Consider the following 230,686-nt stretch of genomic DNA (forward strand, 5'->3'; position numbering starts at 1 on the left):
CTGCTACCAAGATATTTGGAATAGCCGCTAACATCATATTTAAGACATTAATAATTGGACGGCTAATCGATTCAATACCTAAAACTTCTAAAGCAGCGGTTAATAGTGGGATGAAGAGTAAAACATAAACAATGGTTGCGCCAACTTTGGCTAATTTATTACCACTTGGTGCAGCGTCCACTTGGTCTTTAACCGTTTCACCAACAGCACCTTCAGATTTGTTAACCAGTTTATTCATCCAACCATCGATGTCAACCTTTTCGAGCAGGCCTTGTACCAAGTCGCGGACAAATCCGCAGAGGTAGAAAGCCAATACCAAGATAAGTCCAGAACCAATAATATTTGGAATGAAAGCAAAGAACTTATCGAACATATTGGTGATTGGTTCAAGAACGCCACCGATATTTAAACCATTTAAAATCGCCGGTAAGAAGAATACAAAAACCAAGTAATAACCGACACTGGCTACTGTTTTAATAACACCCTTGGCATCTGATTCATTCTTGGCCACTCCCCATTTTTGGAAAGTGCGGTCAGCGTGAATGGCACGCAGGCCTTTGACAATCAATTTACGTACAATTACCGCAATAATCCAGGCAATAAGGATTAAGAGAATAGTCCCTAGGATATTAGGAACTGCTGCGATAATTGGATCTAATAAAGTATGTAAGAAATCCATTATAATCTCCTCCTAATACAAAATATTACTATTTTTATTACCTTAATTATATCAACCTTTAATAATATTTTAAAATAATATGAACTTTCCCTTTAAAATTTACACAAAGCGATAAATATTTTGTACTTAATAAAGATGTTTTATCATTATAAGAAAGTATTTTTGTTCCTAAGCCTACTTGATCCCCAAATAGTGAGCCAGAAGTTCAAGGGTCTGCATTCGCTTGTCAATTCCTGGAACTAGGGGCATAATCAGAGCTTCGTCGGCATCTAAGTAATTGATCCAGTCCTTCAGCTGGCTGGCTACTTGGCTGGCCTTGCCATGGAGCATCCGACTGCGGTTGCTCTTAATTTTTTCAGCCATCTGACTGGTGATTTCGGTTGCTTTGGCCGTTTTGATGGATGGCATCCGTTGGTAGTAAGAAAACTGATCTTGACCTAAAAGCCATAAATCCAGCGACCGGGTCAAGTCTTCCGCCTCATCTTCTTGGTCAGCAGTCGCTACAAAGGCTGAAAACATGGCCTTAGGTTCCTGTAATAATTGTGAGGCTTTAAAGTGCTTGCGGTAAGTGGCAATGGCTTGGCGTCCCACTTCTAGGGCATCTTCTCTGGCATAGGGGAAGATGCCATAGACATAGGCACAGCCAGCTTCAGCGGCCCACTTGGCCCGGCGAACACTAGTGGATAAGAGCCACATTGTCGGTAAGTCTTCCACTTGAGGATTGGCTAGAATCTTAGTTTGCCCATCCTCGCTTTGAGTGAGATAGTCATAGACTTGTCTTAAGTCTGCTTCGTAAGAAGGGATCTTGTCACCAGCCCGTTCCAGCGCCTTCCTGACGATTGGTGTCCCCATGTTATTACCTACGCCTAAGTCAATCCGCCCTGGGAAATAAGCCTCCATCACCTTAAAGTTTTCCACCACCTTATAGGGGCTGTAATGGGGCAACATGATGCCTCCCGACCCAATTCGAATACGTTGAGTGTGGTTGAGCAACTGCATCATAATGACTTCAGGACTTGAACTGGCAAAGGCAGGAACATTATGGTGTTCAGCCATCCAAAACCGCTGGTAACCCAAGGCTTCCGCCTTTTGAGCTAACTGAATCGTATGGGCTAGGGCCTGGCTGGCTGTTTCGCCTTCATCAATCACTGCATAATCTAAAACACTTACTTTCACCCGATAGACCTCCTTTATTTCATTCACTTATAGTATAACACGGCATGGCTAAGAACATTCACTGGACCCTAGAGAGGATTCACACCTAGCTTGACTTGGCATTTTAAGCTAAAAGCCATAGAATATAATTAATAAAATCATTAGGAGGTTATTATGAAGCAAGCAATGAACCCTAAATACCAAGCCTTATTCCAGCCACTGACCTTGCCCAATGGGATTGAATTGGCTAACCGCTTTTCTTTGAACCCCTTGACGACTAACTCGTCGACTCGGGAAGGCTTTGTAACCGATGAAGACATCAATTACGCCAAAAGACGTAGCCAGTCTGCCCCCTTACAGGTCACCACGGCAGCCTATATTGAAGACTATGCCCAATTGTTTGAATTTGGCCCCAGTGTCCGCGATGACCGTTTTATTGAGGGACTCAGTCAACTGGCCAAGGCCATGAAAAGGGACGGCGCTAAGGCCATCCTCCAATTGACCCATGCTGGGCGTTTCGCTAAGGCTACCCTAAAAGACTACCATGTCGTCTACGGACCTAGCTACATGCATCTCAAGAGTCCAGTCGAACATGACGTCTTAGCCATGAGTCAGCGTAAAATTGACCATGTCATCCAACAATATAAAGAAGCCACCAGACGGGCCATTGAAGCCGGTTTTGATGGAGTAGAAATTTCTAACGCCCAACGGTTATTGCCCCAACAGTTCTTCTCTCCCTTCTCAAACCAAAGAGAGGACCATTACGGCCCCCAAAATCTAGAAAACCGGGCCCGCTTTGGGGTTGAGGCCACCCAAGCCATCCAAGAAGCGATTGATGAATCCGGGGTGAAGAACTTTATCTTGGGCTTTCGTGGCACCCCAGAAGAAACCCGGGGCAATAAAGTTGGCTATAGCGTCGATGAATTTAATGATTATTTCGACCGTCTTCTTGACGTTGCCGACATCCAATACTATGCCATTGCTAGCTGGGGCCACGACATTTACCTAGAAAAAGTTCGTAGCGATAAACACCAAGGCGAGTATGTCAACCAAGTGGTTAAAGACCATATCAATGGTCGGGTACCTGTCATTGCTACTGGAGGGATTAATTCTCCTGATAAGGCCCTAGCTGCCCTAGAACATGCGGATATGGTGGGACTATCTTCTGTATTTGTTACAGAACCTGACTTCGTGACTAAATTGGCCCAAGGGCAGGAAGATGCTATCGATATTAGTCTCCACCCTGAAGACTTAGCTGACCTCGCCATCCCCCAAGGAGCCTTTAAGGACTTAGTTGAATTTATGGACTATGGCGGCTCCCTACCGCAAGCAACCCGTCAAGACCTCCGCCAATTAAACCAACAAGATACCACTTCTTACTTTAAGGATTATCAATAAAAGGATCGAGTAGGACTCTGTCCGTTAGTCGGACAGAGGACCTCTCACACCACCGTACGTACGGTTCCGTATACGGCGGTTCAATATCTTAAATAGGCAGACTCCGCCAGGAGGGTTAATGATTTTAATCCCCACTGACGGAGTCTTTTTGTTGTCAGAGCGTAGTGCACCTCCGGTGTCTTGGATAGACGCCAATACTTCTTGCGTGAGAAAGCAATACGCTTCGCGCTTTCACTATCCAATCCCAACCGCATGAGGCGTATAATCTTCGTTCGACAGTTTTTCCATCGCTTCAAAATGAGTTGCCTTAGGCGATGGTTTAACCATTGTTCTATCTCTTCAATATAGGTTTTAATATAGCCTACTCCAAAATAGTTGATCCAACCTTGTGTGACTTGGTTGATCTCTTTTACAATGGTTTTAAAGGTACCTGGTCGCTTTCGACTTGTCAGACGTTTTAACTTTGCTTTGAATTTCTTCTTCGCTTCATTCGTCGGACGAAAACGACAACCCTTTCGGGTAGGCTTGATAAGGCAACCCAAGAATTTTAAACGGGTTGGCGAACCCACTTGACTTTTCTCATGGTTAACGGTTAATCGAAGATCTTTTTCAATGTAAGTAGTAATACTTTTTAGCACACGTTCTCCTGCTCGCTTAGATTTGACGAAAATCGCAAAGTCATCTGCGTAACGTACAAAACGATGTCCACGACGTTCTAATTCTCTATCCAATTCATTTAAATAAACATTACATAGAAGCGGTGAAATAACACCCCCTTGAGGGGTACCCGTATGACTGTCAATAAATTGACCAGACATATCAATAACACCTGCACTCATAAAACGTCTAAGAATACGTGATATCGCTGGATCTTTTACCATTTGTTCCAAGTAATGAATCATTTAATCTTGATTAAAATTATCGAAACAATTCTTTAGATCGCAATCAACCACAACTTTATAGCCTGTTTCGTAATAGTCGACACATTGTTTCAGTGCACTATGTGCACTCTTGCCTTTACGAAAGCCATGACTATAAGGTGATAGTTGAGGATCTATGATTGGTTCAATCACTTGTCGAATGGCTTGTTGAACAATGCGATCCCTGACCACAGGAATACCTAATCGACGAACTCCTCCATTGGCTTTGGGAATTTCTACCCGCTTGACCGGTTGAGGTTTATATGTTGCATTCATCAATTTCTGTTGTAAGGGTCTAAGATACTTTCTTACTTCAGCTTCCGCAGCTTCTGCGGAAACACCATCAATACCAGCTGCTCCTTTGTTCTTACGAACTAATTGAGCTGCTCGCATGAGGTTTTCTTCTCTGACAACGAGACTCATTAGAGACCCATCATGTCTTTTCATATATTCAATAGCTCTACCACTAAGCACATCTACATACTTTTCAGGTTCCACCTTATTCCTCTGTAGGCTGCGTTGCTTCCGCAACTTTTCTGCTTTTCCCATAATTGAGCTACCTCCCATCTAAATAAACATGGATATTGTTCAGTCCTTCGTTTCCTCTGGAAACTACTATGACTTCGGCTGACTTCTCACAGTAAACCTTTTTCGACCGGCTTCTTATAAGGGGACTCCTGCGCCGTCTGTGAGATCTCCCTGGGTAAGAACGACAACTTTCTACTCATGTCACTGCTTCATCTACTGTCTCAGATTCGTGCAGTATTGGACTTCACTTTGTCTGGCAAGCTCATCCATCTTTTGACAGCCTTTCTTTATGAAGTTTCTGTACGTCAGTGCAAGTATTTGCCTCCAACTTCCTTCAGATTCCACCTCACGGTGGACACCCTTGTCATTGGCTAACAGTTCCTACTGCAAAGGCCTGTAGTGGACTTTCACCACCGAGTTGTCGCCCATGCCAGGCGCACCAAAGAAAAAGCAGACGCCCAGTTTTAAGAGCGTCTGCTTTTTTAGTCTGATCATCATTAAATGTCTAAGCCAATTTCAAATTCACGTGGTTTCTTCTTGAAGAGGTATTCCCCGTTGCGAACCGAAGCCAGGCATTCTACCCGGTTACGGACCGCTTCAAATGGACTTGGTGCATCTAAGACGATGAAGTTGGCTGATTTATCAGCTGCTAGGCCATATTGGTCTTCGATGTGGAGGGTTTTAGCCCCATTATAGGTAATTAAATCCAAGACCCGTTCAAAGTCTTCGTCAGACATGATTTGAGCAGCATGGATCCCATTATCTAAGATATTCATCATATTCCCATTTCCTGCTGGGTACCAAGGGTCAACAATGGAGTCTTGACCAAAGGAAACATTAATATCATTGTGGAAGAATTCCGCTACCCGGGTCAAGCCACGACGTTTTGGATAGGAGTCTGACCGACCTTGTAGGTACATATTTTCCGTTGGTTGGGAGGTAAAGTTCATCTTCGATTGTTGGAAGAGTTGCATGAGACGGAAGAAATAAGCGTCATCTGCTGAACCTAGTGAACAGGTATGGCTAGCCGTTGTTCTAGGACCATAACCTTCTGTTAAGACCAAGGCATTAAGTAACTGAACGAAGCGGGACTCAGGGTCATCGGTTTCGTCACAGTGAACGTCAATCAACTTGTCATATTTCATGGCTAGTTCCACAATTTTGTGGATGGATTTTTCACCTAATTCTCGCGACCATTCAAAGTGAGGAATCCCACCTAAAACATCGGCCCCCATTTTCAAGGCTTCTTCCATCAATTCTAAACCTTGACCATTACCATCTTTATAGGCAAAGACCCCTTCTTGAGGGAAGGCAACCACTTGGATAGTGACCTTATCTTTTAATTCATCACGGACTTCCAACATGGCTTCGATATTTTTTAGTTCAGGATCGGTACAGTCCGTTTGGGCCCGAATATATTGAGTCCCATATGCCATCACGTCGCGAACCGCTTGGTACATCCGTTCCTTAGCTTCTTTTTTGCTTTGTCCTAGTTTAATGTGAGACCAGCGGGCAATTCCTTCATAGAGGGTCCCGGTCGCATTTTCAGAGTTATCGGCTTTGCCGGTGAAATAGTAGTCTAAGTGCAGGTGAGAATCGACATAAGGCGGGATAACTAACTTGCCCCCTAAGTCAATGACTTCATCTGCTTCACCTAAATCCTTACCAAAAGCAGTAAATTTACCATCTTCAACCATAAATTCATTGGCATCTGCTTGCTTATAAATTACTGCATTAGTAAATTTTTTCTTCATAGCATAACCTCCATTAATTTAATCGTTACACTTCCATCCTACTCTATTTTCACTTTTTTTAAAAGTTTATTATCACAAGCTGGCCTACACTGGTCCATCTATTGCTTAAACATCTTGCAGATCAATAATGGTCCGCCCCATATGTTTACCGGTCTTTAGGGCTTCAACTGTCTCTTCAATTTGATCTAAGCCCACACTATCATAAGTTAATCGATCAACCACCTTCCAGTCAGTGGCGAGTTTATTCCATAATTCCTGCCGGTAATGGATATCGAGTTCTTGGCTGTTAATTCCTAGCAAGTTGACCCCTCTAAGAATCAAAGGGAGAACAGTGGTCTCTAGCTGATTACCCCCGGCATTCCCACACAAGGTCATCGAGCCCCACTCACGAATAAAGGTCATGGCCTGAGCAGCAACCTGACCACCGACAGTATCTAAGACAAAGTCAAAGCGGCGCTTATTCAGAGGCTTATTTCCCCCTAAATCTGCTGGCCAAATCACCTGAGCAGCCCCTAATTTCTTAACCAATTCTTCTTGATAATCTTTTCTGATTAGAGCAGTCACATTTTTAAAGCCTAACCTATTCAGGATGGCTAGGGCGATACTGCCTACCCCACCACTAGCGCCGGTCACCAATATTTCAGGCTGCTGGTCTACTGTCATACCGTGCTTCAACAAACTATCCACCGAATAAGCGGCCGTCAGTCCAGCAGTACCATAAATCATGGCTTCTTTTTCACTCAATCCCTCCGGCAGAGTCACTAACCAATCATAGGGCACTTTGAGGTATTGGCTATAGCCGCCGTTATGGTTCACTCCCGCTTGCGAACAGGTATTAATCACTTTTTGCCCAATTTCAGCCTCAGGATGACTGGACTCAACAATTTCCCCACTGGCATCGATCCCAGGAATGAGTGGATAGGAACGGATCACGCCTCCCTGGTGCTGAGTGGCTAGCATATCCTTATAATTCATCGATGAATAGGCCAGCTTGACAATCGTGTCGCCCTCATCTACCGGCTGGTCTCCCAATTGGTAATCTTCTAAAGCATAAGAGGTTTCGTCGCCATCACTACGCACAACAACAGCTTTAAAAGTCTCCTTCATCTTAATCCCTCCATATTCTTATCAACCGCTACAATTTTCTACTTGCAGTATGTCAAGAAGGTCATTAAAAATCAAGGGAAGCGCTTACTTTTGGAGGCAAAAAAGAGAGGCAGAAACAAATGTCCTAGCCTCTTTCTCAATTCTAATCTTCGACTTTAGATTTTTCTTTGATGGTGTCGGCAGAATTTTGTAATTTGGCAAGTTCTTCTTCAGTTAAGTCTAATTGACTTTGTTTAACAATCCCTGCTTTACCAACGATCGCTGGGTAGGAGAGATAGGTGCCATATTCTTCACGGTAGTTAGAAACAGGTAATTCTTCATGACTATCGGAAAGAACCGCATCGACTAAGCGATCAGCAGCTGCTGTAATCCCATAGTTGGTATATTTCTTACCTGAGAAGACCACGTAACCGCCATCACGGGTTTCTTGGTCGACATCTTCTAAACTGAAATCGACTTTTTCTAATAGCTTGTAAATGCTTTGGCCCATGACTTTAACGGTCGACCAAGCCACAAATTGGGAGTCCCCGTGTTCCCCTAGACTGTAACCTTGGACTGATTTAGGATGAACATCAAATAATTTACCCACAGCCCGTTGTAAACGTGCGGAGTCCAATAAAGTCCCGGTTCCGATAACCTTTTCCTTGGCTAGGCCGGTAACTTCTTGGTACAAGTTACAAATCGCGTCATTAGGGTTAGTAATGACCACTAAAACCCCAGAAAAGCCTGATTCTTTAATCGTTTGACCAACTTTTTTCACTTGTTCACGGTTATGTTTTAACTCACCGAAGCGGTCAGGGTTGTCGCCACCAATTAAGCCAATGTTCCCTAAAGCAGAAACAATAACTTCTGCTGATTTGAGGGCTGCTTGATCATTGACATTGATTTTGACGCTGTGGTTTAAGTTACTCATAGCATCTTCAAAGTCTAAGGCATCTGCCTTCACCTTTGCTTCATTGGTATCAAATAAAGTCAATTCATCAACATGGCCATTAAGGATTAATTGATGGGCAACAGTAGACCCAACATTTCCCATTCCAAAAACTGCTACATGACGTGACATCCAATCACTCCTTTCATTTATTGTTACATACTATACCACACTTTTTGACTTTGAAGCGGTAAATTTTCAGAAAATTCTTTCTTTTTGGCCTTTTCTATTCTATGAATTAAAAACCAATCTAGTATATACTGGTAATTGACCATACAGGAAAGGAAGAGATCATGCCTATCCCCATTATTTACGAAGATAACCACCTGCTCATTGTTGAGAAGCCAATCAATATGCCGGTCCAAGAAGATGCTAGTGGAGACCTAGACCTACTGTCAGCGCTCAAGGCATTTATTAAGGAAAGGGACCATAAACCAGGCAATGTCTACTTGGCCCTCCTCCACCGCCTGGACCGTCCAGTGGGTGGGGTGATGGTCTTTGGGAAGACCTCCAAGGCCGCTAGCCGCTTATCGGATGATTTTAGAAGGCATAGGGTCAAGCGCGACTACCTGGCTGTGGTTCAAGACCAAAATTTGACGCTAAAAAATCGAGAAACCTGGACCGATTACCTCTATAAAAACCGTAAAAAGAACAAAGTCAGCGTGGTTAATAAGGCCGACAAGCGCGGTAAAAAGGCTGTCCTTGACTATCAATTACTGAAACAAAGAAAGCAAGTTGCCCTGGTCAGAGTCCGCCTCCACACCGGACGGTCTCACCAAATTCGCGTGCAATTTCAAAGCCGCCAGCACCCACTCTGGGGTGACCAAAAATACGGTCAAAAATATAGTCACAAAGGCCAACAAATCGCACTCTGGGCCCAGCATTTAAGCCTCATCCACCCCACCAAAAAAGAAATAATGACTTTTACCAGTACCCCGCCCCTCAGTAAAGAGCCCTGGAATATATTCAAAGACCAATTCACTACTGATGAAGACTGATATTTCATGACGTAAAAAAAGAGCACCCCAGCGATGGGGCGCTCTCCTCGTGGTGTGACTGTCGCACTCTCAAAATGTGCTCCAAGCGCGAGGTGAGCTCCATTTCAGAAGTCCTTGCAAATCCTCTTCGAGGATTTACTGCGCACTTCTTCCAATTGCTATAGCTGTTCGAAGCAAAGCGAGTTACAGATATAGTATGCGTAGCTCTCTCCCCTCTTTTTGCGCTTGTCACACTCTCTTCCAAACCTGCTCCAGTCACAGGACGAACGTCCATTTCAAAAACTGCCAACGCTCAGACTAGCTGAGCTTGTGACAGTTTTCTCCAATGGTTTCGTCCTCTATTGTGACTGTCGCACTCTGTATAGTTGAGTTCGGAAGGGTGAGGGGATGTCCTTTCAGAAAAGTTGAACGACCAGCAAGCTGAGTTCGAACGCCAGCCTTGAAGTTGCTTCAGAAAATACCAACGCACAGACTTGCTGTGTTTATGGTATTTCCCTCCAGCAATTCAAGGCTTTGACGTCGTTCTCACATCCTTATAACTGGCCTTATCAGCTTTTCTTCCAAGGAATCTCCCTCACTGATCCTTCCTCACATCCTTTATTCAATGGGTTGGACGTTAAAGCCTTGTTTGCCTAGGTCTTCGATTAGTTCTTCCCGCCGACTTTGCCGGAGGTTGGATTTTTTCACGACTTGTTCATAGAAGGAGTCGACCCGCCGGTTAGAGTCACGTAAATCATAGTAAGTGGTCATCTCTTGGTCATAGGTATCCATAATTTCCTTAGCATTGTCTGGATAATGGTAGGTGTCTTCAAAGATTCGCATTTCCTTAGGAATCCTAGGCTTCAATTGGGGTTCTTGGTTAGGATGACCAAAAGCCAATCCTAAAACAGGTGCCGTTAATTTGGGAAGCTGTAGAATATCAATCATGGCACCCATGTTATTTTGAATGCTCCCCAAAAACACTGCGCCCATATCTAAGGATTCTACAGCATTATTCACGTTTTGCGCCATCAAGACGGCATCACTATAACCTTGTAAGAAGCGTTCTAATTGGTGGGAAGAAGCCGTATCTGCGTCGTGTTCCTTTGCAATTTGGGTATTGCGATATAGGTCTACGATAAAAATCCATAGTTCAGGAGCCCGGGCAACATAGTCATGGTTACATACTTCGGCAATTTGGGCTTTCTTATCAGGATCTTTTACCCGGATAACGCTGGCATACTGCATCCCGGTTGAAGTTGCGGTATGGATCGCTACCTCTTCTAATTGCGTAATCACTTGGTCACTAATCTGGTCTTGGGTAAATTCACGAATAGTGCGGTGGTTCAATTGTTGTTCAATCAATGAGTTTTGCTTGTTCATCCAAAAACCTCCTTATATACTATATGGTAAAGTTTAGCAATTGGCTTAGGCCTTGTCCACTGAAGAAGTCTATCCGCTCACTAGTAAAAGCCGGCAAGCATTAGAAAATCGCAATAAATTTTGGAAACTTCTAAAATAATCATTAAGGAGGAATCAGCATGTGCGGTCGTTATGAATTTAACCAGGAAGAAGCCTTACTCAAGCACTTCTACCAACGGGCCAATGATCCCGACATCCAAACTGGGACCCTCTACCCTGGCCAGGTTGTGCTCACCCTGAGCGCTAACCCAGACCAGTCAGTCCATGCGCGCGGCATGGAGTGGGGCTATGCAGGCTTTACTAAGGGGCAATTATTGATCAATGCCCGCTCGGAAAGCATCACGGATAAGGCAACTTTTCAAGCCGATTTTCACTACCGTCGCTGTCTCTTCCCTATGTCCAGCTACTATGAGTGGACCAAGGACAAAGAACGCTACCGTTTTTCCAGTAATGACATTCTCTATGTGGGTGGCTGTTATCAGATGCCTAAGTCGGTGTCTAGCCATCCCCGGGCCGTGCTCATGACCCAAGCAGCTAATCCGCTAGCCCAAGAAGTTCACCACCGCATGCCCTATTTTGTCCAAGCCAAGGACATCCGCTCTTGGCTCAATGACTATGACTTTGCCCGCCACTATCAAAACTCTAATGCCCAACTCTTTATGGAAAAGGAAACCGATAATAAGAGCTTCCGCAACATGACTCTCAACCTTAAAGATTAATAAAAAAGAAAGGCTGCACAGCCCTTCGTTTTGATTCCTAACGAAACTGTGGCAGCCTTTTTTAAATCGCTTATTTTAATAAGGGTTGAAGGAGAAGGTGGAACCGATATTTTCGGCTTCTGCTTCTTTGGCTAATTGACCAGCAATGGCAATGTCTAAGGCACCGATACCGATTGGTACACATATAGTGGTCCCCTTGCGTAGTCCTGGTAAGGTTAAACGACCTGAAGCTAATTGACCAATGGTTGCATCAATATCATCTTCATCAATAATTGACTTGGTCGCTGCATCTGCTAAAGCGCCACGGTGTAGGGCTTGGCCAATATGGTCGACAACAATATGGTCAGAATAGTTAATCAGGTGGTTACCAATTTCATGACCAGACCCAATTGGAATTATGACCGTGTCGCCAGAAATGTCTTGGTAGTCAAGTAAGGCTTCTTGTGATTTGGTTGCTGTAATCACAATATCGGCGTCACAGGCTTCTTTGACATCAGTCACATAGTCAATATCACCATCCACTAAGTCTTCGTGTTCCGCGATAAATTCCTTAACGCCTTTGTCATGGTAGTGCCAGAGGTTAACATGTTTAATATTAAACCAGTCAGCAATGGCATGGAGTTGCATCGACGCTTGCATCCCGGTACCGAAGAGGGCTAAGTTAAGGTCAGACCCTTTCTCAAAGCCTAGGTACTTAATAGCAACAGCCGTTTGCGCACCAGTTCTGAGGTTAGTAATTAAGGTCCCATCCATCACTGCTTTAAAGGTCCCTAATTGAGGGTCAATTAAGAGAATGAGCCCATTAATGTAAGGATAGCCGGCTTCTTTCCGTTTGCCATCAAAACCACCGACCCATTTTAGACCAGCAACATCTAAACCACCTATATAAGCAGGCATAGCATTCATATAGCCTTCATATTCAGGCCAATCACTGTTGTTTCCTAGATCTAAGGTGACCTTGGTGGGGTTCTTCACCCGACGTTCCCCTACCTCTTGGAAAGTTTTTTCGACAATTTCATTCACCTTGTCCATGGTCAACATTTTCTTAATGGTTTCTTGGTCCAATAATCGTGTTTCTGTCATATAACAACTTCCTTTCTATAACAATATCCACCTATATAGTAACAATAATTCAGAAAAAAGTTATAAAAAAGCCCTTGGCCAATTTCAATGGCTAAGGGTTGAGACAATTTTTGGGTTAAAACTGACCGATTATTTTTCTTCTTCAGCCAGATAAATAAAGACCTCCGAGCGACTTAAGCAACCAAGGGTTTTCCCCTCATGGCTAATAAGCACCGCTTCCTCTTGAGACAGAACCTGATAGAGCTCAGTCAGCGAAGCTTGGCTATCAAGCTGGGGCATGTCTTTAGCCATTTCTCCAACCACTTCTCCTTTTATCGCTGGCAAAGCCTGTAAGAGTGAAGCGACTGAAGTCGGCTCTTCTGCCACTAAACTCCCCTGTTTAAAAAAGTGGCGGACAAATTCATTGGCTGGCTTGGCTTTGATATTTTTAGGGCTATCAACCTGGACTAGGCGCCCGGCTTGCATGATGGCAATCCGGTCTCCCAAGCGCAAAGCCTCATCCATGTCATGAGTAACAAAGACAATGGTGGTTTGGATTTTGTGGTGGAGGTCCAGTAAAAGTTCCTGGAGGGACTCCCTAGAAAGTGGGTCTAAGGCGGAAAAAGGCTCATCCATCAGAATTAAAGGCGGTTTAGCAGCAATGGCCCGACAGATCCCCACCCGCTGCTGTTCACCCCCAGAGAGCTCGTGGGGATAACGTTGACTATATTTTTCCGGATCTAAGCCAACCTGGTCGAGGAGCTCTCTAGTTCGGGCTTGTCGTTCCTGTTTAGCCATGCCGATCATTTCCGGGATAGTTTCGATATTCTCTTCAACAGTCATGGTGGGAAAGAGAGCAATATCTTGCAGGACATAGCCCATCTGCCAGCGCATTTTATTCAAGTTATAGGAACGGATATCTTGCCCCTTAAAGTAAACCCTTCCCGCTTCGGGGCGGACTAAACCATTAATCATTTTTAGGCTGGTGGTTTTACCACTCCCCGAGGGCCCCACCAGAACAAAGAATTCCCCGCTAGAAATTTGTAGGTCTAAGTGATCGACCACTAACTTATCTTGGTAGAACTTGCTCACGGAATCAAAATGGATAAAATCTTCCATTATTGGCCACCTCCAATCAAGCCTTTGTCAAGTAAGAACTGATGAGCAACGTCTTTGGCTGACTGGCCTTTTTGACTGACCTGGTAGTTCATTTGAATCATTTCTTCCTCCGTAATCATACCGGCTAAGCGGTTCAGGGCTGCTACCACTTGGGGATGGTCCTGGGCATAGTCGAGTCTTAACATCGGTGCTCCCTGGTAGTGGGGAAAGAGACCTAAGTCATCTTCTAGAGCTACCAGGTCGTAGGCTTTGATTTCACTATCGGTTGAATAACCATCCACCAGGTCGACCTCCCCCTGGGCAATGGCCTGGTAGCGTAGAGCCGGTTCCATACTGGAGACTTGGCCAAAGTGCAATTGGTAAAGGGATTGGATGCCTTGGTAGCCGTCTTCACGGTCGATAAATTCTAAGGTAAAGCCCGCACTTAACTTATCCGCATAGGGTTTTAAATCAGAAATTTTCTTAATCCCCATGGCTTCCGCTTGGTCACGGCGCATCAGAATCGCATAGGTATTTTCATAGGCCATAGGGTCTAATAAGGTAAGTTGGTATTCTTTCTCCAAACCTTGTTTAGCCAAGTCATAGGTTTCTCCCTTAGAAAGCTGTCCTGGATGACTAGATGGCTGATTTTCCAAGAGACTGCCAAGAATAGTTCCGGAAAACTCCGGATAGATATCCACCTCTTGGTGGGAAAGCGCTTCAAAGAGAAAGCTGGTCTTGCCAAAATTGGGCTTCAATGCTACTTGAAACTGATCATCTTCAGCTTGAATGAGCTCTTGGTACATGTTGATCAAGATATCCGGCTCACTGCCTAATTTCCCAGCAATCACCACTTTTTGATCAGGGGCTTGAACATTTTGGTAAAGATTCGCCCCTCCAATCACAAGAAACAGTCCCAAGAGACTAGTTACCACCACCAGAGGACTCTTATTCTGCAAAAACTTTATTAAGGTGGAAAAAATCAAAGCTAAGAGGGCTGAAGCGATCGCCCCCACTAAGGTTAAGAGCGGCTGGTTACGGTCAATTCCCAAGAGGATGAAAGTCCCAAGCCCTCCACCACCGATCAAAGCAGCAAGGGTAGCCGTTCCAATAATTAAAACCAGGGCTTGGCGGATCCCAGACACAATGACAGGCAATGCGATCGGTATTTCCACCTTTAATAAGCGACGCAGGGGGGACATACCAAAGGCCACCGCCGCCTCTTCGATAGAAGCATCAATCTCTGTGAGCCCCACATAGGTATTTTGAAAAATAGGCAGGAGAGCATAGACGACTAAGGCGATTAAGGCTGGCACCGTTCCAATCCCAACTAAGGGAATTAAAAGCCCCAAAAGCGCTAATGAAGGAATGGTTTGTAAGACACTGGTGACCTGCAACGCTCCCTCAGCGATCCGGGGCTGGGACCGGAGTCCAATCGCTAAAGGAATCCCGATGATAAGGGCAATTAATAAGGCGGTTAGCGACAGGGTCAAGTGTTCCCAGGTCGCCGCTATCAGATCACTGCCACGTTCTTGAAAAATATTTCCTAATTCTGCAATCATTTGTCCATCCTCTTACTATGCTTAGTTGTCACTATTTACTGGCTGATTTTTCTCCTGGCTAGATGAGTATTAAAGCTCTCATTAGCTTAAATTAAAGGGAAGTAAATAGCAATTTTAAAGCATGGCTACCCACCCTCGTTATATAACTGTTCAGTCATCAAAGACACCTTAAAAAGGCATAGCTAAAGGCGATTAAAGTGGGTGTAAGCGCTGACAAAAACAGGCCACTTGTGCTATTCTTAAGGTGTCAAGAAATACCAAATAGAAAGAAGGAATAGCAGCATGAGTGAATTTAAAGAAGTAACTTTTAAACCAGGCACCTATCATGTGCGTGCCAATGGGCATAACGGCTCTCTCCCCATGACAGTCGAGCTATCTGAGCACCGGATCGAAAAAATCGAGGTCGATTCTAGCGGGGAAACCAAGGGGATCGCTAGCCCGGTCTTTACTGAAGTGCCCCAAGACATCATTACTGGGCAAACCTTAAATGTAGATACCGTCTCTGGTGCTACTGTGTCTAGCCACGGCATTATCGATGGGGTTGCCGACGCGGTTAAAGAAGCCGGTGCCGATCCAGAAGTCTTACGCCAACGTCCTAAGCCTGAAAAAGAAACCGCCCAAGATGAAAGCTTGGAAACGGATATCGTAGTCGTTGGTGGTGGTGGTGCTGGTCTATCCGCAGCTGCTGCTAGTTTACAAAGCGGTAAAAAGGTTATCCTATTAGAAAAATTCCCAGTGATCGGTGGGAATACCGTCCGTACTGGTGGCCCCATGAATGCAGCTGACCCTGAATGGCAAAATAAGTTTGAAGCACTTCCTGGTGAAGACCACACCCTCGAAGAAATCTACAATGTCGATGAAAGCGAAATCGACCAAGAATACTTAGAAGACTTCCGCGAATTAAGAAAACAAATTAAGGCTTACTTAGAGGAAGTTGATGGTAAGGACGAATACCTCTTCGACTCCACCCTCTTTCACCGGATCCAAACCTACCTTGGCGGTAAACGGACTGACCTCAAGGGCAATCAAGTCTACGGGAATTATGACTTAGTCAAAACCCTTACCGATAATGTACTAGATTCCGTGCATTGGTTAGAAGATATCGGGGTTGAATTTAACTACGAAAGTGTTGCTATGCCAGTTGGGGCCATGTGGCGTCGTGGTCACCAACCAACCAGTGACAACGGCTATGCCTATGTCAAGAACCTCGAAAAATTCATCTTAGACAATGGCGGCCAAATCATCACTGATGCCCGCGTTAACGAATTAATCGTCGAAGACGACCGCGTCGTTGGAGTGAAAGCAGACCACCAAGGCGCTAGCTTAACCGTTAGAGCCAAAGCTGTTGTTTTAGGTTCTGGTGGTTTCGGGGCAAACACTAAGATGCTCCAAGAATACAACACCTACTGGGAACGGATTGACGATGACATTAAAACCTCTAACTCCCCTGCCATCACTGGTGACGGGATTCAATTAGGGGAACAGGTCCACGCTGACTTAGTCGACATGGGCATGATCCAAATGCTCCCAACCTGTGACCCAGAAACTGGAGCCCTCTTCACCGGTCTACAAGTTCCACCAGCTAACTTCCTCATGGTCAACCAAGAAGGCAAACGTTTCGTTAATGAATTTGGTACCCGGGATGAAATTTCCAAGGCTGCCATCGCTAACGGCAGTCTCTTCTACTTAATTGCTGACGATGAAATTAAGAAAACGGCCTATAATACCAGCCAAGAAAAAATCGACCAACAAGTGGAAGATGGCACCCTCTTCCGGGCGGATACCATTGGCGAACTAGCAGAACAAATTGGGGTTGACCCTAGTGTGCTAGAAGAAACCGTAGCGACCTATAATTCTTATGTGGACCAAGGGGAAGACCCTGATTTCCATAAGAACGCCTTCGATCTAAAGGTTGAAGTGGCTCCATTCTATGCGACCCCACGTAAACCTGCTGTCCATCACACCATGGGGGGCTTAAAGATCGATACCGATGCCCATGTCATTAACCAAGATGGTGAAATCATCAAAGGATTATACGCTGCTGGTGAAGTAGCTGGTGGTGTCCATGCCGGTAACCGTTTAGGTGGTAACGCCTTAGCTGACATCTTTACCTATGGCCGAATTGCCGGTAAGAACGCTAGTCAAGAAGCTTAGTAAAATACCTCCTAAGTCTCAAAAAGCTGAGTACAAAAGTGCTCAGCTTTTTCTATTGCAATGACCTAAACAGCGAATTTCTTCAAGTCATGGTAAAGTATAGTTATTACTAGCAAAAATTTCTCTCAAACTCGAAGAAATGCTTGCTGAATTCCACTAAGAAAGGTGACCCTTATGTTATCTGACCAAAATGCCTATTATCTCCTCCAAGAGATGATTAAGTTCTATCCTCATGTGACCACTGAATTAAACTATGAGACCAATTTTCAATTGCTAATTGCTGTCATTCTCAGCGCCCAAACTACTGACCAAGGCGTTAATAAGGTCACTGCCAAATTATTCAGGGACTACCCCACTGCCGAGAAAATGGCCGCGGCCGACCCTAAAGACTTGGAACCCTACATCCAACCTATTGGTCTCTATAAAAACAAGGCCAAATACATCCAAAAAGCGGCCCAACAAATTATTGAAGACTTCGACGGTCAGGTACCCAATACCCGTAAAGATATCGAAAGCATCACTGGCGTCGGTCGTAAAACAGCCAATGTAGTTCTCAGCATCGCCTATGACGTCCCCGCCTTTGCGGTCGATACCCATGTTCAAAGAGTCTGCAAGCACCACCGCATCGTGGACCAAGACGCTAGCGTAAAAGAGGTTGAAAAACGAGTGACTGATTTATTGGACGAATCACAATGGCGGCAAGCCCACCAAGCCTTGGTCCGCTTCGGACGTTATATCTGTACCGCTAGAAACCCCCAATGTTTTGCCTATGAGCAATTATTCCAGCTTCCTGATCCTAGCGAAGAAGACCTATTACCTAAAGAAGGCGAAAAATAAGACCAAATTGAAAAGCGAGCAGGTCCAACAAAGGGTCTACTCGCTTTCTTGTACCACCAAAGAAGTCAGTACTTTAAAAAATTTGATAGTCACTTTTTATGGTTTCTAGTCTCATTAGAGGCCAATCGACTGCTATTACAGATAGAAATCTTGCTGACCTTGCCAGACCCGGACCGGATATTGATCAATCATTAAACTTTCCCCGTCGACTTGGCTAATCATTGGTCTGTTAATCTCTACTTCAACCACTTTTCCGCTTAGATGAGTCATATAAGGAGAGGACTCTTGCTGGTGACTGATAAAAATACGGTAGAGGAGGTCTAAAATCCCCTGAGCTTTAATATCATGAATAACAATGACAGACACTTTGCGGTCCGAGAATTTTTCCAAGGGGTAGAGATGAATGCCCCCGCCAAAGTAAGGGTTATTCATAAAGACTACCAAGGCGCAGCGGTCAAAATGATAGGGCTGGCCATCGATTTTCAATTGACAATTAAAAAGTGATAGCCGGGGTAAGCTTTGAAAGAGACCTACTAGGTAACGTAATTTATTGCCCCAAGGCTTGTCAAAGATCCCCTTACTTTCTTTGAGTTTGATGGCTTGTTCAATGACCACTCCGTCAAAACCCAACCCTAAACTATTGACCAAGGACCGTCTTCGCCCGTGTTGGCCCAATTGATAGTGGTAGATGGGAAGGGTTTTAGGAGATCTTTCTTCCACTAAAGGAGCTAGATAGTCAGACAAGTTGCTTTTATCCTGCTGGAAATAACGTGAAAAATCATTACCCGAGCCCGCAGGTAAATAGGTCAAGGGAATGTCGACTTGTTGAGCTTGGAGGACGGCTACCAGTTCATGGAGGGTCCCATCGCCACCAATCACCAAGAGGCGGCTCTCTTTTTGAAAATTATCCAGGAGCTCTGGCACTAAGTCAAAGATATGGCCCGGATAAGCAGTAGTATGCACCCGATAGCCCTGCTGGTGGTCATCAAGATAAGCTTGGACCTGGTCTAGTACTTCCCTTCCTCGGCCTAATCCAGCCTCTTCATGGCAAATAATCTCAATCACAGTCATGTCCCCTTTTTTTGCTAATGAGTCCTTGGCCTGCTTGTTATGGTCCTTCTCTCTTAGTTTTTGACAGCTTACTAAGGCTGACTATTAATAGCCTTCGCGGTAATAGTCGTCTCCCTTATAGATATCATGCAGATGGTAGATCGACTCACGACCTGGCATTTTCAGTGGCATTTGTGGGTCTGAGAAGAGAGTAATCAAAGCGGGTGGTAGTTTTGAAATTTTCACTTGTTCTGGCGAAATGGCAGTAACGATTTCATCACCGCGACCTTCTAAAATCTTCTTCCCAAATTGTGGATCAATCAAAGTCCCCCGGCCGACTGCTGCTAGATCAGCATAGTTCAGGGCATCTTGGGCCTTTTCTTCATCAGTAATCCCACCAACAACAATCAGCTTGACTTCATCTGGCAAGACTTGGCGGTAAAATTGGGAATAGGTCTTGTCTTGACCGGCAGGTTTGCCCTTATAGTTTAAGTTAGAAACATGGATATAGTCAAAGTCATAATCCTTACCTAAGTCTTCCACTAGGCGGGTTGAATCTTCGTAGGTGTAGCCCACATTATCGCCGTGAATTTCTTCCGGACTAATCCGGTAACCGATAATAAAGTCAGCCGGAGCCTCTTTTTTAACCACTTCAAAGACCGCATCATTAACTTCACGAATAAAGCGCGTCCGGTTTTCATAGGAACCGCCCCACTTATCGGTCCGTTGGTTGGACCATTTGGAGAAGAATTGTTGGTGGAGGTAGTGGTTAGCCCCATGGATCTCTACTCCATCAAAACCGGCTTTAATGGCGCGTCGGGTAGCTTCTCCAAAAGCCTTAATGGTCGCTTCAATTTCTTCTTCAGTGATTTCTTGGACTGGATAGTCTAAGAAAGAAAAGTCAATGGCACTCGGTGCTAAGGCGCGGCCACCGTGGCGGGCTGGAAAATTGGATTCCCGGCCGGAGTGGTTCAATTGAATAACGGCCTTGTTACCTTTTGCTTTTAAACTTTTGGCAATTTTACTTAAGCCTTCGATGTGATCATCACTTTGGATCCCTAACTGCTCCTTGTTGGCTGCCCAGGTATGGGAGGGACCACCATCCTTAATCACATAGCAATATTCGACAATCACCAATCCAGCTGATTCTGAACGCGCTGCGTAATAATCTAGGGTGTCTTGACTGACAAAACCTTGGCTCAATCCACTATTAGTTAACATTGGCGGTTGGACAATCCGGCCCTTTAATTGAGCCCCATGCCGCAAAGTAACGGTATCAGTTAATTTTTTAGTCATAATAAGTATCCTTTCGCTAGCAAGCCAGTCTCTCTTATATTAATGCTTATTGAGCCCAAAAAGAAATGGCCTGTTTTGTTTTTTCCTTTGGACATTATTTTAGCAAAATTCGCTAAAATTTCCAGAAAATGATGAATTTTACTTCTGTTCAATCGTGAACATTGATTAACTAGGCAAAAAATTCGCTATTTTTAGTCCCTTTTCTTGAGTGAAATTCTCAATTCTTTTGGCTTAAATTTTCTTTTATCTCCCTGCTTTCGTGATATGATAGCAATGGTTGTATAAAATTTTATTAATAAAAGAAAGGACTGTTTTATGAGTACTAAGCAACTTCCTTGGAAAAACTTATTGATACTTTCCTTTATCGCTTGTATTGCGATGATTTCAGAATTACTGCCTTCAGGATTCTTGCAAGAAATGGCCAGTGCTTTTAACGTGCCTTTAGGACGGATGAGTCTCTTTATTGGGACCTATGCCATTATGTCGGCCGCAGTCGGTATTCCCATTACCCGGGCCTTTTCCCAGGTCAACCGGAAAACCTACTTGCTATGGGTCTGTGGCTTCTTCGCTGTCAGCAATTTATGCATTGCTTTTGCTCCTAACTTTCTGATCGCCTTTTTGGCACGGATTATCGCTGGAGCCGCTGCGGGAGCGCTCTGGGCTATGTTAGGGTCTTACCCTATTGGCTTTTTACCCTTGCACTTAGCAGGACGCGGAACTGCCATTGTCCTGGCGGGAGTAACTTTTGGATTGAGTGTCGGCCTACCGATAGCGACACTCTTTGCTAAGGCCTTTGGTTGGCGGATGGGATTTGTTTTAATTACGCTTTTATTTATTGCCTCCGCTCTCCTTGGTCTGAAACTCTTCCCTCCAGTAGAAGGTGAAGAATACAATGCCGATAACAATTACGGTAAACTCTTAAAGAACAAGGGGATTCTGATCGCCAGTTTGGCAACGATTCTGATCGTGATGGCCCAATATGTTTCCTACATCTTTATCCAACTGATTGCCCAAACAGCCGGTATTGCCGTGGCCTCTGCCCAAGCGGCCTTTGGGGTTGGCGCCCTTCTATCGATCGGCATTGTCGCCCGCTTTATTGACCGCTATCTCTTCAAGTTAACCCTAGCCATTTCGGCCCTAACCGCCATCGCCATTTTTATTTTAGTGGTTAACCTCCCTAGTCCCTTGATTAACTATCTGGCTTTTGCCCTCTGGGGATTAGGCTTTGCACCGATGACGACTCTCCTGCAAACCGCAACGACCAAACAAGTTGACCATGGCAAGGCCTTAGCCAATTCCGTCAGCGCGACTTCCTACGATTTAGCCATCATGCTGTCTAGTTTACTGGGTAGCTTAACTATCGCTTCGCTCGGGCTCGATGGGACCCTTTGGATTTCCATTGGCTTTGCCTTAGCTGTCTTCTTTTTGGTTTTCTTTAACCATAAATATTTGTAAGCGTCAAATAGGAGAATAGAATTCAAAAAATCTTGATAAGCTAGCGAAGAGTTCTTAAGTACTCTGTATGCTAAACTTATCAAGATTTTTTGTTATTTAAGTAATTCTCTTTTTAATTTTTTTCGACAGATCGCTTGGATAGCGGGATGCCAGGGAAGATAATCTTCAAGCACTTTTTCACTTAGATGCTTTTCATTCGGCATGGCACTTAATAAGAAAGTGAGATATTTTTCAGGATCAAGGCCGTTGGCCTTAGCAGTTTCAATGATCGATAGAATAATTCCAGAATACTGAGCACCTTTAAAAGAGGTAGAAAATAACCAATTTTTTCTACCTATTACGAGTGCTTTTATGCCACGCTCTGCCCGGTTATTGCTCATTTCAACCGCACCATTTTCCAAAAATGCTTTAAAATAAGCTTCATATTTTAAGGCATAGGCGATGGCTGTTACTAATTTTCCTCCAGCAGTAGATGATTCCTCACGAAGGCGTTCGAAAAAGTGGTCAATTTTCACTTTTAAAATTTTCTGGCGTTTATCTAAACGTTCGGTTATCGATAAATCTTGCCATTTCTTTTCTAAAGTGAAAAATTGGTCACATTGTTTTACTGCCCATGAGCTGAGGAATTGACCTTGATATTTTTTAGGTGGTAAGGCATCATAAAACTTTCGTCTTAAATGCGCCCAACAGCCAGCAATAGTCACTCTATTTATTTTTGGATAGACATGCCACATATCGCAATGAATCACACCCTCATATTCAGCCATTCCCTTGGGAAGGTCATTAAAGCCTCGCCCAGGAGAATGGTGGTAGAGATAGATTTGTTGCTGAGTTTCTCGAGAAGAGCACGTTAACCAGTAATAGGTCTTTTCTTTCTCATGCTCAATGACCTTATAACTCGTTTCATCCATATGGATGACTGGCTGTTTGATTAGCTTTCCAGAAAGCAGTCGATAAAGAGGCTCAAAGTAATATTCTGCTGCTTTTTCATGCCAATTAATGAGCGTTTGACGAGAGAGCGGTAAGCCCATCTTTTCCCATTCACCTTCCTGGCGGTAAGCAGGAATTTTCAGCTCATATTTTTGTTGAAGTGAGTGAGAGACAAGACCTGCGGTCGCATAGCTCCCATTAAAGACAGGTTTTGGAACATCCGCACTGATCACCATTTCTTTCCCCGCTTTTTCTGAACAATTCGTACATTTATAGCTATGCTGAATAACATTCTCACAACGAATTTCCGCAGGAACGTAGCGTAACTGTTGGCGAATCTTCTTTTGGCCAATTTCTGCCATTTCTTGTTGACATCCAGAGCAATTGCGATCTTCACCTTCTAAGGTGTAATGAAGATCATAATCAGGAAAATTGTCAAGAATTACTTGTTTACGACCTTTTGGTCGTTTTTTGCGACGATAACTAATCGTTTCAAAAGTTTCATCCTCTTTTTCACTGATCAAATCACTAGCATCGACTTCGAAAAGACTTAGCTGATTATTATCCACTAAGTTTTCTTTCGAACGACCATAGAGCTTTTTCTTCAAATAGTGAATCAATTCATCTTGATGAGCAATCGTTACTTCTTTATTTTTTAGTAGTTTATTCTGATGATTTAATTCATTCTGTTTATTGTCGATGGATGACTGCTGACTGTCGATGACACGTTTTTGATGATTGATCATTTTCTTCAATACTTTAATTTCCTCAAGTAATTGCTGTTCTCTATTTGAAGCCATAGTCATCCTCCTTACTGTTTTTCCTATTTTACCAATTGTTTTGGAAAATGAAAATTTCAATAAAACTTTTTCTTTTGTGTTTTTCTTACAGAACTTTCGATAGAAAAACCATCGAGTAACCATTGCCACTGTTGCTTTGAAATCTGTTTCAATTCTCTATGAGTCTTAGGCCATTGCATTTTACCATCTTCAAATCGTTTGTAGAATAGCCAAAAGCCACTGCCATCCCAATAGAGTGCTTTAAAACGATCATTGCGGGTTCCACAAAATAAAAATAATGACTGACTGAACGGATCCATTTTAAATTCTTCCTGAACAATAGTTGTTAGCGAATCAATTCCTTTCCTTAAATCAGTTTTGCCGTAGGCAATGTAAATATGATGAAGGTCATCCATATTAATAATCATATAAAAACCCTCCTAACTATTAGAAGTATAGTTTGGAGGGCTTACATTTTATAGCCGTGTTTCTATTTGACGCTTACAAATATTTTACTTAATGCTAGCGATTCATTCCTATAGATAACTATTCCTTATGGTGTTGGGTGAAGCCTTCTGCTCCTCAACACCTTTTTATTACCAAATTAAAAACCGATCTCCCCTAACTAGTAAGTAATCTAGCTAGGAGAAATCGGTTTTCTTTTAAGCTTTTTTCACATCAAGTGCTTGGTTGGTAAGAATTATCTAGTGATGGTTAAAAGCTTTTATTTGTTTTTCCGTTTGCTTGGAAGGGCTAGGATTGCTCCTGCGGCAACTAACAAGAGTTCCAAGGCTACTGGTGCTGCCACCACACCGGTCTTAGGTAGGCTGGCGTTGGCATTTTCAGTTTGAGCGGCTTTTTCAGTTTGAGTTTCTTTCTCTTCCACTCGGTTAAGCTTTGGACTTGCTGTAGCAGCGGTTTGAGTGTCTTCCTTAGCACTGGTTTCAGTAGATTGATCGGTCTTTGCTTGTTGACTGTGATCAGTTACTGTTGGTTGGCTTGGTTGTTGAATGTGATCACTTTCTTGACTTGGGTGATCCTTGTCTTCTACCTTAGGAGCTGAAGGATGACTAGGTTCAGGACTTGGACTAGCTGGTTCAGGACTTGAAGGACAAGGTAGCGGTGAAGTTGGAATTTCTTCCACAAGCACTTCTCCTAGTTTTGAAACCTTCTTATCCTTGCCTTGAGCAGTCGCAGTAATCTTATCCTTGGCTTTCAGTGTAACTCCATCAGGAACTGGAACAAGGAAATTGCCGTCTTTATCAGCAGTTACTTCAACCGGCTTATCTAGACCTGGAATCGTCACAATAACCTTAGCGAAGGCTTCCGTCTTACCACTGATTTGCTTGTCCCCTTCCTTCACTTTATCGAAGACTGGTGGCAAGGTGGTTTCACGTTCAGCAAAGACTTTATCTTTTTCGATGAGATCTGTGGTGCCATCTGGATAGGTAAAGACCGCATTACCGTCTTTATCGATGGTAATCACCGTATCTTTAGGTAGATCTTTATTAAAGTCTTTCAACGATTTGACTGCTTGGTCTTGTTCTTCTTTAGTGATCTTATTCAAGTCATCCACCAAGGTAATCACTGGTTTAGGTGTGTATTTTTGACTTTGATCGCTGACAGTGACTTTGGCTTCCACCGTGTCTGTGGTCCCGTCTGGGTAAGTGACCTTCACTGGAACGGTAATCACATCGCCATCTTTGGCACCTTCTGGTACCTTAACGGTTAGGCTACCGTCTTTGTTGACGGTCACACCTTGAGGCGCGTCCTTACCGAGTTCGTACTTCGTACCTTCAGGAACCGTGGTTGGGTTATTACCTTTGTCTGTGAAGTTTGGTTTTTCTACCGGAACTTCTTGACCTGGAGTACCTGTCTTGTCGTCATACTTAGGTTCGACTTTTTGACTTTGGTCCTTCACAGTAACCTTGGCTTCAACAGTATCTTTGGTCCCATCTGGATAAGTTACTTTCACAGGAACCGTAATCACATCACCATCTTTGGCACCTTCTGGTACCTTAACGGTTAGGCTACCGTCTTTGTTGACGGTCACACCTTGTGGAGCGTCTTTACCAAGTTCGTACTTGGTGCCTTCTGGAGCCTTAGTTGACTTCCCATCTTTGTCGGTGAAGTTTGGTTGTTTCACTGGCACTTCTTGACCTGGAATACCTGTCTCATCCTTGTATTTAGGTTGAACTTTTTGACTTTGGTCAACAACCGTCACTTTAGCTTCCACAGTGTCTGTAGTTCTGTCTGGGTAAGTGACCTTCACTGGAACGGTAATCACGTCGCCGTCTTTAGCGCCTTCTGGAACCTTAACGGTTAGGCTACCATCTTTGTTGACGGTCACACCTTGTGGAGCGTCTTTACCAAGTTCGTACTTCGTACCTTCAGGAACCGTGGTTGGGTTATTATCTTTGTCTGTGAAGTTTGGTTTTTCTACCTTAGCTTCTTTACCTGGAGTCCCCGGTGTATCCTCGTACTTAGGTTTGAATTCTTCTTTTTGTTGTTTAACGACTTGGGCGGTGAATTCCTTATCCTCTGTAATTTCTTTACCGACTTGGTCATATTTATCGTAAGCCCAGGTTGTGGTTTCATCAGCAGAAGGTTTATGATAGTTGACCTTATATTTTTCATCAGGAGAAACTTTTGGCAGAGCAACTTTTTGCTCTTTACCATTCTTGTCCTTGCCAACTAAGTTCGCGCCATCTTCAGAAATTTTGACGCCCGCTTTTGGATTGACGAAGTAAACCTTATCAGCATCCGCTTGGTCTAATTTCCCGCCTTCAACATCTTTAAAGGTTACCTTTACATAACCGTCAGGCTTGCCTTGTCCGGAATCAGCCGGAATGATTTCGTCAAGTTTTCTATAAACAAGTTCTAGGGTGGCATTCTTTTGTGGGTTAAAGCTTTGATTTTGACCGTTAACTTGTGGTCTTTCAAAGACGTAACCAACAAATTTAGGAGCAGAAAAGTCCTTTTGCCCGGCGTATTCGATTACCCGACTATCGCGTTTGCCTTCAATCTCACTTGGATACTTGTCTTCAGCTTCTGCTCTAAACTTAGGATCAATATCCTTGCCATCACTAGTTACATATCTCACGTTGGCGTAACTTGGGCGTTGAACATGGATGAGATAAGGAATAGGAGTTGGCTTATCTTCGCCTGGTAGGGTCACATTGATCGTACCCTCGACATCCTTTTCTTCAGCATCAGCTGGTGCCTTGTAGGTAATTTCACCGGTCTTTGGATCCACGGTTAAACCAGTTGGATTGCTTACGCCATCTCCACTTGGCAATTCAAATTTTGTGCCTTCAGGGAATTTGTAGTTAGGGTCATCCTTCTTACTTGGTGTGATCGCTGAGGTCACTGTATTCCCCGCTTGAACGGTCTTTTCTGGATAGCTAGCAGTTACCAAAGGCGCTGATTCCGTGAATTTGACTGTCGTCTTGCCGTCTTTTTCTTTAGAGTTTGGATCTTTAATACGGATAGAAATATTGCCTGATTGGTCAACCGTAATGTCATCATCAGATAGGCCAAGCGCTTTGTTGCGTTCTTTTATCTTAGCTTTGATGGACGCGATTTCATTTGGGTTTAAGTTAGCAGGATCTTTTACCAGGGTTTCCTTGATCTTCTCAGAGTAATAGATAGCGGTTGCTACGAATTCATTAGAAATATTCTCTTCATTGAAGCGATCACTATCCTTATGCTTATCGGCAATGGCTCTCCCGGTAAAGTTTTGGATCCCAATTTGGTGTTTTAATCCTGAAGCATCGAACTCTTCGGTGATTCTAGCCTTAACAGCGGCCCGTACTTGCGCATCTGTGGTTCCTTTTGGATCGTCTGGAGAGTTGAGTGCATTTAACTTTTTATAGTCAACTCCTGCTGCGTTCTCAAGTTCTTCAGGAGTAATCTTTTCTGTGTCTAAATTCTTAATGATTGTGCCATTTTTAGTCCGTAAGACACGAACCCTAAAAATATTAGTGAAGGATTGGAAGTAATCTTGAGGTTTGTCGGCGTGACTACCAATACCATATTTCCCCCAAACCTCATATTTACCATCTTTTTTACGAGGTTCATTATTCGATTTATTGTAAGTTCCCGAAAGAACCAAGAACTTATTTCCATCCTTGTCTTTTTGAATGGCATACTTGAATTTAGATGGGTATCCCTTATTACCAATACCAGTCCCATTAGCACCCCAAAGGTCTTTATATTCCTTGTCATTTCTTACTGGAACCTTAATAGGATTGGTCAGTGGATAGGCTTCATTCACACCTTCTTTGTGGAAGACTAAGATATCCTTCACAAAACCAAAGTTAGAAATAAAATAATCCCGCGGAATGACCGTAGAGAAGTCACCCTCAGTAATTGTTAGATTTCCCTTGTCATCTACAGAGTAATTGGGATCTTTTAAGCCTAAGTTCGTATTGACTGCCTTAAAGTCATTAATAATTTTATTCTTTTCTGCTTCAGTTAAGGTGTAGTTGTTTGGATCAGCGACATTCAATTTCCCTGCATTATGGGAAGAGTGGCTGGAACGCACATGATCATCTTTTTTATAATAGTCTTTCTTATCAGGCTTAGAATGTGGCGTTTCAAATTTAGTTAAGTCTTTTTCCCATGAAGTATAGGATGGTCTGAAATAAAGGGCTTTTACCTTGATGGTCTTGCTTACATTTCCTTGTTTCAAGGTAACTATAACGTCACCACTATTTTCAACCCGAGCTGGACCTCCTGTCCTAGCAAGAGCTTGATCAAAGGAAGCCTTGTCGACGGTATAGGTAACGTCATCTCCCAATCCCTTATCTCTAAGCGCTTCTTTGACAAAGTCTGCGATTTCTGCTTGAGTTGTCACATTTTTTCCTTCGTTAAAGTAATCATGTGAGAAGATACCCGCATATTCTGGTAATTGTACCTTATCTAATGAGGTATAGGTAACGGCAGAATCCCCCTCATAGTTCACCGCCCGAACTTCAGAATTTTCGGAAGCTGCATCCAGTTTGGGGGCAGGTTTTTCTTCTCCCTTTTCAGGTTGAGCAACTTCGTTTGCAGGTTTTTCAGCCTGTGGAGAAGCTGCCTTCTCTACGTTACTTACTTTATTATCTTTTTCATCAGATACTGGTTGAACTTCAGCTGTAGGCTCAACTTTAGCAGGTTTTGACGCTTCTGGTTGAGCCGGAGCTACTTGACCAGTTTGGGCTGGTTTTACCGCTTCTGGCTGAACTTCAGCTGGCTTGCTGCTTGCTTGAGTATTGGAAGCAGGCGTTTCAGCATGAACAGCTTCAGGTTGTACTGGACTATTTTTATTTTCTTTTGCATTCTCATCGACAACAGTAGCAGAACTTGGTAGCGTGTCAGCAGCTTGGAGTTCAGCGGCTTGGACAATAGCCCCTTGCCCTAGAAAACTCAATCCTACCGAAACAGCTACTGAAAATACACCTATTTTAAGATTCTTGATAGCATAGTGATAGTTCCGTTGACTACGCTTACGTATCTGCTCATGTTGATTATTTTTACTTAACATAAACATTCCTCTTTTTAATAAATAATATTTTCTAACATGTTAGCGCTATTATTATAAAGGATTTTTAGCATATATTCTATAATAATTTTTCTTTTTAATAATTATAATAAAATATATGTAAATAAACAAAATTGTTTTTCTTTAAATCTTATTTTAAAACTTTATAAGGAAATTTTTAGTAAGTAGTCATTCTTGCGATGAAACAAAGAAAAACCGCTCTTCCTAGCCAATATTTACTAGCTAGAAAAGAGCGGATGTTATGAAAAAGTTTCGAAAATTTCCTACAAATAAAACAGTAGATTATATATAAACGATCGATACGTATCTATAACTTATAAATAGTTTCTAATAAAATAATATTTATTTTTAACGATGCTGTTTCAGAAGATAATATTTCTTCTCTAGTTTCCTTAAAATCAACCGTATCACGTCTATTTTCAATGCTCTGCTTACTGGGCATGAGTCTACTCCTCAATCGATTTCCAACCAGTTTAATTGTCTCCATGAGCTTTCTGATCTCAATCCTACTTCTTTTAAGCTTCTATTATTGGAACAGATTAAGTACTATGACCAAATAAAAACTGAAAAAGTCTCTCAACCAGTTAAAAATGTTGAGAGGCCTCTTATGAAGTAATTCTTTACCTCCAAAACTAATGGTGTGAATTTGGTGTGAAAAGTGGTGTGAATTTTGAAAAAAAGGTAAGAAAAAACACCCCATGGTGTGAACCAAGAGGTGTTGTAAATGCTGTAATGACGCCAATTCTAACGTTTTGAGAATTGAGGTGCCTTACGCGCTTTCTTAAGACCTGGTTTACGACGTTCCTTCATACGTGGGTCACGTGATAATAAACCAGCTTCTTTTAATGGTTTACGGAAGTCAGGATCTACTTCCAATAATGCACGGGCAATACCGTGACGAGCTGCACCAGATTGGCCAGCAAAACCGCCACCTTGAACGTTAATATGGATATCATATTGACCTTCAGTTTGTGTTACGGCTAATGGTTGTTTAACGATTACGAATAAGGATGCGTATGGTAAGTATTCTTCCATCGCTTTACCGTTAAAGAAGATATTACCAGTACCAGGTACTAAGCGTACGCGGGCAGTAGAATCCTTACGGCGTCCTGTTGCTTGATAACTTGCTTGTGCCACTGCTGTTCCCTCCTTAAATTAATTCTGTAATATCGATGGTTTCTGGTTGTTGCGCTTGATGTTTATGGTCGCTACCACTGTATACATGTAAGTGGGTAAATTGTTTACGGCCTAAACGATTCTTAGGTAACATACCACGAACTGCGGTTTCAATTAAACGTTCAGGCTTTTCTGCACGTAATTTACCAGCAGTGGTTTCTTTAATCCCACCTGGGTAACCAGTGTGGTGGTAGTATTTCTTATCTTGGGCTTTATTACCAGTTAATTTTACCTTGTCAGCGTTGATGATAATCACGTGATCACCAGTATCAACATTAGGGGTAAAAGTTGGTTTATTTTTACCACGTAACATATTTGTTGCTACAGCTGCTAAACGACCTAATGCAATATCAGTCGCGTCAAGAACAACCCAGTTACGTTCAACTTCGCTAGCTTTTGCCATATAAGTTTGACGCATGTTTATTTCCTCCGTTTACTTTACGATTGTTGCGTATCACAATTGGTTTCCGGGGCCGATCGTGGGGCAAACAATACCGTCTAATATCATAGCTATAATTTCAACTAAAGTCAAGTCTTTTTTATTTTTTAGCCCCTACTTAGCCCAAAAAATAATAGGCCGACAAGACCACCATGGCCGCCACTAGGAGAAAACCAATCAAAACGAAAAGGAGGTAGAAGCCTCGCCCTTCCCGCTTGTAAAAATAGTAAGACGACCCAATTAAACCGAGGGCCACTAGAAAACCTAAAAAGATCAGCATTGCTCCGCTCCTTATCCTTCATTTTCCATCTGTCTACAGCGTCTCTCCTTGAAACTTTACTCCCCATACAAGTACTGGCTAAAGACCTCAGCTAATTGCTTAAACCAGTCCGTTTTCTCACTGTCACTGGCTAACCAATCGGACGTCATCACGGCCAGGTAATAGCTTTTTCCCTTGGCGTCTTTATAAATTCCACTCTCATTGTAGATGCCGGTGAGTAAGCCGTACTTGTTCCAATAGTTATCCTCACCAGCCAGGGCCTCGTCAAAGGGGATTGGCTCCTGGGACTGCTGCAATTGCTCGAGCAAGAAGGCTGTATGTTCGCTATTCAATAGCTTGCCCTGCTCCAGTTCCTGGTAAAAACGGGCCAGATCTTCAGGAGTAATATGTAAGGAATAGTCCCCAGAGGTTTCAACACGAAAAGTCTGAAAACCCCAGTCATGCATAATTTGGTTAAAACGATCATAATCGACAATATCGCGTCCCAGGGTAATGGCGCGGTCATTGTCCGACCACTGGATAGTAGGGATAATAAGCTGTTTAATCCGCTCTTCCTGACTAGCACTAATTTCCCCTTCTTCCAGGAAGTAAAGGGCAGCAGCGGCTAGAAGGGGTTTATAGGTAGAGGCGGTAATAAAGTCGGCTTGATCGTTAATACCGGCGATTTTCTTGCCTTCTTGGTTAAAAACCGCTATCCCGACCTGGGCGTCTGTTAACTGGCTAACTAAGTTTTGCAAGGCACTTTCCAAGGCCTTGGATTGACTAGCCCCACTTTCCTTATCCAGCCAGGCCAGGTATTGGTCAGCCATCTGGTCGATCTGCTGCTTCTCCCCTGCTGCCTGCTGGCGGATAATTGAGACCGCCAGACTGAGGTTAAGTACAAATAAAAGCATTGTAATGACTGCCAATACTTGTTTGGTGGCCTTTAACTTATCTAAACGAATGGCCCGCACCAGTAAATAAGCAAAGCCTCCTAGGATGATCAAGCCTATGAGCAAGAAACTTATCTTTACCATCTTTCCCTCCACAATTTTTGTATTTATTTATCGATCATAAGATCACTCAATTTAACCACTTCGATGAAAACTCTAACTAAAATAAGCCGGCCAAGATGAGTAATATGGGTATTGTAACGAATAAAGTCAATAAGCAGCCACAGCCTTGCAGACCAGCCCCACAGCCTTGTAAGGCATCGCCAAACTCTTCCAGTTCTTCGCCCTTTAACTTTTCTTCAACAATAATCTCATTACCATCTTCATCATATAACTTGCGGTATCTTGGCATGGAATCCTCTTCCTATAATAAAGGTAATTTTACAATATTTTTACAAATAATAAGTACTATCATCATAGCAAAAATGCCAGTAAAGGCCTAGTTTTTTCCCTAATAAAAGCCGTTCGCCTCTGACTTAGCAATGCGTTCCGCTCGACTGGGATAGTCCACATGGTGCAAGTAGAGACCATGTGCCTTGGCAGTAGGTCCCGCGGCGTTCCGGTCTTGAATGCTTAACAAGTCACTGAGATTCTCCACCGGACGGAGACCATCGCCAATCTGCAAGCAAGTCCCCACAATAATCCGCACCATATTGTAGAGAAAACCATTGCCCTCAAAATAAAAAGTCAAAGCCTGTCCATCCTCAGATGCCTGACATTCCGCCCGGTAAATCTCCCGGTCAAAGACGGTTTTATCCGTTTTAGTGGAGCAGAAACTCTTAAAGTTATGCGTCCCTATTAAGGCCGGCAAGGCGGCTTGAATCCGAGAAACATCAGTACGATAGGGATGGTGGAGGACGTAGTGGCGGTCAAAAGGTGAAACAAAGGGGGCCAAGGAGACCTTATATAAGTAAGCCTTTCTCAAGGCATGGTAGCGAGCGTGGAAGTGTTTTTCCACTGGTTCAACCGTCTTCACACAAATGGCATCATCCAAGATGCTATTCAATGCCCGTAATAAGCCCTCGGTTTCGATTTCTGAAGGATAGTCAAAGTGAACCACTTGCCCCAGGGCATGGACGCCAGAATCGGTACGACCGGACCCATAAACCGGAATCTCTTGACCCTTCGTCATTAATTTCAGGGCCTTTTCCAGGGCCGCTTGGATACTGGGACCATTGGGTTGGACTTGAAATCCCACATAGGGAGTACCATCATAAGCAATCGTCGCTTTATAGCGTTGTGGCATAATTATCAAACGCCTCTCTCCTTATATAATCATAAATAAATAGGAAAAGCCGGCCATCACTGCCAGCTTTTCGCTCTTGTCATTCTTTCCTTGCCTTGGCCATTAGGACCTAAAGATTAATATTGCTAGGCAAACGCAAGCCACTAGGCCAATAGCCACAGTATCGCGTTGGTGCCAGTGGAGTAAACGGTATTTGGTCCGCCCTTCGCCCCCTTGGTAACCACGCGCTTCCATCGCAATGGATAAGTCATAGGCGCGGTCAAAAGCCGAGACAAAGAGAGGCACCAGGATCGGAATAATGGCCTTGATCCGGCTCATTAAGGACCCCTCGCTAAAGTCAACCCCACGAGCCCATTGAGCGTCCATAATCTTGTCCGTCTCTTCTAATAAGGTTGGTACAAAGCGTAATGCAATGGACAGCATTAAGGCAATTTCGTGGACTGGTAGAATATTCTTTAAGGGCTTCATCAAACTTTCCAAGCCATCGGTAATATCCAGGGGTTTGGTGGTTAAGGTAAGAATGGTAGAAATGAAAATAATGTAAACGAAACGTAAAAAGATAAATAAGGCGTTCCATAAGCCTTCATCAGTGATGGCTAAAAAGCCCCATTGCCAGTAAACTTCCCCTGTCCGGGTAAAGAATAACTGCAAGGCCACCGTAATTAGGATCAATAGGATCATGGGCTTTAACCCTTTGAGAAAAATTTTCAAAGAAATTCCGGTCAGCCAGACAAAGGCCACCACTAAGAGGCCTAAGATCCCATAAGTCAGGCCATTATTGGCGAAGAAGATAAAGATTAGTAAGATGAACATGATGATCAATTTGGCCCGTGGATCCATTCGGTGGACCAGGGAATCACCGTTCAAATAACGTCCCATAATAAATTTATTCTTCATCTTGAACCTCCCCTAGTTCAAAATAGTTAAGAATACTATCCGCGAGTTGGTCAACGGTTAGCGGATTGTCCTGGAGTTGAATTCCAGCTTGGTCAGCTAAAACCGCCTTAAATTCTAAACTATCAGGTAGTGACAGGCTATGGTCTCTGAGCCAGTCAGCATCAGAAAAGATTTCTTCTGTGGGCCCTTGACGGACCACCGTTCCTCGGTTCATCACGACAATATGATTGGCATATTGGGCAGCATCATTCATTTGATGGGTCACTAGAACCACCGTTAACTGGCGTTCCTTATAGAGTCGATAGAACATAGCCATCATATCCCGGTGACCTTTTGGGTCCAAACCAGCTGTGGGTTCGTCCAAGACTAAGACCTGGGGCTCCATGGCAAGGATCCCAGCAATGGCTACCCGGCGCATTTGTCCACCTGATAAGTCGAAGGGCGATTGGTCATATAATTCACTTGGCAAACCAACCAGGTCCAGGGCTTCAATGGCTTTTTGACGGGCTTCTTCCTCACTGGCTCCGTAGTTTAAGGGGCCAAACATGACATCTTTGAGGACGGTTTCTTCAAAAAGTTGCGACTCAGGAAACTGAAAGACAATCCCTACTTGGCTACGAATACGGCGTAGGATTTCTCCTTTAGAGTTCTTGGTCACTTGGTCTGGACCAATTTGAACGGTTCCTTGGGTAGGCTTTAAGAGGCCGTTAAGGTGTTTGATGGCGGTTGACTTCCCACTACCGGTATGTCCAATAAAGGCGGTAAAACTTTGGTCGGGAATGGTTAAATTGACATCATGCAAAGACAAGGTTTCAAAGGGAGTACCTGCCCCATAAGCATAACTTACGCCTTGGAATTCAATTTGCATAACCAGTCCACCAACCCTTCTTCAGTATAATAATCTTTTTCAAAGGAAAAACCACCTTGGGCTAGGGCATTTTTTAATTGCACACTAAAGGGCACGCCTAGTCCCATATCGATCAACTTATCCCCATAAGAAAATATTTCTGCCGGTTTGCCCTCATTAACGATTTCTCCCTGACGAAAAACCAAAATCCGGTCGGCACTGGCCGCTTCACTTAAGTCATGGGTTATAGATAGGACGGTGAGCTGGCTCTTTTCCTTCAGACGGCGGATAACTTCCATCACTTCTTCGCGCCCTTCTGGATCCAACATGGAGGTAGCTTCATCCAAGATAATCACCCGGGGCTGAAGAGCAATAATGCCTGCAATGGCTACCCGTTGTTTTTGCCCTCCTGATAAGTTGCTGGGCTCATATTGCCGATAAGCCGACATGCCGACCTCTTCTAGGGCCCAATTGACCCGCTCGACCATTTCATCGTGTGGCACCGCAGCATTCTCTAAGCCAAAAGCCACATCGTCTTCAACCGTGGCTCCAACGAATTGGTTGTCAGGATTTTGAAAAACCAGGCCGATATTTTGCCGGATCGTCCAGACATTGGCTTCATTAAGTGCTAAACCCGCCACGGTAATCTGGCCGGATTCCGCTTCTAATAACCCATCAATTAGTTTGGCCATGGTAGATTTTCCTGAGCCATTATGACCGATAATGGCTACCCATTCTTGGTCAAAGATATCAAAAGAAACCTGTTTGATGGTTTGTTTGTCTTCTTCTTTATCGTAGCGAAAGCTAACATCTTTGACAGAGATGATCGACTCCAAGTTTTCTCCCCATTTCTAAAATAAAACCCTCCGTTCTAATTAACGGAGGGGCTATAGTTATCGTATTCACTCTTCTCCTATCAGACTTTACTGTCGGTACTAGAATTACACTAGTTCATTCCTATCAATCCCTTGATAGCTTGCGGACTTTTACCGCCGGTCGGGAAACGCTCCCTGCCCCGAAGATATCTGTAAATCTTTTATTAGTGTAACGGAACCAGTGCTATATTTCAACTGATTTATCACTTATTATCTTCAATTAGTGCCCGTCCCACATAGTCTGTCCAAGCCTTGACCCCCGCTTTTGAGAAGTGGATGCCATCTTGACTGAGCCAATCGGCTTGGGCATTTTGATCATAGTAAGTGGACCAGTCAATTAATTGACAGTCCTTTCGACTATCAGCGGTTGCCTTCAAGGCCTCGTTGACTTGTTGACGCCAAGGCCGGTTGACATGGGTATTGACCAGGTAAATCTTCTTACCTTCAAAGCGTTTCAGTAATTGGTTAATTTGTTGGGAAGTAAAGCCACCATTGGCGCCTAAGTCTACCACCACTTTATCCTGGATCTCATTCTCAGCGCTAAAGCTATCGATTAGTTCACCAGCTTGGTAGACTTGAAGTCCCACCTTGGCACAAATATTAGACCGTGGGAAGAGGGCCGTAATCCCCTTAGAGACATCGATGGTTAAGGAGTCTCCTAAGAAGGTAAAACTGAGACCGTTAGCCTGGTAGAGGACCTCATTAGAGAAGTCACTTACGATGGCTTGTTGGTCTTGGCTGAGCGATTGCCGGTATTTTTCAATATCTTCATCACTATCACTAGCAATGGTATGCTTTTCCCGGTTAGCTTGTTCGATCGCTTCACGGGCCTCTCGGGCTTCAGCCTCAGACTTGAGCACCACTTCGCCCTTGGGTGCCGTCACTAAGGCAAAAAGCGCCAGGGCTAGAACCAGGGTAAATCCCCAAAAGAGGACTTTTTGGTACCAGGGGGTCTCCTTAGACCGGACTTGACGAAAACCAGTAATTAAACGGAGCGGCTCCCCTTTAGGGCGCAAATAAATCGGTATTGTCACTAAGCGCTGGTTAACCAAGGCATCTAGGAGAAGGCCAATCACAAAGATAGCTAAGACCTGTAACCAAGGTTGCATGGTAAACCAGTTCTGTTGGCTGGCATGGGCAGTAAAGACAATATAGATGGGATAGTAGGTCAGATAGACGAAATAATTCTTCCGTCCGATAAAGGCCAAGGGCTTAAAGCGAAGAATCTTACCAATAAAGGATTGGTCTTGGACAATAGCTAAAACAAATAAGACTACCAATAGGTCAAAGACCAACATACCCCCGTAGTAAGTCCATATGGAAGAATCCGTCAAGAACTTCATCAAGACTGCTAATATACCAGCAGTCACTAGGGCAATTAAGTCTGGCGTCCAAGACGTCTTAAGTAGCCGATATGAGAAGCCTATAATTTCTTCCCCCATTAAGAAAGCGATACTCCCTAATAAAAAGGAAAATAAGCGGCTATCGGTCCCATAATAGGCCCGGCTGGGGTCTTGACCCGGAGTAAAGAGAAAAGCCATCCAGGCCACTGAAATCAAGGCTAAAACAATCAAGAAATAAGTAAAATGCTGCTTAGACATACGCCGCCGCAGTAAGCCATAGATGAAATAAAAGACCACAAGCGACTGTAGGTAGACCCCTAAGTACCAGAGATGGGTTAAAAGCGAGGGGTGGAGAAATTCAGCAAAATAGGAAGACCCGATGGCAATCTGATACCAGTTATTGACAAAGGCCAAGCTGGAAAAGACCACTGGGCGAATATTGGTTAACAGCTCAGCTTGAAAAAGGAGTAGGAGCGCTAGCAAGAGAATAATAAAAAAGACCAAGGGCCAAAACATCTTCCCTAAGCGCCTGAAAAACTGCCAGCCCAGTCTGAAGGACTTGCCCTCCCTTAAGCGCCGTTCTAACTGACTGGTCACCAAATAACCCGATAGGATTAAGAATATATCCACCGCTAAAAAGCCACCCGGCAAGGAATTGGTGAAGAAATGATAGCAAATGATGGCAAGCATGGCAAAGAGCCTCAGAGTATCTAGCTGAGGTAAATATAGCCGTTCTTGGCGCATGGGGAAACCTCTTCTCTATGAATGTTCATTAACATTATTATTATAACAAATATTCTCTATCGAAAACTAAAAAAGCGCAAAAAAAAAGACATATAAAATGTCTCAATAAAAAACAAACTTTTTCACCCCTAGACTTCTGCCTAGGGATGAAAGAGCTAGACTCGGAAAGAGACAAAGGCCTCTCTCCATCATCATAACACTCAAAAGTTTTATACTAATTCGATAATCGCCATTGGAGCGTTGTCGCCACGACGTGGTTCAGTTTTTAAAATTCGAGTATAACCACCTTGACGGTCAGCGTAACGTTCACCTAAGTCATTGAATAACTTTTGAAGAACGGTTTCAATAACGATTTTTTCGTCTTCAACACGAACATCGCTCACTTCATTACGTAAGTAACTTGCTGCGCGACGACGAGAAGCCAGGTCGCCTTTTTTACCTAAAGTGATCATTTTTTCAGCAGTTTTACGAATTTCTTTAGCGCGAGTTTCAGTCGTGGTAATGCGTTCGTTGATTAATAAGTCAGTAGTTAAATCACGTAATAAGGCTTTACGTTGGGAGCTACTACGACCTAATTTACGGTAACTCATTCTTAGTATTCCTCCTTCTTAAAGATATTAGTCATCATCTTTTAAAGATAAGTCTAATGCGTCGAGTTTGCCTTTGACTTCGTCTAATGATTTACGTCCCAGGTTACGGACCTTCATCATTTCTGCTTCAGTCTTTTGAGTTAATTCTTCAACGGTGTTAATCCCTGCCCGTTTCAAGCAGTTATAGGACCGTACCGATAAGTCTAATTCCTCAATGGTCATTTCGAGCATTTTTTCTTTTTGTGTTTCTTCTTTCTCAACCATGATTTCAGCTTCTTGAGCTTCATCAGTTAGGCTAACAAAGATTGCAAGATGTTCCGTTAAGACTTTAGCCGCTAAGCTTAAAGCTTCCTTAGGGGCAATCGTTCCATCCGTCCAAATATCGAAAGTCAATTTATCGTACTCATTGACTTCACCAATCCGGGTATTTTCTACTTGGTAGTTAACCTTCTTGATTGGTGTATAGATTGAATCGACCGGAATGACACCAATAGGCATGTCGTCCGTTTTGTTGTTTTCTGCACGGACAAAGCCACGTCCATTCTTAACATGCATCAGCATATGGATCTTGGCACCTTCAGCCAAAGAACAAATATGTAGATCTGGATTCAACACATCGAAGTCCGCATCAGCAGTAATATCTGCCGCAGTCACTTCAGCTGGTCCAGTGATATCAAGTTCAATGTCCTTTTCGTCGACATCGTATAATTTAAGCGCAAGTTGCTTAATATTAAGAACAATTTGGGTAACGTCTTCACGTACTCCTGGAATAGTTGAAAATTCATGTAAAACGTTTTCAATCTTTATCGATGTTACAGCTGTCCCTGGTAATGAGGATAAAAGTACACGACGAAGGGAATTACCTAAAGTCGTCCCATAACCTCTCTCTAGTGGTTCGACAGCGAATTTACCAAACTTATTATCTTCGCTGGTTTCAATGGTTTCGATATTTGGCTTTTCAATTTCGATCATCTAGTAGTTTACCCCTTTCAAAACGTGAAAACTTGCACCTTTAAGTAAGTCCAAATGCATCAATCGTTTTAAAACATTAAACACGACGACGTTTTGGAGGACGACAACCATTATGAGGAATAGGTGTTACATCACGAATTGCAGTAACTTCTAATCCTGCAGCTTGAAGTGCACGAATAGCAGATTCACGACCAGAGCCAGGACCTTTTACCGATACTTCTACGGTTTTCATCCCATGATCCATTGCTGTTTTAGCAGCTGTTTCTGAAGCTAATTGTGCAGCATATGGTGTTGATTTACGGGAACCTTTAAAGCCAAGAGCCCCTGCAGAAGACCAAGAAATCGCATTTCCTTGTTCATCAGTAATCATCACAATAGTATTGTTGAATGTTGAGTGAATATGTGCGACGCCTGACTCAACATGTTTCTTGACACGACGTTTACGTGATCCTTGACGTTTTGCTTTTGCCATCTGTATGCTAACCTCCTTTATTTTAAATTAATTATTTCTTCTTAGCGATTGCTAAGCCACGTTTACCTTTACGGGTACGTGCATTGTTTTTAGTGTTTTGTCCACGAACTGGTAAGCCACGACGGTGACGCATACCACGGTATGAACCAATTTCTTGTAAACGTTTGATATCCATATTGATATCGCGGCGTAAGTCACCTTCAACTTTGATCTTGTCCACTTCTTTACGTAGGCGGTCAAGTTCATCGTTAGTGAGGTCACGAACGCGAGTATCTTCGGAAACATCACAAGCTTCACAAATCTTTTCAGCAGTGGCTTTACCGATACCAAAAATGTAGGTTAATGAGATAACAACGCGTTTATCTCTAGGAATATCTACTCCTGCAATACGTGCCATTTATCTGGTCCCTCCTATCTATTAATTAACCTTGACGTTGTTTATGTTTAGGGTTCGCACAAATAACCATCACACGGCCACTACGGCGAATTACCTTGCATTTTTCACAAATAGGTTTTACTGATGCTCTAACTTTCACTCTTTTACCTCCTTATACCACCATTACTTGAATCGGTAGGTAATACGTCCTTTACTTAAGTCATAAGGAGACATTTCTACCTTTACACGGTCGCCAGGTAAAATACGGATATAATTAACACGCATTTTTCCTGAAATATGCGCTAAAACTTCAAAGCCGTTTTCGAGCTCGACTTTGAACATTGCATTTGGTAACGATTCAGTAACAGTACCTTCAACTTCAATCATATCTTCTTTAGCCACAATATATCCTCCCAGTCTATCCAAGTAATAGCTTCAAACAGTAGGTGTATCTTTCGACTAACTCGAATATTTTACCACAACAAAGAATAGTTATCAAGTCTAATCTTCGATAACTTCAGAAATGCGGTTAAAGACATTTTCAATGCCAATGTCGCCAGGAACCTTATAGAGTTTGCCCTTAGCTTCATAAAATTCAACCAAAGGCTTGGTTTGTTCGAGGTTCACCTGGATACGATTTTCGACAACTTCAGCTTTGTCATCCTCACGTTGGTAGAAGTCATGACTACCACAACGGTCACAGGTGTTTTCTTCTTTTGGTGGGTTAGAGTTAACATTGTAGGTTGCCCCACACGAACGACAAATGATTCTGCCGGTTAAACGTTGTTTTAACACCTCAGGATCAACATCAATGTAAATGACTGCATCGATGGGTTGATCGATACTTGCCGTAATCTCTTCCAAAGCCTCAGCTTGGTTGATGGTTCTTGGGAAACCATCTAACATATAACCTTCATCGTCTTTGACTTGAGCTAAGCGGTCTTTGACAATGCCGTTGGTTACTTCATCAGGTACTAAAGACCCAGAATCCATGTAGGACTTGGCCTTCTTCCCTAATTCCGTACCGTCAGCCATAGCTTGGCGGAACATATCACCAGTAGAAATATGAGGAATTTTATAAGCTGCTTCAATACGTTCAGCTTGGGTTCCCTTACCTGCACCAGGTAGACCCATTAAAATAATATTTCTTTTCATCTTTTTGCACTCCCAATTTCCTATTCACGAATGAATCCAATATAACGATGTTTGATTAAACGTCCTTCAATTTGTTTATAGGTATCTAATGCGACTCCGACAACGATCAACAAGCTAGTCCCACTTAAGGCAACTCTTTGTGACATATCTAAGACATAAGAAATCACTAAAGGCGCGGTAGCAATGGCCATTAAGAACAGAGCACCAAAGAAACTTAAACGATTGAGAACTGTTGAAATAAACTGTTCAGTCGCTAAACCAGGACGAACACTAGGAATATAGGCGCCTGATTTTTGGAAGTTCTCAGCCACACGTTCCGGATTAATTTGAATATGGGCATAGAAGAAGGTGAACAGAATAATCGTCACCGCATATAGGGCAATCCCTAAAGGATCTTGTAATGAAAAGATCCGTGAGACGAGTTTAAACCATTCAGCCTCTCCATGAGAAGCTCTAAAGAAATTCAAGATCGTTTGCGGAACCATGATTAAGGAACTAGCAAAGATCACTGGGATAACACCAGCTGAATTGATTTTTAATGGTAGGTGGGCACGTTGGTTAGCGCTATTGGCCCGTTTAGAATAACGCACCGGAATCCGGCGTTCTGCCTGGTTGATAAAGACCACAAAGGTAATAATTAGGATCATTATCAGGGTAAAGGCTAGTGCCAATAAGCCATTTTGAACCAAGGCGTTGCCTTCTGCCTTGAGAAGTTTGGAACTTACAAAAGCGACAATTTCTGTAGGGACACGGGATACGATCCCTGCAAAAATAATCAATGATGTTCCGTTACCTACCCCATATTGGGTGATTTGCTCCCCGATCCAAGTAACAAACATGGATCCAGCGGTCATTATCAAGGCAATGAATAAGTAAGTTGTCGTGCTTGGGTTTTGAATTAAACCGAATTGGGCTAATGAGTTAAACCCTAATGACAATGCTAATGATTGAAAGAAAGCGATCGCTACTGCAAAGTAACGCGTCCATTTATTTAACTTCCGACGCCCTACCTCCCCTTGCTTGGACCACTCAGTGAATGATGGGACAATTTCCATCTGCAAGAGCTGGATAACAATCGAAGCAGTAATGTAGGGTGAAACACCTAAGGAGAAGATGGAGTAACTCGCTAAGGCTCCACCACCAAAGGTATTTAACAAGCCGAATAGGCCCGAATTTGCTAAAGTTGATACCGCTCCAGCATTAACAAAGGGAACGGTAATATGTGAGCCGATTCTAAAGACAATCAACATCCATAGAGTAAAGAAGATTCGACCTCTAATATTTTTGTCCTTGAAGGCTTGTTTCAAGGTGCTAAACATTAGATCACCTCGCAAACTCCCCCAGCGGCTTCAATAGCTTCTTTTGCAGACGCTGAGAATTTAGCAGCTTTTACTGTTAACTTACGTTCTAAGTTACCTTGTCCTAAAATTTTAACGCCAGCTTTTTCCTTCTTGATTAAACCTGCTTCAGCTAATTCATTGGCTGAAACTTCTGAGCCGTCTTCAAAAACATTTAAGTCTTCAATATTAACAATCGCATATTCCTTACGGTTAATGTTGGTGAAACCACGTTTAGGGATACGACGGTAAAGTGGAGTTTGTCCACCTTCGAAGCCTAGACGAGTACGTCCACCGGAACGTGCTAATTGTCCTTTTTGACCACGGGTAGAGGTTTTACCCCAACCTGACCCTGATCCACGACCTACACGTTTGCGTGAATGACGAGATCCTTTTGCGGGTTGTAATTCATGTAATGCCATCTAGTCTGCACCTCCTTTAGAAATTATTTTACGTCTTCAATAGAGACTAGGTGGGCTACTTTATTAATCATACCATTAATTGCTTCATCGCGTGTCTTTACAACACTGTAGCCAACATGTTTTAAACCTAGTGCTTTAACGGTTCTAATTTGATCTTCTTTGCGACCAATTAAACTTTTCTTTAAAGTAATTTTTACTTCTGACATGGTTTGTCCCCCTAACCTAATAGTTCTTGTACGGATTTACCACGTAATTGAGCAACTTCTTTAGGGTCTTTTAATTCAGCAAGACCTTGGATAGTTGCTTGAACCATATTAATTGGTGTATTGGATCCGAGAGATTTTGAAGTAATATCAGCAATACCGGCTAATTCAACAACGGCACGGATTGGACCACCAGCGGCAACCCCAGAACCGACTTTAGCAGGTTTAAGCATAACACGACCACCATTGAATTTACCAATGACTTCATGTGGAATAGTTGTACCAGCAAGTGGAACCGCGATCATGTTTTTCTTACCATTTTCAATCGCTTTATTAATTGCTGCTGGCACTTCAGAAGCTTTACCTGTACCAAAACCAACGTGACCTTCACCGTCACCAACAACCACTAGGGCTGCAAAGCGCATACGGCGACCACCTTTAACAACTTTGGTTACTCGATTAATAGCAACAACGCGATCTTCAATCTTTTTGTCATCAATTTGAACGAAATCTTTTGCCATGTTTAGGTATCCTCCTTTGCTTAGAATTCTAATCCATTTTCACGAGCGGCTTCTGCTAAAGCTTTAACACGGCCGTGATATTGGTAACCCCCACGGTCAAAGACAACTGCAGTCACTCCTGCTTCTTTACCGCGTTCAGCAATGGCTTGGCCAACTGCTTGGGCATTTTCAGTTTTGCTTCCTTTGTTTAATTCTGAATTGGCATCAGAGGCACTTGCAAGCGTAACACCCGCTACGTCATCAATTAATTGAGCGTAGATGTGTTTATTTGAGCGGTAAACGCTCAAGCGTGGGCACTCTGCTGTTCCAGAAAGATTACGACGAATACGTGCATGACGTTTTTGACGTAATGCATTTTTATCTGGTTTGCTAATCAATTTTGTCACCTCTTAATTGTTATTTTTATGAGATAAAGCACTGTAAGCTTATTACTTACCTGTTTTACCTTCTTTACGGATAATGTGTTCGCCAGCGTATTTAATCCCTTTACCCTTGTAAGGTTCTGGTTTACGTACTTGACGGATTTTAGCAGCTAATTCGCCAACTTTATCTTTGTCAACACCATTAATCTTGATTTCAGTATTGCTTGGGACTTCAAAGTCAATACCTTCTGGTGCTTCAAATTCTACTGGATGGGATAATCCCACTTGTAAGACAAGTTTTTTACCTTGTAATTGAGCACGGTAACCAACCCCGGATAGTTCCAATTGTTTAGAGAAACCTTCGTGGGTCCCTAATACCATGTTATAGAATAATGAACGAGACGTTCCATGCATAGAACGGGCTTCTTTTGATTGGTTAACTGGTTCAAAAGTATATTCATTTTCTTCGTTTTGAGCGATTTTAATCAATGGATTGAATTCGCGTGTTAATTCACCTTTAGGGCCTTTAACAGTAACAGTAGAACCGTCAACAGATACGGTTACGTCACTTGGTACGGCAACTGGTTTATAACCAATACGACTCATCTAGGCTGCACCTCTTTCTATAATGATTTCTCTCTTACCATACGTAGGCAAGAATTTCGCCACCAATGTTCTTTTGGCGTGCTTCTTTGTCAGTAACAACACCTTCAGATGTTGAGACAATGGCAATCCCTAAACCGTTCAACACTTTAGGAATTTCATCACTTTTTGCGTAAACACGTAATCCTGGTTTAGAAATACGGCGTAAGTTTGTGATGATACGTTGGTTATCGGCACCGTATTTCATGAATACGCGGATAATCCCTTGTTTGTCGTCTTCTAAGACTTCATAGCCTTTGATATAGCCTTGTTCTTCTAAGATTTTAGCAATTGCTTCTTTCATTTTTGAAGCTGGAACTTCAACTGTTTCATGACGCACTAAGTTAGCGTTACGAATACGAGTTAGGAAGTCCGCAATTGGATCTGTCATGACCATCTAAGTACACCCTCCTTTATATTACTTGATTACCAACTAGCCTTCTTGACCCCTGGAAGTTGTCCTTTATGGGCAAGTTCACGAAGACAAATACGGCATAATTTAAACTTACGGTAAACAGAGTGGGGTCTGCCACAGCGTTCACAACGTGTGTAAGCCTGTGTTGAATACTTAGGTTTACGTTTATTCTTTTCGATCATTGCTTTTTTAGCCAAACCGTTCGCCTCCTTGTACTATTTTTGGAATGGCATTCCTAATTGTGCCAATAATTCTCTTGATTCTTCATCAGATTCTGCGGTAGTTACGATAACAACGTCTAAACCACGAACTTTATCAACTTCATCAAAGTCGATTTCTGGGAAGATTAATTGTTCACGAATACCTAAGGTATAGTTACCACGTCCATCAAAGGAACGTTTGCTAATTCCGCGGAAGTCACGAACACGAGGAAGTGAAACATTAATTAACTTGTCTAAGAAGTCATACATACGTTCACCACGTAAGGTAACTTTGGTACCAATAGGCATACCTTCACGTAAGCGGAAACCAGCGATTGATTTCTTCGCTTTGGTGATAATTGGTTTTTGACCAGAGATCTTGGTTAATTCTTCAACTGCATTTTCAAGATTTTTTGAGTTGGAGACTGCGTCGCCGACACCCATATTTAAAACAATCTTGTCAACTTTTGGCACTTGCATTGGAGAAGTATAGTTAAACTTTTCAATTAAAGCGTTCTTTACTTCGTTATTGTATTTTTCTTTTAAATGATTAGCCATAATCTGTTAGTTCCTCCTTCCTTGATTAATCTAAGGCTTTGCCAGATTTTTTAGCCACACGAACACGCTTGCCGTCACGTTCTTCAATGGCAACGCGGGTCTTTTCGTTGGTTTCTGGATCAATTAATTGGACATTTGATACATGAATTGCAGCTTCTTCTTCGATGATGCCGCCTTGTGGATTTGCTTGGGATGGACGTTGGTGTTTCTTCACTAAGTTTGCGCCTTCAACGAGTACGCGGTCTTTCTTAGGGAAAGTTTTTAAAACTGTTCCTTGAACGCCTTTGTCTTTACCAGCAATAATTTCTACTTTATCACCTGTTTTAATACGCATCTTTTGGACACCTCTCTTTCAATATGATTAAAGTACTTCTGGAGCGAGTGAAATAATACGCATATAGTTGTTTTCACGTAATTCACGAGCTACTGGTCCAAAGATACGAGTTCCACGTGGTGTTTTGTCATCACGAATAATTACACAGGCATTTTCATCGAATTTGATGTATGAACCATCAGCACGACGTGTTCCACTCTTGGAGCGAACAATAACAGCTTTTACCACATCACCTTTTTTAACAACGCCACCGGGTGTAGCTTGTTTTACTGTACATACAATAACGTCACCGATGTTAGCTGTTTTACGACCTGAACCACCTAAAACGCTGACACATAGGACTTCACGAGCTCCTGAGTTATCAGCAACTTTCAAGCGACTTTCTGTTTGAATCATCTTCTAGTATCCTCCTTCCAGTTAGCGTTAAATAATAACTGATTTTTCAACAATTTCAACTAGACGGAAATATTTATCCTTAGATAGTGGACGGGTTTCCATAATTTTAACGGTGTCGCCTACTTTTGCTGAATTCTTTTCATCATGTACTTTATATTTCTTGGAATACGAAATACGTTTTTTGTATGTTGGATGGAATTTAAATGTGTCTACTTGGACAACGATCGTCTTATCCATTTTGTCGGAAACAACGCGTCCTTGTAGAACTTTACGGTGATTACGTTTTTCTGCCATTTCTTTAATATCCTCCTTTACTGATTAACGTTTTACGCGAGTTCTTGTTGACGCAATGCTGTTTTAATACGAGCAATTTGTTTACGAACTTGTTTAATACGCGCAGTATTTTCTAATTGACCGGTTGCCAATTGGAATCGTAAATTGAATAACTCTTGTTTGTATTCTTGTTCCTTTGCGTTTAATTCAGCCACGGAAAGATCTTTTAATTCAGAAAATTTATTCATTCGATTCACCACCTACATCACGTTTGACAATCTTACAACGAATTGGTAATTTGTGGGCGGCAAGACGTAGCGCTTCACGAGCAACTTCTTCAGGCACCCCTGCAATTTCAAATAAAATTTTTCCGCGTTTAACAGGAGCTACCCAGCCTTCTGGAGCACCTTTACCGGAACCCATACGAACACCAATGGCTTTGGCGGAGTATGGTTTGTGAGGGAAGATTTTAATCCATACTTTCCCTCCACGTTTCATATAACGTGTCATCGCGATACGGGCTGCTTCGATTTGGCGGTTGGTGATCCATTTAGAATCTAATGCTTGTAAGCCATATTCACCATAGGCGATTTCTTTACCGCCTTTAGCTTCTCCACGCATTTTTCCGCGGAACTCACGTCTATGTTTAACACGTTTAGGTACTAACACGATTATTCCTCCTCTTGATTATTAGTTGTTGGAAGAACTTCTCCACGGCAAATCCAAACTTTAACACCAATTTTACCATAGGTGGTGTCTGCTTCTACCCAGGCATAATCAATGTCAGCACGTAGGGTATGTAGTGGAACAGTTCCTTCGTCTAATGCTTCGGTACGAGCCATATCAGCACCGTTTAAACGGCCAGATACTTGGACTTTGATACCTTGAGCGCCTGCTTTCATGGTGCGTTGAATGGCTTGTTTCATTGCACGACGGAAAGCGATACGGTTTTCTAATTGTTGAGCGATGTTTTCGCCGACTAATTCTGCACTTAAGTCAGGTTGTTTAACTTCGATAACGTTGATGTGTACGCGTTTACCGGTTAATTGGTTAAGGTCTTTACGGAGTTTTTCTACTTCAGAACCGCCTTTACCGATAACCATACCTGGTTTAGCAGTATGCACATTGATGTTTACCTTGTTAGCTGCACGTTCAATTTCAACTTGTGAGATTGAAGCATCTTTTAGCGCGTCTTCAATATAATCACGGACAGCTAAGTCTTCATGTAACGTGTTGGCATAATCTTTTTCTTCAAACCAGCGTGCATCCCAGTCTTTAATGACCCCGATACGTAAACCGGTTGGATTAATTTTTTGACCCACTAATTACTCCTCCTCTGCTTCTTTTACCACAACGGTAATGTGGCTGGTGCGTTTATTGATACGTGAAGCTGCGCCTTTAGCACGTGGACGGAACCGTTTCATGGTTGGCCCTTCGTTCACATAGGCTTCACTGACATATAATTTAGTTACATCTAAGTCTGAATTGTGTTCTGCGTTAGCAACAGCTGACATTAACACCTTTTCAATCACAGGACTAGCTGCACGAGGGGTGTTTTTTAGAATAGCGATTGCTTCGCCAACGCTCTTGTTGCGAATTAAGTCAATTACTAAGCGCGCTTTACGGGCTGGAATTCGAACTGTTTTCGCAGTAGCTTTTGCAGATAAAACTTGTTCTGCCATTATTTATTTTCCTCCTCTCGCATTAACGACGTGTCTTCTTGTCGTCTGCAGCATGACCATGGTAAGTACGGGTAGGAACAAATTCACCTAATTTGTGTCCAACCATGTCTTCTTGAATATAAACTGGAACATGTTTACGTCCATCGTGAACAGCAATCGTTAAACCAATGAAGTTAGGAAAGATTGTTGAACGACGGGACCATGTTTTGATTACTTGTTTTTTATCGTTGTCTTGTTGTTCTTGAACCTTTTTCATTAAGTGTTCGTCACAAAAAGGTCCTTTTTTAATACTACGGCTCATTTACTCTGGCTCCTTTCGTCAAGATCTAGTTAGTTTAACGTTTCTTGCTACGGTGACGTACAATTAATTTATTGCTACGTGCGTTCTTATCACGAGTCTTAATACCACGAGCTGGTTTACCCCATGGGGTCATTTGAACCTTACGTCCGATTGGTGCACGGCCTTCACCACCACCGTGTGGGTGATCGTTAGGGTTCATTACGGAACCACGAACAGTTGGGCGTTTACCTAACCAGCGACTACGTCCAGCTTTACCGCTGTTAATCAATTCGTGTTGTTCATTACCAACAGAACCGACTGTAGCCCGGCATGTCCCTAAGATAAAACGTACTTCACCAGAGTTTAATTTTACGAGGACATATTTGTCTTCTTTACCTAAAACTTGAGCACTGGTACCAGCGGCACGAACTAATTGGCCACCCTTGCCAGGTTTGGTTTCGATGTTGTGGATCACAGTACCAACTGGGATATTCTTAAGAGGTAAAGCGTTACCTACTTTGATATCAGCGTCAGCACCAGATTGGATCCGGGTACCTACTTGTAAGCCTTTAGGTGCGATGATGTAGGTTTTAACCCCGTCAGTATAATGGATTAATGCGATGTTAGCGGAACGGTTTGGATCGTATTCGATAGCCTTAACCACGCCTTCAACGTTATCTTTGTTACGTTTGAAATCGATTAAACGGTAAGCTTGTTTGTGTCCACCCCCATGGTGACGAACAGTGATACGACCTTGGTTGTTACGTCCAGCTCTTCTGGATTGTTTAGCTAATAAGCTTTTTTCAGGTGTTTTCTTGGTGATTTCGGAAAAATCGGAACCTGACATATTACGACGTCCGTTAGTTGTCGCTTTATAAACTTTAATCGCCACGTTAATTCCTCCTATTCTTCAGAATCTTCATCAGTTGTTGGGAAGATTTCAATTGATTGACCTTCGGCAACTTCGACAATGGCTTTGCGACGTTTGCGGGTATAACCTGCATAACGTCCCATACGTTTTAACTTGCCACGTACATTAAGGATGTTTACTTTAACAACTTTTACTTGGAAAAGTTCTTCAACAGCTTGTCTCACTTGAGTTTTGTTAGCGTCTGTAGCTACTTCAAAAGTGTACTTGTTGTCATCCATAGCTTCCATTGAAGCTTCAGTAATGATTGGGCGTAGAATAATATCTTGAGCACTCATTATGCAAGTACCTCCTCTACGTTAGAAAGAGCTGATTGAGTCATAAGCACTTTCACATGGTTTTCTAAGTCGTAAACGTTCACGTTATCTTCATCAACTACGGTAACGTTGTTTAAGTTACGTGCAGATAAGTGGGCGTTCGTGTTGTCTTTATCTACAACCACTAAGACTTTTTCGTTAACATTTAAGTTTTCGAGAATGTTTTTAAATTCTTTGGTCTTTGGTGCATCTAGGCTAAGAGCGTCAACAACCACTAAGTTGTCTTGGCTCACTTTACGTGATAATGCAGAACGTAAAGCTAAGCGACGTACCTTACGAGGTAACTTGTAGCTGTATGAACGTGGGGTAGGACCGAATGCGCGTCCACCACCAACCCATTGAGGAGCTCGGATAGAACCTTGACGAGCACGACCGGTTCCTTTTTGACGCCATGGTTTACGTCCACCACCACTAACAGCGGAACGGTTTTTCACTGCGTGTGTTCCTTGGCGACGGGAAGCGCGTTGCATCAAAATAACATCAAAGATTGCGGTTTCGTTTGGTTCAATAGCGAAGATGTCGTCTTTTACTTCGATTTCGCCGTTTTGTGAACCATCTTGTTTATATAAGTTGATTTTAGCCATTATTTTCTTCCTCCTTCCTCAATTATTCAGCTGATTTAGCAGCTGTCTTGATTTCAACGAGTGATTTCTTGGCACCTGGAACATTACCTTTCACTAAGATAACATTCTTATCTGCCATCACTTTAACGATTTCTAAGTTTTGAATGGTTACAGTGTTGCCACCCATTTGTCCTGGTAAGTTTTTACCCTTGAAGACTTTGGAAGCATCTGAAGCCATACCCATTGATCCAGCAGCACGGTGGTAGTGAGAACCGTGAGACATAGGACCACGTTGTTGACCATGACGTTTGATCGCGCCTTGGAAACCTTTACCTTTAGAGGTTCCAGTTACATCAACGATGTCGCCTTCTTGGAAAATATCCACCTTTACTTCGCTACCTACTTCGTATTCTCCTAGCTCAACATCTTTGAATTCGCGAATGAAGCGCTTAGGAGTAGTTTCTGCTTTTGCTACATGACCTTGTTCAGGTTTATTGGCAAGAACTTCACGTTTGTCGTCGAAACCTAATTGAACAGCTTCGTAACCATCGTTTTCCAAAGTTTTCACTTGTAAAACAACATTAGCTTGAGCTTCGATAACAGTAACTGGTACTAATTCGCCAGATTCAGTGAAGAACTGAGTCATACCTACTTTTTTACCTAAGATTCCTTTAGTCATGATTACACCTCCATAAAATTATTTTTTTAAAATTGGTTAACTAAATTAAAGTTTGATTTCGATGTCCACACCACTTGGTAAGTCGAGTTTCATTAAAGCGTCGACTGTCTTAGGTGTTGGGTTAACAATATCCACTAGGCGTTTGTGTGTACGCATTTCGAATTGTTCCCGTGAGTCTTTGTACTTGTGAGTTGCACGGATCACGGTGAAGATTGAGCGTTCAGTTGGTAGTGGGATTGGCCCTGCTACTTGTGCTCCTGTACGTTTAGCGGTATCTACAATTTTTTGTGCGGATTGATCTAACGCACGATGTTCATAAGCCTTTAAGCGGATACGAATTTTTTGTTTTGCCATTATATTTCCTCCTCGTCATAATTCTACGATTGACTAGCTCCATATGAAAGACCGGCTCCACCCTCTTGGCAAAGCTCCCGGGTGTGTCGCAACCTCATACTTCAAAGCTTGGGCTGTTTTGACTCCAGGGCATAGTAACCCCTGGAATTTACAGCACTCTTACAATTATACAGACATGTTGATGTGATATCAAGGGTTTTCGCTTACTTTTTTAAAAAAATCGCCAAAAACTTTCTTTAGCCCCTTCTTGTTTCCAAACCTTCCCCTAATAGCTATAAGCATGAGCTAAATTGTCTAAGTGACACTGTATTGGTTCGACGCCTTCCACTTAGATAGACAAAAAGAAACCGAGACTTTCTATCTGCTAAGACTCGGTTTCTCTTCTATTATATATATGTTCATTTTCAATGCTATCAAATGCCCTGCTTCTTTAATGAAGGGATTCTTCATTAAAGATAACAACTGGCATGCCCACATAGGATTTAGCAAAGATGGTTGGCATGACATTGATTGAGGTATTGACACAACCGTAGGACCCTGCCATGTTGCGGTAGAGTTGCCCCCCAAAGGCTGGTTGCCACTTAGCGTCATGGATACCTTCCGCATGGTAGTCAAAGGCCATCCAATAATCCACTGGTTGCTCGTAAGGAATCCCAGTGATTGGTGAATTGGCTCTTAAGATACTTGGTGACTCCATATTCCAAATTTCATTGGCACCCGGAATCGTCGGTGACTTGTCTTGTCCAGTAATTACATCGGTTTCCAGACTCAATTGTCCATTTTCATAGAGAAATAGTTTTTGGTTAGGGATATCTACTTCAATATAAGTATCCCCAAAGAAATTATCTACCTTATAGCCTTGACCGGCAATACTTGGTTCAAAACTCTTATCCTCACCAGCTAAGACCGCTTGGGCCACTTCTTCTACCGCCCGGTCACGGTCAATATACCAGCCATAAATTCCAGGGAAAATGGTCACTGTCCCTGACATGGTGGACTTAAATTCGTGTGGGTTTAATAAGCCAGACACTTTTTGGTTGAGCTCTTGTAAGTAAGCTGAAATCTTAGACCGGTCCACATCAATCGAAGAGTCCGCTTGAACAATCAGCCAACTTTGAATGGTGGCGGGATCAATCGGATAGTCTTTATCTTCGATATTAAGGGCTAGCTTCATAGAAGAAATCTTATTGAATTGCTCCATTTGCTTTTGTATTTCGGGGTCATCGGACTTCACTTGAGGCTCTAAGTAAGCATCCTCCAACTTCACCTGATCTTGCCCTTGGTCGATGGCTGATTGAATCAATTGGCCTAATTTTTCCTTTGAAACTTGGTTCCCATTGCTTTCTTTTTTGATGCTTAATTGGTTATTGGCCTGGTCCACTACCACTTGGGCATTAGTGGGAGCTTGGCGCTCAGCATTATTAATCGCTAAGTCATTAACCAACCCCTTAAGAGCAGCTTCATTATTCTTACTTTCTTCAACTGCTAAGACACCATGGTCTTGGTTAAACCAAGCTAAAGGCCAAGTCCAAGCATTTTGTTGAGCTAAGACCTGTTCTAAGGAAGAATTGATATTAAATTGAATCCCAACATCTTGGGGTTTGACTTCCTTAATTACTTGATCTTTTTCCGTGACCTTAACCCCTAAGTTGGATAACTTGTCCTTGAGGCGACTTTCTGCCTCTTCCGGGCTTTGATGGCTAATATCTGTTGCAGCCATCACCGTTTCTGGCAAGAAGTGTCCTTGATAATAGTAGCTCCCTCCTAAATAGACCAGTGCTAAAACACTGATCACCGTTACCAGAGCAATTAAAAAGCCCTTTTTTCCATTATGCTTACTAGCCATATCATTTCCTCCCCGACAAGTTGTTTTCATTTTTTCGCTAACAATTTGTCTTAATTTAGTAAATAACTATTAATAAAATACCGACAAATACCTGTTTTGTAAACCATTTAGTTCTAAAATTATTTTTAAAATAAAAAAAGAGCTCGGATGAGCTCTTTTTCTTGGCATGTTCTAAAAATTAAAGAATTTCAGAAACAACACCGGCACCAACAGTGTGGCCACCTTCACGGATTGAGAAGTTAGTACCTTCTTCAATAGCGATTGGGTGAATTAATTTAACTTCCATAGTAACGTTGTCACCAGGCATTACCATTGGTGTGTCTTCTGGTAAGATAACTTCACCGGTAATGTCAGTTGTACGGAAGTAGAATTGTGGACGGTAGTTGTTCATGAATGGGGTGTGACGTCCACCTTCTTCTTTAGTTAAAACATAAACTTCAGCTTTGAATTCGGTATGTGGAGTAATGGTACCTGGTTCAGCTAAAACTTGACCACGTTCGATGTTTTCACGGGTAATACCACGTAATAAGGCACCAACGTTGTCACCTGCTTCAGCGTAGTCAAGTGTTTTACGGAACATTTCAAGACCGGTAACAGTTGTTTTTTCAGGTTTGTCAGCTAAACCAACGATTTCAACTTCTTTACCAACTTCGATCTTACCACGTTCAACACGACCAGTAGCAACGGTACCACGACCGGTAATTGAGAATACGTCTTCAACTGGCATCATGAATGGTTTGTCAGTGTCACGTTCTGGAGTTGGGATGTATTCGTCAACAGCTTCCATTAAGTCTAAGATCGCTTGTTCAGCATCTGCGTCGCCTTCAAGAGCTTTTAATGCAGAACCTTTAATTACAGGAACGTCATCTCCTGGGAAACCATATTCACTTAATAAGTCACGAACTTCAAGTTCAACTAATTCAAGTAATTCTTCGTCGTCAACCATATCACATTTGTTTAAGAATACAACGAAGTAAGGAACCCCAACTTGACGAGCAAGTAAGATGTGTTCACGAGTTTGAGCCATAGGACCATCAGTTGCGGCAACAACTAAGATCGCACCGTCCATTTGAGCAGCACCGGTGATCATGTTCTTAACGTAGTCCGCGTGGCCTGGGCAGTCAACGTGAGCGTAGTGACGGTTAGCTGTTTCGTATTCGATGTGAGAAGTGTTAATAGTAATCCCACGTTCTTGTTCTTCAGGTGCGTTATCGATCGCAGCGTAGTCTTTAGCTTCACCGAAACCATTTTTAGCTAAAACAGTAGCGATAGCTGCTGATAAAGTGGTTTTACCGTGGTCAACGTGACCTAAAGTACCGATATTTACGTGTGGTTTACTACGATCAAAATGTTCTTTTGCCATTGTATAATTTTCCTCCTAAAAGTTAACACTAAATTTCTATCTTATGTATATAGATTCAGTAGTTTAATTATATGAGATAGGCCTTGATAAAGTCAAGGACTCTACCTCATCTTTCCTTGATTTTTAAGCCTTTAGACTAATCTTCAGAACCTTTACCATATTTGGCAATGATTTCTTCACTGACAGATTTTGGAACCGGTTCATAGTGGTCAAAGGTCATGGTAAATGTCCCACGTCCTTGGGTTGCTGAACGTAAGGTTGTTGCATACCCAAACATTTCAGATAGTGGCACAAATGAGTGTAAGGTTAAAGCGTTCCCGCGTGGTTCTTGTCCTTCGATACGGCCACGACGTGCGGAAACATGTCCCATAACATCGCCTAAGTAGTCTTCAGGAACAACAATATCAACCTTCATCACAGGCTCAAGGATTACTGCGCCAGCATCTTTAGCTGCATTACGTAATGCAAGAGAAGCGGCAACCTTGAAGGCTGCTTCACTGGAGTCGACATCGTGGTAAGAACCATCATAAAGTTTAGCCTTCACGTCAACTAATGGGAAGCCTGCTAGGACACCATTTTCCATAGCGTCTTTCAAACCAGCTTCAACTGAAGGGATGTATTCACGAGGAACAACCCCACCAACGATAGCGTCTTCGAATTCGAAACCGGCACCTTCTTCGTTAGGGGTAAATTCGATCCATACGTCCCCGTATTGCCCTTTACCACCAGATTGACGAACAAACTTACCTTGGGCTTGTGTTTGTTTGGTGAAGGTTTCACGGTAAGACACTTGAGGAGCACCAACAGTTGCTTCAACGTTGAATTCACGTTTCAAACGGTCAACGATAATGTCTAAGTGCAACTCACCCATACCGGCAATGATGGTTTGACCAGTTTCATGGTCGGTACTTGCACGGAAGGTTGGGTCTTCTTCAGCTAATTTACCCAAAGCAATTTGCATCTTGTCTTGGTCAGCCTTGGTGTTTGGTTCGATAGCCACTTCGATAACAGGTTCTGGGAATTCCATTCTTTCCAAAATAATTGGGTTCTTGGTATCACAGAGGGTGTCACCAGTTGTGGTGTTCTTCAAACCAACCGCAGCAGCGATGTCACCAGAGAAGACTTCTTCAACTTCTGAACGAGAGTTAGCGTGCATCAATAAGATACGTCCGACACGTTCACGGGTGTCAGAAGTAGCATTCAGCACGTAAGAACCAGCTTCAAGAGTTCCTGAGTAAACGCGGAAGAAGGTTAAACGACCAACATAAGGGTCTGTCATCACCTTGAAGGCTAAAGCTGAGAATGGTGAGTCATCGTTTGCACGAACTTCAAAGGTTTCATCTGGATTGTTTGCGCGTTCTGCTTCAATTGGAGGAACGTCAGTAGGTGCAGGTAAGTAGTCAATAACTGCATCTAGCATTAATTGAACCCCTTTGTTCTTGAAGGCAGATCCACATAATACTGGGAAGAATTCCAAGTTCAAGGTTGCTTTACGGATAGCAGCTTTTAATTGTTCTTCAGTGATTTCTTCACCTTCTAGGTAAGCAATCATTAAGTCTTCGTCAGTATCTGCAACTGCTTCAACAAGGTCAGTACGCCATTTTTCAGCAAGTTCTTGATATTCTTCTGGAATATCTTCTTCATCAATCACTTGACCCATTTCGTCTTCATAAATTTCAGCTTTCATCTTAACTAAGTCAATGATTCCAGTGAAATTATCTTCAGCACCAATAGGTAATTGGATTGCGTGAGCATTTGCTCCTAAGCGGTCTTTGATGGTGTCAACAGCATATAAGAAGTCAGCACCGATCTTGTCCATCTTGTTAGCAAATACGATACGTGGAACATGGTAGGTATCAGCTTGACGCCAAACAGTTTCTGTTTGAGGTTCTACCCCGGATTGAGCGTCAAGAACGGTTACGGCACCATCAAGAACACGTAAGGAACGTTCAACTTCAACTGTGAAATCCACGTGCCCTGGGGTGTCGATAATGTTTACTCGATAACCCTTCCATTGTGCAGTTGTTGCTGCAGAAGTAATCGTAATCCCACGTTCTTGTTCTTGTTCCATCCAGTCCATTTGGGAAGCCCCTTCGTGGGTTTCACCAATTTTGTGGATTTTACCGGTATAGTACAAGATACGTTCAGTCGTGGTTGTCTTACCGGCATCGATGTGGGCCATAATTCCGATGTTTCTTGTTTTTTCAAGAGGGAATTCTCTTTTAGCCATCTTTGAATAACTCTCCTTTACTTTAAAATAGAATAAAAACTTGTCCTCACTTATAATACCTGCCGTACTAGGAAATTTCCACTAATAAAGCAGGAAAATTTATTACCAGCGGAAGTGAGCGAAAGCTTTGTTGGCTTCAGCCATACGGTGGGTTTCTTCACGTTTTCTAACGGCAGCACCGGTGTTGTTAGCAGCGTCCATGATTTCACGCGCTAAACGAACGTTCATGGTTCCTTCACCACGGTTACGAGCTGCTTGAACGAGCCAACGAAGAGCTAAAGTTTGACGGCGTTCTGGGCGAACTTCCATAGGCACTTGGTAGTTAGCACCCCCAACACGACGCGCTTTAACTTCTAAAACTGGAGAAATGTTTTCAAGCGCTTCTTGGTAAACTTCCATAGCGTCATTTCCAGTTTCTTCTTTAATAATATCAAAAGCATTGTATAAGATGGTTGCTGCTTTACCACGTTTACCGTCAACCATGATTTGGCTGATTAGGCGAGTAACCATTTTTGAATTGTAAATTGGGTCTGGCAATACATCACGTTTTGCAACATGTCCTTTACGAGGCATCCAATGCCCTCCTTTCTGATTTAATCTTAGTCTCTAGGTTTTTTGGTTCCGTATTTAGAACGACTTTGACGGCGGTTTTCAACACCAGCGGTATCTAAAGCGCCACGAACGATGTGGTAACGAACCCCTGGTAAGTCCTTAACACGACCACCACGAATAAGTACGACACTGTGTTCTTGAAGGTTGTGCCCAATTCCTGGAATATAAGCAGTCACTTCAACCATGTTGGATAAACGTACACGAGCGTATTTACGTAAGGCTGAGTTAGGTTTCTTAGGTGTCATCGTCCCTACACGAGTACATACTCCACGCTTCTGAGGAGAGTTGGTACGGGTAGGTTGTTTTTTCATTGAGTTATAACCTCTGTTCAAAGCAGGTGAATTTGATTTTGCCTTGCTAGATTTACGAGGTTTACGTAATAATTGGTTAATAGTAGGCATTTACTATTATTCCTCCTTCCAATTCTTCTGTTTTCATTTTAAAGCCACACATCCTGGTGTGTCATCTACTACAAAAAAGAAATAATCGACACCTAGTGAATCGATTATTGGTGATTTATGTTGTGCCATGATGTATCAGTCAGCACGACTGTATTTTGTTTACAGGAATCTGTATACAAAAAGCACCTTAAATACTCTACCACCCTTTGGATTTAATGTCAACAAATTTATTTAAAAATTCCTCTTTTAGATCACTACAGATAGAAATAAGAGAAAATAAGTAGCTAAAACAAAAAGAAAGCCGGAAATCCGGCTTTCCCTTCATTCTTGAGCTAATCAACTAATCGACGACTTCCATTTTCTCTACCTGGCCGCCCTCTTTGACTTGGAGTTTAACCGCCGTATCGGGCACCAGGAAGGGAAGTTCTTCATTAAGTTGAATGGGGACTTGGTAGATACTGCCATCGATCTTCAAGTAATAGACCGAGTTGCCCTCTTTGACTACGGCAGCGATTTGGTCTAAGTTGCCTTCAATGCTTTTAAGGTCTTCCATTTGACTGACCTCTTCAAAATGGGCCCCACTAGCCTTGGCATACTCTTCAATCAAAGCGGGCACTGACTGAGCGATGATCACATTTTGATAGTTATTGACATCAATTAAGGCATACTGCTTAATCAACCCAGCCTGGTCCTTTAGAGACAAGATATACATGGGATTGCCCTTTAAATTGATTAAGAGTGGGAAAGTCGCTTGGTAGCCTTTTTCTTGGACAGAGCCTTCCGAGGACTTCATGGCTGATATTTCTTCCGCCGCGGTCAAGGGGTAGAAACTGGTCTCCTTGGTCCGCATATTGACCAAGACAAAACCGATATTTGAGGCATCTTGGGCTACCGAAGTGACCCCAGTATAAAGGAAGATGTCATCGTTCATGGGCAGGTAATTATAGCCTGCTGTGGGCTTGGTCACACCCGTCTTAGCAAATAAGGCATTCCAAAAGCCGCCCCGGTATTTCCCGTTCATCTGCAGTTGGTGGAGGATAATGTCGGAAGAATAGACCCGGTCGATCCAGCCAGGCACTTGGTCCAATTGATAGTGCTGGGTCTCCCCACTTACCGCATCCAATAAGACCACTCCTGTAGGTTCAGGCTCCTTGAATATAAAATGCTTACCATAAGTGGTCGCCACATAGTAGGGGTGGCCTTGGTCGTCGACCTCAAAGGATGGTTGGTTAAAAATGGCAAAGGGATAGCGTAGGCGCAAGACCCGTTTAGCATTGCGGAAGAAGAGATCATCATTGGTGTACTTCATGGTGTTTTCTAAGTCCACTAGTTTAGTGTCTCCTGAGACCATATCGACTTGGATATAGTTAGGAATCCCCTGTCTAAAATTATTCAACCACTTGAAAAAACCAGCATATTCCAAGGGGGAGACCCGGTAGGGATGACCTTGAATATTAATCTGCGTATAGTCAGGAGCGGCCTCAAACTGAGAAACCAATTCAGAAAGTTCCCCTAGGCGCCGGTTACCTAATAAGGCCGCCGTATCGCGGTCAATTAAGGGAATTTGGCTCACATTGGTTTCTGGAAAATCTTCCTTAAAATCTTTCTTGTCCAGTTCGATCATATGAGCATAGCGGTCAGCCATAAACAAGGGACTATAAATCACCTGGATAGCTAAATAAGCTAGTAGTACAGCCCCCACTCCAGCAAAAAGGATCCGATATTTACGCTTGGGACGCTCTTTTTGAGTGAAAGCAGACCGCAAACGCTGGCCAAGATTAGCTTGCCGAGCCTTCTGGCGGTGAGTTCGTTTTAGCTCACTATCATAGATCGCTTCAGCAATAAAGAAAAGTAAGGCCCCCAGGCCAAGAAAGGCCCAAAAAGCCATGGAGGCATAGTTCAAAGGCGGTAGATAAAAATAATAGTAGCCTAATAAGATTAATAAGCCCCCAGCATGTAAGCCCAAGCGCAATCTTTTCAGCTGACTGTTTTTCTTTTGGTCTTCTTTTTCTGAATGGGTGACGTCTTTCATAAGCTTTCCTCCTCAAGTGACTTGTCTGCAGGCGTCAGTTCATCGTTATGTATCTATAAGTATGTTTGACTTAATTATATCAATAAAAAGGCTGCTTCATCTTCCTTCTAGTGAAAATCAAGCAGCCGCATAGTTATGTCAGAGGTTGGAACAAAAGTCCTGACCTCTTTTAAAAATACGAACCCTCTAATCGAAACCTGCTCCGGGTGCAAGGCAAGCGTCCACTTCACTAAAGGGTGAAAGAAGTCTCTTTGAGACTTCTTTCACCCTTTAGCTCCAGTGGTCTTGCCTTTTGACGCACCCGTCGCACTCTTTTGTTTTTTATTTATTACGCATGGTTGGGAAGAGTAGGATGTCACGGATGGAGTCGGAGTTGGTAAAGATCATTACCAAACGGTCAATCCCAATTCCTAAACCGCCCGTTGGTGGCATCCCAGTTTCTAGGGCTTCCACGAAGTCCTCATCCATATGTTGGGCTTCATCGTCACCAAGTTCTCTTTCCTTGACTTGGGCTTCGAAGCGTTGCCGTTGGTCGATTGGGTCGGTCAATTCAGTAAAGGCATTGCCTGCTTCCGCTCCGGCAATAAAGGCTTCAAAGCGGTCGGTGAAGCGACTATCTTCTTCATTGGCCCGTGCCAATGGTGAGATTGACTTAGGATGACCATAAACAAAGGTTGGTTGAATTAAAGTCTCTTCCACAAAAGTTTCGAAGAATTCGTTAACCACCTTACCAAAGTCATCGGTGTCTTTAACTTCAACGTGGTGGTCTTTGGCTAATTGACGCGCTTCTTCATCGGTCATTTCTTGCCAGAAGTCGACACCGGTAGCCTCTTTAATAGCGTCAACCATGTGGACCCGGCGCCATTGACCCGAGAAGTCTAATTGGTGGTCCCCATAAGGAATAGTGGTCGATCCCACCACTTGGCTAGCAATATGGTGGTATAATTCTTCGACTAAGTCCATCACGTCCCACATATCGCTATAAGCAGTATAGAGTTCCAGCAAGGTGAACTCAGGATTGTGGGTGTGGTCAATCCCTTCATTTCTGAAGACCCGACCAATTTCATAAACTTTTTCCATTCCACCGACGATTAAGCGTTTTAAGTGGAGTTCCAAAGCAATGCGTAGGTATAAATCAATGTCTAAAGCATTATGGTGAGTAACGAAAGGACGGGCATTGGCTCCCCCAGGAATGTTATGTAAAACTGGGGTTTCCACTTCTAAGTAGCCACGTTGGTCGAGGAAACGACGGATTTCACTGATGATCTTTGACCGGGTAACAAAGCGGTCATAGCTCTCCCGGTTAGTAATCAAGTCCAAATGGCGTTGACGGTAGATTTGTTCCTTGTCTTGTAAACCATGGTACTTGTCAGGAAGTGGACGTAAGGCCTTGGTCAGATGTTTTAATTCTTCTGCCTTCACCGATAATTCACCGGTATTGGTCCGCATCACATAACCTGAAACAGCGATAATATCACCGAGGTCAGCCTTCTTCCAGATATCCATATAGTCCTTGTCGCCAATTTCGTCTTTACGAACGTAAATTTGAATTTGACCAGAGCCATCCTGGATATGACCAAAACCGGCCCGGCCCTTTCCTCTTTTTGTCATGAGGCGGCCAGCAATATTCACAAAGACTGCTTTATCAGCCAGTTGGTCCTTGTCAAAAGCTTCATACTGGTCATGGATTTCTTGAGCGAGGGCATCGCGCTTAAAGCCTTTCGCAAATGGTTGGTAGCCATTTTCTATTAATTCATCTACTTTTTCGCGACGGACTTGCATTTGGTCATTCATCGCTTCATGCTGTTGGTTTTCCTTTGCCATTATCGACACTCCCATACTATTTTATTTCATTCTATTAAAAACAGCCCTTCAGGCATGCTTTTTTGGTCTTCCCTCTTATTCTATACTATTTAACGGTTTTTAGCAGCTTCTCTTTGTGCTAAACGTTCTTCCCGTGATAGGCGTTGGCGTTTAGGCGCTTTTTCACGCTCTTTAGTCGCCTTAGCGAAATCATTTAAAAGGTCGACGACTTCTTGGTAGGAATCAGCCTGGGTGCAGGCCACCTTGACCTTAGCCGAACGCGGGATTCCTTTGAGATAATAAGCCACCATGGAACGAAATTCCCGGACCCCAACACTTTCCCCTTTTAAGTCAACCAGTCGGGTCAAGTGGTCCTTGCAGGCTTCAATCCGTTCTAGACCTGTTTTTTCAGGTAAGAGTTCGCCGGTCTCCACGTAATGAACCATACGGTGGATTACCCAGGGGTTACCTAGGCACCCCCGTCCCACCATGACACCATCAACTCCATAATTGTCGAGGGCGTACTTGGCTTCTTCGGGAGTTCGGATGTCCCCATTGCCGTAAAAAGGCACAGAGAGCTTTTGGCTGACTTGCTTGATAATGTCCCAGTTAGCCTTACCGGTATACATTTGCTCCCGGGTTCTGCCGTGCATAGCAATCATCTTCGCACCAGCTTCTTGGGCAGCCAGGGCATTTTCCACGGCCAGGATATGGTCGTCGTCCCAACCTGTCCGCATTTTCACTGTGACTGGGATGGAAACTGCATCGGCAACCGTCTTTACCCGCTTATAGACTTCATTAGGATCTAAGAGCGCCTTAGATCCCGCATCGGTCTTCACCACTTTATTAACCGGACAGCCCATGTTGATATCAATGATGGCAGCCTTGGTATTGGCTTCAATAAATTGGGCTGCTTCAGCTAAGGAGTCGGCCTGGCCACCAAAAATCTGCACGGAAAGCGGCCACTCTTCATCCTCAATATGAAGCATAGATAGGGTCTTTTTGTTTCTAAAATGAATTCCTTGGTCAGAAATCATTTCACAAACAACCAGTCCCGCTCCCTGGGCCTTAACAATGGTTCGAAAGGCGGCGTTAGAGACACCAGCCATCGGAGCGACCGCAATGGGGTTAGTGATTTCAATATTGCCGATTTTGATCATAGTACTCCCTTTCTAATTATAGACACACCAAATGATTCTATCAGAAAAAACGACAGAAGAAAAGAGCAGAGACAAAAGCCCCAGCCCTTTTCTTTCTTTATTTTCGTCCTTTAGTGTGACTATCACACTCTCTAAACCTGCTCCAGTCACAGGACGAACGTCCATTTCACACAGGGTGTGAGACTTGGCGCCTAGGCTTGGATGATTGTAGCAAGTCAGAATAAAAGCGAAGCATTCGCTTGTTTCTGACTTGTGAAATCACTCCAAGTCTGCCAAGTCGAACCCAACTAAAAACTGCCAACGCTCAGGCTAGTTGAGTTCGGTTGCCAGACTTGAAGTTGCTTCAGAAAATACCAAGGCACAGTCTTTAGTTGAGTTCGGAAGGGTGAAGGGATGTCCTTTCAGAAAAGTTGAACGACCAGCTTTGCTGATCTTTTCATCTTTTCTTCCAAGGAATCTCCCTCACTGATCCTTCCTCACATCCTTTTATCTGCGCTTATAATATTTTCCTCCAGCAATTCAAGGCTTTAGCGGCGTTCTCACATCCTTTTCAAACCTGCTCCAGTCACAGGACGAACGTCCACTTCAAAAACTGCCAACACTCAGCTTAGCTGAGCTTATGACAGTTTTCTCCAGTAGTTTCGTCCTTTGGTGTGACTGTCACACTCTTTCTAGCTTATCGTCCATTAGCTATGGTAACTACCTTATGCCCCCGGCCTAGGCGTTCGGCAACGGCAATCGCTCCGGTAATGGCTAGGGCTGATTGAAGGTCGACTTCAAGGCCTTCATTGACCTTTAGCCACTCTTGTTCTTGGTAAGCGCGACTGTCTTGGACCCGGATAATCTCAGCAAAGAGACTGGTATCTAAAAGGGGTAAGTCGCTAGCCATGTCGAGATCATTTAAGCTTGATTGACTACTTGCTTCCACAGCATAGATGGCAGTCTTTTCCGACGCGTCTTTGAGGGACCGACCGATACCAGAGAGACTGGCTCCTGTTGATACCGCCGAGACAAAGGCATTCGGAGCTTTCCCCCCTAAGGCCTCAATAATTTCCGGCCCCGTAGTCAATTGGTGGACCACCGAGCAGGCATAGTCACTATCAGGATGAAGCAAGAATGCTTGATCATTTTGACCACTTTCAATGGCTGATTGTCTTTGCTCAGTGACTTTGTCAGGATCGCTGAGAGGATGAATGGTCATACCGTATTCACGCAGTGCTTTCAAGTCAGCCTCACTGATCACTTCGTTGAGGAAGAAGTCGCCATCATAACCCTTAATAGCCGCTAGGCAAGCCAAGGAACGAATAGTAACAAAGTCAGCGCAGACCACTAGCGTAGTCCCACTGGCTAGGTCGCCTTTTTCCTCATAGACTTCCAACATATTTAATAGGGAACGGTCTTTGATATGACCAGTGGGGTTTTGTCTTTCTAATTTGACATAAACATCCGCTGCTTGATAAGGAACCGACCGCTGTAATTTAATCAATGGAGTCTCTCCAATGGTCAAGAGCAAATTGTCCAGTTTTTCTACCATTTTACACACCTCTTCATCAGCTTCTGGCATTTATTATTACTATTTTAGCATAATCAACTAAGCAACTAAAGGTAAAGGACTAGGCTTCGGCCTCCTCTAGAAGTTTTTCCAAGTCGTCCTTACTGTAGTGGTAATGACTATTACAGAAATGGCAAACGGTTTCTGCTTGACCATCTTCTTCAATAATGGCTTTGAGTTCCTGACTACCTAGGCTGACTAAGCCCTTAGCAAAGCGTTCCTTGGTGCAGTCACAAGTAAAGCTTATCGGATGAGTAGACAAGATATTGGCTTGGCCTTCGCCTAAGAGACGTTCAATAATTTCCTCCAGGCTGGCATGCTGACTGAGTAATTTAGTGATGTGAGGGAGTTCTTGGACTGTACGCTCCAAGCGACTGATGGTCTCTTCACTCGCTCCCGGTAAGACTTGTAACATCCAACCGCCCGCCTTATTGACTGATTCATCTGGATTGACCAGGACACCCAGTCCAATGGCAGAAGGAATTTGTTCCGAAGCCGCTAAATAATAAGTGAAATCCTCGGCAATCTCACCTGAAACAATCGGAGTTTGTCCACTAAAAGGTTCCTTCAAACCCAGATCCTTAGTGACTGAAAAGGTTCCTTCAGTGCCAACCACTTTACGGACATCCAACTTGCCTTGGTCATTCAAGTCGAGAGAGACATGGGGATTGTCAATATAACCTTTGACCTCGCCCGCTCCATTAGCGGTCGTGACAATTTTTCCACCCAAGCCATTGCCCTTAATTTGAACCGACATTCTGGCATCGTCTTTAATATCGCCAGCTAAGAGCAAAGTCCCGATTAGAGTCCGACCCAAAGCGGCTGTGGCTGCGCTCCAGGTATCATGGCGTTGGTGGGCGTCCTCCACTAAGTCACCGGCATCGATCACACTACAACGTACAAAACCATCTTTAGAAATTGCTTTAATTAACTTATCTGTCATTTTTTAATTCCTTTCCTTAATGCCTTTTTATTATGCCTAAATCACCTATCAATAGCAAATGATTGATTTTACTGGTTCACGGCTAAATGGCCATCAGCATCCGTTCTGCTTTTGACTTTGGGTTGTTAAAAAGCCATGGCAATGTACCACACTCTCATAAAATTTCTCATGAAAAAAGGACTGCGTCTTTTGGCGCAGTCCCAATTACTTAATCGATCAAGTTAAGCTTATTCTTGGTCATCATCATTTGATTCTTGGGAAGGGATATTGTCATTTTGAGTTTCATTTGCATGATCCTCATGGCGGTCTTCCTCTGGAGAGCTAATGGTCTCTTCCTTGGAATCATCGACCTCTTCTTGAACCTTCTTTTGACGTTCAATTTGAGATTTCTTCAAGTTTTCTTTGGCTTCTTCATAAGAAATTGGTTCATTTTCATGGCCACTTTGTTGACTTTCATCATCATCTGGTAAATGACCGTTCTCAAATAGACTCTTAATTTGTTTAGCATTTAAGGTCTCAAGTTTTAAGAGATGTTCAGCAATCACACGGACTTGCTCCTTATGCTGACTTAAGATATCTTTGGCTTCTTCCAAGGCTTGGTCCATGACCTTGCGGAGTTCTTGGTCAATTTTAGCTGCGGTTTCACCTGAATAGGATTTTTGTTGGTAAGGGTTGGTGCCTCTCATGGAGTGGTTTCCTTCATAAGAAATCGGACCTAATTCCTCACTCATCCCATATTCAGTAATCATGCTACGGGCTAAAGAGGTTGCCTGTTCAAAGTCATTGGATGCCCCAGTGGTCTGGGTGTCAAAGAAGATTTCTTCTGAAGCACGTCCTCCAAGCAGCCCCACAATTTGTTCGTGAAGGTTTTTCTTGGAGTGCATGGTTTGATCTTCTTTAGGTAGCATCACTGCATACCCCCCTGCTTTACCACGAGGAACAATGGTCACCTTATGAACGACCCGAGCATCGCTTAAGACCATACCACAGACGGTATGTCCAGCCTCGTGGAAGGCGGTTACCCGGCGCTCTTCTAAGCTTGGTTGGCTGTTTGGTTTAGCCGGGCCAGCGATCACGCGGTCTTGGGCTTCATCCACATCCACCATTTCGATTCTTTTCTTATCTAAACGGGCGGCCAATAAGGCGGCTTCGTTGAGGACGTTTTCTAATTCCGCCCCGGTAAAGCCTGGAGTTTGTTGGGCCACCACTTTGAGGTCGACATTTTGAGCTAGTGGCTTGTTGCGGGCGTGAACTTTCAGAATGGCTTCCCGGCCTTTCACGTCTGGACGGCCCACTAAGATTTGGCGGTCAAAACGTCCCGGACGTAATAAGGCTGGATCTAAGACATCAGAACGGTTGGTTGCTGAAATCACGATCACATTGTCCTTTTCTTCAAAACCGTCCATTTCAACTAAGAGTTGGTTGAGGGTTTGTTCCCGTTCATCATGGCCACCGCTCCCTGAAGCTGCGCCCCGTTGCCGACCAACCGCATCAATTTCATCAATGAAGATGATAGCAGGCGAATTTTTCTTGGCCGTATCAAACAAGTCACGCACCCGGCTAGCCCCGACACCGACAAACATTTCCACAAATTCTGACCCCGAGATGGAGTAGAAAGGTACATTAGCTTCCCCGGCTACGGCTTTAGCTAGTAAGGTTTTACCGGTTCCGGGAGGGCCTTCTAAGAGGACCCCTTTAGGAATCCGAGCACCAATATCGTGGTATTTCTTGGGAGCACGGAGGAAGTCAACCAGTTCCACTAGTTCTTCCTTCTCTTCCTCACAACCAGCAACGTCAGAGAATTTCACCCGTGATTTCTTAGAAACATCTTCTACCCGGCTTTTACCCATTTGCATAGGGTTGTTCCGTCCCCCACCTTGGGTTTGTGAGAACATCATATACATGATAAAAACGAAGAAGATTAAGGGAATGGCGCTCATGATCAAACTAATCCACATATTGGTTTGATCTTCTTCTTGGGCCACGACTTCGGCCCCTGAATCTTCTGCCGCTTGGTTAATGGCTGAGAGGGTTGAGTCATTAGGTAATACATGAACAATGAATCCCTTAGCTTGGTCGAGTTCAGTATTATTTAATATCGGAATATTATTGGAAGTTGATGACTCGCTTCCTTCCTTGTCTTCCCGGTACTTCCCGGTGATTTCATAGGCGCCTGCGCGAGGTTTAATTTGAACCGTTTCAATTTCTTTATCCTTCAGTTTTTGAATAAATTCGGATTGGTTAATTTCCTCTGAAGCAGCCGAATTTCCTCCTGACGAGAAGAAATTCACTATTCCTAGTAGCGCCAAGAAAATGACAATGATAATTAGACCACTGGAAAAAAAGTTATTGGGTCTCTTTGATCCTTTTCTTTGCATACATTAGCTCCATTTCTAATTTTAAACTATATCGGTCTTATCCAGATAGGTAAGTATAACACAGATTAGGCCTGATCGCTCTTTAAAACCCCTACATAAGGTAGATTGCGGTACTTTTGCGCATAATCCATGCCGTACCCCACCACAAAGGCGTCAGGAATTTCTTTGCCGAGGTAATCAGCCTCAACCTTTACCTGTCGGCGGTCAGCCTTGTTTAAAAATGCACATATTTTAACCGATGCCGCCTGCCGTTCTTTGAAAACTTCCCCTAGGCGTTCCAAGGTGTAGCCTGTATCGACAATATCTTCTACCAATAAGACATGCCGGCCTGCCACTGAAGCCTCTAAGTCTTTGAGGATCTTAACGTCACCACCTGATTCGGTGCCATCGCCGTAGCTAGAAACCGCCATAAAGTCTACTTCTAAAGGCACGTTAATTTCTCGGATTAAATCGGCCATAAATAAAAATGATCCCTTAAGGATTCCGACCACAAGTAGGTCTTGGTCTTGATAATCTTTGGAAATTTCCTCACCTAAGCGCTTATTAATGGCTTGGATTTCCTCCGTACTGATTAAGATATCGCTAATCTCTTGGTTCATGTATAGCCTCCGTGTTATATAAGTTCAATTATGTCCTTAATTGTAGCAAAAGCAGCTACCTATCTGCAACATTTTCAGCCCTTTTAGACAATTTTTAAGGAATGCTTAGACTCGCTGAATTTGGCTAAAAGCCGCCTCCCCGTTCAGAGGATAGCGGTAGAGCCATTGTCCCTTTTGACTTAAGATTCCAAGGACCCAAGACTGACCTCGGACGATCAGCCATGCCGCCTGTCGGTCAGATTGAGGAATCTTCTCATTAATAAAGAAACGGCGGATTTTTTGCTGGCTTCCTGAAGGGAGTTTGAGATAGTCACCAGCTTGCCGGTGGCGGATAGTCAGGGATTGGTCACTTAGGGATTGAGACAAGTAAAAGCTTTGGCTGGTGTCCTGAAGCTTTTCTTGACCAGTCAAAGTCCAGCTTAAGGAGAAGTCTTCTAGCTGAATCGCTGCTTTATCTAATTCAAGCGGCCTCTCTGATAGCTCTGGCCCGGTCTGATAGTAGCTAGCTGGGCTGGTTTTCAAGCGGATAAAGGCGGCCTGGTAGACCTTATCCAGGACATAATGCCCCGGCAAGGCCCATTGGCCCTGGGCAGCCCCCTGGTTAAGAAAGTCGACCAATTCTTCCATTCCCGTCCGAGTGAAGGCCAAGAGTTCTGGAATCTCACAGCGCTGAAAAATCATCTCCATTAGTAAGACTTGTTCCGCCTGAGAATACTGACCCAAGGCTTCCAAGTCAATGTGAAAAAAGCCCCCTTCCTGGTCAAATAAGTTAGTCAGCAGCTGGTTGAGCTGGGGTTGGGCCAGGTCCAATAAGGCTTTGAGATCGGTTTGAAAATGACGGAAATGTGCCTTGAAGTTAACCGATTCCCGCTCTAGGTAGGGAATAATCTCTTGACGGAAACGATTACGTTGGAAATGCTTATCCCAATTGGTCATGTCTTCCTGGTAGGGTATTCCTTCACCTCTAGCTAGGTCATACAAGCTGGCTTTTTCGACGTCTAAAAGAGGTCGGAGAATTTGGGCCTTGGGATAGGTGTAAAGCGGGCTAAGGACCTCCATCCCCCTAAAACTGGCCAAATGTCCGCCATGGACCAGGCGCATTAAGCCGGTCTCTACCTGGTCATCACTATGGTGGGCCGTCACCAAACGCAAGGAGGCCTGGTCTTTGAGAATTTTTCCAAAGGCATGGTAGCGGAAGGCCCGGGCCTTGGCTTCGATATTGCCACCCAAATCATCCTGGTGCTGCCAAATACTCACCTTGAGATCCAAGTCGCGGACTTGGCAATAGGCCACCATCATTTCCTGCTCGGCTTCTGACTCCAAGCGCAGGCGGTGGTTAATATGGATGACAAAGAAATTTAGCCCATGAGTCGCTTGCAGTGTCTCAAAACACCTTAATAGGACCATGGAATCCACACCGCCAGAAACCGCCAGGGCATAGGGCTTGTGACTAGCTAAATAGTCGCTATCTTCTGCCACTAACTTTTGGTAAATCATTTGAGCAAGTTGACTGAGCTCTGACATGTTCCACCTTCCTCATAAAAATAAAGAAAGAGGCTGTGACCAGCGTCATAACCTCTTGGTAATTTTTTCTATTCTTCATCTCTTGTCATTAGCCGCGACGGCCACCGCGACCACCACGTTTGCCTTCGGTATTACGCTTTAAGGAAGTTAAGCGATCATCACTTTCCTTTAAGAAATTATTCATCATGGCGTCAAAGTCACTGGTTTTTGCTTGTGGCTTACGGTCAAATTTCTTATGGCTATTGTTGGCTTTAGCTGGCTTAGGACCACTATTACCAGGCTTAGCATGTGCTTTGGGCTCAGCTTGCTTGTGATCCTTGGCGTCCTTCATGGATAAGGCAATCTTTCCATCCGGTTGAATTTTAGTGACAATCGCAGTCACCTCATCGCCTTTTTGTAGATAATCATTGATATCTTTAATATAGCTATCGGAAATTTCAGAAATGTGGACTAAGCCACTGGTTCCATCACCGAGATCGACAAATACACCAAATTTAACAATTCCTGTAACCTTACCAGTTACTTTTTCCCCAACTTCTACGGTCATGAAAGCTTATGATCCTCCTAATTTTTTTCATTATTTACTTTGTTTTGATTATTTTGCGCTTCTAGGTATGCCTTGTTAAGACTTTTTGCCTTCATGGAATCATTATCTTCAGGAGTGGAGAAAATAATTTCGCCCTCTTTGCTGAGATAATATTGGGCCCGAGCTAAGCTCGCCAGGTAAGACTCATTATTTAATAAGGTCACTTGGTTCTTTAGAGAGTCAACAATTTCTTGTTCACTCTGTCTTTGTTGCTTAGCCTGCTCAGTTTGTTCACTTAAGGACCGGGTCTTAAGTTGGGCATGGAAGACGCCAAACAGACATAATAGGGAGCCTAGTAAACAAAAACCTAAGAGCGAGCGCATGATTAAGTCATGCCATTTCTGTTTCTTAGTATCTTCTTGCTCCTTCTTGCCAGCGTAGCGTGCAATGGAAGTAATTTTATTCTTATTTTCCTTGCCTTGGTCGCCCATCTTTAGCATCCTTTCACAAAATAGTACCCTTCCTATTGTACCTTGCTTCTTTTAAAAAGTATAGCTCCTATTTCAATTAAAAAAATTCAGGTTCGCTAGCCTTTTCCTTCCATTCTTCATCGAGAATGGTATACATTTTGCTGGCGTCTTCTTTTTTAGTCGAATTTTCTAGAGCATCGACTCTCAAAGTCAGCCACTTATTCCCAAACTCAAGCTTAACCGTATCACCAACTTCCAAGTTGGTCCCTGACTTGGCCGGCCGCCCATTGACAGCAACCCGACCTTGATCACAGGCCTCTTTGGCCACGGTACGTCGCTTAATAATTCGAGCAACTTTTAAAAATTTATCAATTCGCATAGACTCTTCCTAACTCTCCTTATTTTTGATCCAATATTTAGCCAAGGGAAGCTCTTGCCACTCAGCCGGATTAAGTATCGGGTATCTTCTTACTACTAATAATACGACACCTGCTCCCAAAAGGACAGCCAAGCCCACAAATAAAGTAGCAAAGGCCCGACCTTTAGGGAAATTTAGCCAAAAGAACCAGCGCAAAGCCATAATGGCCAGCCACATGAGAAGAACCACTAGGCTAGTGTCTCTCAGTAAAATCCCCATTTGACTCTCGCTTTTAATCGAATGGGGGATAAAATGGTGCATCAAAATCAGCATCATCACTAGAGCGAGTAAACTGGACCAGACGCCCCCCACTAGGCCAAAGCGGCTAACCAGCAAGTGGGCAAAGACCCCTTTAACTAATAATCCCAAGCCCAGGGCCATGGCCGAATAAAACCACTGGTTCTGGCCCAGGAAAATATTATGGTAGATCAATACCCAGCTGGCCAAGACAATCATCAGTAGATACTGTTCTAAGACCCCGCTGCCCTTAGCATCACTAAAGAGCATCACATTGAGTTCCGGTAAGATCGCCATTATCCCCGCCGTGACCAATAGACTAATAAAGAAAGTTAAGCGGCTAAAACGAGCTGCCGCTTCCCTAAATTGGGCCTTTTGCTTTTTGACAAAGGCCTGGGAAAGCAGGGGCAAGTAAGAGGTCTGGAAGGCCAGGGAAAAGACCATGCCCAATTGGACAAAGGGCTGGCCGCGATCATAGACTCCCTTATAAACCTTAGCCAGGTCGCCATCCAAACCAGAATCCAGTAAACCATCATAAAGGGTAAAAGAATCAATCAATTGAAAGAAGACCAATAAGGCTGAAAAACTACAAATCACCAGGCCATCGGTGACAAAGGTTCTTAAAATCTGGGGCCAGGTCAAGTGATAAGGCGGATCTTCAGCCAGAGCTCGACTTCTTTTCGATTCTTGGAATAGGCGCTGGGTGCCCCTGGATTGAAGCAGGGCCAGGATTAGGTAGCTAGCTGCCGTAAAACCAGCAATCCCAGCCGAGGCCATGGCCCAGGCCCCCATCTCATAGAGGGACCAGTCCTGACTAAAGACCTGGCTATAGAGATAAGCCACCCCTAAGATTACCCCAACCCGGACCACTTGCTCGATCACCTGAGAGACGGCGGTATGTTTCATATCATTGCGCCCCTGAAAGGCTCCCCGAATGAGGAGGAGAAAAGGCATGGCTAAGAACATATAGGAAACGCTCCGAATCACCACTGCCAAGTTGGGATCAGCCATTCCCTGGGCTAAAAGCGGGGCTAGAAAAAAGGTCAAGCTAAAACACAATAAAGAAAAAATGACTACTAGGAGACTATAACGCCGCAAAAACAGGCGACGGTGGGCCAAGTCAACCTGCCAGGAAATTTGTTTACCCACGTAATTAGGTAAGCCGCTCAGGGCAAAGGTCATTCCAATCCCATAAATGGGGTAGACTTGCTGGTAGACATAGAAGCCCGTGTCGCCCACTAGGTTTTGAAAGGGAACCCGGTAAACCGCACTGAGAATCTTAGCGATAATGCCGGCCAGGGTCAACAAGCTGGCCCCCTTTAAGGCTTGTTGACTGCGGCGGTTTTTACTCGACACCATCCCTAGTCCTCCCCTTCCACTTGGTCAGAATCCGCCTTTAAATCCTTACTGAGCTGGGTTAGGAATTGGAGGAGATAGTCTAACCACTGATCAGTTGAGAGGTCTTTAGTGTTTAACTGCATGACTAATTGATCATTAGCCATTTTGATTTGTAATTTCATGGGGATATCTTCTAAGGCTTGGAAAATGAGCGGAGTCAATTGGCTAGGATCTTGTTGCTTGGTAAAGACCTGCTCAATCGCCTTCCCCTTACGCGTGATTTTTTCTACCCCTATTGCAGTAGCATAGGACTTCATCGCCCCGACTGCTAAGAGCCATTGAACTTCTACCGGAGGCTCACCAAAGCGGTCCAATAATTCGTCATCCAAGTCCCACATGGCATCGACATCCTCCAGCAGGTTGATGCGTTTGTAGATTTCCACCTTTTGATTTTCGTCCTGGATATATTCTGAAGGAATATAGGCGTCAATGTGCAATTCAATTTCTGTCGGTGACTGAGGCCGCTTAGCTGCCTTGCCTTGCTTCTTACGGATGGCTTCATCCAGCATCTGTTGAAAGAGGTCATAACCCACCGAATTGACAAAACCGTGCTGTTCTTGCCCCAGGAGGTTGCCGGCTCCACGAATGGAGAGGTCGCGCATGGCGATTTTGAACCCTGCCCCTAATTCAGTAAAGTCTTCGAGGGCGGTCAGCCGTTTTTCGCTGGCCTCATTGAGGGCCTTGTCAGGCCGGTACATAAAGTAAGCATAAGCCACCCGGTTGGATCGGCCTACCCGTCCCCGAAGTTGGTAGAGGGTCGATAGGCCCATCCGGTCTGCGTCCTCCACCAAGAGAGTATTGACATTAGGCATATCAATCCCGGTTTCAATGATGGTGGTAGTGACTAAGACATCGTCATCTCCGGCCAAGAAATCCATTAAGACTTCCTCTAATTGATTGGCATGCATCTGACCATGGGCAATGGCTACCCGGGCTTGGGGGACTAATTCCTCAATGAAGTTAGCTTTTTCTTGGATATTTTGCACATTATTAAAGAGGTAAAAGACTTGACCATTGCGGGCTAATTCACGTTCAATGGCATCCCGGATCGCTCCATAGTTTTGTTCCATGACATAGGTCTGTACCGGAAAACGGTTAGCTGGTGGCGTTTCAATCACACTCAAGTCCCTAACCCCCATCATGGACATATTCAAGGTACGAGGGATCGGCGTTGCCGTCAGGGTAAGGACATCGACATTTTTTCGCAAGGCCTTTAATCTCTCCTTGGCCTTAACGCCAAAGCGTTGTTCCTCATCAACAACCAATAAACCCAGATCTAAGAACTTAATATCCTTGGATAGGAGTCGGTGGGTACCGATCACTAATTGGACGCTGCCCTCTTTTAAGCCCTTAATGACATGCTTTTGTTCGGCCGGGCTCCGAAAGCGGCTCAATAAGTCAATAGTAAAGGGATAGTCCTTAAAGCGCTCTAGCATGGTTTCATAGTGTTGCTGGGCTAAGACAGTCGTTGGCACCAGGAAGGCGACTTGCTTACCGTCTAGCATAGCCTTAAAGGCAGCCCGCATGGCAACTTCAGTCTTTCCAAAGCCCACGTCCCCAACGAGGAGACGGTCCATGGGCTTTTCTTTTTCCATATCAGCTTTAATTTCCTGGATTGAGCGGAGCTGGTCATCGGTTTCAGGATAAGGAAATTCGTCTTCAAAGGCAGCCTGGTCTTCGTTGTCAGGACTAAAGGCATAGCCCTTTCTGGTCTCTCTTTCTGCATACAAGTCCACCAAGTCATCAGCAATATCTTCAATTTTCTTGCTGACCCTTTGCTTGGTCTTTTGCCATTCGGTTCCGCCCATTTTGTTGAGTTTAGGGCTCTTGCCTTCCGCTGAAACATATTTTTGGACCAAGTCAATTTGGTCAATGGGGACGTGGATAGAGGCATTATCAGCATAGACGATGCTGAGATAGTCCTTGTGGTTACCCGCCACCTCGATGGTCTCTACCCCAACGAACTGCCCAATCCCGTGGTTAACATGGACCACATAGTCGCCGGGTTTTAACTCTTGGTAGTTCTTTAAGCGCTCAGCGTTAGAGAGGTTATTGGTATTTTTACGACGACGACGCTTGGCCTGGTCAAAGAGGTCACTTTGGGCTAAAAGGACCACTTGACTGTCAACAAATTCAATTCCTCCCGACAAGTGGCCAGCAATAATATTAATAGCCTCAGGAATAATTTGATCTGCCTGGGTCAAGACCGCCTGGAAGTTCATGGCCTTGAGATCTTTTTCTAAGTCGCGGGCCTTCTCTTCCTCCTCGATAAAGATCAGTAAAGACCGGCCCATTCTCAACCAGGCTTCAAATTCCAGTTTAATGGCTTCCTTATTATGGTAAAAAGGCGTAACCGTCCGCGTTTGAAATTGGTAGAGGCCATCAAAGCGCATATTGCCGTAACCCTTCTGCCACTGGGCCAGGTAGAACTTCCGCCCCGAATAAGCCATCACTTGGTCGTGACTATCTAAATAGATCTGGTCAATCGGAGGCAGGTGCCCAGCTTCCACCTTCCCTTGCAGATAAAGGGCGGCTCGCTGGTCAATTTCCTGGGATAATTCAATCAGCCGGGTCATATCATCTAGCACTAGGTTCTGTCCCTGCCCCACATAGTCAAGCAGGCTGCAAGAGTCTGGATAGAGGATCTGACTAAAATAATGGGTTCGTTCGGTCGTCTCCCCAGCTGACCAGGCTTGAATTTCATCTTGGAAGATGGCCTGGACTTGTTTTTTGATGGCTTCATCTTGGATTTTCTCAGCTTTTTCCTGGGCCACTTTTTCTAAATGAGCCACGCCAGCTTTTAGGCGGTCAGGGCTAAACAAGAGGTCCTTAGCCGGTAAGATGGTAACTGCTTCTAAGTCCTCTTGGCTCTTTTGGCTGTTAACGTCAAAAGTCGTGATACGTTCCACTTCATCGAAGGCTAAAGACAGTCGCAAGGGCTGGGAACTGGTTAGGGGGAAGAGGTCAACAATATCCCCCCGGACACTCATTTCACCAGGTCGTAAAACGGCCTCCACCCGTTCATACCCCAAAAGCAATAAGTCTGCTTTCAGCTGGTCGACTGCCAGATCTTGGCCCCGTTGGATGTTTTTAACTAGGTGTTTCCACTCAGATACAGGAGTCAGGGCACGCTTTAACCCGAAGATAGGACTAATTAAGATCCCGCTACTATCTTCATCAAGTAACCAGTCTAAGGTCGCCAAGCGGTCCCCCAGAGCTTCCGGGCTTTGAATGGCTAAGTCTTCAGCCACACTTTCTGGACTGGAATAGAGGTGGAGGTCAGCTTCTGGATTGAAAGTTTGCAGGTCTTCATAAAAACGCTCCGCCTGCAAGAGATTATTGGTCAAGACCACGGTCTTTTTATCGGGATGGCTGGCTTGAATTTCAGCAATCATATAGGCTTTACTAGCCGCCTGTAAACCCAGGTAGAGAACACTCTGCCCCGTCCTCAAGGTGTTTTCTAGCTTACTGTCAATAATTTTCTCATTGAGATAATTTTCTAAGTTCATTTCCACGTCTTTCTCTCTTTATTAGTTATTGAAACGATTCATAGTGTTTTCAAAGCTATTGCCCTCTAACCAGTAAGAAATGGCATCGGCTGCCGCTTGGCTGCTTTCTAACATCTTGCCTTGGTCTTCCTTTGAGAATTTTCCTAGGACATGGTTGACCACCGAGCCCTTGCCCTTAGGATGGCCCACGCCCAACTTGATTCGTTGAATGTCTTTAGAATTAAGCATTTTAATGATATCTTTCATTCCGTTATGACCGCCAGCACTGCCCTTTTTCCGTAGGCGGAGACGGCCGGGTTCCATGTCCATATCATCATAGACCACTAGGAGGTCTTCTAAGTCGATGTGGTAATAATTCATAAAGCCAGATACACATTGACCGGATAGATTCATAAAAGTAGTGGGTTTGACAAAGAGCACCTGGTCATTAGCCACCCGGCGTTTAAAATAGACCCCATTGAAAGCGGAACGATCAAAGCTTTCATGGTGGCGGTAGGCCCATTCATTAAGGACAATAAAACCAATATTATGGCGAGTCCCTTCGTATTCTTTTCCTGGATTTCCTAATCCAACCACTAACTTCATATCGATCATCCTTTTCTTTTTAACGCAACAAAATCTGTACACCGCCCACAGCGAGGGGATGTACAGATGACTTGCTACTAGTAATTTTCTTCATTTTAGCGAAAAAAAGTTACCCTCACAAGTTTTTTCGCCTAAATGGATGCAGAGTGAGACGAGTGCACCAAAGAGCAAGACCATTGGAAGAAAAAGGCGTAAGAATTCACGCAGAGAATTCGTGGCCGTTTTCTGAAATGGACGCTTGCTCTGCACTTGAAACAGATTTTCAATAGAGTGTGACAAAAGGCATAGGAGCCCTGAACCGCTGGAGCTAAAGGGCGAAAGAATTCTCAAAAAGGATGAGAGGGCGCCGTCAAAGCCTTGAATCACTGGAAGAAAATACCATAAGCACAGGGAACTGTGCGTTGAGATTTTCTGAAGTGACTTCAAGGCTGGCGTCCGAACTCAACTAGAGAATTCGTCGACCTTTAGTGAAGCGGACGTCAGGGCTGCCTTTTGGAACAGATTTGGACAGAGTGTGACAAGTGCACCAAAGAGCAAGATCGCTGGAAGGAGTTCGCAGTAAATCCTATAAAAGGATTTACAAGGACTTCTGAAGCGGACGCTTGCTCTGCGCTTGGAACACATTTTTGACTGCATCCTATTAAAAAGAAGCTCAGACATCAGTCAAAGCTTCCTCTACACTAAGATTATTCTTTTTTAAGTATTTTACTAATCTTTGGCTTCCATTCCCTTGAATTGTTCGCGGAAGAGCGGACTCACTGATTTGTTATTTTGAATCCGATAGATGGCTTCAGCAATCAGTTCAGAAACCGATACTGTCGTGATCTTATCAATTTTCTTTTCCTCAGGGAGGTTGATTGAGTCGGTTACCACAATTTCATCAATATTAGCGTTTTCTAGACGTTCAATAGCTGGGCCGGATAAGACGGGGTGGGTACAGCAGACCGTCACCGAAACAGCGCCGGCTTCTTCTAAGGCATTGGAAGCAGCAGTGATGGTTCCGGCGGTATCGATCATGTCATCGATAATGATACAATCTTTACCTTTGACTTCACCAACAATATTCATGACTTCGGCGACGTTGGCACGTGGACGACGCTTGTCGATAATAGCAATTGGCGCATCCAGGAATTCAGCCAATTTTCTAGCCCGGGTTACCCCGCCATGGTCAGGAGAGACAACGACAATGTCTTTGCCTTGATAAAGATCTTTATCAAGGAAGTAATTAGCCAGTAAAGGAGCCCCCATTAAGTGGTCCACCGGAATATCAAAGAAACCTTGAATTTGGCTGGCGTGTAGGTCGAGGGCAAGCACTCGGGTAGCGCCAGCATCTTCAATCATATTAGCAACCAATTTGGATGTAATCGGTTCACGTGGTTTGGCCTTACGGTCTTGGCGGGCATAGCCGAAGTAAGGAATCACCACATTGATTTGATCAGCGCTGGCCCGGCGGCAGGCATCGATCATAATCATTAGTTCCATTAAGTTCTCATTGACTGGTGCAGAAGTCGATTGCAAAATATAAATATTATCGCCACGAATGGATTCTTCAATGTTAATGTGAATTTCACCATCACTAAAGTGGTTAACATTTATTTTTCCCAATTCAATTCCCAAACAATCAGCAACCTTCTGTGCCAAGGGTTTGTTAGAATTTAATGAGAAAAGCTTAAAGTTTTTATCTTCATGTTCTGACATTGTCATAAGTTCCTCCTAAAACCTAAATGTTTAAAAACTATGTCCCTACCATACTATCTTACCATAGATGTAAGCTCTTTAGGGTTAACTTTCCGGCTTATTTTTAGAAATAGGTAATTTGTGCCAGTAATTTTCTTTATTACTTTGCCGTGAACGGGCAATGGCCAGGGCCTCCTTAGGAACGTCTTCAGTAATGGTTGATCCCGCAGCAACAAAACTATGATCAGCCAGGCTAACCGGGGCAACAATATTGGCATTAGAACCGATAAAGCTATAGTCGCCCACCTGACTACGGTGCTTACTATAACCATCATAGTTACAGAAGATCACCCCGCAACTGAGGTTAATATAGCTGCCCAAGTCAGCATCGCCGACATAGGTTAAGTGGCCGGCCTTGGTGTGGTCCCCGAGACTAGCATTTTTAATCTCAACGAAGTTACCAATATGAACGTATTCTCCCAAGACTGATTGGGGTCTGAGATGGGCCATGGGACCAATGGAAGTATGAGAGCCGACTTGACTACTTTCAATTTTAGAAGAATCCACCGTCACTTCATCGCCAATTTGGCTATCCACGATCTGGCTGTTGCCTAGAATATGGCAGTTCTCACCGATACGGGTCTGTCCTAAGAGATTGACCTGACCTTCAATAATGGTGTCTTGGCCGATGGAGACTTCCGCATCGATTTTGGTTGTTTGGGGATCTAAGATAGTTACCCCATTATCCATCCAGTAGCGATTGTTTCTTTGATAGTAGAGCTGGTTGGCTTGGGCCAGGGCTTGGCGGTCATTAACCCCCAGTGATTCACCAAAGTCAGCCATTTGGTAAGCTGAAATCCGTTCCCCCTGACCACGTAAGATTTCAATCACATCTGGGAGGTAATATTCTCCTTGGGCATTATCATTGCCCACTTTGTGGAGGGCTTCAAAAAGGGCCTGGTTATCAAAGACATAGGTTCCGGTGTTGATTTCCTTCACTGCCTTTTCTTCTGGCTTGGCATCCTTTTCTTCAACAATTTTAGCCACCGACCCGTCTTGCTTACGGATAATCCGGCCATAGCCACTTGGGTCTTCGGCCTTAGCGGTTAAGATACTGGCCTTAGCCCCCTCAGCTTCATGGACATCCAATAAATCTTCCAGGGTAGCCTGGGTAATTAGGGGCGTGTCTCCACAAATCACTAGGGTAGAGCCTGCCTTATCCGCCAGTAAATCTTCCGCTTGTAAAACCGCATGGCCCGTTCCTAATTGTTCTTCTTGGAGGCAGAATTGACTTTGCCCTGCTAAGACTTTTTCGACCTCTTCGGCCCCAAAACCGACAATGGTAATGACCTCATTAAAGCCGGCTGCCTTAACATTGTCTAAGACGTGAGCCACCATGGGTTTATTAGCGACCTCATGTAATACCTTATACTTATTTGATTTCATCCGGGTTCCCTTACCAGCAGCAAGGATAATCGCATAACGATCCATTATTTTATATGCACTCCTTCATTTTTAGTCCTCTATTATTCTAATGAAGTTTTTCTTGGGCTTCAATTCTTTTTTGTTTTTTTACGCCGGGCACCCTTGTTCTTTTGCTGGCGTTTTCGATTTTTCTTTTTCTTCCCTTTGCCTGCCGATTGATCAGCTGAAGGCGCCGCCCGCTTGGAAGACTGGAGCTTTTTCGTCCTTCTGTTTGCCTGGTCATGGCCTGCTGGCTGGGGCTGGCTAGCAGCTTTGACCAGCTGTCCTCGGTAGAGAGCGTACTCTTCCAGCTCGGTCCCTTCTGGTAAGACTTGTTTTAATTCTCTCAGGGTGCGGTCGTTATTGCAGAAAGTCAAGACCAAGCCTTCTTTCCCCATCCGCCCAGTCCGGCCACTGCGGTGGACATAGGTGGCCTGATCCTTGGCCAGGTCATATTGGATCACACAGGCTAAACCAGAAATATCCAAGCCCCGGCTAGCCAAGTCGGTCGTGAATAAATAAAGCAACTGACCCCGGTTAAAGGCTTGGATGACTCTTTGCCGGTCTTGACCACTCATTTCCGCATGCAAGGCCGCCACGGGTAACCCATGGTAACTTAACTTTTCTTCCAGTAAATCCACATCAGCCTTAGTACGGACAAAGACCAAGGCCCTAAAGTCGGCCAATTGGGCCAGGCTGCGCAGGCGGTCCACCCGTTTACGGACCGGTGTGAACAGGTAGCCATGGTGGAGATTGGCCTGGCTGGATAGGTCCTGTCTAAGGTCAATGACCTGGTCAATGGCTAGTAATTCTTTAGCCTTGGTCAAGCTGTCTTGGGTGATGGTAGCTCCAAAGGCGATATTTTGCCGGTGTTTGGGGAGACGTTTGATTAAATCTGTGAATAGAGGAAGGCTGTCAGCTTTTAGCAAGTCATCGACTTCATCACAGACCAAATATTTCACTTGGTGGACTTTTAATTTCCGTTGTTCAATCAGTTCATTAATCCGCCCTGGACTAGCCACTACGATTTCCGGCTTGGCCTTCAATTGGTCAATCTGGCGCTTGATGTTAGCCCCACCAATGACTAGCTGGAGTTTTAGTTCAAGTGACTGGGCCCAGGGGCGAGCCACACTAGCAATTTGACTGGCTAATTCCTGGGAAGGGGCCAGGATAATTAACTGTAAACCCGCCTGGGCTTGGACTTGATTGAAGCTGGCTAAAAGATAAGCCAAGGTCTTCCCGGTCCCCGTTGCCGATAAGGCTAAAAGATTGTCCCCCTGTAAAATGCGGGGCCAAGCAGCGGCTTGGACGGGCGTGGGTTGGTCAAAGCCTTGTGCTTCCCACTCTGCCTTAAGGGGCTGGGCTAAGAAACTAGCAACTAAACTGTCTTGCTCTGCTTTCAAAATTAAACCTCATCGCTCTCTTCTTTAATACTTAAATACTTGGTGGATTGATCTTGGTCAGGGCCAGTAATGGCTAAAGTTTCAGCTTCTCTTGCTGACTTGGCTGGGACTAGGTCAGCCTGTGCGGTTTGGGCAGCTAATTGTTCATCGACTTCATTATTGAGGATGGCCTTGGCTTGCTTCCAGGACAAGCCCCCATAAGCGGCAATTTCGCGGTCGGTTTCCGCTAATTCCCGTTCCAAGAAAGCTTCTTTAGAAGCAGTTAATTGCACCACAACCAGTTCTGCTTGGTTATTGAAACGGACATGCCACTTAGGCGCCCCAATCCCCCGTGAAATCACTAGACACTTGTATTGGTCACCAGGAAGGCGGAAAACTCCTTCGGTATATTGGGGCAAGTGGCCTTGGTCAGAAGCGTAAAGGCCTCCCAGTCCCGGAAGCCGAATTTGGCCACCTTGGGCATGACCTGCTAGGACCAAGTCAGGCGATTTTTCGATCGATTCATGGTAGCGTAAGAAGGCTTCAGGATGGTGGGCTAGTAAGATCTTAGGTAGGGCTAATTGATCTGCTTCAAGGGGGAGATAGCGTAAGGCGTCCCCTTTTAAGAAGTGGCGGCCTGGTTTTTCCGCTAGGCCCATGACGACCAGGTCTTGCCCATGAAGCGTGATGGTTTCCGCTTGGTCATGTAAGACCCTGACCCCTGCTTGTCTTAAGAGCTCTTCCATTAAATGGCTATAAGGGCTCTTCACTTCATTGGAACCACTAACATAGAATACTGGGGCCAGATTAACTAATTGTTTGATAAAAACAGCCAATTCTTGGCGGTCAAAGGCCTTTTCCGGATGGATGAGATTACCGGTAATAGCAATGAGGTCGACCTCCTCCTCTTTGACGGCCTTCAAGATATCGACCACCTTAACCCTTTGGTCAGGGAAATTAAGGTCGGACAAGTGGGCAATTTTTACCCCTTCCAAACCGCCAGCATAGCGGGGGCTTTCGACTAAATAATGGGTTTTTCCCAGTTGATAATTTTGAAAATAAAGATAGGCCAGACTGCCCCCAATGACGGCAGCAGATTGCAAGCCCTTCTTCAAGAATTGATTCTTTTGACTCATATGATTGCCTCCCTTTGACTAAATGATCTCAGTGAGCTAAGTACTCCTTATATTTTAGCATAAGCCGCCCGCTTTATCCCACTTAAGCTCACCCGCCAGGCGGCTTGGATGGATTTTTTAAGCGGGATTGCTATAATAGATAGATGAGTTTAAAGTAAAAAACATTATCGATTAGAAAGGAGATGATTCTTGGTGGCCAACCAACTAATCGAGAACAAACTGAAATTAGTTCCTAAAAAACCAGGTTGTTACATTATGAAAGACCGCAACCAACACATTATCTACATTGGAAAAGCCAAGAATCTCTTTAACCGGGTGCATTCCTACTTCCGCAGTCAGCACACCGGAAAAACCGCCCAATTGGTGGCAGAAATTGCTGACTTTGAAGTGATTATGACCAACACCAACAAAGAAAGCCTCTTGTTGGAAATTAATCTTATCAAAAAATACAAACCGCACTATAACATTATGCTCAAGTATGGGACCATGTATCCCTACCTGAAAATTACCAATGAAGAAGACCCCCAACTGATCATCACTTCTGACGTCAAAAAGGACGGGGGCAAGTATTTTGGCCCTTATCCCAATGTCAATGCCGCGACCAGTACCCGGGACCTGCTCCAAAAAACCTACCCCCTCAGGAAATGTGGCAAGAATGAAAAGCGGGCCTGCTTCTACTACCATCTGGGCCAATGCATCGGCTGCTGTGACCACGAAGTATCGGCCCAAGAATATGCCCAACAGATTAAGCGGATTACCCGCTTTTTGAATGGGGACGTCCAAACCATTAAAGAGGACCTTCAGAATAAAATGGTCCAAGCCTCGGAAAACATGCACTATGAGCGGGCCGCTGAATACCGCGACCAAATTAACTATATTGAGCAAACCGTTGAGCCACAAAATGTTATGAGTAAGCAATACAATAACCGCGACGTTTTTGCCTATTACTACAACCATGGTTGGATCAGCATCCAAGTCTTTCTCCTGCGCCAGTTTTCCATTATTAAGCGGGACTCGGCCCTCTTCGCCTGTTATAACGATCCCGCAGAAGAATTGACCTCCTATATTGTTCAGTTCTATCAAGAGCAAAACCACACCCTGCCTAAGGAAGTACTGGTACCGGAAAATATCGATACCCATCTCTTGAGCGATGCTCTCGAGATCTCCGTGGTCACCCCTAAACGCGGGGATAAACGCCATATGCTGGACCTGGCTACCGAGAACGCCCAATTAGCCCATGAACAAAAATTCCGCTTGTTAGAAATGAATGAGAAGAAAACCCGGGGGGCTGTTGAAGAGCTTAGTGCCGCCTTAAACCTGCCCTATCTCAGACGGATGGAAAGCTTTGACTTTTCCAATATTTCTGGAGTGGATAATGTCTGTGGGATGGTGGTCTATGAAGACGGACGCCCCAATAAGAAGGCCTACCGCAAGTTTAAGATCAAGTCCTTCCAGGGAGCCAATGAATACCAAGCTACCCAAGAAGTGATCCGTCGCCGCTATAGCCGACTCTTAAAAGAAGGCAAGGACCTACCCGATATCGTTCTCATGGATGGAGGCAGTATTGAGGTTAATGCCGCTCGGGATGTCTTGGTCAATGAACTGGGCCTCGACGACTTACCGGTTGCTGGCATGGTCAAAGATGACAAGCACCGGACTTCCCACTTAATCTATGGCGATGACCATGCCATTGTGCCCCTAGATCCCAAATCCCAGGCCTTCCACCTGGTTCAGAGAATTCAAATCGAAGTCGACCGCTATGCCAAGACCTTCCACCGGCAAGTCCACCACAAGAATTCTTTCCAATCCCGTCTTGATAGTGTCAAAGGGGTGGGGCCGAAAACCCGGCGTAAGGTGCTCAGCCACTTTAAAACCATTAAGGCCATCCGCCAGGCTGATCTTAGTGAAATCCAAGGTCTGGGTATTCCTGAACAGGTCGCCGAATCCATCCACCGGCTGGCTTGGGAAGGCCACAAGGGATCACCCTACTCAGACCAAGATAAAAGTTCTTAGACCTCTTTCATAGTTAATTGAATAGCAAAAAACGGAGTAGCTTGAGGCTTACTCCGTTTTTTCTTTATACTCTTTACTACTTATCGGCTGAATCTTGGTCTTCTTCTTGGTCTGGAGTCAAAGGATCGCCATCGAGGAAATCCGATTGATTCACAATCGACTTGTCATAACTGCTTTCCGCGCTGCGGTCAGCGGCGAGGAGGATATCATCCTTATGCTTGGCTTGTTTAAAGTTGGTCTTCTTAGGGGTGTTATAGCCATAAGGGTCATAAGGTTTCTTTTCGACAACTTCACTGGCTGGGTCAGCCTCAGTCTCTTCTTCAACAGTTGCTTCTGAATCAGCTTTATCTACTGATGAATGACTGTCTTCGGATGGGGTTGATTCTTCTAGGACTGGGAAGTCAAAAGCGCTTGTTTCTTCTTCCTCTGGACGGGTCTCAAAATGGTCTGTTTCTGCCGCTTCAGTTACTTTATCTTGAGGGGCTTCCGCTTGATCTGGAAGAGTTTCCTCTTTAGTAGAACTTGCTTCAGACTGACTATAATCTTCAGCCAGGTCGAAGATATCCGAAGCAGGCAGGACTTCTTCCTGTTGACGATCATCGAGGACATAGCCTGGGTCAGCATAGTCATAAGCCCCTTCATCTGGTTTATCGGACTTATGATCCCTTTGAGAATCAGAAGAAACAGGCTCATCTTGACTGCCAGCTGGTGCCATCACCATAATCTCATCATCGGCCGCTTGACTTTCTAAAGAAGCGGGGTCAAGAGCAGGACTCTCATTTTCTGGATAAGTGGCTTGGATTTGACTATCTGTCTCTTCACCACCTGCCTTAAAATCATCTTGGTCTGGGCCATAGGTTTCTCTAAAGGCCGCTTCGGAAAGATAGTCGTCACTGGAAGAAGCAGAATCGTCCAGAGCGTTTAATTCAGAGGCATCGATGGCCATGGTATCTGCGGTAAATTGAGGACGATCTTCTGTGTGGTATAAGTCAGCAATATTATCGCTAGCTTCAGCGCCAAAACCAGAGAAATGATCATTGAGGTAGAGGGCATATTGCTTAGTTTGTTCCCGGTAAAAGACCGCTTGAACCACCATGAACTTAATCAAATTACCAAACAAGAATAAAACCACCAAGGCTCCCAGACCTAATTGGGCCCAGAAATAATAGTCTGCTTGAGGGAAGGCCGTTCTAAAGTAAGCCATTAAGAGACTCACCAGTCCCCCAATAATCAGGGGCGTAAAAACATAGCCTAGCCCCATCTTGAAGAGCCGCCATTTATTGCCCCGCATCAGTTGCCAGCTCATTCTCAAAGACCGGAAAACCCCGGTTTCTTCGTTATCGTAAGTTGGAAACATAATGAAGTTAAAACCATAGTAGAGCCAACTGGTCAAGAGAGCAAGTAAAAATAGTAATAATAGCGCAATCAACAGATAGAGCACATGGACCACGATTCCGGTCACCTGGCCAATGGCTGCCCGGGCGGTGGAAAGAACGACCACATAATAGAAGAATAAAATCGTGGCTAAAACTAAATAAAAGACAAAGGCAGAAAACCAGCGTACAATAGCAGCCAAGAAATTCGTCATATAGTGGCGGATAGGCCGATGAGTAAAGGCTGACCACACCCGGCCAATATGGTGGTCTCCCTCATCAACCATTTCTAATAAGGACCAAGGGGTACCATAGACCCAGACCTGAACCATGAAAAAGCTGATTAAGAAACTCACCAATAGAGTAATTCCTAAAGCGATGGGGTCGGTACTTTGTCCGACTTGGTTGATCATTTCACCAATCAAACCCGGCGTATCTAAAAATACCCGGTTAATCGAAAAAGATTGGATACTAAGGGGTTTCAACCAATTGGCTAAAAAGCCCAAGAGGCTGGAAAAAACAAAAGTAATGAATAGATTAAGTAAAAACATCCCGGTTAAAGACAAGCGATTGCCAGAAATGGCTGACTTAGCCTTATCTTTAAGCTCGCGGTTGCTTTGATTAAGTTTCAGCTGCATGTATATCCTCCTTATGACTCCTTAAACACTAAGAGCATTTTCCTCACGTTCCAATTGTAAAACAATAGCCGCTGCATAATTACGTTCAGCGGCAAAGCGTCCTGATTTGAGATGATAATCCACGTTTTGTCGGCTAGTTTGGTTCATCTTGGCTATGGCACTGGCATAGCCCTTTTCATAGAGACCAGTCACATAAAAATGGTCACTCTGTATTTTAGCATGTAAATCAACAATTTTTAAGGGCTTTCGCGCTTGAAAGTCAATGGTCTGGTAATCCTGTAACTTCCCCTCCATGGCATAAACCGGCATTTTTAAGATTTCCAAGGCTTCGATCTCTTGAAAAGGCCATTCACTGGTCATGGCATAGGCCGCATAGAGAGGAAATTGGAGTTCATAGGACAGTCGCAGGGCTCTTTGGATCTCAGACTGTCCTTTGATAATCTCTTGCCAGGCCAAAAGTAGCATATTGGTCAGCTGGTCCTCTAAATAATTTGCGTTATAGAGTAAGGCCCCTTCTCCCAAGGACTGGGCCTCTAAGAGGGCTTGACTTGCATAGTGGTAGGCCGGGCTGGCGACTAGTCCCGCTTGTGAATCAAGACTGCCATAAGCGATGCTGGCATTGACTTGAATCGGATACAGGAGCTGCTCGAGCAAGCGGTAGGCCAAGAAGGCTGACGCAGTATGATTAAAGGATAAGAGCCATTGGTCCTCACTTAGGGCATAGGGCGACTCCCAACGATCTGGGGTAAAAATTTGGGTCACAATCCCAATTCCCCGCTCTAATAATAAGTGTAAATCGGCCTGGGCTAAGTCAGGGTAATGACCAGCAATATAAAGTAAAGTCTTCCTGGCTGTCACATGACTCTTCCTTTCTAGTCAATAATTTCAAGCTGGGGATTTGCCGCTTTTGCCGCCTTAATCATAGTAAAAAAAGGCTCGGCCTTGCTTGCCAGATTGCTTCTTAAGTCAACGGGGTGCTTCAGGATAAGCTTGAGAGGTTTAGCGTTGGCGGTCAACACATCATATAGAGCGTCCAAGTTGCCGGCAAAAGTCACGCTCTTATCCATCCCCTGGGCAAAGGCCCGGTAGAGGTCCTGGCTGTCCTTAATCAAGCGGCCATCGAGAACCACCTGATAGGCCCGCGATTGGCGATTCACCTGGCCCTGGTAGCGTTTAGGAGATGTTTGCATCTTCCTAGTATTATTTTTCCCATTCATTGTCCTTCACCTCAATACAACTGTTTAAAGCTTTGGTAGTGGTCATCCGTATAGTAGATGTCGCCAGATGAGGAATACACTAGGCGGTCATCGCCCCGATAGCCCCCATAGTAGTTGACATCGGCCTCTCGGTAAGTCTTATCAGCCGGTAGCTTCTTTTCGAAGTTACCAAAATGATCGCCACCAATGGTTTTCTTATCGGTCACTTCCCATAAATTGCCCTTATCACTTTCCCATCCAGCTGCCTGGGCTTCTTTTTTAGTGATATAATTTGGCGGAAGTTCCTGGTAGGCATTGAGATAGGCACTAACCTCTTCATCAGAGCGATAAACCTGACCATACTCCACCTGGTTTTCTACCTGCTGATGGGAGACTTGATCCAGAACTTGGTCCAAGCCTTGGCAACCCGCTAGGCAAAAGGCTAAAACTCCCGTTAAGAGAAAAGTTAAAAACCGCTTCATTGCTATAATCACCTACTTCATTTTTCTCTATTATAGCAAAAGCCTAGCTAAAAGAAAAAAGGTGCCCAGTCCAGTATTGACACCTTTTCGAGAAACATGCTCGTATTTTATTTTTTCGCTAGTGAGAAATTATTGAGCGATTTTCTCTCTAATACTTTCGATTGAATCTGAGGAATCAACACCTAGGTTTTCTAAGCGTTTTTCCCCACCGATACGCACTAGGGCAGGCACTGTTGCCACTTGGGCTTGTTCTCTAAATTCTTGAATGGCAACACTTTCTGCGGTGGCGGTTGAGTCCAGGTAAGCAATCTCCAAATCATCGCTTTCAATGATTTCAATTAATTTAGGTAGGAACTTGCGGCAATAAGGACAAGTTGGCCGCCCCACGAAAACTAAGGATTCTTCCTTACTATCTAGATTAGAAAGCAGGTCTTTGGCGTTCACCCGGTTTAATTTTTCAACAGCTTCATTAAATTCACTTTCACTATAAGCCATATTTTCCACAACCTTTCCTTTCTATAATAACTTAAATTTCATAAAAATTAAAATAAATGAATTATAAAAGTCCTGACTTTTGCTATACTCAAGGGTGTAAGCACGAGAATCAGACTTGTAAAATAAACATGAGGTGACCCCATTGAAGTCAATTTCTATTATTATCCCTTGCTACAATGAAGCCGATAATATCCGCCCCTATTACCAGGCCATGTTAGCGACCATGGCTCACTTCCCTGACCCATTGAACTGGCAGCTCCTCTTTATTGATGACGGATCCACAGACCAGACCCTCCAAGAAATCAAGACCCTGAGCCAAGCAGATCCGCGGCTGACTTACCTAGCTTTTTCTAGGAACTTCGGCAAGGAAGCGGGCATTTATGCTGGCTTACAACACAGCCACGGAGACTACGTGGTGATTATGGACGTCGACCTCCAAGACCCGCCTGAATTATTGGTCCCCATGTACCAAAAACTCAAAGAAGAAGACTATGACTGTGTGGTGACTCGCCGTCAAGACCGGCAAGGAGAATCTTGGTTTCGCTCCCAGTGTGCCCGTCTCTTTTACTGGCTGATTAACCAATTATCCCACACCCCTATTCGCAGCGGGGAAAGAGACTACCGCATGATGACTCGGCAAATGGTCGATAGTGTCCTCAAGGTGAGTGAAGTCAATCGTTTCTCTAAGGGAATCTTTAATTGGGTCGGCTACCAAAAGGCCTATATCGATTTTCCTAACCACCAACGTCAGTTTGGCCACAGCCATTTTAGCTTTTGGAATCTCTTGGTATATTCCTTAGAAGGGATTATTTCTTTTTCACAAATTCCCCTCAACATCATCGCTATCCTAGGCCTGATTGTCTTTATCCTAGCTATTGGATTAGCGGCCTTCTTTATGATCCGTACCCTGCTCTTTGGTAATCCCACCTCGGGCTGGACGTCAACCATTGTTATTATTTTACTCATGGGCGGTCTACAAATGCTTTCTCTCGGCATTGTGGGGAAGTACATTGGCAAGACTTTTCTGGAAAGCAAGAGACGCCCCCTTTACCTGGTTAAGGAAAGTAACCTTGAAGAAGACGACTAATAAAATGCCTTTTACTTAGGAACTTATTTAATCAAGCCAGCAGATCCATAAAAGTAGGCCAGGGCTGCCTCCCAATTATCCAGCCGGTCGGGATAATTTTCCGTCAGGTTATGGGGTGCTGAAAAGAGCAGCCCCTTACCATTAAAGCCTTGAAAATGACGACTATTATCATCAATCAAATAATCAGCCCCCAAAATCGACTTTTGCCCACAGAAAACATAGTGACTATCGGGGATAAAGTCAAAGTGTTGGGTTAACCACTCATACTTAGCCGCAAAAGAACTCGGAAATTCCATTGCAGCCGTAGTAATAAAGACTTCATAATCCTGACTGAGTTGCCAAAGGGCCTCTCGTGCCCCCTCAATGATCCCAAGATCAGCAAAATAATTAGGATCAGCCACCATATCATGGAGTACTTTTTGGTACTGGGGAAATAATTGATCCAAGTTCTTCCCAAGGAGGTCTTCTTTTTTAATTTGAAAATCATAGTTTTCATTAAACAAACGAATTTGCTTGGCTAAAAAATCCGCAATCACTTCGTCCATATCAACAGCAATTTTTTGCATAGGCATTCTTCCTTTCTTAACGAGTAAGCAAAAGCAATTTCTCCTACTAATACTAGCAAGCAGGTTTTAACTAATTCAGACCTGCTTGCTTTTTTGTTTTCACAAACTTGTAAACGGTTTTGATGATCTTAATAACTTACTTATCCTATGCCTTATTAAAACACAGAGCCCTAGGCAATTCCAAAAGAAAACAACAAAAAAGCCATTCCTATTGGAATGGCTCTTAGTTAGCACGGCAACGTCCTAGTCTCACAGGGGGCAACCCCCAACTACATTCGGCGCTAAGAAGCTTAACTGCTGTGTTCGGGATGGATACAGGTGGGTCCTTCTTGCCATCGTCACCGTACAATTTATTTTTTGAGCTTGTTCGCTCAAAACTGAATCTATCATGCCTTCCTTAAACCTCATACAACCTTATCCTTTGGATAAGTCCTCGACCGATTAGTATTTGTCCGCTCCACTTATTGCTAAGCTTCCACTCCAAACCTATCAACCTGATCGTCTTTCAGGGGTCTTACTACTTTCAAAGTATGGGAAATCTCATCTTGAGGGGGGCTTCACGCTTAGATGCTTTCAGCGCTTATCCCGTCCACACATAGCTACCCAGCCATGCTCCTGGTGGAACAACTGGTACACCAGCGGTGTGTCCATCCCGGTCCTCTCGTACTAAGGACAGCTCCTCTCAAATTTCCAACGCCCGCGACGGATAGGGACCGAACTGTCTCACGACGTTCTGAACCCAGCTCGCGTACCGCTTTAATGGGCGAACAGCCCAACCCTTGGGACCGACTTCAGCCCCAGGATGCGATGAGCCGACATCGAGGTGCCAAACCTCCCCGTCGATGTGAACTCTTGGGGGAGATAAGCCTGTTATCCCCAGGGTAGCTTTTATCCGTTGAGCGATGGCCCTTCCATGCGGAACCACCGGATCACTAAGCCCGACTTTCGTCCCTGCTCGACTTGTAGGTCTCGCAGTCAAGCTCCCTTCTGCCTTTACACTCTGCGAATGATTTCCAACCATTCTGAGGGAACCTTTGGGCGCCTCCGTTACACTTTAGGAGGCGACCGCCCCAGTCAAACTGCCTGACTGACACTGTCTCCCGACCAGCTAATGGTCGCGGGTTAGAATGGTCATCCCACAAGGGTAGTATCCCACCAGTGCCTCCATCGAGACTAGCGTCCCGACTTCGATGGCTCCTACCTATCCTGTACATGTGGCACAAACATTCAATATCAACCTACAGTAAAGCTCCATGGGGTCTTTCCGTCCTGTCGCGGGTAACCAGCATCTTCACTGGTACTACAATTTCACCGAGCCTCTCGTTGAGACAGTGCCCAAATCGTTACGCCTTTCGTGCGGGTCAGAACTTACCTGACAAGGAATTTCGCTACCTTAGGACCGTTATAGTTACGGCCGCCGTTTACTGGGGCTTCAATTCAGAGCTTCGCTTACGCTAACCCTTCCTCTTAACCTTCCAGCACCGGGCAGGCGTCAGCCTCTATACATCATCTTTCGATTTGGCAGAGACCTATGTTTTTGATAAACAGTCGCTTGGGCCTATTCACTGCGGCTGACCTTGCGGTCAGCACCCCTTCTCCCGAAGTTACGGGGTCATTTTGCCGAGTTCCTTAACGAGAGTTCGCTCGCTCACCTTAGTGTTCTCCACTCGACTACCTGTGTCGGTTTGCGGTACGGGTTGTTTGATTCTCACTAGAAACTTTTCTTGACAGCGTGACGTCGGCGGCTTCGGTACTAAACTTCCCTCCCCATCACAACTCATGAAGTCTGAGGCAAGCCTTTCACTCACCTTCTCACTCATTGCTTGGACGCGTTTTTCCATCTCCGCGCTCCGCTTAGCCTTCTGTGTCCTTCCATCGCTCAAACAAATCAAACAAGTACAGGAATCTCAACCTGTTGTCCATCGCCTATCCCTTTCGGTCTCGGCTTAGGTCCCGACTAACCCTGGGAGGACGAGCCTTCCCCAGGAAACCTTAGTCATTCGGTGGACGGGATTCTCACCCGTCTTTCGCTACTCATACCGGCATTCTCACTTCTATACGCTCCACATGTCCTCACGATCATGCTTCTCTGCCTATAGAACGCTCTCCTACCATCCTACGGATCCACAGCTTCGGTGTTCAGTTTAGCCCCGGTACATTTTCGGCGCAGGGTCACTCGACTAGTGAGCTATTACGCACTCTTTCAATGATGGCTGCTTCTAAGCCAACATCCTAGTTGTCTAAGCAACCCCACATCCTTTTCCACTTAACTGAAACTTTGGGACCTTAGCTGGTGGTCTGGGCTCTTTCCCTTTCGACTACGGATCTTATCACTCGCAGTCTGACTCCCGGACTAAACTATTTGGCATTCGGAGTTTATCAGATGTCGGTAATCCAGGATGGACCCCTCGATCAAACAGTGCTCTACCTCCAATAGTCATCATCCGAGGCTAGCCCTAAAGCTATTTCGGAGAGAACCAGCTATCTCCAAGTTCGATTGGAATTTCACCGCTACCCACACCTCATCCCCGCCTTTTTCAACAGACGTGGGTTCGGCCCTCCAGTGTGTTTTACCACACCTTCAGCCTGGACATGAGTAGATCACTTGGTTTCGGGTCGACGACAACAAACTCAACGCCCTCTTCAGACTCGCTTTCGCTGTGGCTCCGCTTCTTCAGCTTAACCTTGCTTGCTATCGTCACTCGCCGGTCCGTTCTACAAAAAGTACGCCATCACCCCTTAACGGGCTCTGACTGCTTGTAGGCATACGGTTTCAGGTACTCTTTCACTCCCCTTCCGGGGTGCTTTTCACCTTTCCCTCACGGTACTGGTTCACTATCGGTCACTAGGGAGTATTTAGGCTTGCCAGATGGTCCTGGCGGATTCCGACGGAATTTCACGTGTACCGCCGTACTCAGGATACTGAATGAGGTGGCTGAGCTTTCGCCTACGGGATTGTCACCCTCTCTGATCGCCCTTTCCATGGCGTTCGACTAGCTCATTCACTCCCGTCCATCAGTCCTACAACCCCAGCATGCAAGCACGCTGGTTTGGCCTCTTTCCGTTTCGCTCGCCGCTACTCGGGAAATCGATTTTTCTTTCTCTTCCTGTGGCTACTGAGATGTTTCAGTTCACCACGTCTACCTTCCACTCAGCTATGTGTTCACTGAGTGGACCATTGTCGATGAAAACAATGAGGTTCCCCCATTCGGAAATCTCCGGATCAAAGCTTACTTACAGCTCCCCGAAGCATATCGGTGTTCGTCCCGTCCTTCATCGGCTCCTAGTGCCAAGGCATTCACCGTACGCCCTTATTCACTTAACCACCGGTTAAGTTGTATGATGCGAAAAGTTTTAAAACTCTTTCTTTTTCGGTTTTTACGCTTGGTAAAATTGGTTTATTGACATTTCTATCTCGCAAAAAATAGAAATGCGGAATGTTATGATAGTATTCAGTTTTCAAAGAACAATAGAGAGTTAGACCTCTCAAAACTAAACAAAGAAGACTCAAATATGCATTCCGAATATATCCTTAGAAAGGAGGTGATCCAGCCGCAGGTTCACCTACGGCTACCTTGTTACGACTTCACCCCAATCATCTGTCCCACCTTCGGCGGCTGGCTCCAAAGGTTACCTCACCGACTTCAGGTGTTACAAACTCTCGTGGTGTGACGGGCGGTGTGTACAAGACCCGGGAACGTATTCACCGCGGCGTGCTGATCCGCGATTACTAGCGATTCCGGCTTCATGTAGTCGAGTTGCAGACTACAATCCGAACTGAGAATGGCTTTAAGAGATTCGCTTGCTTTCACAAGGTCGCTGCTCGTTGTACCATCCATTGTAGCACGTGTGTAGCCCAAGTCATAAGGGGCATGATGATTTGACGTCATCCCCGCCTTCCTCCGGTTTGTCACCGGCAGTCTCGCTAGAGTGCCCAACTGAATGCTGGCAACTAACAATAAGGGTTGCGCTCGTTGCGGGACTTAACCCAACATCTCACGACACGAGCTGACGACAACCATGCACCACCTGTCACTTTGTCCCCGAAGGGAAAGCTCTATCTCTAGAGTGGTCAAAGGATGTCAAGACTTGGTAAGGTTCTTCGCGTTGCTTCGAATTAAACCACATGCTCCACCGCTTGTGCGGGTCCCCGTCAATTCCTTTGAGTTTCAGCCTTGCGGCCGTACTCCCCAGGCGGAGTGCTTAATGCGTTAACTCCGGCACTGAAGGGTGGAAACCCTCCAACACCTAGCACTCATCGTTTACGGCGTGGACTACCAGGGTATCTAATCCTGTTTGCTACCCACGCTTTCGGGCCTCAGCGTCAGTGACAGACCAGAAAGTCGCCTTCGCCACTGGTGTTCTTCCATATATCTACGCATTCCACCGCTACACATGGAGTTCCACTTTCCTCTTCTGTACTCAAGTTCCCCAGTTTCCAATGCACTTCCACGGTTAAGCCGTGGGCTTTCACATCAGACTTAAGAAACCGCCTGCGCCCCCTTTACGCCCAATAAATCCGGACAACGCTTGCCACCTACGTATTACCGCGGCTGCTGGCACGTAGTTAGCCGTGGCTTTCTGGTAAGATACCGTCAAGACTGGAGCAGTTACTCTCCAATTTGTTCTTCTCTTACAACAGAGCTTTACGATCCGAAAACCTTCTTCACTCACGCGGCGTTGCTCCGTCAGGCTTGCGCCCATTGCGGAAGATTCCCTACTGCTGCCTCCCGTAGGAGTTTGGGCCGTGTCTCAGTCCCAATGTGGCCGATTACCCTCTCAGGTCGGCTATGCATCATTGCCTTGGTAGGCCGTTACCCCACCAACGAGCTAATGCACCGCAAGGCCATCGATAAGTGACAGCAAAGCCGTCTTTCCAAACACCACCATGTGGTGGTGTTTCCTATGCGGTATTAGCACCCGTTTCCGGATGTTGTCCCCCGCTTATCGGTAGGTTCCTTACGTGTTACTCACCCGTCCGCCGCTAACGTCAGAAGTGCAAGCACTTCGTCGGTTCGCTCGACTTGCATGTATTAGGCACGCCGCCAGCGTTCGTCCTGAGCCAGGATCAAACTCTCATGAAAGAATCATGAGCGTTGATAGCTCATTTGTTTGCTGACTAGTTATAGTCTGGTCTAGACTTATTGTTTGAATTGTTGATTCATCAACATAAATGTTGATGCCCTACACATTTGGTTCGTCTTCTTTGTTCAGTTTTCAAAGGTCTAAATCTTGCTGCCTTCCGTGACAGCGACTTAATTAGTATACCATAGCTTTCTAATCCTTGTCAACAACTTTTTAAAAGTTTTCTTATTTAAAAACTTTTGTTGGCAAATCTCTCAGCCAGGAACTATATTATATAATCATTCAGAAGATTTTGTCAATAATTTTCTGAAATATTTTTTTTGCTGGGGAGCTATTCGCTCTCAAGCAACTCTAATAGATTACCAGCTTATTTAGACATTGTCAACAGCTATGGTATAATTAATTTAAATTTTTATAATGCGCCCAAGGAGGATTACTATGGATACCTATTTTACTGTTTTACCCCACCAATTGGCAAACCAAGTCGGCTCGGGAAGTTTAGAAGTGCTTTCTAGCCCCTGGCTCTTAGGTTATTTCGAAAATGCAGCCGTACGTTTTTTGAAAGATCACTTAGAGGAAGACGAAACGACCGTGGGAACTTATGCCCAGTTAGAGCATTTGGCCCCTAGTCTCTTGAATGAAGAAATTCGTATTCATTGTGAATTGGTTAACTACGATGATCGTCATTATCATTTTCAAATGCAGGCCTACTGCCAAGACCAATTAATTGGCCGTTTAGACCACCGCCGCGTGAAAGTTAAAAAGGAAAGCTTCATGAAGAAAGCCCAAGATAATTCATCCCTTCAATAGAAAAAAGCCTAAGTGGCCAGCGTATTTAAGCGCTCAAGGTCAACTTAGGCTTTTTCTTATTCGTTGTCGTCTTCTTCACGAGGTTGGTAGTGGACTCTGATTTTACGAATCCGTCCATCATCTACATCAGTCGTGGTGAAGAGATAATCATCGACTTGGATGCTTTCATTAATGGTATCTTGGGGAAAGCGGCCCAAGTGTTCAATAATAATACCGGCCATCGTATCGGAGTCGCCCGAATAGATATGGGCATTGAACAGCTGATTAAACTTATCAATCGGCATACTTCCGTCAATGATATAGGTATCATCACTAACCTTCTTATATTTAAAGGACATCTCATCGTACTCATCTTCTATGTCCCCGACAATCACTTCAATCAAGTCTTCCAAGGTCACTAAACCGACCACTCCCCCGTATTCATCTTTTAAGATGGCCATGTGGAGGTGGTTACGCTTAAACTCTAAAAGCAAATCATCGATAAAGACCGTTTCCGGTGCAAAGTAAGGCTCGCGCATGATGTTTTCCATTTGAATATTTTCAAAGCCTACCCGGTTAGCTTCCCGTAAAACGTCCTTGGCATGGACAATACCTAGAATATCGTCTTTGTCATCCCGGTAAACCGGAATCCGAGAATATTGGGACTGAAGAATGAGCTGCAAGTTCTCCTCGCGGTCATCTTCAATATCCAGCATAAAGGTATCTGTCCGCGGCACCATCACGCCCTTAGCTAGCTTGGAATCCAAGGAAAGCACCCCTTGCATCATCCGGAATTCATCCATATCAATGATTCCGTCATTGCGGCCACTCTCAATTAACTTCCGCATTTCTGAGCGAGTCAAGCGTTCTTCTCTTTGGGTAAAGTCGATCGGTGCGATAGCCTTTAGCACGTCAGTCGAGGCGGTTAATAACCAGACGAAAGGTGTAAACACTTTATTTAAGAATGATATTGTTCCTGCCGAAAATAGGCAGTACTTCTCTGGTATTTGGATGGCGACTTGCTTAGGAAAGAGCTCCCCAAAGACAAGGGAGATATAAGATAAAATCACCGTAACAATCGCTGTAGCCAGAATTTCGGCAGCGGGTATATTAGCCAAATAAGGCAAGATGTAGCCCACAAAGGTATTGGCAGCCGATGCCGAGGATAAGAACCCAGCAAAGGTGATTCCTACCTGAATGGTAGACAGAAAATCATCCGACTTATCCAGTAATTGGACCACTTTTACAGCGCGACGGTCGCCCTCCTCAGCCAATTGGTTGATCTTGCCTTGGTTAACAGAAACAAAGGCCATTTCTGCCCCAGCTAAGAAAGCATTAATTAAGGTTAATACCAGTATTAAAATTATTTGTCCTAGGATCGAAGAGGCCCCCGGATCTTCCATATATCATTTCTCCTTTATTGCTTCAAAAATGTCTTTATATTAATCTAGTATATTATAATTTTTTTCGCCCGTCTATACTTTGCTTCAAGCATTATAATAGGAAAAGCTAGCTTTTCCCTGATTCATTTTGCCTTTCTATAAAAAAGCCCGGACCAGCCGGGCAAAGCACTTTCTAATTAAATGGACCACTAGACAGGATTGGCTACAATTGCCGGCGGTTAAAGAGGGGGAAACTGAGACAGAGACTGCCCAGGATCAGCCCTCCCGTAGTATAGATCGCTTGACGGCAGTCTTCAAAATCCAAACCTTCTCCCAATAAGGCCTTCCCTTCCGTTAAAAGGATCGGAGAATAATCCTTACTTTGTGGGAAGACACTCAGCACATAAAAGACTAAGAGACTAGCAAACAAGGTCACTAGGACCCCACTAGAGGAAGTTGCCAGGGTGGAAGATACGAGGAGAAGACTGACAACCAAGAGGCCAAAACCGTACCAGGCTAGGAGGGCAAGGGTTAAATCGTCCTGATTAACACTGCCCAAATAATATTGGGTATAAGTTAAGGTGGTCAGCCAGCAAATGCTATAGGCCCCGGTCCAAAGGGTGACCAAGAAGATAAATTTTGCGAGAAGGAATTGGCTCCGTTTCAAACCCTTGGTCAAGACCAGAATCAAGGTCCCGGTCTGGTATTCCTTAGTTAAGAGCTGACTCTCCAAAAAGACAAAGCAGAGCATGGCTAGGGGGAGGTTTTTAAAGAACTGCTCCCAAGCCATGGTCGCCGTCACTTCTACCGCTTGGACCTGGATGGCTAGGCCGTTATCTTGGCTAGCAATTTGTTCCAGCATCCAGGGAGTCGCCAGGGCCAAGCCTGTATTCATTAAACCAATGACAAAGAAAACCAAAACTAAAATAAAGAGCTGGCCACCCCGCCACTGGGCTAAAAACTCCTTCTTCAGTAAAGTCATTAATGTCTTCATCGAACCACCTCTTGAAATAAATCATCTAACGACGTCTCTACCCGCTCCACTTGCCGGAGGGCTAAGTCTTGGTCAGCCAACCAGGCTAAGACTACTTTCAAGGGATAATCTTGGCTAGAAAAGCGCAACTTGCCGGTCTGGTCGAGTTGGCTCTTGGGAAAGGCCGCTTGAAAGCTTAAGCGGTCTTCAGCCTGCTCCAGCTCGACTTGGTAGCTGGGTCCACCCACCTGATGGGTCAAGGTTTCCAAGGGGCCGGCTAGGGCAATCTGCCCTTGGTTTAAGAGGGCCACATGGCTACAGACCTTTTCAACGTCTGACAAGATATGGGTGGAAAAAAGCACCGTGGTTTCCTGGCGAATATTAGACAAAATCGCTAGAATATCCCGCCGTCCCAAGGGATCTAAGGCCGAAGTAGGTTCGTCACAAATTAATAATTGTGGACGACCCATGAGGGCTTGGGCAATCCCTAAGCGCTGCTTCATGCCCCGCGAATAGCCTTTGATCCGTTGTTTATCTTGGGCTAGGCCTACCAGGTCTAAAAGTTCCTGGCTCCTTTTCTTGGCTTCACTGACTGACATACCCGCAATCTGCCCTAAAAAGCGCAGGTATTCTTCTCCGTTCATAAAAGGATAGAAGGCCGGCACATCAGGCAGGTAGCCAATATAGCGGTTGGTTTGAGTCTGGCCATAGCTGACCCGCTCGCCCTTAACACAAATTTGCCCCTGGTCAGCGGACATGAGGCCCAGGATAAGTTTCATAGTAGTCGTCTTGCCGGCCCCATTTCTTCCAATGAAGCCAAAGACACTGCCTTGGGGCACCGTCAAGGATAAATTATCAAGGATGGTATGACTGCCGAATTTTTTGGACACATGGTCCAAGGTCAAAATTGCCATCAGTCCTCCTCCTTACCAAAGATGAGATAGAGGATCGGGCCGATAAATTGCATCAAGACGATCACTACAACCAACCAAAAAGTCCGCCCCCCTCTTTTATAGGTCTTATGGGTTAAGATATGGTGCAAGGCATAAACTAACAAAGCAACTTGTAAAACAACAACAGGAATTAAAAAGGGTAAATATTCACTCAAGTTATTCATAATGGTCTCCTTCTTTCTGAGCGAGGGTTTCGACGCAGTAGCCATGGTAGTGGCAATGCGGACAAATTAGTTTCCGGGTATAAGGGGTATGTTTAGCGAAAATCGCTGCCTTCAAGTCCGGTTGGAAGTCATAATGGCATTCCGGACAAATATAGGCCACTTGCTTGAAATAATAACGGCTAATACCGAGTCCATAAGGGATAGCCAGGATGAAATAGAGGACCAACCAGGCAAAGTTCCCCTGGGTCAGGAGTAAGAAAACCGCCAAACCTGCTAAGAGACTAATCGGCAAGGCCGTTAATAGGATAAAGAGATGTAATTGTTGAACATGTTTGCGTTTATTCATCATTTTGGCAATGCTCGATAAGCCAGTGGCAGAAAGGTCAGTAAATGAATTGAGGCTTTTTTGCAGGGCTCTAAGCCGGTCGAGCTGGACTTCTTCTTCCTGGCGCTTGGCCTCCAGGGCTTGGATCTGTTGGTCGATTAATAAATCAATCAAGTCACGGGCATTGTCCTCATCTAAGACTTGTTTAATATCGTCTAGGGAAAAGCCCAGGTCTTTCAAAAAGCAGATCGTCTTCATTTGGTTGAGGTCGCCTTGGGAATATAAACGCCGGCCCCCTTCTGAAATACTGGTGGGAAGAACCAGACCGCGTTTGTGATAATACTGGACCGTTCTCACAGTCACCCCCGCTAATTTAGCCAATTCACCACTTGTATAAGTTGCCACAGGTTCACTTCCTTTCTTCTCTTCATTAAGCATTGCTTTTCCTCCTTTCTGCCTGTAGATTAGCTTATGACGCAAGGTCACGAGCAAGTCTTTTCCCAATATTTTTTCAAAAAACTCCCTTTTTTAGGAAAAGACTTCAACAGGTAGTCGTTTTTCTCTCTATTCCGCTTTTATCTATTTTGTGAATACGTGCTATTTAAAATTTTGGATAAAAAAAGCTAGGGCAAAACCTAGAGTGTGACAAGCGCATCAAAGAGCAAGACCGCTGGAAGAAAAAGGCGTAAAATTCTCAAAGAGAATTCTACGCCTTTTTTGAAGCGAACGCTTGCTCTGCGCTTGGAACACATTTTGATTAAAGTATTGGCATTTTGATTGGGAAAGAGGCCGGAACTTTTGCCCCAGCTTTGCACATACAAATTCTATATCAAATGCTCTTATGCAATTTTTTCGTGGAAATGAACTTGACGGTCGATCCAGTACATAAGTGGCGCTGTGATCGCTAAAACAATCAGCTCGCTGACCACTAAGGTGAAGTAGGTGTACCAGAAAGGTAATTGGAAGGCTAGATTCAGTTCAAAAGCCACAATGAAAATCATCAATGAGAAAATCACTGTCGTTGCACCTAAGCGGGCCTTGATGGAAGGAAGCTTAGGGTAGATCCAATCACAGATCAAGAAACTGATGACGGTATGGAAGGTCCCAAAGACCAGGTCATACCAACCTAAACCATTGGCAAATCCATAGAAATTGGCAATAAAGACACCTGCCACCACACCCCATTTATAGCGGCGGTCAAAGGCGTTCAAATGGTTCAGCCCTTCAGATAGGCGAAATTGAATCGGTCCATAGGCGATTTGAGGGGCGATAAAATAGATCACCACATAAATCGCCGCCACTAGGGCATTAATCACTAAGGGCCGGGTTTTGTTCTCTTGCATAGTATTTTCCTCCTAGTTTTTTTACGTTGGATGGTTTCGAACAACGCACACCCCATTGTACCACAATTATTTTCCCTTAAAGAAGGCTTTACTCTCCCTAAAAAAGAACTTCTTGATGCTATAGGAAACAGCAACTACCCCTAGCCCAGCTAAAGTAAAGCTCTGCCATTGGACTAGGGGAACGATCTTGCCAAATACAACATTAGCTAAAGGTGAAAACAAAGAGCTGAAAACAAAGAGCAAAGAAAATACTCGGCCTAAAAACTCCTGGTCGCTATGCTTTTGTATAATCGTGAACACCTTGGCGTTAATTTGAACTAGGTAAAAGCCATTAACAAAGGCACATAGGAAAATAAAGAAAATATGATGAAAAAATCCCGCCATTAACAAGACGACTGCTAGATACTTAAGATCTTGGATAAAACTTTCTTCTGATTGACCACTCCCATAACAGGTTAATATCACCCCTCCAAGAATACCGCCCAGAGCTTCTGTACTAAGGACTAGGCTATATATCTTGTCAGACCCCTTTAATAAGACATTGATCGCATAGGGAATAACTAAGTCATAAGAAGTCATTATAAAATTTAATAAGGAAATGAAGACCATGACTCCTAAAATTGCTTTCATCCTGCACACATACTTCAAACCAGAGACAAAATGCGCATGAAATTGAAAGGGCTGACTAGCAGGTAAGTGATTATTTTCATGGTAAGGCACAGAAGCAATGATTAGTGCTGATAATAAAAAGGATAAGGAGTTTATCAGGATGAAGAAATTAAAATTGTTATTAATAGAGAGAATTAGCGAACCGATAATAGGGGCTCCTATCTTAATAATACTTGATAGGGTATTTTGGATAGAATTAAAACGTTCAATATCCTCCCCTAAGACCACATGAGGGACAATGGCCTTGGCGGCTGGGGAATTGATGGCCAAAGCAAGGCTCAAGATCGCACTGGTAAGAATTAATATCAATTGATCAGCAAGATAATCTTTATATAATACAGAGCAGACTAAGCAAGCTATAAAGCTCATTAAGTCTGAAAAGATTAATAATTTTTTTCGATTCAGTTGATCAACAAGCGGGCCGACTAGAAGATTGGAAAACAATAAAATTGAAGTGCTGATACTATTTATTTTTCCTAATAATGCCGTATTTTGAGTTTGAGAAACGAGGAACCAATTGATAGCAAATAAGTAAAGAGTATCACCAATTAAGGAGACCCCGTAATTTGCCAGTAAAGGCAGACCCTGTCTTAAAGATAACTTTTTATTCCCTCCCATAAGCAATTCCCTCTTTTCGCTTGTTTAAATAAACTGACCAGAGACCACTTTCCTGGACCACTAATCATCACTGAACCTGAATTTTTGATTACTTTTAAATTAATTTAATGATTATATACAGAGTCTTCCTCCTTGTCAATTGCAATAAGAAAACAGGAAAAACCCCTAGAGTCGTTTGACCTTACAAGTCCTACTCTAGGGGCTCCCCAAAATATAACAGAAAGCATTCTGTCTCGCTATTTAATTTTATAATTCCAGCTAAGACCTAGTCAAAAATCTCTAGCCTAGCTTCTTCATTTTCTTAGTCCTCCTCGCCCTTGCTCTCATCCTCCTGCTTTTCGGCCCTTTTTTTCATCGGATTTCTAGGATGGGGAAGACTAGGGCGCAAACGCTTGGTCCAAAATCCACCGTGGATATACTTGGCATCATAAGAAATATAAAAGACCTTGGGATCAATGGCTTCAATGGTCCGGCAAACTTGCTGTTCCCGTGACCGTGGGGTTAAGACTGTCATGATTAAGCGGTCACCATCCCGGCCGTACCCAGTCTGCACCGTCACCCCATAACCTTGTTGGCGCAAGCTTTGGGCCAAATGATTATCGGTTGATTGGGTAAAAATCTGAATCACCGCATGTCCCAAGGCAATCTTATCCTCTAAGAGGATGCCCAGGTAAATCCCAATCCCATAACCTAGGGCATAAACTACCAGGTAGATCGGGGTATCCAGGTATTTCATCACCACAGAAAGCCCGATGGTATAGATAGTCACCTCAATCATGGCGATAAAAGGAGCAATGGACCGATAACCCCGCATGGCCAAGAGGGTACGGATAGTATTAAGCATAATATAAATTAAGTTAATACCAAAAATAAAAAGTAAAATGTAAAAGTTCATAGCCTTCCTCCTTCCTAGTAAAATTAGCACAGATCAGATTGTAATTAAAGAAATAATAAATAAAAAAGCAAAATTAATAAACAAAGAAAAACTACAGCCAGTCGGCAAAATGCTGCCGGAGACTGTAGTTCTAGCATTCTTTATTCTTCTAAGACCACAAAGGCTTGGGCATAGTCATCGGTATGGGTGATCGAAAGAAAAATCTTGCCCGAATAGGCGGCCGTGTTCAGGCAGGGGCGGCCCTTTTGGTCATTTAATATTTCCAGGTCCTGGAAGGATAGGGATAGACCAATGCCGGTCCCCAAAGCCTTAGCAAAGGCCTCTTTAGCTGCCCAGCGTCCTGAAAGAAATTCCATCTGACGCTTCCAGCTGCTATTGGCCTCCATGGCCTCTCGTTCACTTACTGTTAATACCCGATTGGCAAAATCGGGGCGCTGTTTTTGCGCTTTTTCAATCCGTTTGATGTCAACTAAGTCGGTACCAATTCCTTTGATCATGGTCCGCTATCCTTTAACGAATGGTAAATGATTGCTTATTGGATTGGTTTTTAGCCGGCTTGTTGCCTTTCTTAGCCTGGCTGCGTTTTTTGTTGCCGGTGTGCTTAGACTTGCCTTGGCCCTTATTATTTTTAGGTCTTGGCTTAGAGTGGTGATTTCTCCCCTTATGCTGGCCTCGGTTCTTAGAGTGGGACTTGCCCCTGTTTTTGTCAGAACGTTTCCGCCCTAAAGGCCGCTCAGGCGTGATGGACACCTTGACATCATTTTTATCCTTCATTTGTGAGCGAACCACGGCCAGGGCTAATTGTTCAGCAGTATAGTTTTCGCTGAGGTAGTTCACCACTTCTTCATATTGGTCATCACGGTCTTCTTCTAAGAGTTCCTCCACCGCAGCCAGGGATTGCTTGATTTGACCCGTGAAGGCTTCTTCTTCCGTTGGTGGACGGAGGGGAGACATTTTTTTATGGGTTAGGTTTTCAATAGTACGCAAGTAACCCATTTCATGGTTTGAGACAAAGGTAATGGACATACCGCCCTTACCTGCCCGTCCCGTCCGGCCGATCCGGTGGACATAGCTCTCAGGGTCTTGAGGAATATCGTAGTTATAAACATGAGTCACATTACTAATATCTAAGCCACGAGCCGCCACATCAGTAGCCACTAAGATTTCCAAACGACCGTCTTTAAAGTCCTTCATAATGCTAGACCGTTTTTCCTGGGATAAGTCCCCATGGATCCCTTCAGCCTGGTAGCCCCGTTCAATCAGTCCGCGACTGACTTCATCGACCCGGCGTTTGGTCCGGGCAAAGACAATAGCCAGTTTGGCATGGCTGACATCAATAAAGCGGGTTAACAGATCAAATTTTTCCCGGTCATGGCACTTGGTAAAGTACTGGTCGATGGTATCGGCGGTCATTTCCTTGGCTTCAATTTTGACCGTTACCGGGTCTTGCATGAAGTGTTCACCAATGCGTTGGATTTCCTTGGGCATGGTAGCCGAGAAAAGCAAGGTTTGCCGGTTAGACGGAGTAGCACGAATAATGGTTTCAATGTCTTCGATAAAGCCCATATTCAACATTTCATCGGCTTCATCTAGTACCAAGGTTTCGATAAAGTTTAAGTTTAAGACCTTGCGTTTCATTAAATCGATTAACCGGCCTGGCGTTCCCACTACCACAGGGGCGCCTTTTTTAATTTGGTGGATTTGCCGGCGGATATTGGCCCCACCGTATACATTAACGGTGCGGACACCCTTTTCCTTACCCAGGCGGTAAAGCTCTTGTCCATTTTGGATGGCTAATTCCCGAGTTGGCGCGATCACCAAGGCTTGGATATGGTCGGTATGGTGGTCAATTTTATCTAAGAGGGGTAGGCCAAAAGCAGCGGTTTTTCCGGTACCGGTTTGGGCTTGGCCTAAAACATCCCGTCCTTCTAACGCGTAGGGAATGGTTTGTGCTTGGATGGGGGTGGCTTCTTCAAAGCCCATATTCTTGACCGCTTGGAGCAGTCTAGGATCTAAATTAAGTTCTTCAAATTTCATTAACGAAGAGATTCCTCCTTATTATTAAAAAAGAGTCGCCTGCATAAGGCGAGCTCTTATGTTCTTGGTGTATTCACTTGTTCTAGTATAGCACGGATTGCATAAAATTGCTGGTTAAAGCTTTTTATCCTTAAGCTTTTAAGGCAGCAACGACTTCGGCCAGTCCCATACCGTGGCTAGCTTTGACGAGAATTTGGTCTTGTGAATGGACTTGGTCTAATAAGTCCTTAATTAAAGTGGCCTTATCTTCAGGATAGTAATGAATTTTGTCTTCGGGATAGCCCTTATCCTTTAGGGCTGTAGCCAAGGCTTGCATCTCCTGACCATAGAGATATACCCCGTCAATATGCGGGCTATCAATCTCCTCAGCAATGCTAGCATGCATGCTGGCGCTGTACTTACCTAATTCTAACATATCCCCTAAGACCAATACCTTATGGCTGGTGACAGCGGGACGTTCTAATTGTGAGAAATTACGGATAACTGCCCGCATAGCACTGGGGTTGGCGTTATAGGTATCGTTGAGAATTTGGATGTCATCCTTACCCAGCAACCACTCACTACGGTTGGCCGTTAGCTTAAATTGACTCAGGGGCGTTTTAATTTGTTCCACCGCTAAGCCTTGGCTATAGGCGACCGCACAGGCCATCAGAGCATTCTTCACATTATAGTCGCCACTCACAGGAATGGATAATTCCACATTGGGGGACAAGTTGGTATAAAAATGGGTGTGCTCGCGCTCATTGACAATATTTTCGGCATAGACATCCTCAGAGTCATCCAGTCCTACCCGGATCTTTTTGATTTCCGGCATGTCGACCACCGCTTGGTCAATCAAGGGCTCGTCGCCTGGGTAAATGAAGGTGCCGTCTTCCTTTAAGCCTTCTAGGATCTCTAGCTTGGCCTTGGCAATATTTTCCCGCGAGCCGAGAAATTCAATATGGCTCTCCCCGATCATAGTAATCACCGCAACATCCATGGGACAGAGTTGGGCGAGGAAGCGAATTTCACCAGGTCCTGACATCCCCATTTCGACTACCAGGACTTCAGTATCTTCCGGCATGGAGAGGATAGTAAAGGGAACCCCCAGTTGGTTATTATAATTGCCCTGGGTCTTATAAACATTAAAGGTGGTTGATAAGGTAGCCGCGGTCATATCTTTAGTAGTGGTCTTGCCAGCGGAACCGGTAACGGCAATCACCTTAGGCCCAATGAGACCTAGATAATATTTGGCCAGATCAACAAAGGCGGTGAAGGTATCTTCCACCTGGATAACCGGGATCTGGCTAGGAGCATCGGCGGGATCATTGGCCCACAAGGTGGCTTGAGCCCCATGGTCGATGGCATCTTGAATAAAATCGTGGCCATCCCGGGCAGCTTTTAGGGGGATAAACAAGCCCCCTGGCTTGATTTCCTTAGAATTAAAGGCTACCGACGTAATCAAGTTATGGGCAGCTGTGGAATCATAGTCCAGGGCCCCCACGGCTTTGACAATCTCATTGATGGCTAATGCTTTCATCTGATCACTGCTCATTTTTCAATCCTTTATAAGTTTCAAAACGTTCTAAGCCTAATTGGATTAATCTTTCCAGCAATTGGTCATAAGGAATACCAGTCGCTTCCCATAAGGATGGATACATGGACCATTGGGTAAAGCCAGGCATGGTGTTGACTTCATTGATGTAGATATCCATATTATGGGTGACAAAGAAGTCCACCCGGGTTAAGCCACTAGAATCGATAGCAGCATAGGCCTTAGCGGCATAAGCGCGGATCTTATCCATAATCTCACCAGGTAGGTCGGCAGGAATGGCTAATTCTACGGTATTATTGATGTATTTTTCTTCGTAGTTATAGAAACTCTTAGACTTGACCACTTCACCGGCTACTGAGGTTTCAATGGCATCATTACCGAGCACGGCTACTTCTACCTCACGGGCTTCTACCCCTTGTTCCACAATTACCCGGCGGTCATAATTAAAGGCCAGCTCGATGGCTTGGATTAATTCCTCCCGGTCGTTGGCACAGGAAATCCCCACACTAGACCCTAGGTTAGCGGGTTTAACAAAGATGGGATAAACCAATTCCCCTTCAATTCGAGTGAGGCTTTTGGCCCGTTCTTGGTCCCATTCATAATGGGTGAGCGAGGTAAAAGGTACTTGGGGAATTTGCGCTTGTTGGAAGAGTTGTTTGGAAATAATTTTATCCATGCCCGCTGCACTAGCTAGAACACCCGCGCCCACATAAGGCACATTCAAGCTTTCAAATAAACCTTGAATCTTACCATCTTCTCCGTGGGGACCATGTAAGGCTGGGAAGGCAATAACTTCTTCCCCATTAAAGACCTGACAAGGACTAACTAAGTCGCCGTGTTCAGGGTCATTAGCGTCCAATTCAGGATTAAAACGGAGCGGAAGGTCCGCTTCTGGAGCTCGGTCAATCGCCGTCCCCTTAATCCATTGGTTGGCCTGAGTAATATAGACAGGCAACAAAGTATGCTTTTGATAATTAATATGCTTGATAATTGATTGCGCCGTCATAATAGAAATATCATGCTCAGCACTTTGTCCTCCGTATAGTAAGACAATCTTCATAATTAGCCTCCAAATATTTCGTTCGAAAGTTCTTTAATCGACCAACCCTTCGCTGAATCATAGGTCAGCTTGGCTAATAACTTCGCCTCTGATAGTCGATTGATGGTTTCATCCACTTGGTCCTCTGCCAAATAAATCGGAATAACTAGGTCACTTTGCCGGGCCCAATCCACCTGGGAAAAATCAAAAATCGCCCCTTCGTAAAGCAAGGGTCGTAATTCTTCTATGGTTTCCAGTGAGGGGAGAGGGATTTCCTTAGTGCTTAAAGAACTGCTTAAGAAAAACAATGGCCGCTTGCCTACCCCGCTATCTTCCACACAAGCCTTAATTCTAAGTGCCAATTGGTAGAAAAACTCATTGATATAGCGATAATAAACCTTTACCAGATGATTTTCCATGGGTAGGCAGACATAATTATTCTGTAATTTATAAAAGAAGGGTGAATGCCAGTGCCGGTTGGCATGACTCAGATAGAGCATTTCGGCGATTTCACCGGGATCTAACTGATGCAGTAACTCCTGAGAATCATAGTCAATCCATTTGACATGGGGATTAGCCACGCTTTCCTGTTCAATCAAGAAATCAGAAACGCTTTTTCTCCGCGAATCAGCTCAAAACGTGTATAATCATCAAAGGAGCCCATATCTTTAGGGCTAGACAGGAGCACTAAATTACGGGGCAACTTCTTCATGGCCTTTTTCAGGTGCAAAACCCCTAGACCACGACTGGTTACATGATTACTTGTTGGTTCAAGCAAAATATAAATATAATTCACAACCACCAGCTCCCTCCTCACAGTACCATATAATGATACCAAACTTTAGACAGGAGTGACACATCTTTTTATGAAAGGCGCTCATAATATTCACTTGCTCGCCCTCCCCTTCCAAAAACATTACTATACTTATCTCTCACAAAGGCCGATCAAAGGGGCGATTATGGTCCATGACCTCCCTATCGCCTATCACAACTTAGTCAACCAAGTTAATGGCGGCTATAGCTCTAAGGGCTATTTCAAAAGCCCTAAACCCAGTCCTGATGCCCTGGATGCCGTCTACATTCCCTATATTGCCGGACTCTATCCCAGACCCGTCAACCGCCCCTACCTGGTCCCCAACCTTTTGGACCAAGAGAGTTTCCAATTTTCCCAGGAATTGGGCGACCATGACATTATCTTCTATGAAGACCAGGCCGCGGTGGCCTACCTAGCCTTCCCCAAAAACTTAAAGGAAAGCCAGAGTGAGCCTAAAGTTTACTATCAGAATTTTGCCACTGGACAAAAACTCCTACTGGCTGAAGACTTTCAAACTTTTCTTAGCCTGGGGCAAAAACGGCACTTTCCCCTACCCGCTCCCCCGATCGATAGCTACCACCGGGCTAACGCCGCCTTTCTCCACGTCAATGGTGTGGCTGATTTAGACAGGCTCCTCAAACGTTACCGGCGCCATCCCAACCAGGCCTGGTTTTTAAAATGGGTCACTTACTTTAGCCAGCACCCAGAGGAAAGCTACCGTGACCTGACCCAGGCCTACCTCAAAGACTTGGAAAAGAAATAAATCACCAACAATCGCTCGAGTCAGACAGCAAAACACCTTAAGAAGACTGCTTCAATCAAGCCTTCTTAAGGTGTTTTTTTGCTTGTGTTTAATGCCAAGTTTCATCCGCTAGTCCAGATTAGTCAGGCTTAGGCTTATTATTGACTAGCCGGGAGAAGTGAATACTCAATGAGTAAAATTCTTTGAAAGCGCTGTTTTTTGTTAGGCTAAGGATGTAACAATTATGTCATAAAAAGCCATTCATTAAGAGGAGGAAAACTTATGAAAGAGAACAATAACAATACCCTGCGCTATGTTTTAATCTTTGTGGTGGGTTTAATCATCGGCTTATTAATTAGAAGTTTATTTATGTAATCGCGACAATCAAAAAACTGCCCCCTGTCAAATAGACAAGCGGCAGTTTTTTATGTTGGGGGATAAATTCCTAAAAATCGCTGTTTAGCTGAAGTATTCAATCACTTCTTTAGGCGCCTTCTCAAATGGCCATTGTTTAACCAACTTTCCTTGGACGATATAACGCATGGCGGCGGAAGTGGATTCTTCACAAGTCACTAGGGTCACTATCGGCTCCTTGGATTCAAGCGTCACCATATCTACCCGACTAGGATCGGTTTTTTGGGCATAGAAGGTTTCATACTCATAAATGTTCTTCATATCAGTCAAGTAAATCTTATCCCCTAAAGAAGTATTTTCCACCATAGGGGAGAGCAACAAGCCTGGCGCAATCGCATCCATATTATGACTAGCCAAGGGGTAATTATTAACCCCCATCTCTTGGTTGGGGTAAAAGGTTCCTGCCCCACTCAAAAGAACACTCTCGCTTAAGCCATTCATGACCGAAATCGAAATATTTTGTTTGGGCATAGCCAAGGCTCCGATCACATTGAGTTCGTCACTGCCCTCACGGATTCGTTTCCGGGCTGCCCGGACCATTTCAGGGGTTACCATAGTCACTTGGTTAGGGTCGTAGTTCCCTGAGTTATCTTCCTGGTTCTTGAGGACTTGATCACGGTCGACATTGCTTAGGGCATAAGTTTTTTGGTTGATATACACTTGCACAGCGGGAACATATTGGTAAATGATAAAACCGATTCCTACAAGAATCAGGAGAATGCCCAATATGCGGCTCCAGTTAATCTTCTTCATAATAACTCCTTTATTTGGCCTAACGAAATCGTTCTAATTATTACCCACCTATTATAAAAAAACAAGTCAGGAAGGTGAAGTAAAGACTTTTATAGAAAAGTTTAAGTAAATCCTTAAGAATTCATAAGCGGAAGTCACCAGGTATAAAAAAAGAGCTTGACATGAATGGCAAGCTCCTTTTTGTAATCTTATTAGTCTTTTTTGGCGTTGGCGTCGGCAAAACCGTATTTCTTGTTGAAACGGTCCACACGTCCATCGGCTTGAGTGAATTTTTGACGTCCGGTATAGAATGGGTGGGAGTCGGAAGAAATTTCCACACGAATCAATGGATAAGTGTTGCCGTCTTCCCATTCAACGGTTTCATCAGAAGTTTTTGTGGAACCAGATAGGAATTTAAAACCTGTACTTGTGTCCATAAAAACGACTGGATGGTAATCTGGATGGATATTTTGTTTCATTAGTCGTCTACTCTCCTTTGCGCCCTAAATCTTTTTCAATTTAGAGATTATTTTTACATAACAGCAATATATTATCACAGAGTTTTTTTGATTTCAAGACTTTTTTATTTTTCTTTCAACGCTTGACCAAAAGAAGCCAAGCGTTCGATAAATTGTTGGTTAGTCTGGGTTTGTGATAACTCATGGATGAAGCTCTCGGTATACTCTTGGCTATTCCCCTGCATGCCTTGGCGGAGTTGCCAGAGGGCTTCTAGGGCTTGGTCACTTAAGAGTAGTTCTTCCTTGCGGGTGCCGGATTTCTTAATATCAATGGCTGGGAAAATCCGACGCTCGGCCAGTTGCCGGGACAGGTGTAATTCCATATTGCCGGTGCCCTTGAATTCTTCATAGATCATGTCATCCATCCGCGACCCGGTATCGGTTAAGGCGGTAGCTAGGATGGTCAAAGAGCCGCCATCTTCAATATTTCTAGCGGAACCGAAGAAGCGCTTGGGGCCGTATAAGGCAGCCGGATCCAACCCTCCGGATAGGGTCCGACCAGACGGGGGTTCAATCAAGTTATAGGCCCGGGCTAAACGGGTGATGGAATCCATTAAGACGATGACATCCCGCTTATCTTCGACCAAACGCCGGGCCCGTCCCAAGACCAATTCAGCCACCCGGACATGGTTATCAGGTTTTTGGTCGAAGGTTGAGCTGACCACTTCCCCTTGGACACTGCGCTCGAGGTCAGTCACTTCCTCAGGACGTTCATCGATTAAGAGAATAATTAATTCTGCTTCGGGATAGTTTTCACTAATACCGTTGGCGATTTCTTTTAATAAGACAGTCTTGCCTGCCTTGGGAGGGGCCGCAATTAAGCCCCGTTGGCCGAAACCGACTGGGGCGATGAGGTCAATCATCCGGGTAGATAGGCGCTTAGGCGCCGATTCTAGGCGCAGGGCCTGGTCAGGATAGATAGGCGTTAGGGCGGGGAAGTGCGAGCGCTGTTTAGCTTCTTCTGGGTCCTTGCCGTTAACCCCATAAACATGCATCAAACCCAGATAGCGTTCATTGTTCTTAGGCGGCCGGGCAGTCCCAGAGACCAAGTCTCCATTCCGTAAGCCAAAACGCTTCATTTGCGAGCTAGAAATATAAATATCCTCCTGGCTAGGAGAATAGTTAATTGGGCGCAAGAAACCAAATTCATTGCCGGTAATATCCAAGATGCCCTCAACTGAAAAATAGCCCTGGCTTTTTTCTTGGGCCCGAATAACAGCCAGGATCAGTTCCTTTTTATTCATCTGACTATAATAGGGAATCTTATATTCCTTGGCATAGTCATAGATTTGCTTGAGGGTGAGGCCTTCCAGATCTTCCCAGGTTAAGAGCTCATCTTTTTCAAATTTTGCTTTCTTCTTAGTCATAGGCACCCTTTCTTATAAGGAGTAGAGGCCCTTAGTCGTCGATATCAACCAGGTCGATCTTGGCTCCTAATTTCTGTAATTTTTCACAAATGTTATCGTAACCCCGTAAGATGTGCTCCGCCCCATAGAGGTCGGTCCGTCCAGAAGCAGCCAAGCCGGCATTGATCAAACAAGCCCCTGCTCTCAGATCAGAGGCAGTGACCTTGGTACCGGTTAAGGACTTAGGACCCTTGATATGGATGGTGTCGTCTACCACATGGATATCGGCTCCCATCCGTTGTAATTCAGGGACATGGTTGACCCGTTTAGGATAGATGGTGTCCTCGATCACGCCACTACCATGGGCAGTGATCAAGAGCGGGGTTATCGGTTGCTGGAGGTCGGTGGCAAAGCCGGGATAAGCCGCGGTTTTAATATTGACCATCTCCAAGTCATCAGATTGGGGATGGACATAGATCTTGTCTTCGTAAACATCCATCTTGACGCCCATTTCGCCCATTTTAGCTACTAAACCTTCAATATGTTCAAAGATCACGTTCTTCACATAAACCCCTTGGCCAACCAGGGCAGCGGCAGTGAGATAGGTTCCCGCTTCAATCCGGTCGGGGATAATGGCATGGCTGACCCCGTGTAAGTGGTCAACCCCTTCGATCCGGATGGTCGAGGTCCCTACCCCTTTAATGTTAGCCCCCATTTTATTTAAAAGGGTAGCCACGTCAATAATTTCAGGCTCCCGGGCGGCGTTATCGATCACCGTTTGCCCCTTAGCCTTGACAGCCGCTAACATAATATTAATAGTCGCTCCGACACTAACGACATCCAGGTAAATATCAGCCCCAGTTAAGCCATTAGGGGTGGAAAAGTGGATGGCGCCATTTTCGCTTTCAATCTTAGCGCCTAGGGCTTCAAAGCCCTTAATATGGAGGTCAATAGGACGGGGACCGAGGGAACAACCACCTGGTAGCCCCACGGTGCCCTCGCCATATTTAGCCAGTAAGGCCCCCATAAAATAGTAGGAAGCCCGTAAACTTTGAATCTTCCCTTCAGGCATGGGGATATTTTCCATTTGGCTAGGGTCAATACGTAGGACGTGCTCTTGGAAATCAGCACTCACATTAAAGTCTCTTAAAATACTAATCAGCGAATCAACATCATCAATCGTTGGAACAGCCTCTAAGACAACAGGACTATCTGCCAGAATAGCAGCAGGAATCAGCGCCACTGTACTATTCTTAGCCCCAGAAACTAACACTTCTCCGCTAAGTGGTCGTCCGCCTTCGATAATAAATTTTTTCATTTCGTTGATAAAATTCCTTTCACAAGTGAGGATTTGAGGATTGGGGGGTAAAATAATTATACTGATTTATTGTATACTAAAATACCAAGTCAGTCTATATCGATGTATTCTCGCTTTTAAGTTATTCTGGCTTAAATCTTTTTCTTAGTAAAAGTAAAAATAAAAGCAAATCCAATCCCTTTCTCTCCCTAAAAGCCCTTGGTATCAAGCCTAATGCCCTCTCAATCAAAACAAGATCCAACTAATGAAATCGATCACAAGATCATCCAGCAGTTAAAGCCCTGATAAAAGCCCTCAAAAAATTCTTAATAAAAAATTTAGCCTTTTTAACAGCTAAATTGAAAACCCCCAATACTCTTTCTAAAAAACTTTGTGAAGGAAAAGAGTGCGACGAGTGTGCCAAAAGGCAAGACCGCTACGCATACTATATCTGTAACTCGCTCCGCTTCGAACAGCTATAGCAACTGGAGCTAAAGGACAAAAGATTTATCAAAGAGAATTCGTTGACCTTTAGTGAAGTGGACGCTTGCCTTGCACCCGGAGCAGGTTTGAAAAGGATGTGAGGACGCCGTCAGAGACTTGAATTGCTGGAGGAAAATATCATAAGCACAGGGAGCTGTGCGTTGGGATTTTCTGAAGCAACTTCAAGGCTGGCGTCCGAGCTCAACTAAAGAGTGCGACAAGCGCAAAAAGAGGAGAAACTTAATATACAAAAAAGACTGGTTTTATACCAGCCTTCTTAACTTTGGTCACACGTTTTTTCGATAAATTATTAGAAGTCGTGGTCGTCTTCCTCTTCGTCTTCCAAGTCCTCATCATCGAGAATGGTTAAGTCGCCTTCCAGACCATCTTCTAAGTCATCTTCAGTTTCATCATCACCTAACTCATCCAAGTCCGATTGATAATCTTTCAATTCGTCATTTTCGTCACTATCTTCATCGTCGTCATCCACGTCGACATCGTCATAGTCTGCTTCATCGTAATCGTCATCATCAAAGTCTGCTTCATAAGCATCAACATCTTCTGGATCATCAGCATTGTAGTCGATCATGTCCTCATTGCCTTCATCAAAGACATTGACTTTCTTACGACGGGAAGTCTTATGTTTTTCTTTGATATCTTCATCATCCATGGAAGAAACAATGGCTTCGTTAATGGAATCAATTGGGTACCAAGCCCGTAAGCCCCAGCGGTTTTCACCCAAGGAAATGAAACTCCCATCAGTATTTAATTCGGTATAGAAGGTGACCATGCGTTGAGCCACTTGGTCATCGGTCAAGTCAAGATATTCTTGCACAGCTGCTAATAATTGATTGAAATCATAAACTTCATTACTCTCAGCCAAAATTTCATAAGCCACTTCTAATAAAGACAGCTCCTCCTTATTTTGGTGGTCTAGGCGTTGTAAGTTCACTCAAGCGTCATCCTTTCAGGCTAAAAAATTTGTCATACTCTATCTATTTTACACTACATCATAAGTATATTTCAATTGCAATTGATATTGACCCAATTCTTGGTCCAAGTCTTCAAAAATTCGGTAGTGACAGTTAATCCTGCCCCCTCCTTCAAACTCTTCCACCTTGAGCTGGTCCAGTTCACTGGCCAGGCTTAAGTTAGGCAAACCCTTGATCCGGTAGAGAAAGCTCTGCCTTTTTCCCAATGCTAAGGGGATAGTGGCCTGGACAGATTGACCTGAGCGCTTAATGGTTAGGCCCTGCTTGTGGTCAAACTTCAACCGCACCCGGCTCTTAGCTCCTTGAAAATCTTCTTCATATTCAATAAAGAAAGCATGGGGGTGGGCAAAGTAAGTGCCTTTTTGGTCGATGATCAGTTCCTGCTTTTCCCCCGCTTGCTTGATGTGGTTGACGCCACGGATATGAATGGTCTCCTTCATTCTGCTCATTAGTCCACCTCTTCACTCTTTCACTGTTTGTTACTAATCAGTCTATTTCTCTTCATTGAGTATAGCATAGGTGAATTTTTTTAATAAAGTCAAGGCTTTTTCCTGGTTGTCTAGTCACTGAGAGGGGCTTTGTTTATTCACTTTATGCTATAATATAGGCAAATTATCGAGGAGGGATTGCATGTTAATCAAGAATTATCTTCATCAAGGGCCAGGGCTCAGAATCGCCCGTCTCAATGTGCACTACGCCAAGGAGACGCCCTTACTCCCTTTTGCCGTTGACGACTACCTATTAAATGGTCTCAACAAGGAAGCCCTCCCCTACGATTTGATTTTACACACCTGGACCACCGACCCCACCCTGATTCTTGGTATGCAGGACACCCGCCTGCCCTACCTGGACCAAGCCCTAGCAGCCGTCGAAGAAAAAACCCCCTACCAAGCGGTGGTGCGTCCGGCCGGGGGACTGGCGGTCATTAGTGAACCTGGGGTAGTGAATTATACCCTCCACCTGGGCCCCCATAGTTATCCCGATAAGCTAAGCATTGACCAGGCCTACCAAATCAAGGTCCAACTCCTCCAGGACTTACTGGCCCCCTACCAATTGCAACTAACCACCGGGGAAGTCAGTGATTCCTACTGCCCGGGTAAATTTGATGTCAGCTTGGCAGGTAAAAAAATTGCCGGCATTGCCCAAAGACGGATTGGCGGGGCCATTGGAATCTTTACTTACCTTTCCCTTTATGGCCAGCAAGATTACCGTGGTCAAGTGGTGAAAAACTTCTACCAATTAGGTAAACAAAACCAAGCGACAAAAACCAAGTACCCTATCATTAACCCCGATAGCATGGCCAACCTCAAGGCGAGCCTGCCCAGAATCCAAAGCACTGACCAAGTGACCGAGGCCCTGGAAGGAGTCATTAGCCAAGACTTAGGGACTTCTTTTGAAGAGATTGACTTGGCGACTTTAGACCAAAAGATCTTACATGACCAGGTCCAACGCATGATCAAACGTAACCAACGTTTAACTGAAGGAAGGTAGTTATTTATGTCTTTTGAACAAGCTAACCGCCGGATCCGGGAAAAAGTCTTCCGTGACCCGGTGCATGGTTATATCCATATCCAACACCAAATCTTTTTAGACCTTATTAACACCAAGGAATTCCAACGCCTGCGCCGGGTTAAGCAATTAGGCACGACCAGCTTTACCTTCCACGGAGCTGACCACACTCGTTTTGCCCACTGCCTGGGGGTGTATGAAATTGCCCGCCGGATTGTTAACCAGTTCCAACGCAACTATCCTAGTCAAGAGCCAGGCGATGGCTTGTGGGATGACCAAGAACGTTTAGTGGTTCTTTGTGCCGCTATCCTCCATGATATTGGCCACGGCGCCTTCTCCCACACCTTTGAAAAACTTTTCGGTACTGACCATGAAGCGGTCACCCGGGCCATCATTACCTCCCCTGAGACCGAGGTCAACCGAATCTTGACTACCGTTTCTCCTGATTTTCCCAATAAAGTGGCTGCCGTCATCAACCACAGTTACCCCAACCCCCAAGTGGTCCAACTGATTTCGAGCCAATGCGACGCCGACCGGATGGACTATCTCTTAAGAGATTCCTACTTTACCGGGGCTGAATATGGGGCCTTTGACCTCAAGCGGATCTTGCGGGTCATGCGGCCTTACCAGGGTGGGATTATGTTTGACTATGCCGGCATGCATGCGGTGGAAGACTATATTGTCAGCCGTTATCAAATGTATATGCAGGTCTACTTCCACCCGGTTTCTCGGGCCATGGAAATGATCCTCAACCGCCTCTTGAAACGGGCTAAGGACCTCTACCAAGACAATCCCAAGTACTTTATCAAGCACTCTCCACTCTTGGTACCCTTTTTGAAAAATGAGTGGGACCTCACCGACTATCTCCATGTTGATGATGGTGTGATGGAAACCTACTTTCAACATTGGATCTTAACGAGTGATGACCCGATTCTGGTTGACTTGTCCAAACGTTTCATCAACCGCAAACCCTTTAAATCGGTCACCTTTGACTCCAACACTCAAGCAGAAACTGCCCAAGTCCTCCAAGAGAAGATCGGACAAATGGGCTACGACATTAACTACTATACTGCCTATAACAGTAACTACGACCTGCCCTATGACCTCTATGATCCCAGCCAAAAGAATCCCCGGACCCAGATTGAATTATTGGAAAAAGACGGAACCATCATTGAACTATCGGAAGCCAGTCAACTGATCCGAGCCTTTACTGGCCAAGAACTGGGTGATGAACGCCTTTACTTCCCTAATGAACTCTACTACGGGAAGAACCATGACAAGATCAGCCTCTTTGAACCTGATTTAAAGGCTATCCATGACATGACCAAGACCGGTAAGTTAAAAGCCTTAGATTAGTTTAACCAGTTAAAAAAGCCTTCCCCACTTGAAGCGGGAAGGCTTTTTTTTAGCTTATAGTTTCATAAGCTGCTATCACAAGCTCTAGTTGAGTTGATCAACAAAGTTCTTTAAACGTTTCAATCCTTCTTGAATGGATTCGTAAGAAGAGGCGTAGGAGAAACGAACGTAGCCTTTACCGGCATTACCGAAGGCGAAGCCTGGAATCACCCCTACCTTGGCCTTATGGGCGAGGTCAAGGGCAAATTGTTTGTCATCACCATTATATGATTCTGGTGCCTTGATAAAGATATAGAAGGCTCCAGCTGGGTGAACGAATTCTAAACCAATCTTAGGTAATTCTTCTAAGAGCAGGTCGCGGCGACTCTTAAATTTATCACGGGCTTCCACGACAAAGTCATCACAGTCATTATAGGCAGCTATGGCCCCATGTTGATCAGGGGTAGACACGCTGGTAACCATGGTTTGGTGGGAAACCAAACCTTGAGTCACATAGCCATCAGGCATGTGGATGAAACCAATCCGAAGTCCGGTCATGGCGTAACTCTTGGAAGGGCCATTGAGGTAGATGGTTTGGTTGGGGATTTCATTGTAGATGGAATAATGGTCTTGGTCATAGATCATGTCTGAATAAATTTCATCACTAATGACAAAGACATCATAGCGCTTAATCACTTCGGCTAATTCACGAATTTCATCCTTGGTATAGGTATTCCCAATCGGATTATTCGGGTAGTTTAAGAGGACTAAACGCGTCTCTGGGTTAGCATCCAAGCTCCGTTCCAAAGCCTTAGGGGTTAACTTGAAATCGGTTTGGCTGGTATCTAGGGTTACCAATTCTGCCCCCGCAATCGCTGCTGTCATTTCATAAAGGCCAAAGAAAGGAGAAGGAACAATAATTTTATCGCCTTCATTAATGAAAACATCCATAGCGATTTTTACAGCTTCGGTGACCCCATTGGTAATAATCACATTATCAGCTTTTAAATCAAGAGCTTGTGTTCGTTTAAAATAAGCAACGATGGCCTCGACCAATTCTTCCAGACCCTTAGCTGATGCATAGTGGGTCTTATTTTCATCTAGAGCCTTTTTGATGGCGTCTTTAACCGTTTCAGGGGCGTTAAGATCAGGTTCCCCGATTGTGAAGGGGAGTAGACCATCAATTTGGGCAAAAGTTTCAGCAAACTCGCGAATAATGGAGGGGGCTGTATTTAAGTAACGATGATTAATTTTCACAAAAATCCTTCCTTTCCTTTAGAAAACACAATAATTATAAATTTTTATTGATTATTATAGCATAGAAAATATGGAGTGGCGGAAAATATAAAAATTCGTCCTTATAGTTGAGGAGTAGCTATTTTGACCGACTTCCTTTAAAATATAGCTAATAATGATGCTTGTAAATAAAGGAGTAATAGACGTGTTTGAAACCAGTGAAGAAAAAGCAGCGCTAAAAAAAGAAAAAGACCAAGCTAGAAAGGTCTACCACAGCAATCAAAATCGGGCTAAAGACCTCGACCAACCTTGGCGGCAGTACTTCTTCCAATGCCAGGCCTATCTCTACACCCACGCCGAGCCCCAACTGACAATTGATGAAGACCTGAGCCAACTCCTTGACCGTTTGGAAGGGGCCCAAACCCGCCATCTCTTGCCCAAATACCTCTTCCCTAATGACGCCGAGGCTTATGCCCGTAAGATTATCAGAAAGCACCACTTAGTCACCATCCACGATCAACCCCACACCCTGACTAAGTACCTGTTACTCTTTCTAGTCATTTCTTATGGCTTTTACGCCCTCTTAATCTTTTTCCAAGGGTTCAATGCCTATCATTCTTGGGGACAGGCTTTAAATATGCCCCTGCCCCTTAGTGTCCTGGGCCTTTTGTTGGAACTTTTACTCTCCATCATGTTTATCTTTTTTGTGTTTCAATTTACTCGATCCAGTGACTACGGAGACGCTTGGAATGAAGGCTATAATTGGGTCTACTTAATCATTATTACCATCATTCTCCTCCTCATTGGCTTGGTTCCTTATTTTTCCTTACTTTACCAAGTCTTAGTCATCAAGCTCCCCATTTGGCTGGTCTTCCTCCTTATCCTGACTGTCAGTGGCTACTTAGTCTATGACCAGGCCTTGACGAGCCCAGGCAAGGACAAGCAAGAGCTGGATAATGACCAGGAAGAAGAAAGCGATGATGATGTCCGTCTGGCTAAGGGACACGCCCATGACTTAGAGGCTGATGACCTTGAAAATGAGGAGGACAGCACTAATCGAACAGGAATTTGGGAAACCTTACTCTTCAATACCCCGCTCATCAGCCGGGCTTCCTACCGGTCGCAAAAGAAAAAACGGGCCAAGGCTGAGAAAGAAGCCAAGCTCAAGGCCGCCCGCCAAGCAAAACATGACCAAGACAATGACGAAGATAAGAAAGGGGAAGATTAAGCATGAAAATAGCCATCATCGGTGGAGGAATTGTCGGTTCGGTAACCGCTTTCTATCTCAGCCAGACTGACCACCAAGTCACCCTCTACGATAGCGGGATTGGCCAGGCCACTAAGGCAGCAGCCGGTATTATCTGTCCCTGGTTCTCCAAACGTCGCAATAAGCCTTGGTACCGGATGGCCAACGCCGGGGCCCATTTTTACCCCCAATTGATCGCTGATTTAGCCCAAGCCGGCATCACTTCCCAAGCCTACCAAAAACGGACTACCTGGCTTTTGAAAAAGCGGGAAAAAATGATTGACGAACTCATGGCCATTGCCAACCGGCGTAAGGAAAACGCCCCTCTCATCGGCCAAATTCGGCGCCTAAAGCCTAGCCAAACCCAAGCTGCCTTAGCCCCTTGGGCCTATGACCAGGATCTGATTCAAATTGATTCTGGGGCGGCTGTCATTGACGGCGACTTGCTCTGCCAGGAGCTCCTCAACGCCGCTCAAGATAAGGGATTAACCGTCATCCCTGAAGCAGTCTCCATTGACGCCATCAGCTCGACGGAGGTCAAGATCCAACAGCAAAGCTATGACCGGGTCATTATCGCAGCAGGCGCCTGGCTAGGAGAGATTCTGGCCCCTTACACAGAAAATGTGGATATCCGACCCCAAAAGGGACAACTCTTGGTCTACGACCATATCAGCCAAGCTGAACAATGGCCCCTGATTATGCCCGAGGGTCAAGCTGATATCATCCCCCACCAAGGTCAACGCCTCTTCTTAGGAGCTACCCATGAAAATGACCAAGGCTTTGACCTGAGTCCCAATCTCCAAGCCTTAGAAGAAATTATGACAACGGCTCAGGACTTACTACCTGCCATCGATTTCTCTGACTACCAAGCTATTAAGGTCGGCACCCGAGCCTATACCAGCGACTTTGCCCCCTTTTATGGGGCCCTGCCCAAGTATGACCATATTTATGTGGCTTCTGGCCTGGGCTCAAGCGGACTAACTACCGGCCCGATTATCGGCCACGAACTCGCCGCCATGGTCACCGGTCAAGACTTACAACTCGACCCTCAAGACTACCCGGTTGAGAACTATATATCTTTTTAAAAATAAATATACTTACCTAATAGTAGGCTTGAGCATTCGTTATGCTTTTGAAACTTCGTCGTTATAGAGCCATGGCATCGGTTCGGGCAGCTATAGCTCTTGAAGCAAGGCGACTTAGAGATATAGTTCAAGGTTGCGAAAGCAACGTTGCTACCTTTTTCTTCCCTCACCTAACGAGACTCAAATATCTCGTACGGCTAACGCCTACGATATAGCTACGCATACTGAATCCGTAACTCGCTTTGCTTCGAACGGCTTCAGCATAATTCGCTTCGAGTCGGGCTCGGTCTGGCAGCTTTCGTGTCACTTCACAAGTTCCCGCCGCAGTCTTGCAGACTGCTTTGGTGACTTGCTCCAGTGAACGAAAGCTTAGCGCCAGCCCTCACACCCTGATGCTTGCTGGTTCATGGCTAACGACTCGTTTCAAAGCGTCACTACTGCTCAAACTATATAAAAACAATTTTTTCAAAAATTAATTCCCCACCATAATATAAAAAATAGATAATAAAAGAAAACAAAAAGCGAAACTAGCCATTGGACTAGCTTCGCTTTTTATTTGCCTACAATAGAATGGATGGATCTCTTCCCGTCTGGAGTCCTTAGCTTCTATTTGTTCTTTAATAAATCACGGATTTCTGTTAATAGGACTTCTTCATTACTTGGCTTAGCTTCTTCAACTTTCTTTTCTTCATGTTTGAAGTGGCTAAAAGCCTTAACAATAAAGAATAGCACCAGGGCAATTAATAAGAAAGAAATAATAGCGTTAACAAAGTTCCCCACACCAAATGTGGCTCCGGCAACTTCAATACTATAAGCTGACAAGTCGATATTTCCTAAAATAATCCCTAATAATGGGGTTAAAATATCTTTAACCAGGGAGTTCACAATGGCAGTGAAGGCAGTCCCCATAACAACCCCGACAGCTAATTCAATCACATTACCCTTAGCGATAAAATCTTTAAATTCTTGTAGCATATCAATAGCTCCTCTCTTAGTAAATCATCTTAATCAAAATGAATATAATTGAGCCAACCAATCCCAAACATAACCACCGTCATCAATAAATGCAGCTTGCGGTGCATAAATAAGATGGCGACGAATTCTCGAATCCCATGTTTAAAGCTTTCCCTTAGGGTGGTTTTGGCCCCGAATCCGGTGACTTGGTAGAGTCCTTCCAGGTTGGCATAGAGTTGGCTGCGATAAAGGTGGAAAGCACTGGTAATAAAGGCAATATGGGCGCTCTTAACGGGTTGGATCCTCTCGATCAGTTGCTTACTGTAGGCAAAGTTACCATGGGTATTGGTGGCTTGGTCTTCTCGCCAAATCTTTTCCTCGGGGATGCCCTGGGCTTTCAAATACTGGGCCATGACATCAGCTTCTGAACAGTCACTATTTGCTACTGTGGCTGCTCCAGAAACAATGAGAATAGGAATATGGTGGTAGAGAAACTTCTGACGCCCCACATAGGCTAAACAGGCATCCAAACGCAACTTTAGCATCTTAGACACCGTGTTATCACTATTAAATAGACAGCCCAAGATAATAATATAATCCTGCTTGCGGTCATCCTCAATCAACCAGAGTCTTAGAGAATTGACCAGGAAATTAATCAAGAGTAAGACATAGTAAGCGACCACAAAGTCTAAAATATGCAGCCAATGCTTATCCGCCATCAATTCTGGGTTGAAGCGAACGTAATAATGCACAAGGCCCACCAGAATTAAGAAAACCGCCAGGCTCAGTCCAATCACCAGTTGGAGATAATTATGTTCTTCTTGAAAGAGGGATAAGGCATAGGTAAACATGGCTAGTCCAAAAATCAGGAGTAAGGAAGGGGCAATGTAATTCACAAAGACCTCTATCCCATGAAAGATGAAGGACAACCACTGGGATTCCGCAAAGTTGGGGTCCTTACCCATGGCGTAAAAAAGGATAATAAGTCCCAGACTAGCAATCCAGGAGTCCCACAAATTACGCGGGGCCAGGATAAAGAGTAATAAAGCGATGGCAAGAAGTAAGCCACCTCCTAGGTAGAAAATCATGGGGCCTCCCCACCGATTTCATGGTAGGCTTGGTAAACTTCTTGCTTCTTTAGCCCTTTATTCTTAGCCACTTTCTTAATGGCTTCCTTAGAGGAAAGTTTTTCTTCTTCCATCCACCATTCCACTTGGCCTTTGAGCGGCAGGTGGTCAATCCCTGCCTGTAACTGTTCCGCCGCTGACTTGGGATGGGGGTTGCCCTCAATATAGAAACAAATTTCCCCCTTGACGACGGGATTTTCCTGGTAATAAGCACGCAGTTCCGCCAAAGATCCCCGATTAAATTCCTCATAGGACTTGGTTAATTCCCGAACGACACAAGCTGGCCGGTCGGGGCCAAAAACCTCAATAGCTGTCTCAATGGTCTGGCTGATCCGGTAAGGAGACTCATAGATCATTAGCGTTTCCCCCGCATTTTGGTAGGCCCTTAATTGCTGACGGCGGTCCTTTGCCTTCTTGGCTAGGAAACCGATAAAGGTGAAAGCTTCACTATTTAAGCCACTGGCAATCAATCCGGTCAAAGCCGCATTGGCGCCTGGCAGGGGGATCACCCGAATACCCGCTTTGAGACAGGCCTGGACTAGTTCGCTACCTGGGTCCGAGATCACAGGCATACCAGCATCACTAACCTGGGCCAAGTTCTTGCCACTTTCTAAAAGGGAGAGAATTTCAGGGATCCGCTCCTGGGTATTGTACTTATGGAAGCTTTTTTGCGGTTTATCAATTTCAAAATGGTTCAATAACTTCTGGGTGTGGCGGGTATCTTCAGCCAGGATCAAGTCCACTGTTTTAAGGACCTTGAGGGCCCGAAAGGTCATATCCTCCAGGTTACCAATTGGGGTAGGCACCAGATAAAGATTGCCTTGACTCGCTTCACTGGCAAAACTTTTTTGTTGTTGCATGGACTCACCTTCTTTCTCTATTGTAGTCATCATCTAAACCGACGCGCTGGCAAGAAATACCTGGTCGGTAATGAAAGTCACTAACACCGTAAGCCTTTAGACGCTTAATCTTTTCGGCACGGGAAAATTGCTTAAAACGATACTCCGCCTGGGTCGCGGCTTGGCGACTAGAAAAAGCCTTGGCAAAGACCATGGCACAGGGTCGCCGGCTGGCTGGGCGGGTATACTTGGCTCCCTTGCCACGATTATGTTCTTCCTGGCGACGGTCAACATCGGTGGTATAGCCGGTATAGAGACTATCATCGTGACAGAGAAGCACATACATGTAGTGGCGAGGGTGGTTATTATCCTTGGTGGAGATAAGCCTTCACTTCTTCCGTATAAACATTGTCCTTGGTATAGACATAGAGGGGCGGAAGAACTTGCAGACCCTTTTCTTGACCCTGCTTCATAAAGTCAATTAAGAGGGTGTTGGCCGGCTTATCGGGCTTGGGGTGGACAAAACGCAAGCGCTTGGGAATGAGCCGGTACTTGAGTCCCGCTTGGATCATTTCAGTCAAGCGTTCCGGTCGGTGGACCAAGACTAAGCGCCCTCGCTCCTTCAATAAGGCTTGGCTCTGCTTGAAAATATCTTCCAAGGTCATGGCGATTTCATGACGGGCCAGAGCCTTTTTGTCATTAGGGTTAATCCAAGAGTCCGGGTAGACCTTAAAATAAGGCGGGTTACAGGTAATCACATTCACCGATTCCGGCTTGACCAGGCTAGTAGCGGATTTGATATTGCCGGTATGGATAGTGATTTGCTCTTCTAAATGATTTAAGGCCACCGACCGTCTAGCCATATCAGCTAGTTCGGGCTGGATTTCAATAGCTTCGATGGGTGCATCGGTCATGGCTGATAAGATCAAAGGGATGGCCCCATTACCAGAGCAGAAGTCGACAATTCTTTGCTTTTTGGTCTTTCTCACCCGGGCAAAATAGGCTAAAAACAAGGCGTCTGTCGACAAGGAAAAAGTATCATCACTTTGGATGATCTCCCGGTCAAATTGGCTTAATTGATCAATGCGCTCATTGGCTAATAGCGTCATCCAATCCCCTTCCTAACGCTTACCTTCCATGCCATAAAGAATATCTAAGCAAAACATACATTGCTCAGCATTTTCTCGTCTTTGGCCATAGGAAATATTACATATATGAAAGCCATCTTCATAAATATTTAAGAGGTTCTGTAAGGCAGGAGAGCGTTGCCCATCCTTTTCTTCGGGAGCAACCTCCTTCTCTTCCGGCTGGTCATTGGCTAATAATTGGTTGACCCGTTCTCTTAAATAATGATTTTCCATCTGTAGGTCTTGATTTTTGATTAATTCTTTACCCCACTCATCGATAATTGTCTCTAGTTCGGTCTGCATTTGGCCCAGTTGCTCGCTGAGGGTATTGAGGCGAGTGACAATATCTCTTGTCTCCATACTATCATTCCTTATTACATATTCTGATAGACCATTAAACTCAAAACCTATTTTATCATAATTCTATTTTTTTCGATGGCAGAGACTGAAGTTTTTTATGGCTTTTTAAAGTCAGGAAAAAATCAAGCCACTCGTATTCTCATATGGGCTTTTTTCCAGTAGACTAAGGATAAAATCAGCAAGAAGGAGCAAGTATGTTAGACTTTAATGCCACTTACCATTGGATCAGTCACTATGAGGATAATGAACTCTACCAAATCTTTGCCAATCAAGCGGCCCGCCATGTCCCGCTCAGTAACTTCATGGCCCTCGATTTTAACCCAGGTCTGGACGAGTGGTTGATCCTCGAGGAACAATATATGGATTACGCCAGTGAATTTGACCTGCCAGAAATCAATATCCACTTCCCTATGAACCAAGGGGTTGATGATGAACTCTATGCCTATCTCTCTGATGCTGGCTACCAGTTGGCCATCACTGAGCTGGTTAGTCTCGAAAACTACCAATGCCCCCAAAATAAAAGACAGTCGCCTCAACTTGAGCTCGAAGAAATTAAGTCCGACAGCCTCCCCGCCTTTCTAGCCTTCCAGGCCTACTATGACAAGGACTATGGCTTGCCCTACCAAGAGGAAATGCAGGGCTACTACCAAGAAGCCTTCCTTAAGGACAATATTCACCAGGTTGCCGTCTTTGACCAGGGGCAAGTCATCGCTGCTATGCAAGTGATCCTTTCCCGCTACTACCTAGAGATTGACCACCTGACTGTAAGTGAGGACTGGCAGAAACAAGAAATTGGGCGCTGGCTGGTCGAATGGGCCTATGACCAGGCTCAGCAGGCTGACAAGAAACTGATCTTAATCTGTGACGCGGATAGTCCCGCCCGGCAATTCTATGACCACTTAGGTTTTATGGGTTTAGGATTTGAATTAGCCTTCTCCCGTCCAATTGATTCAGACTTTAAAAAGCAATTTTACTTTCAAGATTAGAAACTATAAAAAAGCGCTTCTGGCAAATTTTCGAACTTACCAGGAGCACTTTTTCTCTGCTTTATAGGTATTTTTTCTCTAAGTTCCAGGCTTCTAGAACAAAGTATTCCAAGCTGGCCTGGGGACTGACATTTTGCTTGATCATTTTTTGCGCCTTGGTCACTAATTTTAGCAGGTCAAGGAATAAGCCCTCTGGGTAGGCCTGGTATTTGGCCTGGCGGTTGGTCTTCAGATCGGGGCGGACGAGAACCTGGTCTAGGGTTTCCTGATCACTTTGACTCTTAATTAAGAGACAATCCCTGAGTAAGAGAGTCAAGAGCTGCAAGAGGAGCTGGTTGTCCTGGCGGCTGCGGGAGAGCTTCATCCAATCGGTGGCTACCATGGTAAAGGCGCGCCCGTCTCTAGCCACAATCAGCTGGAGCCACTGGTCCAGGCGCTGGCACTGGTCATGGAAGACCTGGTTGTCATTTAGAGCCAAGGCGCTATCCAAGTCCGTCGTCAACCAGGCAATGATTTGGGCCTGGGCTTTGCCAATCCCATGATCAACAAAGAGACGGACGGCTTGGTCAACCGCTAGGGAGGGAAAGTGGATCACCTGGCAGCGGGATTGGACAGTTGGTAAGATCGTCTCCCGATTATTGGTCAAGAGGAAGATGTAGACATCTTGGTGGGGTTCTTCCAGAAATTTCAACAAGGAATTGGCCGCTTGCACGGTCATGGATTCGGCTGCCTCAATCACAAAGACCTTGACCCGGCCTTCTAAACCAGTCAGGGATAGGTTGTGCTTGAGCTCACGGATTTGGTCAATTTTAATACTGTTAGCGTCCTTGGTCAGCCATTCCACATCACTATGGTCACCCCGGATCACCCGCTGGCAATGGTCACACTGACCACAGGGCTTGTCTTCTTGACTGCAAAATAAAGCCGCTGCCAAAAAAATGGCCATGTCGGCTTGGCCAGAACCCGCATTGCCCTCAAATAAATAGGCATGGGCTAAGCGGCCATTCTGGATGACTTGGCGCATCAACTGGGCCAGTTGGCTTTGTTTTTCTTCAATGGCAAAGGCTTGCGTCATTAGGGCTGTCCTTTCTACTAGGAAAAAAATTGGGGAAAACGTTGGCGGATCAACTCATAAGCGGTCGCTTGCATGACCTCAGCGGGTTGGCTAGCATCAATGGGAACAATCCGGTCCGGGTTTTCTTTCAAGAGGTCTTGGTAGCCTTGGACGACCCGGCGGTGAAAAGCGATGGATTCTTGGTCCAAGCGGTTAATTTCATTAGTCCGGCCGGCTTCAATCCGGGCAATGCCCTCCTCAGCGGAAATATCACAATAGAGGGTTAAATCGGGCAGTAAGCCATCGATCGCAAATTCATTGATCAACTGAACAGCTTGGCCCCCAAGTTTGCGGCCATAACCTTGGTAGGCAATGGAACTATCCACATAGCGGTCACAGAGGACCATGTTTCCAGCAGCTAGGGCAGGACGGATCTTTTGGGCCAGGTGCTGGGCACGACTCGCCGCATAAAGCAAGGCCTCCGACCGGGCATCGAGTTCAGTATTAGCTGGGGAGAGGATAATGTCACGAATTTCTTCAGCGATCCGGTCTCCCCCCGGCTCCCTAGAAAAAATCGGAGCCTGTTTTAAGTCTTGGTCCAAACGTGCCTTGAGTCCCTTGATTAAGGTAGTTTTTCCTGATCCATCCGGTCCTTCAAAGCTGATAAATACACCTGGCATCCTAATCCTCCCCTTAGAGTTCCTGACGGCCATCAAGGGCCCGCATCAGGGTCATCTCATCCGCATATTCAATGTCACTACCCACCGATAGTCCATAAGCAATCCGACTGACCTTGATTTGGGCGGGCTTGATTAACCGGGCCAGATAGGTAGCCGTCGCCTCACCTTCAGCGGTCGCATTAGTCGCAATAATGACTTCTTGAATCTGGGTATCCTGCAAACGTTGCAAAAGCGAGCGGATATTTAAGTCATCCGGTCCGGTCCCATCCATAGGTGAGAGGACGCCATGAAGAACATGATACTTGCCGTGGTAGTTTTGCATTCTTTCCATGGCCATCACGTCACGGGCCTCTTCAACCACCATCAGCACCGACCCCTCCCGGTCATTATCCCGGCAGATTAAACACGGGTCTTCCTGGGTCACATTACCGCAGACCGAACAGGTAGTCATTTCCTGCTTGACCCGGTTCAAGGCCTCAGCAAAGTCATTCACATCGGCCTGGTCCATATCCAGGACAAAAAAAGCTAAACGGGCCGCTGTTTTGGCCCCAATCCCGGGTAATTTCTTGAAGCTATCGATCAAGCGCGCGATCGGTTCGGGATATTGCATGGTTTCAACTCCTTCTAAATAAAAAAGTGGGAAAATCTTCAGACTGCTTGGGCCTGAGCTCCCCCACTTCTTAAAGCAAGTTCCTAGAAGCCGGGAAAGCCTTTAGAAAGGTTTCCCATATTCGATTCTTGAGCACTATCCACCTTACTTAAACCGTCATTGACTGCCGCAATGAGGAGGTCACTCAGCATGTCAGGGTCTTCAGGATCAATAACGGCTGGATCCATTTCAATAGCCTTAACCCGGCGGTCGCCGCCTACCTTGGCTTTAATCATGCCTGAAGGTTCCTTGCCTTCAAAGACTTGTTTTTCCAAGTCCTTTTGGGATTCTTCTAATTTTACTTGCATTTTTTTAGCTTCTTTGAGCATTTTTTGCATGTTCATCATATTGTTTGCCATTTGATTTCCTCTTTCCTTCTTTGATTAATCATTGCTGAGGGTAACATTATCATTATCCGCCCCAAAGAGATCAGCCATGGTTTGGGTAAGCGGATCTTGAGCTTGCTGGTCTTCCTGTGATAGCCAAGCCGAAGAGGACTCCTCTTGTGGAAGTGGCTGATCAGCTTCCTGGGTCACAGGAGCTTCAGTTTCTTGGGAAGCGACTGGACTTGTCGGACTATCGGCTTGGCTGGCCTCACTATTTTCTTTTTCGGCTTGGGACTGGATCAGTTCATCCTTGCGGCCTTCATGGTAGGCCTTGACATAACGCCCCCGAGCCTCCTGCCATTGCTCACTTGTCATCACCAGCATCCGGCCGGGATGGTTGATTTGATTTTGTAAGTGGTTGGCAACGGTCTCTTGTAATTCTTTATCCTCAAAGACCCTTTGGCAGAAAATCTCATAGTCAAAACTCAAGACAAAAGCCTCCGGACTGGCAGCGACCGGCTCCGTTTGATGGAGGAGGGCCTGTTGAACGGTAGGAAGAGATTCAACCACCTGAGGCCAAACACTGGTGACCTGGTTGAGATCGGTCTTTGTGGCCTGGCTCAGAGTCTTATAGATAGCTGAATAGGCCGGCTTAAATTGCCCTTGGACCTTTTTTGGTCGCTTGTCACTTACCGGCTTAGCTTCCTCTTTAGCAGGGGATGGGCTTGCTGGAGAAGGGCCTTGCCCCCCTTTTACTTGGGCGATTTCTTGCTTTAGGGCTTGGACTTCTTGCTTTAATTGAGCTAATTGCTGAAATTCTCCATCACTTGGAGCCTGCATAGTCGCTCTAGAGGAATCGCTATCCCCTGCAGGCAGGTCGGCCAATTTAATGGTAGCCACTTCTAAATAAATATCGCCTTGGATAGCAAAACGGATATCTTCTTGGACCGAGCGAAATTCCTTCATCATTTGGTAAATCAAATCGCGGTCTAAGTTCTTGGCCAAGTCATAGAAAGACTGGTCATAGTTTTTCATCAGTTCCGTGTCTTTAGGCCCTTGACTTTGCTTAGCTAATAAGAGGTCGCGGGTAAAAAGCAGCATCTCTTCGACAAAACGGCTAGCTTCCCGGCCAGCTTGAAGGATCTGCCTTAGAACGGCCAAGGCTTGGTCAGTATCGCCTTGGCCTAGAGCTTCAACGTAGGCAATTTTTTGCTCATCGCTTAAAATCCCCGTCACTTGCCGGGTCATGGCCGTGGTAATCTCGCCTTGGGAGAAAGAAATCACCTGATCCAACAAACTCAAAGCATCCCGCATGCCCCCATTGGCATCTTGGGCAATTAATTCCAAGGCCTCAGCTTCATAAGTAACCCCTTCTTGACCTAAGATATAGGCCATCCGGTCCTTAATGGCTTGGTTAGACAGCCGCTTAAAGTCAAAACGTTGGGTCCGGGAAATCACTGTCGCCGGAATTTTATGGGCTTCAGTTGTCGCTAAGATGAAGATGACCCGGCTGGGTGGCTCTTCCAAGGTTTTTAACAGGGCATTAAAGGCCCCGGTTGAGAGCATGTGGACTTCATCAATAATGTAGACCTTGTAGTTCGCTTCGGTAGGCGCATAGCGGACCTTGTCACGGATATCACGGATTTCCTCCACCCCATTGTTAGAGGCCGCGTCGATTTCAATCACATCTGCCAAGCGGCCTTCAGTAATGGCCTGACAGAGGTGACATTCATTACAAGGCTCACCAGCATTCTGATTAGGGCAGTTAATCGCCTTAGCAAAAATTTTGGCAGCGCTGGTCTTTCCAGTTCCCCGTGGCCCATTAAACAAATAGGCATGGCTGGTCTTATCTTGATTAATGGCGTTCTTCAAGGTCCTTGAAACCGCTTCTTGGCCGACAATATCAGCAAAGGTCTGCGGCCGCCACTTCCGGTATAAAGCTTGATAACTCATCATGGCCTCCCTTCCTTCATTCTCAACCATTATAACCAAATCCCCCCTAGATATCCACGGATGAGATAAAATAGTTCCCGCTCAGATAAGTAGTCAAAGCCAGTTTTTTTAGGCAAGCTTCTAGGGATTAGGGGCAAATTCTTAGTCATTTTTTTGAAAATAAAAAAGTTGGAACTTCTGTCCCAACCTTGAATAAGTGCATAACGTACAACACAAGACAAGCAATGCTTATAGCTGCTTCCTTCCGGATCTGACTCGGTTCACATCCTTGCCTTTGTCGTACGGTCTTTCGACAAAGTATATACTAGCATGTTTTCGACTAAGTTGTCAAACTCTAAGGTCTGGGTTTACGGGAAGCGGCTTTACGACGCTTACGCAGGGCCTTAAAAAAACTTTTTAGGAGTTGACTGCATTCCTCTTCCCTTAGACCACTGACTAAGTCAACTTGGTGGTTGAGCCTAGGATCTTGGACCAAGTTCATCAAGGATCCACACGTTCCCGCCTTAGGATCACTGGCCCCAAAGTAGAGGCAGCGAATCCGACTCAGGACAATGGCCCCACTGCACATGCTACAAGGCTCTAAAGTGACATAGAGGTCAACATCATTCAAGCGCCAATTATTTAAGTAGCGGTTGGCCTGACGGATGGCCTGCATTTCGGCATGGTCTGTGGCATCTTGACTTTGTTCCCGTAAGTTATAGCCCCGTCCAATCACCTGGCCCTGGTAGACAGCTACTGCACCAATCGGCACTTCATCTAATTCCTGGGCCTTCTTGGCCTGGTCAATGGCCGCCTGCATAAAGTCATCTGCCCGCTCATCCATGGCTCACCCTCCTTTCTCTTTCCTTTCCCTTGATTATAAGCAATATTTATCGACAAGGGCAAGCAAATAATATCAATATGCATTCGTTCTGCTTTTAAAATTTAGTCGTTAAAAAGCCATGGCACCGGTTCGGACCAAGGTTCCTCACCTAGCGAGCTTCATGGCTAAGGCCTAACTTTCAAAGCGCCACTACTGCTCTAAACTATCTTTCCCAAATATATAATAACTTTCAATAAACTAAAAAGTCCTCCAACCTTTCAAAAGATCAAAGAGGACTTCAATTAAGATTATTTTGCACCGAGTAATTGTTCTTTGGTATGAACTAGACTGGTTAAGAATTGGTTGTAAGGGGTTGGTACATTGAGTTTCTTACCCTTTTTAGCCACGGCTCCATTGATATAATCGATTTCAGTCAGGCGCTTATTGGTGATCAAGTCTTGGTACATGGATGGGAAGTGGCCACCAATAGTTTCGCGGTTGAAGCATTCGCCCACGTGTTCAATCATTTCATCCAGGTCCATTTCCACACCCTCTGCATTCGCCACGTCAACCACTTCTTTGACTAATTGATTAATGAGGTCGTGGGAAGCTTGGGCGTCTCCCAAGTCAGCCATATTACATTCTAAAATTGTACAGAGGCCGTTCATAGTTGCATTAACGCAAACCTTCTTGTAGATCAGGTAGAAAATTTCTTTTTCATAAACCCCATTCAGACCCACTTCATCGAGTAAAGCCACGATGTCTTTAGCAGCAGCTGCCGCCTCTTCGCTTTTACCCAGGTTAAGGAGATTAACATAGCCATTACCGAATAATTTCGGACGGCCAGGGCCTTCTAAACCAGCGGTCCACATGGTGTTTCCTAAGACAATTTGTTCATCATCAAAATATTTACGGAGGATATCATCATAACCAATCCCGTTCATCAGACATAAAACCTTAGTTTGGTCTGTTACAATGGAGCGAGTTGCTTGGATAGCATCCTCCAATTGCATGGCCTTGGTAAAGACAATCAGTAAGTCTGCCTTCAAGTCCGGATCAAAGTCATCAATTGGATAAATATCAATGTCCACTTGGACCTCTTCTCCGTTATAGTTGGCACGGATACCGTGTTCACGAATGGCTTCAATATTTTTATCCCACCCGTCGAGTAAGGTAACATCTTTGCCGGCTTTTTTTAACATTAACCCAAAACGGGAACCCATACCACCGGCACCTAATATAACAATTTTCATCGTTTTTCCTCCTTCACTGTTTGTCAAATGCAATGTGTTAAAAATTACTTTTATCTATTGTAGCACGGATCGAGCCATTTATAAAAAGCTTTTATTAATAATAAAAATTTTTATGAAATACTCATCATGAATAAAATTAACCCCCTAACAAAAAAGCGGGATGACCGCGTCATCACCGCTTTAAGTAAAGGATTCGCTTTTTAGCTCTTTAAGGCTCTAACTGGTGAGCCTTTAGGCAAAACGTTCTACCCATTCAGGTAAATCCAATTGATCAACTTGTTTTGCTAGACGTTTTCCTTGCTTTTGAGCCTTGTTAGAAACATCGTCCCAAGCCTTGCTTAGGGTTTGATTTTGGTCTTCTTCGTACATTGCTAAGGCAACAACGGCTGTAATCGCAGCAGCTGTTCCTAAACCAATTAACACTAATTTTGTTGTCTTGTCCATAGTAACCCTCCTCTTTTTTAGCTTGTCTTTATCATACACTAAAAGCGATATAAAGTCTTCTTTGGACTATCCTAGGGACAGACTTTCCTCGACTTTGTCCAGGTCAGCCTGGCTTTCACTGCCGTCGCCATGTTTAGTACGGATGTAGAAAGTCCCTTGGCGGCTGCCTACTTGAAGGCTGTCCCCAGCTTGGACCTTTCCTTCAATCAAGAGGTCACTCAGAGCATCTTCAATTTGACGTTGGATGAGGCGGCGAACTGGTCGGGCGCCCATTTCTGGGTCATAACCGTCCTTAGCCAATTGCTTAATGGCCCCATTGGTAAAGCGCAAGGTCAAGCCTTGTTCTTCCACTTGTTGGCTAATTTGGTCGGTAAATTTGCGGACAATATCTTTCAAGTTGTCTTGACTTAGAGCATGGAAGACAATCACTTCATCCACCCGGTTAAGAAACTCCGGTCTAAAGGTCTTCTTCAAAGCTTCCAAGATCCGCTTCTTCATGGTTTGATAGTCCTTTTGTTGGTTATCTTGGCCAAAGCCGACCAGTTTTTCATCCCGTAATTCAGTGGCCCCAATATTAGAGGTCATGATGACTACCGTATTTCTAAAGTCCACCATCCGACCCTTACTATCGGTGATATAACCATCATCAAGGACTTGAAGTAAGAGGTCAAAGACATCGGGATGGGCCTTTTCAATTTCATCGAAGAGGACAATGGAATAAGGATGTTGACGGATTTTCTCAGTCAATTGTCCCCCTTCTTCATAGCCAATATAACCTGGTGCTGAACCGATCATCCGGCTGGAAGAATATTTCTCCATGTATTCGGACATATCTAGACGAATCAGGGCCTCTTCCGAACCAAAAAGGGTTTCGGCTAAGGTCTTGGCTAATTCGGTTTTCCCGACCCCGGTTGGGCCCAGGAACATAAAGGAACCGATGGGACGATTTCTTTGGCCTAGGCCGCTGCGTGAGCGTTTAATAGCCCGGGCCACTGCATTGACCGCTTCATCCTGTCCCTTGACCCGGTCATGGAGGCGGTCTTCCAAGTGGATCAAGCGTTCATTGTCACTTTGACTCAGTTCTTGGACTGGGATACCGGTCCAGGAATGGATCAAGTTTTGCACGTCATGACTGGTCAAGCTTAAGTCGTAGCTGTCTTGATTGTCCTGGTCGCCTTCTTTCTCTTCCAAACGGCTAAGTTTTCTGACTAATTCAGCTTGTTGGGCATGGACCGCGGCCGCCTTTTGAAAGGCCTGGTTACGGACATGGTATTCTTTTTCTTGGTTGAGGCGCTTCAATTCCTGTTCGATTTGGTATTTTTTCCGGCGGCCACTATTGGCTACTGGATTGTCCAGCCGCTTGGTCGCTGCGGCCTCGTCCATGACATCAATAGCCTTGTCTGGTAAGAAGCGGTCCGACAGGTAACGAGAGCTTAGACGGACACAGGCTTCAATGCTTTCATCAGGAATGGCCACTTGGTGGTGTTTTTCATAGGCGGGCCGGATCCCTTTCAAGATTTCTTCAGTTTCCGCTAGGCTAGGTTCTTCGACTAAAATCTTAGCAAATCGTCTTTCCAAGGCGGCATCTTTTTCGATGTATTTTTGATATTCGTTGAGGGTAGTAGCCCCGATCAGTTGGACCTGTCCCCGGCTTAGGGCAGGTTTTAGGAGGTTTGAGGCATCAATGGCCCCTTCAGCTCCCCCAGCCCCTATAATGGTATGGATTTCATCGATAAAGAGAATAATATTGCCTTGGTCTTCAATTTCTTCAATTAAATGCTTCATGCGGTCTTCAAATTCTCCGCGGTACTTGGTCCCAGCCACTAAAGAGCCGATATCTAGGACCATGAGTCGTTTATCCAGCATGTTTTCTGGGACTTGCTGTTGGCTCATTTGGATGGCTAAGGCTTCGACAATGGCAGTCTTACCGACCCCAGGTTCACCAACCAAGACCGGGTTATTCTTGGTCCGACGGCTTAAGACCTGCATGAGCCGGCGCATTTCTTGCTGGCGGCCGATCACTGGGTCCAACTTGCCGTCCTTAGCGGCTTGGGTCAGGTCCTTAGCAATACTGTCCAAGGTTGGGGTCTTGCTTTTGCTTGGCTTACCCAACGGTTTTTTGGTCCGGTTTCTGACCGGTTCTTTTTGTCCCAGCATCTGATAGACATCACTACGCAAACGATTAACATCTATATCGAGATTTTTCAGCAGGCGGTTGGCCAGGGTTTCCTCATTAATTAGGGCCAGTAGTAAGTGTTCCGTGCCAATTAAGGAAGCTTGCATAGACTTGGCCAAGTCTTTGGCTTGGTTTAAAACCTCTTGCATGCGTGGGGAAAACTGCACATAGTCTTCCTGGCTCTTGGCTGAATCACTGGTCCCGTAGCCGGTCACAAATTCAATCTCTTCGCGAAGACTCTCATAACTTGGCAAGTAGTCGCTTAAGACGGCATGAGCAACACCTTCACTTTCGCGGTATAAGCCCAAAAGCATATGCTCGCTACCAATGGCTGGATGACGGAAGTATTCAGCTTCTTCTTTGGCAAATCCAATCGCGGTCTTGGCTTTTTCAGTATAGATGTCTTTCATAGTTGTCTCCTTTTCTAATTACCGGAGTAATTAGTGATATTTCAAATGTTCTAGCATGTTCCTAAGTATCACTGCGCGGACACGGTCCGGGGATTTGAAATTAGACATGACTTGCTTGTCAATGGCTGAGTGCATGATAGCCGCCTCGCTCTCGCTAAGCAGTTCATTCTTCATCAAATTGGTGAGAATCGATACAGCATCGCGCAAGGAAATGTCGTTCCCTACTAGGCTAATCATATTATCAATATAGTCCGCATCATCGATAATATTCAATTTCATAATTCTGATATAGCCACCACCACCCCGCTTACTTTCGACTTGATAGCCTTGCTTGGGGGTAAATCGCGTATTAATCACATAATTAATCTGTGAAGGCACGCACTCAAAGCGGTCAGCAATTTCACTCCGTCTGATTTCGACCCGTTCAGTATCTTGAAGCACCTCTTTGAGATAGGCTTCAATAATATCTGACATATTCCGGTTGCTCATGTCCTCACCTCCTTCACTAATTATTGACTAACTTTGACTAATATACTTTAATAATAAGCAAAAAAAGGGATGAGGTCAACTATTTAATTCACTAATAGCGACCTCATCAGGCTTTGACCTAGTTATGCTGGCTACTTTCTCTTTGGATAAAGTGGTCAGGATCGTAAACCGTGTCAATGGTTATATGATTTATATTATATTTTGCCACTAAGGAGCGGATTTTTTGTTTGAGGTCTTCTTGTTCATCAGCGGTTAAGCGACAAGTCAGGACGGTGACACTGGCCATATGTTGCTCTCCATCAGTTGACCAGATATGTAAGTGGGACAAACCATCAATATCATCATCTAAGGCTAAGATTTGTTGACCAATGACTTGGGGGTCGATGCCTTCAGGAACCGCTTGGAGGAAAATTTTAGAAATGTTCAGAAAACGTGGGAAACTTTGGCTGATAATCCAAACCGCAGTCAGAATCGACAAGAGTGGGTCAAGGAAATACCAATTGGTAAAGCGTAAAACCACTGAAAGAATCAGGATGGCTACCCAGCCGAGGACATCTTCTAGGAGGTGGAGGTTGAGTAATTGTTCATTGGCTGACTGACCCTTATGCATCATCCAAGAGCAGTAACCATTAACTACCACTGCGAAAATGGCTACCCAGAACATTCCCGTCACGTGAACCGGTTCAGGATTAAAGAGCTTAGGAATCGAAGTAATCAAAATAAAGGCCGATCCGAATAATAGAAAGACTGCCGTAATCAGCCCCCCTAATAAAGAAAAGCGGCGGTAACCGTAGGAATAGCGGTTATCAGCTTCACGGTCAGAAATCTTTTCAAAGAACCAGGCAATAGCAATGGCTAGAACGTCGCCCGAGTCGTGGACCGCATCAGATAGGATGGCCGCACTGTTTAAGGTCCAACCAAAGAAGGCCTCAAAGACCGTAAAGAAGGCATTTAAGATGAGAACTATGCGCATCTTCTTGGCCGTTTCCTGGGTATTCTTAAAACGAAGTTGTTTGGCCTTATCTAATTCCAACTCTGCTGGGTCAAGGGCGACCAGGGAGAACTGTTCAAAGGCTAAAAAGCGACGTAGGTAAAGTAATTCTTCCTGGCGGTGCAAACGGACAATATCCTTGTCCAATTCAATAGCAAAGCCCTTGTCCTGGTTAAGGTCTTGGATTTGATGGGCCAGCCAATCATATTGGCTTTGGCTTTCGATACCGACAATCCTGTAAAGTGTTTCCATGTTTTCACTCTCCTTATAATACCCTATCATATCATCATTTTCTTCCAGCACAAACAATAACTACCCTTGTAGTCCCAAGATTTTAAGTAAATTTAATTAATCGTTAAATAAAGTAGATCCCTATAAAACTAAAGCCAACAAAGTGAAAAACTCCCCTAAATAAAAAAGACCCTGCCTTCACTAAGAGACAGGGTTAAGCATCTAGCGCAAGACAAAGCGCTTAGGACCGATAAATTTCAACAAGAGATAGCCTAAAATAATATAGGCAATGATAAAGAGGTAAATTCCTAAAATCACCCGTGGCCCAATCGATTCAGCATTCATATAGAGCAGGTAAGGAATAAAGATGCTCAAGGACCGGATAATATTATAGAGGGGGCTCTTGCTTTCCAAGTTAGCGGTAAAGGGTTGGAGCCAGTAATATAAGTAGAGGTAATGGACGGTAAAGAAGACCATCACAACTACTTGACTAAGAAGTAAAATCCCCAATGGCAGTAAGCGTTGCCCGCCTAACTGGAAGTAGACCAGACTGGACCCTAACATTAAAACCAATAAGGTAGGTAAATTATAACGGAAACAGCGTTTAAAGCGAATCACCATGGCCTCCGCTAAGAGGTCGGGATTGCGGTAATAATTGTTGTGCATCAAGTAGCGGTCCATATTGAAAAAGCAAAAACGGGTAAAGGATTCTCCAATATTCAAGAAAAGGCAGGCATAGATCACCATCACCACCAAGTAGGTCTGGTAGGCTTTTTCCAAGTCGGCCTGGCTGATCTCTAGGTCACCATGGAAGAAGAATTGGTAAACAAAGATTCCTCCACTGATTAAGGCAAAGAGGCCAAGAACGATCAGAAAGATAATCCGGCGTTGCTTGTTCAAGCGGTGGCCCAGTCGGTCAAAGAAGATGGCATTGATATAAGTTATCCCCTTTAAGTGGTCATAGTGGTCGGAAGTAGCGGAGACTTTGATATCTTCTGCTTCCACCTTGACATTGGCGGACTGGGCATTAGTCACGGCCTGGTTAATGTTTCGGATGCTGTTATGGTTGATGCTTGACCGGGCCAGGGCCTGGTACTTATCAGATTTGGCTAGCCAATGAGCCCCGATCCCTGCCATGACCACTCCAGCGACCGCCGTAAGAGGATGGAAGAGCCAGTTAATCGGTAAGTGGAAGCTAGCAGCTTCTTCCATCAGCGACAAGCCCACAAACAGTCCCCCAGAAACAAAAATCATAGCAATCATCACGATGGTAAAGGGCCGGTTAGGGACTTGGTGCTTGGGATTGACTAGCTTCAGGTAGAGGGCTTGGGCTAAGAGTCGTAAGCCGAGGAAAAAAAGAGTCATATTCATCCCACTAAAAAGGGAGAGGCCCATGGCTTTTAGCGCGATGGTCGCGGCTAGCCCGTAAAAAATCACAAAGTTCAAGCCTTCCATAAAGGTCATATTCAAGTAATAGCGTTTGGGATTCATCTTTAAGTAATAGATACAAAGCCGGTCAAAGGTTTGGTTGGGGTCAATTAACTTAACCCAAAAGGTCGCTAAGACTAAAGAGAAACAAAAGATGGCTAGCAAACGGACAGTATTTTCCTGCCCGGGGTCGCCAATAAAACCGAGGAGAAAGATGGCCCCAAAATAAAAGCTCTTGCCAAAGATTTGCTTAAAAATTTCCCCCACTGTGCCCAACCAAGTGGTCAGACTCTTGACATATTTGGCTTCAAACCAACGATTGGGAATATACTTACCGATCAGGGGAAGGCGTTGGAGATAGTAGAGGAAAACATTAAATGACCGGGTGGCTTTGAGCCGCTGTAAGAATTGATAGTTAGTCATGGCCCTCATCCTCCACGCTCAAGGCTTCAATGAGGGACTGGTCAAAGTCCTCATCTTCCAGGGCGCTCTCAAAGTGGCGCAACTGGCCTTGGTGTAAAAGCACAATATCATCACAAATATCCTTGGCCAGTTGGATCATATGAGTGGACATGATCATAATATGATCCTTACCTAGGTCAAGGAGGAGGCGCTTAATTTCTAAACTGGAAATCACATCAATAGCAGTCAGGGGTTCATCGAGGAGGATAATTTTAGGTTTGGAAATCAAAAGGCAAAGAATGGCCAGCTTACTCTTCATCCCACTGGAGTAGCCCTTGATAATTCGGTGGCGATCCTCTTGACTAAAGCCCAAGCGGTCCAAGTAATCATCAACGGAATAAGTATCCTTGGGGGCGTGGATATCCATGTAAAATTTGATGTATTCATAGCCTGTGAGAAAGTCCGGTAAATAATTTTCCGCAAAGACCATGCCGATGTCTTCCGGCTCAATGGCTCTTTCTTGGCCATTCTCAACTAATTGAGCTTGCCCACCATCACTTTCCAAGTCCCCATAGAGGATACGAAAGAGGGTGGTCTTCCCTGACCCATTCCGGCCTAAGAGTCCGTAGATATGACCCGCTTCAAAAGTGTAAGTCGCCCCCTTGAGGACTTCTTGATCTTGAAAGCTCTTTTCGATATTTTCTAAGCGCAATTCCATGCTGGTCGCCTCCATTTGTCTATTCAGCCCATGGGCCTTCTGTACTGCAAGTATAACAAAGAATGAAAGCGCCTTAAAGCCAAAAAGAGTGCGTGCTGACGACAAAAAGTGAAACGCTGGAAGAAATATGCGATAATTCTCGCAGAGGATTGACAAATATTACCGAAGTGGAGTTCACTTTTGTCAGCGAACAGGTTTAGAGAGAGCGCGACAAGCGCGTCAGAAGCGGACGCTTGCCCTAGCTTGTAAGAGGTTTTGGTTTAAAAATTGTAGATAGAAAAAAGCTGGAACCCTTGTCCCAGCCTCTCTTCGTTTAATAATTAATTATCATTTGTTTCTGCCTTATTTTCTTTAGGAGTAAAGAAATAACGGCCGATTTCTTCATGGTCGATATCCAATAATTCGCAAGACTTATAAATTTGTGATTGACTAAAAGACAAACCACCATTTAATTTCATGGACATAGTCGGCTCTGACAATTCCATTGCCTTGGAAAAATTCTTAACCGAACCATAAATCTCAATAATCCTGCCACGTAATTTTCGATAGTCGAATTCCATAAACACACTCCAATCCACATTCACTTGTTAAAACTCATTCAATGACTTTAAGGGATAAGGATCATCGGCAGAAGTTATCCAAACTTCCTGCCAATTATTATGTGGACTTATCCCAAGATTTTCTTAAGCCTCGCGTATTAAGTCTGATAAGGTGCTCTGTCTCAAGCATTCTTAAAGCCTAAGCACCAAAAGCTTGGCTCTAAGCCAAAGTTTGTTTGCCTTTATCAGCTGGTCCACTAATGAGTCCAAGGACCAACATCCTTAAGTCAACTGGGCTTCATTCACAGCCATTTTAATAAATGAGTGCCCACTCACTTACTATACACTATTCTGTCTAAAAATCTATTAAAAGCCCTTCTAAATTAAGTTAAATTTAACAAATTTATTTTTTTCTTTAATAAATAACATCTTACTGATTTTACCAGAAGATTTAGGGATTGTGCCAGCAATTTCCTTAAGAAAATAAAAAAAGCGATCCAAAGACCGCTAGAAGGCTTGTTCTTATCAACTTATCGGGAAGACCGGATTCGAACCGACGACCCCTACGTCCCGAACGTAGTGCTCTACCAAGCTGAGCTACTTCCCGTCATCGTAGACTTTTTAAGTAAAATAAAAAGCGCCTTACTGACGCTTTCCATCGAGTCGGGAAAACAGGATTCGAACCTGCGACCCCTTGGTCCCAAACCAAGTGCTCTACCAAGCTGAGCTATTTCCCGGTAATGCACCCAGCAGGATTCGAACCTGCAACCGCCTGATTCGTAGTCAGGTACTCTATCCAGTTGAGCCATGGGTGCTTGATCATTTAAACGGTATGCCGAGGACCGGAATCGAACCGGTACGGTGTTTAACCACCGCGGGATTTTAAGTCCCGTGCGTCTGCCTGTTCCGCCACCCCGGCATATTAATTAATTCAAAGCCATTTGGCTAAGCGGAAGACGGGATTCGAACCCGCGACCCTCACCTTGGCAAGGTGATGTTCTACCACTGAACTACTTCCGCATTTGTAAGTCAATACTAGGTATGCTTACAATAATGATCCGTGGGAGGCTCGAACTCCCGACCCTCTGATTAAAAGTCAGATGCTCTACCAACTGAGCTAACGAATCATAATGGAGAATGAGGGGCTCGAACCCCCGACATTCTGCTTGTAAGGCAGACGCTCTCCCAGCTGAGCTAATTCTCCCTAAACCTTTGTCGTTTGGTCGCTGTCTTTATCAGACAACTATTAAATAATACCACTATTCTGTATAAGCGTCAAGTGAATTTGACAAAAAAATTTACCTGGTCAGCTAAATTTTTTAGTCTTTGCGGACTAATAAGCTAGGAGGTGTTTACTATGCGACTTAGCCTAGCCTTTTTCTTTTTCGCTGCCCTAGCTTCTTGCCTGATGGCCTTTAGCCACCGTTACCTGAAAAAACTTCCCTTTCTCTGGGCCCGGTCTCAGTGCGACCAGTGTCAGGTCACTTTATCAGCTTTAGCCCTTATTCCCCTGGCCGGTTATTTTTTGTCAAGAGGACGGTGCTTCCACTGCCAGCATCCTATCGCCTGGACCTATCCCCTATTTGAAGGACTCTTTGCTCTCTTGAGTCTCTTGATCTTGGCCCGCTTTTCCACTGGGCAAGCGGCCTATCTGGTCACTCTCCATAGTCTCCTCTTTATTATGGCCATGACTGACCTGGAGGAAATGTGGGTGCCTGATCGTTTTCAAGTGCTCTTTTTCTTGAGCCTGCTTGCTTACCACGGCCTCTATACTCCGACTAGTCATTATCCCAGTCTCTTGATTCATCTTTTGGCCACTGGACTGGTCTTAGGTCTTTTGGTCTATCTCCTACCAGGAAGCTTGGGTGGAGCTGATATCAAAATTTTCCTCAGTTTGGCGCTCTTCTTTCCACCTAGGCTGTATCCTCGCTTTATCTGCCTAGCTTCCGGACTAGCTTTGACCTATCTTTTAATCAGCTCTTGGCTGAAACAACGTTCCTTAAAAGCCCCCCTGGCCTTTTTCCCCTTGATCTGGCTGGCCTTTGACCTGACCTTGATCTTGGCTTATTAAGTTTTATTCTTCTATAATTTTACTAGTTATTGAACAGGTTTATCTTAGTTAATAGTAATGAGCTGGAGTAGAGCTTTGAAATTAGTCGTTAGCCATGAGCAAGCAAGCGATGTGAATTATGGATCGTAGGCTTCGGCCGTACGAGCCGTTTAAAGCTCGCTAGGCGAGAGACCTTGGCTCGAGCCGGTGCCATGGCTTTTCAACGACTAAATTTCAAAACCGGAACGAAAGCTCACTAATATTTAATAAAAAAGCTGGGACTTGCTCCCAGCTTGGTTAATAAAATACTTTTGACTACTAACTATCGTTGAGGTCAGCCTTGCTTAATTCACTTTCGTCATGGAAGACCTTACCACTCCGTTCATAGAGGATATCAGATAGGCCTACCTTAACATTGGCGAGCCGGGCTACTGCAAAGAAGTAGTCGGATAGGCGGTTAATAAATTTCAAAGCGACGGGACTGGAACTTTCTTCACGCATAAAGGAAACAATATGACGCTCACAGCGGCGGGTTACGGTCCGAGCATAGTGTAAACGACTAGCTAAACGGCTACCACCGGGCAGGATAAAGGATTCCACCGCAGGCGCTTGAGGATTGTAGGTATCAATCCGTTCCTCTAACCAATCAATCGCGGCTTGTTTTAAGCGGTATTCACCCTTGCCCTCTGGCGTAGCAAAGTCATTCCCACAGTCAAATAAATACTGTTGGATTTGGATCAATTCCTCGTTTAACTCTGGCCATGATTCATTTTCGCTAATGGTCACACCAATCCATGAATTCAATTCGTCAACACTCCCATAGGCATTGACACGTAAGGAATCTTTAGGAACTTCCTGGCCACCGATAATCCGGGTCGTCCCCTTATCCCCTGTTCGGGTATAAATTTGCATATTAATCACCTCACTTACATTATAAAGTATTTCTCCAATAAATACGATTTAAATGGTGATAAAAAAGCCACTAAGTAGAAACTTAGTGACTTTTTCTCATATATTATTAAAGTTATTTTATTATAAGCCACATTTTAATTGGGCGAAGCAATTGGAACAGGTGTTGCAGCCACCAATTTCTTCGACAATTCCGGTCCGGCAAATTGGACAGGTATTGCCAAGTTCGCTACCGAAGACGACTTCTTCTTCATTGGCTTCAGCTTGGGCTTGGTCGACTAATTGACGTAATTCTTCACTGTCATCAACGACAACCACATCGTCTTGCTTGTTTTGATCTGTTTGAGAATCTTGGTCACTGTCTTCATGTTCATCCTTATTTAAGGTGAGGACTTGGGAATCCCGTGAGCCGTCAACATAAACGGTACCACCCTTAGCGCCGCCTTCATAAAGTTTTTCATAGACTTCGGCCACTTGGTTAACCGCGTAACCCTTAGGCGCATTAACGGTCTTAGAAATGGAGCTATCTACCCAGCGTTGGATAGTGGTTTGCACATCAACGTGTTCTCTTGGGCTTAGGTCCATGGCAGAAACAAAGAAGTCAGGCAGGTTGTCAGCATCGGCTTCTGGATGTTTATCCAGGTATTCTTGGACGATGTCCGCATTGACTTCAATAAATTTACCTAAACGACCGGTCCGGTAGTATTTAAAGGCAAAGTAAGGTTCGAGCCCAGTAGAGACATTCATCATGGTCCCGGTACTTCCGGTTGGCGCCACGGTGAGTAAGTGGGAGTTGCGGATCCCATACTTCAAGACGTCTTCACGGATGCTTTCAGGCATTCTTTGCATGAAACCAGATTGGACAAAGCGTTCTCTGAGGGCTTGGGTTTCTTCTTCGCTTTCCCCGATTAAGAATGGGAAGCTGCCCCGTTCTTTGGCCAGTTCGATGGAGGTTTGGTAAGCCGTTACCGCGATGGTTTCAAAGACTTCATCGACTAATTGGTTACCTTCCTTAGAACCATAGCGTTTTTCACAGTAGATCAAGAGGTCAGCTAGACCCATTACCCCTAAACCGATCCGACGTTCACCAAGAGCTTGTTTCTTGTTAGCTTCCAAGAAGTATGGAGTAGCATCGATCACGTTATCTTGCATGCGGATAGCGGTAGCTACTGTTTTTTGTAATTTCTTCTTGTCGAGGCGTTTGTTTTCCTTGTCCGCCATTTGAGCCAGGTTAATGGCACCCAGGTTACATACGGAGTAAGGCGCTAGGGGTTGTTCCCCACAAGGGTTGGTTGCCACAACCTTTTGACCGTAAGCCACTGCATTGGTGTCTTCATTAGCCCGGTCAATAAAGAAAATCCCTGGTTCAGCGGCGTAGGTAGCACAGATGTTGATCAATTGCCATAATTCTTGGGCAGGCAGGGTCCGGTAAGTAGTGATTTCATGACCCATGGCTTCCCATTCACGCACATCGCCAATTTCTTGCCATTGGGTGTCGTAAGCGGCCATTTCTTCTTGGTCATATTTTTCCACTGCTGGGAAGCGTAGGCTCCAGTCCTTACCTTCCTTCACAGCTTCCATAAAGTCTGATGAAATAGCTACGGAAATATTGGCCCCAGTTAAGAAGTCGGGTTCATTGACTTCATAATGGCCACCTAGTTCCAAATTTTCCTTGGCTTCAGCGTAAGCTGCATCACTGACTTGGTCGCCTTGTTTTTCCTTGAGGTCAACAACAGCTTGGTACATGTCGATTTGAGCTGGAGTTGAATAGACAAATTTTAACTTTTCATCGACTAATTGTTTAATGTAGCTGTCCTTGGAGCTTTCCTTGATAAATTGAAGAATGCGTGGGTTTTGCATCTTAGAAATAATGAATTCCAAAATATCTGGATGCCAGTCTGCTAGCATGATCATTTGGGCTCCACGACGGCTACCGCCTTGTTCCACCAGGTGGGTTAATTTGGCAATGTCATCTAACCAGGAAACCGCCCCAGAGGACTTCCCGTTAACCCCACGAACGAGAGAGTGACGTGGTCTTAGGGTGGAGCCATTGGTCCCTACACCCCCACCACGGGACATAATTTCCATGACTTCCTTACGGTGGTCAGCAATCCCACCCCGGGAGTCAGGCACATAAGGCATGACATAGCAGTTAAAGTAGGTGACATCGGTTCCGGAACCCACACCATATAAAACCCGGCCGGCAGGAACAAAGTTACCCTTGGATTCTTCTTGGTAGAAGGCCGCTTCAATCTCTTGGCGACGATCTTCATTTTTATCAATGGCTGCTAGCCCATGGGCATTCCGTTTGGCAATTTGTTCATAGTAGATTTCTAAAGGTTTGTCGATTTCATCCAATGGGCGTTTTACCAGGCCAGTTTCCTGTTCTTCTCCCATTAGGGACCCACGATAGGCTTCTTCGACCCAAATGGTTGCGGTCTTGTTCTCAATGGCTTGGACAATCCCGATCCCCCGTCCTGGATATTGCGGGTCAGGACGGACAGTTAATACCACTAAGTCACCAGGGGCTAGGGTTTCTTTCATGGTGTCTTTAAAGGAATAACGGTCCAACATGACCATCCGACTGATGCCAGAGAAGGTTTTGTTCATGTCTTCTGTCATCGGATAAACTTGAGGGAAGGATTTGATGGCTTGGTTAAGCGCCTCTTTATTCCATTCCACAATATTCTTCATCGCAGTTTCCATAATGAATCTCCTTTATACTTTACTTGTTTGTAGACTTTTCAGCTGCTTTAGCGTGAGTTAAGTTAATGGTCTATCGGCTAAAAATTAGCTGCATTGCTATTATAGGAAAAACTTAAGCAGAAAGCAAGCTAAAAAATCAATATATAGTATCAATTAAAAAGCAACAACACTATATATAGTGTTGTTGCTTTGCTTGAAGCGGTTAAAGCCCAGTCCCATGGCCTTGGGCAAAAAGAGAGGCGCATATCTTGTAGTCGGATATGCGCCTATCCTCTTTTAATGGCTTCTACCCTAATTAAGGCATGCCGCTATAGTTTTCATCGATTGGTTTGGTAATTGTCGCAATTTCGGCTGGGTTTTCGTTGTCAGATGGCTCATGGGCCGGCACTTCAACAACTTGTTCCACACCTAATTTTTCTGGTTCCATGTGACGGTAGCGACCGACACCAGTACCAGCAGGAATTATCTTACCAATAATGACGTTTTCTTTCAATCCAAGTAACTCGTCCCGTTTACCGCTAATGGCAGCGTCAGTGAGGACCTTGGTAGTTTCTTGGAAGGACGCGGCAGATAGGAAGGACTTGGTTTCCAAGGCTGCCTTGGTAATTCCTAGGAGGACTGGTTGACAGGTAGCTGGTTGTTGGCCAGTCTTAATGATTTCCTCATTGGCGTCTTCAAATTCACCAATGTCCATTAAATGTCCTGGCAACAAGTCAGAAGCGCCTGGGTCTAAGACTCTTACCTTACGCATCATTTGACGTAGGAGGACTTCCACGTGCTTGTCGTTAATGTCCACCCCTTGTTGACGGTAAACCCGTTGGATTTCCGCTAACATGTAGTTTTCTACGGTGAGGGAATTAGTGATCCGGAGCAATTCTTTGGGATCAATGGACCCTTCGGTTAATTGGGCACCACGTTCAATCAAGTCGCCTTCACTGACCTTCATACGGGCAGTGTAAGGCACCTTGTATTCCCGTTCGTCAGTTTCCCCTTTGACGGTAACGGTCTTGGTCCGGGTTTCTTCTTCAATATCAATGGCCACGACTTCCCCGGTCACTTCAGTAATCACCGCTTGCCCTTTCGGATGACGGGCTTCAACGATTTCTTGAACACGAGGTAAACCTTGGGTAATGTCATCCCCGGCAACCCCACCGGTATGGAAGGTACGCATGGTCAACTGAGTACCAGGTTCTCCAATGGATTGGGCAGCCACGATACCAACTGCTTCACCGACTTCGACTTCACCATTGGTTGCTAGGTCAGAACCGTAGCAGTACTTACATACCCCATGGCGGGTCCGGCAGGTAAAGGCAGAACGAATAGTAACATGTTTGAGGCCAGCAGCTTCAATCTTAGCTGCAGTTTCTGGTGAAACCAGCTCATTATGGTGAGCGAGAACTTCACCGGTTTTTGGATCACGGACAGTTTTTTGGATATAACGACCAGTCAGACGTTCAGCCAGGCTTTCGATCATTTCGTTACCTTCTTTGATGGCTGAAACGGTTAAGCCACGGTCGGTTCCACAATCATTTTCACGGATAATCACGTCTTGGGCCACGTCAACCAGACGACGGGTTAGATAACCAGAGTCGGCCGTCTTCAAGGCGGTATCGGTCATCCCTTTACGCGCCCCGTGAGTGGAGATAAACATTTCTTGAACCGATAGCCCTTCACGGAAGTTAGAAGTAACTGGCAGTTCAATAATCTTACCACTTGGTCCCGCCATCAAACCACGCATCCCCGCTAATTGGGTAAAGTTGGAGATGTTACCACGAGCACCAGAGTCCATCATGATAAAGAATGGGTTGTCTGGAGACAGACTGTGTTTCAATTCGTCTTCAATGTCGTTTTTAACATCATTCCAAGTGCTGATGACTTGGTCATAGCGTTCGTCATCGGTAATTAAACCACGACGGTATTGCTTCATGATATTGTCAACGCGTTTGTGCCCCTTGTCCACGTGTTGGTCCTTGGCATCTAAAACGGTAATATCAGCAATCCCAACGGTAATCCCTGACTTGGTGGAGTAGTAGTAACCAAGAGCCTTCAAGCGGTCTAAGAATTGGGAGGTTTCAGTAACCTTCAAGCGCTTGAAGATGGCGGCGATAATTTCTTCTAAGTAGCCCTTCTTAAATGGCGCCGTGGTCTCTAATTGAGCAATTGCTTTTTCGGTATCTTCCCCGGGATTGACGAAGAAACGATCAGCGGTTTGACCATTTAAGTTTTCTGATGTGGGCTCATTAATATAAGCAAAATCAGCCGGCATGATCTCATTAAAGAACAATTTACCAATAGAAGTAATCATTAATTGTTCTTTTTGTTGGTCGGTCCATGCATATTTAGGGAAGTGTTTCGGACTAATCACGACCCGGGTATGCAATTGAGCCGCCCCATTAGTATAAGCAATATGGGCTTCGCTGAGTGAAGAAATCTTCATCCCTTCCCCAGTCATCCCGGCTTCTTCTTGAGTCAAGTAGTAGTTCCCTAAGACCATGTCTTGGGATGGGGTAACCACTGGTTGACCATCTTTAGGGTTTAGGATGTGGGAAGCGGCCAGCATTAAGATACGAGCTTCAGCTTGGGCTTCTTCTCCTAAAGGTAAGTGGACCGCCATTTGGTCCCCGTCAAAGTCGGCATTATAAGCTTCACAGGCTAAGGGGTGAAGACGGATAGCCTTCCCTTCAACCAGGACGGGTTCAAAGGCTTGAATCCCCAAACGGTGGAGGGTAGGTGCCCGGTTAAGTAGTATCGGGTGTTCACGCATGATCTCTCCGAGAGGTTCCCAAACAGCATCATCCTTACGTTCAATCATCCGTTTAGCATGTTTAGCATTGGTGGCAATTTCACGGTCCACCAATTCCCGAATCAAGAATGGTTTAAAGAGTTCTAGAGCCATTTCTTTAGGCAGACCACATTGGTAGAACTTCAAGTGTGGTCCAATGGCAATAACGGAACGTCCAGAGTAGTCCACCCGTTTCCCTAAGAGGTTTTGGCGGAAACGGCCTTGCTTCCCTTTCAACATATGGGAGAGGGACTTCAATGGGCGGTTACCCGGTCCAGTCACAGGACGGCCGCGACGACCATTATCGACTAAGGCATCAACGGCTTCTTGGAGCATCCGTTTTTCATTTTGGACAATAATATTTGGTGCATTGAGGTCTAATAAACGTTTTAGACGGTTGTTCCGGTTAATCACCCGGCGGTAGAGGTCGTTTAAGTCACTGGTTGCGAAACGGCCCCCATCCAGTTGCACCATGGGACGGAGTTCAGGTGGGATCACAGGAATCACATCAAGAACCATCCATTCCGGTTTGTTACCAGATTTTCTAAAGGCATCCATGATGTCTAAGCGGCGGATCGCCCGGGTCCGTTTTTGACCCTTGGCAGTCCGTAATTCTTCTTTTAATTCTGCACATTCGCTGTCAAGGTCTACGCGGCGTAGAAGTTCCTTAATGGCTTCAGCACCAATCCCCGCTTGGAAACGGTCACCATATTCGGCCTTATACTCCCGGTATTCCCGTTCAGAAAGCAATTGCTTAGGAGCTAAAGGTGTGTCACCACCGTCAATGACCACGTGAGAAGCAAAATAAATCACTTCTTCTAAGGACCGTGGGCTCATATCTAAAATCAGGCCCATCCGACTGGGAATGCCTTTAAAGTACCAAATGTGGGTAACTGGTGAAGCTAATTCCAAGTGGCCCATCCGTTCACGACGGACTTTGGCCTTGGTTACTTCAACCCCACAACGGTCACATACCACACCCGCATAACGGATTCGTTTATATTTTCCACAAGCACATTCGTAGTCCTTGGTTGGCCCAAAAATACGTTCACAGAAAAGACCGTCTTTTTCTGGTTTTAAGGTACGGTAGTTGATTGTTTCCGGTTTCTTGACTTCACCATAGGACCAGGAACGGATCTTATCTGGTGAGGCTAAACCAATTTTTATACTTTCAAATTTATTTACATCGACCAAGAGGTCAACCTCCCTCATTAATCACTGAAACTGCTAAGAGCTAGAGCAAATTGACATTATACTTTGGTGTGACTGTCACACTCTATTCAAACCTGCTCCGAGTGCAAGGCAAGCGTCCACTTCACTAAAGGTCGGCGAAGTCTCTTTGAGACTTCTTTCGCCCTTTAGCTCCAGTTGCTATAGCTGTAGGAAGCGTTAGCGACATACAGATATAGTATGCGTAGCGATCTTGCCTTTTAGCGCACCCGTCGCACTCTATTCATTTGCTTGTTTTTTGGCGATGATTTCTTCGTCATTGCCTTCGCTTTGTTTTTCCTCTTGGTTCTTATCCTTGTCTTCATCTTCTTGTTCTTGGTTTTCTTTGTGATCACGACGGGTGACTTGGACTGGATCTTCATCACGTAAGTCAAGTTCCTTGTCACTTTCATCGAGGACTTGGATGTCTAAACCTAGGGATTGTAACTCTTTGACGAGCACGCGGAAGGATTCCGGCACACTTGGTTTAGGAATGGGGTCACCTTTTACGATAGCTTCGTAGGTTTGCACCCGGCCAACCACGTCGTCTGATTTATAGGTAAGGATTTCTTGTAGGGTGTAAGCAGCACCGTAAGCTTCCAGTGCCCAAACTTCCATTTCCCCGAAACGTTGTCCCCCAAATTGCGCTTTACCACCTAGTGGTTGTTGGGTAACTAGGGAGTAAGGTCCAATAGAACGGGCATGGAGCTTGTCATCGACCATGTGGGAGAGTTTCAAGTAGTACATAACCCCTACAGAAACGCGGTTATCAAAAGGTTCACCGGTTCGACCGTCGTAAAGCACGGTCTTAGCATCTTCGGCCATGCCGGCTTCTTTAACGGTTTCCCAAATATCTTCATCTTGGGCCCCGTCAAATACAGGTGTTGCCACATGGATACCTAAGTTCCGGGCAGCCATTCCTAAGTGGAGTTCTAGCACCTGTCCGATATTCATCCGAGAAGGCACCCCTAATGGGTTCAAGCAGATATCGACTGGGGTACCATCTGGTAAGTAAGGCATGTCTTCTTCTGGTAAAACAATGGAGACAACCCCTTTGTTACCGTGACGACCAGCCATTTTATCCCCAACTTGGATCTTACGTTTTTGGATAATGTAAACCCGAACCATCATGGAAACACCAGGTTTGAGTTCGTCACCGTTTTCACGGTGGAAGACTTTAACGTCATTAACGATACCGCCACCACCATGAGGTACCCGTAAGGAAGTATCACGGACTTCACGGGCTTTTTCACCAAAGATGGCATGGAGTAGGTGTTCTTCAGGACTGAGTTCAGTCACACCTTTAGGGGTTACCTTACCCACTAAGATGTCGCCATCAGTGACTTCAGCACCGATGCGGATAATCCCGTTCTCATCGAGGTTACGGAGGGCATCTTCACCCACATTAGGAATTTCGCGAGTGATTTCTTCTGGCCCTAATTTAGTGTCACGGGCTTCAGATTCCAATTCGTCAATATGGATTGAGGTATAGACGTCTTCTTTCACCAAACGTTCGGAAAGCACAACCGCGTCTTCATAGTTATAACCATCCCAGGTCATGAAGGCGATGATTGGGTTTTGCCCGAGGGCTAATTCCCCACCTTCCATAGAAGGTCCGTTAGCGAGGATTTCGTCCTTATCAACTTGGTCGCCCTTGCGTACCAATGGGGTTTGGTTATAGCAGGAGCTGGCGTTAGACCGGTAGAATTTCACTAATTCATACTTGTCTAAGGCGCCTTCTTCAGTCCGGACACGGATTTCACGGGCGTCGACATAGTCCACCACACCGGCCCGCTTACAGGTCACTGCAGCCCCAGAGTCATGGGCAGCCTTATATTCCATCCCGGTCCCTACTAAAGGTGCATGAGGGTTTAAGAGCGGCACTGCTTGCCGTTGCATGTTGGCCCCCATCAAGGCCCGGTTGGAGTCGTCGTTTTCCAAGAAAGGAATACATGCTGTTGCGACAGAAACCACCTGTTTAGGGGAAACGTCCATGTAGTCGACTTCTTCTGGAGAAACTTCAATATTTTCTTCAATCTTACGTGCCATAATGGTATCGGTAGCAAAAGAACCATCTTCATTTAAAGGCGTGTTCCCTTGAGCGATAACAAAACGGTCTTCTTCATCCGCCGTTAGGTAGTCAATCTTATCGGTAACCTTGTGGGTATTCCAGTCTACCCGGCGGTATGGGGTTTCAATGAAACCAAAGTCATTAATCTTAGCATAAGTCGCCAAGGAGTTGATCAGACCAATGTTAGGTCCTTCAGGGGTTTCAATTGGACACATCCGACCATAGTGAGAGTAGTGAACGTCACGCACTTCGTAACCGGCACGGTCCCGGGTCAAACCACCAGGTCCCAAGGCTGATAGGCGACGTTTGTGCGTCAACTCAGAAAGTGGGTTGTTTTGGTCCATGAATTGGGATAATTGGGATGACCCAAAGAATTCACGAATCGATGCCACCACTGGACGGATATTGATCAATTGTTGGGGGGTAACCGTATCGATGTCTTGGATAGACATTCTCTCTCTGACCACCCGTTCCATCCGGCTTAAGCCGATCCGGAGTTGGTTTTGTAACAATTCACCCACAGAACGGATCCGACGGTTACCCAAGTGGTCGATATCGTCGGTAGTCCCTAAGCCTTCATAGAGGTTCAAGAAATAGTTCATCGCGGTTAAGACGTCAGCAACGGTTAGTGACTTGTAGTCGGAATTTTGCATAGCGTTTCCGATCACATGAATCACACGTTCTGGGTCCTTAGGCGCCACAATCTTAATTAATTGGATGTCAACCGGATCAGTGAGCACCGCGTCATCATTTGGATAAACGGTCACTAAACCGAGGCCATTATCTAACTTGTCACTAATGTCATCTAAGACTTCACGGGTGAAGACTGTCCCAGCTTCCAGGACAATTTCACCAGTCTCATTATCGACTAAGTTTTCTGCCAGGGTTTGTTTATATAGACGGGATTTTAAGTCTAATTTCTTGTTGATCTTGTAGCGTCCAACAGCAGCCAAATCATAACGACGTGGGTCGAAGAAACGCGTATTTAATAAGTTACGGGAGGATTCAGCGGTTTTTGGTTCACCAGGACGGAGGCGCTCATAAATATCTTTTAAGGCTTCTTCAGTCCGGGAGTCCGATGGGTTTTTGTGGACATCTTTTTCTAGGGTTAAACTCAGGGTTTCACTGTCACCAAAGAGTTCACGGATTTGGTCATCAGACCCAAAACCTAGAGCCCGCATTAACACAGTCATTTGTAGCTTACGGGTCCGGTCAATCCGCACATAGGAAATATCCTTAGCATCGGTTTCCATTTCTAACCAGGCACCCCGGTTAGGAATCACGGTAGCTCCATAAGAAAGTTTCCCATTTTTGTCTACTTTATCATTGTAGTAAACCCCTGGGGAACGGACCAATTGCGAAACAATAACCCGTTCAGAACCGTTAATAATGAAGGTCCCACTATCAGTCATCAATGGGAAGTCCCCAAAGAAAACTTCTTGGTCCTTAATTTCACCGGTTTCGCTATTGATTAAACGCAATTTAACATACATTGGCGCCGCATAGTTAGTGTCTTGTTGACGCGATTCAGACATATCATATTTAGGTTCTTGGAAGGAATAGTCCACGAACTCTAAGGCTAATTTGCCTCCGTGGTCTTCAATCGGTGAAATATCACTAAACATTTCCCGAATCCCCTTATCCAATAACCAACGATAAGATTCGGTTTGAATCTCAATCAAGTTTGGCAACTCGAGCACTTCATTGATGCGCGAGTAAGAACGCCGTACGCGGTGTTTGCCGTATTCAACATTATGTCCTGCCATGAATGAGTAGCCACCTCTCCAAAAAGTAAATCTTTTAGCCTACAATTATTAAGAAAATATTAAGAAATGATTAAAATTAGATAAAATCGCTTCTTTTTACCCGTTTTTGGGCAAAAAAAAGACAAAAGACTCAAGGCCATGCCTACTTCTTTTGTTTTATCCCATCAAAGCCTACGGACAATATTTCGTACACTTCTTCTATTTAATAATCAATCATTATTCATATTACTAGCTATTTAATTCTTTGTCAAGAAGTTTTTTCTTAAAGGATGATTCTTTAATGGCTTCTTAGCCAGAGCTTTTGTATAATAGTTTCAAAATAGAAAAGAGGAAGGATGTTATTATGGCTATAGAACGTGCAATCTTTGCGGGAGGCTGTTTCTGGTGCATGGTCCAACCCTTCGACCAATTGCCAGGCATTGAAGCGGTCGTTTCTGGTTATACAGGAGGACACATCGCTAACCCCAGCTACCAAGAAGTCAAAAGTGGCAAAACCGGCCACACGGAAGCGGTAGAGATCAGCTTCGATAACGCCATCATCACCTACGAAGAATTACTGGAGATTTACTGGCAACAAACCGACCCTACCGACGCTATGGGCCAGTTTGAAGATCGGGGTTCATCATACCGTCCCGAGATCTTCTACCTATCTGAAGACCAACGCCAAGCCGCTGAAACTTCCAAAGCAGCCCTAGCCGCTAGCGGGCGTTTCGATGACCCCATCGTCACCCAAATCACTCCCGCCGGAACCTTCTACCCAGCAGAAGACTACCACCAAGACTTCTATAAGAAGAGTCCCGATAAATACCAAGCCGACGAAAGCGCCATCGCCCGCCACCAATTTATCCAAGACAAATGGGAATAAAAGAGTGCGACAAGCGCGAAATAAAACCAGCAGGATCAAATTTCCTGCTGGTTTTTACTTTTCCACAAACAATGTTAATAACTGGCCAAAACGGGAGCATTTTCTAAGTAGTGACTATCATTGCTAATCACACCAGCCAGGTCCCAGCCTTTAAATTTTTGGTAGACCTTACGATCATCGACCGTCCATGCATTAATCTTAATCCCATGGTCATGCAAGTTGTTCACCGTAGCTGGGTCAAGCAACTTATAGTCAGGGTGATAGTAGTCCACTCCCCTAGCAGCGCAATAGGCTCCTGGATTTTCCAGATAGTCTTCCTGTAAGAAAGCGCAAGCCAAATGAGGGGCTAGGGCCTTGACCTTAAGAATACTCTGGTGGTTAAAAGAAGAGATAATCACCCTGTCTTGCATCTGGTAGTCTTCGACTAAGTCAACCACCGCTTCAACTAAGCCAGGATAAGGGAAGAAGCCAGTCTTGAGTTCAATATTCAAGGCCAAGTTCAAGGGAGCCGCCCAAGCTAGTAGCTCACTTAAGTGAGGAATACGAACTAGGTCGAGATTATAGTCCTGGGGATGGAGACGGTCAAAGCGGAGGCCACGCAAGTCCGCATAGTTATAGTCACGTAGCCAGCCCCTGGCATTAGCGGTCCGGTCTAAACGCTCATCGTGGCAAATCACCACCTGGCCATCCAGGGTCAATTGGACATCACACTCAATCCCATCCGCCCCAGCTTCATAAGCCTTAATAAAGGACAACATAGTATTTTCCGGATAGCGGGCGCTATAGCCACGGTGGGCATATAATTTCATTTGTGTTTGGCATCTCCTTATCTTCCTGTTTCAGCCATTAAAACTGGTCACCCTAATCACATCATCCTTATTCTAACCAGCCTTTATTAAGGCAGAGTAAATTTGCCGTAAAATTAAAATGAATTTTGTAAAAATAAAGTAAAAAAGACTGGGCATGATTCCCAGTCTCTTGACTCAATAATCGATAGTTTACTGCTTAATTTTTCAAACCTTGAATTGGTGCAGGGATGTGGCCTCCGCGACGGATAAAGACTTCCGGCGAAGAGGTCTTTAGCGGCATGATGGGCGCTGAACCAAAGAGACCCCCAAATTCCAAGCAGTCCCCGGCTTGGTAACCAATGGCTGGGATTAAACGCACTGCCGTGGTCTTCCCATTAATCATCCCAATGGCGGCTTCATCAGCGATAATGGCTGCTAAGACTTCAGCGGTGGTTTCACCAGGCACGGCAATCATATCCAGCCCCACCGAGCAGACCGCCGTCATGGCCGTCAAGGTTTGTAAGTCTAAGATCCCAGCTTGAGCGCCCGCAATCATGCCTTCGTCTTCAGAAACTGGGATAAAGGCCCCTGAGAGCCCCCCGACCCGTTCAGCTGCCATTAAGCCACCCTTCTTGACTGCATCATTCAAGAGGGCCAGGGTCGCTACGGTTCCGTGACCACCCACAGTTTCAAGTCCCATACTTTCTAAGATGCGAGCCACCGAGTCGCCCACCGCAGGGGTAGGGGCTAGAGAAATATCGACAATCCCAAAGGGTACCCCTAAGGCTTTTGAAGCTTGGCTACCGATCAACTGCCCCATCCGGGTCACTTTGAAGGCGGTCTTCTTAATAGTTTCAGCCACTTGGTTAATCGGCGCGTCTTTAGGCAGACGGTCTAAGGCTTGACGGACGACTCCAGGCCCAGAAACCCCGACATTGATCTCGCAATCGGCTTCCCCACTCCCGTGGAAGGCCCCCGCCATAAAAGGATTATCCTCTACCGCATTACAGAAAACAACCAACTTGGTAGCCCCAACACATTGACGGTCTTGGGTGACTTCAGCAGCTTGGCGGATGGTTTCCCCCATTAAGGCCACAGCATCTAGGTTAATCCCTGACCGGGTGGAACCGATATTGACCGAAGAACAGACATTGTCGGTTTCACTTAAAGCTTGGGGGATGGATTCAATTAAGGCCCGGTCTCCCGCAGCAAAGCCTTTTTGAACTAGGGCAGAATAACCCCCGACTAGGTCGATCCCAATATCCTTAGTCACTTGGTCCAAGCATTTGGCGTAACGCACGGGGTCTCCACCAGAAACAGCTACCAGATGGGCAATCGGAGTCACCGAAAGCCGTTTATTAATAATAGGAATCCCCAATTGCCGACTCAGCTGGTCAGCCACCGGTACCAGGTCTTTAGCCTTTTGGCTGATTTTTTGTTTGATTTTCTCACAGGACCGCTCGATATCGGTGTCACAACAATCGAGTAAGGAGATCCCCATCGTGATGGTACGGACATCGAGGTGGTCCTTGGCAATCATATTGACGGTTTCTAGAATATCATTAATTTCAATCACGAGTCTGCCTCCTATAAGCGATGCATGGCCTTAAAGATATCTTCGTGCATGACCGTAATCTGCATACCTGGTATTAAGTTTTCGACGCTTTCTTGGAAATCATCAAAAGCAACTTGCCCTTCATCGACTGTCACAAGCATGGTCATGGTGAAATAATTATCCATTACCGTTTGAGCGACATCCACAATATTCACCTGGTTCTCGGCACAGGCCGTACTTACCTTAGCCAAAATCCCAACTTGATCAATACCTACAACAGTAATTACCGCGTTCATAAGCAGTAAACCTCCTTAATTTTTATGTTCCCTATGATAGCATAAGTTAAACTTTCTTAAAATATGAAAAAAGAAGTCAGAACGTTCAGTCCCGACTTCTCATCGAATGAAGGCTATTCCATTCGCTTATTCAAAGATGTCATCAACAGTGGCTTCACGATTAATCACAATATAAAGATTCCCATTATCTTTCACTTTAGAGCTCATGTAAACATTATCGACCTTATCGGTGGTAGAGGCCTTAAATGGGAAGTAGATTTCTGACTCCCGGCCGCTTGACCAACGGATGGTGAGGTATTCTAGGTCATTATTATTAACCACATTTTCAAACATCCCACCCATTAAGCCGCCTTGCACGATACTGTTGGATTGGAAAACGTCAGCATCAGGAAGGATTTCAATCTTGAAGGTCTTACATGGGTGAATTTCGACAATATCGCCTTGGCCGTTAATCCGACCATAAGAAGTGGTAATCCGGCCAATCCAGATATCCCCTACATGCTCCATAGGGATTTCCCATACCCCACCATTATGAAAATGAAACTCTAAGGACTTCATTGCTTTTGTCATTCGAATAACTCCCTTTCTTAATAATTGCTTTTTCCTTTGTTAGCAACCAAAGTTAGTGATTTATTTCACAGATTCATTATACTATGACAACAAACAAAAAAGCAAGCTTTCTTTTCAAAAAAAGCTTGCTTGTGAAATCATGTTTTTTATTTTCTTGCTTGAGTCAGTGAATGACCTATTCCGCTGTCCATTCACTGACCTTGTCTGGATTGGCTTCAATCCATTTTTGAGCCGCTTGACTAGGATCCGTCCCGTTAGCAATATCTAACATCACGGATTCCATATCTTCAAGGGTCCAATGGAAGTTGGCTAGGATTTGATAAGCCCGAGGATTATCTTCTTGGAAGCCTTGACGGGTGAAGGTGTGGATCGACTCTTCTTCTCCGAAGACTCCTTTAGGATCATCTAAATATTTTAAGTCATACTTAGCAAAGATCCAGTGGGGATTCCAGCCAGTGACAACAATTTCCTCTTGGTTATTATAGGCTTGGCCTAAAGAAGCTGTCATGGCTCCAGAGGAAGAAGATTCAAGGGTCCAATCAGAAAGATTAGGATATTCTTCTAGAACACGAGCTGACGTTTGCATGGTCCCAGCTCCAGGTTCAATCCCAGTAATCTTTTGACCGGCTTCAGTAGTAAGATCTTCAATGGAATCCACTTGATCCATATAAGTTGGAACAACAAAGCCAATTCGAGCGCTATCCAAGCTTTGCCCAGCATGGACAATTTGGTCGCCGTATTTTTCTAATTGGTCAGCGTGGGTAATCGGTAACCAGGCTGATACCATAGCATCCGATTCACCACTAGCGATGGACGACCACATAATAGCATTATCTAAGGGAACCATTTCCACTTGAAAGCCTTCATTTCGCAAGACTTCTCCAATTAAGTGAGTTGAAGCCACTTCACTGTCCCAGTTCACATAGGCCAAGGTGACTCTTTCGCCACCAGCTCCGCCCCCTGAAAAGAGGCTACTTTTATAGGAATCTTCACTCCCAAAGGTTAGGAGTAAGCCAAGGACAGCTAAGAGCGCGAGGGCAATTTTTTTAAACACTATTCATCCTCCTTTACTTGTCACGTGAGGCAAAGCCATTAGTAATCCGGTCCACCACGATCGCTAAGATAACGATAGCTAAACCAGCCACGAAACCACTACCGACTTGGGCCCGTTGTAAGGCCGATAAGACATCGCGTCCTAAACCGGGTGCCCCAATCATGGACCCAGTAACAACCATGGAAAGAGCTAGCATTACGGTTTGGTTAACCCCAGCCATAATGGTGGCTTGGGCTAAGGGAAGTTCTACCTTAAAGAGTTTTTGCCATGGGGTTGACCCGAAAGCGTCGGCTGCCTCGATCAATTCGGTAGAAATTTGGGTAATCCCCAATTCGGTAAAACGAACCGTTGGTGGGAGGGCAAAGATCACAGAAGCGAAGACTCCCGGTACCATCCCAATTCCAAAGAAAGCTACTGCCGGAATCAGGTAAACAAAGGCCGGCATGGTTTGCATAAAGTCCAGAATTGGTTTGAGGATAATATGAACCCACTTACTCTTGGCCGATAAAATCCCTAATGGAATCCCAATAATAATGGATACCAAGGAGGAAATCAGGACCAAGGTAATGGTTTGCGTCAACTGGCTCCACAAACCTTGGTTAAGAACGTAGCCTAAACCAAGCAAGACAAAGACTGGAACGCCAAAGCGCCGGTTGGTGGCAAAGTAAGCCAAAACAGCCACTAGGAGAATGAAAAGGAAGGGCGGGAACCACAGTAAGACATCATTCACCGAGTTCATCACCGTTGAACCGATACTTTGGATAACATCAAAGAGTCCTGAGAAAGTTGTCGTTAACCAAGAGGTAGCTGCTTCAATCCATTCAGCAACTGGTAGGGGTTCTAAGGGAAATAATAGGATATTATTCATTGTTATCGCCTCCTTGTCCGGATAATTGGTCGATCACTAAGCGCCGGTCCACATAGCCAAGTAGACGTTCGTCATCGTCAACCACCGCAATCGGCATATTAGTATCACTCATCAAGTCATACATTTCGTTAATTGGGGTATTGCGGTTGACCAAAGGATTATCGGTACGGATAATTTCGTCCACATGAATATTCTTAGTATGTTTATTTTGACGGATTAAGTCAGCCAGGTCCTTGTCAGTGACATAACCATGAATTTTACGATCGCTGTCAATGACATACAAGGTCGAGGTATGTTCGTTTTGCATAATCTTCAAGGCCACGCGAGCACCGACCCGGTCCTTATTGAAGACATAGCCAGGGGCTTCCATGGCGTTCTCTGCAGTAAAGACCTTGGACCGGTCCACGCCGCCAACGAAGGTTTCTACATAGTCATTGGCAGGATTTTCTAAGATTTCTTCCCCGGTACCAATTTGTTCAATGTGGCCGTTACGCATCAAGACAATACGGTCACCTAGACGTAAGGCTTCATCCAAGTCGTGAGTAATAAAGACAATGGTCTTATTGAGCTTACTTTGCAGTTCAATGAGTTCGTCTTGCATATTGGCACGAATCAAGGGGTCTAGGGCTGAGAAGGCTTCATCCATTAAGAGGATGTCGGTATCGCTAGCTAGAGCTCTCGCCAAACCTACCCGTTGCTGCATCCCACCAGAGAGTTGTTCGGGCAGTTGGTCTTGGTAGGCAGATAGGCCCATGGTTTCTAAGGCATCTTGGGCCCGTTTCCGTCTTTCTTCTCCGTCAACGCCTTGAATTTCTAGACCAAATTCGGTATTTTCGAGAATAGTTTTATGAGGGAAAAGCGCAAAACTTTGGAAAACCATGCTGACTTTCTTGCGGCGGATATTGCGCAATTCTTCGTCATTGGCTTGGGTGACACTTTCCCCATCAATACTTACTTGGCCATGGGTCGGTTCAATCAGGCGGTTGAGCATCCGCAGTAAGGTTGACTTTCCTGAACCAGAGAGTCCCATAATGACAAAGATTTCGCCATCATTGACTTCAAAAGAAGCATCATAGACTCCAACCGTGGCGCCGGTTTGGTTAACGATTTCTTCTTTAGATTCACCCTTTTCCACTAATTTTTTCGCTTTATCTATGGCTTGGGCTGAGCCAAATATTTTAGTCAAATTTTCTACTTTTATTGACGCCATAATTTCTCCTCTCTCGCAATTGATAATAAAAACACAATAATAAACCTATCAAAAGCCGGCCTATATTTCAAAACTTATGACTAGCCCGTCTGTCTGAAGAGAGTTTTTCTCATTTTTCTCATCTTTTTCTCATAAAATTAAAAAAACCGCTTAGCAATAGGCATAAGCGGCGGCTTTTTTTCTAGACTTTTTTCACTTTTAATACAATGTAAAGGCTTTTCTAAGAATTTTTATTTTTATTAAAATTTCCGTCTAAATTATAGCCTTTGTCTGCTTAACGTTGACTGACCAGGACCCAATAACCCTTGTCGCGGTCAATCTCGGTCACGTTATTAAAGACCTCTTCCATTTTCTTTTTAGCGCTGGGAGCCCCTTGTTTCTTCTGGATCACTAGGACCAGGTCTCCCCCTGCTTTCAAGTGGTCATAGGCCCCTTCAATAAAGGCATGGACCACTTTTTTTCCAGCCCGGATGGGAGGGTTAGTGATAATCAGGTCATAATCTTGTTCACTAATACCTTGGTAGGCCGAAGAAAGGTAAAAGTTAGCTGGCCCTACCTGGTTCAAGGCTAAATTTTCCTTGGCCAAGGCCAGGGCCCGTTCATTGACATCAACCAAGTCCAAGTGTGCCTTAGGATAATGGTCGCCGAGAACCACACCTACTGGGCCATAGCCAGAACCCAAGTCCAGGATCTTATGATAAGTCTTCCCTTCCTTTAAGAGAGCTTCCAGCATGACCCGGGTGCCATAGTCTAAACGCCCCCGCGAAAAGACCCCACTATCGGTGATAAATTCATAGGTCCGCCCATCGACCACAGTCTGCCAGGTCTTCTTATCATGGGCCAATTGGCTGTTATCTTCAAAATATTGATGACTCATCACTTCACATCCTTCTAAACCTGCTCCAAGCGCGAGGTGAGCTCCATTTCAGAAGCCCTTGCAAATTCTCTTTGAGGATTTACTGCGTACTTCTTCCAATGGTCTCCCCTCTTTATGCGCTTGTCGCACTCTCTTAGTTGAGTTCGGAAGGGGGTGGGGATGTCCTTTCAGAAAAGTTGAACGGTCAGCAAGCTGAGTTCGGTTGCCAGTCTTGAAGTCACTTCAAAAAATTCCAACGCACAGTTCCCTGTGCTTATGATATTTTTCTCCAATTGCTATAGCTGTTCGAAGCGTCAGCGAGTTACAGATATAGTATGCGTAGCGATTCAAGTCTTTTACGGCGTCCTCACATCCTTATAGCTGATCTTTTCATCTTTTCTTCCAAGGAATCTCCCTCCCTTATCCTTCCTCACATCCTTCCCCCCTATTCTACTGGTAGATCTTTCTAGCGACAAGAACAATTTACCAATCAAAAAAGCGATGGTTAGTTTTTCTACCATCGCTTGTTAATTAACTAGCAGGGGTTAACCCCGGCTTATATTTATTTTTGCACTTCTTTTAAAACTTCAGCTGGTGCTTCGGGAAGATTTTTCTTCTCGGCTTGTTTTCTCGCCCAGGATGTGACTAATGGAGTTAGGATAGCAGTCACGATCACTGAAGTCGCTACAATGGCGGTTGCCGATTCAGCTACCGGTTGGAATTGTTCAGAAATTCCTGCAATCACGGCTGGAACGGCAACAGCAGCCCCAGCAGTAGAGGATTGGGCCCAACCCGCTACCCCGTCTGAACCTAACCATTTAATATCTAAGAAGGAGAGCAAGCCTCCTGTGACTAAGACCACAGCTACACCAACGATCACGCCGCTAAGTCCTGCTTGGAAGATGGTCTTAAAGTTCAGGGTGTAACCTAAGGCAAAGATAAAGAATGGAATCAAAATCCCTACCCCAGGCGCATACTTATCGCGCACATCGGGGTCCAAGGTTCCTCCAATTAAGCCTAAGGCAAAAGGTAAAAGGGTAGATACGATAGAACCAAATGGGAAGCTGGCCCCGGTTAAGCCAAGGATCAACATAGTGAAGAAGGGCCCCGATTGAATAGCAATCATGGGAAAGGCAGCCAGGTCATATTCGCGCCCTTCTGGAATAATGGAGACATAAAGTCCCCCATTGGTTTGACTAAAGGCAGTCACTACTGCCAAAGTGGATACCCCAGTGAGGAGGCCGCTTTGAATGCCTTCTGCTGGTAGGATGGCACCAAGAATTAAACCCAGAGCCAAAGCGATTAAGAGCCGGCCGCCTGATAGGAGTAAACCCTTCTTAGCAATGTAGCCCCCAGAAGCATTGAGGTTGACTGAGGCCCCCACGCAGAAGAAGAAACAGAACAAGACAGCGGATGACCCGGTCAGGTAGGCCCCAGTCACCCCACCAAAGTATTCGTGGGCTGTGGGCCAGAGGGTGTTAAGTAAGGTTCCCGCTAAGAGGGGCACAATAATATTCCCGCCCGGGATTTTAGCAATGGTTTTTTCAATTTTCATTTTAGACCACCTCTCTTAAGCCCGTTTGGTATTGTCCATAAATTCTTCTAATTCTTCTTGGTTAGGCAAGCCGTCATTGTCGCCTTCAAAGGTCACTTGACGGGCTCCGATGGCGTTACCGCGTAAGATACTGTCTTCTAAGGATAGACCTTCCTTCAAGCCGGAAATCACACCGACCGCAAAGCCATCGCCGGCGCCAACGGTATCAATTGGCGTCACTTGGTAGCCAGCTACTTGCCCACTCTTCCCGTCACTAGTTGCATAGTAGGCTCCGGAAGCTCCGGTTTTAACAATCACAATTTTCACACCCAAGTCCAGGTAGAATTTAGCGATGTCTTCCGCCTTATCTAAACCCGTTAAGATCTTGCCTTCTTCTAAACCAGGTAGGAAGATGTCTACAGATTTAGCGGTTTCGTTAACGAATTCAACCATGCGGTCATGGTCCCATAATTGCGGACGCAAGTTAGGGTCGAAGGAAATCATCTTGCCAGCCTTGTGCATGTATTCCACTGCTTTCTTGGAAAAGTTATAGCAGTCCTCTGATAAAGCGGCAAAGATGGAAGTCACATGCATATAGTCTGCCGAGCCAAAATAATCTTCGTCAAAGTCTTCCACGCTCATGGTTGAAGCCGCTGAACCCTTACGGAAGTATTCAATAGCTGGGTCATCTTCTTCATTCTTTTCCTTAATGTACCAACCAGTAAAGCGTTCATCCGTGGTTTGAACACCCGTGGTATCAATACCTTCCTTAGCCATGGCCTTGGTGATAAAGCGGCCCAGCATGTCCTCACCTAACTTGGTCACCAGACCCGTTTGGTGGCCTAAACGGCATAAGCCCGCAGCCACGTTGGTTTCCGCCCCCGCTAGAGCCCGAGACCAGTTATTGACGTCTTCTAAAGCGCCCGGTTCATTAGCATAAAACATGTATAAAGGTTCACCAAAAGTTACAAAATCTAAATGCATATCGATTGCCTCCTCTAAATCTACTTGCTACACTGTCAGATTAACCATTTCAATGGTAGGTTAACCGGTTTCCTAATTAAAGAATAAAGACAAAAGCAGGAAAAGTCAAGGAAAAATGTAAGCGCTTCGATAGTATTTATTAAAAAAAGTGCCCCTAGAGGCACTTATCTTTTCATTCTTAAAATTTTTTGTCTAAAAAGTTGTTTTCCCATTAAACCGAGGACCGTAAAGAAATATGGGAAGGGATGGCCTGGTAACCGGCTTTCAGGATTTTTTGAGACTCTATGGCTTGTAGTAAGTTTTCCGCTAGGGCTGCCCCAATCCTTTCCGTGGGTTGTTCAATACTGGTAATTCCCGGGCCAATCATATCGGTCATGTGCCAGTCGTCAAAGCCCGTCACCCCCACCTCTTGGGGGACCTGGAAGTGTCCTTGCTTCAATATACGCAAGACTTCAATCATCACCCGACCATTATTGCAGAAAAAGAGCGTCTTTTGTTGGCCAGCAAAGCCTAAGATCGCTTCCTGCCAATTTTCCTGCCCCACTTCAATTAATTGAACGGGAGCAGGAGCACAGGCTGTAACAACAGCTTGATAGCGGTCTTGTCGGGTAGAGACCGGAGCCAGAACTTCACTCACCACGACAAAGGACTGGTAGTCGGCCAGATTCACCTGGTCAAAGAGTCGGCTAATGACCGCTTCATTATCAGTGCCAATGGTTAACCACTGACTAGGATAGGTTTTTCGGTCAGCCAGGATGAGAGGGAGCTGCATGTCTTCAATAAACTGGTAATTCTCACTAGTGATGGCCGCTGGTTGAAGAATAATCCCGTCGACATTTTGGTCAATTAGACGTTCCAGATATTGGTTTTCCAAGTCGACCTCCCCTAAGGAATCCAGAATAATCATCTGCCACTTGGCCTGGTTGAAGACCTGGCTCATCCCCTTGAGCAATAAGGAAGCATACATATTGGAAATATCGGCAATGACCACACCAATTAAATAAGAGCGCTTGGACTTGAGCGCCTGAGCTTGACGGCTGGGCCGGTAATCGAGCTCTTCGATGACGGCCTTTATCCGCTTTTTGGTAGCGGGCGACATTTTATGATATTTCTTATTCAGATAGCGCGACACCGTGGTCTTAGACACCCCGGCTTGGTCGGCTACTTCTTGGATGGTCACGCGTTTATTCATTACTAATCCCTTTCCCATTTAGTCCTATCTATTATAGCAGACCTGGAGGGGATTTTTTGAGATAAAATATGCCTTTTCAGGACTCTTAAAAGGCCAAAGTCAAAAATAGAAGAAGCTTCTAATTAAAAAAAGAGTTTAAGACAAAACATCTTAAACTCTTTTAATAATGAATATATCTAAAACGTGTTCTGGGTGCAGATCGATCTCCACTTCACTAAAGTGCAAGAAATTCTTTTCAGAATTTTTGCTCTTTAGCTCCAGTGCTATCGATCTTTGATGCACCCGTCACACTCTAAAAAAAAAGAGTTGCAACTCAATGTTACAACTCTTTAATTATGGAAATATTTCCAAAACGTGTTCCAAGCGCAGAGCAAGCGTCCACTTCAGAAAATGACGACAAATTCTCTTCAAGAATTTTTACGTCTTTTTCTTCCAGTGGTCTTGCTCTTTGGCGCGCTTGTCACACTCTAATCAAAACGTGTTCCAGTCACAGGACGAACGTCCACTTCACTAAAGTGCAAGAAATTCTTTGCAAGAATTTTTGCTCTTTAGCTCCAGTGGTTTCGTCCTTTGGCGTGACTGTCACACTCTAATTTTATTATTTAAGTTCAGCTTTACCGCCGGCTTCTTCGATAGCAGCTTTAAGAGCTTCGGCTTCTTCTTTAGGAAGACCTTCTTTAACAACTGCTGGAGCGCCGTCAACTAAGTCTTTAGCTTCTTTCAAGCCTAAGCCAGTTGCTTCACGAACAGCTTTGATCACTTTGATCTTAGCTGCGCCTGCTTCGGTTAATTCAACGTCGAATTCAGTTTTTTCTTCAGCTGCTGCTTCACCAGCACCTGCACCTGCAACTGCTACAGGAGCTGCAGCAGAAACGCCGAATTCTTCTTCAATTGCTGATACTAAGTCAGCTAATTCTAAGATTGTTGCTTCTTTTAAGTCAGCAATAATTTGTTCAATATTTAAAGCCATCTTTAAATTCCTCCATTTATTTAAGTGATTTCTTTGGGATTCTACATCATTAAGCTAAAAGCCACTGATTATTCAGCTGCTTCAGCTGGAGCATCTTCTTCCATCTTGTCTTGTACTGCTTTAACAGCATAAGCCACGTTGCGGACTGGTGCTTGCAATACAGAAAGTAACATAGATAGTAAACCGTCGCGGCTTGGTAAGGAAGCAATCTTGTGGATTTCTTCTTTAGACATGATCTTACCATCGATAACCCCACCCTTAAGTGTTAGGGCATCAGCATCTTTAGCAAAGTTTGCTAAGATACGTGCTGGTGCAACAGCATCTTCAGCACTGAAAGCCACAGCAGTAGGTCCTTGGAAGACTTCTTCATGGTATTCAATACCAGCTTGGTCTAAAGCACGACGCATCATGGTATTCTTAATTACTTTGAAGAAAACATCTTCGTCACGTAATTGTTTACGCAACTCAGTAACCTCAGAAACTGTAAGACCTAAATAGTCAACTACCACGAAGGAAATTGAATTATTAATACGTTCAACAATTGCATCAACTTCTTGTTGTTTTTTAGCAATAGCTTGTTCACTCACTCAGTTTCACCTCCGATAAAATAAGATAGAGTTTTTTATAAGCAATAAAAAACTCCATGTCCCCAAAAGACACAGAGATTATGCAGACACTATAAGGCTTATAGTGTTATTATCTCCCTCGGTTAGAAATTAAGGCCAAAAGCCACTAACTGTCTTCGGTTCGCTTTGATTTAAATAATCAACATTAAATATAATACTCAAATCACTTGAACTTGTCAACACTTCTTTTAAAAAAATTAAAAGAGACTATGATTTTTTATCACAGTCTCTTCTTTATTCATTGAATTAGATGTCTTCACCGATTGAGCTTGGGTCCACTTGGATACCAGGTCCCATGGTGGTGGTGATGACTAAGTTTCTGATGTAACGACCCTTAGCTGCAGCTGGTTTTTCACGAACTAAGGTATCATGAATAGCCTTGAAGTTTTCAAGTAAGTCTTCAGTGCTGAAGGAAACTTTACCAATTAAGGTATGAACGTTCCCACCGTTGTCAGCACGGTATTCAATTTGACCAGCTTTGATGTCGTTAACCGCTTTAGTCACATCTTGGGTAACGGTACCAGTTTTAGGGTTAGGCATTAAACCTTTAGGCCCTAATACCCGACCTAAACGACCGATTTTACCCATCATATCTGGGGTTGCTACAACAACGTCGAAGTCCATCCAACCATCGTTGATTTTTTGAACTAAGTCGTCGTCGCCAACATAATCAGCACCTGCGTCTTTAGCTTCTTGCGCTTTTTCACCTTGAGCAAAGACTAAAACAGTTTGGCTCTTACCGGTTCCTTTAGGTAGAACCATAGCCCCACGGATTTGTTGGTCGTTTTTCTTCACTTCAATCCCTAAACGGTAAGATACTTCAAAGGAAGCATCAAAATTAGCGAAGTCAATGTCTTTTAATAATTCGATAGCCTCTTTGGCATCGTATTTTTTGTTCGCATCGATTTTTTCGTATGCTGCTTTTAATTTCTTAGATTGTTTTGCCATTTTATTTCATTCCTCCTATGTGGTTTTAACGGATAGTCCTCCCACTCATAACACCGTATTAGGCGTTATGGCGATTGACTGAGCGATCTAGACAACGTTTGCTAGGGATTAGCCTTCTACAACGATTCCCATTGAACGTGCAGTACCTTCAATCAAACGCATAGCAGCTTCAACGTCGGCTGCGTTAAGATCTTGCATTTTGGTTTCTGCAATTTCACGTACTTGATCTTTTGTTACGGTAGCGACTTTGTTCTTGTTAGGTTCGCCGGAACCTTTTTCCACATTAGCGGCTTTCTTCAATAAGTCTGCTGCTGGTGGGGTCTTGGTAACAAAAGTAAATGAACGGTCTTCATAAACAGTAATCACAACAGGAATAACGTATCCTTGTTGTTCTTGAGTTTTAGCGTTAAATTCTTTACAGAATCCCATAATGTTAATACCCGCTTGACCTAATGCAGGACCAACAGGTGGTGCAGGGCTTGCTTGCCCAGCAGGGATTTGTAATTTAACAACTGAGTCTACTTTTTTAGCCACGAAACATTCCTCCTTAGTTCTTGTCCGTGTTGTGGTTTAGTGGAGTTTAAAGATTTCTCCTCCCACAGTTGTAGCGTCTTCTAAGAGGACGTACACAATTTATTATTAAAGCACAAAGCAACACACTTTGCAAGTGATATTTTATCTTTTCTCCATTTGGTCACTACGGTAGTGGTGTCGGTAATTATAGTAGGCACTATAGGCCATGCCAAACAGGAGGGCTAAGGGAAGGACAGTCAGCCAGGATAGCGAGGCCACAAAGAGATTCCAGCCGCTCACTAAGACTTGGCCCAGTCCGGCTCCCAGCAAGGTCCAGAAGATACAAGGCAGGATGGCGCCCGCTTTGACCTTGTGGTTGAGCACTTGACCCAAGAGGCTGCCAATAAGAACTGCCAATAAAAATAGCCATAACCAGGCCATGTCCTACTCCTCCCCTCGTCAATGCCCTAGACTTAGGCGTCTAGTTTATCTACTTGGTCGAAGTCCACTTCAGCAATGGTTTCCCGACCAAACATTTCAATGGTTAATTTGAGTTTTTGATGTTCTTCGTCGATTTCTTCAATCCGACCCTCTAAACCAAGGAAGGCGCCATCGATAACTTCCACCACTTCGCCATCTTCAAAGCTAATATCGCGTTTAGGTGCAGAGATACCTTGAGAACGTAAGAGACGGTGAACTTCATCTGGAAGTAGGGGGACGGGCTTAGACCCTTGACCGTGAGAGCCGAGGAAACCGGTCACGTTAGGGGTATTGCGGACCACGAACCAGGCTTCGTCACTCATAATCATTTCTACGAAGACATAACCCGGGAAGGTTTGGGTCTTCACTACTTTTTCTTGGCCTGATTTGGTTTTTTGTAATTTTTCTTCTTCTGGAACGACCACCCGGAAGATATATTCTTCCATATCCATAGAAGTTATCCGGCTTTCCAAGTTTTCCTTGACTTTATTTTCGTATCCTGAATAAGTATGCAGGACATACCATTGTTTTTGTGGTTCAATTTCAGTCGCCATAAGTCTCTCCTTTTTATCCTAAATGAAAAAACCTTCCGCTAGGGAAAGGTCCTTGTTTACTTGCTGTTATTATACCACACTCACAAAGAGAGGCAAGCGCCCCGTAAGCCCAGCCAAGGGTCTTCTTTAGAGTTGGATATAGAGGTTAAATAATTGGGTTACGATCTCATCAGTGAGCCCTAAGAAGACGGCCATGATGATAATGGTAACGATAACGATAGCGGTGTCGCGACGTAATTCACGTCCGCTCGGCCAGGTGACCTTTTTTAGTTCTTTAAATGCGTTAATCATATGCTCTCCTCAATAACTAATCCTACTTGGTTTCCTTATGCAAGGTGTGCTTGTTGCAAAAGCGACAGTACTTCTTGACTTCAAGTCGCTCAGTCCGGGCGGTGTTATTACTCTTAATGGTGTAATTACGAGAACCACATTCCGAACAAGCTAAAATGATTTTATTGGATGCCATAGTCAAGCTCCTTTTCTCTTCCATCTTAAACATGGTAACGACTTTAAGTAGTAAAGTCAACTTTTTCTTAGGAAAAGTGCCCGGCAGTTAATTCTCTTCAGCCTGGTGACGGCGCCACTTGGCCCGCAAGCGGTAATAGGCATGTCTCACCTGCTTGACTGACACCCCTAATTCTTGGGCCAAGGTCTCATCACTTTTTTGGGCCAGGTGACCATTTAAGACTGCCCTTTCTAAAGGAGACAGGGTCAGCTGGTAAGTTTGGTAGCTTTCCTTCAATAGATAGGCCTGGTCCGGACTGGAATAATGCCGCTGGGGAATCTGGTTAAGGAAGGCAGGTCCCCCGTCCTCACAGACGATCCCGTCATAGTAGACCCTTTTGGCCTTGGGGAGGCGTTTTTTGGAAGCTTGTTTACGCATCTGGTCAATGATCCGACTTTCAATTCGTCGCCCTAAGGCAGAAAAGAGACTATAGCTGTAACCCAGGGCCTGGAAGTCCTGGCAGACTTCACAGAGACTGATGGCCGCTAATTGAAAATAGTCATCCACATCTTCAATATGGCCGTAATACTTACGCAAAAAGAAATAAACGGTTGAACGATGGCGCTCATATAACACTTCAAAGGCCTGGTCATCGCGGCCTTCCACTAACAAATGAATTAAATCTTGATTTTCCATTTCCTCATAGGAAAGCATTTCTTCCACGGTATCACTCCATTACTCCTCACTCTGACTGAGATCATCCAGCAGATTCTTGAGCGTTTGTAATTGGTGATAGGTCCACGGATTCCGCCTTTGGTACTTTAAGGCGAGCCGATCGTGATTCTTTTCGCCCCGGCGGATATTTTTTTCGGTTTGCTGAACATTCTTCAAGAGTTCCAGGGCGGATTGGCGGATAGCTCCCTGTTGAAAAACCAGCCGCTGTTCAGCCAGGTCCGAGGTGGCGACCGTAACATTGGTTAAGACGCCTACCTGGCGCTGGATCATGGCTTCAATGTAGGAGTCTGCCGTCTGCCCTTCAGCAGTAAAGACCACATTCAAGCGGTACTTCTTATAAGACTTGGAGAGTCCGGGGACAAACATGGCATCAAAAACTACCCAACAGGCCAAGGCATGGTAAGCCGCGTAATTAGACAAGCGCTGTAGCAATTGGTCGCGGGCGCCTTCAATGTCGTCTTGGCCCTTGAGTTTAACCAATTCCGGCCAAGCCCCGATCATATTATAGCCATCCACAATAAGTACTTCCCTGCGCATATATCTTTTCACCACCTAGACATTCTTAAGGAGTCAGCCGCCGTTTCCCATAGACTTCATACATGACTAAAGCCGCCGCCACACTGGCATTCAAGCTCTGGACATGGCCCCGCATCGGAATGGTTAGGACCCCATCTAAGGCCTTTTTGACCCGGGGAGAAATTCCCCTCTCTTCGTTACCAATGACTACGGCGATTGGTAAGCTGGCATCCATATTCCAATAGTCCTGGCCTTCCATGTCGGTTCCAAAGACCCAAAGGCCCCTTTCTTTTAACTCTTCAATGGTTTGGGTCATGTTGGTTACCCGGGCTACCGGCACATATTCAATGGCCCCAGTCGAAATCTTAGCCACGGTCGGGGTCACTCCAGCTGCCCGGTGCTTAGGAATAATAATTCCGTGCGCCCCGCAGGCATCCGCTGTCCGTAAAATACTGCCCAGATTATGGGGGTCCATAATCCCGTCCAAGAGGATAAAGAAAGGATCTTCCCCGCGGTCTTTAGCCACTTGGAATAGGTCATCCACACTGTAATACTGGTAGGCTGCCACTTCCAAGACAAAACCTTGGTGGTTAGCCCCTTGGGTCAACTGGTCCAAATCTCGCCTGGACCGGTAGCTGATGGGTATCTGGCGGTCCTTCAAGCCCTTTTCGACTGCTTGATGGCGTTTAGAATGTTGGCCTTCTTGCAGGTAGGCTTGGTAGATTTCTTGTGAGCTTTCCAAAGCGGATTGGACCGCATGGTAGCCCAAAACGAAATCTTTTGGCGATTTTTTTGACTTAGGACTCATCCTTATCCTCCTCTAAGTATGCAAAGCTAGCTTGGGTCAAGATCTGGAAGCGGTCGGTATCCACCAAGTATAAGTAGCCCATCAAGGCTTCCAAACCCGTCGCTAGCCGGTAAGAGTGGATATCAGCGTTTTTAGCCGAGCTGTGGCTTTGACTGTTACGCCCCCGTTTAAAAATAGCCACTTCCGCTTCCGTTAAAAGCTGACTATCCAACAAGTGCTTGACCAGTTTGGCTTGGGCCTTGGCACTGACAAAGTGGGTGGCCCGTTCGTGAAGATCATGGGGGCGGGTGAGACCACTAGCCACTAAATGAGTCCGTACCTGGATTTCCCAGGCCGCGTCACCCAAGTAAGCCAGGGTCAGGCCGCTTAATTGTTTGACTGCTTTTTTATCCATTATTTACTTCTTCTCCAACGGGTTCCTTGAGGGGTGTCATCCAAGATGATCCCTTGGTCAAGTAACTTTTGGCGGATGGCATCACTACGGTCATAGTCCTTATCCAAGCGGGCTTGGTCTCTTTCTTCAATGAGGGCTTGGACTTCACTATCCAGGATAGTGGCATCTTGAAATTCAATGCCGATAATGGCTAACCATTGGCTAAGTTGTAGGTCATAAGCCTTAAGAACTGCTTGGGAAACTTGGGGAGCTTCCATATAGATATTAATCCGTTTGAGGGCTTCATAAATCACGGTTAAGGCGTTAGGAACATTGAAATCATCATCCATCACTTGGATAAAATGTTCATCTAGGGCCTGTAATTCACCTAATTCTTTCTCATCATCTGCTAGACTTTCCTTAGCATCTTGTAAACGATAGTTGATATTATCATGGGCGGTTTGCAAGCGTTCCAAGTTTCTTTGGGCTTCTTCCAAGTTGCTGTGGCTGAACTTGAGTGGAGCCCGGTATTGGGCACTGGCCAGGAAGAAGCGCACGATGGTTGGGTCGACTTCTTTCAAGAGGTCGTGAGCTAGGACGAAGTTTCCTAAGGATTTACTCATCTTTTCCCCGTCATCACCCATGGTCACAAAACCGTTATGTAACCAATAGTTAACAAAGGTTTTTCCGGTCCGGGCTTCCGATTGGGCCCGTTCATTTTCATGGTGAGGGAAGACTAAGTCCGCCCCACCGCCGTGAATGTCCAGGGTGTCGGCCAGGTAACGGGTAGACATGACCGAGCATTCAATATGCCAGCCCGGCCGTCCTGCCCCCCATGGAGAATCCCAGGAAGGTTCGCCGGCCTTAGCCGCCTTCCAGAGGGCAAAGTCGACACTATCTTCTTTCTTCCCTTGCTCATCGGCACTCACACGCTCGCTGGCACCGCTTCTTAAGTCATCAATGGATTGGTCACTCAATTTACCGTAAGAAGAAAAACTCCGCGCCCGGTAATAGACATCCCCGTCCACCACATAGGCATAGTCCTTATCCACTAGGTCTTGGACAAATTCAATAATGGCATCAATATTTTCCAGAACCCGGGGATTGAGGGTTGCGCGTTTGACATTGAGTTTGTCAATATCTTCATAATAAGCCGCAATATATTTGTCAGCGACTTGACGGCTAGTGATGCCTTCTTCTTGGCTGCGTTTGATAATTTTATCGTCCACGTCAGTGAAGTTAGACACAAAGTTCACTTCATAACCGCGGTATTCCAAGTAGCGACGGATCACGTCAAAGGCCACAATACTGCGGGCATTACCGATGTGAATATAGTTGTAGACAGTCGGTCCACACACATACATATTCACCTTACCGTCATTAATGGGGTGAAATTCTTCTTTGGATTTGGTTAAGGTATTGTAAACTGTTAACATTTTTAAAATCCCTTCAGCAATAAATTCAATAGTTCAAATAGAATCTTAGGACCATTTTACCATTGATTGCCGCTTTTTAACAATCTCTCCTTACTAGGCTGTGACCTAAGGCATCCTCCTCTCCCTAGTTGAATCTTTTTTAGCAGGGAATCCGTAAAATTCTCACTGCCCCTTCATTAAAGCCAATCTCCTCAGAAACTGTCAACCAAGCCCTTGTTTCCAGGTTTTTTCACTCTGAAATTAGCCATCATTTTCAGCGATAATCATCCACTTCTTTGCAATACAAGATGCCCTGAGTTTCTCTTGATCAGCCCTGATTAAAAAGGGATATCTTATTCAAGAAATGAAAGCGGTCTCATGAGAATGGGCTAAGAGGAAATTAAAGTTCCTCTCGGCTGGGCAATTAATAAACAAACTTATCCAGTTAAATGTCCCTTTTAAAGGAAAATGAGCGATAAATAAAAATAAAACTAAAGACAAGTCAGCCGAGGCTAAGAAAAAAGGCCCTGACCTTAGTCAGCAGCCTTTTGCCTTCTTTATCCAATTATTCCCGCCACCAGGTGTCATAAAGGTTAATTGGCAGGTGGCGTTTATGTTGGGATTTTTGATACCAGTTTTCGATGGTGTGAGCGTCTTGGTCACTCACTTCCCGCCCTTCCAGATAATCATCAATGGCTTGATAGGAAACCCCCAAAGCCTCCTCATCCGGCAATTGGGGCCGGTCATCTTCTAAATCAGCGGTGGGCACCTTGTCATAGAGGTGGGGTGGACAATTCAGGGCTTTGAGTAACTGTTTGCCTTGACGCTTGTTTAAGCGCCAGAGGGGGACAATATCAGAAGCCCCGTCACCAAACTTGGTATAAAATCCGGTCACGGCTTCAGCGGCGTGGTCAGTGCCCACCACGACCCCACTGCATTGACCAGCGATAGCGTATTGGACCACCATCCGTTGCCGGGCCTTAATATTCCCCTTGTTGAAGTCGGAGAGCTCCAGTCCGGCTTCCGCTAAGGCGGTCACTTGTTGGTCAACCGCCCCTTTAATATTGACATCCAGAACCTGGTCAGGCTGGATAAAAGCCAGGGCATCTTTAACATCTTGGGCATCGGACTGTTGGCCATAAGGCAGGGTGACCGCAATAAATTGGTAGGCATCGTCTTGAGTTGCTTGGCGGATTTGTTCAATGGCCATTTGGCACAACTTCCCCGCCAAGGTGGAGTCCTGACCCCCACTGATCCCTAGCACTAAAGTTTTCAGAAAGGGATAGCGCTTGAGGTAGTCAGTAATAAAAGTCAGACTGCGCTCGATTTCATCATCACTGTCGATACTCGGCGCCACTTTTAAGGCTTGGATAATCTCTGCTTGTTGTTGTCGCATAGTCTTATTCTCCTCATCTTCCTGCTTCAATCGGCGCTGGTCGAACTAATCTGCATTGACTTGGTTCTTTTTGGCCCCAGCCTTGACCCGTTCATGGATGGCGTGGATACTATCCATCTTCAAGTCATAGAGTTCTTGAGACAAGTCCACTGGGTAAGCTTCGGGGTTGAGGATCCGTTTGTATTCGTCCCAAAGTGCCGCTAAGCTTTCTTCAGCATAGGCCTTGACTTCTTCTAAAGCCGGTAGGTCGTAGACCCGTTTACCATCTTGGTAGATGGTTTGAAGGAGTGGACGGGCAGAAAAGTCTTCGACTGTCTTGTTGATGTAAGTATAGGTAGGATGGAACATGTAGAGGGGTTGACTGGTATCAAGCTCTTCATCTTCAACCGTCACATAGTCACCCTCAGATTTACCATCCAAGTTATTGGTGATCCGCCAAATTTGTTTCTTACCTGGGGTGGTAACTTTTTCAGGGGAAGAGGAAAGTTTCATGGTTGGCACCAAGTCACCCTTTTCGTCTTCAATCGCACATAACTTATAAACCCCACCTAAGGAAGCTTGGTCATAGGCCGTAATTAACTTAGTCCCGACACCCCAAGAATCGACCTTAGCTCCTTGCATTTTCAGGTTAAGGATAGTCTTTTCATCCAGGTCATTGGAAGCCACGATAATGGCATCCGGATAACCAGCTTCATCCAGCATCTTGCGGACGCGTTTGGAGAGGTAGGTGATGTCCCCACTATCAATCCGGACACCAACAAAGTTGATCTTGTCGCCCATTTCCCGGGCTACTCGAATAGCATTAGGAACCCCAGAATTCAAGACGTCGTAGGTATCCACTAGGAAGACACAATTCTTGTGGGACTCCGCATAGTGCTTAAAGGCTTCATAGTCAGACCGGTAGGCTTGGACCATAGCATGGGCATGGGTCCCTGAAACGGGCACGCCAAGAATCTTCCCAGCCCGAACATTGGAAGTGGAGTCAAAACCGCCGATGTAAGCAGCCCGCGCCCCCCAAATGGAGGCATCGAGTTCATGAGCGCGGCGCGCACCAAATTCAGCCAAGGCGTCACTACCACAGACAGTCCGAATCCGAGAAGCCTTGGTAGCAATTAAAGTTTGGAAGTTAATAATATTCAAGAGGGCGGTTTCAATGAGCTGACAGTCAGCCAAACTACCTTCAACTTGGAGAAGGGGCTCATTAGCAAAGCAGACCTCTCCTTCCACCATGGAACGGATGGTTCCGTTAAATTGGAAATCAGCTAAATAGTCCAAGAATTCTTCCGGATAATTTTGGGTTTCACGCAGGTAGGCAATATCTGTTTCGTTAAACTTTAAGTTATCTAGGTATTGGGTCAAGTGCTCCAAACCAGCAAAGATGGCATAACCGTTCTCAAAGGGATTATTCCGGAAATACATTTCAAAGACGCAACGTTGGTCAGCATTCCCTGCTTCCCAGTAGGTCTTCATCATATTAATTTCATAAAGGTCAGTGTGTAAGGCCAGACTATCATCTGGATAGATTGTCATTTTTTTCACTCCACATTCTCTTAAATTTGCTTCAACATAGCGTTATTTGAGTGTTTCTATTATACCATTTTACCAGCCAAAGCCATAGATTTAACCCCAATTGTAACATAAATTAACGATCAGTAAGCCCTAGAATGCGACAAGCGCAAAAAGAGGGGAGACCATTGGAAGAAGTGCGTCGTAAATCCTCAATGAGGATTTACAAGGACTTCTGAAATGGAGCTCACCTCGCGCTTGGAGCAGGTTTGAATAGAGTGCGAGCTGACGGGAAAAAGTGAAACGCTATGCATACTATATTTATACGTCGCTTTGATTCCTACAACAGAGTACGACAGTCATAAAAAAGGCTGAGAATTTCTCCCAGCCTTTTGGAAAAGATTATTTTTCTAAATGTGTGTGTCTGTTTCACTCTACCTAAACGTGTTCCAAGCGCAGAGCAAGCGTCCACTTCAGAAAATGGCGACAAATTCTCTTTGAGAATTTTGACGCCTTTTTCTTCCAGTGGTCTTGCTCTTTAATGCGCTTGTCACACTCTCTTCTCTATTCCACTAGTTCAATCCCCATTTTTTCGATGTCTTCGCGGTCTTCTGTTGGTAGGTTGTCTTCGTCAATCCCACTGGAAGAGACTTTTTCGAAGAGGACTTTGATGGTTTGTAAGAGGATCTTCATATCCAATATCAAGGAATAGGTCTTGATATAAATAAGGTCAAAGTTCAACTTACTATTAAAGTCAGAAGCATACTTCCCATAGACTTGGGCGTAACCGGTTAAACCGGCTTTAACATTATGGCGCAAGTAGTAATGGGGGTTTTGTTTTTGGAATTGGTCGACAAAGAATGGCCGTTCTGGACGGGGGCCAACGAGGGACATGTCCCCTTTCAAAATATTGATTAATTGGGGTAATTCATCGATACGGACAGCCCGGATAAACTTCCCGACTGGGGTAATCCGCGAGTCATTCTTACGGGCGATCACTGGACCGGATTGAACCTCAGAATCCACCACCATGGAGCGGAACTTGAGAATTTCAAATTCCTTGCTATTTTCAGTAATCCGGACTTGCTTGTAGAACACCGGGCCTCTGGAAGTTAGCTTGATGGCAATGGCGGTTAAGAGCATGATTGGTGAAGCGATGATTAACAGGATCAAGGAACAAATAATATCTAAGCCCCGCTTGATCAAGGCCTGGTCGGCAGGAATCCGAAAGTCAGAAGTCTCAATAATCGACTCATCTTCAAAGCTCATGATATTGGGGTTAACCATGACCAAGTTCTCAAACTTGGAATTGAGGAAGAGTTTCTTCTCTTTCTGCATGAGGAGCCCATAAATTTTTAATTTCTCTTTTTCTGGGATCGACGAAGCCATATAAACAATATCGATATCGTCTAGGCGTTTACAGATATTATTATAAAAATCCGATAAGACCACATGGGTCACCAGGTGGCGAGAGCTCTTACTATTCTTAAAGTTATAAATAGCTGAAAAAACCTCATCTTCGTAACCAATAATCATGACCCGCTTAGTCGAGGCATAGCGGCGGTAGATACTAAAGACCAAACTCCTAAAGAAATACAGGAGGGTCACACTGACAAAGAAGTCAATCAATATCACTAAGCGAGGAAAGGCAAACCAACGCCCGATAAAGCTCAAGATCATGGTCATGGCTGCAATCAAGCCCTGGTCAATCAAGGTAATAAAAAATAAGTCTCCCCGAGTCTTGTTATAGAGGACATAGACCCCGGACAAGAGGTTGATCACTAAGAAAATCAGCATGATCCAAGGAAAGACACTCTGGAAGGCCTCCCCATTTTCTAAGGGAATATAGCGACTTTGATAGCGGATTAAAAAGGAAATAAGATAGGAAAGAAATAAAATCAGCGCCTCAGTTGCCCAAATGACAATGCGGTACCAATTGGTCCATTCTCCATTTTTTTGCATGGCTTAAAGCCTCCTATTCGTGAGAGTGCGACAAAAGTCGCTCAGAGCCCTGAATCACTGGAGAAAACTGGAATAAGCTCAGCAAAGCTGAGCGTTGCCAGTTTTTGAAGTGGACGTCAGGGCTGACTTTTGGAGCACGTTTTAAAAAATTGCAATTTAAAAGAGACCAGGACTTTTGTCCCAGCCCCTAGTTCATTAGGCCTATTTTAGCACAAAAGCAGGCAATGAGAATAGCTGCCCTGTTAAGATTCATTTAAATCTTACTGGCCATTAGCCGCTCCATTCTCCGTAGTTGTTGGTGCTGTGCTTTCAGCCACGCCACTTTCGCCTGGATGAGATCCTTGCTCGCCCCCAGATGGTTGCGGGCTTGGGTCCACACTGGGTTGGTTGGGTTGCCCTTCTGGTTGTGGGGCTGGTTGGCTGGTTGAAGGCGTGTTTGTTTGACTATTTTCTGAACCGGTTTGGCTATTTTGGCTAGCTTCTTGAGGTTTATCAGCCTGAGAGGATTGGCTGGTCTGGCTACTGGAAGCTGGTTGACTGGAGGATTGGCCTTGAGAAGTGGAAGCTTGGGTTTGAGATTGTGCTTGTGATTGGTTATTTGCAGGCTGCTCTTCTCTAGGTTCTTGCACCTGTCTGGCCGGACGATTTTGCCGGCTTTGTTGTTCATGTTGGGCATTGGCTTGGTCAGCTGCTTGGCGCAAGCGTTGACTTTCTGCTTGTAGGTTTTTATTTTCTTCTTCTACCCGACTTTCTTCGCGCTTAGCTTCCGCCTCAATTTTTTCTTTTTCTTCTGAGCTTGCCTTGGCATCATTAGCCGCTTGTAGCTTGCGATTGCGGATAACATCAATCACTTCTTGATGGGCCTTGCCTAAGCGGTCTAATAATTCCGCCTTCAAATAAGGATTGTCTTCTTTTTCAATCTTTTTCTCCATGTCCTCCATGGCTTGATCTAATTGGTCATAGGTCAAGCCGGGATTGTCTTTGAGCTTTTGAATCTCTTCATCAAAGGCCTTAAAGCGTTGGCCTTGTTTATCCGCTTGGTCGACTAAGCCATTGAGGGTTTGATAGAATTCGTCAGCCTCGCTGGGCCAGTGTTTGACTTGGTCTTCCTTAAATTGATTGAGATCATCCTCTTTAAGGTCTTTATTGAGCAAGACATATTTCTGTACCGTTGCCCCATCCAAGGCCGGTCTATCCTTGATTTTCTCAAAGAGATGGTTAACTCCTTCTTGGGCCTTAAAGCGTTCTTCCACTTGGTCCAACTGCTTATTCAGGTCCTTGCGCGCACCGGAATAACGGTTTAACCCTTCCACTTGGCTTCTCACTGCTTCAATTTCGGTTTTAGCGATATTTTCTTTTAGGAAAGTTTTATGGTCATCATAGTACAGGGCGCTAACTGCCTTTTCAGCGGCCTCCACGCTCCCATCACTTTTTTCCTGCTTGATGTCTTGGTTCTGCATGACCGCGTAAACACCGCCACCCAAGACGACCACCACGGAAAGTAAGGCAACAATGACTGCTTTCCAATTCAGCCGTTTCTTCATATTTTCTCCGCTCCTCATTACTTATTCATTGATTGAGATCAAAGTCTCAACTGTACTTACTAAATTTTAGCATTCATTAGACACTTAGTCTTCATTCTACTATTTATTTACCGCAAATACAGCCATTTTAAGAAATTTTTATAAAAATGGCCATAAGAAAAATAAAAAAGCATCCTCTAAGGAGAATGCTTTAACAGCTTGAATAGTTATTAGCCTTCCGGTAAGACCTTATTTAAGGCCATAGCTACAATGGAGGCCACTGAAATTGGTGAACCGAAGAAATATTGGAGAACGGGTGGTAGGCTCAAGAGGAAATCGTTAGGCATGTATTGGATCAAGACCACCGTCCCTACCGATAAGGCAATCAGGAAGGTTTCCTTTTCCTTGATTTCCACGTTTTGTAAGCTTTGCAGACCGGCTAGGAAAATCGTTCCACAGATGACCAGGAAGACCCCACCAATAACGGCACCAGGAATGACTGAAATCAAGGCTGATAATTTTCCGGAAAGACCAAAGAGGATAAAGAGTCCGCCGGCATAGTAGAAAACAGGGAGACTGGCGACCCGGGTGAGGGAAATAATCCCTGCATTGGATGAAAATCCTGTTACCGGGCTGGTCCCCAAGAAACTGGTCAAGAGGCAACCCAAGGCTTCCCCCACCACCCCTTTATTAATCCGTTCCTTACTTAATGGGCTTTCTGAAGCATTAGCTAGGGCAATCCAGGCTCCAGTCGACTCAGACAAGAGCAGTAAATAGATCACCAGCATGGTCAGAACCGATGGGAGGTCAAATTGGAAGGAAAAATCTTTAAACATAACCATGGGTAAACTAAACCAAGGGGCAGCCGCCACCGGAGTCAGGTCTAAAACTCCCATAAACTGGGCCAGGACACAGCCAATCAAAAAGGTAATCAAAATCGAGCCGATCCGGCAGATCTTACCGGCAAAACCGGTCAGGCGGTTTCCTAAGAGTGTGGCCGTTACCATGCTAATGATGGCTACCAGACCCAGGATTAAATTTTGACCGACACTGGCTTGGGGCGTGGTGTAGATGTTATTCACCGCTGCTGGCATCAAAGACAGGCCGATACAGAGTAAGAGGACGGCCCCTACAATTTGCGGGATAAAGTAATTAACAAATTTATCCATCAAACCGGAAAAACCCAGTAAGAGTAATCCCAAGGCCCCTATTAAGGCTGCCGACATAGCGACGCCCCAACCAGCAATACCGCCGCCATTGGCCAAGGCAATCCCACTAATAGCCGCAATGGGAATAAAGGAAGCCCCTTGCGCTACCGGCAGGTGCATGAGCTTGGTTTGGATAATCATGGCCAGGCCACAAGCGATAAAGGTCGATTGAATCACGGCTGACATTTGACCGGTGCTCAGGCCGACAATCCCAGCGATAATCATGGGACCAATATAGACATTCATGGACAGGCCATGCTGTAAACCCAGGGTTAGCGCTTCAGAGCCAGGAATCTTGTCATCAATACCGGCTTCTAAGTGCGAGTTACGAGGCGTGCTTGACATAGGTAGAGTTTCCTTTCTTAAATACGAACATTATTAAATCATACATTCCTATTATACGGAATTATTGTCAGTTATCAAGTGATTTCGCGAATTATTTTCCATGATTTTAACAATTCGTTCGCTTTCTTCTCCAGTTAAGGGGCAGAAGTGGCCCCTTTTCAGGTCAGGGTCCAGCCGGAGCGGGCCTAAAGACAGACGTTTTAAGTAGCTGACCTTGAGTCCATTGGCGAGAAACATCTTCTTGACCTGGTGGCGCATGCCCTGGTCAATGGTCAAATAAGCCTGGCGAGGACCAATAATTTCGAGTTGGGCAGGCCGGCAAGTCGTCCCATCCGCAAAAGTTACCCCGGCCTGAAATTTTTCCACCAGGTCAGCTCCCAAGTCGCCATTAACAGTCACTTGGTAGGTCTTGGGTATGTGGAAGCGGGCATGCTCGAGAAAGTAATGGAGCTGGCCATTATCGGTTAACAAGAGCAAACCTTCCACATCCCGGTCCAAGCGGCCCACAATGGAAGTCCCTTGGTAGCGCTCAGGTAAGTGGTCGTATGGCGTGGGCCAATGGGAATCTTTTTTGGCGGAGACTTGTCCTGCTGCCTTGTTATAGACCAGGTAGTGGTGGCCTAAGCCTTGGCCAATCCGCCTGCCCCGATAATAAATGGCCATCAAGTCGGGGTCTAGGGCCTGGTTAATATCGACTAGGGCCCGGCCCTTATAGCAGACCTCCCCGGCATGGATGAGGCGTTTGGCCTTGGTGGCTGATAAGTGACATTCTGCTTGAATGAGATCCAATAAGCGCATAAAAAACTCCTTTAAAAAAACGTCCCTCCCTACTAAAAGCAAATAGTAAGAAGCAAGACGTTGGCTGAATGTGATTTAAAATAAAAAAAGACCTATTTTCTCACTCGATCAAAGACACTGCCGATGATAGGCACCAGGACAGCTGCCGCGATGATTTCAAAAATAAAGTTAAGTCCTAAGGCCCCCACAAAGGTTCCTAAAACAGCGGTTTCGGGAATATTCAAGGCTTTAGCATAGGCCTCAGAAGCAAAGAGAGCGGTCATGATAATAACCAAAGCCGTATTGGTAATCGTCCCCAAAGCCCCCACAATCACCCGGCTGATTTCAGGACGCAGCCACTTGCCTAAGAACTTGGCTGCCCAGCCCGACAAAAAACCGACACAGACCCGGGGGAGGACCGATACCAAAGGATTTAAAAAGATCGGTGACAGGATGGTGGGTTGGATCATGTTATGGAAGAGGGACAAAACGCCCCAAACCAAACCCAACATGGCACCTGAAGCCGGTCCCAAGACCATGCCTCCAGCAATAACAGTGATATGGATGATGGTCACATTGGCTGGCCCCAAGGGAATGTAGCCGATCCAGGGGACAAAGGTCTGCATGATTAAAATCGCAATAAATAAACTACTGATGGTTTTATTTTGTAGGGAGGTATTTTTTCTTCTAGCCATCGCTAGCTCCTTTCCGTAAGTGAGCGGTCAACTGAACGAAGCGCTGGGTCAGTTGGGCCGTTAACCCCCAAAGATTTTCTTGATCGATATTATAAAAAGGAATTTCTTCCACATAGTTCTTGAAGCGGTAATTTTTTCCTCCTGGAATACGATCATAAGGGAAGTGATGGCCACGGTCAAGTTTAGATTCCATCCGGTAAATTTCGGGCTGGTCCAAGTCCAGGTCAGCTAAGGGCACGGTAAAGGCATGCTTGACCTCATCTTGGTTAATGGCTAAATCATCCAAGTGGTCGATGGTTAAATAGGCAACATAGGCCGCAATCACCCGCTTGGTCTGAACAATATAGTCCATCTCACCCAGGACTTGGATCTTATCCCGGTCGATTCCCAATTCCTCCTGAGTTTCTCGGACGGCCGCCTGGGCAAAGCTTTCCCCTGCTTCCACCCGGCCACCCGGAAAAGCAGCATCGCCAGCTTGAGAGATGCCCGGAGCCCGGTGTTCATAGAGCAAGGCCGGTCCTTGGCCTTTAAGGGAAACAATGGGAATTAAGACCGCATAAAAGCGCTCCACCCCCAGAGGCTGGCCCTCATAGTCCCTGAAAAAGGCTTGGTAGTCTTTTAACATGGCTCTTCCTCCTCAGCGCCTATTTTACCGCTCACTGAATCCATTCGCTAGCTAGTTTTTTGTAATAAACTGGTCGACCACATGGCTGATCCCCTCTTCATCATTAGTATGGGTCACAAAGTCAGCCACCGCCTTAACGCTGGCCACCGCATTGCCCATGGCAACACCCAAGCCAGCCCATTCAATCATGGTCAGGTCATTTTCCTGGTCCCCAAAGGCCATGGTTTGCTCTTGATCCACCCCAATTTCTTGGCTCAAATGAGCTAGTCCGGCCCCCTTATTGGCATCAACCGGGTTAAATTCTAAGAAATAAGGCGCAGACTTCACAATATTCCAGCGGTTAAACCAGTCTTCTGGCAGGTCTTGGCGAACCGTTTCTAAGTAGGCCGGATCTCCGGTCACCATCAGTTTATTGACCTTGGTTTCGTTTTCAACGAAGTTCTCAATTTTAATGGGCATCCCGGTTAACTGGGCTTCATGAGCCATGTATTGATGGTTGGGTTCCTTGAGGCCGAGGACATTGTGGTCGTCGTAGGTATTGATATCCACATCATAATCGGCTAGAAAGTCACAAATTTCCCCAACTTCAGCAGGGGGAAGAATAGCTTCAAAGATCACCTGGTTATCTGACCAAGTGTCCACAATCCGTCCGCCATTGAAGCTGGATAAATAGCGAACCAAGTCCTTACCGACCAGGTCTTGGATCAGCTCCACCCCAGGCAGGGGCCGGCCGGAAGAAATTACGATTTCAATGCCAGACTCCTTCATGGTCTTTAGGGCCTGGTGGGTGGCCTCACTCAAGCTGGAGTCACTCTTTAACAGGGTGCCATCAACGTCAAAAGCAGCTAATCGATACATTGCTTTAAATTCCTTTCATTTTCTAATGAGTTAAGAAGTCATTGGCTTGGCTATTGACCTGAACCTCCATATCACCTTCGTAGGAAATAATGACAGGGTCTTGGCCCAAGTACAAGCGGCCATCAGTCACCGTATAGGTGTCATCGTTCAACAAGTTGGTATAGTCGCCTGAAGGCAGGGAGAGCTCCACTTCACAAGGCGTTTGGTCATCAGTCTTCAATTTAAAAATGCCAAACAAGTGTTGCTTGTAATAATGGTAGCCACAAATAATGATATTGGGCTTGACGCCCCGATAGAAGAAATAGCCGCTCTTGCAGGCTTCGCGCTTCTTAATCAAAGAGAGGCGTTGGATCATCTCAGTCATGTCTTCTTGGGGTGTCCAGTCCATACCTTCCGCCTTGTCCCAGGGAATGGAATCCTCTAGTCCGTATTCTTGCCCCATAATCAAATGGGCCATCCCCTTCTTAAAGAGAGAAAAGGCGGTCCAATTCCGCAAATCAGCCTTGGTCTTGACATGCGAAGCGACCCGGGGGTGGTTAGCAAACTCCAGGGCCCGGTTTTTCACGGCGGTAAAGGGCAGCTGGATCTCGCTTAAATTCAGGACATAGATCAGATTGTCCAAATCTAAAATTCCGTGGTAGAAACGCAGGTAAAATTCCGCTAAATTGCCCTCGTCCAGGACATCAAAGTTACTATAAAGCTCCCCTTCAGTCGAATAGTGGACATTATTCATCCGCAAACGAAACATGGTATTGTCAGTCAGGAGGTTGCCCATCCAGTAGAAATAAGGATGGACGTCCTCCACTTCAGCCCGGGCACTATTCCAAAACTCGGTGCGGATCAATTGGGCATCGCGAATGGAAAAACCATCCACATAGAGGGCCCACTCCTTCAAGGTGGCAATCAATTCATCCCATAGTTTGGGGTTAGAAAAGTCGAGGTCAACCCCCTTTTCATAACCTGGAAAGCGGGTATAAACCTGGCCTTCCTTATTGCGCAAGAAGTAGGTTGGTCGGTCTTGAATGACCTCTGAATCCTTGGCCAATTGGGTCATGGGAAACTCAATCACCAGCTGGATGCCCGCCTGGTGGACGGCATGAACCAAGTCCTTGAAATCCTCCATGGTCCCATAGGCTGGGTCCACATCCATAAAATTCTTGACAAAGTTCGGATTGCCAACCTCCCCTTCCGGATGCTGGTCGGTCACGGGAAAAATCGACGCCAATATTAAAATATCCACGCCCAAGGCCTTGAGGCGGGCTAAGTCAGGGATGACTGCTTGAAAAGTCCCCGCTTCACTATAATTTCGGATAAAAATTTTATAAGCTAACTTATGCCTTAAGGTCAAATTGGTTACCTTAGCCATCGGTCCATGTCACGCTCCTTTTTTGAAAGTGCCTACACCTTTCCTCAGTCGCTTTTATCATATCACATCAGGGCCTAAAAAAGCGCTTAATTTCTCTCTACCACTAGGCTAAGGCCCGGCTGACCAATATTTTACCAGCCTGGGTCACAACTAAGCCCTCAATCCCTTTTAAGTCATCAATGGCAGCCACTGCTTCTTCTGAACTCAAAGCAAAGAGTGCCGTGGTCCAAATCTCACAAAAAACTGATTGGGGCGCGATAATGGTTAAAGAAGCCAGGTCGGTTTCAATGGGGTAACCCGTCTTAGAGTCCAGGATATGGTGGTAGGACCGGCCTTCTTGCTTAAATGAGCGTTCATAGATTCCTGAAGTGACCACGGACTGGTTTTTGACCGGGACCGTGGCCATAATTTCACCCCGGATGGCGTCTGGACGTTGGATACCGATCCGCCAAAAGCCGTCCTCACGGTTAGGAGCATCTCCCATGACTAGGACATTGCCGCCCAGGTTAATCAAACCATAGTCAGCCCCAGCCTGGCGCCAGTCAGCCACAATCTGGTCAGCAAAATAGCCCTTGGCAATAGCACCCAGGTCAATCTCCATGCCTTCCTTTTCTAAATAAACCTTATGGGTGGTCGGATCAAGCTGGACCTTATGGGGATCAATCAAATCCAGACCTTCGTCGATTTCTTCTTGGCTAGGCACCCGGGCATCGGAAAAGCCGATATGCCAGAGCTTAACCAAGGGGCCAATGGCTAAGTTAAAGCGGCCTTCTGTTGAGACCGAGACTTTCTTAGCCAGTTGGATCAGGTCAAAGAGGTCCTCATCCACCGCAACAGCCGCCTTCCCCGCTGCCTGGTTGACCTGCATCAACATGGAATCATCACGGTTAGCGGAAAAGCGGTACTCATAATCGCGTAACTTAGCCTCGCTCTTTTCCAAGAGGGCCTCTGCCTCCGGGTGGCCAACTTTCATTTCAATCACAGTTCCCATTAATTCAACTAATTTTACGGCTTCCATGGCCTTCCCCTTTCTCATTCATTAAATTTCACCCGACACGGTCGGCTTTTGCTTGACGCCGGCTAATTCATCGATTTGCCAGTGGAGGACAATCCAGGTGGCCAAGAAGACCGCCATAATATCCACTCCCGCCCGGCTCACTACATCAACCAGGGCAATCTCATAGCGTAAGGCAAAGAAGGCATGGTAGGCCAAAACGGCCGGCGCAAAAAAGCCCCAGGTAAACTGGTAGTTTTTGCCTTTCTTATCTTGGCGCCTGAGATAACGTTGCAAGACGCAAAAGACGCCACCCATGGTCAGTCCCAACATGGCTGACCAGACTAGAGAAATGGTTAGGTTGTCATCGCCTAAGCTATAAATATCCAAGCCCCGATAGGCAAAGAAACGAAAAATCACCATAGACAAGGTATAAACCAAGAGGGCCCGGTTATAGATAAAGGGCTTGCGTTGGTAGTGTTGGCGTTTGGTGGCCAATAATTTCTCAATCAGAGCCCCTTGGACCATGAAGACCAGAACCGCCTTGAGCGAATTTAAGAAATAATCAACCGGCAGGCGGTGGGGCAAGGGTTCACACAGGTAAAGGATAAAGACGACCAGTTCACAGGCCAGGTAGACCCAGGTTTTATAACGCTTGGTCCCTGGCAGGCGGAGGTCGATCAGTTCATAACCCGCCGTCATCAAGGTAAAAACCAGCCAGCCCACTAGAAAAGCCAGGATCGGATAATTTCCCGATTCCAATAAGGGCGAAGGCGGGAGGATCCCTTGAAAGGAGGGGTTGGGTAAAAACAGGTCAAATACCAGCTGTAAAGCAGACATCACTATACCAATTAAGGCTATTCTAAGCCATCGCTTCATCGGCTTCACTTCCTTCTAATAGACCCGCATGGCTAGCAGGTGCTCACGTAAGACAACAGCATTATTTTCACTTTCATTTTTGGAACTATAGATTAAGCTTATCTTATGGTCAGCCGCCTTGCGACATAAACGCTGGCAAGCCTCATGGGCAACTTGATTTTGGTTGAGTTCTTGCTTATAGGCTGACTTAAAGCGGTCAAAGTGGTTAGGGTTTTGGTGGAAGGTCTTACGCAAGTCGTCACTTGGCGCCACATCCTTCTCCCATTCATCCACATGGGCGTCTTCCTTCTTAACCCCACGCGGCCACAAACGGTCTACTAAAATCCGCTCCCCATCGTTAGGATCATAATCAGCATAAGCCCGCTTAATTGCAATCTCCATCAAACACACGCTCATTTCTAAACTTATCAATATTATAAATATAGTATAACAAAAGCAGCTAAACAAAATAAAAACTTAGCTACCCAATCAGGCAGCTAAGTTTCTTTGCTAGGTTTTCTTATTCAGCTTTTCCCATCTTACTTAAGGCTTCTTCGAGATGGTGTTTGGTCTTTTCCTTACCCATGACTTCAATCGTTAAGCCGATGGACGGACCGTGTTCCTTACCGGAAGTCGCGACACGCAGTGGCATGTAGAGGTTTTTACCCTTGATGCCGGTGTCTTTTTGAACTTGTTTAATGGCCGCCATGATGTGTTCTTCATCGAAAGGTTCGATAGCGTCCAATTTATTGTTAAAGTCATTGACCACTTCATAGGCGGTGTCCGCTGACAAGATTTCCTTACCGCGTTCGTCCACTTCTAAGGAATCGTGGAAGAACATGTCGGACAAGTCGACAATTTGTTTGGCGTAGGACATTTCATCCTTATATAAGGAGACTAATTTCTTGGTCCAAGCCAATTCTTCCTCACTGGGGTCGTCTGATACCCGGCCAGCCGCTTGCAGGTGAGGAATGGCAAGACGGGCAACGGTTTCTTCGTCAGCAGTCTTCATGTAGCGGTTGTTGATCCATTCCAATTTCTTATTATCAAAGGCAGCCGGTGACTTGCTTAAGCGGTTAGGGTCAAAGATTTCAATGAATTCTTCCTTGGAGAAGATTTCTTCTTCCCCTTTTGGTGACCAACCCAATAAGGCGATAAAGTTAAAGATCGCTTCGGGTAGGTAACCAAGATCACGGTATTGTTCAATAAATTGAATAATAGAGCCGTCACGCTTGGATAATTTCTTCCCGGTTTCAGCACTGGTAATCAAGGACATGTGACCGAATACTGGTGCTTCCCAGCCTAAAGCTTGGTAAATCATGATTTGTTTAGGGGTGTTAGACAAGTGGTCATCCCCACGTAAAACATGGGTAATTTCCATCAAGTGGTCGTCAACCACCACAGCGAAGTTATAGGTTGGGGACTTATCTTTCTTCCAGATAATAAAGTCGCCACCAATATCTTCAGAGTGGATGCTGACCTCTCCCTTAACCATGTCATCAAAGGTATAGGTTTCCCCTTCTGGAATCCGGAAACGGACGGTTTCAGGACGGCCTGCTTCCCGGGCAGCTTGGATGTCTTCTTCTGAACGGTCACGCCAGGTGCCTTCATAGTGGGGCATGATCCCCGCTGCTTTTTGGGCTTGGCGGGCAGCTTCTAATTCTTCCTCGGTATCAAAGGCATAGTAAGCATCCCCTTGTTCGATCAATTGGTCAATATATTTTTGGTAGATATCGTAACGTTCTGATTGGCGGTAAGGACCGTATTGACCTGGATTTTCTGGGCTTTCGTCCCAATCCAAACCTAACCATTTCAAGTTGTCAATTTGGCTCTTCTCACCATCAGCCACATTCCGTTTTTTATCGGTGTCTTCAATACGGATAATGAAGTCGCCACCTTCGTGACGGGCGAATAAGTAGTTAAACAAAGCGGTACGCGCATTCCCAATGTGTAAGTAGCCTGTTGGACTTGGCGCATAGCGCACTCTGATCTTATCGGACATAAATTTAGCCATCTCCTCTTGTCTGTAAAGATTTCAATCGTTTCTATTCTACCATAAGTTGACCCCGCATTAAAATGAATGGGCCAAAATGCAGGTAAAAATTGTCTTTCAGGCTCATTCAAGCTGGCTAAAGTGATTCATCAAGCCATTTAAGCGTCACTTTAGCCCTTTAAGGTCACTTGGGCGACCTTATCCCCTACTTTAACAGTCTTAGGATCGGCCACTTCCAGGCTTTCAACTTGGTCTGCTTGGGTGAGGACCACCACACAGGTAGTTTCTGCGCCGGCTTGGCGAACAGCGTCTAAGTCCATTTGGGTCAAGACTTGGCCGGCTTTGACTTGGTCACCCGCAGCTACTTGAGACGTAAAAGGTTTACCATCCAAGTCAACGGTGTTAAAACCTAAGTGGAGGAGGATCTCCAGGCCTTCATCACTTTCAATGCCAATGGCATGTTGGGTAGGGAAAACGGTTGTCACCGTTCCATTGACTGGGGCATAAACGGTGCCCTCATCGGGTTCAATGGCAAAACCATCGCCCATCATCTTTTGACTAAATACGGGGTCAGAGACTGACTCTAAGGCCACTAATTGTCCATTAGCAATCGCTTCAAGTTCTACTGAGGTGTTTTTTGCTTTTTTCTTTAAGAATCCAAACATTTTTTCTGCTCCTTTTTTTGGCTAGTCAACCAGCATTTCATTTTAGGGATAGTTTACCATGAACATGTGGGAATAACAGGTCTTTTCGTGGGAATTTCCAAGGCTTGGAGATTAACCCTCAGTCAAGCTCTTGGACAAAGGTCAAGTGCTTGTCATCCGACCCCTCAGCCAAGTAGCGGTAGCCCGCCTCAGAAAAGGCTTGGACCTGACTCAGATCAGTAACTTGCTGGTTAACTAGGTAATTCAAGAGAGCACCCCGGCCCTTCTTGGCAATCGTGGAGTGCTGTTTGATTTTGCCGTCTTTGATTTGGTAAAAACCCACATCGATCCAGTCATAGCGGTCTGCATCCAGCAAGCTAGAAAATTCCTGGCTGGCTAGGTTAAGAATCCTTTCACCCGATGCAAAGGCCTGGTCAAAAGCCCCCTGCCAGAATTTTCTGAGGGACTGTCCCTCCACTTTCAACGGCATGGACAGGTCCAGGCGGTAGGGCTTAATGGGCTGGGTGGCAGGGATAGGCCCGTAGAAAGCGGACAAAATCCGCACATGCTGGTCAAGGTAGGCTTGGATCGCTGGGTTTTGTAAATCCAAGTCCAGCTGCCGGTAGGCCAAGCCATGGTAGAGGCTAATGGCCAGGTAAGTCTTAGCTTGGTCAAAATCTTCTATATAAGCTAAGTTAGTCTCTAACAACTTGTCCTTCACCTTTAAAGTTTTCGCCACTTCTTCTGGGCTCAGGGACTTCAAGGCCTGGACCACTGCTTGACTTTGAGGGCTAAGTTGCCAGTCTTCCTGGCGCGGCTGACCTTGGGACATTTCCTTGGCCGGGGAAAAAATAATCTTCATAAATAATCTCCTTTATATCGGGTCTACTGCTTGTATTTTACCATAGGAGTAATCTTGCTCTTTGGTGCGCTTATCGCACCCTGAGTTTTATAGTTTATAAAAATAACTTTTATTGGACAAAAAAGTCGAATTATATTATGGTTTTTTTATCAGTTTTTAGGGGAGTAGAGGAAAATGGAAAAAGAATTTGGTCCAGTTTTGCGCTTTTTGAGAGGAATTGTTCGCTTATTTATACCCACATACCAGCTCGACCAAGACACGATACCCGACTTGAGCCAGCCGACCGTCTTTGTCTCCCACCATGAGAACCTCAGAGGCCCGCTTAAAATTATTATCTGGACCACTATTTTTATGCGAATCTGGGTCCTGGCCAAGTTGACCGACCCTAAGGCCTGCTACCACCTTTTTGTGGGCTATACCTTTACCCAACGTTTCCATCTTCCTAAAGCTATCGCCAAGATCTTGGCTTTTCCAGCGGCCTGGATCGTGGCATTCTTCCTCAAGCAAGCTCGGGTCATTCCTGTTTATCGGGGAAGTCGTCAGCTTAAGAAGACCTTCACTACTAGCCTCCAAGCCCTAGAAGAGCGCGTCCCCGTCACTATCTTCCCTGATGTGGACTATCAAAGTAAGGACCAACCTGTGGGAAAAATCTACGAAGGCTTCCTCCATTTGGAGAAACTCTACTACCGCAAATACCACCGCCATATCCAATTTGTCCCCCTCTACGCTAATCGAAAGACCCATAAGATCTATTGCGGACAGGCAGTCACCTTCCAAGGTCCAAAAGAAAACTTCCGCCAAGAACGTGACCAGGTTGCCCAAAAACTCCAAGACCAACTCAACCAACTCCTTGATAAAGACTAAAACAATCTGAAGAAGTTAACCCTGACCGCCACTCTCCTAGTTAAAGTGGCAGTCAGGGCTTTTTTATTCTCTGTTATTTTTTACATCGATAAGTCCGCAAGTTGAATTTCCAGCTTTTTCTGACTATTACCCTTATAATAAAAATATCAGGTGGTCAAAATCTGGCCACCAAGAATAAAAGAGGAGGAAGAACTATGTCAATGCGTGATCAATTAATTGGTACCTGGCGTTTACTTTCATACGAAACCGAAAAAGACGGCGAAAAGGTTTATCCTTTCGGTAAAGACGCTAAGGGCTTTATTATGTACAACCCTGACGGCTACATGTCCGCTCAATTATCCAAAGTCGGCCGGACTCCATACGAATCAGGCGATATCCACACAGGGACTACCGAAGAAATGGCAGAAGCCGCCCACGGCTATATGGCCTATTCCGGTCGTTTTGAAGTCGACGAAGAAAAAGGGGAAGTCACCCACCACATGGACGTCTCCATGAACCCGACTTGGGAAGGCCAAGCCCAACCACGTGTTGGCCAAATTGACGGCAAGATCCTATCGATCTATAACGGCCTCCACCCAGAAGACCAACTCAAATGGGAACGAGTAGAACCATACGAATAAGAAGGATGTGAGGAAGAATCAGGGAGGGAGATTCCCTACCCAAGTACAACAATCACATCTTTTATTGTAGAAATAATTTTTAACAAATATTCATAAGGAGGACTTATTTATGGCAAATACCAATCGCGTTGTTGTTGTCACTGGTGGCGGGTCAGGAATTGGCCTAGCTATCGCTAAAAGCTTTGCAGAGAACGGTGACAAAGTCGCTATTCTCGGTCGGACCAAGGAAAAATTAGACAAGGCTGCTGAAGGGCACGAAAATCTCTACGGCTTCCCTTGTGACATCCAAGTTGAAGACGAAGTTAAAGCAACCACCGAAGCTATCGCCAAAGAACTCGGTGATATTGATGTCTTAGTCAACAATGCCGGCTTACAAAGAATTCATTCCGTGGAAGACTTTCCACTTTCTGACTGGGACCAAGTGATCGGTACCATCTTAACCGGGACCTTCCTCATGACCAAGTACTCCCTCCCCTACATGACTAAAAATGAATGGGGCCGGGTCATTACCATTTCCTCCGGTCATGGTCGTCGTCCAGATAAATACAAGTCAGCTTATGTAGCGGCTAAACATGGTCAAATCGGTTTCACTAATACCGTAGCTATGGAATATGCCCAAGCTGGCGTTACCGCTAACTCTATCCTACCAGGCGCTACCAATACTGATTTAATCCAAAATCAATTAGGTGACCTGGCTGAAAAAGATGGCACTTCCAAACAAGAAGCCCTAGAAACCCATATCTTAGGCGCTCAATGGATGAAAGAACTCATTGAACCCGAAGAAATTGGTGCTCTCGCTGTCTTCTTAGCTTCTGACGGTGCCGCTAAGATTACCGGCGAAGCAATCGGTATTACCGGTGGGGAATAGATATTTTCCTTTCTAAGTGAGTTAACTAACTTAGAAGATTAGAATGATATTCATTACTGAAATAAGCTCTACTCAAGCACTTCAATCATTTGAAATCGCTTAGTAGAGCTTATTTTTCACTTTACTTATATATTAATATGATGTAACATAAAAAAACTTTATGTTAGGAATAGTATTATGAACAATAAAATAAACTTAAATTTGTATGGACTACTTTCAAACGCCTTTTTTGAATCATCTATTTGGATGATATATTTGTCTCAAAATGGATGGAACATGCTAGAAATAGGCTTCGTTCAAGCCATGTTAAATATAAGCCAAGTTCTGACTGAGGTCCCTTCTGGTTATATAGGTGACAAAATCGGCCATAAAAAAGTCCTAAATATTGCTCAAATTTTTATCATATTATATTCCTTAAGCTATTTATTTGTTCATACCAAATTTATCGTTTATCTAGGCTTTATATTATATGGCTTTGGACTATCTCTAAAATCTGGAACTGACCAGGCTTTAATTTATAATGATATTGGAGAAGGAGATAGCAAAAAATATACCAGTTTAATTGGACAATATAATGCTTTTATAATTATTGGGATGTCCATCAGCACCCTGTTTGGTGGTATGATCGCAAATGTCAATTGGAGTCTAGTATTTATTATTACAATAGTTATCCAACTAGTATCACTTATCTTTTTGAATACTTTACCTTCTCACCATTCAATCTCTAATCAACCAAGCGAAAAAACGAATCTAATTGCTGAAATAAAAGTATTTTTATTAGAAAACAAAAACTATCGCCACTTGATTTATAGTATTGTCTTATCTCAATCAATTATTTCAATCATGTATCAATACGGCTCCGTTTTCTTCTCTAGCTATGGCATTTCTGTTTCTCATATTTCAATAATATTTTTTATTATTTACCTAATCACCGCAACAATTTCTTTTCATATAGAAAATATTTTAAAGAAAATCAATATCAGAAATTTGATCATAAGTACTTTAACCCTATCAATCATTTTATCTCTGATTATTAATATAGATATGAAATGGATTTCGGCCTTATCTTTTATAATCGTTTTGATCTTATTCGAAATTTTTGATACTTCTGAAAACATCATTTTAAACGATACGATTCCAAACAATATTAGAGCCACTATGCTTTCAGTTCCAAATCTACTCACTGCGCTATTAATGTCCATAGAATCAGTGGCTATAGGAATTTTAGCCAAACATATAAATATAGGCAGCTTAATTTCAATGTGTTTAGCATTATTTTTAGCAGCCTCTTTATTGATTTTTATTATCTCTTCAAAGAGATCTAAAAATTAGAAAGATTATAGAGGGTTTATAATATAAACGGCCTACTTTTTAAGTGAAGTAAGTTTTTTATTTTTTCAAATGATTATCCACATAAATTTATGACCATTTATGCTATGCTTTTAACATGGCAACTGCCCTAGAATGGGGGTGTTTATCATGATTAAGGAAATCTGTACTCTCATCGTTGCCCCACTTTTAGTGGGAATAGTTATTGAACTATTCAAACGATACCTTGATCGGATGGACAACGATGATTAGTTGCCACAAGGACACACGCTCAGAGCCGCATGAGTGAAAAAAGAGCCAGGAAGTCGCACCTTCCTGGCTCTTGTGTTTACCATGGCGGATATCTGTACTCTTCCGCACCCATATTATAACATGAATCCATGTTTTTGTCAGTTCAATAGCTGAGACCTGTAGGGAGTAACTTATCCATAAAATCTAGCTATTTCTTCATATAAGCTTTAACGCCAAAATAAACCAGGGCAAAGACAAAGTAGGTAATTGTGGCTCCATAGTTATAGAAATTAATGTCTAAAAATAGGTTGAGTAGCAAGGTAATTAGGAACACGCCTCCCATAACGGTGAGTGTTTCATTAAGTGCTTTATTCAAAAAAATCCTTCTTTCTGACAATTTAATCACTTTCGGATATAGGAAGTTTCTAATCTAGAGCACCTTACATTTTCAACTTAACAATAATCGAAATAGCATACAAATAATAAGCTCATATTTATTTAAAAAAACAATTTAACTAAAAGATTATTAATCCAGATAGCCAAAAAATAGCCACCCCACTGCCATGGGATGGCTATCATGCTTTTCAAGACGGAAATTTTCACCCTTCCGCACTTTTATCATGCCATAAATCCGCTAATTTTCAAAAGTAAAAGTCTCTATTTCTCTGCTTCCCAGTGGTCGATGAAGTCATAGAGTTCACTTTCCCTTTGGTAGATGATTAAGGACACCACCATGACTAAACCTAGCAAGATGAAGCCCAGAGCTAAAAGAATAGGGAGATAGGCAGACAGATGGGGCTGGCGGATAAGTACAATTCCCATCACAAAAGTCACTAAGGACAGGAGGAGGCCGCTCAGGGGAATATCCCAGTGATCACGATGGATTCGGTAAAATTGCCAAGCGCGGATTAGAGATAAACCAATCATCCACACACCCACCTGAACAGGAAGGAAACGGCCGCCAAAATAGATGCCAGCTCCTGAGAGGACAAAGGCTAAAATAGCTGCCAATAAGTAAGTTCCCCGTAAGCGCGACCCAGGCTGGGTCCAAAAGTAGCGCAGGTCCCAGAGTCCTGAAATAAAGATGACTAAGAGGAAAAATCCCGCTAGAAAGCTTAAGTCATAACTGGGCTTAACCAAAAGAACCAGCCCCGAGAAAATTAAGGCGCCCCCAACCAAGACGCTCACCCAGGGTTGGTCTTGGTGCCAGTGACTAACTTGTTGAAGGACTTCATTCTTGATGGATTGGGGATAGTAAGAGTCCTCACTGGTCTGACGTCTACGCTTCAAGGCCCGCCCAATCAAGACCAAGTCATTCAAGGTTGACATCAAAAAACGCTGGGTCGAACGATCTAGAGACTTGCCTTCCCGATACAAATTACCAATGAAGCCGGAGAAATCCTGGTCAACATCCTTGAAACTATCGATACCGGTTTGGTTTAAAAGTTCAAAGACTAGGAAGAAGAAACGCTCAATATTTTCTTGCCCCTGCCACTGCATCCAGACATTCATGGTGGCTTGGGCCAGCTGGCTGGTAGGGGTGGTGCTTTGAACCAGCTTAAAGTGGGTCTCTTCCACCTCCCACATCTCCATCAGGTGTTGCATGAGAGAAATTCCCGAACTTCTCACCACCACAGGCTTAACCGCCGCATAGAGAATGATCCCAATTAGGGAATCCTCGGGCACATATTCATGGATCCGCCCTTGAATTCGGTGAAAGTTTTCTTGGGCTAGAGTTTCACGGTGAATACCGGGCGAATCAAAGGCATACACCGCATTCAGACGGTCTTGGTAGGCTTTATCCTGTTGGATAGAAGCAACAACAGCCAAGTTGCCACCTTTGGAATGGCCGGAAACGATGATGGTTTCCTCAGGGTCCGTCGTATAATCAAGCACTTGACGCAGATAGTCAGTGGCTGACTTTTGTGAGGGCATGGCCTTTTGGTAGGCCAGTTTGAAATTCTCCCGCCAACCAACTAAGTGGTCGTCGGTCCCCCGAAAGGCAATGATTTTAAAGTGATGTGGCACTTCCACCACCAAGGCCGCAAACTGAAGCACCGCCTCCCGGTTCAACTGGGAATTAAAGCCATAGAGACGGATGTCTTGAAAACGTTGGCCATCCACCATGGCTTCCAAAAGTTCATAGCGGCCGCCCATGATCCACTGCCACAAACCTTGAAAGGAATAGTCTTGGTCCTTTAAGGCCTGGTAGAGGGTGGGTAAATCCCAATAGTCCTCCCCACTCAAATCATCCGGCAAAAGCCCAGCGATAGGCAGATTACTCAACTCCGTTAAAGCCGCAATATCCACTTCATTAAGCGCCAAATCAGAAAAGGACTGGTCCATATTAGCCTTGAGATAATCAACAATCCGCATCACTACCCTCCTCACAATTTATACTTAACCCTATTATAGATAAACCTGCTCAGGAAGCCAAAAATTAAAAAAGTGCGACAAGCGCATTAGAGGGCAGGACCATTTTTTTGAAATGGACGTTTGCTCTGCGCTTAGAGCAAATTTCAATTAGATAATGCGCATAATAATAAAGTATTCTTTTTTATATGATCAAGTATTTATCAAAAATATTATTCATCGGTATGAGCAGTAGTGGCGCTTTGAAATTAGTCGTTAGCCATGAACAAGCAAGCATCAGGGTGTGAGGGCTGGCAACTAGCTTTCGTTCACTGGAGCAAGTCACCAGAGCAGTCTGCAAGACTGCAGCGGGGACTTGTGAAGTGACACGAAAGTGGCCAGGACGAACCCGACTGGATGTGAAATATCGGATCGTAGGCATAAGCCGTACGAACCGTTTGAAGCTCGCTAGGCGAGAGACCTTGCGCTCGAGCCGGTGCTGCTTTAGCCGTTGGAACTTTAGTGACTTACGGATAAAGTACAAAACGGCTTTAGCCGTTATTGACCCTTTATATTCAACGACTAAATTCAAAAGCAGAACGAATGCTCATTAAAATTACTTAGTAAAGAAAAAAACAACCCACTGTCTGAGTGGGTTGTAAAGGAAAAAAACAAAAATGAAAGGATGATGCAATCTCTCGATTGCTTCGCATCTATTGTAACACGATCTTCTAACATATGTAAGGGCTTACATATACTTTTTTGAAATTTTCCCATAACTATTTACTTATTTATAGCTTTCCTCAAACTACCAGTCTATTTCTGCTTTTGATAGACCTTAACCTTTAGATAATCGCTCTCAGGACTAAGAGGCGGTACCGGAAAATCATCAGGCAGGTGGAAGCTTTCTACTAATTTAATCTGATGCCCACCAGCCTTGGCTCCCTGGTTAATATCCGCTTGAAAGGCTTTGGGCGAATAGTTGGCCGCATTGGTGGAACAGATCAGATACCCACCCGGGCTGAGGATTTCCAAGGCATCGTGGACCAGTTGGGGGTATTGTTCCGTCACTTTGAAGATTTGCTTACCATTACGAGCAAAACTGGGCGGGTCCATTACGATCACATCATAAGTCAGGTCATGGCGCTTAGCGTAGGCAAAATAGTCAAAGGTATCCATAACATAAACCTTATGACTATCTCCTAAGTCAATCCCGTTGGCGGCAAACTGTTCGGCAGTCAGTTCCCTGGTCCGGTTGGCCAGGTCCACTGAAGTGGTTGACAAGGCCCCACCCATGGCCGCCGCCAGGGAAAAGGCCCCGGTATAGGAAAAAGTATTGAGGACCTTTTTTCCTAGGGCTAGTCTTGACATCAGGTAATCACGGACCAGTCTTTGGTCCAGGAAGATCCCCGTCATCCAGCCATCTGCCAGCCGGGTCACATAAGAGATCCCGTTCTCCTTAATCATAACTGGTTGGTCCGTTGTTTGGCCCCAGAGCCGTTCATTTTTATGAGGGACAGCTTGGCTTTTAAAGCGGTTTTTCCCTTCCATGGCGATGGCTTCAGGGTAAACCGCTTTTAGGGCTTCAATAATGGCTTCCCTGTTCTGATAAATCCCTAGGGAATACCATTGCAGGAGCAGGTAGCCGGCGTAGTAGTCCACCGTCAAGCCTCCTAAGCCATCGCCCTCGCCGTTAAAGACCCGAAAGGCGGTGGTCAAGTCATCATAAAAGAGCCCCTGGCGTTTGTCCTTGGCTACTTGGAAGACTTCTTGGAAGAAGTCTTGGCCCCACTTGGTCTGGCGGTCATAGCTATAGATCCAACCAATGCCTTTATTTTGCCGGGCCAGGTAGGCTAAGGCAAGAAAGTCACCGGCTGGGTCTTGGACTTGGACTAAGTCGCCCTCTTCAAAGTGAGGTGACTTGACGAAGTCCTGTTCTTTTAATAATAAGCGTCCCGCGCGAGCCGCTTGACTGGCGCGTTTCTTCAGAGTGAGTGTTCGCATACTTTACCTGCTTTCATGTTTCATTAAGAAGAAATGTTTAAAGTCATAGGCAAAATGGCCGATCACCACGCCCATACTGTTAAAAATCACGTCATCGATATGGCCAAGTCCCGTCCCTAAAAAGAGCTGGCCGCATTCAATCATAAAGGAAAAGCCCATCCCCATAAAGAGAACCCGGAAGAAACTCCGTTGTCCCTGGAAGAAATAAGCCAGCAACCAGCCAAAGGGAATAAACCAGAGGACATTGCCAAAAAAGTTATACCAATAGGAAAAACTGGAGTCCCCATAGGCCAGTTTGATGGTATCCACCAAGGGCAGCCAGTGGAAGTCCCGCAAAGTTACTCCAGGAACTAAGGACAAACGCCACCACTGCCAGTCGTAGCGTAAGACCGTGAGGTGGAGGAGGAGGACCAAGTAGACAAAGAGGGCTAAGATATGACCGTACTTGGACCAATCGACCTGCCACTGGGCTTGGCGGCGCTTTTTCACATGGGCGATTAGGGCGGAAATAGCCAGAAAAATTAAAGTATAGAGGATGGTTTTATCCAGAGAAAAAACTAAGAGGCGGATCAGGGGAAAATGATTCACCCGGTCCGCCAGTAAATAAGCGAGTAAGTGATAGAGGGGGCCGAGAAAAATCATCGAGAAATCCGCTCCCCACTAATCCAGGTATTTTGCTTGACCGGCAGGTTTTTATGGCGGTCAAGGAAATAGCTTATCTTTATCAGTATCGCTTTTGGCATCCTAGCTGGGTAGGAATAGGTAGACATGAGGAAGGTCTCCTTCTGGTTAATTTTTTGAACGCCCCTGGCTCGTCCTGCTTGAGGGTCTAGCTGGGATCAGTCGGGTCAGAGGTGTCGTCACTAGTTTGCGAGTCACTGGTCGTTGACTCTTGCTTTTCATTTTTAGCCTTGACTTGGCTTTCAGGAGGAAAACGCAGGGTAAACTGAGTGCCCTTATCAATTTCACTAGTTACCCGAATATCGGCCTGGTGAACTTTCATGAGTTGCTTAACAATAGACAGTCCCAACCCCGATTCGCCATAAGCTGAGGCCTTACGCGACTGGTCGACCTTATAGAAACGTTCCCAAATGTTGGCTAATTCGCTCTCGGTCATCCCGATCCCGGTGTCGCGAACACGAATAGTGGTCCACTGGTCTTCACCGACGTCAGCATCAATGGTGATGGTGCCGGATTCAGTAAACTGGATGGCATTGTGGACCAGGTTAAAGATAATTTGCCGGAAGCGGTCCATGTCCGCATACACGGTCAAGTCGTCCGGGCAATGCAAGACAATCCGATCATCTTTCTTATCAGTCAGTTCCTTAGCCTGGATCACCAGTTCTTCGAGAACCGATTTAACGGGAAAAGTTACCCGGTTGAGGACAATTTCATGGGCCCGGATTTTCTCATAGTCCAAGTTATCGTTAACTAAACGGATCAAACGCTGAGTTTCCTTATGAAGGAGCTCCAGACTCCTCTCTTCCTTATCCTTGGGGAAGATATGGTAGCGCAAGCCCTCCAAGAGGCCGTTCATGGTGGTGAGCGGGGTCCGCAGTTCGTGGGCGATATCCATAATCAATTGGTGGCGCATCTGTTCTTGGCGCTCGATCTCGACTTCCGATTCGGCTAGGGAGGCCGTCATGTCGTTGAAGTCATCAGCCAAGTCATCTAACTCATCGCGGTGGGCGGAAGGGATTTGCAGATAATGGCCTTGAGTCACCGAGCGCGTGGCCTGACGCAAGCGGTTGATCCGCGAAGTTTGGTAGCGGGCCATCATAATGGCTAGGATCACCGCGGCTACCACCGAAATCGCCACCCCTTGGAAGATATTAGCCTTTAACTTATTAATGGTTTGGCGAATCCCACCCGCGGCCTGGCCAATCACCAAGTAACCCGAGTAGTCGCCCGAATCGCCGTCTTCTAAGGGGACGGCAATGGCATAGGCATCGGGACTATCCCCCGTAAAGCCCAGGTCAAAGTCGAATAAACCTAAACGGCCCTTCTCTTTCATAGATACAATGTCATCTTGGGGCAAGCCCGCTTCAGCATAGTCGCCATTGTCCTTGTCAGTGAGGGACTGGGGATAGATGCGTTGGTTATCCGCGTTATACCAGAAAATCTTAATCTGAAAGGAATCTTCAAACCAATTCTGGGCCTCTTCTAGCATCCCACGAGACACTTGCCGGCCTTGGATTTCGGAATAGACGGTCTCTAAGTCATCAAAGACCTGTTGATAGATCTGACTCTCCGTGTAACGAAAAAAGGTAAAGGAAAGTCCGCAAACCGTCACCAAAACCAGAATCGCAAAGGACACTAATTGTTGGTATAGGTAACGCAAGTTTACTTCTCCCCACTTTCATCGTACTTATAGCCCACACCCCAGACGGTTCGAATGGCTTGGGGGCCATTCTTTTCCATCTTTTGGCGAAGCTTTTTGATGTGGGCATCCACCGTCCGCTCATCCCCGTAGAAGGGGTCTTCCCACAAACTGGTCAAGAGGTGGTCGCGGGTGAAGACCTGCTTAGGGTGGGAAGCTAAGAGGGCCAGGATATCAAATTCCTTGGGCGTCAAATTCGCAATGGCTTGGCCGTGGAAGGAAGCCTCCCGGGTATTGGTGTCAATGGTTAAGTACTTGGTCTTAATCAGGCTCTTCTCTTCTTGGTCTTGGCTTTCCCGGTTGTCATTAGCATCCCGCCGTCTCAGTAGCGCGTGCATTTTAGCTACCAAGGTCAAAGGACTAAAGGGTTTGGTGATATAGTCATCTGCCCCTAATCCCAATCCCAAGACTTGGTCACTTTCACTATCACGTGCTGTCAGCATAATAATAATTACATCTTGGTTGCTTTTACGGATATCTTGGCAGATACTAATGCCGTCCTTTGAAGGCAGGTTGAGGTCTAAAATCACGATGTCAATCTCATCTTCATGGGCCTTGAAGTAGTCGTAACCTTCCTGGCCATCATAGGAAAAATGACTCTCCCAACCCTCCTCTTGGTCAAGGAACATGGATAGCATTTCTGCCACACTAGTATTATCTTCAATCATCAAAATTTTCACGCCACGGCCCTCCTTTTTCTCCTGCACCTGTTAATAAGGCGTCGATAATGGTCACTGCCTCATCAGCAGGACCTATTCCTTACCTATTATAAGCAATTTTAGGAAAAATTTGTCAAAGAATGCAAAAGATAAATAATTCTTAAAGGAGAAAATGACCTTCCCTTTGCGGCTTAATAGGAAGAGAGGAGGTGAAGTGATGAACCAAGTCCAACTGATTGGCCGCTTAGCCCGGGACATTGAAATGACCCAAACAGAAAGTAAACACCAGGTCCTAAACAATGCCCTGGCTGTCAACCGCTTTGTCGGAGGAGAGAAGCAGACCGATTTTATTCCCATTACCGCTTGGAATGCGACCGCCCAGCTGATTGATAAATACCTGGACAAGGGCGATGAAATTGGAATCGTGGGTAACTTACACATGAACCACTATACCAATAAAGACCAAGTGGAGGTTTACCAATTAGAAGTCATTGTCCGCGAAGTCTTCTTCTTACGTAAGAAACAAGGCGATAAGCCGGTCCAAGATATTAATATTGAAGTCACTAAGGTTTAAAGCCAAAAATAGACAGCCAGCTGAGCTTTAGAAAAGTCAGCTGGCTGTATTGATTTAATCATTCGTTTCAAATAAAAATAGTTTTCTTAACCAAATAACTTAATGAGCAGGTGGGCTAGTTTTGAAATATAGAGGAGCAACAAGGGGTAAAGCCTTCTTACTTTAGCCGTCAGCCGCTCGCCTGGCCTTTTATTCTTCCCTTCCCTCGGCTTCATTGTGGTAGTGCATATAAAGCAAAGGATAGGGCCTGCCCTCAGTATCCATGGCCGTCCGGCGATATGGAACAAAACCCATCTCTTGATAAAAGCCAACTGCTTTGGGATTCTGTTCATTCACGGTGAGCTGGCTAATCCCATAGGAGGACATCCCCTCCTCAAGCAAGGTCCGGCCCATGCCTTGCCCCCAATAATTTGGATGAAGGAAGAGCATCTCCAGATTTTCGCCAGCCATTCCCATGAAACCAGCAATTTGTCCCGTATGCGCCTTGACCACCACTAAGTCGTCAACCGCCATTAAAGCGCCTGGCACCTCTGCTTTAATAGCCTTGATGGCAGCCTCCGAGAGAAAGTCATGACTAGCTCGTACAGATGCCTCCCAAATCGCAAGAAGCTCTGAAATATAGTTCTCCCTAGGAGTCACTTTGCAGATCTGATATTGACTTGACATGGTTAAGCTTCAACCTCCTAACTTAAACACCCGATAATTAGCTCTTATTCAACGCTTTAGCTAAAAGCCTTTAGCAGCGTTTTCTCCGGCAATGCGACCAAAGTTAACCGCAAAGCCAAAGGTCCCGCCAGGAAGGTTAAGGTCATAACTGTCCCCATACATCCCGCCGGCATCTAAAGATAACCTGTTCGCTGACAAAAGTGAACTCCGCTTCAAAAACTGGTAACGCTCAGACTAGCTGAGCTTATCCCAATTTTCTCCAGCGGTTTCGTCCTTTGTTGTGACTGTCGCATCACTAGTTGAGTTCGGAAGGGTGAGGGGATGTCCTTTCAGAAAAGTTGAACGATCAGCAAGTTGAGTTCGAACGCTAGCCTTGAAGTTGCTTCAAAAAATACCAACGCACAGACTTGCTGTGCTTATGGTATTTTCTTCCAGCAATTCAAGTCTTTGGTCGCGTTTTCACATCCTTATATCTGATCTTTTCATCTTTTCCTCCAAGGAATCTCCCTCCCTGATCCTTCCTCACATCCTTACAAGTTTTCCGCGTATTGGTTGAGTCTTCTGAGGCGGTGGTTGATGCCGGATTTAGAGACGGGGCCGGAGGGGAGGAGTTCGCCGAGTTCCTTAATGGTAGCCGAGGGGTTATCGAGGCGGGCTTGGGCAACTTCCTGGAGTTTATCCGGTAATTTGTCGAGACCAATGGTGTTTTGAATGTGCTGGATGCTGCGGATTTGCTTGGCAGCGGCATCAATAGTCTTATTCATATTGGCGTTCTCGCAGTTGACCATGCGGTTGACCGAATTGCGCATGTCGCGAGTCACCCGAACATTTTCAAAGCGCAAAATCGCACTAGAGGCCCCCAAAAGCGCTAAGAAGTCAGAGATTTTTTCCGCTTCTTTGAGATAGGTGATGACCCCCTTGCGCCGATTGGTGGTTCGGGCATTCATATGGTAGCGATTCATCAATTCTGCCAGCTGGAGGGAATGGCTTTCATGGCTGGAATAGATCTCCAAGTGATAGGAGGAGGTTTCCGGATTATTAACCGACCCCCCAGCCAAAAAGGCGCCCCGTAAATATGCCCGGCGTGTGGGATCATTATAAATAATCTCAGCTGGAGCCGTTTCTAAGATACTGGAATCGCCGAGAATGCCCAGTTGGTCTAAGAGCAGGTCAACAGCTTGTTTAACCCGGACGATATAGACATTATTCTTCTTTAACTTCATTTTCTTCCGGACCAGGATTTCCCCATGGACCTGGAAGTAAGTTTTTAAGAGGGTATAAATTCTTTGGGTAATGGCCGCATTTTCCGTTTGAATATTCAGTGAGAGTTCGCCTTCAACGATCTGCAAAGCACCGTTCATACGAATAATGGCGGATAGTTCTGCGCGCGCTTCCTCTTGGTCAAGCTTTAATTGGGTCAGTTCTTTCTTGACACTGGCTGCAAAAGAAACCACATGATCGCCTACTTTCTCTTCTTAATAACTAGTGTTGATGGTGGTCACGGTATACTTGGATCAGGGCTTGGACCAACTTATCCTTGTCGTGATAAACCCCAGAATCCTTGAGGTTTAAGAAATCCCAGCCGATAATCTCAGCCTCCTGGTCTTTCAAAGCTTGCCGGTCGTGACTGACTTGGACCAAATAATCGAGAACCTCATTGTTTTCAATGTATTCATAAGGCACGGTGGTCCGGTTCAAGAGACAGGCATCGACATAGTGGCCTTGTAAATGATCATTAATCGCCCGTAAGTGGTCCGCATCGGAAAAGCCCTCGGTTTCGCCTAGCTGGGTCATGATATTACAGATATAAACCACCGTCGCCGAGGTTTCCTGGATGGCTTGGCGAATTTCTGGAATCACGATATTGGGTAAAATCGAGGTATAAAGGGAACCGGGTCCTAAGACCACCATATCCGCTCCCATAATGGCATCGACCACGCCCCGACCGGCTTTGACGCTTTGGTCAGGACTTGCCTGATTAGCCAAACGAACTGAGACCGACTGGATGGGACGTTTTTCTTCAACGATGGTGGTCTCCCCTTCAATCATATCGCCTTCTTGGTAGTGGGCTTGTAAGATGAGAGGTTCTTCACAGGCAGGCAAGACTCGACCCTTGACCGCCATGGTGACCGATAATAATTTCAAGGCCGAATAGATACTCCCCCGCATTTCGGTGAGGGCGGCAATAATCAAATTACCAATGGCATGGCCGGAAAACTCCTGATCTTCAGGAGCAAAACGGTACTGGAAGACATCCTTATAGAGACTTTTGGAGTCCGACAAGGCCACCAGGCAGTTACGCAAGTCGCCTGGGGGGATGGTATTTAAGGCCGACCGCAATTTGCCCGAAGAGCCCCCGTCATCTGCGACCGTCACCACAGCGGTTAAGTCGCAGTTGGCGCTCTTCAAACCGGACAGGAGGATGGGGAGGCCGGTCCCGCCGCCAATCACGGTAATTTTAGGGTAATAGTTCCTTGACTCACTCATTGATTTCGCTCCGTTCCTTTGCGTTTGTTCTGGTCACGGTGACTGATATGGGTGGTGTAATTGGTTGTGTCCATGATATGTTGACCGATCCGGCGGGTCAGAGCCACGGACCGGTGTTGACCCCCGGTACAGCCAATGGCAATGGTCAAGCTGGCTTTCCCTTCGGCTTCATAGAGGGGCAGGGTAAAGTCTAAGAGGTCGACAAATTTTTGGTAGAAAATTTCGGTATCGTCCTGGTCCATCACATAGTTATAAACGGGCTCGTCTTCCCCAGTTAAGGGACGCAATTCGTCGATATAGTGGGGGTTAGGCAGGAACCGCACGTCCATGACGATATCAGCGTCAATAGGGATCCCATACTTAAAGCCAAAGGACATGACTTCAATAGTGAAACCTGAAGCATCAGAGACATGGAATTCCCGGATCAGGGCTGACCGTAATTCTTTAGGGGTGATGGAAGTGGTATCGATGGTCAAGTGGGAGAGAGCCCGGACTGGACTCAACTCTTCCCGTTCCCGTTGGATCCCCTCTAAAATCGTCCCGCCCTTTTGCAAGGGATGGTTACAGCGGCTTTCCTTATAGCGAGCCACCAAGGCCGCATCACTAGTGTCTAGGTAGACCAATTGGGAATGAATCTTAGGGTTATTGTCCAAGAGTTGGAGGGCATGGCCAAATTCATCAAAGAATTCCCGTGACCGTAAGTCAATCACCAAACAAACTTGGTTGATATCCTTAGACTTCTTAATCAATTCGGAAAAAGTCGGTAAGAGAGAAGGCGGTAAGTTATCCACACAAAAGTAACCCATATCTTCAAAACTTTGTAAGGCAACCGTCTTCCCGGCCCCACTCATTCCCGTAATAATTACAATATTTAATTCACTATTTTCTGACATAATGTCTCCTTTTGTCTGAACACAGACCTAATCCTTCTCATTATAGCAAGCATCAATCGGGCCAGCAATTAAATAAATCCTAAAAATAATCAGCAAGTCATCCTAAATCCTGCCAATAAGGCAAAAAGAGGCTGGGATCCATTCCCAGCTCCTTTTTTAAATCATTGACTTTTTTATGATCTTTACCATATAGCCTTAATGAGCATTCGTTCGGCTTTTGAATTTTGTCTTTAAAAACTTTTATTCTGCCAAAGCTTGCATGACTTGGCCATATTGGTCGACTTTTTGGGCGGCTTGGTCTTCGGAATCCGCCTTAACACCGATGTAGAACTTAATCTTAGGTTCGGTCCCACTTGGCCGTACTGCAATCCAAGACCCGTCTTCTAGATGATACTTCAAGACATTGGACCGGGACATGTCGAAGTGTTCGACCTGACCTTGGTCATCAATCCGTTCCCCAGTTTGGAAGTCCTCGGTTAATAGAACGGCTTGGCCGCCAATTTCTTGGGGTTGTTCTTGGCGTAAGTTAGCCATAATACTTTCAATTTTCTTAGCCCCGGCTTGGCCTTCAAATTTAAGCGGAATGGTTTTTTCCAAGTAGTAACCGTATTCCTTGTAAAGGTCCAGGAGTCCGTCATAAACGGTCTTGCCTTGGTCCTTGTAGAAAGCCCCCACTTCCGCAAATAAGAGGGCTGCTTGGACGGCATCCTTGTCACGGGCGAAAGGTTTAATCAAGTAGCCGTAGCTTTCTTCAAAACCAAAGAGGAAGCTGTGTTCCCCAGTTTCTTCGTATTCTTGGATCTTTTCGGCGATAAATTTAAAACCAGTCAGGGTATTTTCGGTCGCAATATCGAAGGATTCCGCAATCTTAGCGGGCAGGTCACTGGACACGATCGATTTCACAATCACGCCATTATCTGGCAGCGTCCCTTCTTCTTTACGAGCAGTAAGGATATAGTGGGTTAAGAGCGCCCCAATTTGGTTACCAGAAATAATCTTGTAAGACCCGTCTGGCATCAAGGCTGCAGCGCCCATACGGTCAGCATCCGGGTCAGTAGCAATCAAGAGGTCCGCGTGACTTTCCTTGCCGTAACGCATAGCATATTCAAAGGCTTCTGGGTATTCAGGGTTGGGTTCATCTAAGGTAGAGAAGTCCCCATTGGGTTCTTTTTGTTCTTCCACGTAGACAATGTTTTCAAAACCAGCCTTGTCCAAAGCTTGTTCCATCAACATTTGCCCCGTTCCTTGTAGCGGGGTGTAGACAATAGTGACCTTGTCTTTCATCTTGTCGATAATATCAGGGTTCACGGTCACAGTTTCCAAATTCTTCAAGTAAGCGTCATCGACTTCCTTACCGATCACTTGGCAGAGCCCCTTGGCTTTGATCTCATCCAAATCAGCCAGGGGAATGGTTAACATATTAACGTCTTTGACGTGGTTGACCAAGGCATCAGCATCTTGAGGAGGCATTTGCCCACCGTCTTCGCCGTAAACCTTGTAGCCATTGTAATATTCGTTATTGTGGCTGGCAGTAATCATAATCCCGGTAAAGGTGCCTAAGTGGCGGACGGTAAAGGAGAGTTCCGGCGTTGGGCGAACCCCTTCAAAGATATAGGATTTAATCCCATGTTGACCCAGCACCCGGGCCGCATTTTGCGCGAATTCCAGGGAATGGTTACGACCGTCATAGGCAATGGCTACCCCACGGTCCACGGCTTCTTGGCCGTATTCTTCCATCACGCGGGCCAATCCTTCTGTGGCTTGGCGGACGGTATAAATATTCAAACGGTTGGTCCCCGGACCCATTAAATCACGCATGCCCGCCGTCCCAAAGTTTACCTCTTTGTAGAAAGCTTCCTGGAGGGCGTCTTCGTCTTTTTCTAATTCTTCTAATTCAGCACGAACCTGAGCATCTAAATCAGGGAAATTCTTCCATTGCTCATAAGCATCTTTCCAAGTCATGGGATCACTCCTCTTTCATTTTTCGTACCTCTATTGTACCAAATTCTCCTGGGCTTTGCTCCCCTTTCTCCTAAAACAAGCGCTCCCATCGCCTTGATGAAGCCAATATCATTTTTAGATAATGGAATAACTAATAATGATCGAACGAAAAAAGCCCCTCCTTTCATAATAATGAAAACAGGGACCAATATTATATAATAATTATATTTATTCTTTTACTAGTTTTTGCTTTATTTGATTGATTTCTGCTTGGGACAAGCCAAATTCTAACAACATATTACTTGTAGAAATATAATTTTCTTTTACATATTGAAGAAGGTGATCGATATAATGAGGTTTCGAAGTTAAAATTTCAGGAACCTTTCCTTCAGTCACAAATCGGTTAAAACGAGATTGTTCTAAAATATATATTCCACTTAAAGAATAATCTGAAATAATATCTGATCGAGACACGCCTACTAGGTCAAGCAGTAGAGCTGCTATAACACCTGTTCGATCCTTTCCTGCTGTACAATGAAATAGAGTCATTCCTGGTTTAGATAGAAAGGAAAAGATTCCAACCAAGGCATCCTGTTTATTTTTTATTAAATCGACATAGTAATGCGGAAGAGAAACACCTTCATAACTCTTTACTACATTCTCTGCATCATCAATATTTTCTAGTCCATCATTGGAAAATGAAATATTTTTATAATCTAATTTATTTAGCATAGGGTCGGGATTTTCTTCAACTTCAGTATCCCTTCTTAAATCAACAATTCGTTTCAAACCTAATCCTAATAAAAGTTGCTGATCTTCTTCTGATAATTCACTGATGGAATCACTTCTTAAAAATGTATGATATTTAGTAATGCCCCTTGGTGTCGCATATCCACCCAGATCCCGCATATTACTAGCTTGATCTAATGGTAATCTTCTATATTCTGCTTTATTTTGCATTTAGTCTCTCCTAATTTTGTTCATATATTTTACCCCTTGTTTTCGTTAAAAAGCTTTCTAATGTAAACATAAGAATAAAAATATAAATAAATATTGTAGTAATTGTTGTATATTGATATTTCATTTGCGCATCAGATAACAATAAACCAATACCTTCAATACCAATTACTCCTAAAGAAATCATCGTGGATATCATGTCTTCTACATGAACCGTAAGCCAACCCAATAAACTCGGCAAGACTTCAGGTAAAACACCATTTTTAACGACACCTAACCAAGAGCTTCCTGTAGCTACTAAAGCCTCAATAACGCCATGTGGTACAGATTCAATACTCCCTATAAATAAACGCGTCAAACTAGCGATACCAACCAGTCCTAAAATAAATATTGCACTAGTATTGCCAAATCCAATGGAAGCAATAACAATTAAGGCTAATATCAGTGACGGAACAGAGCGAATCATTGCCGTACCAAATTTAATAAAGTAAGAAAGCCAGGTCCATGGAGCAGTATTTTGCGCCCCTAGAAATGCCAAAACAAAAGATATTATTAAACTGATAGTACCTCCAATAAAAGCTAAGAAGAAAGTTGTAGCAGTTTGTTTTAATAATTCAGGAATTATTGACAAGTCTATCCCCATCATTCGACTAAATACTTCTTTTATATTCGTTGACCGTTTCATTAATTCAACAAAATCAATATTTAAATAATCGACACTTATAATAAATAAACTAAATATGATAATAGTAATGAATATGTTTTTTACAATGACACGCTTAGGCTCTAAGGAGATTTTTCGCTTATTCATCAGCTGATTCGCCTCCTTATCGTGTTGGTGAGCATTTCAACCAGTATTACCATAACAATTACAGCAATGACTATGGCCATAGCCTCTTGATACTTAAACAAACTGATGCGGGTTTGAATTAAAATACCTATACCGCCTGCGCCAACTAAACCAAGGATTGAAGAAGCTCGAATTCCTCTCTCAAAAGAATATAGTGACCAATTCATAAGCTGCGGGATAAATTGTGGTACAATCCCATGCCTTATAATCTGTAAGTCACTAGCACCGCAGGCCCTGAGCCCCTCCAAAGTCTGATTTGGGATATCATCGATAGAATCCGCAAAAGCTTTAGCTAAGAATCCAGTTAAAGCTATAAATAAAGCAATCACAGCTACCATTGAACCTATTCCAAAGATATACACTAAAACACTAGCCCAAATAACCACCGGAATATTTCTTAATAAGGAAACAAATCCTCTTATACTTATTCGAAGCCATCTTATATCCATTATTTTTCTAGACATTAAGAAAGCTAATAATAAAGAAACCAGTGTAGCTAAACATGTTGCAACCACTGCAAAAGCAAGAGTCTGGAGTAAATCAGGAATGATTTCAGGAATAATCCCAAAGTGCACAGGGAAAAATTTATTAAAGAAAAAAGTTATAAATTTTGGTAGACTTTGAAAAAGGTCCTCAAAAGATATTTCTAAATACCATAAACCTAAAAGCATTATCAAAAGAATAACAAAGACAACTGTCAAAGATTTCTTGCGACTTTCCTTCTTTTGGCTTATATAAATACTTAATTCTTTCTCATTCATCTCTATCACCTAAGGTTGTTGTCTGTATAGCCTCAAACTCTTTTCCTTCATAAATATTTTGAATGATCTCATCGGTTAACTTTGTTGGAATATCATCAAAAACAACCTTACCTTTTCTAATCCCTATGATTCTTGTAGCATACTTTACAGCAATATCTACCTGGTGCAAGTTCACTATACAAGCAATTCCTTTTTCAGTGGCCAATGTTTTTAGCGTATCCATAACAACAATAGAAGACTTGGGATCTAATGAAGCAATGGGCTCATCAGCTAATAAAAGCTTAGGATCTTGCATCAACGCTCGAGCAATTCCTACCCTTTGCTGTTGCCCCCCCGATAACTCATTGGCTCTTTTATAAATATGCCCTTCTAGGCCCACTTTTTTTAAATATTCAACAGCTTTATTGACATCTTCAGGGCTGAATCTGTTAAATAAGGTTTGCCACTGACTTAATTGACCTAATTTCCCATTCAAGACATTTTTTAGCACATTGGTTCTACCGATCAAGTTATAATCTTGAAAAATCATGCCAATTTTACTACGTATTTTTTGTAGTTTTTTCTTAGAAGCCCCCATTAATTCCTTACCATCAAACACGATTGAGCCTGAAGTAGGTTGAATTAACTGGTTAATACTTCTAATAAATGTTGACTTACCTGATCCTGAAGGACCAATAATAACAACAAATTCTTTTTCGTAAAATGATAAGTTAATATTATTTAAGGCAAGCGTCTCACCATCATATGATTTTTTTAAATCTTTAATATCAAGTAAAGGAACTGGAGTCATTATTCTTCTCCACCAGCTATTCTCATTGCTTCTACTGCTTCATCATAATAAGAATCATCAATTGCTGTAAATCTTGTCTCTGGTTTTCCGTATAATGCTTCAAAATATTTTCCATCATCAAAGCTTAAGAAAGCCTCTTGAATAGCTTGCTTTAAGTCATCGGGAAGATTTCCTCTAACAGCATATGCAGCATTAGGAATATCAACAGAACGGGCAACTTCTTTAATGGATTTTTCATCAACGCCACCAGCGTCAATTAATCGTTTTAGTACAGTGGACGCCACAGCAGCGGCATCATAATCTCCCATGCTTACACCAATAATAGAATTGTCGTGTGACCCGGAAAAGACAACATTTTCAAAGAAATAACCAGACTGTTCTAACTTATCATTATCTAAAGATAGATCTTTAATTAAAGTTGCCTTTGGATATAAATATCCGGAAGAAGATGAAGGATCAGCAAAGGCAAAATTCTTTCCTTTTAAATCGTCTAAGTTATTAATATCCTCATTATCTGCCTGGGTAATAAAGCTAGAATAGTAGTCAGTATCACTATCGATAGTCGCAAAAAGTTCCGCGCCTGCTTTTTCTTTAGCTTGCGAAAAACTCTGTGGCGAAACTAATAAAACATCAATTTCCTCAGCAGCCATGCCTTCAATTGCAGTAGCATAAGTACCACTACCAGTAAATTCCTCTACCTTAATTCCTAATTCATTTTCTAAATGTTGACGGAATTCATCATGCATGGCTGGAGTGTTCTCATTTTCTTCATTCGTATACTGAACAACTGTTATTTCTTCAGGCCAGTCTTTCCAATTAGCCTGACTAGAATCTTCACTCGCTTGTGAACACCCAAATAACATACCTGCTCCTAAAAAAACGCTTAAAATTTGCTTTACTCGCTTATTCATCATATAGCCTCCTTAAATTTTCAAATAATATTTACACAATTATTTTAACAAAAATGTAGCTAAACTATATTTTATTTGTGTAAAATATAGGTAAAGTTCATCCTAATAAAGCTCCATTTAAATGGAGTTTTAAATTAATGTAAATATTGAGAGAAAGGAAGACGAAATTATGAATAAATCTCCCTATTACGCAATTAGCGCTATGAATACAAATTTAACTAAAAGTGAACAAGCGATTGCCCAATTCGTACAAGAAAACTATAAAGATATAGGTCCTATGAATATTTCTGAAGTTGCTCAACAGTTAAATCTATCTGAAACAACAATCATACGTTTTACCCAAAAGCTGGGTTATCAGGGTTTTAAAGATTTTAAATTAGCTTGTGCTTCAGATGAAATCTATTACAACAGAAAAGATTATTTTTCAGAAATTCATGCAGAAAAGAACAGTTTTGAATATACCTTAAGTTCATATATTTTAAGTAATATATCTAATTTAGAAACAAATATTCAACAACTGGATTACCAGATACTTGAAAAGGTAGTCAATGAATTAATGGTTCCTAGGAATATATACATCGCTGGCGCTGGATATTCAGGTATTATCGCAAAAAATTTACATTCAAAATTACGCACGGTACTCAAAAATGTACATCTAGTTGATTCTAATTTTGAGGCTGTTCAAGAGAGTTACATGTTAAACAAAGATGATCTGATTTTCGGTATTTCTCAAACGGGTGAATCCGCTCTAGTCAAAACATTATTTGATCAAGCTAAGATAAGCGAATCTACTACTGTCTTATTAACCGCCAAAGTCAATAGTTACTTATACGATCTAGCTACTTATCCAATACTTTCTTATTCAACTTTTAAGAGTAAGGGAACTCGTTATTACGGTAATGAAATATTATTTACATTTATTATTCAAGCAATATACATATATTTAGTTAGCCAATTAGATAAAGAAAATTACGTCTTTAAACATTTTAGTAAAGTACTCAATGGAGAATCCAAACCATTTAATTAACTTAAATACACAAAAACCTCTCCTAGTTTTTCTACTAAGAGAGGTTGAAAATTAGATTATACTACATATATTTTTCTGCTTGTTTGTGGGCGGCGATCCAGAAGACAGCGATTAAGGCTGATAAGACTGCCAGGAAGATCCAGGCGGTTTGGTAGGTTCCGGAAACATCCGCTAGGGTGGCTGCCAATAGTGAACCGGAAGTCATCCCTAACATCAAAGCACTTTGGACGATACCGTAGGCCTTAGGATAGTCATTCGCATTAAAGATCGATGAGGTCATCAATGGCGGTAAGACGGTACCAATGGCATTCCCTAAACCAAAGAAAATGGCCATCAGGAAGACAAAGGTATAGTTGCCACTGAAGAGCATCAAGAAGTAAGCCAAGGCGCAGAGTAAGGAAGCGTAAAGGGTCGCGATCCGAACACCAAACTTGTCATTAACCACACCGAGCACCAACTTACCGAGAATACCGACCCCAGAATAGATGGATACCATTTGGGCCATCTTACCCGCGCCGTGGAGTTGTTGGACATAAGGTGGAAATTGCCCCAAGCCCCCGTTATTCGAGATACCGATAAAGACGGTACCGATTAATAACATGATAAAGAAAGGCTTCTTAAAGGCATCTTTGGTAGGTAATTTCACCCCTGTATGGTCCTCTTCTTGATGGTCAGCCGTGTCATCCACTTCAGCTGCTCCCAAGGCATGGAGGCCTTTAGCTTCAGGGTGTTCCACGAAGAGCATCATCACTATCGGAATCCCGACCACTAACATGATGATGGCATAGACTAAGTAAGCCATCCGCCAGCCCATGTCACCAATTAACCAGGTTAGTAATTGACTGAAGATAATGCCGCCCAGACCGAGTCCAGCAAAGGAAAGACTGAGGGCGGTTCCCCGACTTTTCACGAACCAATTATTGACCAGCATGGACACGGGAATAATGGTGGTGGCGGTATAACCAAAACCTACCCCAATAGAGAGCAAATAAAACACATAAATATTCGGGGCAAAGGCATATAAACCGTAAGAAATGGCATAGGCAAGCACACCGATCAGGTAGAAGCGCTTGAAGTTCCCCTTCTTAGCGAATTGTTGGGAGACAAAGGGCGATACAAAGATCCCCATCCCCAGCACAATGGAGTTCACAATGGCAAAGGCTGAATTGGCAATGCCAAATTCTTCAACGACATAGGGTTGGAAGAGGTTAGCTACGGCCACCGAAGCCGGTCCCATGACCGCTAGCATGATAATGGCGCCTAGAACGACCCACCAACCATAGAATAACTTATTTTCTTTCATTGAATTCCTCATTTCTATAAAACTTTACCTATTTACTATAACAGTTATTTGAAAATTTGTTGGGAATTTTGATTATTAATTCCCAATAAAAAAGAGGCCGCGACTTTTGTCTTGGCCTCTTAATTACCTTAGGGATCGATGCTTAATGAGTTAAGCTTGACCGCTTTTTATCGAAGAGATTCATCTTTCTTGCTGATTGTAACCAATCCTGTTCCAGTGAGCAATAAGGCAGCTGCTAAGAGAACTGCTAGCGTGGAATCAGCTTCTGAGCCTGTTTTTGGCAAGCTAGCTGCTTGGCCCTTAGCTTTAGACACTTCTTGCTTGGCTTCTTGACTAGGCAATGCATTGAAATCTTGACCACTTACTGGCGCATTACCGCTAGCCTTGAGGGCCTTAGGTTGAATGAGTTTATAGGTCTTCACTGGAGTCCCTTGTTTCTTGTGAACTTTAGTTGTCACAAACTGATCAGAGTGTTCAGTAGGAATCTCTTCTTGATTTTTGTGCTCCTTGGGTTCATCTGTGTCAGTTGAACGAGGAGTTTCTGGTGTTTTTGGACTTGGCTTATCTTGTGGACTTTGAGGGGTTTTTGGAGTTTTTTCTTTGTCCTGAGATTTCGGTTCGACCCCTTGGTCAGTGCTTTTGTCTAGATGACCTGGTTGGTCTGGCTTTTCCGGATTAACTGGCTTGTCTGGGTTTCCTGGTTTTTTCGGATTTCCAGGTTGGTCAGGCTGAGCCGGTTTATCTGGAGTTCCTGGCTTATCTGGGTTTACGGGTTTGCCAGGTTTAGGTTGGTCAGGTTTGCTTGGAGTTGGACAGGTCCCACAAACATTACCCACAATTTCGATACTGTAGTCGGTATAGACCACAATGAAGTCCCCATTGTCAGTAAGCTTGACATTCTTAATGCCGCGACCATCTTTACCGTCTTTGCCGTCTTTACCATCGCGACCGTCACGGCCATCTTTGCCGCGAACAAGACCTGCGTCAATGGTCCGACCACCTTCAAGACTGATGATCAAATGTCCGGCATCATCGACCTTGGCATCTTTAATGCCGCCCTTATTTGGACGAGGAATTACTTGGGTAGTTTGGTTGTTGTTGATAATCACAAGATCGCCGTTATTATTGACGGTGATCTTCTCAACCCCTTGAGCATCCTTACCGTCTCGACCATCACGACCGTCACGGCCATCCTTACCATCTTTGCCGTCTTTGCCGTCACGAACGAAGACTTGTCGGATCACTTCTCCAGTTTTCGGATTCTTATAGATAATCTTGGTGCCTGGTTGCTTAGGATTGTCGCTTGGCTCGGTCTCAATGATTGGAGTTTGCCCATCTTCACCATTATAGATAAATTCTCGACTTAAGAGCTTGCCGTTGCGGTCGGTTAAGCTAATTTCAACCCCGATTTGTTTACCATTCTTATCGAAGACTGGCTTGATATCTGGAGTTAGGCCATCTTGACCGTCCTTGCCATCTTTTCCATCTTTACCGTCTTTGACGAAGACTTTGCTGATGGTTTGCCCCGTCTTTGGATGGGTGAAGCTGATGTAATGACCTTTTTCACCCTTATCATTGGTAGCTGGGGTGGTTTCAACCTTAGGCGACTCGCCATCCTTACCATCAGAGATGAAGGTCTCACTGATCACTGCCCCGGTTTCTGGATTCTTGACAATAATGTAGGCACCTGTTTGCCCTGCCCGGTCTTGGCCTGGCTTGGTCTCAACAATTGGAGCCTTGCCATCCTTGCCGTCTTTACCATCTTTACCGTCTCTGACAAAGCTTTCAGAAATGACAGCTCCGGTTTCTGGATGTTTGACCAGGATCTTCGTTCCGCTATGCCCTTCATTATCTTTAGCTGGTAGAGTGTCAACGATTGGGGCTTTGCCATCCTTACCGTTAGTGATGGTGACGGATTTTTGCTTGCCATTGGTTTTGGTAATTGTAACGACATGGTTGCCATTAGCGTCTGTCGTCACATCAACGTCTGGAGATTTACCGTCTTTCAACTCAGTGACTTCCGGCGTGTCATCAGTAACCGAACGATCTGTACCACGGACTTGTGGCGTTACTGTGATAATAACTCCATCGTTAGTTGCATTCCGGCGTGCTGTGATCTTAGGCGCTAAGCCATCTAGGCCATCCTTGACAATGGCTCTGGCAACGGGTTCCTTCGTGGTATCCACCTTACCCGTTTCAGGGTTGACTGGGTAGAAGTTAATCAGATTACCATAGGATGTTCTTTCCACCACTGGCAGATAGGTCTTGCCGTCCTTGCCATCCTTACCGTCTTTACCATTAGTTCCTGCAGCACCTTGGTCGCCTTTTTCACCTTTATCGCCTTTTGCGATGGTGAGAACTGTGCCATCGGATAAAGTGACTAAAGTGTTCCCTTTATCGTCTTTAGCGGTGTGGGTGACGGTAATGGACTTGCCGTCTTTACCATCTTTACCGTTGCTTCCGGCGTCACCTTTGTCACCCTTATCACCTTTTTCACCCTTTTGCCCGTTCTTCACTTCGAATGAAGTGGTGCTGCCGTCTGGGTTCTTAATAGTGATTGTGTGACCATCTGGGGTTTCAGCGGTTGAGACTTCTGGGGATTTTCCGTTCACACCGTCTTTACCGTTGGCTCCAGCTGCACCGGTGTCACCTTTATCTCCCTTGGCGCCTTTTTCGCCTGGAAGGCCTTGGTCACCTTTGTCCCCTTTTGCGATATTGAGGACTGTACCATCGGATAGAGTAACAACTGTATTGCCATCTTTATCTTTTTCGGTCTTGGTTACTGTTAGTGGAGTGGCATCTTTACCATTTTCTCCATCCTTACCGTTCTTGATGGTTGTAGTAGTGGTTGAGCCGTCTGGATTGGTAATAGTAATAGTGTGAGATCCATCGCCGTTATCTTTGGTTGAGATAAGTGGTGATTTTCCGTCTTTACCATCTTTTCCGTTGGTACCAGCGGCCCCTTGAGCACCACGTTCACCTTGTAGACCTCTTTCACCGCGGTCTCCCTTATCACCTTTTTCACCTTTGGCACCTGGTGTACCGTTCTTCACAGTGAATGAAGTGGTAGTGCCGTTTGGATTCTTGATGGTAATGGTGTGAGTGCCGTCTGCGTTCTCAGCGCTAGAGATTTCTGGGGACTTGCCGTCTGCGCCTTTTTCGCCTTGTGGCCCTTGAGCACCACGTTCACCCTGGGCGCCTTGCAAACCTCTTTCTCCTTGGTCACCTTTATCCCCTTTAGGACCTTGAGCACCTGTATCACCTTTATCCCCCTTGGCGCCTTTTTCACCTGGAAGACCTTGGTCTCCTTTATCACCTTTTGCGATATTGAGGACTGTGCCATCGGATAAGGTAACAACTGTATTGCCGTCTTTATCTTTTTCGGTCTTGGTGACAGTTAGTGGTGCAGCGTCCTTTCCGTTGGTTCCAGCGGCACCTTGAGGACCAGCTTCGCCACGGTCACCCTTATCACCTTTATCACCCTTTTGGCCATTCTTCACTTCGAATGAAGTTGTGCTGCCATCTGGATTGGTGATGGTGATGGTGTGAGAGCCGTTACCGTTATCTTTGGTTGAGATAGTTGGCGATTTGCCGTCGATACCATCTTTTCCGTTGGTACCTGCAGCGCCTTGATCCCCTTTTTCTCCTTTAGCACCATCTGGAATAAAGATGTTATTGGTGGTTTCAAAGGTATCTGGGTTCTTGATACGCAACCAGGTCCCGGGAACTTTCTTGGTATTGTCAGAGAAACCGCGTTGGGCGAATACGATTGGCGATTTACCATCTTTTCCTGGCGCTCCTGCTTGACCTTTTTCACCGTTCTTTACGACGAATGAAGTGGTGCTACCATTTGGATTCTTGATGGTGATGGTATGAGTGCCATCAGCATTTTCGGTGCTGGAGATTTCTGGGGACTTACCGTCTGCTCCTTTTTCGCCTTGTAGGCCTTGAGCACCGGCTTCACCCTTATCTCCCTTTTCACCTTTTTCACCTTTTTCACCACGTTCACCTTGGAGACCTTGATCACCTTTTAGACCTTGTGGCCCTTGAGCACCGACTTCACCTTTGGCGCCATCTTTGATTTCGCCAGTGGCAACCGCTTCTTTAGTCGTGTCTGCTTTGCCGGTTTCTGGGTTCACCGGATAGAACTTAATGGTGGTTACACCATCTTTATCTTTTGTAACAACTGGGGCATAGGATTTACCATCGTCACCCTTTAGACCATCGTGGACTTCCACGGTTTGTGGTTTGCCATCAACGATATTCCCTTTGTCATCACGGATTTGTGGGGTAATAGTTAAAGTGACACCATTGCTAGCTGCATTTCGATCAGCGCTTACTTTTGGTGCTAGACCGTCTTTGCCAGCTACCCCTTGGGCACCGGCTTTACCTTCCGCACCATCTTTGATGTCCACAACTTGTGGGGTGCCATCGACGACCTTACCTTTTTCGTCACGGCTTTGTGGAGTGATAGTGAGGGTCACACCATCATTAGCCTTATTACGAACGGCAGTGACTTTTGGTGCAAGGCCGTCTTGACCGTTTGCACCAGCCGCACCGGTATCGCCTTTGTCACCCTTAGCACCTTTTTCACCATTCTCCACAACAAATGAAGTGGTCGTGCCGTTCGGATTCTTAATGGTGATTGTGTGTCCGTCTGGAGTTTCAGTGGTTGAAATTTCTGGGGACTTACCGTCTGCACCATCCTTACCTTTTTCGCCCTGTGGTCCTTGAGCGCCGACTTCACCTTTGGCTCCATCTTTGATTTCGCCTGTAGCAACCGCTTCTTTAGTCGTGTCAGCCTTGCCGGTTTCTGGGTTCACTGGATAGAACTTGATGGTGGTTACGCCATCTTTATCTTTTGTGAGAACTGGGGCAAAGGTCTTCCCGTTGTCGCCTGCTGCGCCACGTTCACCTTGATTACCTTTTGGTCCTTGAGCACCAGTATCACCCTTATCTCCTTTGGCACCGTCTGGAATAAAGATGTTGTTGGTCGTTTCTAGGGTGTCTGGGTTCTTAATACGTAACCAGGTTCCGGGCACTTTCTTAGTATTGTCTGAAAAACCGCGTTGGGCAAATACAACTGGCGATTTGCCGTCTTTGCCTGGCGCTCCTGCTTGACCTTTTTCACCGTTCTTCACAACAAATGAAGTAGTGGTACCGTTTGGATTCTTGATAGTAATGGTGTGGCTGCCATCAGGATTTTCGGCGCTGGAGATTTCTGGGGACTTGCCGTCTGCGCCATTCTTACCATCTTTTCCATTGGCTCCTGCAGCTCCTTGGGCGCCACGCTCACCTTGGTCGCCCTTGTCACCCTTTTGACCTTGTGGGCCTTGAGCACCTGTGTCACCTTTATCTCCCTTGGCGCCTTTTTCACCTGGAAGACCTTGGTCACCCTTGTCCCCTTTTGCGATATTGAGGACTGTACCATCAGATAAAGTAACAACTGTATTGCCGTCTTTATCCTTTTCAGTCTTGGTTACTGTTAGTGGAGCAGCGTCTTTTCCATCCTTACCGTTAGTTCCTGCAACACCCTGTTCACCGTTCTTAACAGTAAATGAATTGGTGGTGCCATTCGGGTTCTTGATAGTGATGGTGTGGCTACCGTCAGGATTTTCAGCGCTGGATATTTCTGGTGACTTGCCGTCAGCGCCTTTTTCGCCTTGTGGCCCTTGAGCCCCTGCTTCACCTTTAGCGCCATCTTTAATTTCACCGGTAGCAACGGCTTCTTTAGTCGTGTCAGCTTTGCCGGTTTCTGGGTTCACTGGGTAGAACTTGATGGTGGTGGTGCCATTATTATCTTTGGTGATCACTGGAGCGTAGGATTTTCCATCGTCACCTTTTTGACCATCATTGACTTCCACGGTTTGTGGCTTACCGTCAACAATATTACCTTTTTCATCACGAATTTGTGGGGTGATGGTTAGAGTGACACCATTGTTGGCATCATTTCGCTCAGCTGTTACTTTTGGTGCTAGACCGTCTTTACCAGCAAGACCTTGGGCACCGGCTTCACCTTTAGCGCCATCTTTGATGTCGACACTTTGTGGCGTGCCGTCAACGATCTTGCCTTGGGCGTCACGACTTTGAGGCGTGATGGTGAGAGTTACCCCATCATTGGCTTGGTTACGAACAGCGGTTACTTTTGGCGCAAGGCCGTCTTTACCATTTACGCCAGCTTCACCTCTATCACCATTGTCTCCCTTTTGACCATTCTTCACTTCAAATGAAGTCGTGCTGCCGTCTGGGTTCTTGATGGTGATGGTATGGCCATCTTTGGTTTCAGCGGTTGAAACTTCTGGAGACTTACCGTCTACACCATCTTTACCTTTTTCGCCTTGTAGCCCGCGTGCTCCGGTTTCACCCTTTTCACCACGGTCACCTTTGAGACCTTGTGGACCTTGATCACCTTTGTCACCCTTGGCTCCATCTTTGATTTCGCCTGTGGCAACAGCTTCTTCACTAGTATCTGGCTTGCCAGTTTCTGGATTTACTGGGTAGAACTTGATAGTGGTTGTGCCCTTATTGTCTTTTGTGATCACTGGAGCGTAGGATTTTCCATTCTCGCCTGCTAGGCCACGTTCACCTTGGTCGCCTTTTGGACCTCGAGCACCGGCTTCACCACGCTCACCTTGTAAACCTCTTTCTCCTTGGGCTCCTTTTTCACCGTTCTTCACAACAAATGAAGTAGTCGTGCCGTTTGGATTCTTGATGGTGATGGTATGACTACCATCTGCGTTTTCGGTAGTGGAGATTTCTGGGGACTTGCCGTCTGCGCCTTTTTCGCCTTGTGGACCTTGATCACCTTTGTCACCCTTGGCTCCATCTTTGATTTCGCCTGTGGCAACGGCTTCTTTACTAGTGTCAGCTTTGCCGGTTTCTGGGTTCACTGGGTAGAACTTGATGGTGGTGGTGCCATTATTATCTTTGGTGATCACTGGAGCGTAGGATTTTCCATCGTCACCTTTTTGACCATCTTTGACTTCAACAGTTTGTGGTTTACCGTCAACGATATTGCCTTTTTCATCACGAATTTTAGGCGTGATGGTTAAAGTAAGGCCATTGTTAGCTGCATTTCGCTCAGCACTTACTTTTGGTGCTAGACCGTCTTTACCGGCAAGTCCTTGGGCTCCTGCTTTACCTTCTGCGCCGTCTTTGATGTCGACACTTTGTGGAGTGCCGTCAACGACTTTACCTTTGGCGTCACGACTTTGAGGGGTGATGGTAAGGGTTACGCCATCATTGGCTTGATTGCGAACGGCGGTTACTTTTGGCGCAAGGCCGTCTTTGCCGTTTGCACCAGCTTCACCTCTATCACCCTTATCACCTTTTTGGCCGTTCTTGACTTCAAATGAAGTCGTGCTCCCATCTGGGTTCTTGATGGTAATGGTATGGCCATCTTTAGTTTCAGCGGTTGAAACTTCTGGAGACTTACCGTTTTCACCTTTTGGCCCTTGATCACCTTTGTCACCCTTGGTGCCATCTTTGATTTCACCGCTAGCAACAGCTTCTTTAGTCGTGTCAGCTTTTCCAGTTTCTGGGTTCACTGGGTAGAACTTGATGGTAGTTGTGCCATTATTGTCTTTTGTGAGAACTGGGGCAAAGGTCTTACCGTTTAGGCCAGGTGCGCCTTGAAGACCGCGTTCACCTTGGTCACCCTTGTCACCTTTGGGACCTTGAGCGCCTGTGGCACCAGTTTCGCCAGGTTCACCTTTTTCACCGTTCTTCACAACGAATGAAGTGGTTGCACCATTTGGATTCTTGATGGTGATGGTATGACTACCATCAGTGTTTTCAGCGCTGGAGATTTCTGGCGATTTACCGTCTTCGCCTTTTGCACCTTGGGGACCTTGATCACCTTGGTCACCCTTGGCGCCATCTTTAATCTCCACTGTTTGTGGCGTTCCAGATACGATATTACCTTTTTCGTCTCGAGACCGTGGAGTGATGGTTAGGGTGACGCCATTATTATCTGGATTACGCTTAGCCGTTACTGTTGGTTCAAGGCCGTCTTTACCATCGACACCATTCTTGATCACCGTACTATTGGTTGACCCATCTGGATTGGTGATTGTTAATGTGTAGCTACCATCACCGTTATCCTTGGTTGAGATGGATGGGGACTTGCCATTTTCGCCATCTTTCCCTTTTTCACCTGGGGCGCCTTGTGCACCTGTGTCTCCTTTTGGACCTTGGGCACCGGTTGCACCTTGTAGTCCTCTTTCTCCTTGATCACCCTTGTCACCTTTTGGACCTTGAGCGCCTCTTTCCCCTTGGGGACCGCGTTCACCATCTTTGATTTCACCTGTGGCAACGGCTTCTTGGCTGGTGTCAGGCTGGCCGGTTTCTGGGTTCACTGGGAAGAACTTGATAGAGGTTACACCGTTTTTGTCTTTTTTGATAACTGGTGCGAAGGTTTTACCATCTTTACCGTTTCTGATTGTAGCTGAGTGGGTGGTCCCATCCACATCTTTAACTTTTACGGTATAGGTGTCATCTTTATTATCCACCCAGTCAATTTCAGGAGACTTGCCATCCTTACCATCTGCAATAACGGCTTGGTGGCTAGTTCCATCGGGGTTAGTAATCTTTATTGTATAAGAATTTGGTTCTTGAGGATTTTTCTTTTCATTTTTAACAATGGCTAAGCGTGGCGTTCCACCGTCTTTTCCTGGTTCGCCTGGAGCACCTTGTAGCCCTTGAGCACCTCTGTCACCTTTTTTACCTTGAGCACCAGTGTCACCTTTGGCACCGTCTGGGATGAAGGCAGTCTTGGTTTCAACGGTTTTATTGCCATTTTGGTCATATTTGGGATAGGTGAAGGTCACATAAGTACCCTTTTTGCCATCTTTTTCACCGGGTTGGGTTTGGACATCGATAGCCAGATCGGGAAGAGCTGGACCGGTTCCTTCAAGGATGACTTCATCTTGGCGTTCAATTAGGGTCTTTGAATTCTTCTTGGTGTAGTAATCGGTAAAGTTGTCTTCTGTTAAGTCCTCATCACCTAAGACATCGCGGGTTTGTTCATAAATCACGCGGTTGACACCGTCATGGCCAGTTTGTTTGACCACGCGAACACCTTTAGGCAGCAGTGGAGTCGTCTCTACAGTTGAACTATGCTTATCGGTTTCCGTACGCACTTCATAATGCTTAATCTTGCGGAAGGCTGTGTCAACCACTTCATCTTTCTTGAGATTCCTAATGAATTTTTCCGTGCCGACAAATTGCTTGCCTGCATTCACCGTGGCAAAACGATTAGGTTCTTCAAACTTCACTACATAGCTGTTGTATCCAGGTAAGTTTTCAAAATTATAATGTCCATTCAGGTCAGTTGTGGTGCTGGCTAGCAATTTCCCATCGTCAGGGTTGGAGAGGTTGACCTTAATGTTGCTTAGGGTTTGGTCGCCAGTACTTGAACCATCACCATTTCGGTCATCGTAGACTGTCCCAGAAATTTTATAAATATCAACAATTTGTGGAAAGTTGGAGACTTCACCAGCATTTAAAACGTTGAAATAGCGTTCTTTATCCGTGTAAGTCTTTTTTACAGACTCTCTATTAACACCGCTAGCAGATACAATCGGTCTACCCTTGCGGTCAACATAGGTAATTACAATCCCAGAATTGTCATAGTCATTCAATTTCTTGCCATCGACAACTTTTAAAGGCAAGTGCTCAGCAGGAATATTAACCGTCACTTTATCATCCACATTATTTATGGGAACTTCTTGTGGTTGATCTGAACCTGGATAAGTAATGACCGCTTTGGCGCCTACAGCAGCAAGTTTTTCCCGTTCTCCATTTAAGAAAGATAGATAAAATTTCTTGCTGGCTAAGGTTAAATTGCCAGTCCCTTTTTCATTAGTCAGTTGAGGTGCTTTGTCAATAAAGCCTCCATATTGACTATCGACAGGAACTTCTTGGCTGTTTGTTCCATCGCTTACGCGGACCTTGTCCCCGTCTTGCAACGCCTTAACGCTAGCTAATGGAATTTTCCAATAGCCATCAGACTCAGCAACCGTCTCCCCAATTGGAGTTTCTACGCCATCATGGATATAAACGGCCTTGATGGTTTTCCCGGCTGCGGCTTGTCCACCAAAATAATCTTGGTAACGTTGGCCGTTCTTATCGCCTTCAAGATTTTCATTGACAATTCTTAATGAATGAGCTTGTCTATCAGTGACCACAGGAGGTTGGCCATTTTCTGGGGCATCATAAGTTGTCGCCAGTGGCTCTGTTGGGACTGATGTTGCTTCTGTCGAGCTTGGAACTGGATCTGCACTTGGCGCGACTGGATTTGTCGCTTCAGCCTTTGGAGCCTCTGTAGGCACGGTGGCTGCTGGACTGGCTGGAGTACTTTCAGTTACTGGCAGAGCGGCTGGCTGATTATCACTAAGTTGCGGACTGCTTGGCTGGCTTGCTTGAGCCTTATTGTCAAGGGGTGTCGCCTTGGCCTGGCTAGCTAACTCTACTGGACTACTTTGCCCTTGGCCTGAGCTGAGTGCCGGGTCTTGGCTACTTGGAAGAGTAACTTTGCTTTCGGAGTCAGCTACTTCATTAGCAGCCGCTCGAACTACCGAAGCATCTCCCATAAAGAGCAAACCAACAGCGACTGCCACTGAAGCAACACCGATATTCAGGCGTTTAATGGAATAGCGATAGAATTTATTCGCCATTTTTTCACGATATAATTTGACATTATTCTTTCCTAACATAAATGTTTTTCCTTTCTTATCTTCTAAAGAAACGTGAGTAAGAAGGTCTGTTGTAATGCGCTCTAGCTAACCGTCTCACACGAGCTGGACGATAAGTTGCTGAGCGATAAGACCGAGGACTTGAATAAGTAAGCGCCCTTGCCGCTCCCACATTGGCACTGCGATAACCATCTGCGATAAATCCACGACGAATAATTCGATTTATCGTTTTGGCAAGAACTGTCCGTGTTACCTTCGGATTAGCTTGAGGGACTCCATTAATGTAAGTCGTTTCGGTAATGGTTTGAACTTTTCCCTCTTGACCAGCTTGAACAACCACTTCTTCTCGTGGAGCTAATTCTCGATCATCTATCCAGATAATTTTTGGTTTAATGGTTCGAACGGTTACCTCTCTTCTCACTTCAACTACTTGGGTCCCTACTTCCACGATTTCGTCACGTTTGTCGCGAAGGACGCGGCGGGTGACTTGAGGATTAGGCTGTGGACGCCCATTGACGTAAGTGGTCGTTGTGGTTTCTTCGACGCGTCCAGTAATTCCTGACTGAATCACACGGCGCTCGCCTTTTGGAAGATTAGGATTCTCACGAGTGATGGTTTGGTAAGGGATTTCCTTGACGGTTACTTGTGACTCTTGGCGAACCTCTTGGGTCCCGACTTCCACAATTTCGTCACGTTTGTCGCGAAGGACGCGGCGGGTGACTTGAGGGTTAGGCTGTGGACGTCCATTGACGTAAGTCGTTGTTGTAGTTTCTTCGACGCGTCCAGTAATTCCTGACTGAATCACACGGCGCTCGCCTTTTGGAAGATTAGGATTCTCACGAGTAATGGTTTGGTAAGGGATTTCCTTAACGGTTACTTGAGAGTCTTGGCGAACCTCTTGGGTCCCCACTTCCACAATTTCATCGCGTTTGTCGCGAAGGACACGGCTGGTGACCTCTGGGTTCGGTTGGGCTTGACCATTGATGTAAGTCGTTGTTGTGGTTTCTTCTTCTCGACCTGTCACCCCGGTTTGAATCACCCGACGTTGGCCTTTAGGAAGGTTGGGATTTTCGCGAGTAATAGTTTGATAAGGAATTTCCTTAACCTTCACTTGAGACTCTTGGCGAATCTCTTGGGTGCCCACTTCTACGATTTCATCACGTTTGTCGCGGAGGACGCGGCGGGTGACTTGAGGGTTGGGCTGTGGACGTCCATTGACGTAAGTCGTTGTTGTGGTTTCTTCGACACGACCTGTAATTCCACTTTGAATCACCCGGCGCTCACCCTTTGGAAGGTTAGGATTCTCACGAGTGATGGTTTGGTAAGGGATTTCCTTGACCGTCACTTGCAAATCTTGGCGAACCTCTTGGGTCCCTACTTCCACGATTTCGTCACGTTTGTCGCGAAGGACGCGGCGGGTGACTTGAGGGTTAGGCTGTGGACGTCCATTGACGTAAGTCGTTGTTGTGGTTTCTTCAACACGACCTGTGATCCCGCTTTGGATCACCC

Annotated in this window: 211 protein-coding genes, 7 tRNA genes, 3 rRNA genes, 1 other RNA gene, 3 pseudogenes, 2 riboswitches and 1 other annotated feature (2 of these 228 cut by a window edge); of the genes and pseudogenes, 24 read left to right on the forward strand and 201 right to left on the reverse strand. The window is 44.9% G+C overall.

Features of this window, described 5'->3' with window-relative positions; genetic code table 11:
• Positions 1-679 carry the 5' portion of a mechanosensitive ion channel gene (locus tag DBT50_RS07210; protein WP_111852658.1) on the reverse strand. Its footprint begins 599 nt before the window's first position, so only the first 679 of its 1,278 coding nucleotides appear in the window; its start codon is at positions 677-679; the stop codon falls past the left edge of the window.
• Between the two features lie 174 nt (positions 680-853).
• On the reverse strand, positions 854-1,855 hold the full coding sequence (locus DBT50_RS07215; protein ID WP_111852659.1) for an LLM class flavin-dependent oxidoreductase: 1,002 nt from the start codon (positions 1,853-1,855) through the stop codon (positions 854-856).
• Positions 1,856-2,008: 153 nt separating this feature from the next.
• On the opposite strand from DBT50_RS07215, the gene DBT50_RS07220 reads away from it, so the two are divergent.
• The gene (locus tag DBT50_RS07220) at positions 2,009-3,232 is read left to right on the forward strand and encodes an NADH-dependent flavin oxidoreductase (RefSeq protein ID WP_111852660.1); all 1,224 of its coding nucleotides are present in this window, start codon (positions 2,009-2,011) and stop codon (positions 3,230-3,232) included.
• Positions 3,233-3,312: 80 nt separating this feature from the next.
• On the opposite strand, the gene DBT50_RS07225 is transcribed toward DBT50_RS07220, so the two are convergent.
• From DBT50_RS07225 to DBT50_RS07245, 5 genes and pseudogenes are all read right to left on the reverse strand, one after another.
• Positions 3,313-3,801, reverse strand: a complete 489-nt coding sequence (locus DBT50_RS07225; RefSeq protein ID WP_286048963.1) for a group II intron maturase-specific domain-containing protein — start codon at positions 3,799-3,801, stop codon at positions 3,313-3,315.
• Positions 3,778-4,719 (reverse strand): annotated as a pseudogene (gene ltrA / locus DBT50_RS07230) (group II intron reverse transcriptase/maturase); the annotation flags it as partial. The pseudogene ltrA and the gene DBT50_RS07225, both read right to left, overlap by 24 nt.
• Before the next feature lie 458 nt (positions 4,720-5,177).
• On the reverse strand, positions 5,178-6,434 hold the full coding sequence (locus tag DBT50_RS07235; RefSeq protein WP_111852661.1) for an amidohydrolase family protein: 1,257 nt from the start codon (positions 6,432-6,434) through the stop codon (positions 5,178-5,180).
• A 105-nt stretch (positions 6,435-6,539) separates the two neighbouring features.
• Entirely contained in the window at positions 6,540-7,541 is a 1,002-nt protein-coding gene (locus DBT50_RS07240; protein ID WP_111852662.1) for a YhdH/YhfP family quinone oxidoreductase, read from the reverse strand.
• 142 nt (positions 7,542-7,683) lie between these two features.
• Positions 7,684-8,604 (reverse strand): L-lactate dehydrogenase, encoded by a 921-nt coding sequence (locus DBT50_RS07245; RefSeq protein WP_013670067.1) that lies wholly within the window; start codon positions 8,602-8,604, stop codon positions 7,684-7,686.
• 161 nt (positions 8,605-8,765) lie between these two features.
• Here DBT50_RS07245 and DBT50_RS07250 point away from each other — a divergent pair, with 161 nt between their 5' ends.
• Entirely contained in the window at positions 8,766-9,470 is a 705-nt protein-coding gene (locus DBT50_RS07250; RefSeq protein WP_111852663.1) for an RluA family pseudouridine synthase, read from the forward strand.
• Positions 9,471-10,067: 597 nt separating this feature from the next.
• Here the strand turns inward: DBT50_RS07250 and DBT50_RS07255 are convergent.
• On the reverse strand, positions 10,068-10,832 hold the full coding sequence (locus DBT50_RS07255; protein WP_111853494.1) for an NADPH-dependent oxidoreductase: 765 nt from the start codon (positions 10,830-10,832) through the stop codon (positions 10,068-10,070).
• A 158-nt stretch (positions 10,833-10,990) separates the two neighbouring features.
• Between DBT50_RS07255 and DBT50_RS07260 the strand changes: the two genes are divergently transcribed.
• On the forward strand, positions 10,991-11,590 hold the full coding sequence (locus DBT50_RS07260) for an SOS response-associated peptidase (RefSeq protein ID WP_111852665.1): 600 nt from the start codon (positions 10,991-10,993) through the stop codon (positions 11,588-11,590).
• Between the two features lie 75 nt (positions 11,591-11,665).
• Here the strand turns inward: DBT50_RS07260 and DBT50_RS07265 are convergent, their stop codons facing one another.
• The 3 genes from DBT50_RS07265 to DBT50_RS07275 form a co-directional block, all read right to left on the reverse strand.
• The gene (locus DBT50_RS07265) at positions 11,666-12,673 is read right to left on the reverse strand and encodes an ornithine cyclodeaminase family protein (protein ID WP_060778648.1); all 1,008 of its coding nucleotides are present in this window, start codon (positions 12,671-12,673) and stop codon (positions 11,666-11,668) included.
• 129 nt (positions 12,674-12,802) lie between these two features.
• On the reverse strand, positions 12,803-13,771 hold the full coding sequence (locus DBT50_RS07270; RefSeq protein ID WP_111852666.1) for an ABC transporter ATP-binding protein: 969 nt from the start codon (positions 13,769-13,771) through the stop codon (positions 12,803-12,805).
• Entirely contained in the window at positions 13,771-15,312 is a 1,542-nt protein-coding gene (locus DBT50_RS07275) for an ABC transporter permease/substrate-binding protein (protein ID WP_111852667.1), read from the reverse strand. The genes DBT50_RS07270 and DBT50_RS07275 overlap by 1 nt, the downstream gene beginning before the upstream one ends.
• A gap of 282 nt (positions 15,313-15,594) precedes the next feature.
• On the opposite strand from DBT50_RS07275, the gene DBT50_RS07280 reads away from it, so the two are divergent.
• Both DBT50_RS07280 and nth read left to right on the forward strand, forming a co-directional pair.
• A complete protein-coding gene (locus DBT50_RS07280; RefSeq protein WP_111852668.1) occupies positions 15,595-17,466 on the forward strand; it encodes a flavocytochrome c in 1,872 nt (623 codons plus the stop codon).
• Positions 17,467-17,640: 174 nt separating this feature from the next.
• Complete coding sequence (gene nth / locus DBT50_RS07285) at positions 17,641-18,303, forward strand: endonuclease III (protein WP_111852669.1); 663 nt, start codon at positions 17,641-17,643, stop codon at positions 18,301-18,303.
• A gap of 135 nt (positions 18,304-18,438) precedes the next feature.
• On the opposite strand, the gene DBT50_RS07290 is transcribed toward nth, so the two are convergent.
• Positions 18,439-19,368, reverse strand: coding sequence for a diacylglycerol/lipid kinase family protein (locus DBT50_RS07290; RefSeq protein WP_181566152.1), 930 nt, complete (start codon positions 19,366-19,368; stop codon positions 18,439-18,441).
• Between the two features lie 90 nt (positions 19,369-19,458).
• The gene (locus DBT50_RS07295; protein WP_111852671.1) at positions 19,459-20,649 is read right to left on the reverse strand and encodes an oxidoreductase; all 1,191 of its coding nucleotides are present in this window, start codon (positions 20,647-20,649) and stop codon (positions 19,459-19,461) included.
• 315 nt (positions 20,650-20,964) lie between these two features.
• On the opposite strand from DBT50_RS07295, the gene DBT50_RS07300 reads away from it, so the two are divergent.
• Positions 20,965-22,104: an MFS transporter gene (locus tag DBT50_RS07300; RefSeq protein WP_111852672.1), complete on the forward strand. Its 1,140-nt coding sequence runs from the start codon at positions 20,965-20,967 to the stop codon at positions 22,102-22,104.
• Between the two features lie 92 nt (positions 22,105-22,196).
• On the opposite strand, the gene tnpC is transcribed toward DBT50_RS07300, so the two are convergent.
• The 66 genes from tnpC to DBT50_RS07630 form a co-directional block, all read right to left on the reverse strand.
• Positions 22,197-23,834 (reverse strand): IS66 family transposase, encoded by a 1,638-nt coding sequence (gene tnpC, locus DBT50_RS07305; RefSeq protein ID WP_181566155.1) that lies wholly within the window; start codon positions 23,832-23,834, stop codon positions 22,197-22,199.
• 56 nt (positions 23,835-23,890) lie between these two features.
• Positions 23,891-24,241, reverse strand: a complete 351-nt coding sequence (gene tnpB, locus DBT50_RS07310) for an IS66 family insertion sequence element accessory protein TnpB (protein WP_111852809.1) — start codon at positions 24,239-24,241, stop codon at positions 23,891-23,893.
• Between the two features lie 296 nt (positions 24,242-24,537).
• A complete protein-coding gene (locus DBT50_RS07315; protein ID WP_181566137.1) occupies positions 24,538-29,340 on the reverse strand; it encodes a YPDG domain-containing protein in 4,803 nt (1,600 codons plus the stop codon).
• A 325-nt stretch (positions 29,341-29,665) separates the two neighbouring features.
• Positions 29,666-29,800 (reverse strand): hypothetical protein, encoded by a 135-nt coding sequence (locus DBT50_RS07320; RefSeq protein ID WP_258454726.1) that lies wholly within the window; start codon positions 29,798-29,800, stop codon positions 29,666-29,668.
• Positions 29,801-30,102: 302 nt separating this feature from the next.
• Positions 30,103-30,495 (reverse strand): 30S ribosomal protein S9, encoded by a 393-nt coding sequence (gene rpsI / locus DBT50_RS07325; protein WP_013668580.1) that lies wholly within the window; start codon positions 30,493-30,495, stop codon positions 30,103-30,105.
• Positions 30,496-30,508: 13 nt separating this feature from the next.
• Entirely contained in the window at positions 30,509-30,952 is a 444-nt protein-coding gene (gene rplM, locus DBT50_RS07330) for a 50S ribosomal protein L13 (protein WP_013669478.1), read from the reverse strand.
• Positions 30,953-31,091: 139 nt separating this feature from the next.
• On the reverse strand, positions 31,092-31,253 hold the full coding sequence (locus DBT50_RS07335) for a hypothetical protein (RefSeq protein WP_181566136.1): 162 nt from the start codon (positions 31,251-31,253) through the stop codon (positions 31,092-31,094).
• A gap of 56 nt (positions 31,254-31,309) precedes the next feature.
• The gene (locus DBT50_RS07340) at positions 31,310-32,269 is read right to left on the reverse strand and encodes a serine hydrolase (protein ID WP_111852578.1); all 960 of its coding nucleotides are present in this window, start codon (positions 32,267-32,269) and stop codon (positions 31,310-31,312) included.
• Between the two features lie 76 nt (positions 32,270-32,345).
• Complete coding sequence (locus DBT50_RS07345; protein ID WP_111852577.1) at positions 32,346-32,537, reverse strand: hypothetical protein; 192 nt, start codon at positions 32,535-32,537, stop codon at positions 32,346-32,348.
• A 99-nt stretch (positions 32,538-32,636) separates the two neighbouring features.
• Positions 32,637-33,431 carry a tRNA pseudouridine(38-40) synthase TruA gene (gene truA, locus DBT50_RS07350; protein WP_111852576.1) on the reverse strand — a complete coding sequence of 265 codons (795 nt, stop codon included), beginning with the start codon at positions 33,429-33,431 and terminating at the stop codon, positions 32,637-32,639.
• A gap of 102 nt (positions 33,432-33,533) precedes the next feature.
• Complete coding sequence (locus DBT50_RS07355) at positions 33,534-34,328, reverse strand: energy-coupling factor transporter transmembrane component T family protein (protein WP_111852575.1); 795 nt, start codon at positions 34,326-34,328, stop codon at positions 33,534-33,536.
• Positions 34,318-35,196: an energy-coupling factor ABC transporter ATP-binding protein gene (locus tag DBT50_RS07360; protein WP_111852574.1), complete on the reverse strand. Its 879-nt coding sequence runs from the start codon at positions 35,194-35,196 to the stop codon at positions 34,318-34,320. Before DBT50_RS07360 ends, DBT50_RS07355 begins: the two co-directional genes overlap by 11 nt.
• A complete protein-coding gene (locus DBT50_RS07365; RefSeq protein WP_111852573.1) occupies positions 35,172-36,011 on the reverse strand; it encodes an energy-coupling factor ABC transporter ATP-binding protein in 840 nt (279 codons plus the stop codon). The genes DBT50_RS07360 and DBT50_RS07365 overlap by 25 nt, the downstream gene beginning before the upstream one ends.
• A 65-nt stretch (positions 36,012-36,076) precedes the next feature.
• Positions 36,077-36,202: riboswitch (FMN riboswitch) on the reverse strand.
• A 51-nt stretch (positions 36,203-36,253) separates the two neighbouring features.
• On the reverse strand, positions 36,254-38,137 hold the full coding sequence (locus DBT50_RS07370; protein ID WP_111852572.1) for an acyltransferase family protein: 1,884 nt from the start codon (positions 38,135-38,137) through the stop codon (positions 36,254-36,256).
• Positions 38,138-38,346: 209 nt separating this feature from the next.
• Entirely contained in the window at positions 38,347-38,727 is a 381-nt protein-coding gene (rplQ, locus tag DBT50_RS07375; protein WP_013669270.1) for a 50S ribosomal protein L17, read from the reverse strand.
• A gap of 27 nt (positions 38,728-38,754) precedes the next feature.
• Positions 38,755-39,699, reverse strand: coding sequence for a DNA-directed RNA polymerase subunit alpha (locus DBT50_RS07380; protein WP_111852571.1), 945 nt, complete (start codon positions 39,697-39,699; stop codon positions 38,755-38,757).
• A 76-nt stretch (positions 39,700-39,775) separates the two neighbouring features.
• Positions 39,776-40,171, reverse strand: a complete 396-nt coding sequence (gene rpsK, locus DBT50_RS07385; protein WP_013669034.1) for a 30S ribosomal protein S11 — start codon at positions 40,169-40,171, stop codon at positions 39,776-39,778.
• 31 nt (positions 40,172-40,202) lie between these two features.
• Positions 40,203-40,568 (reverse strand): 30S ribosomal protein S13, encoded by a 366-nt coding sequence (gene rpsM / locus DBT50_RS07390; RefSeq protein WP_060778667.1) that lies wholly within the window; start codon positions 40,566-40,568, stop codon positions 40,203-40,205.
• 25 nt (positions 40,569-40,593) lie between these two features.
• Entirely contained in the window at positions 40,594-40,707 is a 114-nt protein-coding gene (gene rpmJ, locus DBT50_RS07395) for a 50S ribosomal protein L36 (RefSeq protein ID WP_013669541.1), read from the reverse strand.
• Between the two features lie 23 nt (positions 40,708-40,730).
• A complete protein-coding gene (infA, locus tag DBT50_RS07400) occupies positions 40,731-40,949 on the reverse strand; it encodes a translation initiation factor IF-1 (protein WP_013669764.1) in 219 nt (72 codons plus the stop codon).
• 99 nt (positions 40,950-41,048) lie between these two features.
• Positions 41,049-41,702 carry an adenylate kinase gene (locus DBT50_RS07405; protein WP_064292997.1) on the reverse strand — a complete coding sequence of 218 codons (654 nt, stop codon included), beginning with the start codon at positions 41,700-41,702 and terminating at the stop codon, positions 41,049-41,051.
• Between the two features lie 20 nt (positions 41,703-41,722).
• Positions 41,723-43,021, reverse strand: a complete 1,299-nt coding sequence (gene secY / locus DBT50_RS07410) for a preprotein translocase subunit SecY (RefSeq protein WP_111852570.1) — start codon at positions 43,019-43,021, stop codon at positions 41,723-41,725.
• Positions 43,021-43,461, reverse strand: coding sequence for a 50S ribosomal protein L15 (gene rplO, locus DBT50_RS07415; RefSeq protein WP_013669395.1), 441 nt, complete (start codon positions 43,459-43,461; stop codon positions 43,021-43,023). The genes secY and rplO overlap by 1 nt, the downstream gene beginning before the upstream one ends.
• A 23-nt stretch (positions 43,462-43,484) precedes the next feature.
• On the reverse strand, positions 43,485-43,667 hold the full coding sequence (gene rpmD, locus DBT50_RS07420; RefSeq protein WP_111852569.1) for a 50S ribosomal protein L30: 183 nt from the start codon (positions 43,665-43,667) through the stop codon (positions 43,485-43,487).
• A gap of 11 nt (positions 43,668-43,678) precedes the next feature.
• Positions 43,679-44,185 carry a 30S ribosomal protein S5 gene (gene rpsE / locus DBT50_RS07425; RefSeq protein WP_013668649.1) on the reverse strand — a complete coding sequence of 169 codons (507 nt, stop codon included), beginning with the start codon at positions 44,183-44,185 and terminating at the stop codon, positions 43,679-43,681.
• Positions 44,186-44,205: 20 nt separating this feature from the next.
• Positions 44,206-44,571: a 50S ribosomal protein L18 gene (gene rplR, locus DBT50_RS07430; protein WP_013669422.1), complete on the reverse strand. Its 366-nt coding sequence runs from the start codon at positions 44,569-44,571 to the stop codon at positions 44,206-44,208.
• A 42-nt stretch (positions 44,572-44,613) separates the two neighbouring features.
• Positions 44,614-45,153: a 50S ribosomal protein L6 gene (rplF, locus tag DBT50_RS07435; protein WP_064292994.1), complete on the reverse strand. Its 540-nt coding sequence runs from the start codon at positions 45,151-45,153 to the stop codon at positions 44,614-44,616.
• A 34-nt stretch (positions 45,154-45,187) separates the two neighbouring features.
• On the reverse strand, positions 45,188-45,586 hold the full coding sequence (rpsH, locus tag DBT50_RS07440) for a 30S ribosomal protein S8 (protein WP_060778671.1): 399 nt from the start codon (positions 45,584-45,586) through the stop codon (positions 45,188-45,190).
• Positions 45,587-45,615: 29 nt separating this feature from the next.
• Positions 45,616-45,801: a type Z 30S ribosomal protein S14 gene (locus DBT50_RS07445; protein ID WP_041705886.1), complete on the reverse strand. Its 186-nt coding sequence runs from the start codon at positions 45,799-45,801 to the stop codon at positions 45,616-45,618.
• Positions 45,802-45,819: 18 nt separating this feature from the next.
• Complete coding sequence (gene rplE, locus DBT50_RS07450; protein WP_013669078.1) at positions 45,820-46,362, reverse strand: 50S ribosomal protein L5; 543 nt, start codon at positions 46,360-46,362, stop codon at positions 45,820-45,822.
• 25 nt (positions 46,363-46,387) lie between these two features.
• Complete coding sequence (gene rplX, locus DBT50_RS07455; protein ID WP_060778672.1) at positions 46,388-46,696, reverse strand: 50S ribosomal protein L24; 309 nt, start codon at positions 46,694-46,696, stop codon at positions 46,388-46,390.
• Positions 46,697-46,723: 27 nt separating this feature from the next.
• Complete coding sequence (gene rplN / locus DBT50_RS07460; RefSeq protein WP_013669368.1) at positions 46,724-47,092, reverse strand: 50S ribosomal protein L14; 369 nt, start codon at positions 47,090-47,092, stop codon at positions 46,724-46,726.
• Between the two features lie 27 nt (positions 47,093-47,119).
• Positions 47,120-47,386, reverse strand: coding sequence for a 30S ribosomal protein S17 (gene rpsQ / locus DBT50_RS07465; protein WP_013668808.1), 267 nt, complete (start codon positions 47,384-47,386; stop codon positions 47,120-47,122).
• Between the two features lie 32 nt (positions 47,387-47,418).
• Positions 47,419-47,613, reverse strand: a complete 195-nt coding sequence (gene rpmC / locus DBT50_RS07470) for a 50S ribosomal protein L29 (RefSeq protein WP_013670083.1) — start codon at positions 47,611-47,613, stop codon at positions 47,419-47,421.
• On the reverse strand, positions 47,606-48,034 hold the full coding sequence (gene rplP / locus DBT50_RS07475) for a 50S ribosomal protein L16 (RefSeq protein ID WP_013669835.1): 429 nt from the start codon (positions 48,032-48,034) through the stop codon (positions 47,606-47,608). The genes rpmC and rplP overlap by 8 nt, the downstream gene beginning before the upstream one ends.
• 2 nt (positions 48,035-48,036) lie before the next feature.
• On the reverse strand, positions 48,037-48,687 hold the full coding sequence (gene rpsC, locus DBT50_RS07480) for a 30S ribosomal protein S3 (RefSeq protein WP_013668835.1): 651 nt from the start codon (positions 48,685-48,687) through the stop codon (positions 48,037-48,039).
• A gap of 3 nt (positions 48,688-48,690) precedes the next feature.
• Positions 48,691-49,047, reverse strand: coding sequence for a 50S ribosomal protein L22 (rplV, locus tag DBT50_RS07485; RefSeq protein WP_013669907.1), 357 nt, complete (start codon positions 49,045-49,047; stop codon positions 48,691-48,693).
• A 22-nt stretch (positions 49,048-49,069) separates the two neighbouring features.
• Positions 49,070-49,348, reverse strand: coding sequence for a 30S ribosomal protein S19 (rpsS, locus tag DBT50_RS07490; RefSeq protein ID WP_013668682.1), 279 nt, complete (start codon positions 49,346-49,348; stop codon positions 49,070-49,072).
• 34 nt (positions 49,349-49,382) lie between these two features.
• Positions 49,383-50,219 carry a 50S ribosomal protein L2 gene (gene rplB / locus DBT50_RS07495; RefSeq protein ID WP_013670129.1) on the reverse strand — a complete coding sequence of 279 codons (837 nt, stop codon included), beginning with the start codon at positions 50,217-50,219 and terminating at the stop codon, positions 49,383-49,385.
• An 11-nt stretch (positions 50,220-50,230) separates the two neighbouring features.
• The gene (gene rplW / locus DBT50_RS07500) at positions 50,231-50,533 is read right to left on the reverse strand and encodes a 50S ribosomal protein L23 (RefSeq protein ID WP_060778673.1); all 303 of its coding nucleotides are present in this window, start codon (positions 50,531-50,533) and stop codon (positions 50,231-50,233) included.
• Positions 50,533-51,156: a 50S ribosomal protein L4 gene (gene rplD / locus DBT50_RS07505; protein WP_064292992.1), complete on the reverse strand. Its 624-nt coding sequence runs from the start codon at positions 51,154-51,156 to the stop codon at positions 50,533-50,535. Before rplD ends, rplW begins: the two co-directional genes overlap by 1 nt.
• Positions 51,157-51,178: 22 nt before the next feature.
• Positions 51,179-51,814, reverse strand: a complete 636-nt coding sequence (gene rplC / locus DBT50_RS07510) for a 50S ribosomal protein L3 (RefSeq protein ID WP_013669423.1) — start codon at positions 51,812-51,814, stop codon at positions 51,179-51,181.
• Between the two features lie 45 nt (positions 51,815-51,859).
• Positions 51,860-52,168, reverse strand: coding sequence for a 30S ribosomal protein S10 (rpsJ, locus tag DBT50_RS07515; RefSeq protein WP_013668846.1), 309 nt, complete (start codon positions 52,166-52,168; stop codon positions 51,860-51,862).
• A 430-nt stretch (positions 52,169-52,598) separates the two neighbouring features.
• Positions 52,599-54,014, reverse strand: coding sequence for a L,D-transpeptidase family protein (locus tag DBT50_RS07520; RefSeq protein WP_181566135.1), 1,416 nt, complete (start codon positions 54,012-54,014; stop codon positions 52,599-52,601).
• A gap of 178 nt (positions 54,015-54,192) precedes the next feature.
• Positions 54,193-55,377, reverse strand: coding sequence for an elongation factor Tu (gene tuf / locus DBT50_RS07525; protein WP_060778677.1), 1,185 nt, complete (start codon positions 55,375-55,377; stop codon positions 54,193-54,195).
• 136 nt (positions 55,378-55,513) lie between these two features.
• Positions 55,514-57,607, reverse strand: a complete 2,094-nt coding sequence (gene fusA, locus DBT50_RS07530; protein WP_013669335.1) for an elongation factor G — start codon at positions 57,605-57,607, stop codon at positions 55,514-55,516.
• A gap of 102 nt (positions 57,608-57,709) precedes the next feature.
• Complete coding sequence (gene rpsG, locus DBT50_RS07535) at positions 57,710-58,180, reverse strand: 30S ribosomal protein S7 (protein WP_013668505.1); 471 nt, start codon at positions 58,178-58,180, stop codon at positions 57,710-57,712.
• A 26-nt stretch (positions 58,181-58,206) separates the two neighbouring features.
• Positions 58,207-58,620 (reverse strand): 30S ribosomal protein S12, encoded by a 414-nt coding sequence (gene rpsL / locus DBT50_RS07540; protein WP_013669654.1) that lies wholly within the window; start codon positions 58,618-58,620, stop codon positions 58,207-58,209.
• A 340-nt stretch (positions 58,621-58,960) separates the two neighbouring features.
• Positions 58,961-60,652, reverse strand: coding sequence for a hypothetical protein (locus tag DBT50_RS07545; RefSeq protein WP_111852566.1), 1,692 nt, complete (start codon positions 60,650-60,652; stop codon positions 58,961-58,963).
• A 321-nt stretch (positions 60,653-60,973) separates the two neighbouring features.
• Entirely contained in the window at positions 60,974-62,476 is a 1,503-nt protein-coding gene (gene lysS / locus DBT50_RS07550; RefSeq protein ID WP_111852565.1) for a lysine--tRNA ligase, read from the reverse strand.
• Between the two features lie 89 nt (positions 62,477-62,565).
• Entirely contained in the window at positions 62,566-63,615 is a 1,050-nt protein-coding gene (gene dusB / locus DBT50_RS07555) for a tRNA dihydrouridine synthase DusB (protein WP_111852564.1), read from the reverse strand.
• 676 nt (positions 63,616-64,291) lie between these two features.
• Positions 64,292-65,149, reverse strand: coding sequence for a pyridoxal-phosphate dependent enzyme (locus DBT50_RS07560; protein ID WP_181566134.1), 858 nt, complete (start codon positions 65,147-65,149; stop codon positions 64,292-64,294).
• A gap of 79 nt (positions 65,150-65,228) precedes the next feature.
• Positions 65,229-66,110 carry an Hsp33 family molecular chaperone HslO gene (hslO, locus tag DBT50_RS07565; protein ID WP_111852562.1) on the reverse strand — a complete coding sequence of 294 codons (882 nt, stop codon included), beginning with the start codon at positions 66,108-66,110 and terminating at the stop codon, positions 65,229-65,231.
• Between the two features lie 227 nt (positions 66,111-66,337).
• Entirely contained in the window at positions 66,338-68,488 is a 2,151-nt protein-coding gene (gene ftsH / locus DBT50_RS07570) for an ATP-dependent zinc metalloprotease FtsH (RefSeq protein WP_111852561.1), read from the reverse strand.
• A 65-nt stretch (positions 68,489-68,553) separates the two neighbouring features.
• Positions 68,554-69,087, reverse strand: a complete 534-nt coding sequence (gene hpt / locus DBT50_RS07575) for a hypoxanthine phosphoribosyltransferase (RefSeq protein ID WP_111852560.1) — start codon at positions 69,085-69,087, stop codon at positions 68,554-68,556.
• Between the two features lie 105 nt (positions 69,088-69,192).
• The gene (gene tilS / locus DBT50_RS07580) at positions 69,193-70,611 is read right to left on the reverse strand and encodes a tRNA lysidine(34) synthetase TilS (protein WP_111852559.1); all 1,419 of its coding nucleotides are present in this window, start codon (positions 70,609-70,611) and stop codon (positions 69,193-69,195) included.
• 88 nt (positions 70,612-70,699) lie between these two features.
• On the reverse strand, positions 70,700-71,158 hold the full coding sequence (locus tag DBT50_RS07585) for a S1 domain-containing RNA-binding protein (RefSeq protein WP_060778688.1): 459 nt from the start codon (positions 71,156-71,158) through the stop codon (positions 70,700-70,702).
• Positions 71,159-71,175: 17 nt separating this feature from the next.
• Positions 71,176-71,628 (reverse strand): FtsB family cell division protein, encoded by a 453-nt coding sequence (locus DBT50_RS07590; protein ID WP_070558352.1) that lies wholly within the window; start codon positions 71,626-71,628, stop codon positions 71,176-71,178.
• A 76-nt stretch (positions 71,629-71,704) separates the two neighbouring features.
• A complete protein-coding gene (locus DBT50_RS07595) occupies positions 71,705-71,986 on the reverse strand; it encodes an RNA-binding S4 domain-containing protein (protein ID WP_111852558.1) in 282 nt (93 codons plus the stop codon).
• A 9-nt stretch (positions 71,987-71,995) separates the two neighbouring features.
• Positions 71,996-73,621, reverse strand: a complete 1,626-nt coding sequence (locus DBT50_RS07600; protein WP_111852557.1) for a putative polysaccharide biosynthesis protein — start codon at positions 73,619-73,621, stop codon at positions 71,996-71,998.
• 2 nt (positions 73,622-73,623) lie between these two features.
• Positions 73,624-77,169 (reverse strand): transcription-repair coupling factor, encoded by a 3,546-nt coding sequence (gene mfd / locus DBT50_RS07605; protein WP_224785055.1) that lies wholly within the window; start codon positions 77,167-77,169, stop codon positions 73,624-73,626.
• Between the two features lie 21 nt (positions 77,170-77,190).
• Positions 77,191-77,754 (reverse strand): aminoacyl-tRNA hydrolase, encoded by a 564-nt coding sequence (gene pth, locus DBT50_RS07610; protein WP_111852555.1) that lies wholly within the window; start codon positions 77,752-77,754, stop codon positions 77,191-77,193.
• Positions 77,755-78,462: 708 nt separating this feature from the next.
• Positions 78,463-79,452 carry a ribose-phosphate diphosphokinase gene (locus tag DBT50_RS07615; protein ID WP_060778693.1) on the reverse strand — a complete coding sequence of 330 codons (990 nt, stop codon included), beginning with the start codon at positions 79,450-79,452 and terminating at the stop codon, positions 78,463-78,465.
• A gap of 84 nt (positions 79,453-79,536) precedes the next feature.
• Positions 79,537-80,922 carry a bifunctional UDP-N-acetylglucosamine diphosphorylase/glucosamine-1-phosphate N-acetyltransferase GlmU gene (gene glmU, locus DBT50_RS07620; protein WP_306470062.1) on the reverse strand — a complete coding sequence of 462 codons (1,386 nt, stop codon included), beginning with the start codon at positions 80,920-80,922 and terminating at the stop codon, positions 79,537-79,539.
• Between the two features lie 62 nt (positions 80,923-80,984).
• Positions 80,985-82,298 carry a DEAD/DEAH box helicase gene (locus DBT50_RS07625; protein WP_111852553.1) on the reverse strand — a complete coding sequence of 438 codons (1,314 nt, stop codon included), beginning with the start codon at positions 82,296-82,298 and terminating at the stop codon, positions 80,985-80,987.
• Between the two features lie 2 nt (positions 82,299-82,300).
• Entirely contained in the window at positions 82,301-83,413 is a 1,113-nt protein-coding gene (locus DBT50_RS07630) for a metallophosphoesterase (protein WP_111852552.1), read from the reverse strand.
• A gap of 192 nt (positions 83,414-83,605) precedes the next feature.
• Between DBT50_RS07630 and uvrC the strand changes: the two genes are divergently transcribed.
• Positions 83,606-85,426 (forward strand): excinuclease ABC subunit UvrC, encoded by a 1,821-nt coding sequence (gene uvrC, locus DBT50_RS07635; protein WP_111852580.1) that lies wholly within the window; start codon positions 83,606-83,608, stop codon positions 85,424-85,426.
• A gap of 76 nt (positions 85,427-85,502) precedes the next feature.
• On the opposite strand, the gene DBT50_RS07640 is transcribed toward uvrC, so the two are convergent.
• From DBT50_RS07640 to DBT50_RS07660, 5 genes are all read right to left on the reverse strand, one after another.
• Positions 85,503-87,437: a DUF975 family protein gene (locus DBT50_RS07640; protein ID WP_111853460.1), complete on the reverse strand. Its 1,935-nt coding sequence runs from the start codon at positions 87,435-87,437 to the stop codon at positions 85,503-85,505.
• 21 nt (positions 87,438-87,458) lie between these two features.
• The gene (locus DBT50_RS07645) at positions 87,459-88,295 is read right to left on the reverse strand and encodes a hypothetical protein (RefSeq protein WP_111852550.1); all 837 of its coding nucleotides are present in this window, start codon (positions 88,293-88,295) and stop codon (positions 87,459-87,461) included.
• 14 nt (positions 88,296-88,309) lie between these two features.
• Positions 88,310-88,654 (reverse strand): barstar family protein, encoded by a 345-nt coding sequence (locus DBT50_RS07650; RefSeq protein ID WP_111852549.1) that lies wholly within the window; start codon positions 88,652-88,654, stop codon positions 88,310-88,312.
• Positions 88,655-88,665: 11 nt separating this feature from the next.
• Positions 88,666-89,115: a ribonuclease domain-containing protein gene (locus DBT50_RS07655; protein WP_111852548.1), complete on the reverse strand. Its 450-nt coding sequence runs from the start codon at positions 89,113-89,115 to the stop codon at positions 88,666-88,668.
• A gap of 129 nt (positions 89,116-89,244) precedes the next feature.
• Positions 89,245-89,610, reverse strand: a complete 366-nt coding sequence (locus DBT50_RS07660; protein WP_076340268.1) for a thioredoxin domain-containing protein — start codon at positions 89,608-89,610, stop codon at positions 89,245-89,247.
• A gap of 142 nt (positions 89,611-89,752) precedes the next feature.
• Here DBT50_RS07660 and DBT50_RS07665 point away from each other — a divergent pair, with 142 nt between their 5' ends.
• Positions 89,753-90,697 (forward strand): glycosyltransferase family 2 protein, encoded by a 945-nt coding sequence (locus DBT50_RS07665; protein WP_111853459.1) that lies wholly within the window; start codon positions 89,753-89,755, stop codon positions 90,695-90,697.
• A 23-nt stretch (positions 90,698-90,720) separates the two neighbouring features.
• On the opposite strand, the gene DBT50_RS07670 is transcribed toward DBT50_RS07665, so the two are convergent.
• The 4 genes from DBT50_RS07670 to DBT50_RS07685 all read right to left on the reverse strand — a co-directional run bounded on the left by DBT50_RS07670 (position 90,721) and on the right by DBT50_RS07685 (position 96,347).
• Positions 90,721-91,263, reverse strand: coding sequence for a 5' nucleotidase, NT5C type (locus tag DBT50_RS07670; RefSeq protein ID WP_111852546.1), 543 nt, complete (start codon positions 91,261-91,263; stop codon positions 90,721-90,723).
• A 230-nt stretch (positions 91,264-91,493) separates the two neighbouring features.
• Positions 91,494-91,609, reverse strand: a 5S ribosomal RNA gene (rrf, locus tag DBT50_RS07675).
• 75 nt (positions 91,610-91,684) lie between these two features.
• A 23S ribosomal RNA gene (locus DBT50_RS07680) occupies positions 91,685-94,588 on the reverse strand.
• A 211-nt stretch (positions 94,589-94,799) separates the two neighbouring features.
• Positions 94,800-96,347: ribosomal RNA gene (locus DBT50_RS07685) — 16S ribosomal RNA — on the reverse strand.
• Together the 16S, 23S and 5S rRNA genes form the textbook arrangement of a ribosomal RNA operon.
• A 439-nt stretch (positions 96,348-96,786) precedes the next feature.
• Between DBT50_RS07685 and DBT50_RS07690 the strand changes: the two genes are divergently transcribed.
• A complete protein-coding gene (locus DBT50_RS07690; RefSeq protein WP_111852128.1) occupies positions 96,787-97,158 on the forward strand; it encodes a thioesterase family protein in 372 nt (123 codons plus the stop codon).
• 56 nt (positions 97,159-97,214) lie between these two features.
• Here the strand turns inward: DBT50_RS07690 and DBT50_RS07695 are convergent, their stop codons facing one another.
• The 14 genes from DBT50_RS07695 to DBT50_RS07760 all read right to left on the reverse strand — a co-directional run bounded on the left by DBT50_RS07695 (position 97,215) and on the right by DBT50_RS07760 (position 109,871).
• Positions 97,215-98,540, reverse strand: coding sequence for a hemolysin family protein (locus tag DBT50_RS07695; RefSeq protein ID WP_111852127.1), 1,326 nt, complete (start codon positions 98,538-98,540; stop codon positions 97,215-97,217).
• 202 nt (positions 98,541-98,742) lie between these two features.
• Positions 98,743-99,513, reverse strand: coding sequence for an ABC transporter permease subunit (locus DBT50_RS07700; protein WP_111852126.1), 771 nt, complete (start codon positions 99,511-99,513; stop codon positions 98,743-98,745).
• A complete protein-coding gene (locus tag DBT50_RS07705; protein ID WP_111852125.1) occupies positions 99,510-100,406 on the reverse strand; it encodes an ABC transporter ATP-binding protein in 897 nt (298 codons plus the stop codon). Before DBT50_RS07705 ends, DBT50_RS07700 begins: the two co-directional genes overlap by 4 nt.
• The gene (locus DBT50_RS07710; protein ID WP_111852124.1) at positions 100,406-100,609 is read right to left on the reverse strand and encodes a PLDc N-terminal domain-containing protein; all 204 of its coding nucleotides are present in this window, start codon (positions 100,607-100,609) and stop codon (positions 100,406-100,408) included. The genes DBT50_RS07705 and DBT50_RS07710 overlap by 1 nt, the downstream gene beginning before the upstream one ends.
• Positions 100,602-101,372, reverse strand: a complete 771-nt coding sequence (locus DBT50_RS07715; RefSeq protein ID WP_111852123.1) for a MerR family transcriptional regulator — start codon at positions 101,370-101,372, stop codon at positions 100,602-100,604. Before DBT50_RS07715 ends, DBT50_RS07710 begins: the two co-directional genes overlap by 8 nt.
• A 401-nt stretch (positions 101,373-101,773) precedes the next feature.
• Positions 101,774-102,277: a QueT transporter family protein gene (locus tag DBT50_RS07720; RefSeq protein ID WP_111852122.1), complete on the reverse strand. Its 504-nt coding sequence runs from the start codon at positions 102,275-102,277 to the stop codon at positions 101,774-101,776.
• A 6-nt stretch (positions 102,278-102,283) separates the two neighbouring features.
• Positions 102,284-102,328, reverse strand: a riboswitch (PreQ1 riboswitch).
• Positions 102,329-102,343: 15 nt separating this feature from the next.
• A complete protein-coding gene (locus tag DBT50_RS07725) occupies positions 102,344-103,564 on the reverse strand; it encodes an MFS transporter (RefSeq protein ID WP_111852121.1) in 1,221 nt (406 codons plus the stop codon).
• Positions 103,565-103,865: 301 nt separating this feature from the next.
• Complete coding sequence (locus DBT50_RS07730) at positions 103,866-104,459, reverse strand: DUF2179 domain-containing protein (protein ID WP_111852120.1); 594 nt, start codon at positions 104,457-104,459, stop codon at positions 103,866-103,868.
• A 140-nt stretch (positions 104,460-104,599) separates the two neighbouring features.
• Positions 104,600-104,956 (reverse strand): holo-ACP synthase, encoded by a 357-nt coding sequence (acpS, locus tag DBT50_RS07735; protein WP_111852119.1) that lies wholly within the window; start codon positions 104,954-104,956, stop codon positions 104,600-104,602.
• Between the two features lie 13 nt (positions 104,957-104,969).
• Complete coding sequence (locus DBT50_RS07740; protein ID WP_111852118.1) at positions 104,970-106,496, reverse strand: DEAD/DEAH box helicase; 1,527 nt, start codon at positions 106,494-106,496, stop codon at positions 104,970-104,972.
• Between the two features lie 130 nt (positions 106,497-106,626).
• Positions 106,627-108,030 (reverse strand): UDP-N-acetylmuramoyl-tripeptide--D-alanyl-D-alanine ligase, encoded by a 1,404-nt coding sequence (locus DBT50_RS07745; RefSeq protein ID WP_224785042.1) that lies wholly within the window; start codon positions 108,028-108,030, stop codon positions 106,627-106,629.
• Positions 108,020-109,090, reverse strand: coding sequence for a D-alanine--D-alanine ligase (locus DBT50_RS07750; protein ID WP_111852117.1), 1,071 nt, complete (start codon positions 109,088-109,090; stop codon positions 108,020-108,022). The genes DBT50_RS07745 and DBT50_RS07750 overlap by 11 nt, the downstream gene beginning before the upstream one ends.
• A 2-nt stretch (positions 109,091-109,092) precedes the next feature.
• A complete protein-coding gene (locus DBT50_RS07755; protein ID WP_111853293.1) occupies positions 109,093-109,668 on the reverse strand; it encodes a hypothetical protein in 576 nt (191 codons plus the stop codon).
• A complete protein-coding gene (locus DBT50_RS07760) occupies positions 109,665-109,871 on the reverse strand; it encodes a hypothetical protein (protein WP_111853292.1) in 207 nt (68 codons plus the stop codon). The genes DBT50_RS07755 and DBT50_RS07760 overlap by 4 nt, the downstream gene beginning before the upstream one ends.
• Before the next feature lie 64 nt (positions 109,872-109,935).
• On the opposite strand from DBT50_RS07760, the gene DBT50_RS07765 reads away from it, so the two are divergent.
• Complete coding sequence (locus tag DBT50_RS07765; protein WP_111852115.1) at positions 109,936-110,646, forward strand: SMI1/KNR4 family protein; 711 nt, start codon at positions 109,936-109,938, stop codon at positions 110,644-110,646.
• 438 nt (positions 110,647-111,084) lie between these two features.
• Here the strand turns inward: DBT50_RS07765 and DBT50_RS07770 are convergent, their stop codons facing one another.
• The 6 genes from DBT50_RS07770 to DBT50_RS07795 all read right to left on the reverse strand — a co-directional run bounded on the left by DBT50_RS07770 (position 111,085) and on the right by DBT50_RS07795 (position 116,856).
• Entirely contained in the window at positions 111,085-111,792 is a 708-nt protein-coding gene (locus DBT50_RS07770) for a class A sortase (protein WP_013670108.1), read from the reverse strand.
• A 191-nt stretch (positions 111,793-111,983) separates the two neighbouring features.
• Complete coding sequence (locus DBT50_RS07775; RefSeq protein ID WP_013669986.1) at positions 111,984-112,250, reverse strand: type B 50S ribosomal protein L31; 267 nt, start codon at positions 112,248-112,250, stop codon at positions 111,984-111,986.
• A gap of 104 nt (positions 112,251-112,354) precedes the next feature.
• A complete protein-coding gene (gene rho / locus DBT50_RS07780) occupies positions 112,355-113,656 on the reverse strand; it encodes a transcription termination factor Rho (protein WP_111852114.1) in 1,302 nt (433 codons plus the stop codon).
• 31 nt (positions 113,657-113,687) lie between these two features.
• Positions 113,688-114,953 carry a UDP-N-acetylglucosamine 1-carboxyvinyltransferase gene (locus DBT50_RS07785; RefSeq protein ID WP_111852113.1) on the reverse strand — a complete coding sequence of 422 codons (1,266 nt, stop codon included), beginning with the start codon at positions 114,951-114,953 and terminating at the stop codon, positions 113,688-113,690.
• A 772-nt stretch (positions 114,954-115,725) separates the two neighbouring features.
• Positions 115,726-116,367: a DNA-directed RNA polymerase subunit delta gene (gene rpoE / locus DBT50_RS07790; RefSeq protein ID WP_111852112.1), complete on the reverse strand. Its 642-nt coding sequence runs from the start codon at positions 116,365-116,367 to the stop codon at positions 115,726-115,728.
• Between the two features lie 48 nt (positions 116,368-116,415).
• Positions 116,416-116,856: a DUF1934 domain-containing protein gene (locus DBT50_RS07795; protein ID WP_111852111.1), complete on the reverse strand. Its 441-nt coding sequence runs from the start codon at positions 116,854-116,856 to the stop codon at positions 116,416-116,418.
• A gap of 181 nt (positions 116,857-117,037) precedes the next feature.
• On the opposite strand from DBT50_RS07795, the gene DBT50_RS07800 reads away from it, so the two are divergent.
• Positions 117,038-117,898 (forward strand): lipoyl protein ligase domain-containing protein, encoded by an 861-nt coding sequence (locus DBT50_RS07800; RefSeq protein ID WP_111852110.1) that lies wholly within the window; start codon positions 117,038-117,040, stop codon positions 117,896-117,898.
• 6 nt (positions 117,899-117,904) lie between these two features.
• Entirely contained in the window at positions 117,905-119,272 is a 1,368-nt protein-coding gene (locus tag DBT50_RS07805) for an HD domain-containing protein (protein ID WP_111852109.1), read from the forward strand.
• 84 nt (positions 119,273-119,356) lie between these two features.
• Here the strand turns inward: DBT50_RS07805 and DBT50_RS07810 are convergent, their stop codons facing one another.
• Complete coding sequence (locus tag DBT50_RS07810; protein WP_111852108.1) at positions 119,357-120,508, reverse strand: pyridoxal phosphate-dependent aminotransferase; 1,152 nt, start codon at positions 120,506-120,508, stop codon at positions 119,357-119,359.
• Positions 120,509-120,692: 184 nt separating this feature from the next.
• Here DBT50_RS07810 and DBT50_RS07815 point away from each other — a divergent pair, with 184 nt between their 5' ends.
• Together DBT50_RS07815 and DBT50_RS07820 are read left to right on the forward strand one after the other, a co-directional pair.
• Positions 120,693-121,715: a hypothetical protein gene (locus DBT50_RS07815; RefSeq protein ID WP_111852107.1), complete on the forward strand. Its 1,023-nt coding sequence runs from the start codon at positions 120,693-120,695 to the stop codon at positions 121,713-121,715.
• A 2-nt stretch (positions 121,716-121,717) separates the two neighbouring features.
• Positions 121,718-122,818 carry an NAD(P)/FAD-dependent oxidoreductase gene (locus DBT50_RS07820; RefSeq protein ID WP_111852106.1) on the forward strand — a complete coding sequence of 367 codons (1,101 nt, stop codon included), beginning with the start codon at positions 121,718-121,720 and terminating at the stop codon, positions 122,816-122,818.
• Positions 122,819-123,424: 606 nt separating this feature from the next.
• Here DBT50_RS07820 and mscL read toward each other — a convergent pair.
• Genes mscL through DBT50_RS07850 form a run of 6 tightly spaced genes read right to left on the reverse strand, consistent with a single transcriptional unit; the run spans position 123,425 to position 127,225 of the window.
• Positions 123,425-123,793 carry a large conductance mechanosensitive channel protein MscL gene (gene mscL / locus DBT50_RS07825; protein ID WP_064292603.1) on the reverse strand — a complete coding sequence of 123 codons (369 nt, stop codon included), beginning with the start codon at positions 123,791-123,793 and terminating at the stop codon, positions 123,425-123,427.
• A 29-nt stretch (positions 123,794-123,822) separates the two neighbouring features.
• Entirely contained in the window at positions 123,823-124,860 is a 1,038-nt protein-coding gene (locus DBT50_RS07830) for a YdcF family protein (RefSeq protein WP_111852105.1), read from the reverse strand.
• The gene (rsmI, locus tag DBT50_RS07835; protein WP_111852104.1) at positions 124,857-125,759 is read right to left on the reverse strand and encodes a 16S rRNA (cytidine(1402)-2'-O)-methyltransferase; all 903 of its coding nucleotides are present in this window, start codon (positions 125,757-125,759) and stop codon (positions 124,857-124,859) included. Before rsmI ends, DBT50_RS07830 begins: the two co-directional genes overlap by 4 nt.
• Before the next feature lie 4 nt (positions 125,760-125,763).
• The gene (locus DBT50_RS07840; RefSeq protein WP_111852103.1) at positions 125,764-126,084 is read right to left on the reverse strand and encodes a GIY-YIG nuclease family protein; all 321 of its coding nucleotides are present in this window, start codon (positions 126,082-126,084) and stop codon (positions 125,764-125,766) included.
• Between the two features lie 19 nt (positions 126,085-126,103).
• A complete protein-coding gene (locus DBT50_RS07845; RefSeq protein ID WP_111852102.1) occupies positions 126,104-126,847 on the reverse strand; it encodes a tRNA1(Val) (adenine(37)-N6)-methyltransferase in 744 nt (247 codons plus the stop codon).
• A gap of 12 nt (positions 126,848-126,859) precedes the next feature.
• Positions 126,860-127,225 carry a DNA replication initiation control protein YabA gene (locus DBT50_RS07850; protein WP_111852101.1) on the reverse strand — a complete coding sequence of 122 codons (366 nt, stop codon included), beginning with the start codon at positions 127,223-127,225 and terminating at the stop codon, positions 126,860-126,862.
• Between the two features lie 194 nt (positions 127,226-127,419).
• Between DBT50_RS07850 and DBT50_RS07855 the strand changes: the two genes are divergently transcribed.
• Positions 127,420-128,211, forward strand: a complete 792-nt coding sequence (locus DBT50_RS07855; protein WP_111853291.1) for a GNAT family N-acetyltransferase — start codon at positions 127,420-127,422, stop codon at positions 128,209-128,211.
• Positions 128,212-128,272: 61 nt separating this feature from the next.
• Here the strand turns inward: DBT50_RS07855 and holB are convergent, their stop codons facing one another.
• The 22 genes from holB to DBT50_RS07965 form a co-directional block, all read right to left on the reverse strand.
• On the reverse strand, positions 128,273-129,286 hold the full coding sequence (gene holB, locus DBT50_RS07860; RefSeq protein WP_111852099.1) for a DNA polymerase III subunit delta': 1,014 nt from the start codon (positions 129,284-129,286) through the stop codon (positions 128,273-128,275).
• 17 nt (positions 129,287-129,303) lie between these two features.
• Positions 129,304-129,945, reverse strand: a complete 642-nt coding sequence (tmk, locus tag DBT50_RS07865) for a dTMP kinase (RefSeq protein WP_111852098.1) — start codon at positions 129,943-129,945, stop codon at positions 129,304-129,306.
• A 13-nt stretch (positions 129,946-129,958) separates the two neighbouring features.
• Complete coding sequence (gene recR / locus DBT50_RS07870; protein ID WP_013669471.1) at positions 129,959-130,555, reverse strand: recombination mediator RecR; 597 nt, start codon at positions 130,553-130,555, stop codon at positions 129,959-129,961.
• An 83-nt stretch (positions 130,556-130,638) separates the two neighbouring features.
• On the reverse strand, positions 130,639-130,953 hold the full coding sequence (locus DBT50_RS07875) for a YbaB/EbfC family nucleoid-associated protein (protein WP_111853290.1): 315 nt from the start codon (positions 130,951-130,953) through the stop codon (positions 130,639-130,641).
• Between the two features lie 24 nt (positions 130,954-130,977).
• Entirely contained in the window at positions 130,978-132,903 is a 1,926-nt protein-coding gene (gene dnaX, locus DBT50_RS07880; protein WP_111852097.1) for a DNA polymerase III subunit gamma/tau, read from the reverse strand.
• 169 nt (positions 132,904-133,072) lie between these two features.
• An RNA gene (gene ffs, locus DBT50_RS07885) (signal recognition particle sRNA small type) lies at positions 133,073-133,159 on the reverse strand.
• Between the two features lie 48 nt (positions 133,160-133,207).
• Entirely contained in the window at positions 133,208-133,696 is a 489-nt protein-coding gene (tadA, locus tag DBT50_RS07890; RefSeq protein ID WP_111852096.1) for a tRNA adenosine(34) deaminase TadA, read from the reverse strand.
• Between the two features lie 287 nt (positions 133,697-133,983).
• The gene (locus tag DBT50_RS07895) at positions 133,984-134,928 is read right to left on the reverse strand and encodes a 2-dehydropantoate 2-reductase (RefSeq protein ID WP_111852095.1); all 945 of its coding nucleotides are present in this window, start codon (positions 134,926-134,928) and stop codon (positions 133,984-133,986) included.
• Positions 134,929-135,159: 231 nt separating this feature from the next.
• Entirely contained in the window at positions 135,160-135,372 is a 213-nt protein-coding gene (locus DBT50_RS07900; protein WP_013669259.1) for a hypothetical protein, read from the reverse strand.
• A gap of 66 nt (positions 135,373-135,438) precedes the next feature.
• Positions 135,439-137,958, reverse strand: coding sequence for an ATP-dependent Clp protease ATP-binding subunit (locus DBT50_RS07905; protein ID WP_111852094.1), 2,520 nt, complete (start codon positions 137,956-137,958; stop codon positions 135,439-135,441).
• A 30-nt stretch (positions 137,959-137,988) separates the two neighbouring features.
• A complete protein-coding gene (locus DBT50_RS07910; protein ID WP_013668701.1) occupies positions 137,989-138,447 on the reverse strand; it encodes a CtsR family transcriptional regulator in 459 nt (152 codons plus the stop codon).
• Between the two features lie 118 nt (positions 138,448-138,565).
• Positions 138,566-139,690, reverse strand: a complete 1,125-nt coding sequence (locus DBT50_RS07915) for a cation diffusion facilitator family transporter (RefSeq protein WP_181566094.1) — start codon at positions 139,688-139,690, stop codon at positions 138,566-138,568.
• 201 nt (positions 139,691-139,891) lie between these two features.
• Positions 139,892-141,520 (reverse strand): hypothetical protein, encoded by a 1,629-nt coding sequence (locus DBT50_RS07920; protein ID WP_111852092.1) that lies wholly within the window; start codon positions 141,518-141,520, stop codon positions 139,892-139,894.
• Positions 141,513-142,217, reverse strand: a complete 705-nt coding sequence (locus tag DBT50_RS07925) for an ABC transporter ATP-binding protein (protein ID WP_111852091.1) — start codon at positions 142,215-142,217, stop codon at positions 141,513-141,515. Before DBT50_RS07925 ends, DBT50_RS07920 begins: the two co-directional genes overlap by 8 nt.
• 320 nt (positions 142,218-142,537) lie before the next feature.
• A complete protein-coding gene (locus DBT50_RS07930) occupies positions 142,538-142,777 on the reverse strand; it encodes a DUF739 family protein (protein WP_060778744.1) in 240 nt (79 codons plus the stop codon).
• Between the two features lie 512 nt (positions 142,778-143,289).
• Positions 143,290-143,363, reverse strand: a tRNA-Pro gene (locus DBT50_RS07935).
• Positions 143,364-143,419: 56 nt separating this feature from the next.
• Positions 143,420-143,493 (reverse strand) — tRNA-Pro (locus DBT50_RS07940).
• Positions 143,494-143,497: 4 nt separating this feature from the next.
• A tRNA-Arg gene (locus tag DBT50_RS07945) sits at positions 143,498-143,571 on the reverse strand.
• A gap of 18 nt (positions 143,572-143,589) precedes the next feature.
• Positions 143,590-143,675 (reverse strand) — tRNA-Leu (locus DBT50_RS07950).
• A 29-nt stretch (positions 143,676-143,704) separates the two neighbouring features.
• Positions 143,705-143,776: transfer RNA gene (locus DBT50_RS07955), tRNA-Gly, on the reverse strand.
• A 34-nt stretch (positions 143,777-143,810) separates the two neighbouring features.
• Positions 143,811-143,883 (reverse strand) — tRNA-Lys (locus DBT50_RS07960).
• A 4-nt stretch (positions 143,884-143,887) separates the two neighbouring features.
• Positions 143,888-143,960, reverse strand: a tRNA-Val gene (locus tag DBT50_RS07965).
• Positions 143,961-144,113: 153 nt separating this feature from the next.
• Between DBT50_RS07965 and DBT50_RS07970 the strand changes: the two genes are divergently transcribed.
• On the forward strand, positions 144,114-144,827 hold the full coding sequence (locus DBT50_RS07970) for a prepilin peptidase (protein WP_111852090.1): 714 nt from the start codon (positions 144,114-144,116) through the stop codon (positions 144,825-144,827).
• A gap of 297 nt (positions 144,828-145,124) precedes the next feature.
• Here the strand turns inward: DBT50_RS07970 and DBT50_RS07975 are convergent, their stop codons facing one another.
• The 4 genes from DBT50_RS07975 to rpoB form a co-directional block, all read right to left on the reverse strand.
• Positions 145,125-145,718, reverse strand: a complete 594-nt coding sequence (locus DBT50_RS07975) for a cob(I)yrinic acid a,c-diamide adenosyltransferase (protein WP_111852089.1) — start codon at positions 145,716-145,718, stop codon at positions 145,125-145,127.
• A 120-nt stretch (positions 145,719-145,838) separates the two neighbouring features.
• Complete coding sequence (locus DBT50_RS07980; RefSeq protein WP_111853289.1) at positions 145,839-148,421, reverse strand: vitamin B12-dependent ribonucleotide reductase; 2,583 nt, start codon at positions 148,419-148,421, stop codon at positions 145,839-145,841.
• Positions 148,422-148,716: 295 nt separating this feature from the next.
• Positions 148,717-152,397, reverse strand: a complete 3,681-nt coding sequence (gene rpoC / locus DBT50_RS07985) for a DNA-directed RNA polymerase subunit beta' (protein WP_258521924.1) — start codon at positions 152,395-152,397, stop codon at positions 148,717-148,719.
• Between the two features lie 255 nt (positions 152,398-152,652).
• Complete coding sequence (gene rpoB, locus DBT50_RS07990; protein ID WP_111852087.1) at positions 152,653-156,249, reverse strand: DNA-directed RNA polymerase subunit beta; 3,597 nt, start codon at positions 156,247-156,249, stop codon at positions 152,653-152,655.
• Positions 156,250-156,592: 343 nt separating this feature from the next.
• Here rpoB and msrA point away from each other — a divergent pair, with 343 nt between their 5' ends.
• Entirely contained in the window at positions 156,593-157,114 is a 522-nt protein-coding gene (msrA, locus tag DBT50_RS07995; RefSeq protein WP_111852086.1) for a peptide-methionine (S)-S-oxide reductase MsrA, read from the forward strand.
• Positions 157,115-157,188: 74 nt separating this feature from the next.
• On the opposite strand, the gene DBT50_RS08000 is transcribed toward msrA, so the two are convergent.
• The 39 genes and pseudogenes from DBT50_RS08000 to yaaA all read right to left on the reverse strand — a co-directional run bounded on the left by DBT50_RS08000 (position 157,189) and on the right by yaaA (position 194,016).
• Positions 157,189-157,923 carry a glycerophosphodiester phosphodiesterase gene (locus tag DBT50_RS08000; protein WP_111852085.1) on the reverse strand — a complete coding sequence of 245 codons (735 nt, stop codon included), beginning with the start codon at positions 157,921-157,923 and terminating at the stop codon, positions 157,189-157,191.
• A 196-nt stretch (positions 157,924-158,119) separates the two neighbouring features.
• Entirely contained in the window at positions 158,120-159,475 is a 1,356-nt protein-coding gene (locus DBT50_RS08005; RefSeq protein ID WP_198434783.1) for a PFL family protein, read from the reverse strand.
• Between the two features lie 14 nt (positions 159,476-159,489).
• Positions 159,490-159,753 carry an ACT domain-containing protein gene (locus DBT50_RS08010; RefSeq protein WP_060778753.1) on the reverse strand — a complete coding sequence of 88 codons (264 nt, stop codon included), beginning with the start codon at positions 159,751-159,753 and terminating at the stop codon, positions 159,490-159,492.
• A 126-nt stretch (positions 159,754-159,879) separates the two neighbouring features.
• Positions 159,880-160,323 (reverse strand): hypothetical protein, encoded by a 444-nt coding sequence (locus DBT50_RS08015; RefSeq protein ID WP_070558282.1) that lies wholly within the window; start codon positions 160,321-160,323, stop codon positions 159,880-159,882.
• 175 nt (positions 160,324-160,498) lie between these two features.
• Positions 160,499-162,245 (reverse strand): annotated as a pseudogene (locus DBT50_RS08020) (ABC transporter permease/substrate binding protein).
• Positions 162,238-163,455: a quaternary amine ABC transporter ATP-binding protein gene (locus DBT50_RS08025; RefSeq protein ID WP_111852081.1), complete on the reverse strand. Its 1,218-nt coding sequence runs from the start codon at positions 163,453-163,455 to the stop codon at positions 162,238-162,240. The pseudogene DBT50_RS08020 and the gene DBT50_RS08025 overlap by 8 nt, the downstream one beginning before the upstream one ends.
• A gap of 274 nt (positions 163,456-163,729) precedes the next feature.
• Positions 163,730-164,332, reverse strand: coding sequence for a class I SAM-dependent methyltransferase (locus DBT50_RS08030; protein ID WP_111852080.1), 603 nt, complete (start codon positions 164,330-164,332; stop codon positions 163,730-163,732).
• Positions 164,333-164,873: 541 nt separating this feature from the next.
• The gene (locus tag DBT50_RS08035; RefSeq protein WP_111852079.1) at positions 164,874-165,866 is read right to left on the reverse strand and encodes a 2-keto-3-deoxygluconate permease; all 993 of its coding nucleotides are present in this window, start codon (positions 165,864-165,866) and stop codon (positions 164,874-164,876) included.
• 15 nt (positions 165,867-165,881) lie between these two features.
• Entirely contained in the window at positions 165,882-166,829 is a 948-nt protein-coding gene (locus DBT50_RS08040) for a sugar kinase (RefSeq protein ID WP_111852078.1), read from the reverse strand.
• A gap of 211 nt (positions 166,830-167,040) precedes the next feature.
• A complete protein-coding gene (locus DBT50_RS08045) occupies positions 167,041-168,021 on the reverse strand; it encodes a LacI family DNA-binding transcriptional regulator (RefSeq protein ID WP_111822286.1) in 981 nt (326 codons plus the stop codon).
• A gap of 598 nt (positions 168,022-168,619) precedes the next feature.
• Positions 168,620-168,991 (reverse strand): 50S ribosomal protein L7/L12, encoded by a 372-nt coding sequence (gene rplL, locus DBT50_RS08050; protein WP_013669121.1) that lies wholly within the window; start codon positions 168,989-168,991, stop codon positions 168,620-168,622.
• A gap of 68 nt (positions 168,992-169,059) precedes the next feature.
• The gene (gene rplJ, locus DBT50_RS08055; protein WP_013668520.1) at positions 169,060-169,578 is read right to left on the reverse strand and encodes a 50S ribosomal protein L10; all 519 of its coding nucleotides are present in this window, start codon (positions 169,576-169,578) and stop codon (positions 169,060-169,062) included.
• Positions 169,579-169,615: 37 nt separating this feature from the next.
• Positions 169,616-169,755 (reverse strand) — a sequence feature (ribosomal protein L10 leader region).
• Positions 169,756-169,863: 108 nt separating this feature from the next.
• The gene (gene rplA, locus DBT50_RS08060; RefSeq protein WP_111822285.1) at positions 169,864-170,565 is read right to left on the reverse strand and encodes a 50S ribosomal protein L1; all 702 of its coding nucleotides are present in this window, start codon (positions 170,563-170,565) and stop codon (positions 169,864-169,866) included.
• Between the two features lie 108 nt (positions 170,566-170,673).
• Positions 170,674-171,099: a 50S ribosomal protein L11 gene (rplK, locus tag DBT50_RS08065; protein ID WP_013669514.1), complete on the reverse strand. Its 426-nt coding sequence runs from the start codon at positions 171,097-171,099 to the stop codon at positions 170,674-170,676.
• Between the two features lie 141 nt (positions 171,100-171,240).
• Entirely contained in the window at positions 171,241-171,519 is a 279-nt protein-coding gene (locus DBT50_RS08070; RefSeq protein ID WP_111822284.1) for a hypothetical protein, read from the reverse strand.
• Between the two features lie 32 nt (positions 171,520-171,551).
• A complete protein-coding gene (gene nusG, locus DBT50_RS08075) occupies positions 171,552-172,112 on the reverse strand; it encodes a transcription termination/antitermination protein NusG (RefSeq protein WP_060778764.1) in 561 nt (186 codons plus the stop codon).
• A 126-nt stretch (positions 172,113-172,238) separates the two neighbouring features.
• Entirely contained in the window at positions 172,239-172,403 is a 165-nt protein-coding gene (gene secE / locus DBT50_RS08080) for a preprotein translocase subunit SecE (protein WP_064292597.1), read from the reverse strand.
• 22 nt (positions 172,404-172,425) lie between these two features.
• On the reverse strand, positions 172,426-172,578 hold the full coding sequence (rpmG, locus tag DBT50_RS08085; RefSeq protein WP_060785005.1) for a 50S ribosomal protein L33: 153 nt from the start codon (positions 172,576-172,578) through the stop codon (positions 172,426-172,428).
• Between the two features lie 87 nt (positions 172,579-172,665).
• Positions 172,666-173,271, reverse strand: coding sequence for an RNA polymerase sigma factor (locus DBT50_RS08090; protein WP_224786505.1), 606 nt, complete (start codon positions 173,269-173,271; stop codon positions 172,666-172,668).
• Positions 173,272-173,292: 21 nt separating this feature from the next.
• Complete coding sequence (locus DBT50_RS08095) at positions 173,293-173,829, reverse strand: NYN domain-containing protein (protein ID WP_111852076.1); 537 nt, start codon at positions 173,827-173,829, stop codon at positions 173,293-173,295.
• 25 nt (positions 173,830-173,854) lie between these two features.
• Positions 173,855-174,616, reverse strand: a complete 762-nt coding sequence (gene rlmB, locus DBT50_RS08100) for a 23S rRNA (guanosine(2251)-2'-O)-methyltransferase RlmB (RefSeq protein WP_111852075.1) — start codon at positions 174,614-174,616, stop codon at positions 173,855-173,857.
• On the reverse strand, positions 174,606-175,010 hold the full coding sequence (locus DBT50_RS08105; RefSeq protein ID WP_111852074.1) for a Mini-ribonuclease 3: 405 nt from the start codon (positions 175,008-175,010) through the stop codon (positions 174,606-174,608). Before DBT50_RS08105 ends, rlmB begins: the two co-directional genes overlap by 11 nt.
• On the reverse strand, positions 175,010-176,425 hold the full coding sequence (gene cysS / locus DBT50_RS08110) for a cysteine--tRNA ligase (protein WP_111852073.1): 1,416 nt from the start codon (positions 176,423-176,425) through the stop codon (positions 175,010-175,012). The genes DBT50_RS08105 and cysS overlap by 1 nt, the downstream gene beginning before the upstream one ends.
• A 544-nt stretch (positions 176,426-176,969) precedes the next feature.
• Positions 176,970-177,800 carry an ammonia-dependent NAD(+) synthetase gene (gene nadE / locus DBT50_RS08115; RefSeq protein WP_111852072.1) on the reverse strand — a complete coding sequence of 277 codons (831 nt, stop codon included), beginning with the start codon at positions 177,798-177,800 and terminating at the stop codon, positions 176,970-176,972.
• Between the two features lie 45 nt (positions 177,801-177,845).
• Positions 177,846-179,330: a nicotinate phosphoribosyltransferase gene (locus tag DBT50_RS08120; RefSeq protein WP_111852071.1), complete on the reverse strand. Its 1,485-nt coding sequence runs from the start codon at positions 179,328-179,330 to the stop codon at positions 177,846-177,848.
• A 540-nt stretch (positions 179,331-179,870) separates the two neighbouring features.
• On the reverse strand, positions 179,871-181,268 hold the full coding sequence (locus tag DBT50_RS08125) for a sugar transferase (RefSeq protein WP_111852070.1): 1,398 nt from the start codon (positions 181,266-181,268) through the stop codon (positions 179,871-179,873).
• A 260-nt stretch (positions 181,269-181,528) separates the two neighbouring features.
• Positions 181,529-182,812: a cell division site-positioning protein MapZ family protein gene (locus tag DBT50_RS08130; protein ID WP_111852069.1), complete on the reverse strand. Its 1,284-nt coding sequence runs from the start codon at positions 182,810-182,812 to the stop codon at positions 181,529-181,531.
• Between the two features lie 209 nt (positions 182,813-183,021).
• Positions 183,022-184,344, reverse strand: coding sequence for a uracil-xanthine permease family protein (locus tag DBT50_RS08135; protein ID WP_111853287.1), 1,323 nt, complete (start codon positions 184,342-184,344; stop codon positions 183,022-183,024).
• 51 nt (positions 184,345-184,395) lie between these two features.
• A complete protein-coding gene (locus DBT50_RS08140; protein WP_111852067.1) occupies positions 184,396-185,142 on the reverse strand; it encodes a pseudouridine synthase in 747 nt (248 codons plus the stop codon).
• Between the two features lie 92 nt (positions 185,143-185,234).
• On the reverse strand, positions 185,235-185,816 hold the full coding sequence (locus DBT50_RS08145; RefSeq protein WP_111852066.1) for an ECF transporter S component: 582 nt from the start codon (positions 185,814-185,816) through the stop codon (positions 185,235-185,237).
• Positions 185,809-186,441, reverse strand: coding sequence for an NUDIX hydrolase (locus DBT50_RS08150; protein ID WP_111852065.1), 633 nt, complete (start codon positions 186,439-186,441; stop codon positions 185,809-185,811). The genes DBT50_RS08145 and DBT50_RS08150 overlap by 8 nt, the downstream gene beginning before the upstream one ends.
• A 51-nt stretch (positions 186,442-186,492) precedes the next feature.
• Positions 186,493-187,299, reverse strand: coding sequence for a Cof-type HAD-IIB family hydrolase (locus tag DBT50_RS08155; RefSeq protein WP_111852064.1), 807 nt, complete (start codon positions 187,297-187,299; stop codon positions 186,493-186,495).
• A gap of 22 nt (positions 187,300-187,321) precedes the next feature.
• Entirely contained in the window at positions 187,322-188,665 is a 1,344-nt protein-coding gene (locus DBT50_RS08160; RefSeq protein ID WP_111852063.1) for an alpha-amylase family glycosyl hydrolase, read from the reverse strand.
• A 103-nt stretch (positions 188,666-188,768) separates the two neighbouring features.
• Positions 188,769-189,683, reverse strand: a complete 915-nt coding sequence (locus DBT50_RS08165) for an FAD:protein FMN transferase (protein ID WP_181566093.1) — start codon at positions 189,681-189,683, stop codon at positions 188,769-188,771.
• Between the two features lie 21 nt (positions 189,684-189,704).
• The gene (locus tag DBT50_RS08170; RefSeq protein ID WP_111852061.1) at positions 189,705-190,538 is read right to left on the reverse strand and encodes a hypothetical protein; all 834 of its coding nucleotides are present in this window, start codon (positions 190,536-190,538) and stop codon (positions 189,705-189,707) included.
• Between the two features lie 15 nt (positions 190,539-190,553).
• On the reverse strand, positions 190,554-190,919 hold the full coding sequence (locus tag DBT50_RS08175) for a DUF488 domain-containing protein (RefSeq protein ID WP_111852060.1): 366 nt from the start codon (positions 190,917-190,919) through the stop codon (positions 190,554-190,556).
• A gap of 118 nt (positions 190,920-191,037) precedes the next feature.
• Complete coding sequence (gltX, locus tag DBT50_RS08180) at positions 191,038-192,519, reverse strand: glutamate--tRNA ligase (protein WP_111852132.1); 1,482 nt, start codon at positions 192,517-192,519, stop codon at positions 191,038-191,040.
• A 161-nt stretch (positions 192,520-192,680) separates the two neighbouring features.
• Positions 192,681-193,175, reverse strand: a complete 495-nt coding sequence (locus DBT50_RS08185) for a PTS sugar transporter subunit IIA (protein WP_111852059.1) — start codon at positions 193,173-193,175, stop codon at positions 192,681-192,683.
• A gap of 118 nt (positions 193,176-193,293) precedes the next feature.
• Positions 193,294-194,016, reverse strand: coding sequence for a peroxide stress protein YaaA (gene yaaA / locus DBT50_RS08190; RefSeq protein ID WP_111852058.1), 723 nt, complete (start codon positions 194,014-194,016; stop codon positions 193,294-193,296).
• A 174-nt stretch (positions 194,017-194,190) separates the two neighbouring features.
• Between yaaA and DBT50_RS08195 the strand changes: the two genes are divergently transcribed.
• The 5 genes from DBT50_RS08195 to DBT50_RS08215 all read left to right on the forward strand — a co-directional run bounded on the left by DBT50_RS08195 (position 194,191) and on the right by DBT50_RS08215 (position 197,949).
• Positions 194,191-194,880 carry a glycerol acyltransferase gene (locus DBT50_RS08195; RefSeq protein WP_111852057.1) on the forward strand — a complete coding sequence of 230 codons (690 nt, stop codon included), beginning with the start codon at positions 194,191-194,193 and terminating at the stop codon, positions 194,878-194,880.
• A 194-nt stretch (positions 194,881-195,074) separates the two neighbouring features.
• Entirely contained in the window at positions 195,075-195,500 is a 426-nt protein-coding gene (locus DBT50_RS08200) for a lipocalin-like domain-containing protein (protein WP_111852056.1), read from the forward strand.
• A 109-nt stretch (positions 195,501-195,609) separates the two neighbouring features.
• Positions 195,610-196,368 (forward strand): SDR family NAD(P)-dependent oxidoreductase, encoded by a 759-nt coding sequence (locus tag DBT50_RS08205; RefSeq protein ID WP_070558698.1) that lies wholly within the window; start codon positions 195,610-195,612, stop codon positions 196,366-196,368.
• 177 nt (positions 196,369-196,545) lie between these two features.
• On the forward strand, positions 196,546-197,700 hold the full coding sequence (locus DBT50_RS08210; protein ID WP_111853285.1) for an MFS transporter: 1,155 nt from the start codon (positions 196,546-196,548) through the stop codon (positions 197,698-197,700).
• 147 nt (positions 197,701-197,847) lie between these two features.
• Positions 197,848-197,949: a type I toxin-antitoxin system Fst family toxin gene (locus tag DBT50_RS08215; RefSeq protein ID WP_111852054.1), complete on the forward strand. Its 102-nt coding sequence runs from the start codon at positions 197,848-197,850 to the stop codon at positions 197,947-197,949.
• 187 nt (positions 197,950-198,136) lie between these two features.
• Here DBT50_RS08215 and DBT50_RS08220 read toward each other — a convergent pair whose 3' ends face one another.
• The 7 genes from DBT50_RS08220 to DBT50_RS08250 all read right to left on the reverse strand — a co-directional run bounded on the left by DBT50_RS08220 (position 198,137) and on the right by DBT50_RS08250 (position 205,344).
• On the reverse strand, positions 198,137-198,304 hold the full coding sequence (locus DBT50_RS08220; RefSeq protein WP_181566092.1) for a hypothetical protein: 168 nt from the start codon (positions 198,302-198,304) through the stop codon (positions 198,137-198,139).
• A gap of 281 nt (positions 198,305-198,585) precedes the next feature.
• Complete coding sequence (locus DBT50_RS08225) at positions 198,586-200,304, reverse strand: Mbeg1-like protein (protein WP_111852052.1); 1,719 nt, start codon at positions 200,302-200,304, stop codon at positions 198,586-198,588.
• A gap of 792 nt (positions 200,305-201,096) precedes the next feature.
• Positions 201,097-202,284, reverse strand: a complete 1,188-nt coding sequence (locus tag DBT50_RS08230; RefSeq protein WP_111852051.1) for a class I SAM-dependent rRNA methyltransferase — start codon at positions 202,282-202,284, stop codon at positions 201,097-201,099.
• Between the two features lie 3 nt (positions 202,285-202,287).
• On the reverse strand, positions 202,288-202,926 hold the full coding sequence (locus tag DBT50_RS08235; RefSeq protein WP_111822256.1) for a VanZ family protein: 639 nt from the start codon (positions 202,924-202,926) through the stop codon (positions 202,288-202,290).
• Entirely contained in the window at positions 202,923-203,054 is a 132-nt protein-coding gene (locus DBT50_RS08240; protein WP_258454689.1) for a hypothetical protein, read from the reverse strand. The genes DBT50_RS08235 and DBT50_RS08240 overlap by 4 nt, the downstream gene beginning before the upstream one ends.
• Before the next feature lie 59 nt (positions 203,055-203,113).
• Positions 203,114-204,625: a sensor histidine kinase gene (locus DBT50_RS08245; protein WP_111852050.1), complete on the reverse strand. Its 1,512-nt coding sequence runs from the start codon at positions 204,623-204,625 to the stop codon at positions 203,114-203,116.
• A 2-nt stretch (positions 204,626-204,627) separates the two neighbouring features.
• Positions 204,628-205,344: a response regulator transcription factor gene (locus DBT50_RS08250; RefSeq protein WP_111852049.1), complete on the reverse strand. Its 717-nt coding sequence runs from the start codon at positions 205,342-205,344 to the stop codon at positions 204,628-204,630.
• Positions 205,345-205,540: 196 nt separating this feature from the next.
• Between DBT50_RS08250 and DBT50_RS08255 the strand changes: the two genes are divergently transcribed.
• Positions 205,541-205,897, forward strand: coding sequence for a single-stranded DNA-binding protein (locus DBT50_RS08255; RefSeq protein WP_111852048.1), 357 nt, complete (start codon positions 205,541-205,543; stop codon positions 205,895-205,897).
• A gap of 189 nt (positions 205,898-206,086) precedes the next feature.
• Here the strand turns inward: DBT50_RS08255 and DBT50_RS08260 are convergent, their stop codons facing one another.
• The 11 genes from DBT50_RS08260 to DBT50_RS08310 all read right to left on the reverse strand — a co-directional run bounded on the left by DBT50_RS08260 (position 206,087) and on the right by DBT50_RS08310 (position 216,153).
• A complete protein-coding gene (locus tag DBT50_RS08260) occupies positions 206,087-206,563 on the reverse strand; it encodes a GNAT family N-acetyltransferase (RefSeq protein WP_111852047.1) in 477 nt (158 codons plus the stop codon).
• Positions 206,564-206,623: 60 nt separating this feature from the next.
• Positions 206,624-206,761 (reverse strand): hypothetical protein, encoded by a 138-nt coding sequence (locus DBT50_RS08265; protein WP_181566095.1) that lies wholly within the window; start codon positions 206,759-206,761, stop codon positions 206,624-206,626.
• A gap of 332 nt (positions 206,762-207,093) precedes the next feature.
• On the reverse strand, positions 207,094-208,017 hold the full coding sequence (whiA, locus tag DBT50_RS08270) for a DNA-binding protein WhiA (RefSeq protein ID WP_111852046.1): 924 nt from the start codon (positions 208,015-208,017) through the stop codon (positions 207,094-207,096).
• Positions 208,018-208,045: 28 nt separating this feature from the next.
• Positions 208,046-209,050 (reverse strand): gluconeogenesis factor YvcK family protein, encoded by a 1,005-nt coding sequence (locus DBT50_RS08275; RefSeq protein WP_111852045.1) that lies wholly within the window; start codon positions 209,048-209,050, stop codon positions 208,046-208,048.
• The gene (gene rapZ / locus DBT50_RS08280; RefSeq protein ID WP_111853284.1) at positions 209,047-209,943 is read right to left on the reverse strand and encodes an RNase adapter RapZ; all 897 of its coding nucleotides are present in this window, start codon (positions 209,941-209,943) and stop codon (positions 209,047-209,049) included. The genes DBT50_RS08275 and rapZ overlap by 4 nt, the downstream gene beginning before the upstream one ends.
• A 240-nt stretch (positions 209,944-210,183) precedes the next feature.
• Positions 210,184-211,905 carry a phospho-sugar mutase gene (locus tag DBT50_RS08285; protein WP_111852043.1) on the reverse strand — a complete coding sequence of 574 codons (1,722 nt, stop codon included), beginning with the start codon at positions 211,903-211,905 and terminating at the stop codon, positions 210,184-210,186.
• 207 nt (positions 211,906-212,112) lie between these two features.
• Positions 212,113-212,844 (reverse strand): tyrosine-protein phosphatase, encoded by a 732-nt coding sequence (locus DBT50_RS08290; RefSeq protein ID WP_111853283.1) that lies wholly within the window; start codon positions 212,842-212,844, stop codon positions 212,113-212,115.
• A gap of 10 nt (positions 212,845-212,854) precedes the next feature.
• On the reverse strand, positions 212,855-213,652 hold the full coding sequence (locus tag DBT50_RS08295; protein ID WP_111852041.1) for a PhnE/PtxC family ABC transporter permease: 798 nt from the start codon (positions 213,650-213,652) through the stop codon (positions 212,855-212,857).
• The gene (gene phnE / locus DBT50_RS08300) at positions 213,652-214,452 is read right to left on the reverse strand and encodes a phosphonate ABC transporter, permease protein PhnE (protein WP_111853282.1); all 801 of its coding nucleotides are present in this window, start codon (positions 214,450-214,452) and stop codon (positions 213,652-213,654) included. Before phnE ends, DBT50_RS08295 begins: the two co-directional genes overlap by 1 nt.
• Entirely contained in the window at positions 214,445-215,242 is a 798-nt protein-coding gene (phnC, locus tag DBT50_RS08305; protein WP_111852039.1) for a phosphonate ABC transporter ATP-binding protein, read from the reverse strand. The genes phnE and phnC overlap by 8 nt, the downstream gene beginning before the upstream one ends.
• Positions 215,242-216,153, reverse strand: a complete 912-nt coding sequence (locus tag DBT50_RS08310; protein WP_181566090.1) for a phosphate/phosphite/phosphonate ABC transporter substrate-binding protein — start codon at positions 216,151-216,153, stop codon at positions 215,242-215,244. Before DBT50_RS08310 ends, phnC begins: the two co-directional genes overlap by 1 nt.
• Positions 216,154-216,322: 169 nt before the next feature.
• Here DBT50_RS08310 and DBT50_RS08315 point away from each other — a divergent pair, with 169 nt between their 5' ends.
• Complete coding sequence (locus DBT50_RS08315) at positions 216,323-217,180, forward strand: MurR/RpiR family transcriptional regulator (protein ID WP_111852037.1); 858 nt, start codon at positions 216,323-216,325, stop codon at positions 217,178-217,180.
• 61 nt (positions 217,181-217,241) lie between these two features.
• On the opposite strand, the gene DBT50_RS08320 is transcribed toward DBT50_RS08315, so the two are convergent.
• The 3 genes and pseudogenes from DBT50_RS08320 to DBT50_RS08330 form a co-directional block, all read right to left on the reverse strand.
• Positions 217,242-218,483 (reverse strand): MFS transporter, encoded by a 1,242-nt coding sequence (locus tag DBT50_RS08320; protein ID WP_181566089.1) that lies wholly within the window; start codon positions 218,481-218,483, stop codon positions 217,242-217,244.
• A gap of 194 nt (positions 218,484-218,677) precedes the next feature.
• Positions 218,678-229,198, reverse strand: a pseudogene (locus DBT50_RS08325) (collagen-flanked surface repeat-containing protein); the annotation flags it as partial.
• A 16-nt stretch (positions 229,199-229,214) separates the two neighbouring features.
• A protein-coding gene (locus DBT50_RS08330; protein WP_181566088.1) for a G5 domain-containing protein crosses the window boundary here: on the reverse strand, positions 229,215-230,686 show its end. It continues 1,855 nt past the right edge of the window; only the last 1,472 of its 3,327 coding nucleotides appear in the window; the start codon falls outside the window, past its right edge; it ends in the stop codon at positions 229,215-229,217.

Source organism: Aerococcus tenax, assembly GCF_003286645.3.
Lineage (GTDB): Bacteria > Bacillota > Bacilli > Lactobacillales > Aerococcaceae > Aerococcus > Aerococcus tenax.

Excerpts from the sequence above, each read along its gene's own strand:
- DBT50_RS07220 (WP_111852660.1), top strand. The coding sequence starts at position 2,009 with ATGAAGCAAGCAATGAACCCTAAATACCAAGCCTTATTCCAGCCACTG.
- DBT50_RS07235 (WP_111852661.1), bottom strand. The coding sequence starts at position 6,434 with ATGAAGAAAAAATTTACTAATGCAGTAATTTATAAGCAAGCAGATGCC.
- DBT50_RS07240 (WP_111852662.1), bottom strand. The coding sequence starts at position 7,541 with ATGAAGGAGACTTTTAAAGCTGTTGTTGTGCGTAGTGATGGCGACGAA.
- DBT50_RS07245 (WP_013670067.1), bottom strand. The coding sequence starts at position 8,604 with ATGTCACGTCATGTAGCAGTTTTTGGAATGGGAAATGTTGGGTCTACT.
- DBT50_RS07250 (WP_111852663.1), top strand. The coding sequence starts at position 8,766 with ATGCCTATCCCCATTATTTACGAAGATAACCACCTGCTCATTGTTGAG.
- DBT50_RS07255 (WP_111853494.1), bottom strand. The coding sequence starts at position 10,832 with ATGAACAAGCAAAACTCATTGATTGAACAACAATTGAACCACCGCACT.
- DBT50_RS07260 (WP_111852665.1), top strand. The coding sequence starts at position 10,991 with ATGTGCGGTCGTTATGAATTTAACCAGGAAGAAGCCTTACTCAAGCAC.
- DBT50_RS07265 (WP_060778648.1), bottom strand. The coding sequence starts at position 12,673 with ATGACAGAAACACGATTATTGGACCAAGAAACCATTAAGAAAATGTTG.
- DBT50_RS07270 (WP_111852666.1), bottom strand. The coding sequence starts at position 13,771 with ATGGAAGATTTTATCCATTTTGATTCCGTGAGCAAGTTCTACCAAGAT.
- DBT50_RS07275 (WP_111852667.1), bottom strand. The coding sequence starts at position 15,312 with ATGATTGCAGAATTAGGAAATATTTTTCAAGAACGTGGCAGTGATCTG.
- DBT50_RS07280 (WP_111852668.1), top strand. The coding sequence starts at position 15,595 with ATGAGTGAATTTAAAGAAGTAACTTTTAAACCAGGCACCTATCATGTG.
- nth (WP_111852669.1), top strand. The coding sequence starts at position 17,641 with ATGTTATCTGACCAAAATGCCTATTATCTCCTCCAAGAGATGATTAAG.
- DBT50_RS07295 (WP_111852671.1), bottom strand. The coding sequence starts at position 20,649 with ATGACTAAAAAATTAACTGATACCGTTACTTTGCGGCATGGGGCTCAA.
- DBT50_RS07300 (WP_111852672.1), top strand. The coding sequence starts at position 20,965 with ATGAGTACTAAGCAACTTCCTTGGAAAAACTTATTGATACTTTCCTTT.
- tnpC (WP_181566155.1), bottom strand. The coding sequence starts at position 23,834 with ATGGCTTCAAATAGAGAACAGCAATTACTTGAGGAAATTAAAGTATTG.
- tnpB (WP_111852809.1), bottom strand. The coding sequence starts at position 24,241 with ATGATTATTAATATGGATGACCTTCATCATATTTACATTGCCTACGGC.
- DBT50_RS07315 (WP_181566137.1), bottom strand. The coding sequence starts at position 29,340 with ATGTTAAGTAAAAATAATCAACATGAGCAGATACGTAAGCGTAGTCAA.
- DBT50_RS07320 (WP_258454726.1), bottom strand. The coding sequence starts at position 29,800 with ATGCCCAGTAAGCAGAGCATTGAAAATAGACGTGATACGGTTGATTTT.
- rplM (WP_013669478.1), bottom strand. The coding sequence starts at position 30,952 with ATGCGTCAAACTTATATGGCAAAAGCTAGCGAAGTTGAACGTAACTGG.
- DBT50_RS07335 (WP_181566136.1), bottom strand. The coding sequence starts at position 31,253 with ATGCTGATCTTTTTAGGTTTTCTAGTGGCCCTCGGTTTAATTGGGTCG.
- DBT50_RS07340 (WP_111852578.1), bottom strand. The coding sequence starts at position 32,269 with ATGGTAAAGATAAGTTTCTTGCTCATAGGCTTGATCATCCTAGGAGGC.
- DBT50_RS07345 (WP_111852577.1), bottom strand. The coding sequence starts at position 32,537 with ATGCCAAGATACCGCAAGTTATATGATGAAGATGGTAATGAGATTATT.
- truA (WP_111852576.1), bottom strand. The coding sequence starts at position 33,431 with ATGCCACAACGCTATAAAGCGACGATTGCTTATGATGGTACTCCCTAT.
- DBT50_RS07355 (WP_111852575.1), bottom strand. The coding sequence starts at position 34,328 with ATGAAGAATAAATTTATTATGGGACGTTATTTGAACGGTGATTCCCTG.
- DBT50_RS07360 (WP_111852574.1), bottom strand. The coding sequence starts at position 35,196 with ATGCAAATTGAATTCCAAGGCGTAAGTTATGCTTATGGGGCAGGTACT.
- DBT50_RS07370 (WP_111852572.1), bottom strand. The coding sequence starts at position 38,137 with ATGCGCCAAGAACGGCTATATTTACCTCAGCTAGATACTCTGAGGCTC.
- rplQ (WP_013669270.1), bottom strand. The coding sequence starts at position 38,727 with ATGAGTTACCGTAAATTAGGTCGTAGTAGCTCCCAACGTAAAGCCTTA.
- DBT50_RS07380 (WP_111852571.1), bottom strand. The coding sequence starts at position 39,699 with ATGATCGAAATTGAAAAGCCAAATATCGAAACCATTGAAACCAGCGAA.
- rpsK (WP_013669034.1), bottom strand. The coding sequence starts at position 40,171 with ATGGCAAAAGCAAAACGTCAAGGATCACGTAAACGTCGTGTCAAGAAA.
- rpsM (WP_060778667.1), bottom strand. The coding sequence starts at position 40,568 with ATGGCACGTATTGCAGGAGTAGATATTCCTAGAGATAAACGCGTTGTT.
- DBT50_RS07405 (WP_064292997.1), bottom strand. The coding sequence starts at position 41,702 with ATGAAAAGAAATATTATTTTAATGGGTCTACCTGGTGCAGGTAAGGGA.
- secY (WP_111852570.1), bottom strand. The coding sequence starts at position 43,021 with ATGTTTAGCACCTTGAAACAAGCCTTCAAGGACAAAAATATTAGAGGT.
- rplO (WP_013669395.1), bottom strand. The coding sequence starts at position 43,461 with ATGGCATTACATGAATTACAACCCGCAAAAGGATCTCGTCATTCACGC.
- rpmD (WP_111852569.1), bottom strand. The coding sequence starts at position 43,667 with ATGTCAGAAGTAAAAATTACTTTAAAGAAAAGTTTAATTGGTCGCAAA.
- rpsE (WP_013668649.1), bottom strand. The coding sequence starts at position 44,185 with ATGGCAAAAGATTTCGTTCAAATTGATGACAAAAAGATTGAAGATCGC.
- rplF (WP_064292994.1), bottom strand. The coding sequence starts at position 45,153 with ATGAGTCGTATTGGTTATAAACCAGTTGCCGTACCAAGTGACGTAACC.
- rpsH (WP_060778671.1), bottom strand. The coding sequence starts at position 45,586 with ATGGTCATGACAGATCCAATTGCGGACTTCCTAACTCGTATTCGTAAC.
- rplE (WP_013669078.1), bottom strand. The coding sequence starts at position 46,362 with ATGGCTAATCATTTAAAAGAAAAATACAATAACGAAGTAAAGAACGCT.
- rplX (WP_060778672.1), bottom strand. The coding sequence starts at position 46,696 with ATGCGTATTAAAACAGGTGATAAAGTAGAAATTATTGCTGGTAAAGAC.
- rplN (WP_013669368.1), bottom strand. The coding sequence starts at position 47,092 with ATGATTCAAACAGAAAGTCGCTTGAAAGTTGCTGATAACTCAGGAGCT.
- rpsQ (WP_013668808.1), bottom strand. The coding sequence starts at position 47,386 with ATGGCAGAAAAACGTAATCACCGTAAAGTTCTACAAGGACGCGTTGTT.
- rpmC (WP_013670083.1), bottom strand. The coding sequence starts at position 47,613 with ATGAATAAATTTTCTGAATTAAAAGATCTTTCCGTGGCTGAATTAAAC.
- rplV (WP_013669907.1), bottom strand. The coding sequence starts at position 49,047 with ATGGCAGAACAAGTTTTATCTGCAAAAGCTACTGCGAAAACAGTTCGA.
- rpsS (WP_013668682.1), bottom strand. The coding sequence starts at position 49,348 with ATGAGCCGTAGTATTAAAAAAGGACCTTTTTGTGACGAACACTTAATG.
- rplW (WP_060778673.1), bottom strand. The coding sequence starts at position 50,533 with ATGAGTGCTCAAGATATTATTCTACGCCCAATCATTACTGAAGCTTCA.
- rplD (WP_064292992.1), bottom strand. The coding sequence starts at position 51,156 with ATGGCTAAAATCAACTTATATAAACAAGATGGTTCACAAAACGGCGAA.
- rplC (WP_013669423.1), bottom strand. The coding sequence starts at position 51,814 with ATGACTAAAGGAATCTTAGGTAAAAAAGTAGGTATGACTCAGTTCTTC.
- rpsJ (WP_013668846.1), bottom strand. The coding sequence starts at position 52,168 with ATGGCAAAACAAAAAATTCGTATCCGCTTAAAGGCTTATGAACATCGT.
- DBT50_RS07520 (WP_181566135.1), bottom strand. The coding sequence starts at position 54,014 with ATGGCTAGTAAGCATAATGGAAAAAAGGGCTTTTTAATTGCTCTGGTA.
- tuf (WP_060778677.1), bottom strand. The coding sequence starts at position 55,377 with ATGGCAAAAGAACATTTTGATCGTAGTAAACCACACGTAAATATCGGT.
- fusA (WP_013669335.1), bottom strand. The coding sequence starts at position 57,607 with ATGGCTAAAAGAGAATTCCCTCTTGAAAAAACAAGAAACATCGGAATT.
- rpsG (WP_013668505.1), bottom strand. The coding sequence starts at position 58,180 with ATGCCTCGTAAAGGACATGTTGCAAAACGTGATGTATTGCCAGACCCA.
- rpsL (WP_013669654.1), bottom strand. The coding sequence starts at position 58,620 with ATGCCTACTATTAACCAATTATTACGTAAACCTCGTAAATCTAGCAAG.
- DBT50_RS07545 (WP_111852566.1), bottom strand. The coding sequence starts at position 60,652 with ATGAAAGACGTCACCCATTCAGAAAAAGAAGACCAAAAGAAAAACAGT.
- lysS (WP_111852565.1), bottom strand. The coding sequence starts at position 62,476 with ATGGCAAAGGAAAACCAACAGCATGAAGCGATGAATGACCAAATGCAA.
- dusB (WP_111852564.1), bottom strand. The coding sequence starts at position 63,615 with ATGATCAAAATCGGCAATATTGAAATCACTAACCCCATTGCGGTCGCT.
- DBT50_RS07560 (WP_181566134.1), bottom strand. The coding sequence starts at position 65,149 with ATGGTAGAAAAACTGGACAATTTGCTCTTGACCATTGGAGAGACTCCA.
- hslO (WP_111852562.1), bottom strand. The coding sequence starts at position 66,110 with ATGACAGATAAGTTAATTAAAGCAATTTCTAAAGATGGTTTTGTACGT.
- ftsH (WP_111852561.1), bottom strand. The coding sequence starts at position 68,488 with ATGCAAAGAAAAGGATCAAAGAGACCCAATAACTTTTTTTCCAGTGGT.
- hpt (WP_111852560.1), bottom strand. The coding sequence starts at position 69,087 with ATGAACCAAGAGATTAGCGATATCTTAATCAGTACGGAGGAAATCCAA.
- tilS (WP_111852559.1), bottom strand. The coding sequence starts at position 70,611 with ATGTCAGAGCTCAGTCAACTTGCTCAAATGATTTACCAAAAGTTAGTG.
- DBT50_RS07585 (WP_060778688.1), bottom strand. The coding sequence starts at position 71,158 with ATGACCGTAGAAGTTGGGGAAAAAGTAACTGGTAAGGTTACAGGAATT.
- DBT50_RS07590 (WP_070558352.1), bottom strand. The coding sequence starts at position 71,628 with ATGGGCGACCAAGGCAAGGAAAATAAGAATAAAATTACTTCCATTGCA.
- DBT50_RS07595 (WP_111852558.1), bottom strand. The coding sequence starts at position 71,986 with ATGCGAATTGATAAATTTTTAAAAGTTGCTCGAATTATTAAGCGACGT.
- DBT50_RS07600 (WP_111852557.1), bottom strand. The coding sequence starts at position 73,621 with ATGGTGTCGAGTAAAAACCGCCGCAGTCAACAAGCCTTAAAGGGGGCC.
- mfd (WP_224785055.1), bottom strand. The coding sequence starts at position 77,169 with ATGAACTTAGAAAATTATCTCAATGAGAAAATTATTGACAGTAAGCTA.
- pth (WP_111852555.1), bottom strand. The coding sequence starts at position 77,754 with ATGAAGTTAGTGGTTGGATTAGGAAATCCAGGAAAAGAATACGAAGGG.
- DBT50_RS07615 (WP_060778693.1), bottom strand. The coding sequence starts at position 79,452 with ATGTCAGAACATGAAGATAAAAACTTTAAGCTTTTCTCATTAAATTCT.
- glmU (WP_306470062.1), bottom strand. The coding sequence starts at position 80,922 with ATGGATCGTTATGCGATTATCCTTGCTGCTGGTAAGGGAACCCGGATG.
- DBT50_RS07630 (WP_111852552.1), bottom strand. The coding sequence starts at position 83,413 with ATGAGTCAAAAGAATCAATTCTTGAAGAAGGGCTTGCAATCTGCTGCC.
- DBT50_RS07640 (WP_111853460.1), bottom strand. The coding sequence starts at position 87,437 with ATGCAGCTGAAACTTAATCAAAGCAACCGCGAGCTTAAAGATAAGGCT.
- DBT50_RS07650 (WP_111852549.1), bottom strand. The coding sequence starts at position 88,654 with ATGAATGGGAAAAATAATACTAGGAAGATGCAAACATCTCCTAAACGC.
- DBT50_RS07655 (WP_111852548.1), bottom strand. The coding sequence starts at position 89,115 with ATGAAGCGGTTTTTAACTTTTCTCTTAACGGGAGTTTTAGCCTTTTGC.
- DBT50_RS07660 (WP_076340268.1), bottom strand. The coding sequence starts at position 89,610 with ATGGCTTATAGTGAAAGTGAATTTAATGAAGCTGTTGAAAAATTAAAC.
- DBT50_RS07670 (WP_111852546.1), bottom strand. The coding sequence starts at position 91,263 with ATGCAAAAAATTGCTGTTGATATGGACGAAGTGATTGCGGATTTTTTA.
- DBT50_RS07690 (WP_111852128.1), top strand. The coding sequence starts at position 96,787 with ATGGATACCTATTTTACTGTTTTACCCCACCAATTGGCAAACCAAGTC.
- DBT50_RS07695 (WP_111852127.1), bottom strand. The coding sequence starts at position 98,540 with ATGGAAGATCCGGGGGCCTCTTCGATCCTAGGACAAATAATTTTAATA.
- DBT50_RS07700 (WP_111852126.1), bottom strand. The coding sequence starts at position 99,513 with ATGAAGACATTAATGACTTTACTGAAGAAGGAGTTTTTAGCCCAGTGG.
- DBT50_RS07705 (WP_111852125.1), bottom strand. The coding sequence starts at position 100,406 with ATGGCAATTTTGACCTTGGACCATGTGTCCAAAAAATTCGGCAGTCAT.
- DBT50_RS07710 (WP_111852124.1), bottom strand. The coding sequence starts at position 100,609 with ATGAATAACTTGAGTGAATATTTACCCTTTTTAATTCCTGTTGTTGTT.
- DBT50_RS07715 (WP_111852123.1), bottom strand. The coding sequence starts at position 101,372 with ATGCTTAATGAAGAGAAGAAAGGAAGTGAACCTGTGGCAACTTATACA.
- DBT50_RS07720 (WP_111852122.1), bottom strand. The coding sequence starts at position 102,277 with ATGCAAGAGAACAAAACCCGGCCCTTAGTGATTAATGCCCTAGTGGCG.
- DBT50_RS07725 (WP_111852121.1), bottom strand. The coding sequence starts at position 103,564 with ATGGGAGGGAATAAAAAGTTATCTTTAAGACAGGGTCTGCCTTTACTG.
- DBT50_RS07730 (WP_111852120.1), bottom strand. The coding sequence starts at position 104,459 with ATGAACTTTTACATTTTACTTTTTATTTTTGGTATTAACTTAATTTAT.
- acpS (WP_111852119.1), bottom strand. The coding sequence starts at position 104,956 with ATGATCAAAGGAATTGGTACCGACTTAGTTGACATCAAACGGATTGAA.
- DBT50_RS07740 (WP_111852118.1), bottom strand. The coding sequence starts at position 106,496 with ATGAAATTTGAAGAACTTAATTTAGATCCTAGACTGCTCCAAGCGGTC.
- DBT50_RS07745 (WP_224785042.1), bottom strand. The coding sequence starts at position 108,030 with ATGAGCAGTGATCAGATGAAAGCATTAGCCATCAATGAGATTGTCAAA.
- DBT50_RS07750 (WP_111852117.1), bottom strand. The coding sequence starts at position 109,090 with ATGAAGATTGTCTTACTATACGGAGGACAAAGTGCTGAGCATGATATT.
- DBT50_RS07765 (WP_111852115.1), top strand. The coding sequence starts at position 109,936 with ATGAAAGGCGCTCATAATATTCACTTGCTCGCCCTCCCCTTCCAAAAA.
- DBT50_RS07770 (WP_013670108.1), bottom strand. The coding sequence starts at position 111,792 with ATGAAGAAGATTAACTGGAGCCGCATATTGGGCATTCTCCTGATTCTT.
- DBT50_RS07775 (WP_013669986.1), bottom strand. The coding sequence starts at position 112,250 with ATGAAACAAAATATCCATCCAGATTACCATCCAGTCGTTTTTATGGAC.
- rho (WP_111852114.1), bottom strand. The coding sequence starts at position 113,656 with ATGACTAAGAAGAAAGCAAAATTTGAAAAAGATGAGCTCTTAACCTGG.
- DBT50_RS07785 (WP_111852113.1), bottom strand. The coding sequence starts at position 114,953 with ATGAAAAAATTTATTATCGAAGGCGGACGACCACTTAGCGGAGAAGTG.
- DBT50_RS07795 (WP_111852111.1), bottom strand. The coding sequence starts at position 116,856 with ATGAGCAGAATGAAGGAGACCATTCATATCCGTGGCGTCAACCACATC.
- DBT50_RS07800 (WP_111852110.1), top strand. The coding sequence starts at position 117,038 with ATGTTAATCAAGAATTATCTTCATCAAGGGCCAGGGCTCAGAATCGCC.
- DBT50_RS07805 (WP_111852109.1), top strand. The coding sequence starts at position 117,905 with ATGTCTTTTGAACAAGCTAACCGCCGGATCCGGGAAAAAGTCTTCCGT.
- DBT50_RS07820 (WP_111852106.1), top strand. The coding sequence starts at position 121,718 with ATGAAAATAGCCATCATCGGTGGAGGAATTGTCGGTTCGGTAACCGCT.
- mscL (WP_064292603.1), bottom strand. The coding sequence starts at position 123,793 with ATGCTACAAGAATTTAAAGATTTTATCGCTAAGGGTAATGTGATTGAA.
- DBT50_RS07830 (WP_111852105.1), bottom strand. The coding sequence starts at position 124,860 with ATGATTTTCTACCTAGGAGGTGGCTTACTTCTTGCCATCGCTTTATTA.
- rsmI (WP_111852104.1), bottom strand. The coding sequence starts at position 125,759 with ATGCAACAACAAAAAAGTTTTGCCAGTGAAGCGAGTCAAGGCAATCTT.
- DBT50_RS07840 (WP_111852103.1), bottom strand. The coding sequence starts at position 126,084 with ATGTATGTGCTTCTCTGTCACGATGATAGTCTCTATACCGGCTATACC.
- DBT50_RS07845 (WP_111852102.1), bottom strand. The coding sequence starts at position 126,847 with ATGACGCTATTAGCCAATGAGCGCATTGATCAATTAAGCCAATTTGAC.
- DBT50_RS07850 (WP_111852101.1), bottom strand. The coding sequence starts at position 127,225 with ATGGAGACAAGAGATATTGTCACTCGCCTCAATACCCTCAGCGAGCAA.
- DBT50_RS07855 (WP_111853291.1), top strand. The coding sequence starts at position 127,420 with ATGTTAGACTTTAATGCCACTTACCATTGGATCAGTCACTATGAGGAT.
- holB (WP_111852099.1), bottom strand. The coding sequence starts at position 129,286 with ATGACGCAAGCCTTTGCCATTGAAGAAAAACAAAGCCAACTGGCCCAG.
- tmk (WP_111852098.1), bottom strand. The coding sequence starts at position 129,945 with ATGCCAGGTGTATTTATCAGCTTTGAAGGACCGGATGGATCAGGAAAA.
- recR (WP_013669471.1), bottom strand. The coding sequence starts at position 130,555 with ATGCAATATCCCGAACCGATCGCGCGCTTGATCGATAGCTTCAAGAAA.
- DBT50_RS07875 (WP_111853290.1), bottom strand. The coding sequence starts at position 130,953 with ATGGCAAACAATATGATGAACATGCAAAAAATGCTCAAAGAAGCTAAA.
- dnaX (WP_111852097.1), bottom strand. The coding sequence starts at position 132,903 with ATGGTTGAGAATGAAGGAAGGGAGGCCATGATGAGTTATCAAGCTTTA.
- tadA (WP_111852096.1), bottom strand. The coding sequence starts at position 133,696 with ATGGATGAGCGGGCAGATGACTTTATGCAGGCGGCCATTGACCAGGCC.
- DBT50_RS07895 (WP_111852095.1), bottom strand. The coding sequence starts at position 134,928 with ATGAAAATTGTTATATTAGGTGCCGGTGGTATGGGTTCCCGTTTTGGG.
- DBT50_RS07900 (WP_013669259.1), bottom strand. The coding sequence starts at position 135,372 with ATGGACAAGACAACAAAATTAGTGTTAATTGGTTTAGGAACAGCTGCT.
- DBT50_RS07905 (WP_111852094.1), bottom strand. The coding sequence starts at position 137,958 with ATGAAAGACATCTATACTGAAAAAGCCAAGACCGCGATTGGATTTGCC.
- DBT50_RS07910 (WP_013668701.1), bottom strand. The coding sequence starts at position 138,447 with ATGAGCAACCGGAATATGTCAGATATTATTGAAGCCTATCTCAAAGAG.
- DBT50_RS07915 (WP_181566094.1), bottom strand. The coding sequence starts at position 139,690 with ATGGAAACACTTTACAGGATTGTCGGTATCGAAAGCCAAAGCCAATAT.
- DBT50_RS07920 (WP_111852092.1), bottom strand. The coding sequence starts at position 141,520 with ATGACTAACTATCAATTCTTACAGCGGCTCAAAGCCACCCGGTCATTT.
- DBT50_RS07925 (WP_111852091.1), bottom strand. The coding sequence starts at position 142,217 with ATGGAATTGCGCTTAGAAAATATCGAAAAGAGCTTTCAAGATCAAGAA.
- DBT50_RS07930 (WP_060778744.1), bottom strand. The coding sequence starts at position 142,777 with ATGGAATTCGACTATCGAAAATTACGTGGCAGGATTATTGAGATTTAT.
- DBT50_RS07970 (WP_111852090.1), top strand. The coding sequence starts at position 144,114 with ATGCGACTTAGCCTAGCCTTTTTCTTTTTCGCTGCCCTAGCTTCTTGC.
- DBT50_RS07975 (WP_111852089.1), bottom strand. The coding sequence starts at position 145,718 with ATGCAAATTTATACCCGAACAGGGGATAAGGGGACGACCCGGATTATC.
- DBT50_RS07980 (WP_111853289.1), bottom strand. The coding sequence starts at position 148,421 with ATGGAAACTGCGATGAAGAATATTGTGGAATGGAATAAAGAGGCGCTT.
- rpoB (WP_111852087.1), bottom strand. The coding sequence starts at position 156,249 with ATGGCAGGACATAATGTTGAATACGGCAAACACCGCGTACGGCGTTCT.
- msrA (WP_111852086.1), top strand. The coding sequence starts at position 156,593 with ATGGCTATAGAACGTGCAATCTTTGCGGGAGGCTGTTTCTGGTGCATG.
- DBT50_RS08000 (WP_111852085.1), bottom strand. The coding sequence starts at position 157,923 with ATGAAATTATATGCCCACCGTGGCTATAGCGCCCGCTATCCGGAAAAT.
- DBT50_RS08010 (WP_060778753.1), bottom strand. The coding sequence starts at position 159,753 with ATGAACGCGGTAATTACTGTTGTAGGTATTGATCAAGTTGGGATTTTG.
- DBT50_RS08015 (WP_070558282.1), bottom strand. The coding sequence starts at position 160,323 with ATGACAAAAGCAATGAAGTCCTTAGAGTTTCATTTTCATAATGGTGGG.
- DBT50_RS08025 (WP_111852081.1), bottom strand. The coding sequence starts at position 163,455 with ATGGCGTCAATAAAAGTAGAAAATTTGACTAAAATATTTGGCTCAGCC.
- DBT50_RS08030 (WP_111852080.1), bottom strand. The coding sequence starts at position 164,332 with ATGAGTCATCAATATTTTGAAGATAACAGCCAATTGGCCCATGATAAG.
- DBT50_RS08035 (WP_111852079.1), bottom strand. The coding sequence starts at position 165,866 with ATGAAAATTGAAAAAACCATTGCTAAAATCCCGGGCGGGAATATTATT.
- DBT50_RS08040 (WP_111852078.1), bottom strand. The coding sequence starts at position 166,829 with ATGCATTTAGATTTTGTAACTTTTGGTGAACCTTTATACATGTTTTAT.
- DBT50_RS08045 (WP_111822286.1), bottom strand. The coding sequence starts at position 168,021 with ATGAATAAACGCGTGACCATCCAAGAAGTAGCCGACCAAGCCGGGGTG.
- rplL (WP_013669121.1), bottom strand. The coding sequence starts at position 168,991 with ATGGCTTTAAATATTGAACAAATTATTGCTGACTTAAAAGAAGCAACA.
- rplA (WP_111822285.1), bottom strand. The coding sequence starts at position 170,565 with ATGGCAAAACAATCTAAGAAATTAAAAGCAGCATACGAAAAAATCGAT.
- DBT50_RS08070 (WP_111822284.1), bottom strand. The coding sequence starts at position 171,519 with ATGGCCTGGTTATGGCTATTTTTATTGGCAGTTCTTATTGGCAGCCTC.
- nusG (WP_060778764.1), bottom strand. The coding sequence starts at position 172,112 with ATGGCGACTGAAATTGAACCACAAAAACAATGGTATGTCCTGCATACT.
- secE (WP_064292597.1), bottom strand. The coding sequence starts at position 172,403 with ATGATTAACGCATTTAAAGAACTAAAAAAGGTCACCTGGCCGAGCGGA.
- rpmG (WP_060785005.1), bottom strand. The coding sequence starts at position 172,578 with ATGGCATCCAATAAAATCATTTTAGCTTGTTCGGAATGTGGTTCTCGT.
- DBT50_RS08090 (WP_224786505.1), bottom strand. The coding sequence starts at position 173,271 with ATGCTTTCCTATGAGGAAATGGAAAATCAAGATTTAATTCATTTGTTA.
- DBT50_RS08095 (WP_111852076.1), bottom strand. The coding sequence starts at position 173,829 with ATGCGCAGGGAAGTACTTATTGTGGATGGCTATAATATGATCGGGGCT.
- rlmB (WP_111852075.1), bottom strand. The coding sequence starts at position 174,616 with ATGAGTCCTAAGTCAAAAAAATCGCCAAAAGATTTCGTTTTGGGCTAC.
- DBT50_RS08105 (WP_111852074.1), bottom strand. The coding sequence starts at position 175,010 with ATGGATAAAAAAGCAGTCAAACAATTAAGCGGCCTGACCCTGGCTTAC.
- cysS (WP_111852073.1), bottom strand. The coding sequence starts at position 176,425 with ATGTTAACAGTTTACAATACCTTAACCAAATCCAAAGAAGAATTTCAC.
- nadE (WP_111852072.1), bottom strand. The coding sequence starts at position 177,800 with ATGCGACAACAACAAGCAGAGATTATCCAAGCCTTAAAAGTGGCGCCG.
- DBT50_RS08120 (WP_111852071.1), bottom strand. The coding sequence starts at position 179,330 with ATGACAATCTATCCAGATGATAGTCTGGCCTTACACACTGACCTTTAT.
- DBT50_RS08125 (WP_111852070.1), bottom strand. The coding sequence starts at position 181,268 with ATGCAAAAAAATGGAGAATGGACCAATTGGTACCGCATTGTCATTTGG.
- DBT50_RS08130 (WP_111852069.1), bottom strand. The coding sequence starts at position 182,812 with ATGAAGAAACGGCTGAATTGGAAAGCAGTCATTGTTGCCTTACTTTCC.
- DBT50_RS08135 (WP_111853287.1), bottom strand. The coding sequence starts at position 184,344 with ATGTCAAGCACGCCTCGTAACTCGCACTTAGAAGCCGGTATTGATGAC.
- DBT50_RS08140 (WP_111852067.1), bottom strand. The coding sequence starts at position 185,142 with ATGCGCTTATTGGATCTCATTCAAGCAGAATGTCACTTATCAGCCACC.
- DBT50_RS08145 (WP_111852066.1), bottom strand. The coding sequence starts at position 185,816 with ATGGCTAGAAGAAAAAATACCTCCCTACAAAATAAAACCATCAGTAGT.
- DBT50_RS08150 (WP_111852065.1), bottom strand. The coding sequence starts at position 186,441 with ATGTTAAAAGACTACCAAGCCTTTTTCAGGGACTATGAGGGCCAGCCT.
- DBT50_RS08155 (WP_111852064.1), bottom strand. The coding sequence starts at position 187,299 with ATGTATCGATTAGCTGCTTTTGACGTTGATGGCACCCTGTTAAAGAGT.
- DBT50_RS08160 (WP_111852063.1), bottom strand. The coding sequence starts at position 188,665 with ATGGCTAAGGTAACCAATTTGACCTTAAGGCATAAGTTAGCTTATAAA.
- DBT50_RS08165 (WP_181566093.1), bottom strand. The coding sequence starts at position 189,683 with ATGGAAGCCGTAAAATTAGTTGAATTAATGGGAACTGTGATTGAAATG.
- DBT50_RS08170 (WP_111852061.1), bottom strand. The coding sequence starts at position 190,538 with ATGAAGCGATGGCTTAGAATAGCCTTAATTGGTATAGTGATGTCTGCT.
- DBT50_RS08175 (WP_111852060.1), bottom strand. The coding sequence starts at position 190,919 with ATGGAGATTGCAATTAAGCGGGCTTATGCTGATTATGATCCTAACGAT.
- gltX (WP_111852132.1), bottom strand. The coding sequence starts at position 192,519 with ATGTCCGATAAGATCAGAGTGCGCTATGCGCCAAGTCCAACAGGCTAC.
- DBT50_RS08185 (WP_111852059.1), bottom strand. The coding sequence starts at position 193,175 with ATGTTTGGATTCTTAAAGAAAAAAGCAAAAAACACCTCAGTAGAACTT.
- yaaA (WP_111852058.1), bottom strand. The coding sequence starts at position 194,016 with ATGAAGATTATTTTTTCCCCGGCCAAGGAAATGTCCCAAGGTCAGCCG.
- DBT50_RS08195 (WP_111852057.1), top strand. The coding sequence starts at position 194,191 with ATGGAAAAAGAATTTGGTCCAGTTTTGCGCTTTTTGAGAGGAATTGTT.
- DBT50_RS08200 (WP_111852056.1), top strand. The coding sequence starts at position 195,075 with ATGTCAATGCGTGATCAATTAATTGGTACCTGGCGTTTACTTTCATAC.
- DBT50_RS08205 (WP_070558698.1), top strand. The coding sequence starts at position 195,610 with ATGGCAAATACCAATCGCGTTGTTGTTGTCACTGGTGGCGGGTCAGGA.
- DBT50_RS08210 (WP_111853285.1), top strand. The coding sequence starts at position 196,546 with ATGAACAATAAAATAAACTTAAATTTGTATGGACTACTTTCAAACGCC.
- DBT50_RS08215 (WP_111852054.1), top strand. The coding sequence starts at position 197,848 with ATGATTAAGGAAATCTGTACTCTCATCGTTGCCCCACTTTTAGTGGGA.
- DBT50_RS08225 (WP_111852052.1), bottom strand. The coding sequence starts at position 200,304 with ATGCGGATTGTTGATTATCTCAAGGCTAATATGGACCAGTCCTTTTCT.
- DBT50_RS08230 (WP_111852051.1), bottom strand. The coding sequence starts at position 202,284 with ATGCGAACACTCACTCTGAAGAAACGCGCCAGTCAAGCGGCTCGCGCG.
- DBT50_RS08235 (WP_111822256.1), bottom strand. The coding sequence starts at position 202,926 with ATGATTTTTCTCGGCCCCCTCTATCACTTACTCGCTTATTTACTGGCG.
- DBT50_RS08240 (WP_258454689.1), bottom strand. The coding sequence starts at position 203,054 with ATGTCTACCTATTCCTACCCAGCTAGGATGCCAAAAGCGATACTGATA.
- DBT50_RS08255 (WP_111852048.1), top strand. The coding sequence starts at position 205,541 with ATGAACCAAGTCCAACTGATTGGCCGCTTAGCCCGGGACATTGAAATG.
- DBT50_RS08260 (WP_111852047.1), bottom strand. The coding sequence starts at position 206,563 with ATGTCAAGTCAATATCAGATCTGCAAAGTGACTCCTAGGGAGAACTAT.
- DBT50_RS08275 (WP_111852045.1), bottom strand. The coding sequence starts at position 209,050 with ATGAGTGAGTCAAGGAACTATTACCCTAAAATTACCGTGATTGGCGGC.
- rapZ (WP_111853284.1), bottom strand. The coding sequence starts at position 209,943 with ATGTCAGAAAATAGTGAATTAAATATTGTAATTATTACGGGAATGAGT.
- DBT50_RS08285 (WP_111852043.1), bottom strand. The coding sequence starts at position 211,905 with ATGACTTGGAAAGATGCTTATGAGCAATGGAAGAATTTCCCTGATTTA.
- DBT50_RS08290 (WP_111853283.1), bottom strand. The coding sequence starts at position 212,844 with ATGCAAAATAAAGCAGAATATAGAAGATTACCATTAGATCAAGCTAGT.
- DBT50_RS08295 (WP_111852041.1), bottom strand. The coding sequence starts at position 213,652 with ATGAATAAGCGAAAAATCTCCTTAGAGCCTAAGCGTGTCATTGTAAAA.
- phnE (WP_111853282.1), bottom strand. The coding sequence starts at position 214,452 with ATGAATGAGAAAGAATTAAGTATTTATATAAGCCAAAAGAAGGAAAGT.
- phnC (WP_111852039.1), bottom strand. The coding sequence starts at position 215,242 with ATGACTCCAGTTCCTTTACTTGATATTAAAGATTTAAAAAAATCATAT.
- DBT50_RS08310 (WP_181566090.1), bottom strand. The coding sequence starts at position 216,153 with ATGAATAAGCGAGTAAAGCAAATTTTAAGCGTTTTTTTAGGAGCAGGT.
- DBT50_RS08315 (WP_111852037.1), top strand. The coding sequence starts at position 216,323 with ATGAATAAATCTCCCTATTACGCAATTAGCGCTATGAATACAAATTTA.
- DBT50_RS08320 (WP_181566089.1), bottom strand. The coding sequence starts at position 218,483 with ATGAAAGAAAATAAGTTATTCTATGGTTGGTGGGTCGTTCTAGGCGCC.